Raw genomic sequence first — 226390 nt, 5'->3', positions numbered from 1 at the left:
CATCGACCAGCGCGCCGCCGGAGTTGCCCGGATTGATCGCCGCGTCGGTCTGGATGAAGTCCTCGTAGGTGTTCAGACCGAGCTGGTTGCGCCCGGTGGCGCTGATGATGCCCATGGTCACCGTCTGGCCGACGCCGAACGGGTTGCCGATGGCGAGGCAGACGTCGCCGGTGCGGATGCCGTCGGAGCGGCCGAGGGTCATCGCCGGCAGGTTCTTCAGGTCGATCTTCAGTACCGCGAGATCGGTTTCCGGATCGCTGCCGACCAGTTGCGCGATGGTCTCGCGGCCGTCGCGCAGGGCCACGATGATCTGGTCGGCGCCGGCGGTGACGTGGTTGTTGGTCAGCAGGTAGCCTTCCGCGCTCATGATCACCGCCGAGCCGAGGCTCGACTCCATGCGCTTCTGTTGCGGCAGGTTGTCGCCGAAGAAGCGGCGGAACATCGGGTCGTCGAACAATGGGTGGGACGGCTTGCTGACCATCTTGGTGGTGTACAGGTTGGCCACCGCGGGAGCCGCCCGGCTCACCGCATTGGCGTAGGACACCGGGCCTTCCTGCAGGCGGCTGAGCAGCGGCGCCTGCTCGACATGCACCTCCTGGCGCGGCAGGCCGACCCATTCGGGGTTGCGCTGGATGATCAGCAGGGCCAGCAGCACGCCGACCAGCACGGGCCAGCCGAGGAAACGCAGGGCCTTGGGCATCGGGAAAATCCTTGGGGTTGCGAGGCCGAAAAACGGCCGATAAGGTGGCGGCCATTATAGGGCGAAGCCGTCCATTAGAGGAGCGGCGCGCCCTGCCTGAATGAAGAGGATTTTGCCATGGCCATCGCCCTGAGCACCCTGGTCGAGGAAGCCGACCGCTACCTGGAGGCCGCGCGCATCCAGGACTACTGCCCGAACGGCCTGCAGGTCGAAGGCCGGCCGCAGGTGCGGCGCATCGTCAGCGGGGTCACTGCCAGCCAGGCGCTGCTGGATGCCGCCGTGGAGGCCGAGGCCGACGTGGTGCTGGTGCATCACGGCTACTTCTGGAAGGGCGAGAATCCGTGCGTGGTCGGCATGAAGCAGCGGCGCCTGAAGACCCTGCTGAACAACGACATCAGCCTGCTGGCCTACCATCTGCCATTGGACCTGCATCCCGAAGTGGGCAACAACGTGCAACTCGCCCGGCAACTCGGCCTCGAGGTGGAAGGGCCGCTGGAGCCCGGCAATCCGCGTTCCATCGTCCTCCTCGGTTCGCTTGCCGAGCCGATGCAGCCCACCGACTTCGCCCGCCATGTGCGCGATGCGCTGGGGCGCGAGCCGCTGCTGGTCGATGCCGGCCAGCCGATCCGGCGCATCGCCTGGTGCACCGGCGGCGCCCAGGGCTACATCGACCAGGCGATCGCCGCCGGCGTGGATGCCTACCTGACCGGCGAGGTTTCCGAGCAGACCGTGCACAGCGCGCGGGAGAACGGCATCAGCTTCATCGCCGCCGGACACCACGCCACCGAGCGCTACGGGGTGCAGGCGCTGGGCGACTACCTGGGCAAGCGCTTCGCCATCGAACACCTGTTCATCGACTGTCCCAATCCTGCCTGACCACGGCGCCGTGACGCGCCTGGTCCACTGCCTTGCCCAGTTCCCAGACGGCCATCGCGTAGTGGGTACTGTGGTTGTAGCGGGTGATCACGTAGAAGTTCGGCAGGCCGTACCAGTACTGGTAGTTCCTGCCCATGTCCAGGCGCAGCAGGCTCGCCTGCCGGTGGCCGCCGAGCGGACCCTGCGGGCGTAGTCCGGCTGAGGCCAGCACGTCGAGCGGGTAGAGCGTCTTGAAGCCGTCCTCCAGCGAGGGCGCGCGGCCACTGGCGGGAACCGCCACGCGATCGCCGCTGACCCAGCCGTGCTGCTTGAAATAGTTGGCGACGCTGCCGATCGCATCGCGCGGGTTCCACAGGTCGATATGCCCATCGCCGTCGAAGTCCACCGCGTACTTGCTGAACGAGGACGGCATGAACTGGCCGTAACCCATGGCGCCGGCATAGGAACCGCGCAGGACCAGCGGGTCGCTGCCTTCCTTGCGCGCCTGGAGGAGGAATTGCTCCAGCTCGCCGCTGAAGAACTCCGCGCGGCGCGGGTAGGAGAAGGACAGGGTGGCCAGCGCGTCGATGATCCGCGTCTTGCCCATCACCCGTCCCCAGCGGGTCTCCACGCCGATGATGCCGACGATGATTTCCGGCGGCACGCCATAGATGCGCGAGGCGCGCTGAAGGTCGGCCTGGTACTGGTCCCAGAACAGCACGCCGTTCTGCACGTTGCCCGGGGTGACGAACTTCTTCCGGTAACGCAGCCAGGCGCCGTTCGGCCCGCTGGGTGGGGTATAGCTGGGCGCCTGGCGGTCCATCAGGCGGATCACCCAGTCCAGGCGCTGGGTCTGGGCGAACAGGTCATGCAGTTGCTGGCGATTGAAGTCGTGCTGGCTGACCATCCGGTCGATGAAGCGCTGGGCCTGCGGATTGTTCGCGTAGTCGCCACGCAGCGGCAGGATCGGCTGTACCGACTTGCGTACCGGCTGGGGCGAGATGACGCTGCGGGCCTGGGGCTTGGCGGCGGGTTTGGCAGGCGGCGTCGGTTCGCTGCTGCAGGCTGAGACCAGGAGGAACAGGGGCAGGGCGAGGGCGGTGCGGCGCATGTGCGGTCTTCTTGGCCGGGGAACGATGCCCGCTATGCTAGCGCAGTGCCGGCGACGTACAAGTCGAGGCGCCGAAGGGTCGCCGCGGATGCCCCGCCAGGCGGGGCCCGGTTGTCGACGTGGTGGAGAAAGACGCTGTGCGTACCCGCTCGAGAGGGCTTCGCCGAGACTGCGGAATTCCTCTCCAGGCCAGTGTTTCCGCCGGCTTCGGCGCTGAGCGCGGATGGCTATATGGGTATATTCTTTCGGTATAACAGGCTGATCTTTTAGAGCCTTGCGCTGTGATAGAGTGCGCGTTCGTCTACGGCCCGACGGCCGTCCATAAGCAATTCCGTGAGTAGCCATGGTCGACAAACTGACGCACCTGAAACAGCTGGAGGCGGAAAGCATCCACATCATCCGCGAGGTGGCCGCCGAGTTCGATAACCCGGTGATGCTGTACTCGATCGGCAAGGATTCCGCGGTCATGCTGCACCTGGCCCGCAAGGCCTTCTTCCCCGGCAAGCTGCCCTTCCCGGTGATGCACGTGGACACCCGCTGGAAATTCCAGGAGATGTACAGGTTCCGCGAGCGCATGGTCGAGGAAATGGGCCTGGACCTGATCACCCACGTCAACCCGGACGGCGTCGCCCAGGGGATCAACCCGTTCACCCACGGCAGCGCCAAGCACACCGACGTGATGAAGACCGAGGGCCTCAAGCAGGCCCTGGACAAGTACGGTTTCGACGCCGCCTTCGGCGGCGCGCGGCGCGACGAGGAAAAGTCGCGGGCCAAGGAGCGTGTCTATTCGTTCCGCGACAGCAAGCATCGCTGGGATCCGAAGAACCAGCGCCCCGAGCTGTGGAACATCTACAACGGCAAGGTGAAGAAGGGCGAGTCGATCCGCGTCTTCCCGCTGTCCAACTGGACCGAGCTGGACATCTGGCAATACATCTACCTCGAAGGCATCCCGATCGTCCCGCTGTACTTCGCCGCCGAGCGCGAGGTCATCGAGAAGAACGGCACGCTGATCATGATCGACGACGAGCGCATCCTCGAGCACCTCTCGGACGAAGAGAAGGCCCGCATCGAGAAGCGCATGGTGCGTTTCCGTACCCTCGGCTGCTACCCGCTCACCGGCGCGGTGGAGTCCAGCGCCACCACGCTGCCGGAAATCATCCAGGAAATGCTCCTGACGCGCACTTCCGAACGCCAGGGCCGGGTCATCGACCATGACCAGGCCGGTTCGATGGAAGAAAAGAAACGTCAGGGCTATTTCTGAGGATACGCAGCATGTCTCATCAATCCGATCTGATCAGCGAGGACATCCTCGCCTACCTGGGGCAGCACGAACGCAAGGAACTGCTGCGCTTCCTCACCTGCGGCAACGTCGACGACGGCAAGAGCACCCTGATCGGGCGCCTGCTGCACGATTCCAAGATGATCTACGAGGATCACCTGGAGGCGATCGCCCGCGACTCGAAGAAGGTCGGCACCACCGGTGACGACGTCGACCTCGCGCTGCTGGTCGACGGCCTGCAGGCCGAGCGCGAGCAGGGCATCACCATCGACGTGGCGTACCGCTACTTCAGCACCGCCAAGCGCAAGTTCATCATCGCCGACACCCCCGGCCACGAGCAGTACACCCGCAACATGGCCACCGGCGCATCGACCTGCGACCTGGCGATCATCCTCATCGACGCCCGCTACGGCGTGCAGACCCAGACCCGCCGGCACAGCTTCATCGCTTCGCTGCTGGGCATCCGCCACATCGTCGTGGCGATCAACAAGATGGACCTGAAGGACTTCGACCAGGGTGTCTTCGAGCGGATCAAGGCCGACTACCTGGCCTTCGCCGAGAAGATCGGCCTGAAGACCAGTTCGCTGCACTTCGTGCCGATGTCGGCGCTCAAGGGCGACAACGTGGTCAACAAGTCCGAGCGTTCGCCCTGGTACAGCGGCCAGTCGCTGATGGAGATCCTCGAGACCGTCGAGATCGCCGCCGACCGCAACCTCGACGACATGCGCTTTCCGGTGCAGTACGTTAACCGGCCGAACCTGAACTTCCGCGGTTTCGCCGGCACCCTGGCCAGCGGCGTGGTGCGCAAGGGCGACGAGGTCGTGGCGCTACCGTCCGGCAAGGGCAGCAAGGTGAAGTCCATCGTCACCTTCGAGGGCGAACTGGAGCAGGCCGGACCCGGCCAGGCCGTCACCCTGACCCTGGAAGACGAGATCGACGTGTCCCGCGGCGACATGCTGGTGCATGCCGACAACCGCCCGCTGGTCAGCGACGGCTTCGACGCCATGCTCGTGTGGATGGCCGAGGAACCGATGCTGCCTGGCAAGAAGTACGACATCAAGCGCGCCACCAGCTACGTGCCGGGCTCGATCCCGAGCATCGTCCACAAGGTGGACGTGAACACCCTGGAGCAGACCCCGGGCAGCGAGCTGAAGCTCAACGAGATCGCCCGGGTCAAGGTCAGCCTGGACGCGCCCATCGCGCTGGACGGCTACGAGCAGAACCGCACCACTGGTGCCTTCATCGTCATCGACCGCTTGACCAACGGCACCGTCGGCGCCGGCATGATCATCTCCGAGCCGCCGGCAGGCCATGGCGCGGCTCAGCATGGCGCGAGCGCCCACGTCACCCGCGAGGAGCGCGCCGCGCGCTTCGGCCAGCAGCCGGCCACCGTGCTGTTCAGCGGCCTCTCCGGCGCCGGCAAGAGCACCCTGGCCTATGCCGTGGAGCGCAAGCTGTTCGACATGGGCCGCGCGGTCTACGTGCTCGACGGACAGAACCTGCGCCACGACCTGAACAAGGGCCTGCCGCAGGATCGCGCCGGGCGCACCGAGAACTGGCTGCGCACCGCGCACGTCGCCAAGCAGTTCAACGAGGCCGGGCTGATCAGCCTGTGCGCCTTCGTCGCGCCGAGCGCGGAAGGTCGCGCGCAGGCCCGGGCGCTGATCGGCGCCGAGCGCCTGATCACGGTCTACGTGCAGGCCTCGCCGCAGGTCTGCCGCGAACGCGATCCCCAAGGGCTGTATGCGGCGGGACAGGACAACATCCCTGGCGAGTCCTTCCCCTACGATGTGCCGCTGGACGCCGACCTTGTGATCGATACCCAGTCGCTGAGCGTCGAGGACGGCGTGAAGCAGGTGCTCGAGCTGTTGCGCGAACGCCAGGCGATCTGATCGTTTCGCAGCCATGAAAAAGCCCCGCGGATGCGGGGCTTTTTCATGGGCGTCCGACGGTTTTGCACAACGCGTCAGTACTTGCCTTTCAGGCCGTAGGTGGCGTCCAGGGTGCCGGGGCTGTCCGGGCTCTTCGGCGCGTAGTCCTTCGGCACCTCGCCGCTGGCCGGCGGGGTCAGGCGCTCGCGGCGCTCGGCCGGGTAGGCTTCGTCGGCATGCAGCGCGGCCAGCAGGCGCTGGCGGGTCTGTTCGTCCAGGGCCAGGCGCTGGGCACCGTCGGAGAGGTGCTCCTGCACGTCCTGGTAGCTCTGGGTCAGCTTCTTGACGAGGCTGGCGGTGGTGTTGAAATGGGTCACGACTTCGCGCTGATAGCTGTCGAAGCGGTCCTGCAGGTCGTCCATCTGGCGTTGCACCTTGTTCGGTGCGGCGTTGGGCAGCAGGCGGGCGATCAGAAAACCGATGGCGACCCCGGCGACCAGGGCGAGGGCCGGCAGCAGCCAGGCGGTGAGCGACTGTTCCACGCGAATCCTTCCTCTATAGACGGCTTTGCTTTACGTTAACGGCTTGAGTCCGAGCTGTATACCACGGCACGCGAGTAAGTGCCTGTGTCGCTTGGAGTAATCTGCTAGACGAGTCGACCCGAGCCGGGGTCACGGAGTACCTGTTTGTCTACCCGCGAAAACCCTGTAACCATCGACGGTCCCTGCGGGCCGCTGGAAGCCCTGCACCTCGACCTGGCGGACGCCCGCGGCATCGCCCTGGCCTGCCACCCGCATCCGCTGTTCGCCGGCACCATGCAGAACAAGGTGGTCGCCACCCTGCAGCGCGCCGCCCGCGACGCCGGCCTGGCGACCCTGCGCTTCAACTTCCGCGGCGTCGGCCAGAGCGCCGGCAGCTACGCCGAGGGTATCGGCGAGATCGATGACGCCGAGGCCGCCGCGCGCTGGTTGCTGGAGCGCCATCCGGGGCTGCCGCTGACCCTGATGGGCTTTTCCTTCGGCTCCTGCGTGGTCGGCAACCTGGCCGGCCGCCTGGAGGCGCAGGACGTCGCGCTGGCGCGACTGTTCATGATCGCGCCGCCGGTCGAGCGCTTCGCCGTCAGCCTGCCCGGGCGCTGCCCGCTGACCGTGATCCAGCCGGAAGACGACGATGTGGTCACGCCTTCGGCGGTGTATGCCTGGAGCGAGTCCCTGGCGCGTCCGCACGAGTTGCTGCGGGTGGCTGAAAGCGGACATTTCTTCCACGGCAAGCTGATCGAGCTGAAGGACCTGCTGCTGCCGCGCCTGCAGGACTGACGTCGTCGCGCCGGCCCTGCTACCATCCGGCGCGCCATCTTTTTCTTTGCCTGACACCTGGTATCGCATGACTACTCGTATCCTGACCGGCATCACCACCACCGGCACTCCGCACCTGGGCAACTACGCCGGCGCCATCCGCCCGGCGATCCTCGCCAGCCGTCGGAGCGACGTGGATTCGTTCTACTTCCTGGCGGACTACCACGCCTTGATCAAGTGCGACGATCCCGCTCGTATCCAGCGCTCGCGCCTGGAGATCGCCGCGACCTGGCTGGCCGGTGGCCTCGACGTCGAGCGTGCGACCTTCTACCGGCAGTCGGACATTCCCGAGATTCCCGAGCTGACCTGGCTGCTCACCTGCGTCAGCGCCAAGGGCCTGCTCAACCGCGCGCATGCCTACAAGGCGGCGGTGGACCGCAACGTCGAGGCCGGCGAAGACCCGGACGCCGGCGTGACCATGGGCCTCTACAGCTACCCGGTGCTGATGGCCGCGGACATCCTGATGTTCAACGCGCACAAGATCCCGGTCGGTCGCGACCAGGTGCAGCACGTGGAAATGGCCCGCGACATCGGCCAGCGCTTCAACCACCTGTTCGGCAACGGTCGCGAGTTCTTCGTCCTGCCCGAGGCGGTGATCGAGGAAAGCGTCGCCACCCTGCCGGGCCTGGACGGACGCAAGATGTCCAAGAGTTACGACAACACCATCCCGCTGTTCAGTTCGTCCAGGCAACTCAAGGACGCCATCGCCCGCATCGTCACCGACTCGCGCGCGCCGGGCGAAGCGAAGGACCCGGACAACTCGCACCTGTTCACCCTTTATTCGGCCTTCGCCAGCTCGGAGCAGGTCGCCACGTTCCGCCAGGAGCTGCTCGACGGCCTGGCCTGGGGCGAGGCCAAGCAACGCCTGTTCCAGTTGCTCGACGACGAACTGGGCGAGGCCCGCGAGCGCTACCAGGCGCTGATCGCCAAGCCGGACGACATCGAGGACATCCTTCTCGCTGGCGCGGCCAAGGCGCGCCGCATCGCCACGCCGTTCCTCGGTGAGCTGCGCGAGGCGGTCGGCCTGCGCTCCCTGCGCGAGCCGCTGAAGAGCGCCGAGGCTGGCAGGAAGAAGGCCACCAAGGCGGCGCGCCTGGTCAGCTTCCGCGACGACGACGGCAGCTTCCGTTTCCGCCTGCTGGATGCCGCCGGCGAGCAGTTGCTGCTGTCCCGCGCCTTTGCCGATGGCAAGGCCGCCGGCGCGGTGAGCAAGCGCCTGCAGGGCGGCGAGGGGACCGACCTGCGGGTCGACGGCAATGCCTTCGGCCTGTGGCTGGACGGCGAAGCGGTGGCGCAGAGCCCGGCCTTTGCCGACGCCGCCGCCCGCGACGCCGCCATCGAGCGCACCCGCGAAGCGCTGGCGCCGCAGGAATAAGGCTGCGGCCCGCCCTCGACGGATGGCCGATTGCCAAGAGACGGGGTCGTCGCTAAAGTGACGGCCCCGTTTTCGTTGCATTGCTACCGATCATGACGCCCCTCGAGCGCTACCAGGCCGATCTCCAACGCCCCGATTTCTTCCACGATGCCGCACAGGCGAATGCCGTGAAGCATCTGCAACGCCTCTACGACGACCTGGTCGCCGCCGACCATGCCAAGCCCGGCCTGTTCGGCAAGCTGCTCGGCAGGAAGTCCGGCGGGCCGGTCAAGGGCCTGTACTTCTGGGGCGGCGTCGGCCGCGGCAAGACCTACCTGGTGGATACCTTCTTCGAATCGCTGCCGTTCGAGCAGAAGGTGCGCACGCACTTCCACCGCTTCATGAAGCGGGTGCATGAAGAACTGAAGACCCTCAAGGGCGAGAAGAACCCGCTGACCATCATCGGCAAGCGTTTCGCCGACGAGGCGCGGGTGATCTGTTTCGACGAGTTCTTCGTCTCCGACATCACCGACGCGATGATCCTCGCCACGCTGCTGGAAGAGCTGTTCAAGAATGGCGTGAGCCTGGTGGCGACCTCCAACATCGTTCCGGACGGCCTGTACAAGGACGGCCTGCAGCGCGCGCGCTTCCTGCCGGCGATCGCCCTGCTCAAGGAGCATACCGAGATCGTCAACGTCGACAGCGGCGTCGACTATCGACTGCGTGCGCTGGAGCAGGCGGAGCTGTTCCACTGGCCGCTCAGCGAGCAGGTCGAGGAGGAGATGGCGCGCAGCTTCAAGGCCCTGACCCCGGACTGCGCCAAGGCCCAGCGCGACGAGGCGCTGATGATCGAGAACCGCGAGATTCGCGCGCGCCTGACCTGCGACGACGTTGCCTGGTTCGAGTTCCGCGAGCTGTGCGACGGCCCGCGCAGCCAGAACGACTACATCGAACTGGCGAAGATCTTCCACGCGGTGCTGATCTCCAACGTCGAGCAGATGGGCGTCGCCAAGGACGACATGGCGCGACGCTTCATCAACCTGGTGGACGAGTTCTACGACCGTAGCGTCAAGCTGATCATCTCCGCCGAGGTCGAACTCAAGGACCTCTATAGTGGCGGCCGGCTGGAATTCGAGTTCCAGCGCACCCTCAGCCGTCTGCTGGAAATGCAGTCCCACGAATACCTGACGCGTCCGCACCGGCCCTGATCCGGGGCGGGAACGAGAAAGGGGTTGCCGATGGCAACCCCTTTTTTCATGGGCGCGCGGCGTCTCAGCGTTGCGCGGTGTTCTGTTCGAAACCGGCGAGGAGCTTCTTCGCGTGGGCCACTTCGAGGGCTTCCATGGCGTTGATCGGCTTGATCGCCACGGCCTGCTTCAGTTGGGCGATGGCTTTCTCCCGTTCGTCGTCGCCGTATACGTAGGTCAGCGCGTTGGCGTATTCGTAGTGGCCGATCGGCAGGTCGTCGGCCTGGCGGAAGGAGCGGGCGAAATACTGCTCCATCTTGTCGGCGCTGACCCCGTAGGTCATCTTGCCGACCAGCTTGCCGACCTTGCGGATCACTCCCGCCTCGTAACCGCCGTAGAGCGCCAGGGCGAACGGCTGGTTGGGCTGCCTGGCCAGGAGGGCGTCCAGTTCCCTGGGGATCTCGCTGGTATAGCCGCGCTTGAGCACCACCGGTACCGACAGCTCCTCGGCCAGGCGCGCCTTGGCGTAGACGCTGCCGAACTGGGCCACGATATCGGCCTTGACCAGCGGGCCGGCCTGCTCGGTGTAGTCGATCACCTCTTCCAGCAGGCGCTGCTTCTCCGCCTGGGTGGGCGCCAGGAACATGGCGTAGAGCACCTGGGCGAACATTGCCGGGACCTGGCCGCCAACCCCCAGGGCCAGGCCCTGTTCCTTGGCCTTGGCGTAGTCGCCACGGAACAGCAGGCGCCAGACGTCCTGCAGTCGCGCCGCATACTCCGCGGCTTCCTCGGGCCTGCCGGTAAATCCGGTGCCGGCCTTCACGGTCTTTTCCAGGGCGTCGGGGTGCGAGGTGGCCATGCTCACCACCCAGTCGGCGTCCGGATAGGGATAGCTGCCGAAGCCGCGGGTCAGGCGCGGCCAGGCTTCCTTCAACTTGTCGCCGGGATAGTCATAGGCGCTCTGGTCGTAGGGGAAGGCTTTCCAGTGGTCGGCGGCCATGACATTCGTACCGAAGAGGGCCAGGAAGGCGAGCAGATAAAGGCGCATGGCAAAGGTCCGTTCTTGTCGTTGTTCGGAACGCCCGCGTCTGCGGCGGGCCTGCGAGGTTCATGAGAACCCGTGCAGGCCCGCCTGGCTACCCATCCTAGGGATGGCCGGCTCAGCTTTCCTTCTGCAGGAACTGGCGGCGGTAATGGTGGGGGGAGAGCTCCGTGTGCTGGCGAAACAGGCGGGCGAAGAAGCTGGCGTCGTCGTAGCCGACTTCGTAGCTGATCGTCTTGATGCTCTTGCGGGTACTCGACAACAAGCCCTTGGCGGTCTCGATGCGCAGGCGCTGCAGGTAGTGCAGTGGCTTGTCGCCGGTGGCCGCCTGGAAGCGCCGCATGAAGTTGCGGATGCTCATGCCGTGGTCGCGGGCGACATCCTCGAAACGGAACTTGTCGGCGAAGTGGTCTTCCAGCCATTGCTGGATCTGCAGTATCGTCGGGTCGTGGTGCAGTTTCTGCCCGCCGAAGCCGATGCGTCCCGGGGTGTAGCTGCGCTGCACCTCGTAGAGGGTATCGCGGGCCACCGCCTGGGCCACCGGACCGCCGCAGAAGCGTTCGATCAGGTAGATGTACAGGTCGCAGGCGGAGGTGACGCCGCTGGCGCAGAACAGGTCGTCGGCGTCGGTGAGGTGTTTTTCCTGGTTGAGCAGCACATTCGGAAAGCGCTCGGCGAATTCCCGGTAGAAACGCCAGTAGGTGGTCGCTTCCTTGCCGTCCAGCAGCCCCGCCCGGGCCAGCCAGAAGACCCCGGTGGCCTCGCCGCATAGCGCGGTGCCCTCGGCGTGGCTGCGGCGCAGCCAGGGGACGATCTGCGGATAGCGCCGCTCGAGGGCGTCGAAGTCGCCCCAGAAGGCTGGCAGGACCACGATATCGCAGGCGGCGAGGGGGCCGTCGACGGCGATGCTGTCGCCGCTGAAGCTGCGTACCGGCTGGCCGTCGGGGCTGAGGATGCGCGTACGGAAGGCCGGCTGCAGGCCGAGGCCCTGCTGCTTGCCGTGGCGCAGGCTGGCCATGTGGAAGAAGTCCTTGGCCTGCATCAGGGTCGAGGCGAAGACGCCGTCGATGGCGACGATGCCGACATGTTTCAGCACCGGGGCGGATTGAGCGCGCATGGATTTTTATCGTTGTTGTGAGTAAGGGAAAGCGGTCAAAAGGCGGCTGGATCGTCTTATTTTTTGGCGCAACTGTCCAGTGCGTCGGTCGGGGCATTTCCCTACAGTCGAAGGCCTGCCGCGTGCGGCCAATCCGATCCCAGACCGTTTCCAGGTGACCACGATGATACCGAGAACCCTGTTCAGCTCCGACCACGAACTGTTCCGCGACAGCGTGCGCAAGTTCCTCGAACAGGAGGCCGTGCCTTTCCATCACCAGTGGGAAAAGGATGGGCATGTCGACCGCGCGCTCTGGAACAAGGCCGGCGAGGCCGGAATGCTCTGTTCGCACCTGCCGGAGGAATATGGCGGGATGGGCGCGGACTTCCTCTACAGCGCGGTGGTCATCGAAGAAATCGGTCGGGCCGGGCTGACCGGGATCGGCTTCTCCCTGCATTCGGACATCGCCGCACCCTACATCCTCCACTACGGCAGCGAGGCGCTGAAGCGCAAGTACCTGCCGAAGCTGGTATCCGGCGAGATGGTCGCGGCCATCGCCATGACCGAACCGGGCGCCGGCTCCGACCTGCAAGGGGTGAAGACCACCGCGGTACTGGATGGCGACGAGTACGTCATCAATGGTTCGAAGACCTTCATCACCAACGGCTTCCTCGCCGACCTGGTGATCGTGGTGGCGAAGACCGATCCGAAGGCTGGCGCCAAGGGCATAAGCCTGTTCGTGGTCGAGGCGGGTACGCCGGGCTTCAGCAAGGGCAAGCGACTGGAGAAGGTCGGGATGAAGGCCCAGGATACCTCCGAACTGTTCTTCCAGGATGTGCGGATTCCCCGGGAGAACCTGCTCGGCAAGGACGGCCAGGGATTCATCTACCTGATGCAGGAGCTGCCGCAGGAGCGCCTGACCGTCGGTATCGGCGCGCTGGCATCGGCCGAGGCGGCCCTGCAATGGACGCTCGACTACACTCGCGAGCGCAAGGCGTTCGGCAAGTCGGTGGCGGATTTCCAGAACACCCGTTTCAAGCTGGCGGAAATGGCCACCGAGATCCAGGTCGGCCGGGTCTTCGTCGATCGCTGCATGGAGCAGCATCTCCAGGGCAAGCTGGACGTACCCACCGCCGCCATGTGCAAGTACTGGACGACGGACCTGCAATGCAAGGTGCTCGACGAATGCGTGCAATTGCACGGCGGCTACGGCTTCATGTGGGAATACCCGGTGGCGCGGGCCTGGGCCGATGCCCGGGTGCAGCGGATCTACGCCGGTACCAACGAGATCATGAAGGAGATCATCGCGCGGGCCCTGTGACGCGCTCCCGGCCGCCGGGCCCTGGAGAGCTCAGGGCGCCGGGTTCGGTTGCTCCCGGTGGATCGCGTCGATAGCGGCGAGCACTTCCTCGTCCAGCTTCAGGTGGATGCTGCCAAGGTTGGTTTCCAGTTGTTCCAGCGAGGTGGCGCCGATGATGTTGCTGCTGACGAACGACCGCGAGGTGACATAGGCCAGCGCCATCTGCGCCGGCTCCAGCCCATGCTCGCGGGCGAGCGCCACGTAGCGCGCGCAGGCCGCCTCGGCCTGCGGGTTGGTGTAGCGGGTGAAGCGGCTGTAGAGACTGATGCGCGCGTTGGCCGGACGGGCGCCATTCCCGTACTTGCCGGAAAGCATGCCGAAGGCCATTGGCGAGTAGGCCAGCAGGCCACATTGTTCGCGGATGGCGATCTCCGCCAGGCCGACCTCGAAGCTGCGGTTGAGCAGGTTGTAGGGATTCTGGATAGACACCGCGCGCGGCCAGCCGCGCTCCTCGGCGAGCCTGAGGAAGGTCATGGTGCCCCAGGGCGTTTCGTTGGACAGGCCTATATGGCGGATCTTGCCGGCGCGCACCTGCTCGTCGAGCACTTCCAGGGTTTCCTCCAGGGGGGTGAAGCTCTCCTCCTGGTGCTGGTAACCGAGCTGGCCGAAGAAGTTGGTGCGCCGTTCGGGCCAGTGCAACTGGTAGAGGTCCAGCCAGTCGGTCTGCAGGCGCTGCAGGCTGGCGTCGAGAGCGGCGACGATGTGGCGGCGGTTGAACCTGAGGTTGCCGTCGCGCACATGGCTGATGCCGTTGCCGGGGCCGGCGATCTTGCTGGCGAGGATCCAGTCGGCGCGGTCGCCGCTGCGGCGGAACCAGTTGCCGATGATGCGCTCGGTGCTGGCATAGGTTTCCGCGCGCGGCGGCACCGGGTACATCTCCGCGGTATCCATGAAATTGATCCCGGCGGCCTTGGCCCTGGCGATCTGGGCGAACGCCTCCTCCTCGCTGTTCTGCTCGCCCCAGGTCATGGTGCCGAGGCACAGGGCGCTGACTTTCAGGTCGGTGCGGCCGAGCGGGCGATACTGCATGCGGGTGTCCTCGTGAAATTAAGTGGTTAATGCGGTTGTAAATTCTGGCGAAATCTGCATAATTCCGCAGCCTTTCATCGGCGGGGGATGCCTAGCCTGCCGATCGATATATCTAGTCGTTACGGACGCACACCGACCCGAGCCCCAATTCGTGTCTGTTTTCGGCTGTCCTTGACTTGTCAAGGCAACCACTGTCCAGTAAGATTCGCCGTCTTATTTTCAGGCGGCCCCTGAGGCTATAACGAATGAAAACCTATACCGCGAAACCGGAAACTGTACAGCGCGACTGGTTCGTCGTCGACGCTGCCGGCCAGACCCTGGGTCGTCTGGCGACCGAAATTGCCCGCCGCCTGCGTGGCAAGCACAAGCCTGAGTACACTCCGCACGTTGATACCGGCGACTACATCGTCGTCATCAACGCCGAGCAGGTGCGTGTGACCGGTGCCAAGACCACCGACAAGATGTACTACCACCACTCCGGCTTCCCGGGCGGCATCAAGTCGATCAACTTCGAGAAGCTGATCGCCAAGGCCCCTGAGCGCGTCATCGAGACCGCTGTGAAAGGCATGCTGCCGAAGAACCCTCTGGGTCGCGATATGTATCGCAAGCTGAAGGTGTACAAGGGTGCCAACCACCCGCACACCGCTCAGCAGCCCCAAGAACTGAAGATTTAACGGGATAGCTCATTATGTCGGCGACTCAAAATTACGGCACTGGCCGTCGTAAGACCGCTACCGCTCGCGTCTTCCTGCGTCCGGGTACTGGCAAGATTTCCATCAACAACCGCGGCCTCGACCAGTTCTTCGGTCGTGAAACCGCTCGCATGGTCGTGCGTCAGCCGCTCGAGCTGACCGAGACCGTCGAGAAGTTCGACATCTTCGTCACCGTCGTCGGCGGTGGTGTAAGTGGTCAGGCTGGCGCGATCCGTCACGGCATCACCCGTGCCCTGATCGAATACGACGAAACCCTGCGCAGCCCGCTGCGCAAGGCCGGTTACGTGACCCGCGATGCCCGCGAAGTCGAGCGTAAGAAAGTCGGTCTGCGTAAAGCGCGTAAGCGTCCGCAGTACTCCAAGCGTTAAGTCGACGCTTGATGAAAAACGCCCACCTCTTCGGAGCTGGGCGTTTTTTTATGTCTACGCTCTACTCTCTGCGGCAAGGTGTCGCATGGCCGGAGAGCGCGCCCTGCAAGGGTTTCGGGCTGTTTGTGTCAGGCTATTACCTTGTCATCAAAGGGGGTTTTCTTTACCATTTGGCGAATTTTTTGCGCGGCTCGAATTTTTACTTAAAGGCCTGATTAGAACAGGTCTGAAGCTGATGGGAGACGACTGAATGAGTAATGACGGCGTGAATGCAGGCCGGCGTCGCTTCCTCGTCGCGGCCACTTCTGTGGTTGGCGCGGCGGGAGCGGTGGGTGCTGCGGTCCCGTTCGTAGGGTCATGGTTCCCCAGTGCCAAAGCCAAGGCTGCTGGCGCGCCGGTGCAGGTGAACGTGGGCAAGATCGATCCAGGTCAGCAGATCATCGCTGAATGGCGCGGCAAGCCCGTATTCATCGTGCACCGTACGAAGGAGATGCTGGACGCCCTGCCGAGCCTCGAAGGACAACTGGCCGACCCGGACTCCAAGGCCTCGGAGCAGCCGGAGTACGTCGATCCCAAGCTTCGCTCGATCAAGCCGGAACTGGCGGTGATCGTCGGCATCTGTACCCACCTGGGCTGCTCGCCGACCTTCCGTCCCGAAGTCGCCCCTGCCGACCTCGGTCCGGACTGGAAGGGTGGCTATTTCTGCCCTTGCCACGGCTCCCACTACGACCTCGCCGGTCGTGTCTACAAGGGCCAGCCTGCGCCGCTGAACCTGCCGATTCCGCCTTATACGTTCGATGCTGACGATGTCATCACCATCGGCGTGGACCAGGAGAAAGCCTGATGAACAAGTTCATGGCTTGGGTCGATGCGCGTTTTCCCGCGACCAAGATGTGGGAAGACCATCTGAGCAAGTACTACGCACCGAAGAACTTCAACTTCTGGTATTTCTTCGGCTCCCTGGCGCTGCTGGTGCTGGTGAACCAGATCCTCACTGGTATCTGGCTGACCATGAGCTTCACGCCGTCGGCCGAAGAGGCGTTCGCCTCCGTCGAATACATCATGCGCGATGTCGACTACGGCTGGATCATTCGCTACATGCACTCCACCGGTGCATCGGCGTTCTTCATCGTGGTCTACCTGCACATGTTCCGCGGCCTGCTCTACGGCTCCTATCAGAAGCCGCGCGAGCTGGTGTGGATCTTCGGCATGCTGATCTACCTGGCGCTGATGGCCGAGGCCTTCATGGGCTACCTGCTGCCTTGGGGCCAGATGTCCTACTGGGGCGCCCAGGTGATCATCTCCCTGTTCGGCGCGATTCCTGTGGTCGGCGAAGACCTGGCCCAGTGGATCCGTGGTGACTTCCTGATCTCCGGCATCACCCTGAACCGCTTCTTCGCCCTGCACGTGATCGCCCTGCCGATCGTCCTGCTTGGCCTGGTCGTGCTGCACATCCTGGCGCTGCACGAAGTCGGTTCGAACAACCCGGACGGCGTGGACATCAAGAAGAAGAAGGACGAGAACGGCGTACCGCTGGACGGCATCGCGTTCCACCCGTACTACACCGTGAAGGACATCGTCGGCGTCGTGGTGTTCCTGTTCATCTTCTGCACCGTGATCTTCTTCTTCCCGGAAATGGGCGGCTACTTCCTCGAGAAGCCCAACTTCGAGATGGCCAACCAGTTCAAGACCCCCGAGCACATCGCTCCGGTCTGGTACTTCACCCCGTTCTACGCGATCCTCCGCGCGGTTCCGGACAAGCTGATGGGCGTGGTGGCGATGGGTGCGGCGATCGCCGTGCTGTTCGTCCTGCCGTGGCTGGATCGCAGCCCGGTTCGCTCGATCCGCTACAAGGGCTGGTTGAGCAAGCTGTGGCTGGTGATCTTCGCGGTTTCCTTCGTGATCCTCGGCTACTACGGTGCCCAGGCTCCGAGCCCGCTGGGTACCACCCTGTCGCGCATTTGCACCGTCCTGTATTTCGCCTTCTTCATCCTGATGCCGTTCTACACCCGGATGGAGAAGACCAAACCGGTTCCGGAAAGGGTGACTGGCTGATGAAAAAGCAATTCGCTGCACTGATCCTGGCGGTACTGCCAGTCCTGGGTTTCGCCGCCGGCGGCCATGGGCCGCAACTGGACCATGTCGATATCGACCTGACCGACAAGGCGGCCATGCAGGATGGCGCGCGTACCTTCGCCAACTACTGCATGGGCTGTCATAGCGCCAAGTTCCAGCGTTACGAGCGCGTCGCCACCGACCTGGGCATTCCGGCCGACCTGATGATGGAAAAGCTGGTATTCACCGGCGCCAAGATCGGCGATCACATGGATATCGGCATGAAGCCGGCCGACGCCAAGACCTGGTTCGGCGCCGCTCCGCCGGACCTGACCCTGGTCGCCCGCGTACGTGGCACCGACTGGCTGTACAGCTACCTGCGTTCGTTCTACGAGGATCCCAAGCGTCCGTGGGGCGTGAACAACGTGGTCTTCCCGAACGTCGGCATGCCGAACGTCCTGGCTCCCCTGCAGGGACGCCAGGTGATCGGCTGCAAGCAGGTGCAGGTGGTCGAGGATGGCAAGAAGCAGTTCGACCCGCTGACCGGCACCCCGCTGACTCACGAAGCCTGTGACCAGCTGACCGTGGTGCCGAAGACCGGCGAGCTGAACGAAGCCCAGTTCGACGAGAAGGTCAAGAACCTGGTGACCTTCCTGGCCTATTCGGCCAACCCGAACAAGCTGGCCTCCGAGCGTATCGGTACCTACGTCCTGCTCTACCTGGCCTTCTTCTTCGTATTCGCCTATCTCCTCAAGCGCGAGTACTGGAAGGACGTGCACTAACCCGCACGTTGGTCTCGAAGCGCGCGCCCTCCGGGGCGCGCGCGTCTTTTCACCTCCCACAAGTCGACCTGCGAGGAGGGCTCCATGGCTTCGATCAACAAGCTGACCTGCTATTCCGATCCCGCCGATCACTACTGCCATCGCATTCGCCTGGTCCTGGCCGAGAAGAATGTGAGCGTGGACGTGGTCGATATCCAGGCGGGGCGCTGTCCGCCGGAGCTGGCGGAGGTCAACCCCTACGGCAGCGTGCCGACCCTGGTCGATCGCGACCTGGCGCTGTACGAACCGACGGTGGTCATGGAATACCTCGACGAGCGCTACCCACATCCGCCACTCTTGCCCGACTATCCGGTGAAGCGTGCCAACAGCCGCTTGTTGATCCATCGTATCCAGCGGGACTGGTGTGCCCTGGTGGACCGGATCCTCGATGCGCGCAGCAAGGAGGCCGAGCGGGCGTTGGCGCGCAAGGAGTTGCGCGAGAGCCTGACCGGCGTTTCCCCGCTGTTCGCCGACAAGGCGTACTTCCTCAGCGAGGACTTCAGCCTGGTGGATTGCTGCCTGCTGCCGATCCTCTGGCGCCTCCCCGTACTGGGCATCGAGTTGCCGCGGCAGGCCAAGCCGTTGCTCGACTACATGGAGCGCGGCTTCGCCCGGGACAGCTTCCGGGCCAGTCTGTCTTCCGTTGAACGAGATATGCGTTAAGGAACATGAAGATGAATTCCAGCCGTCCCTATCTGGTCCGCGCGCTCTACGAATGGATCGTCGACAACGACTGCACGCCGCACATCCTGGTGAACGCCGAGTTCGCCGGGGTAAAGGTGCCTCCGGGGTACGCCAGCGATGGGCAGATCGTGCTCAATGTCTCGCCCTCGGCCGTGCGCCATCTGCACATGGACAACGAGGCGGTGAGCTTCGAGGGGCGTTTCGGGGGCGTGGCCCAGAGCCTGTACATTCCCGCGCTGGCGGTGATGGCCATCTATGCCAGGGAGAACGGCCAGGGCATGGTCTTCGATCTGGAGCAGCCAGGTCCGGTGGACGACGAGCCGGGTGATGACGACGGTGGGCCGTCCGATGAGCCGCCGCGTCCCAGCGGCAGGCCGTCGTTGAAGGTGGTCAAGTAGACGGCGAGCAATGAAAAAAGGCGATCGAAGGATCGCCTTTTTTCGTTCTGGCGTTCGTCAGTTTATGTATTCGAACAGCTTGACGATCTTCTGCACGCCGTCGACGCCTTGGGCGACACGGACGGCCTGGGCGGCTTCCTGCTGGTTGACCAGGCCCATCATGTAGACGATGCCGTTCTCGGTGACCACCTTGATCCGCGAGGAAGGCACGTTGGGATCGCTGAGCATCTGGGTCTTCAGCTTGGTGGTGATCCAGGTGTCGTTGTTGCGCGCGAGCAGGGAGGAGGGCGCGGTCACCTGCAGCTCGTTATGCACGTTCTTGACCTTCTGCACCGTGCGCGCGGCCTGCTCGGCCTTGCTCTTGAGGTCGGCGCGCGGGGTCTGGCCGGCGATCAGCACGATGCCGTTGTAGCTGACCACGACGATGTGGGAATCCTTGTCCAGGGCCGGATCGGCCTTGGCGATGTTCACCGCGGCCTTGGTCTCGATCAGCGAGTCGTCGATCTTGCTGCCGATGGTGCGGGTCCCGCGATCATCGTCGATCGGCTTGTCCCGGGTGGCGCTGAGGAAACTGCTGCAGCCTCCCAGGGCCAGGCTCAGGGCCAGGGTGGCGGCGACGAAGGCGGTACGGCTCATTCTTCACTCCCGAACAGTTGGCGGTCGATCAGGTCGCACAGGCAGTGGATGGCCAGCAGGTGGACTTCCTGGATGCGCGCGGTGATCTTGGACGGAACGCGGATTTCCACGTCTTCCGGCAGCAGCAGGGAGGCCATGCCGCCGCCGTCGCGGCCGGTCAGGGCGACCACCACCATCTCGCGGTCGTGGGCGGCCTGGATGGCCTGGATCACATTGGCCGAGTTGCCGCTGGTGGAGATCGCCAGCAGGACGTCGCCCGGCTGGCCCAGGGCGCGGATCTGCTTGGAGAAGACTTCGTTGTAGCTGTAGTCGTTGGCGATCGAGGTGATGGTCGAGCTGTCGGTGGTCAGGGCCACGGCCGGCAGGCTCGGACGTTCGCGCTCGAAGCGGTTGAGCAGTTCGGAGGAAAAGTGCTGGGCATCGCCGGCCGAGCCGCCATTGCCGCAGGAGAGGATCTTGCCCTCGTTGAGCAGCGCGTTGACCATCACCAGGCTGGCCTGCTCGATATAGGGGGGCAGAACCTCCAGCGCTTGCTGCTTGGTCTCGATGCTGGCCTGGAAGAGCTGGCGGATACGGTGTTGCATGTCCATCGGTAATGACCTTCGGTGGGGCGGCTGTTCAGGCGTCGAACGCGTTCTGAATCCAGTCCAGTCGCGGTGGTGATTGTCCGTCGCTGGTATCGACGGTGACCACATCGAAGCGACAGGGCCGTTTGGCCCAGCGCGCCTCCTGTTGCAGGAAAAGTTCGGCGGAGAGGATCAGGCGCTGGCGCTTGCGCGCGTCGATGCTCTCCAGCGCTCCACCCCAGGCGCGATGCCGGCGGGAGCGGACTTCGACGAATACTACTGTATCGCCGTCGAGCATGACCAGATCGAGCTCCCCCCGGCGGCAGGTCCAATTCTTGCCAAGTGTGGCAAGGCCCTGGCGAAGGAGGTGGGCGCAGGCCATTTCCTCGGCCTGGCGCCCCTTGTCCCGGGAGTTCGCTCTATCGGTCAAAAGCTGGTGGTCCCCAGCGGCTGGACCTGGCCGTTGCGGAATTCGGCCCATTGCAGCTGGCGTTCGATACGCTGGGCCGGGTTGAGGCTCAGGGTGCCGGTCAGGCCGTCGATCTGCAGGCTCGGTACGGCCTTCAGTTCGGGCAGGCGCGGAGCCAGTCGGTAGGCGTCGACGCCCATGGCGTAGAGCCGGCCCATGCTGCCATTGGCCTGCGGCCACTGGGCAGCGACCTGCTGGCGGGTCGGGTCGCTGGGGTTGAGCAGCCACGGGGTCTCGCAGAAGCGGATGCCGTTGAGGTCCTGGTCCTGGGTCGGGTTGTTGGTCCCGGTGTAGAGGTGCGAGGTGGCGTACACCGGAAGGTCGCCGGCGTACTGGAAGGCCAGGGTCGGCTTGATCTGGCGGGCCTGCTGCGGGGTGGCGGCGAGGAACACGAAGTCGATGTCCTGGCGGCGTGACGGCTGGGTGGCGATCTGGCTGCCCAGGGCACCTTGCAGGCGCTGGGCGCGGCCTTCGCTCTGGCGCAGTTGCAGCAGGTCGGCGATCTGTTGCGCCAGTTGTACCGGCTGGTCGACGTGCTCGGCGGCGATCAGACTGCCACCGGCGGCCTGCCAGCTCTGGCTGAAGGCGGCCAGGACGCGGTCACCCCATTCGCCGCGCGGCACCAGCGCCACGGCGCGGCGCATGCCATCGCCCCAGGCGCGGCTGGCTACCGCGCGGGCTTCGTCTTCGGCGGCGAGGCCGAACTGGAACAGCTGCGCCGGACCTTCCTGACTGTTGTCGCCATAATTGAGCGCGAGGGTGGTGATCGGCAGTTGCTCGCGGCTGGCCAGTTGCTTGACCAGTGGCTTCTCCAGCGGGCCGACGACCAGTTCGACGCCGTCGGCCTGCGCCTGGCGATAGAAGTCGTCCACCGAGCGCACCTGGGTGCTGTCGTAGAGCTTGATCGAGGGAGGGTTCTGACCGGCCTGCTGGGCCTGGTAGTGGGCTGCGAGGAAGCCGTCCTGCAGGGCGCGTGCAACGTTGGCCAGCTGGCCTTGCTGCGGCAGCAACAAAGCGATGCGGGTCAGCGGCTGCTGGGACAGGGTCTTGAGTTTTTCCAGCGCGGCCGGCAGGTGTTTGGCAGCCGGGTGTTCCGGGTTCTGCTGCTGCCAGCTCTGGATGCTGGCCTGCTGTTGCTGCAGGGTCGGCGAGGTCTTGGTGATGCGCGCCAGGGCCAGCCAGCCGCTGAGGTCGCCTTCGCTGGCGCTCGGTTGCAACTGGTCGACCGGCAGGCTGCTGACCAGGCTCCAGATCTTCTCCTGGTTTTCGAGTACCGCCGGGCCTTCGAGCAGTGGTGCGAAGTAGATGCGCTCCTTGGCTGCCGCGAGGACCTGGCCGTCGGCGGCGAGGGCCTGGGCCTTGGCGCGTTGGGTACGCACCTGCTGGGTCACCGGCAGTTCGCCGAGATGCTGCATGCTCGGGTGCTGCAGGGCCTGCAGGGCGGCCTTGGGCTTGTTGCGGGCGAGGGCGAGTTCGGCGCCGAGGGTGCTGGCGAAGACCTGCTGGGCCGGTTTCAGGGTTTCCAGGGGAATCTGCCCGAGAATGGCGCTGGAGCGTGCCAGGTCCTTCTGCTGGTAGGCCAGGTCCGCGGCCGAGAGGCGCAGCAGGGCGGCTTCTTCCGGCTTGCTCTGGCTGGCCTGCTGCAACAACTGCTCGATGCTGGCATTCGGCGTACGGGGAAGTTCGCCCAGTCCGGAGTTGGACGAGGTCGCGCAGGCGGTCAGCAGACCGGCCAGGATCAAAGCAGAAAGCGGACGCAAGCAAGCGATCATATCGGGCTTCTCATGGCGCATACACAAAGAGTCGCCGATTGTACCGGAGCCCCGCGCCGGGTGCGATGGCGGCACCCTGAATCGCGATACAATGCCACCTTTTCAGATAGCTCCCGAGGTGTTTTCGTGTCAGCAGGCACTCTGTTCGTAGTGGCGACCCCGATCGGCAATCTCGACGACATCACCCCGCGCGCCCTGCGGGTGTTGCGCGAGGTAGCGCTGGTGGCCGCGGAGGATACGCGCCATTCGATCCGCCTGTTCCAGCACTTCGGCATCGAGACGCCGCTGGCCGCCTGCCACGAACACAACGAGCGCGAGGAGGGCGGCCGTTTCATCTCCCGCCTGCAGTCCGGCGACGACGTGGCGCTGATCTCGGACGCCGGTACCCCGCTGATTTCCGATCCCGGCTTCCACCTGGTACGCCAGGCGCAGGCGCTGGGTATCCGGGTAGTCCCGGTGCCGGGCTCCTGCGCGCTGATCGCGGCGCTGTCGGCGGCGGGATTGCCGTCGGACCGGTTCATCTTCGAAGGTTTCCTGCCCGCCAAGGCTGCGGGGCGACGCAGCCGCCTCCAGGCGGTACAGGAAGAGCCGCGCACGCTGATTTTCTACGAGGCGCCCCATCGTCTGCTGGAAAGCCTGGCGGACATGCGCGACGTGTTCGGCGGGGAGCGCCGTGCGGTGCTGGCGCGGGAGCTGAGCAAGACCTTCGAGACCATCCGCAGCCTACCGCTGGCCGAACTGCACGATTGGGTGGCGTCGGACAGCAACCAGCAGCGCGGCGAGTGCGTTGTGCTGGTGGCGGGGTGGCTGGCGCCGGAAGGCGAGGAATCGATAGGTGCAGAGGCGCTCAGGGTGCTCGACCTGCTGCTTGCCGAGCTGCCGTTGAAGAAAGCGGCGGCGCTGGCGGCGGAAATCACCGGGGTGCGAAAAAACCTTTTGTATCAACAGGCTTTGCAGCGCCAAGGGAAGAGTTGAGCTTGTTCTTCGCGCCTGCTCCCGCTAACCTTGTCGGCGGAGAGTCGATTGGGCAGTCGCTGTCGCGCAATAGCGCGGTGGAGGAAAGTCCGGGCTCCATAGGGCAGAGTGCCAGGTAACGCCTGGGAGGCGCGAGCCTACGGAAAGTGCCACAGAAAATAACCGCCTAAGCGCAGCAGCGCCGGTAAGGGTGAAAAGGTGCGGTAAGAGCGCACCGCACGGCTGGCAACAGTGCGTGGCTAGGTAAACCCCACTCGGAGCAAGACCAAATAGGAATCCATTGGCGCGGCCCGCGCTGGATTCGGGTAGGTCGCTTGAGGCGTACAGTGATGTGCGTCCCAGAGGAATGGCTGTCCTCGACAGAACCCGGCTTATAGATCGACTCTCCCACTTCTTCCCACCTTCGTCGCTTTTTCCCGGTTTTATCCGTCCGTCGTAAAAGCGAAAGGCTCCCACTCTTGATAAATCACTTTAAGTTCGAAGCCTAAGACTTTGGACTTATTGTGTTTTGTCATTTCTTTTACTTCTAAAAGCGCTCCGCAACCTTCCAAAACCTCGCTAAATCTCCGTCCTGTAAGGATTTTTCGCTTCTGACGCGCCTTGACGGTGGGGAGTGTGGATTTCTATAGTGTGCGGAAGTGGTATGAAGTGGGTAAAAGTGGGATCAATTGGCATGGAAAGCCAACCACAGGGGAAGCGCTGACGTGTTTCGCGGAGCTAATGCCATCAGTCTCGACGCCAAAGGGCGCCTCGCGATGCCGAGTCGGTATCGTGACGAGCTCGTTTCGCGTTGTGCCGGCCAGCTCATCGTCACCATCGATGCAGTCGACCCTTGCCTCACCGTCTACCCCTTACCCGAATGGGAACTGATCGAAGCCAAGCTGCGCGAGTTGCCGTCCCTGCGTGAGGAGACCCGGCGCCTGCAGCGTCTGCTGATCGGCAATGCCGTCGATCTGGAACTGGATGGGAACGGGCGCTTCCTCATTCCGCCGCGCCTGCGCGAGTACGCCAAGCTGGACAAGCGGGCGATGCTGGTAGGGCAACTGAACAAGTTTCAGTTGTGGGATGAGGATGCCTGGAACGCCATGGCTGAAGCCGACCTGGCGGCAATCAAACAACCCGGTGGGCTGCCGGACGAACTACGCGACCTGATCCTTTGACTATGAATGCCACCTACCGCCATATCACCGTTCTGCTCGAGGAGGCCGTTTCCGCGCTGGCCCCACGGGAGGACGGCTGCTATCTGGACGGTACCTTCGGAAGAGGGGGCCATAGTCGAGCCTTGCTCGAGAAACTGGGCACCGGGGGGCGCCTGCTCGGATTCGACAAAGATCCCCAGGCCATCCAGACAGGAAAAGCATTGGCGGCCGAAGACGGCCGCTTCGTCATTGTGCAGCGCTCGTTCGCCGAACTCGGCGACGAGGTGCGCGCGCGCGGCCTCGAAGGCCGGGTCGACGGCATCCTGCTCGACCTCGGCGTGTCGTCGCCGCAGCTCGACGATCCCGAACGCGGCTTCAGCTTCCTCAACGACGGTCCGCTGGACATGCGCATGAATCCAGGCCAGGGCATCAGCGCTGCGGAGTTCATCGCCAGCGCCGCGGAGGAAGAGATCGCCCGGGTCTTCAAGGAATATGGCGAAGAGCGTTTCGCCAAGCGCATGGCCCGCGCCATCGTGCAGCGCCGTCAGGAGCGCCCGTTCGAGCGGACCGCCGATCTCGCCGAAGTGATCACGGTCGCCAATCCCGCCTGGGAGAAAGGCAAGAACCCGGCGACGCGGGCATTCCAGGGCCTGCGCATCCATGTGAACAACGAACTGGGCGATCTCGAGCGTGGCCTCGATGCGGCGCTCGAATCGCTGGCCGTCGGCGGCCGCCTGGTGGTGATCAGCTTCCACTCCCTGGAAGACCGTATCGTCAAGCTGTTCATGCGCAAGCATGCCAAGGGCGAGGCGGACAACCTGCCGCGCGATCTGCCGATCCGCTCCAAGGTCTTCGAGCCGCGCCTGAAGCTGCTGGGCAAGCCGCAGTACGCTTCGGAGGCTGAACTCAAGGCCAACCCGCGCTCGCGCAGCGCGGTCATGCGTGTCGCGGAGAAGCTGAAATGAGCCGCCTCTTCGTCAAGCGCCTGCCCACCGGCAGCTTTCTCATGCTGCTGCTTTATATAAGCCTGCTGCTTTCGGCGATCGCGGTGGCCTACAGCACCTACTGGAACCGGCAACTGCTCAACTCGCTGTATTCCGAACTGAGCGTGCGCGACAAGGCGCAGGCCGAGTGGGGCCGGCTGATCCTCGAACAGAGCACCTGGACCGCCCATAGCCGGATCGAAAGCCTGGCGGTGGAACAACTGCGCATGCGCGTGCCCGACCCGTCCGAGGTCAGGATGGTGGCGCCATGAAGCTGAACCATTTCCAGGGCGCGCTCTATCCTTGGCGGTTCTGCGTGATCGTCGGCCTGCTGCTGGCGATGGTCGGCGCAATCGTCTGGCGGATCGTCGACCTGCACGTGATCGACCATGACTTCCTCAAGGGCCAGGGCGACGCGCGCAGCGTTCGGCATATCGCCATCCCTGCGCACCGTGGCCTGATCACCGACCGCAACGGCGAGCCGCTGGCGGTGAGTACCCCGGTCACCACCCTGTGGGCCAATCCCAAGGAACTGATGGCCGCCAAGGAGCGCTGGCCTCAATTGGCGGCGGCGCTCGGTCAGGACACCAAGCTGTTCGCCGATCGCATCGAACAGAATGCCGAGCGCGAATTCATCTACCTGGTTCGTGGCCTGACCCCCGAGCAGGGCGAAGGCGTGATCAGTCTGAAGGTACCCGGCGTCTACTCCATCGAGGAGTTTCGTCGTTTCTACCCGGCGGGCGAAGTGGTGGCCCACGCGGTCGGCTTCACCGATGTCGACGACCGTGGCCGCGAGGGCATCGAGCTGGCCTTCGACGAGTGGCTGGCCGGCGTGCCGGGCAAGCGCCAGGTCCTCAAGGACCGCCGTGGCCGGGTGATCAAGGACGTGCAGGTCACCAAGAACGCCAAGCCGGGCAAGACCCTGGCGCTGTCCATCGACCTGCGCTTGCAGTACCTGGCCCACCGTGAACTGCGCAACGCGCTGGTGGAGAACGGCGCCAAGGCCGGCAGCCTGGTGATCATGGACGTGAAGACCGGGGAAATCCTGGCCATGACCAACCAGCCGACCTACAACCCGAACAACCGCCGCAACCTGCAGCCGGCGGCCATGCGCAACCGGGCGATGATCGACGTGTTCGAGCCGGGCTCGACGGTCAAGCCGTTCTCGATGAGCGCGGCGCTGGCCAGCGGGCGCTGGAAGCCCAGCGACATCGTCGATGTCTATCCGGGCACCCTGCAGATCGGCCGTTACACCATCCGCGACGTCTCGCGCAATTCACGGCAGCTGGACCTCACCGGGATCCTGATCAAGTCGAGCAACGTCGGTATCAGCAAGATCGCCTTCGATATCGGCGCCGAATCCATCTACTCGGTCATGCAGCAGGTCGGCCTCGGTCAGGACACCGGGCTGGGCTTCCCTGGCGAACGGGTCGGCAACCTGCCCAACCACCGCAAGTGGCCGAAGGCGGAAACCGCGACCCTGGCGTATGGCTATGGCCTGTCGGTGACCGCGATCCAGCTGGCGCATGCCTATGCGGCGCTGGCCAACGACGGCAAGAGCGTGCCGTTGAGCATGACCCGCGTCGACCGCGTGCCGGACGGCGTGCAGGTGATCTCGCCGGAAGTGGCCTCCACCGTGCAGGGCATGCTGCAGCAGGTGGTCGAGGCCCAGGGCGGGGTGTTCCGCGCCCAGGTGCCGGGCTACCACGCTGCCGGCAAGAGCGGTACCGCGCGCAAGGTCTCGGTGGGCACCAAGGGCTACCGGGAAAACGCCTACCGCTCGCTGTTCGCCGGTTTCGCCCCGGCCACCGACCCGCGCATCGCCATGGTCGTGGTGATCGACGAACCGAGCAAGGCCGGCTACTTCGGCGGCCTGGTCTCGGCGCCGGTGTTCAGCAAGGTCATGGCCGGCGCGCTGCGCCTGATGAACGTGCCGCCGGATAACCTGCCGACGGCCACCGAACAGCAGCAGGTCAATGCTGCGCCCGCAAAAGGAGGGCGTGGCTGATGCCCATGAGCCTGAACCAACTGTTTCCCCAGGCCGAGCGCGATCTGCTGATCCGCGAGCTGACCCTGGATAGCCGCGGTGTTCGCCCGGGCGACCTGTTCCTGGCGGTGCCGGGCGAGCGCCAGGATGGTCGTGCGCACATCGCCGATGCCCTGGCCAAGGGCGCTGCCGCCGTCGCCTACGAGGCGGAAGGCGCCGGAGAACTGCCGCCCAGCGAGGCGCCGCTGATCGCGGTGAAGGGGCTGGCCGCGCAACTGTCGGCGGTCGCCGGGCGTTTCTACGGCGAGCCGAGCCGCGGGCTGGACCTGATCGGCGTCACCGGCACCAATGGCAAGACCAGCGTCAGCCAGCTGGTGGCCCAGGCCCTCGACCTGCTCGGCGAGCGCTGCGGCATCGTCGGTACCCTCGGCACCGGTTTCTACGGCGCGCTGGAAAGCGGCCGCCACACTACCCCGGACCCGCTCGCCGTGCAGGCCACCCTGGCCAACCTGAAGCAGGCCGGGGCCCGCGCAGTGGCGATGGAAGTGTCGTCGCACGGCCTCGACCAGGGGCGCGTGGCGGCGCTCGGTTTCGATATCGCGGTGTTCACCAACCTGTCCCGCGACCACCTCGACTATCACGGCTCGATGGAGGCCTACGCCGCCGCCAAGGCCAAGCTGTTCGCCTGGCCGGGCCTGCGCTGCCGGGTGGTCAACCTGGACGACGATTTCGGCCGCCGCCTGGCCGGCGAGGAACAGGACTCGGAGCTGATCACCTACAGCCTCAGCGACAGCTCGGCTTTCCTCTATTGCCGCGAAGCGCGCTTCGGCGACGCCGGCATCGAGGCGGCGCTGGTCACTCCGCACGGAGAAGGCCTGCTGCGCAGCCCGCTGCTCGGCCGCTTCAACCTGAGCAACCTGCTGGCCGCGGTCGGCGCGTTGCTTGGCCTGGGGTATCCCCTGGGCGATATCCTGCGCACCTTGCCGCAACTGCAGGGGCCGGTTGGCCGCATGCAGCGCCTGGGCGGCGGGGACAAGCCGCTGGTGGTGGTGGACTACGCGCATACTCCCGACGCCCTGGAGAAAGTCCTGGAGGCCCTGCGCCCGCACGCCGCAGCGCGCCTGCTGTGCCTGTTCGGCTGCGGCGGAGATCGCGATGCCGGCAAGCGCCCGCTGATGGCGGCGATTGCCGAACGCCTGGCGGATGCTGTGCTGGTCACCGACGACAACCCGCGCACCGAGGCCAGTGCGGCGATCATCGCCGATATCCGCCAAGGCTTCGTTGCTGCTGACAAGGTCACCTTCCTGCCGTCGCGTGGTGAGGCGATCGCCCACCTGATCGCCTCCGCGGCGGTGGATGACGTGGTGCTCCTGGCCGGCAAGGGACATGAGGACTATCAGGAGATCGACGGCGTACGGCATCCGTTCTCCGATATCGAGCAGGCCGAGCGCGCCCTGGCTGCCTGGGAGGTGGCGCATGCTTGAGTCTCTTCGCCTCAGCCAGTTGACGGTCGCCCTGGATGCCCGCCTGATCGGCGAGGACGCCGTCTTTTCGGCGGTTTCCACCGACAGTCGCGCCATCGAACCGGGACAGTTGTTCATCGCGCTGAGCGGGCCTCGCTTCGACGGTCATGACTATCTCGCCGAGGTTGCCGCCAAGGGCGCGGTGGCTGCGCTGGTGGAGCGCGAGATCGCCGACGCGCCCCTGCCGCAGTTGCTGGTGGGCGATACCCGCGCCGCCCTGGGACGGTTGGGCGCGCTGAACCGGCGCAAGTTCACCGGCCCGCTGGCGGCCATGACTGGCTCCAGCGGCAAGACCACGGTCAAGGAGATGCTCGCCAGCATCCTGCGCACCCAGGCCGGCGACGCCGAATCGGTGCTGGCGACCCGCGGCAACCTGAACAATGACCTCGGCGTCCCGCTGACCCTGCTGCAACTGGCGCCGCAGCACCGCAGCGCGGTGATCGAGCTGGGCGCCTCGCGCGTCGGCGAGATCGCCTATACGGTCGGACTGACCCGCCCGCACGTGGCGATCATCACCAATGCCGGGACCGCCCATGTCGGTGAGTTCGGCGGGCCGGAGAAGATCGTCGAGGCCAAGGGCGAGATTCTCGAAGGCCTGGCCGCCGACGGCACCGCGGTGCTGAATCTGGACGACAAGGCCTTCGCCACCTGGAAGGCGCGGGCCAACGGGCGTCCGCTGCTGACCTTCTCCCTCGAGCAGGCCCGGGCCGACTTCCACGCCGCCGATCTGCAGCGCGACGCGCGTGGCTGCATGGGCTTCCGGCTGCACGGCGTAGCGGGCGAGGGACAGGTCCAGCTCAATCTCCTGGGCCGGCATAACGTGGCCAATGCGCTGGCCGCCGCTGCCGCGGCCCATGCGCTGGGCGTGCCGCTGGACGGGATCGTCGCCGGGCTGCAGGCGCTGCAACCGGTCAAGGGCCGCGCGGTAGCGCAGCTGACCGCCGGCGGCGTCCGCGTGATAGACGACAGCTACAACGCCAACCCCGCGTCAATGCTGGCGGCGATTGATATACTGGGCGGCTTTTCCGGGCGCACCGTCCTGGTCCTCGGAGACATGGGCGAACTCGGTTCCTGGGCCGAGCAGGCCCACCGCGAGGTGGGCGCCTACGCCGCCGGCAAGGTATCCGCGCTGTACGCGGTCGGGCCACTGATGGCCAACGCCGTGCAGGCGTTCGGCGAGGCGGGCCGGCATTTCGCCGACCAGGCCAGCCTGATCCGGGCGCTGACCACCGAACAACCGACAACCACCATTCTGATCAAGGGTTCCCGCAGCGCGGCGATGGACAAAGTCGTCGCGGCGCTGTGCGGTTCCTCCGAGGAGAGTCACTAATGCTCCTGCTGCTGGCCGAATACCTGCAACAGTTCTACAAGGGCTTCGGCGTCTTCCAGTACCTGACCCTGCGCGGCATCCTCAGCGTGCTCACTGCGCTGTCGCTGTCGCTGTGGCTGGGGCCCTGGATGATCCGTACCTTGCAGATCCGCCAGATCGGCCAGGCCGTGCGCAACGACGGACCGCAGTCGCACCTGTCGAAGAAGGGCACCCCGACCATGGGTGGAGCCCTGATCCTCACCGCCATCGCCATCAGTACCCTGCTCTGGGCGGATCTTTCCAACCGCTACGTGTGGGTGGTGCTGATCGTCACCCTGCTGTTCGGCGCCATCGGCTGGGTGGACGACTACCGCAAGGTCATCGAGAAGAACTCCCGCGGCCTGCCGAGTCGCTGGAAGTATTTCTGGCAATCGGTGTTCGGCATCGGCGCCGCGGTCTTCCTTTACATGACCGCAGAGACTCCGATCGAGACCACCCTGATCTTCCCGTTGCTGAAGAACGTCGAGATCCAGCTCGGCATCTTCTTCGTGGTCCTGACCTACTTCGTCATCGTCGGTTCGAGCAATGCGGTGAACCTCACCGATGGCCTGGATGGCCTGGCGATCATGCCGACGGTGATGGTCGCCGGCGCGCTGGGGATCTTCTGCTACCTGTCGGGCAACGTTAAGTTCGCCGAATACCTGCTGATCCCGAATGTACCGGGTGCCGGCGAGCTGATCGTGTTCTGCGCCGCGCTGGTCGGTGCCGGCCTCGGTTTCCTCTGGTTCAACACCTATCCGGCGCAGGTCTTCATGGGCGACGTCGGCGCGCTGGCGCTGGGCGCCGCGCTGGGCACCATCGCGGTGATCGTGCGCCAGGAAATCGTGCTGTTCATCATGGGGGGGGTATTCGTCATGGAAACCCTGTCGGTGATGATCCAGGTCGCTTCCTTCAAGCTGACCGGGCGGCGGGTCTTCCGCATGGCGCCGATCCATCATCATTTCGAACTGAAAGGCTGGCCGGAGCCGCGCGTGATCGTGCGTTTCTGGATCATCACCGTGATCCTGGTGCTGGTCGGCCTGGCCACCCTGAAGCTGCGTTGAGGACGAAGAGAGCATGAGCCTGATCGCCTCCGACCACTTCCGCATCGTTGTCGGCCTCGGCAAGAGCGGCATGTCCCTGGTGCGCCACCTGGCGCGCCGCGGCCTGCCTTTCGCCGTGGTCGATACCCGCGAGAACCCGCCGGAGCTGGCCACCCTGCGTGCCCAGTATCCGCAGGTGGAAGTGCGTTGCGGCGAGCTCGACGCCGAATTCCTCTGCTCGGCTCGCGAGCTCTACGTCAGCCCCGGCCTGTCGCTGCGCACCCCCGCGCTGGTGCAGGCCGCCGCGAAAGGCGTGCGCATCTCCGGCGATATCGACCTCTTCGCTCGCGAGGCGAAGGCGCCGATCGTCGCCATCACCGGTTCCAATGCGAAGAGCACCGTGACCACCCTGGTCGGCGAAATGGCTGTGGCCGCGGACAAGCGCGTCGCCGTCGGCGGCAACCTCGGCACGCCGGCGCTCGACCTGCTGGCCGACGACATCGAACTGTACGTGCTGGAACTGTCCAGCTTCCAGCTGGAAACCTGCGAGCGCCTGAATGCCGAGGTGGCTACGGTGCTGAACGTCAGCGAAGACCACATGGATCGCTACGACGGGATGGCCGACTACCACCTGGCCAAGCACCGGATCTTCCGTGGCGCCCGCCAGGTCGTGGTGAATCGTGCCGACGCGCTGACCCGGCCACTGATCGCCGATACCGTGCCGTGCTGGTCGTTCGGCCTGAACAAGCCGGACTTCAAGGCTTTCGGCCTGGTCGAGGAAGACGGCCAGAAGTGGCTGGCTTTCCAGTTCGACAAGCTGCTGCCGGTCGGCGCACTGAAGATCCGTGGCGCCCACAACTATTCCAATGCGCTCGCCGCGCTGGCGCTGGGGCATGCGGTCGGCCTGCCGTTCGACGCCATGCTCGGCGCGCTGAAGGCGTTCTCCGGCCTGGCTCATCGTTGCCAGTGGGTACGCGAGCGGCAGGGCGTGAGCTACTACGACGATTCCAAGGCCACCAACGTCGGCGCCGCGCTGGCGGCGATCGAGGGGCTGGGCGCCGACATTGCCGGCAAGCTGGTGCTGCTCGCCGGCGGCGATGGCAAGGGTGCCGATTTCCATGACCTGCGCGAGCCGGTCGCACGCTTCTGCCGCGCCGTGGTGTTGCTCGGCCGTGACGCCGAACTGATCGCCCGGGCGCTGGGCAACGCGGTGCCGCTGGTACGCGTCGCCACCCTGGAGGAGGCCGTGGGCCAGGCTGCCGAGTTGGCCCGCGAAGGCGACGCGGTACTGCTGTCGCCGGCCTGCGCGAGCCTGGACATGTTCAAGAACTTCGAAGAGCGCGGACGCCTGTTCGCCAAAGCCGTGGAGGAACTCGCGTGATGCTCTCGGTGTTGCGCCCCTTCCCGTCGCCGCTGTTGAGCCGGCACGGCATCGACCTGGACTTCCCGCTGCTGGCGGGTTGCCTGGCGCTGCTCGGCCTCGGCCTGGTGATGGTGACTTCCGCCTCCTCCGAGGTGGCGGCGGCGCAGTCGGGCAATCCGCTGTATTTCTCCGTGCGGCACCTGATCTACCTGGTGATCGGCCTGATCTCCTGCGGCCTGACCATGATGATCCCGATGGCCACCTGGCAACGCTGGGGCTGGAAGCTGCTGCTGGTCGCCTTCGCCCTGCTGGTGCTGGTGATCACGCCGGGCATCGGTCGCGAGGTGAACGGCTCGATGCGCTGGATCGGTTTCGGCCTGTTCAACATCCAGCCCTCGGAGATCGCCAAGGTCTGCGTGGTGATCTTCATGGCCGGCTACCTGATTCGCCGCCAGCAGGAAGTCCGGGAAAGCTGGATGGGCTTCTTCAAGCCGTTCGTGGTGCTGCTGCCGATGGCCGGCCTGCTGCTGCGCGAGCCCGACTTCGGCGCCACCGTGGTGATGATGGGCGCGGCCGCGGCCATGCTGTTCCTCGGTGGAGTAGGGCTGTTCCGCTTCGGCCTGATGGTGCTGCTGGCGGTCGGCGCGGTGGTGCTGCTGATCCAGACCCAGCCCTACCGGATGGCGCGCCTGACCAACTTCACCGATCCCTGGGCCGACCAGTTCGGCGCCGGTTACCAGTTGAGCCAGGCGTTGATCGCCTTCGGCCGTGGCGGCTGGCTGGGCATGGGGCTGGGCAACAGTATCCAGAAGCAGTTCTACCTGCCGGAGGCGCACACCGACTTCGTCTTCGCCGTACTCGCAGAGGAGCTGGGCATCATCGGCGCCCTGGCGACCGTCGCGCTGTTCGTCTTCGTCAGCCTGCGCGCGCTGTACATCGGCATCTGGGCCGAGCAGGCCAAGCAGTTCTTCTCCGCCTATGTGGCCTACGGCCTGGCCTTCCTCTGGATCGGCCAGTTCCTGATCAACATCGGGGTGAACGTCGGCCTGCTGCCGACCAAGGGGCTGACCCTGCCGTTCCTCAGCTACGGCGGCAGCTCGCTGGTGATCTGCTGCGCCTGCCTGGGAATGCTGCTGCGCATCGAATGGGAACGCCGTACCCACCTGGGTAGCGAGGAATATGAATTCAACGAAGAGGACTTTGCCGATGAAAGGTAACGTCCTGATCATGGCAGGCGGCACCGGCGGACACGTGTTCCCGGCGCTGGCCTGCGCGCGGGAATTCCAGGCGCGCGGCTACGCCGTGCACTGGCTGGGAACACCGCGCGGCATCGAGAATGACCTGGTACCCAAGGCCGGGCTGCCGTTGCACCTGATCCAGGTCAGCGGGCTGCGCGGAAAGGGCCTGAAGTCGCTGGTCAAGGCGCCGCTGGAGCTGGTCAAGTCGCTGTTCCAGGCGCTGCGGGTGATCCGCCGGTTGCGGCCGGTCTGCGTGCTCGGCCTGGGTGGCTATGTCACCGGTCCGGGCGGGTTGGCCGCGCGCCTGAACGGCGTGCCGCTGGTGATCCACGAGCAGAACGCCGTCGCCGGCACCGCCAACCGCAGCCTGGCGCCGATCGCCAGACGTGTCTGCGAGGCCTTCCCGGATACCTTCCCGGCCAGCGACAAACGCCTGACCACTGGCAATCCGGTGCGCGCCGAACTGTTCCTCGGCGAGGACGCCCGCGCGCCGCTGACCGACCGTCGGGTCAATCTGCTGGTGCTCGGCGGCAGCCTTGGCGCGGAACCGCTGAACAAGCTGTTGCCAGAGGCCCTGGCGCAGGTTCCGGCGGAAATCCGTCCGGCAATCCGCCATCAGGCCGGTCGTCAGCATGCCGAGATTACCGCCGAGCGTTATCGCACAGTGGCGGTCGAAGCGGACGTCGCGCCCTTCATCAGCGACATGGCCGCGGCCTATGCCTGGGCCGACCTGGTGATCTGCCGCGCCGGCGCGCTGACCGTCAGCGAGCTGGCCGCCGCGGGACTCCCCGCTTTCCTGGTGCCGTTGCCCCATGCGATCGACGACCACCAGACCCGCAACGCCGAATTCCTGGTTCGCAGCGGCGCCGGCCGCCTGCTGCCGCAAAAGTCTACCGGCGCGGCCGAACTGGCCGCGCAGCTGTCCGAGGTCCTGATGCATCCCGAAACCCTGCGCTCCATGGCAGACCAGGCACGCAGCCTGGCGAAACCCGAGGCTACCCGGACGGTGGTCGATGCCTGCCTGGAGGTGGCCCGTGGTTAAGGAACCCAATGGCGTCACCCGGACCATGCGCCGTATCCGCCGCATCCATTTCGTCGGCATCGGCGGCGCCGGCATGTGCGGGATCGCCGAAGTGCTGCTGAACCTCGGCTACGAGGTGTCCGGATCGGACCTCAAGGCCTCGGCGGTGACCGAGCGCCTGGAGAAGTTCGGCGCGCAGATCTTCATCGGTCACCAGGCGGAAAACGCCGACGGTGCCGATGTGCTGGTGGTGTCCAGCGCCATCAACCGGGCCAACCCGGAAGTGGCCTCGGCCCTGGAACGGCGGATTCCGGTGGTGCCGCGCGCGGAGATGCTCGCCGAGCTGATGCGCTACCGGCACGGCATCGCGGTCGCCGGCACCCACGGCAAGACCACCACCACCAGCCTGATCGCCTCGGTGTTCGCCGCCGGCGGCCTGGACCCGACCTTCGTCATCGGCGGCCGGCTGAACGCCGCCGGGACCAACGCCCAGCTCGGCGCCAGCCGCTACCTGGTGGCCGAGGCCGACGAGAGCGACGCCAGTTTCCTGCATCTGCAGCCGATGGTCGCGGTGGTCACCAATATCGACGCCGACCACATGGCGACCTACGGCGGCGACTTCAACAAGCTGAAGAAGACCTTCGTCGAGTTCCTCCACAACCTGCCGTTCTACGGGCTGGCGGTGATGTGCGTGGACGACCCGGTGGTGCGCGAGATCCTTCCGCAGATCGCCCGCCCGACCGTGACCTACGGCCTCAGCGAAGACGCCGACGTGCGCGCGATCAACATCCGCCAGGAAGGCATGCGCACCTGGTTCACCGTGCTGCGCCCGGAGCGCGAGCCGCTGGACGTCTCGGTGAACATGCCCGGCCTGCACAACGTGCTGAATTCCCTGGCGACCATCGTCATCGCCACCGACGAAGGCATTTCCGACGAAGCCATCGTCCAGGGCCTGTCCGGCTTCCAGGGCGTGGGCCGGCGCTTCCAGGTCTACGGCGAGCTGCAGGTCGAGGGCGGTAGCGTGATGCTGGTGGACGACTACGGCCACCATCCGCGCGAAGTCGCCGCGGTGATCAAGGCGATCCGTGGCGGATGGCCGGAGCGTCGCCTGGTGATGGTCTACCAGCCGCATCGCTATACCCGTACCCGCGACCTGTACGAAGACTTCGTGCAGGTGCTGGGCGAGGCCAACGTGCTGCTGTTGATGGAGGTCTATCCGGCCGGCGAAGAGCCGATCCCGGGAGCCGACAGCCGCCAGCTGTGCCACAGCATCCGCCAGCGCGGCCAGCTCGACCCGATCTACTTCGAGCGCGACGCCGACCTGGCGCCGCTGGTCAAGCCGCTGCTGCGCGCCGGCGACATCCTGCTCTGCCAGGGTGCTGGCGATGTCGGCGGCCTGGCCCCGCAACTGATCAGGAACCCGCTGTTCGCCGGCAAGGGAGGGAAGGGCGCATGAACCTTTGCCTCGATAGCCTGCTGAACGGCACCCAGGATCCCAGGGCCTTCGGTCGCGTCGCCGTGCTGTTCGGCGGCAAGAGCGCCGAGCGCGAGGTGTCGCTGAAGTCCGGCGCCATGGTCCTGCAATCCCTGCTGGCCGCCGGGGTCGATGCCTTCGGCATCGATGTCGGCGACGACCTGCTGCATCGCCTGGTCGAGGAGAAGATCGACCGTGCCTTCATCATTCTCCACGGTCGTGGCGGCGAGGATGGCAGCATGCAGGGCCTGCTCGAGTGCGCGGGCATTCCCTACACCGGCAGCGGCGTGCTGGCCTCGGCGCTGGCGATGGACAAGCTGCGGACCAAGCGGGTCTGGCTCAGCCTCGGCCTGCCGACCCCGGACTACGCGGTGCTGGGCAGCGAGGATGATTGCCGCGAAGCCGCGCAACGACTGGGTTTCCCGCTGATCGTCAAGCCGGCCCATGAAGGTTCGAGCATCGGCATGGCCAAGGTCGGCGGGCTCGACGAATTGATCGCGGCGTGGCGCGAGGCGGCCCGCTACGACTCGCAGGTGCTGGTCGAACAGTGGATCAGCGGCCCGGAATTCACCGTGGCGACCTTGCGCGGGCAGGTGCTGCCGGCGATCCGCCTGGGTACGCCGCACACCTTCTACGACTACGACGCCAAGTACCTGGCCAGCGATACCCGCTACCAGGTGCCCTGTGGCCTCGATGAGGCCAAGGAAAGCGAGCTGAAGGATCTCACCGCGCGCGCCTGCGACGCACTGGGCATCCAGGGTTGGGGACGGGCCGACGTGATGCAGGACGCCGAAGGGCGTTTCTGGCTGCTTGAAGTCAACACCGCACCGGGCATGACCGACCACAGCCTGGTGCCCATGGCCGCGCGGGCCGCCGGTCTGGATTTCCAGCAACTGGTGCTGGCGATCCTGGCCGATAGCCGCGAGGCGAGGGGATAAGCCATGAACGGCGTACTGCTCCGTCATCAGCAACCCGGTGGTCTCGGCCGCGCTCCGCGCAAGCCGATGCCGCGCGGCGCCAGCCGTCTGGTGGCCAAGGAACCGCTGAGCGTGCGCCTGCCCAAAGCCGACTTCAGCTTCCTCAAGTACCTGGCCTGGCCGCTGTTGCTGGCGATCCTCGGCTATGGCGCCTATCGCGGCGCCGAGTACATCCTGCCGTACGCCGACCGGCCGATCGCCAAGGTCAGCGTCGAGGGCGACCTCAGCTACATCAGCCAGCACGCGGTGCAGCAGCGGATCTCCCCGTACCTGGCGGCGAGCTTCTTCACCATCGACCTGGCGGGCATGCGCGGGCAACTGGAGCAGATGCCCTGGATCGCCCACGCCGAGGTGCGCCGGGTGTGGCCGGACCAGGTGGTGATCCGCCTGGACGAGCAGTTGCCGATCGCCCGCTGGGGTGACGAGGCGCTGCTGAACAACCAGGGACAGGCCTTCACGCCAAAAGAGCTGGCGAATTATGAACATCTGCCCCGCTTGCATGGTCCACAGCGGGCGCAACAACAGGTGATGCAGCAATACCAGTTGCTCAGCCAGCTGCTGCGTCCCCTCGGGTTCTCCATCGCCCGCCTGGAAATGAGCGATCGCGGTGGCTGGGCGCTGACCACGGCCCAGGGCGTCGAGATCCAGATCGGGCGCGACCACGTGGTAGACAAGATTCGCCGCTTCGTAAGCATCTACGACAAGGCACTCAAAGATCAGATTTCGAACATTGCGCGGATCGACCTGCGTTACCCCAACGGCCTGGCCGTTGCGTGGCGCGAGCCGGTCACGCCCACGTCGGTGGCCACGGCCAGCGCCGTGCAGTGAGTTGAGGAGACAGTAATAACCATGGCAAGCGTGCAGAGCGGCAAGATGATCGTCGGCCTGGACATCGGTACCTCCAAGGTGGTGGCGCTGGTGGGCGAGGTGACGGCCGATGGCCAGCTGGAAGTCGTCGGCATCGGCACTCATCCGTCCCGCGGCCTGAAGAAGGGCGTGGTGGTGAACATCGAGTCCACCGTGCAGTCGATCCAGCGCGCCATCGACGAGGCCCAGCAGATGGCCGGTTGCCGTATCCACTCGGCGTTCGTCGGCATCGCCGGCAACCACATCCGCAGCCTGAACTCCCACGGCATCGTGGCGATCCGCGACCGCGAGGTGAACCCGGCGGACATCGAGCGTGTCCTGGACGCCGCCCAGGCGGTGGCGATCCCGGCGGACCAGCGGGTGCTGCATACCCTGGCCCAGGACTACGTGATCGATAACCAGGAAGGCGTGCGCGAGCCGCTGGGCATGTCCGGCGTGCGCCTGGAAGCCAAGGTGCACGTGGTGACCTGCGCGGTGAATGCCTCGCAGAACATCGAGAAGTGCGTGCGCCGCTGCGGCCTGGAGGTCGACGACATCATCCTCGAGCAATTGGCCTCTGCCTATTCGGTGCTGACCGAGGACGAGAAGGAGCTGGGCGTGTGCCTGGTGGACATCGGCGGCGGCACCACCGACATCGCCATCTTCACCGAAGGCGCGATCCGCCATACCGCGGTGATCCCGATCGCAGGCGACCAGGTCACCAACGATATCGCCATGGCGCTGCGCACGCCGACCCAGTACGCGGAAGAGATCAAGATCCGCTACGCCTGCGCCCTGGCCAAGCTGGCCGGCGCCGGCGAGACCATCAAGGTGCCCAGCGTCGGCGACCGGCCGCCGCGCGAACTGTCGCGCCAGGCCCTGGCCGAAGTGGTCGAGCCGCGCTACGACGAGCTGTTCACCCTGGTCCAGGCCGAGCTGCGCCGCAGCGGCTACGAGGACCTGATCCCGGCCGGGATCGTCCTCACCGGCGGCACCTCGAAGATGGAAGGCGCGGTCGAGCTGGCCGAGGAAATCTTCCACATGCCGGTGCGCCTGGGCGTGCCGTACAGCGTGAAGGGGCTCACCGACGTGGTGCGCAACCCGATCTATTCGACGGGCGTGGGCCTGCTGATGTACGGACTGCAGAAACAGTCCGATGGCATGTCGATGTCCGTTTCAGGCAGCAGCTACAGCAGCGACGAACCCAAGGCACCTGTCCTGGAGCGGCTCAAACGCTGGGTCCAGGGCAATTTCTGATTCAACGCGGTAACAGCAGGCGACAAAACTAGAAAGGAAGGAGAGGGGAAATGTTTGAACTGGTCGATAACATCGCACAAACCGCCGTCATAAAAGTGATCGGTGTAGGTGGTGGTGGCGGCAACGCCGTCAATCACATGGCCAAGAACAACGTCGAGGGCGTCGAGTTCATCTGCGCCAACACCGACGCACAGGCGCTGAAGAACATCGCGGCGCGCACCGTTCTGCAACTCGGCCCGGGCGTCACCAAGGGGCTGGGTGCCGGCGCCAATCCGGAAGTCGGTCGTCAGGCGGCGCTGGAAGATCGTGAGCGCATTTCCGAAGTGCTGGAAGGCGCCGACATGGTCTTCATCACCACCGGCATGGGTGGCGGTACCGGTACCGGTGCGGCGCCGATCATCGCCGAAGTGGCCAAGGAGATGGGCATCCTCACCGTCGCGGTGGTGACCCGCCCGTTCCCGTTCGAAGGTCGCAAGCGCATGCAGATCGCCGACGAGGGCATCCGTGCCCTGGCCGAGAGCGTCGATTCGCTGATCACCATCCCGAACGAGAAGCTGCTGACCATCCTCGGCAAGGACGCCAGCCTGCTGGCTGCCTTCGCCAAGGCCGACGACGTGCTGGCCGGCGCCGTGCGCGGGATCTCCGACATCATCAAGCGTCCGGGCATGATCAACGTCGACTTCGCCGACGTGAAGACCGTCATGAGCGAGATGGGCATGGCGATGATGGGCACCGGCTGCGCCAGCGGTCCGAACCGTGCCCGCGAGGCCACCGAGGCGGCGATCCGCAACCCGCTGCTGGAAGACGTCAACCTGCAGGGCGCGCGCGGCATCCTGGTGAACATCACCGCGGGTCCGGACCTGTCCCTGGGCGAGTACTCCGACGTCGGCAACATCATCGAACAGTTCGCATCCGAGCACGCCACCGTGAAGGTGGGCACCGTGATCGACGCGGACATGCGCGATGAGCTGCACGTCACCGTGGTCGCCACCGGCCTGGGTGCGCGCCTGGAGAAGCCGGTCAAGGTCGTCGACAACACCGTGCAGGCCAGCGCCGCCCAGGCAGCCGCCCCGGCCCAGCGCGAGCAGCAGTCGGTGAACTACCGCGACCTCGACCGTCCGACCGTGATGCGCAACCAGTCTCACGGCAGCGCGGCGACCGCGGCCAAGCTGAACCCGCAGGATGACCTGGATTACCTGGATATCCCGGCGTTCCTGCGTCGTCAGGCCGATTGAAGTTATTAATCAGGAGTAGAGACGTGATTGGTGTTCAGCAAAGGCCGGTTCTGCTATCATCGCCGGCCATTGTTGAAAACAGTTCGCAGTCAGCGCTTAAGCGGCCAAAGCCATGATCAAACAACGCACCTTGAAGAACATCATCCGGGCTACTGGCGTCGGTCTGCATTCGGGGGAGAAGGTTTACCTGACCCTGAAACCGGCGCCGGTGGACACCGGCATCGTGTTCTGCCGCACCGACCTGGATCCGGTAGTGGAAATCCCGGCCCGGGCCGAGAACGTCGGCGAAACCACCATGTCGACCACCCTGGTCAAGGGTGACGTCAAAGTGGATACGGTGGAGCACCTGCTCTCGGCCATGGCCGGCCTGGGTATCGACAACGCCTACGTCGAGCTGTCCGCTTCGGAAGTGCCGATCATGGATGGCAGCGCTGGTCCGTTCGTATTCCTGATCCAGTCCGCCGGATTGCAAGAGCAGGAAGCGGCCAAGAAGTTCATCCGCATCAAGCGCGAGGTCAGCGTCGAGGAAGGCGACAAGCGCGCCGTCTTCGTTCCGTTCGACGGCTTCAAGGTCAGCTTCGAGATCGATTTCGATCACCCGGTCTTCCGTGGCCGCACCCAGCAGGCTTCGGTCGACTTCTCCAGCACTTCCTTCGTCAAGGAAGTCAGCCGCGCCCGGACCTTCGGCTTCATGCGCGACATCGAGTACCTGCGTTCGCAGAACCTGGCGCTCGGCGGTAGCGTGGAGAACGCGATCGTGGTCGACGAGAACCGCGTGCTCAACGAAGACGGCCTGCGTTACGAGGACGAGTTCGTCAAGCACAAGATCCTGGATGCCATCGGCGACCTGTACCTGCTCGGCAACAGCCTTATCGGCGAGTTCCGCGGCTTCAAGTCCGGCCATGCCCTGAACAACCAACTGCTGCGTTCGCTGATCGCAGACAGGGACGCTTGGGAAGTGGTGACCTTCGAAGACGCGCGTACCGCGCCTATTTCCTATATGCGCCCGGCGGCAGCAGTGTAGGAAATCTCTCCTTTCCATCTTTGGAGGCCACCTCAGGGTGGCCTCTTTTTATTTCAGGATTTATTCTTGCCGGCTTTTCTCGGCGCGGCTTGCCAGTCGTTCGAGCGCTTCCCTGAGACGCGGGTTGGCGACGATGTCGGCGGAGCCGCGAAGGTTTTCCGCGGCCACGCTGGAGAGGGTCAAGCTGCGACGCGCCGCACGTTGTGTGGACGTGGTGGGTTGCACCTTGAAAAGGATTTTCGCTAAGTTCGCGAATTCTTCGAAACCCTGCAGCTGTCGCTGCAGGCGCCGCTGCTGGTAGCGCAGGCGTGTGGCCCAGTGTCCGTCGGTGACGATCAGCAGCAGGCAACCGCCGCGCCACGAGGCCACGTGACAGTACGGACGTGCCGCCGGTTGCAGCTGGCTTTCCAGCAGCTGTTGCAGGCGGCAGATGCGCTGGGCCTCGGCGAACAGCATCTGCAGCGGCTTGGCCTGGCGCAGCAACTGGGTCGAGGCCTGGGCGGGCAAGGGACGAAAAGACATGGCGGGAAGCCTGGGGGTTACTGAGTCGGAATGGTAGCAGAAAGCGTTTCGCTACTGCCGGCCCGTATGAAGGATAAGTCATGCACATCATTTTTCTGAGCCGGCGCCATGGGGCCGCTCGCTCCGTCCATCTGCAGCCGCGGCTGCTGATGCTGGCGGGGGCCTGCGTGGTCGGCGCCAGCCTGTTGGCGGGGGGCTTCATGGGCGCCTGGCTGTTCCGCGCGCCGGCGCCGGCGGTGGGTACCGAGGTCGATGCCGCTCTGCAGGCGCAGAGCGACGAGATCAGCAGCGCGCGCGAGGATGCGCAGCGGCAGATGGACGCGCTGAGCGTGCATCTAGGTGAGCTGCAGGCACGCCTGGTACGGCTGGATGCCCTGGGGGAGCGCCTTACCGAACTGGCCGACGTCGACCCCGAAGAGTTCGACTTCTCCCTGGGCGTCGGCCAGGGCGGCGTCGATGAACCGCTGGAGGGCAACGCCTATGCCCCGCCGTCGTTCATGGCGACGCTGGACGAACTGGCGGCACGCCTGGATACCCGCGAGCAGCAGCTCGAGGTACTCGAGCAACTGCTCGCCGACAAGCACATCAGCCAGTCGACCTACCTGGCCGGCCAGCCGGTGCGCCAGGGCTACATCTCCTCGCCGTTCGGGCGTCGGGTCAATCCGGTGAGCGGGCGCCTGAGCCTGCACAAGGGCATCGACTTCGCCGCGCCGGCGGGCAGCGACGTGGTGGCCGTGGCGGCCGGCGTGGTGACCTGGTCCGGGCGCAAGAACGGCTACGGCAACGTGGTGGAGGTCGGTCATGCCGATGGCTATACCACGCTCTATGCGCACAACCAGAAGAACCTGGTCGAGGTCGGCGACCTGGTCAAGCGAGGCCAGGTCCTGGCCAAGGTCGGCAGCACCGGACGCTCCACCGGTTACCACGTACATTTCGAGGTGATGAAGGATGGCCGGGTAATGAATCCGCAAAGCTTCATCGCGCGCGCGTCTGTTTCCGAGTGAGCGGCGCGCATTGATCTGCTGTACTTTTCTCATACCCGTTTCCGGGTAGAATGTTCCCTTTCATGCCGTTGATCGGCACGGGCCGCCGGAAGGGTGAGCCTTCCATTCCCCACGTGTGGATGACCAAGTCGATATGTTTGCGCCTTTGTTGAAGAAACTCTTTGGAAGCAAGAACGAGCGTGATGTAAAGCGCATGGCCAAGGCTGTACAGGCCATCAATGCGCTCGAGCCCCAGATGGTGGCGCTCTCCGACGAGCAGTTGAAGGCGAAGACGGCCGAGTTCCAGCAGCGCTATGCCAAGGGCGAAACGCTCGACCAGTTGTTGCCCGAAGCCTTCGCCGTGGTTCGCGAGGCCGGCAAGCGGGTGATGGGCATGCGTCACTTCGACGTCCAGCTGATCGGCGGCATGACCCTGCACGATGGCAAGATCGCGGAAATGCGCACCGGTGAGGGCAAGACCCTGGTGGGCACCCTGCCGGTGTATCTCAACGCGCTGTCCGGCAAGGGCGTGCACGTGGTCACGGTGAACGACTACCTGGCCCGCCGCGACGCCAACTGGATGCGCCCGTTGTACGAGTTCCTCGGCCTCAGCGTCGGCGTGGTCACCCCCTTCCAGCCGCCGGAAGACAAGCGCGCGGCCTACGCCGCGGACATCACCTACGGCACCAACAACGAGTTCGGCTTCGACTACCTGCGCGACAACATGGCCTTCAGCCTGGACGACAAGTTCCAGCGCGAGCTGAACTTCGCCGTGGTCGACGAAGTGGACTCGATCCTCATCGACGAGGCACGTACGCCGCTGATCATCTCCGGCCAGGCCGAAGACAGCTCCGAACTGTACATCAAGATCAACAAGCTGATCCCGCGTCTCAAGCGCCAGGTCGAAGAGGTCGAGGGCAAGCCGAGCGAGGAAGGCCACTACAGCATCGACGAGAAGACCCGCCAGGTCGAACTCAACGAGCAGGGCCACCAGTTCATCGAGGACCTGCTGAGCCAGAACGGCCTGCTCGGCGAAGGCGAAAGCCTCTATTCGGCGCACAACCTGAGCCTGCTGACCCACGTCTACGCGGCGCTGCGTGCGCATACCCTGTTCCACCGCAATGTCGAGTACATCGTCCAGGGCGACCAGATCCTCCTGATCGACGAGCACACCGGGCGCACCATGCCGGGTCGCCGCCTGTCCGAGGGCCTGCACCAGGCGATCGAGGCGAAGGAAGGTCTGCCGATCCAGGCCGAGAGCCAGACCCTGGCCTCGACCACCTTCCAGAACTACTTCCGCCTGTACAACAAGCTGGCCGGCATGACCGGCACCGCCGATACCGAGGCTTTCGAGTTCCGCCAGATCTACGGTCTGGACGTGGTGGTCATCCCGACCCACCGCCCGATCGCGCGCAAGGACTTCAACGACCTGGTCTACCTGACCCAGGAAGAGAAATACGCGGCGATCATCACCGACATCAAGCAGTGCCAGGCCCTCGGCCGGCCGATCCTGGTCGGTACCGCGTCGATCGAGAGTTCCGAATACGTTTCCAAGCTGCTGCAACAGGCCGGCATCGAGCACAAGGTGCTCAACGCCAAGTACCACGAGAAGGAAGCCGAGATCATCGCCCAGGCCGGTGCGCCGGGTTCGGTGACCATCGCCACCAACATGGCCGGCCGTGGTACCGACATCCTCCTCGGCGGCAACTGGGAAGTCGAGGTCGCCGCTCTGGAGAACCCCACCGAGGAGCAGATCGCCCAGATCAAGGCCGAGTGGCAGAAGCGCCACCAGCAGGTGATCGAAGCGGGCGGCCTGCATGTGATTGCTTCCGAGCGCCACGAGTCGCGCCGGATCGACAACCAGTTGCGCGGCCGCGCCGGCCGCCAGGGCGACCCGGGTTCCAGCCGCTTCTACCTGTCGCTGGAAGACAACCTGATGCGCATCTTCGCCTCCGACCGGGTGAAGAACTTCATGAAGGCGCTGGGCATGCAGTCCGGCGAGGCGATCGAGCACCGCATGGTGACCAACGCCATCGAGAAGGCCCAGCGCAAGGTCGAAGGCCGCAACTTCGATATCCGCAAGCAACTGCTGGAGTTCGACGACGTCGCCAACGAGCAGCGCAAGGTGATCTACCACATGCGCAACACCCTGCTGTCGGCCGAGGACGTGGGCGAGACCATCAAGGAGTTCCGCGAGGAAACCCTCAACGCCACCATCAACCAGCACATCCCGCCGCAGTCGCTGCCGGAGCAGTGGGACGTCGAAGGCCTGGAAGCCGCGCTGTACAGCGATTTCGCCGTGCGCCTGCCGATCCAGCAGTGGCTGGACGAAGACGACAAGCTGTACGAGGAAACCCTGCGCAGCAAGATCCTCGAGCAGATCGTCGCCGCCTACTACGAGAAGGAAGAGCTGGCCGGCGCCGAGGCCCTGCGCGCCTTCGAGAAGCAGATGCTGCTGCGCGTGCTGGACGACCTGTGGAAGGACCACCTGTCGACCATGGACCACCTGCGCCACGGTATCCACCTGCGTGGCTACGCGCAGAAGAACCCGAAACAGGAATACAAGCGCGAGTCCTTCACCCTGTTCCAGGAGCTGCTGGACTCGATCAAGCGCGACACCATCCGCGTGCTGTCCCATGTCCAGGTCCGTCGCGAAGATCCGGCCGAAGAGGAAGCCCGCCTGCGTCGCGAGGCGGAGGAACTGGCCAAGCGCATGCAGTTCCAGCATGCCGAGGCACCGTCGATGGAACAGGCGGTGGCCGGTGAGGACGAGGAGCTTCCCGAGGGCCCGGCTCCGGTAGTGCCGCTCGAGCCGGTGCGCAACGAGCAGAAGATCGGCCGCAACGAGCCTTGCCCGTGCGGTTCCGGCAAGAAATACAAGCATTGCCACGGGCAGCTGGACTAAGCTTCCCGCCTGGTTCACCAACGCCGCGACCGGTCCTGCCGCTCGCGGCGTTTGTTCGAATTGGCGCCAGTCCGGCGCCGATGCGTTTTCCGTCACGCCGTCGCAGACGGCATCGAGTCCACTGTTTGGTAAAGGAGCGCGTTCCCATGGCTGTCGGTCTTGGCCCCCTGTCCACCCTGCACCCGGTCCCCGGTTTCGAACTCGGCATCGCTTCGGCCGGCATCAAGCGACCGGGGCGCAAAGACGTGGTGGTCATGCGCTGCGCAGAAGGTTCCAGCGTGGCCGGGGTATTCACCCTGAACGCATTCTGTGCCGCGCCGGTGACCCTGGCCAAGCAGCGTTTCCTCGGCGAGGTGCGCTACCTGCTGACCAATACCGGCAATGCCAACGCCGGTACCGGCGAGGCCGGCCTCGCCGCCGCCGCGCAAACCTGTGCCAAGCTCGCCGAACTGGCCGGAGTCGTCGAGACTTCCGTGCTGCCATATTCCACCGGAGTGATCGGCGAACCTCTGCCGGTGGCCAAGATCGAGGCGGCGCTGCCGGCGGCCCTGGCCGACCTGGCCGAGGATCATTGGGCCGAAGCTGCCACGGGGATCATGACCACCGATACCCTGCCCAAGGGCGCCAGCCGCCAGTTCGTCCACGACGGCGTGACCGTGACCGTGACCGGGATCAGCAAGGGCGCCGGGATGATCAAGCCGAACATGGCGACCATGCTCGGTTACATCGCCACCGACGCCAAGGTCGCCCAGGGCGTGCTGCAGGACCTGTTGCGCGACGCCGCGAACAAGTCCTTCAACCGCATCACCATCGACGGCGATACCTCCACCAACGACTGCTGCATGCTGATCGCCACCGGTCGCGCGGCGCTGCCGGAAGTGACCCAGGCCAGCGGCGCGCTGTTCGCCGCGCTGAAGCAGGCGGTGCTGGAGGTGTCCATGGAACTGGCCCAGGCCATCGTTCGCGACGGCGAGGGCGCGACCAAGTTCGTCACCGTTCAGGTCAATGGCGGCGCCACTCACCAGGAGTGCCTGGATGTCGGCTATGCGGTGGCCCACTCGCCGCTGATCAAGACCGCGTTGTTCGCTTCCGATCCCAACTGGGGACGGATCCTCGCCGCGGTCGGGCGTGCCGGCGTGGCCAATCTGGACGTGAGCAAGATCGACGTCTTCCTCGGCGACGTCTGCATCGCCAGCCGTGGCGGCCGGGCGGCCAGCTATACCGAGGAGCAGGGCGCGGCGGTCATGGCCCAGGCCGAGATCGGCATCCGCATCGAACTGGGACGCGGCACCTGCAGCGAGACCATCTGGACCACCGACCTGTCCCACGAATACGTCAAGATCAACGCGGAGTACCGCACCTGAGCCCGGCATTCCGATCCTTCATCGATGGATGAAAATCGGGAATTTGCCATCGGGCCATGCGCCTCTTAAGTTCCCCTGGATGAAGGAACGACCGAGAAGGAGAGACGCATGGCCCTTACCATCGTGATTGGAAACCGCAACGATTCGTCCTGGTCGCTGCGCGGCTGGCTGGCCCTGCAGATGAGCGGGGCGGCCTTCGATGAAATCCTCGTGCCGCTGGGGCGGCCCGATAGCCGAGAACGTATCCTGCGGCATTCGCCGACCGGCAAGGTGCCCCTGTTGAAAAGCGAGGACGGCGATATCTGGGACTCCCTGGCCATCGCCGAGTACCTTGCCGAGCGTTTCCCCGAGGCCCACCTGTGGCCGCGCGGCGAGGCGGCGCGGGCGATGGCGCGCTCGCTCTGCGCGGAAATGCACAGTGGCTTCATGGCCTTGCGCGGCGAGTTGCCGATGGACCTGCGCCGCCAGCAGCCATTGGTGGAATTGTCCGAGGCGACGCGACAGGATATTCAGCGTATCTGCCAGGCGTGGGCGGAGTGCCGCCGGCGCTTCGGCCAGGACGGTGCGTTCCTGTTCGGCCATGCCAGCCTCGCGGATGCGTTCTACGCGCCGGTGGCGGCGCGCTTCCGCAGCTATGCCGTGGAGTTGCCGGACACCGCCCGGGCCTATGTCGAGACCATTTATCAGTGGCCTGCGTTTCGTACCTGGTACGACGCGGCATTGCGCGAGCAGGCCTAGTTGACCGTCGGTACCGTCCCAGGCGGTGCGCGGCGGCAGTAGCGAGGAGATGATCCGTGAAACGAGTACATGTCGCCGCGGCCGTGATTCGTGGCTCCGATGGCCGGGTGCTGATCGCCCGTCGGCCGGAAGACAAGCACCAGGGCGGCCTGTGGGAGTTTCCCGGCGGCAAGGTGGAGGAGGGCGAGCCGGTGCGCGTGGCGCTGGCCCGTGAACTGGAAGAGGAGCTGGGCATTCGCGTCGAGCGGGCCCGCCCGCTGATCCAGGTGCGCCACGACTATGCCGACAAGCACGTGCTGCTCGATGTCTGGGAGGTCGATGGTTTCTCCGGCGAGCCGCATGGCGCCGAAGGCCAGCCGCTGGCCTGGGCGGAGCCGCGCGAGCTGGCGGACTACGAGTTCCCCGCCGCCAATGTGCCGATCGTCCAGGCCGCGCGCCTGCCGGCGCACTACCTGATCACGCCGGATGGCCTGGAGCCGGGCGAACTGATCAGCGGCGTGCGCAAGGCGCTGGAGTCGGGCATCCGCCTGATCCAGCTGCGCGCGCCGAACATGTTCAGTCCCGAGTACCGCGATCTCGCCATCGATATCCAGGGGCTCTGCGCCGGCAAGGCGCAGCTGATGCTCAAGGGCCCGCTGGAATGGCTGGGCGACTTCCCGGCCGCCGGCTGGCACCTGACCTCCGCCCAGCTGCGCAAGTATGCCAGCGCCGGTCGGCCGTTTCCCGAAGGGCGCCTGCTGGCGGCTTCCTGCCACGACGCGGAGGAGCTGGCCCTGGCCGCCTCGATGGGCGTGGAGTTCGTCACCCTGTCGCCGGTACAGCCCACCGAGAGCCACCCCGGCGCGCCAGCGCTGGGCTGGGACAAGGCCGCCGAACTGATCGCCGGCTTCAACCAGCCGGTCTACCTGCTGGGTGGCGTCGGTCCGCAGCAGGCCGAGCAGGCTTGGGAGCATGGAGCCCAGGGCGTGGCGGGTATCCGTGCGTTCTGGCCGGGCGGCCTTTGACGGTGGACGAAGAAAAGGAGGCTTCGGCCTCCTTTTTTTTCGTCTCGATGCCGCGCCCTCGCTCCCCGTCAGTCCGGTTTTGCCGCCGCCTCCCAGAGGATCTCCGCCACGCCCTGGCGCCGGGCGATGGCGCGGGCGGCGACGAACAGCAGGTCGGAGAGCCGGTTCAGGTAGCGCAGGCCGACGCCCTCCAGCGTTTCCTCCTGGTCCAGTGCCTGGCAGCGCCGTTCGGCGCGGCGCGCCAGGCTGCGGCAGACATGGGCCAGGGCGACCAGGCGGGAACCGCCGGGGAGGATGAAATTCTTCAGCGGGCCCAGCTCGTCGTTCCAGCGGTCGATGCAGCTTTCCAGGCGTGCCACTTCCGTCTCGTCCAGGGCCTGGTACTCCGGCATCGCCAACTCCCCACCGAGGTCGAACAGGCGGTGTTGCACCGGCGCCAGCGCCTGGACTATCTCCTCCAGGCCGGGATGTGCGCCACGCGCTTCCAGCAGCTCGGCAAGGAGCAGGCCCAACTGGCTGTTCAACTCGTCGACCGCGCCGATCGCCTCGATGCGCGGATGGCTCTTGGGTACCCTGCGTCCGCCGGCCAGGCCGGTCTCGCCGCGGTCGCCGGTGCGGGTGTAGATCTTCGACAATCGATTGCCCATGGCTTCAACCTTCCTCTTCGTCGCCACGCCGCAGGCTGCTGCCCGGCTGCGGCAGGGCGGGTGGCAGGGCCTTGGCCTGTGCCGGGGCGACCAGTCCGGTGCTCTCCAGCGGCAGGCGGATGCTGAAGCAGGTGCCACGGCCGAGTTCCGAGCGCACCTCCATCTGGCCCTTGTGATTGTTGGTGATGATGAAATACGAGACCGACAGGCCGAGGCCGGTACCCTGGCCGACTTCCTTGGTGGTGAAGAACGGCTCGAAGATCCGCTTGCGCACCAGCTCCGGCATGCCGCTGCCGTTGTCTTCCACCTGGACTTCCGCCCAGGGCGGCACCAGACGCGTACGCAGGACGATCCGGCCTTGCTCGCCTTCCTCTTCGTCGTCGCGCTGGTGGATGGCCTGGGCGGCGTTCTTCAGCAGGTTGAGCAGGACCTGCTCGACCTCGTTGGCGATCACCGGCACCGGCCCCAGGTTGGGGTCGAACTCATGGACGATCTGCAGCGACTTGAAGTCGAAACCCTCGGCCAGGTCGAAATCGTTGCCGGCGATCTCCACCGCCTGTTCGATCAGCGCGGGCAGCTCGCAGGCGGTCATCTGCCGGTGGCTGCGCCGGCTGAAGGCGAGCATGTGGGTGACGATCTTCGCCGCCCGCGAGCCGGCGTGCTGGATGCCTTCAAGCAGGCGCGGGATGTCGCGACCATCGAGGTAGTGATTGATGTCTTCCAGCGGCACGCCGACCTCGGCGGCCAGTTCGACGTTCTTCGCCAGCTCCGGGGACAGGCGTCGCTTGATGTTCTGTACGTTGTGCAGGATCGCGCCGAGCGGGTTGTTGATCTCGTGGGCCATGCCGGCGGCGAGGCTGCCGACCGAAAGCATCTTCTCCGATTGCACCATCACTTCTTCCAGGCTCAGGCGCTGGGTGATGTCGTCGATGCGGATCACCGCGCCACGGCCGGTGCCGCCCATCAGCGGATAGAAGGTCAGGGCATAGTGGCGCGGGGTGTCGATCAGTGCCCAGGTGACCCTTTCTACGCGCTCCACGCTGTGTTTCTCGGCGGCGCGGGTGAGCTGCGGGAGGAACGGCTTGAGCGAGGGGAAGGCAAGGAACACCGGCTGGTTCACCGCGTCGTCCAGGCTGGTGCCGGAAAGCTGGCTGGCTTCCTGGTTCCACTGGGTGACGTAGAGCTGCTCGTCCACCGCGATCAGCGCCGAGGGCATGGAGTCGATGATGCTGTTGAGGTAGTGCTGGAAACCGGTGAGCTTCTTCTCGATCTTGCTGCGCACCTGCACTTCCAGTTCCAGCTTGCGGTTCGAGCGGCGGGTTTCCTCGGCCAGGCTCTGGGCCTGCTCGACCGCCTCCTGGGCGTCGTCGCGGGCGCGCTTGAGCTGCTGCTCGCGGGCTTCGATGCGGGTCAGCATGGTGTTGAAGGCGTCGGCCAGGCGGCCGATCTCGTCGCCGTTGCCGCGCTGGGCCCGCAGCGCGTAGTTTTCCTCGCGGGTGACCTGGCGCGAGAGTTCCTCCAGGTCGCGGATCGGCCGGGTGATCAGGCGGCGGATCTGCTGCGCCACCAGCAGCCAGAGCAGCACGCTGATGCCGAGGATCGCCAGGCTGGCGGTGAGGGTCCCGGTGTAGAAGGCGCTGGGCAGCTCCCCGCTGGCCACCAGCAGCAGGTAGCCGGGGCGGGCGTTTTCCTGTGGTAGCTCGATCAGCGCATTGAGGCGATATTCGCCGCGTCGCCAGTGTTCCAGGCGATCGAGCCGGGCCGGCAGCTTGAGGGTATCGCCGCGCTGCAGGTCGGCCAGCATCAGGCCGTTGCTGTCGTACAGGGCGGCGGCGCGCAGCGGCTGGTAGTCGTTGAGCTGGCGCAGCAGGACCTCGGCGGTCTGCGGCGAACTGAGCGCCGGCTGGCTCAGCGCCGGGTTGGCGATCAGCCGGCCGATGGTCTGCATGGCCTGGGGCGCGACGCTTTCCTGGGAGATCCAGTAGGCGGCGCTGATGAACGCCAGGTTGGCCACCAGCAGCACGGTGGCCAGCAGGATCAGCAGGGCGGCGAGCAGTTTCTGTCCGACGGGCAGGTTGTCGAGGCGCTGGCGCAGGTTCATGGGCTCGGATGTTTCGTGGCGAAGAGGGTGGCGGGCAGGGTAGCGCGCTTTAGCGGTCGGGCAAACCGCGCTGGCGCAGGTGGTCCTGCAAGCGGACGAACAGGGCTTGCAGGCGCGGCAGCGGCAGCCCCAGGCGCTGGCCGTGCTGGCAGGCGTAGCCGAGCAGGTAGCCGATCTCGGTGCGCCGGCCCCGGGCGACGTCCTGGTGCATCGAGGAGTAGTTCGACGCGGTGGCGTCGATCACTCCCCGGACCTCCTGCAGCAGGCTTCCGGCGGCCTCGACGTAGCCGCCGGCGTGGAGCAGCTGGCCGAGTTCGTCGCAGAGCGCCGCGACTTCCTGGGAATGCTCCCGCAGGCCGCCGTTGCGGCAATCGTGGAGCACGGTCAGCGGGTTGATCGCGCAGTTCAGCGCCAGCTTGCGCCACAGGCGCTCGAGGATGTCGGCGCTCCAACTGTGCGCGATCCCGGCCTGCGACAGCTGGCCCAGCCAGGCGGGGGCGGCACCGCCGCGGGGATCGCCGAGCCAGGTATGCCCGCGACCGGCGAAGACCACGCGGAAATCACCGTCGCGGAACGCGCCCTCGGTGCTCGAGGCGAACAGGCAGCGGCTGCGCGGCAGGCGCGCGGCGACCGCCTGCTGGCTGCCCAGGCCGTTCTGCAGCAACAGCAGTTCGGCGTTGCCGGCCAGGCGGTGGGCCACGCTGGCGGCGGCCTCCTCCGCGTCGTAGGCCTTGCAGGCCAGCAGCAGGCGCTGGATCGGCGGCCCGCCATCGGGCGTTTCCGCGGCGATCGGGTAGAGGCTGGCCTGGCCATCCTCCACCAGGCTCAGGCCGCCGGCCTGCTGGTAGCGGCGCAGGCGCTGGCGGTCGCGCAGGATCAGGCGGACGGGCAGGCCGGCGCGGCCGAGGCGCGCGGCCCAGAGGCTGCCGAGGCTGCCGGCGCCGAGGATGTGCCAGGTCATGAGGGTGCTACTGCGAATGGCTGACGATAGGCGAAGTCTAGCGCAGCGCCGGTAGCCGGCAGGTAGCGATCCGGCCGCTGGCGTAGGCATCGGGCAGCAGCGCCTCGGTGCGCTGCATCAGTTCGTCGATGCCCAGCGGCAGGGCCTTGCCGTCGAGGCCGAGCATGGCGATGCCGGCCTTCAGGCCGATGAAGCCCTCGCTGGTCTTGAAGGCCTTCAGGTTGAGTCCGTCGTGCAGCCGCTTGAAGCTGCTCGACGAGCACTCGTGCAGGTCTTCCACCAGGGTGATCAGGGCGAAGTGCTGTTCGTCCAGGCGCACCAGCACGTCCAGCGGCCGCACCAGTTGTTGCAGGCGGCGGGCGACGCCGAGCAGCAGTTCGCGGTGGAACGCCTCGCCGTGGCGCTGGCGCAGGGTCGGTGCTTCGGGCATGCCGATCAGCAGGTAGCACAGTGCGCCGCCGCGGGTCTCCACCTGGCGCAGGCTGTCGGCCAGCTTCTGCCGCAGGTAGCGCGGGTTGCCGAGGCCGGTGAGGGTATCCACCAGGTTGCGCTCCTCCATCCGCGCGATGTTCTCGGTGAGCAGACGGTTTTCCACCAGCAGGCGCTGCAGGGTGTTGCACAGGCGGTCGGCGGCATAGATGCGCGGCACCAGTTGCTCGTTCATCGCCGCCTTGCTGACGAAATCGTCGACGCCGCGGTCGAAGGCCTCGCCGAGGACGTTCTCGCCCTCCTTGCCGGTGAGCAGGACGACATAGGTGTAGTGGTTGCTGCTTTCGTCCAGCTGGCGCACCCGGGCGGTCAGTTCCAGGCCGTCCATCTCCGGCATCAGCCAGTCGGCGAGAAGCACGCTGACCGGGCGCTCCTCGAGTTGCCGCAGGGCTTCGCTGGCGCTGCTGGCGAAGCGGATGTCCTGGTAGCCGGCCTGGCTGAGGGCGCGGCCGATCATGGCGCTGGAGAACTTGGCGTCGTCGACGACCAGGATGCTGAGATCGGGGTTGGGCATGAACGGACTCGGGATGAGGATTGGGCCGGTACGCTGCCGGCAGGGGCCCGGTCGTCGCGGGAGACCCCTTTCGGGCACGTTGGTGCGCGTCATCGGGAATAAATCGTCGGTCTCCGCCAAACCGGCGGGCATTCGCTCGCGAGGGCTCGGTTATAATGGGCGGGCATTTTTTACCGTCAAGTCAGGCGCGGTTCCGTCTGTGAACCCTGTCGCGCCTTCCATCTGGAGAGATGACATGCCTTCGTTCGACGTGGTGTCCGAACTGGACAAACACGAGTTGACCAACGCCGTGGACAACGCCATCAAGGAACTGGATCGCCGTTTCGACCTGAAAGGCAAATGCAGTTTCGAAGCCAAGGACAAGTCGGTGACCCTCACCGCCGAAGCCGATTTCATGCTCGAGCAGATGCTCGACATCCTCCGCTCCAACCTGGTCAAGCGCAAGGTCGACAGCCAGTGCATGGAGGTCAAGGACGCCTACCCGTCGGGCAAGGTGGTCAAGCAGGAGGTGAATTTCCGCGAAGGCATCGACAAGGACCTGGCGAAGAAGATCGTCGGCCTGATCAAGGAACGCAAGCTCAAGGTCCAGGCCGCCATCCAGGGCGAGCAGGTGCGGGTCACCGGCAAGAAGCGCGACGACCTGCAGGAAGCCATCGCCCTGTTGCGTGGCGAGTCCCTGGGGATGCCGCTGCAGTTCACCAACTTCCGCGATTGACGAGGTTTTTCGGAACCTCTCGCCATCCCGGGCATCGCAATAGGAGTAGCGCCGCCGCGGCGTCTCCGGCGATGCCTCTCCCTGTCGGCGCAGCGCCGGGCCATCCGCGCTGCGCCGATTCGTGTCCAGGTCCGGAAACCGTCGCGCGGCGTCTCCGGGCAGGAATCTGCAAGAGCCCGCCCCGTTTTCCGTGCCGCACGGGTGGGTGTTTCTCGAGAATGGAGGTAATGCATGGAATTGAACTACGACCGACTGGTGCAGCAGACCGAGTCCTGGTTGCCGGTCGTGCTGGAGTACAGTGGCAAGGTCGCCCTGGCGCTGCTGACCCTGGCGGTCGGCTGGTGGCTGATCAACACCCTGACCGGGCGGGTCGGCGGGTTGCTTGCCAAGCGCAGCGTCGACCGTACCCTGCAGGGCTTCGTCGGCAGCCTGGTGAGCATCGTCCTGAAGATCCTGCTGGTGGTCAGCGTGGCCTCGATGATCGGCATCCAGACCACCAGCTTCGTCGCCGCCATCGGTGCCGCCGGCCTGGCCATCGGCCTGGCCCTGCAGGGCAGCCTGGCGAACTTCGCCGGCGGCGTGCTGATCCTGCTGTTCCGCCCGTTCAAGGTCGGCGACTGGATCGAGGCGCAGGGCGTGTCCGGCACAGTGGATTCGATCCTGATCTTCCACACCGTGCTGCGCAGCGGTGACAACAAGCGGATCATCGTACCCAACGGCGCGCTGTCCAACGGCACGGTGACCAACTATTCGGCCGAGCCGCTGCGCAAGGTGATCTTCGATGTCGGCATCGACTACGACGCCGACCTGAAGAGCGCGCAGAACATCCTCCTGGCCATGGCCGACGACCCGCGCGTGCTCAAGGATCCGGCGCCGGTGGCGGTGGTGGCCAACCTCGGCGAGAGTGCGATCACCCTGTCCCTGCGGGTCTGGGTGAAGAACGCCGACTACTGGGACGTGATGTTCATGTTCAACGAGAAGGCCCGCGACGCGCTGGGCAAGGAAGGCATCGGCATCCCGTTCCCGCAGCGGGTGGTCAAGGTGGTGCAGGGCGCATTGGCCGACTGACGGCGCGGGCGACCACGAGAAAGGCCGGCATTCGCCGGCCTTTTTTCATTCGACTCAGTGTTGCTCGGCGTTCTGGTGCCCCGGCGCCGGCGTCTCGCTGGTCGGCGCGCGGCGCAGCCACAGCCAGCCGATCAGCAGCAGGGTGGGAATGCCCATCACCGCGGTGACGTAGAAGAAGCGCTCGTAGCCGAGGCTTTCGACCATGGTTCCGGAGTAACCGCCGATGAAGCGCGGCAGCAGGAGCATGGTCGAACTGAGCATGGCGTACTGGGTGGCGGAGAACTTCAGGTTGGTCAGGCTCGACAGGTAGGCGACGAAGGCCGAGGCGGCGAGGCCGCCGCTGAAGTTGTCGAGGGTGATGGTCATCACCAGCATCAGCACGTGCGGTTCCAGCGCCATCACCAGGCTGAACACGTCGTGGCTGGGCAGGGCCTCGGCATGCAGCGGGCCGAGTTGGGCGAGCATGGCGAACAGCAGGTTGGTGGTGGCCGAGGCGGCGCCGCCGATGAACAGGATCGAGAGAATGCTGAAGCGGGCGATCAGCACCCCGCCGGCGGCGGCGCCGATCAGGGTCATGAGCACGCCGAAGACTTTGCTGACGCTGGCGATGACTTCCTTGGAGAAACCCATGTCGATGTAGAACACCCCGGCCATCACACCCATCACCGTGTCCGACAGTCGATAGGTGGAGATCAGGCCGAGCAGCAGCAGGGCCTGCCAGCGGTAGCGCTGGACGAACTCGGTGATCGGCGTCAGCACCGGGGCCATCAGCAGGCGTCCGGGCGCCGACAGGCAGGACGCGGCGATCAGCAGGAACAGCGTGCCGCGCGGCCAGGCCCCGGAGTAGTAGGCGCGGCACATGGCGGTGACAGTGACCAGGAGGATGATCAGGACCATCACCGAGACCGCCTGGTGGACGAAATCGAACAGTGGAACTTCCTTGCCGCGCGCCGCCACCAGCAGCGGCCGGCGCACGGTGGCGAGCAGTTCGCGGACCGGGCGGATCTGCTGGCGCCCCCAGGGCGACAGGCAGATCCCCATCAGCAGGGCGTAGAGGCCGGCGCGTGGCCAGGCGCGGTCGAGCAGGGCGGTGATCATCGCCGGCAGCGAGATCAGCAGGATCAGCAACAGGAGCACCGAGAGCAACTGGTGGTTGAAATCGAAGCGCGACGGATTGACGTGGATCGGCACGTCCACCGCCGGCTCGCGGATCAGCAGGCTGGTGACCAGGCCGGGCAGGATGAGCAGGGCGAACAGCGCGTAGGTCAGGCCCCAGGCCGTCTGGCTGTAGTTGAGACTGGTAGAGCCGAACCATTCGGCGAGGATCAGCGCGCCGGCGCTGGCCAGCAGGATCGCCGCGCGGTAGCCGGTCATGTAGCAGGCGGCGAGGGCGGCCTGGCGACTGTCCTCGGCGATTTCCAGGCGGTAGGCGTCGATCGCGATATCCTGGGTCGCCGAGGCGAACGCCACCAGCAGGGCCAGGCCGATCAGCCAGGGCAGGTGGTTCTGCGGGTTGCACAGGGCCATGCCGAGCAGGCCGAGGGCGATCAGCACCTGCGAGAACACCAGCCAGGAGCGGCGCCGGCCGAGACGGCCGACGATGGGCAGGCGCCATTGGTCGAGCATCGGCGACCAGACCCACTTGAAGGCGTACACCAGACCCAGCCAACTGGCGAAACCGATGGTGTCCCGCGCCACGCCTGCCTCGCGCAACCATACCGACAGGGTGTTGAACACCAGCATGGTCGGCAGGCCGGCGGCGAAGCCGAGCAGCAGGAGGGCCAGGCTGGCGGGAGACTTGTAGGCGACCAGGGCCTCTCGCCAGGATTGCTGAGTCATGAGGTAACCGTTCCGCAAAAAATAACGCGCACTCTAACCGCTCTACTTCGCTGTAAGCCAGCCATGCCGACGTATGTCCACCCTGTCGTTGTGCAGGAGGACGCCTTCCTCGCGCAGGCGCGTGCGCTGCTCGCGGCCGCCGGGGCTGTCCGCCGGCAGGCTGATGCGGCCGCCGGCGCCGAGCACCCGGTGCCAGGGCAGGCGCGTGTCCGCCGGCAGTTGGCCGAGGGTTCGCCCGACCCAGCGCGCGGCGCGGCCGAGACCGGCCATTTCGGCCAGCTGGCCGTAGCTGACCACCCGGCCCGGCGGCACTTGCGCCAGCACCAGGTACAGGGCCTCGCGGCGCGCCTGGGCGCTTGCCGGGTCGCTGCCGGTCCAGGCATGCTCGCCGGTTTTCCCTTTCCTGTCCGCCTTGTGAACGCCCATGTCGCTCAGAGCCCTCTGTTCATTGGTCTTGATACTGCTGTCCGGCCCAGCGCTGGCCGACACCGTGTGGCTGGACAACGGCGACCGCCTGTCCGGCGAAATCGTGCTGATGGACGGCGGCAAGCTGGCGCTGAAGACCCGCTACGCCGGGCAGGTACTGATCGATTGGAAGAATATCGACACCATCAGTTCCGACAAACCCCTGCTGGTCAAGCAGCAGGGCGTTTCCGGGCAGCGTAGCCGAACCCTGGAGGCGGCGGGCAAGGGCATGGTGCGGATCGTCGATGGCGAAAGCCGCACCGTCCCGCTGGCCAGCATCCACCAGATGGTGCCGCCACGGCCGCTGGTGGAGGACCTGGTCTGGGAGGGCAATCTCGATGTCAAGCTGGACAGCAAGCGCAACGACAGCGACAAGGACGAGTGGAAGCTCAAGGGCGATACCCGGGTTCGCCACGGCGCCTGGCGCCACGTGCTGGCGGGGGAAGTGGAACGGGAGAAGAAGGACGGCAGGCAAGTCGAGGACAATTGGGATCTGGGCTACGATCTCGATCGCTTCTTCGACGAACACTGGTTCTGGCGCGCCAGCTATTCGCAACAGCGCGATGGGATCGACAGCCTCGAGCGCCAGCGTGCGCTGGGAACCGGCCCCGGCTACCAGTTCTGGAACGACGAGCTGGGGCGTTTCGACCTGGTCGCCGCGATCAGCCGCTGGCAACTGGAATGGCGCGACCAGCCGCGCGAGGACTTCACCTCCTACTCGCTGGAATGGGACTACAAGCGGCTGCTCGCCGGGACCCGGCTGGAGCTGTACAGCAAGGGAACCGTGCTGGTGCCGGGCATCGAGCAGATCGATTACCTGCTCGACAGCGAATACGGCCTGCGTTATCGCCTGAACAGCTGGGCGCGTCTTTCGTTCCTTTATGAACTGGACCAGTTGCGCGCGGCGGGCGGTACCCAGTCCGACCGGCACTACCTGATCGGGATCGGCGTCGGCTGGTGAGCCGGCGCACCTTTCGGCCGATCCGGCTGAACTTTACCGCCCGTGCCCCGGTCCTTGCTCTGCCGCCCGGCATTTGGATAATGCCGGCCTCTTCGAACCCACTTCAGTTGATTTGTGCTCATGTTGTCGAGAATTCTGCTGTGCCTCGCCGCCCTCGCAAGCTCCACCTCAACCCTCGCCGATACGGTCTGGATGAAGAACGGTGACCGCCTCACCGGCAAGATCACCCTGTTCGATGGCGGCAAGCTGCTGCTCAAGACCGACTACGGCGGCGACATCACCCTCAAATGGGACAAGATCTCCACCTTCGAGAGCGAGCAGAACCTGCTGGTCAAGCAGGACGCCGAGACCGGCGAGCACTCCAGGGGGATCAAGGCCGCCGGGCCGGGCCAGGTGACGCTGGTCAATGGCGAGCCGAAGACCGTGGAGCTGGCCAGCATCCAGCAGATGATGCCGCCCAAGCCGATCCTCCAGGACTGGGTGTGGAACGGCAACGTCGATTTCTCGCTGGACCGCAAGCAGGCCGAGAACGACGTCTCCGACTACGACATCGACTTCAAGACCAACGCCCGGCATGGGCTCTGGCGCCATAACATGCAGGGCGAGTACAACCGCGAGAAGAAGAACGGCCAGGTCAGCACCGACAATTATTCCGGCCAGTACGCGCTGGACCGCTTCATCGACGATCACTGGTTCTGGCAGGGCCAGGTCGCCTACAAGCGCGACATGATCGAGGACCTGGCGAAGAAGCGCACCATCGGTACCGGTCCCGGCTACCAGTTCTGGGACAACGAACTGGGCGCGTTCTCCATCGCCACCCTGGTCAACCGCAACGACTACGAGTTCGCCGACGGCGAGAAGGAGCACTTCTATTCGTCGAGCCTCAAATGGGACTACAACCGCTACCTGCTGGCCAAGCAGTTCGAGCTGTTCACCAACGGCGAGGTCAGCAAACCGCTGCAGTCGGGCCTGGACTACGAACTGCAGACCGAGGCGGGGATCCGCTACAAGCTGACCAGCTGGGCCTCGTTGAGTCTGAAGGCGGAGTGGGACAAGTTCAGCGGCAACGACGGTAACGTCAACCAGCGCCGCTATACCTTCGGCCTCGGGGTCGGCTGGTAGTACCCGCGCCACGAAAAAGCCCCGCGAACGCGGGGCTTCTTTCCTTGCGGTGCTGGCGCCTACAGGCGCAGACCGCCATCCAGCTCGAGGATGCGACCGGTGTAGTAGTCGTTCTCGAAGATGTAGGCCACCGAATGGGCGATCTCCACCGGCTTGCCCATGCGCTTGAGCGGAATGCCGGCGGTCATCTTCTCCAGCGCCTCGGGTTTCATGCCCGCGGTCATCTCGGTCTCGATGAAGCCCGGCGCCACGCCGGCGACACGGATGCCGTAGCGCGCCAGCTCCTTGGCCCAGACCACGGTGTCCGCGGCCACCCCGGCCTTGGCCGCCGAGTAGTTGGCCTGGCCCATGTTGCCGGCGCGGGAGATCGAGGAGATGTTGACGATCGCGCCCTGGTTCTTCAGCTCGATCATCTTCGCCGCTACTTCGCGGGTGCAGAGGAATACACCGGTGAGGTTGACGTCGATCACCGATTGCCACTGGGCCAGACTCATCTTGCTCAGCTCGCCGTCCTTGACCTTGATGGTCAGGCCGTCGCGGAGGATGCCGGCGTTGTTGACCAGGCCGTTGATGGCGCCGAAGTCGCTGGCGACCTGGGCCACCATGTGGGTAACCTGTTCCTCGTCCGCCACGTTGCACAGGTAGGCGCGGGCGTCGCCGCCGGCGGCCTTGCAGGCGGCGACGGCTTCGTCGAGGCGTTCGCGGTTGAGATCGACCAGGGCCAGCCTGGCGCCCTTGCCGGCGAGGTATTCGCCCATCGCCCGGCCGAGACCCTGGCAGCCGCCGGTGATAATGATGACCTTGTCTTTCAGTTGCATTGGTTGGAACCCCACGAGCAGTTTCTGGAAGCGGACCTTGCCGGCATCTGCGAACGCACTTTTCTATGCCCGTCCGTTTGCGACGGATTTTATGCAAGGAGTCATAAATTGAGCGTTGAAGCTGCAAAGAATGCCCGAGAATTGCTGCTCAAGGAATACCGCGCGGTCCTTTCCACCCAGTCGAAGAAATGGCCGGGCTTTCCCTTCGGCTCGGTGGTGCCGTATTGCCTGGACGGTGAAGGCCGGCCGCTGATCCTGATCAGCCGCATCGCCCAGCACACCCATAACCTGCAGGCCGATCGGCGCTGCTCGCTGCTGGTCGGCGAGCGCGGCGCCGAAGACATCCAGGCGGTCGGCCGCCTCACCCTGCTGGCCGAGGCGCGGCAACTGGCGGAGGAGGAGGTCGCCGCGGCGGCCGAGCGCTACTACCGCTATTTTCCCGAGTCCGCCGATTACCATCGGGTCCACGATTTCGATTTCTGGGTGCTGCAGCCGGTCCAGTGGCGCTTCATCGGCGGTTTCGGCGCGATCCACTGGCTGGGCGCCGAGCGCGTGCCGCTGGCCAATCCGTTCGCTGGCGAAGCCGAGCGCGGCATGGTCGAGCACATGAACAGCGATCATGCCGCCGCCATCGCGCACTATGTGGAACTGGCCGGACTGCCGGCGCACGCCGCGGCGCAACTGGCGGGAATTGATACAGAAGGTTTCCACCTGCGCATTGGCCAGGGCCTGCACTGGCTGCCGTTCCCCGCGGCCTGCGGCAACCCCGGGGCGGTGCGCCAGGCTCTGGTGCAACTGGCCAGGGCCGAGCGCTGGCCGACCGCCGAGCCGGCGCAGGGTTGAATTCTCCGCCGATCGGCGCCAACTACTGGTGGTACCGGGGGCATCCAGGCCCCGCCAAGGACTCTGAAATGCGCGCTTTTCTCTTTCTGCTGTTGCTCTTCCCGCTGGTCGAGCTGGCCGTCCTGATCAAGGTCGGCAGCGTCATCGGCGTGGGCTGGACCCTGTTCCTGATCGTCGCCAGCGCCTTCATCGGCGCCGCCCTGTTGCGTGTGGCCGGTGTCGCCACCGCCTGGCGCGCCCGCGAGCGGCTGGCCCGCGGCGAACTGCCGGAGGAGGAAATGCTCGAAGGCCTGCTGATCGCCGTCGGTGGCGGTCTGCTGATGCTGCCGGGCTTCATCAGCGACATCTTCGGCATCCTCTGCCTGATTCCCTTCACCCGCCGCCTGATGCTCGGCGGCCTGCGCCGTCGCGTCGAGCAGCAGGCGCTGCGCCGCCGCGCCTTCGCCGACGACCTTGACGCCCGCTACGGACAGGGTGCGTCGCGGCCGAACGTCATCGAGGGCGAGTACGAGCGCCGCGACGATTCGCGCCGCTGAAAAAAATTTCACTGCTTGCCCTTGAAATGGCTTGTGACGACCTTATGTAACGGTCACCGCAAGGTCCCTGCCATACGGGCAGGCTGTCTTACGCGGCTCGCGCGTCGAGTCGCAACCCGGCAACGCCGGCTTCAACAAAACCCGCCGGACTTCGATCCGGCCGTTGGAAACCACTGTTTGGGAGAGTTACGACTATGAAGCTTCGTCCTCTGCATGATCGCGTCGTTATCCGTCGCAGCGAGGAAGAGACCAAGACCGCAGGCGGCATCGTGCTGCCGGGTTCCGCCGCCGAGAAGCCGAACCGCGGTGAAGTGGTAGCCGTAGGTACCGGTCGTGTACTGGACAACGGCGAAGTGCGCGCTCTGGCAGTGAAGGTGGGCGACAAGGTGGTCTTCGGGCCGTACTCCGGCAGCAACGCCATCAAGGTCGATGGCGAGGAACTGCTGGTGATGGGCGAGTCCGAAATCCTCGCCGTCCTGGAAGACTGATCGGTCTCCCCACTCCGTTTTCACCGAATTCGATTTAGAGGAAAGAGAACATGGCTGCCAAAGAAGTTAAGTTCGGCGATTCCGCTCGCAAGAAAATGCTGGTCGGCGTGAACGTGCTGGCCGATGCCGTCAAGGCCACCCTCGGCCCGAAAGGCCGCAACGTGGTTCTGGACAAGTCCTTCGGCGCTCCGACCATCACCAAGGACGGCGTTTCCGTCGCCAAGGAAATCGAGCTGAAAGACAAGTTCGAGAACATGGGCGCCCAGCTGGTGAAAGACGTTGCCTCCAAGGCCAACGACGCTGCCGGTGACGGCACCACCACCGCTACCGTCCTGGCCCAGGCCATCGTCAACGAAGGCCTGAAGGCCGTCGCCGCCGGCATGAACCCGATGGACCTGAAGCGCGGCATCGACAAGGCCACCGTGGCCATCGTCGCCCAGCTGAAGGAACTGGCCAAGCCCTGCGCCGACACCAAGGCCATCGCCCAGGTAGGCACCATCTCCGCCAACTCCGACGAGTCCATCGGCCAGATCATCGCCGAGGCCATGGAGAAGGTCGGTAAAGAAGGCGTGATCACCGTCGAGGAAGGCTCTGGCCTGGAGAACGAACTGTCCGTCGTCGAAGGCATGCAGTTCGATCGCGGCTACCTGTCTCCCTACTTCGTGAACAAGCCGGACACCATGGCTGCCGAGCTGGACAGCCCGCTGCTGCTGCTGGTCGACAAGAAGATCTCCAACATCCGCGAAATGCTGCCGGTGCTGGAAGCCGTCGCCAAGGCCGGCCGTCCGCTGCTGATCGTCGCCGAGGACGTCGAGGGCGAAGCCCTGGCCACCCTGGTGGTGAACAACATGCGTGGCATCGTCAAGGTCGCGGCCGTCAAGGCTCCGGGCTTCGGCGACCGCCGCAAGGCCATGCTGCAGGACATCGCCATCCTCACCGGCGGTACCGTGATCAGCGAAGAAGTCGGCCTGAGCCTGGAAGGCGCTACCCTGGAGCACCTGGGCAACGCCAAGCGCGTCGTGATCAACAAGGAAAACACCACCATCATCGATGGCGCCGGTGTGCAGGCTGACATCGAAGCCCGCGTCCTGCAGATCCGCAAGCAGATCGAGGAAACCACTTCCGACTACGACCGCGAGAAGCTGCAAGAGCGCCTGGCCAAGCTGGCCGGCGGTGTTGCCGTGATCAAGGTAGGCGCTGCCACCGAAGTCGAGATGAAAGAGAAGAAAGCCCGCGTCGAAGACGCCCTGCACGCTACCCGTGCAGCGGTGGAAGAGGGCGTGGTTCCCGGCGGCGGCGTAGCCCTGGTTCGTGCCCTGCAGGCCATCGAAGGCCTGAAGGGTGACAACGAGGAGCAGAACGTCGGTATCGCCCTGCTGCGTCGCGCCGTCGAAGCGCCGCTGCGCCAGATCGTGGCCAACGCCGGCGACGAGCCGAGCGTGGTGGTCGACAAGGTCAAGCAGGGCTCCGGCAACTATGGCTTCAACGCTGCCACCGGCGTGTACGGCGACATGATCGAGATGGGCATCCTGGACCCGGCCAAGGTCACTCGTTCCGCTCTGCAGGCCGCGGCCTCCATCGGCGGTCTGATGATCACCACCGAAGCCATGGTCGCCGAGATCGTGGAAGACAAGCCGGCCATGGGCGGCATGCCTGACATGGGCGGCATGGGTGGCATGGGCGGCATGATGTAAGCCGACCGGCCCCTGTGGTTGAAAAAAGCCCCGCTTCGGCGGGGCTTTTTTTTGCCTCAGCGCGGGCAGTCCTGGCGGTAGCCCGGCAGTTCCTTCGCCGCCGGCTCGCAGGCCAGGCGCAGGGCTTCCTCCAGGTCGCCGGGCAGCGAGGCACGGCTGATCGGCCGCCAGTGCATGCGTTCGCCGAAATAGCGTGCCCAGTGGAACTCGATGAAATAGCTCCGCCGATCCTTGTCGAAGGCGTTCTCGTCCTCGGCGTAGCCGGCGAGGGCGCGGTAGGGGTCGTTGCCGAGCCCGGCGAGGTCGTTGGGCAGGGCGGCGGGCGGGATCGGCGCGCCGCGCGCATCGTGCAGCCAGACCCAGTGGTTTTCCTGCATCTTCTCCCAGAAGTCGCCGACCCGGGGTAGCTGGCCGATCACCTTCACCGGCACTTCCCGGGTTGGCTCCAGGCGCCAGAGCGCGCTGCTCAGGTGGTGGCGATCGGTGAGGTAGAAGCGTCCATCGGGACCGATCACCACCGGGATTTCCTTCTTGCGCAGGTAGCGTTCGAGGGCCTTGGGCTTTTTCCCGGCGAGCTTGGCCTGTTCATCCTCTACCTGCAGCAGGCCGACGTTCTGCTGGGTCGGGTGGAGCGCCGCCAGGGGCAGTTCGCACCAACTGTCGACGGGGCTATGCGACGAGCATTCCCCGGCTTGGGCGGCGCAGGCGAGGAACAGGCAACAGAACAGCAGGCAGGGGCGCATGGAGGGACTCCGGCGAGGGGGTATTTTCGCTGCAGACTGGCACGTTTTGCCCGTGCCTGCGTACCCCGGGCTTTGATAGGCGCTGCGCTTTGTGCCAATCTAGCCGGCAGGAGATGGCATTCCTCCTTCAACCGCCCCTGGGGCTGATGATGCCTACGCATGAACCTGGAAAAGGCGCGTAGGCGCTCGCCTGCCGCCTGTCCGAATCGCTCTCCTACAAGGACAGGACTATGTGGAAATCCATTCTCGCCATCGCCCTCGGCGCCGCCCTCGGGGCGCTGTTGCGCTGGTTCCTCGGGCTCAAGCTGAACAGCCTGCTGCCGAGCGTTCCTCCCGGCACGCTGCTGGCCAACCTGGTCGGCGGCTACATCATCGGTGCGGCGATCGCCTATTTCGCCCAAGCGCCGGGTATAGCGCCGGAGTGGCGGCTACTGATCATCACCGGGTTCTGCGGTGGCCTGACCACCTTCTCCACCTTTTCCGCCGAGGTCGTCACCCTGCTCCAGGAGGGGCGCCTGGGCTGGGCCGCCGGGGCTATCGCGACGCATGTCGGCGGCTCGCTGCTGATGACCCTGCTGGGGCTGTTCTCGATGAACTGGATGCTGGGCAGATAGCGCAGCGGGAGGAACGATCATGCAAGGCTACCAACTGACCTTCATCACCCAGCAGGGCCGCCACCACCAGGGCCAGCCGCTCTGCGACTGGCTGCTGGAGGAGGCGCGCCGCCTGGGGATCCGCGGCGCCACCGCGCTGGCCGCCAGCGAAGGCTTCGGCCAGAGCGGCCGGCTGCATTCGATGCACTTCTTCGAGCTGGCCGACCAGCCGCAGGAGATCCTCATGGCGGTCGATCCCGGGCAGGCCGAACGCCTGTTCGAGGCGATCCGCCAGGCCGGCGTGCGGCTGTTCTACATGAAAGTACCCGTCGAGTTCGGCGTACTGGGGGCGGACGAGCCCGCTTCCTGAACGCGGTTTTCCCCGCCGCCGTCGCGTTGCCCGCTCACGGCCGGTCGATAGAGCATCAGACGGTACAGGCCGAGGCAGATCAGCCAGTCGAACAGCATCGTCCACAGGTTGTGCGAGAGGAAGTGCGCGCCCTGCAGCATGCGCGACAGGGACAGCAGGCAACCCATGCCGAAGGCGAAGGCCAGGGCGTAGCGCGCCAGCTTCGGCCGGCGGTCGCGCAGGGCGAAGAACAGGGCGAACAGGACGAAGCCCGACGACGCGTGCCCTCCCGGCCAGCACCGCCCGGGGTGATCGGTCGGCGGTCGCGGGCTGAGCAGCGAGCTGTAGGCTTCCTCGCCGCCGAACTGCGCCAGGCTCCAGGGGCACTGCACCGCCGTGAGTGCCTTGAGCGGGGTGACTATGCTGGCTGAAATACTCATGGCGAGGAACACATAGGCCAGCGGCCGGCTCAGCGCACGCCAGGGCCGGTAGAACAGGCCGACGATGGAAACCAGCAGGCCGATGAGGCTGATGGCGATCACCAGTTGCTTGACCCGGTCGTGCAGGATGTTTTCCAGGAACCAGCTGTGCCGGCCGATGAAACCGGCTCCCGGCTCGTACATCAGGTTGGCCAGGGCGAGGTCCAGGGTCACCGGCTCGCAGATCAGCAGTAGCGCGGCCAGGCCCAGCGGCAGGACGAGGAACAGCCAGGGATTGAAGGGGCGGGAAAGGGGGCGGGTGGCGGCCTGGGACATGCGATCTCCGACGCGGCGTTGACGTTCTCTTGACTTCGACGCTGGTTAAATCCACCGCCGGGGTTCGAGCGCACTTCCAAAGCCGCTATGATCGGCTGCTGTGGAAGACGCCGTGGAGTCTGTGGTGACGAGCGTGGAGCCGGTGTGAATAGCCGGTGAAGAATCCGTAATGTGCGCAACGCGCCCGATCGGTCTTCCTGTGAAGGAGTGGGACATGCGAATACTGGTGGTCGAAGACAACCGCGACATCCTGGCCAACCTGGCCGACTACCTGTCGCTCAAGGGCTACACCGTGGACTGCGCGCAGGACGGGCTGTCCGGCCTGCACCTGGCGGCCACCGAGCACTACGACCTGATCGTGCTCGACGTGATGCTGCCGGGCATCGACGGCTATACGCTGTGTCGACGCCTGCGCGAGGACGCCCGGCGCGACACCCCGGTGATCATGCTCACCGCCCGGGACCAACTGGACGACCGCCTGCAGGGCTTCCGTTCCGGCGCCGACGATTACCTGGTCAAGCCCTTCGCCCTTTCCGAACTGTCCGCGCGCATCGAGGCGGTGCTGCGCCGCGCCCAGGGCGGCGGTCGGCGCGAGCTGAGCGTCGCCGACCTGAGCTACGACCTCGACACCCTGGAGGTCAGGCGTGCCGGCAAGTCGCTCAAGCTCAACCCGATCGGTCTCAAGCTGCTTGCCGTGCTGATGCAGAAGAGTCCCCACGTGGTCCGCCGGGACGCCCTGGAGGAAGCGGTATGGGGCGACGACTGCCCGGACAGCGACAGCCTGCGCAGCCACGTCCATCAACTCCGCCAGGTGATCGACAAGCCATTCCCCGTGGCCTTGCTGCATACGGTGCATGGCGTCGGCTACCGCCTGGCGGAGGAGCCGAATGGAGTATAAGCAGAGCCTCGCCCGTCGGATCGTCATCGCCTTCATGCTGATGACGGTCGCTGTGGGAGGACTGTTCTCCGCCGGCATCGTCGGCGTTGTCCACATCATCGAGGAGCGCCTGATTTCCCGCGACCTGGGCGGCGAGTTGGAGCGCATCCTGCGCGACGACCTGGCCCAGGGACGCAACCCGGTGCTCGATCCCGGCATGCGCTTCTTCATCAGCGACGGGCAGGGTTCCTACGCCATGCCGCCGGCGCTGGACCAACTGGATGTCGGTTTTCACGAAGTCTTCGAGGGCGACCTGTCGTTCCACGCGCTGGTGCGCGATATCGACGGCCGGCGTTTCATCCTGCTGCAGGACCAGAGCGATTTCGAAGCCCGCGAACAGGTGCTCTATGCCTCGGTGCTGACCGGCTACGTGCTGAGCATCGCCCTGGCCGGCCTGCTCGGCTGGATGCTCGCGCGCAAGGTGATGGAGCCGGTGGTCCGGCTGGCGCGCCAGGTACGCCACCGCGAACAGTTGCTCGGCCTGGCGCCGCCGCTGGCGCCGGACTACGCCAACGACGAGGTCGGCGAACTGGCCGCCTCGTTCGACGAAACCCTCGGCCGCCTGCGCGACGCACTCAAGCGCGAGCAGCTGTTCACCAGCGATGTCAGCCATGAGTTGCGTACGCCGCTGATGGTCATCGCCACTTCCTGCGAACTGCTGGCCGAAGAGTCCAGCCTCGGGCCGCGTGCCCGCGGCCAGCTGGAGCGGATGACCAAGGCCGCCGAGGAGATGCGCGACCTGGTGCAAACCTTCCTGTTGCTGGCGCGGGCGCAGAAGGGCGAAGAAAGCCTGGCGCCCCACGGCGGCCTGGAGAGCATCGCCGACGACCTGGTGCAGGTCTGGCGGGAGCAGGTCGAGGCGCGCGGTCTGACCCTGCACTACCGCAACGAAGGTGCCTGTGCCGGCCAGTTCAATGCCCCGTTGCTACGCGCGGTGATGGGCAACCTGTTGCGCAACGCGGTGCACTACACCGATTCCGGGAGCATCACGTTGACCCTCGGCGAGCACGGTTTCAGCGTAGAGGACACCGGTGCGGGCGTACCGGAAGAGCAACGCGAACGCATCTTCCTGCCGTTCGTCCGCGGCAGTTCCAGCTCCGGACGTGGCGAAGGCCTGGGCCTGGGGCTCTCGCTGGTGAAGCGGATCTGCGCAGCCGAGGGCTGGAGCGTGACCCTCAGCGCGGTGGAGCCGCACGGCTGCCGGTTCGAAGTTTTACTCGATGTTGCTTGACGAAAAATTCACCACCCCTTGACCCGAGCTTGACGGCTGGACTCATACCGTTCGTCCCATGAATCCAGGAGCACCCGTCATGAACAATCCGCCTGTCGACCTCGACTTTTCCCACAAGTATGATCGCGAGCATGCTGAGGCCTACCTGAAGAAGCATCAGGATGGTCTCGCCCGGAAACTTTCCCACCGGCGCGACGTCCAACTCGCCCGGCAAGCGCTGAAGCTCGCCGGCCAGCCCAACCTGGTGCTCGACCTGCCCTGCGGTGCCGGGCGTTTCTGGCCATTGCTGGCGGAAAAGGACAACCGGGTGATCATCGGCGCGGACAATTCCGCGGATATGCTGGCAGTCGCCTGCGCCGGACAGCCCGACGGCGTGGTGAAACGGGTACGGCCCTTGCAGACGTCCGCTTTCGCCATCGACCTGCCGGACAACTCGGTGGACAACATCTTCTGCATGCGCCTGCTCCACCATATCGGCGAGGCAGCCGACCGGAGCGTTCTGTTGCGCGAGTTTCACCGGGTCACGCGGGACAGCGTGATTCTTTCCCTCTGGGTCGACGGCAATTTCAAGGCCTGGAAACGCAGGCGCATGGAGGCACGGCGGGTAGCGAACGGGGAACAGACAGGCTACCAGAACCGCTTCGTGTTACCTGCCGACACGGTCGAGCGCGAATTTCTCGACGCCGGCTTCGTCATTCAGAAGCATCTCGATTTCATCCCGCTTTATCACATGTGGCGGGTCTATATCTTGCGAAAGGAATAACGATGGCTCCCGATCTGGCATCCCTGCAACGTATTTCCGGCGACTCCGCCATCGACCAGTGGTTGCAGGTGCCCGGCAGCTGGGTCGAGGAGCCCAACGAGCGGCGCGGCGGCGCCAGCGGCGTGCAGCGGGTGTACACCGGCGATGGACGGCTGCTCTATCGCAAGCAGCAGACCGGGCACGTCTACCGCGACTGGCAACGTCCGTTCGGCTATCCCACCGCCATGCGCGAGCGCGACGCGCTGCGGGCCTTCGAATCGCTCGGCATCCGCGTGCCGCGCCTGGTCTACTCCGGCTGCCGCAAGGTCGATGGGCAATGGCAGGCGCTGCTGGTCACCGAGGCCCTGGAGGGTTTCTCCAGCCTCGACGAGTGCTATGCGCGCGGTGACCAGGATCGTTGGGGCGAAGCGAAGCACCAAAGAATTCTGCAACAAATCGGCGCTACCATCGCCCGCATGAACCTTGCCCACTGGCAGCATGGTTGCCTGTATCCGAAGCACATTTTCGTCCGCGTCGAGGGCGAGACCATCGAGGTGGCGCTGATCGACCTGGAGAAAAGCCGTCGTCGCCTCACCGTGAACAGGGCGTCCCGGCACGATCTGAAGCAGTTGAAGCGCCGTTCGTCGTGGACCAGCGCGCAGTGGCAAGCCTTCATCTATGGTTACCAGACGGCGTTTGGCAGCGCCATCAAAGGGTTGCAGACATGAAACTAGAAATCACTCGAGGTTTGTTGCTGGTCGGCGCTCTCGCCGTGGCCACGGCCGCGGCTGCCGCCTGGCACGAACCCGCGCCGAACGTGGTGCAGATGAGCGGCGGCCACGAGTACTGTCCGACACCCTCGGTGCTGAAGGCCGAGCGGCCGACGCGGCAGGAGGTCCAGCCGAACAAGGACATCCTGCTGTTGATGTTCGGTCTTTCCCAGGGGGGAGCCAGCCTCTCGCGCTGAGACTCCTTGATGAGAAAGCCCCGCCTGAGCGGGGCTTTTTCGTGGGCGATGAGTTCACCGGAAGATCGACCGACTGGCTCCGGGCGTCATTCGGCGCCTTGCCGCGGTAGGCCAGGCCCCGCCCTAGGCGACCTGGAACACGTGCTTGAGGTAGTGGATGAAGTCCGGGTCCCGGCACTGGGCCTTGCCCGGGGTATCGGAGATCTTCGCCACCGGATGGCCGTTGCAGGCGCTCATCTTCACTACGATGTTCATCGGTTCGACGCCCGGCAGGTCGCAGGTGAAGTGCGTGCCGATGCCGAAGCTGACGTTGATCCGTCCCCGCAGGGCGCGATAGATCTTCAGCGCCCTGGGCAGGTCGAGGCCGTCGGAGAACACCAGGGTCTTGGTCAGCGGGTCGATGCCCAGCTTCAGGTAGTGGGCGATGGTCTTCTCCGCCCATAGCAGCGGGTCGCCCGAGTCGTGGCGCAGGCCGTCGAAGAGCTTGGCGAAGTAGAGGTCGAAGTCGCGCAGGAAGGCATCGGTGGTGATGCAATCGGTCAAGGCGATGCCGAGCAGCCCGCGATACTCGCGGACCCAGCAGTCCAGCGCGGCACTCTGGCTGTCGATCAGGCGCGGGCCGAGCTGTTGGTGCGCCATCAGCCATTCGTGGGCCATGGTGCCCAGCGGCTTGAGATCCAGCTTGCGCGCCAGGTGGACATTGCTGGTGCCGACGAAGCAGCCCGGGAAGTCTTCCTTCAGGCCGCTCACCACGGCCTCATGGACCCGGTAGGAGAAGCGCCGGCGGGTACCGAAGTCGGCCATCTTGAAGCCGGCCAGCTCTTCGGCGCCGGCCTCGCGGCGCAGCCAGTCGAACTTCTCCCGCAGGCGCTCGCGAGCCTGCTCGATGGTCGCGTTCGGGTAGCGCGCGCGGTTGCGCACTTCGCTGATCATCGCCAGCAGCGGCACCTCGAAGAGGATCACGTGCAGCCAGGGGCCTTTCAGGCGCAGGAAGAACTCGTCGTTCTCGATGCCGGTCTGCACGTAGCGCGGGTTGAAGCGGAACAGGCCGAGGAAACGGATGAAATCCGGCGCCAGGAAGGGGATGCGTTCGAGGAAGGCCAGTTGCTCGTCGCTGATCGCCAGGCCCGCGAGGTACTCGATCTGTTCGCGGATGGCCGGCAGGTAGAGGCGCAGGTCTTCCTGGTTGCGGCAGCGGAACTCCCATTCCACCTCGGCATTGGGATAGTTGTGCAGCACCGCCTGCATCATGGTCAGCTTGTAGAAGTCGGTATCCAGCAGGTTCTGCACGATACGTTCGGAAAAAGCGCTCTCGGCCATGCTCGTCTCACCACTGCGTTTCAGCAGGCAGTCTACTGGAGGCGGCTGCCGGCGGACATAGGATTGCGGCGGGATGGCCGGGGAGGCGGCGCAAGCGTCGGCGGACGGCGCCGTGGGCGCTGTCCGCCGTTCCGGATCAGTGCGCGTCTGCCGGCTGCGTCACGCCGGGTGGAGCATCCGGCCGCGCCACCAGGGTATAGATGCACGGCAGCACGAACAGGGTGAAGAGGGTGCCCACCGACATCCCGGTGGCGATCACGATGCCGATGTCGAAGCGACTGACCGCGCCGGCGCCGCTGGCGAGGATCAGCGGGATCACCCCGAGCACCATCGCCGCGGTGGTCATCAGTACCGGCCGCAGGCGGATCGCCGCCGCCTGTTCGATGGCCTCGCGGCGCCCCAGGCCCTGTTCGTGGCGTAGCTGGTTGGCGAACTCGACGATCAGGATGCCGTGCTTGCTGATCAGCCCGATCAGCGTCACCAGGCCGACCTGGGTATAGATGTTCAGGCTCGACACGCCCAGGAACAGCGGCACCAGCGCGCCGCAGATCGAAAGCGGCACGGTGACCATGATCACCAGCGGGTCGCGGAAGCTTTCGAACTGCGCGGCGAGGACCAGGAAGATGATCGCCAGGGCCAGGCCGAAGGTGACCAGCAGCGCGTTGCCTTCCTGCACGTACTGCCGCGAGGCGCCAGCATAGTCGACGGCGAAGCCGCGCGGGGCCTCCTCGCGGGCGATCTGCTGCACGGTCTCGATGGCCTCGCCCATGCTGACGATGGGGAAGCCGGAGATGATCGCCGAGTTGAGTTGCTGGAACTGGTTCAACTGGCGCGGCCGCGCCCGTTCGCGGGTCTCGATCAGGGTCGAGAGTGCGACCAGCTGGCCGTCGCTGCTTTTCACGTAGTAGCTGCCGAGCCAGCCGGGATTGTCACGGTAGGGGCGTTCGACCTGGGCGATCACCTTGTAGCTGCGCCCGTCGATGGTGAAGCGGTTGATCTCGCCCTCGCCGAGCAGGCTGGCCAGCGCCACCCCCAGGTCCTGCATGGAGACGCCCATCTGCGCGGCCTTCTCGCGGTCGATGTCGACCACCAGTTCGGGCTTGTCGAAGGCCAGGTCGAGGTCGAGGAAGGCGAACTTGCCGGACTCCGTGGCGCGCTGCTTGACCCGTTGCGCCACCTGCAGCAGCGACTCGTAGTCGTTGGCGGTGTTGAGCACGAACTGGAACGGCAGGCCCTCGCCGGTGCCCGGCAGCGACGGCAGGTTGAAGGCGAAGATCTGCACGCCGGGGATCTCGTTGAGCCTGGCCTGTACCGCGTGGAGCAGTTCCATCTGGCTCTTCTCGCGTTCGTCCCAGGGCTTGAGCAGCATGCCGCCGATACCGGCCTGGACGCCGTTGTAGCCGTTGATCTGGAACGCCGAGTAGTACTCCGGGAAGCTGCGGAAGATGCCTTCGAACTCGGCGGTGTAGCGGTTCAGGTAGTCGAGGTTGGCGGTCTGCGGCGAGTTGGTCATGAGGAAGACGATGCCCTGGTCCTCTTCCGGCGCCAGTTCCTTCTTGGTGAACATCAGCAGGAGCGGGATCAGCGCCAGCACCAGCACGGCGAATACCAGCACCACCGGACGGGTCTCCAGGGTGCCGTGGAGGGCGCGCTGGTAGCGGCGTTTCAGGCCCTCGAAGAGCAGGTCGAGGCGATGCGCCAGGCCCGACGGGTTTTCCTCGTGGCGCAGCAGGCGCGAGCACATCATCGGCGACAGGGTCAGGGCGACCACCCCGGAGATGATCACCGCGCCGGCGAGGGTGAAGGCGAATTCCTTGAACAGCGCGCCGGTGAGACCGGTGAGGAAGCCGATCGGCGCGTACACCGCGGCCAGGGTGATGGTCATGCTGACCACCGGGATGGCGATCTCCCGCGCCCCCTCCAGCGCGGCGTCGAAAGGTGTCTTGCCCTCCTCGATGTGGCGATGGATGTTCTCCACCACCACGATCGCGTCGTCCACCACCAGGCCGATGGCCAGGACCATCGCCAGCAGGGTCAGCAGGTTGATCGAGTAGCCCATGGCCTGCATGAAGAACAGCACGCCGATCATCGACAGCGGGATGGTCACCACCGGGATCAGCACCGAGCGGAACGCGCCGAGGAACAGGAACACCACCACGATGACGATCAGCACCGCCTCGCCGAGGGTCTTCACCACCTCGTCGATGGAGGCCTGGATGAAGCGCGTGGCGTCGTAGGCAATGGACACCTTGAGGTTCGGCGGCAACTGTTCTTCCAGTTCGGGCATCTTCGCCCGCACTTCCTTGATCACGTCCAGCGGGTTGGCGCTGGGCGTGCCCTTGATACCGATATAGACCGACGGGATGCCGTTGAACGAACTGATCGCATCGTAGCTGGCGGCGCCCAGCTCGACCCGCGCGACGTCGCCCATCAGCACCCGGCGGTCGCCGTCGGTCTTCACCGGGATGGCGGCGAAGGCTTGCGGCGACTTGAGGTCGGTGGAGGCGTTGACGCTGGTGACCACCAACTGGCCCTTCACTTCGCCGGCGGCGGCGAGGAAGTTGTACTGCCGCACCGCCTGGTTGATCTCGCCGGCGGTGACGCCGAACGCGGCCATCTTCACCGGGTCCAGCCACAGGCGCATGGCGAACACCTGGTTGCCGAGGATCTCCGCCTCGGCGATGCCGGGCAGGGTCGCCAGCTTGGGCTGGATCACCCGCGACAGGTAGTCGGTGATCTGCGGGTTGTTCATCTGCTCGCTGTAGAAGCTGATGTACATCAGCGCCGAGGCGTCGGCGGCCTCCTTCTGCAGCACCGGGTCCTCGGCGTCCGGCGGCAGCTGGCTCTTCACCTCGTTGGACTTGGCCAGCAGCTCGGTGACCAGGCGATCGGTGTTGGCGCCGATCCGTGCGTAGATCGAGATGGTCGAGTAGTTCTGCCGGCTCACCGAGGTCATGTAGTCGATGCCTTCGGCGCTGGCCAGGCTCTGCTGCAGCGGCTGGGTGATGTAGCCCTGGATGGTCTCCGCGTTGGCTCCGGCGTAGAGCGTGGTCACCGTGATCAGCGCGTTCTCCATCTGCGGATATTCGCGGATCACCAGCTTGCTGAAGGCCTGCATGCCGAGCAGGACGATCAGCAGGCTGACCACGCAGGCGAGGACCGGGCGACGAATGAACGGATCGGTAAAAGCCATGTTTCAGTCCCTTGGCAGGCCTGCCGCAAGGCGGTCAGGCGTGCGACTCAGTGCCCTTGCTGGAGGTCCCGCTCGGCGACGATGGCCACCGCGGCGCCGTTGTCGAGCTTCAGTTGCCCGGAGGTCACCACCTGCTCGCCGTCCCGCAGGCCTTCGAGCACCACCGCCTGGCCTTCGCGGCGCTCGCCGACCTTGACGAAGCGGCGCTCGACGACCAGTTGCGGCTGGCCCTTGTCATCCTTCGAAGCCTGGCCCTGCCTGTCCTTCTTCTGCCCGACCACGTAGATCGAGTCGCCATAGAGGGTGAAGGTGATCGCCGTCTCCGGCACCACGATGCGTTGTTCCTCGCCCGGCAGCATCACCTCCAGGTTGGCGAACATCCCCGGCAGCAGCTTGCCGCCCGGGTTCTCCAGGGCGGCGCGGACCTGCAGGTTGCGGGTTGCGTTGTCGACCTTGGGGTTGATCGCGGCGATCTCGGCGTCGAACACCTGGCCGGGGTAGGCGGCGACCCGGACCTTCACCAGCTGGCCGCGGCTGAGCAGGGGGAAATCCTGCTCCGGCAGGTGGAAGTCCAGCAGCAGGGTGGACAGGTCCTGCAAGGTGGCGATCGGCGTGCCGGGCGAGACATAGTCGCCGACGTCCACCTGGCGGATGCCGATGGTCCCGGCGAAGGGCGCGAGCAGGCGCTTCTTCGCCAGTGCCGCCTTGAGTTCGGCGACGGTGGCGCTGGTCTTCGCCCACTGTGCGGCGAGGCGATCGAACTCGCTTTTCGAGATGGCCTTGCTGCCGATCAGTTCGCGGCCGCGCTGGTACTCGGCCCTGGCCAGGCCGAGATCGGCCTCGGCGGTGCGCAGGGTGGCTTCCTCGACGTCGCTTTCCAACTGGATCAGCGGCTGGTCCAGCCGCACCTGATCGCCGGAGAGGAACAGCACGTCGCGTACCGTGCCGGAGACCTCGGCGGTGAGAGTCACGCCCTGGAACGCCTTGAGGCTGCCGATGGCCGGCAGGCGGCTTTGCCACGGTCGCCGCTCGGCCAGGCTGGCGGTCACGCTGATCGGTGGTTTCGGCGCGCTGAAAAGCGCGATCTGCTGACGAATGGAATAGACCTTGTAGCCGGCGAGAATCGCCACCACGGCGATCACTGCGGCGAGCATGATCAACATGCGGCGGAGCAACATAATCCTGGTCCCTGGTATGTCGAGAGCGCCCCATCGCGGGGCGAGTCCGACACATTACGTGCAGCTTTCAAGGCTTGTCAAAGCAGCGGGCTGGCGAAAGCTGCCAGGCAGCTAGCAGGCCGCCCGCGGCCTTCGCCGGGAACCCGGAACCAGCGCTGCGCGCCGCTTTCAGGCCAGGTGCAGGTGATTGTCCCAGAGGCCGGAAGGCAGCTCCAGCGGTTGCGCGGCGATGCGTTCGCCCTGGCAGTCATAGAAGCGGCAACGCCCCTGTCCGGAAGTGACGACGAAGCCGTTCCGCACCGCGCCTACGCCAGCGCAGTCCGGCAATGGCGCGTCCAGGCGCACGGCGCCGCTGTCCAGGTCCCAGATGAAGAAGCGGTTGCCGCGCGGAGCGGTCAGGGCCACCAGGCGCAGCTCGTCGTGGATCGCCACGCTGGCGGTGTACTGGGCCATTGCCAGGCGCTGTTCCTCGGCCACCGGGAAGGCTTCGAAAGGGCCGCCGGGGCGCTTGATCGCCAGCAGGTCGGCATGTTCGTGGGCGTCGCCCATGAACTGCTGGCCGGCGACGATGGTGCCGTCGCGACCGATCGCCAGGTGGCGGACGCTGTTCATCTGCTGTGGCAGGGTTTCCCTGGAGAGCAGGCTGCCGTCGCGGCGCATCAGCACCAGGCTTGGCTCCATGGCGTCGAGGTTCATCTCGACCCGGCTTTCCGCCTCGGTGCGAATGCCGCCGTTGGCCACCACCAGGGTTTCGCCGTCGGGCATCCAGGAAACCTGGTGCGGCCCGAGGCCGTGGGTGGAGATCTCGCCGCTGTGTTGCAGTCGTTCGCCGTCGAAACGGTAGACGCCGAGCACGCCGCGGCCGGGGTCGGTGGTGTCGTTCTCGGTAGCGTAGAGCCATTCGCCGCCCTGGTGGAACACGCCGTGGCCGTAGAAGTGGCGGTTTTCCTGCGAGACCAGGGTCTGCAGCAGGCGACCGTCGCGCAGGTCGATCAGGTAGCTTTCGGTGCCCGGCCGGCGGGCGACGAACAGCGCCAGCGGCAGGCTCGGGTGCTGGACGATGTCGTGGCAGCGCTGGGCCACGCGGGTGGCGAACTGGCGCTTGCCATCCAGGCGGTAGCCCACCGCGTAGTGCTGGCCCTCGGCGTCGTCGCGCGCCGACAGCACCAGCGGCTGACTACCCTGGCGGCTGAAGCTCCAGCCACCGAAGGACAAGGCGCCGAGCAACAGGCTGCCCAGGCCGATCACATGACGTCGCAGCATGGCGCCGACCTCAGTCGCCATCGTTGGCGTTGAAGCCCAGTTGCACGCCGAGGGCGCGGGCCAGGTCGCCTTCGTGCAGGCGATGGACCACGTTCAGGCTGTCGTAGAGGGCGTTGAGCTGGGTGCGCCCGTCCTCGCTGGCGAGCAGTTCGGAGAGCGGTTTCTGTTCCAGCGCCATCAGCTTCGCATGGCTGTCGGCGTAGGCGGCGTCGATCTTGCCGGCCAGGTCCTTCTGCTCGGCCGGCAGCAGGGTCTTCAGACCCTTGCCATCGATGCCTTCCCAGAGCGCCTGGGCGCCGCCCAGGCTGGCGTCCAGGCTGGCCAGCGAAGCGTTGCTGCGCCAGGCCTCGGCCTGGTAGGGCTGGGGAATGCCCTTGCTCTGCCGGCCCAGCGGCGTGCCGAGCTTCTTCTTCAGCATGTCCAGGGCGGTGACCTGTACCCGCAGCAGTTCGGCGATCGCCTCGTGGGCGTCGGCGTAGCGATCGTTGGGGAACTTGCTCATCTGGGTGAGCATGCCGCCGTCGTTCTTCCAGCGCGCCAGGATGTCCTGGGCCAGTTGCTGCTGGTGGGTGCCGATGGCTTCCAGCAAGGGGCAGTAACGGGCCTTGGTGGCGGCGTCGGCGAGATCGATCTTGCTGTCGAAGAGGATGTACTCGTAGGCGGAGAGCCCCTGTACCACCACGCTGGCCTTGGCCAGGGCCGCGGCGTCGACCTGCGGGTTGCTCTTGAGCAACTGCTCGACCTGGCGGCCGACCAGATCCTTCTTGTCCGGCCAGAACTGCACCTGCCAGGCGCGGTTGCCTTCGGCCAGCGGGCCGATCAGCAGTGGTTGCAGCTCGGCCCAGGCCTTCTGCGCGGCATGGAACGCGTCACGGGCCTTGGCCAGTTCTTCCTTGCCCTGGCAGTAGGCCAGGGCGCTGCTGGCCAGGGCCTGGTCGGCCTCCACCCAGCGGCTGTAGGTCGGCAGGATCACCTGTTGCGCCAGGGCGGCACTGGTGACGGCCTGCGGGTCTTGCGGCGAACAGGCGCCGAGGGCGATGGCGAGGCTGGTCAAGAGCAGTCGTGGGCGGAACATGTGGGCTCCTCAGAGTGAATTCAGGAAGGCCAGCAGGGCGCTGCGCTGGTCGGCGTCGAAGCCGAGCACATGCCGCTTGGCCGCTTCGGCTTCGCCGCCGTGCCAGAGGATCGCCTCCAGCAGGTTGCGGGCGCGCCCGTCGTGAAGGAACTGGGTATGGCCGTTGACCGTCTCGGTCAGGCCGATGCCCCACAGCGGCGGGGTGCGCCAGTCCCGCCCGCTGGCGAGAAATTCCGGGCGATTGTCCGCCAAGCCGTCGCCCATGTCATGCAGCAGCAGGTCGGAATAGGGGCGGATCACCTGGTTGGCCAGCTCCGGCTCGCTGGCGTTGGCGCCGGTGGTGAAGCTGGGAACATGGCAGGCGACGCAGTTGGCCTGGGCGAACAGGCGCTTGCCGGCCAGCACCTGCGGGTCTTCCACCTTGCGTCGCGCCGGGACCGCCAGGTTGCGGCTATAGAACAGCACCTGGGCGAAGATGTTATCGCTGACTTCCGGTTCGCCGCCGTTGGGCGCCCGGCGGCACTCGACCTGGGCGGGGCTGCAGTCGTCGTGGGGCCGCAGGCTGCTGGTCAGGCCCATGTCGTCGGCGAAGGCGTGCGCGTTCTGCTGCGGGATGTCCGGCTGGCCAGCCTTCCAGCCGAAGCGGCCGAGCGCGCTGCGCTGGCGCGCGGCGTCCCAGACCTGGTTGGCGCGCCCGCGGATACCGTCGCCGTTGCGGTCGTCCGGGTCGGCATTGGCCAGGATCGCCGCTTCGGGTATCGCTTCGAGCAGACCGAGGCCGATCATCGGCGGGGCGACACGGGCCGAGAACATCGTCTGCGGGTGCATCGGCCCGTAGCCGAGCTGGCTGATGCGCAGGACCGGCTTGCGCAGTTCGACCTCGGTGCCGTCGTCGAACCTCACTTTCAGCGGTTCGTAGTCCACCCGCACCTTGCCTTCCGGGGCGACGCCCGGAATGCCGACGTCCTGCAACTGGCCACCATAGGTCGGCTCGGGAATCACCCCCTGGTGCAACAGGGTCTGCTGGTCGTCCGGGCCGGCCGGGATCGACAGGCGCACCAGCATCGACACCGCGCTCACCGCGTCCGGCCCCGGCGGATGGCCGCGGCCGTCCTTGACGTGGCAGTTCTGGCAGGCGTTGGTGTTGAACAGCGGGCCGAGGCCGTCGCGCGCGGTGGTGGAGGAAGGGGCGATGACCCAGGGGTTGCGGAAGAAGCTGTTGCCGACGCTGAAGTCCAGGCGCCGGCTAGGGGCGAGGTTGGCGGACGGCAGGGAGAAGGCGTTGCGGTCGCTTTGCTGCACCGTGGCCGCGCCCCCGGAGAGCTGTTCGCCGGGCTCGGCGCGCGGCGGCTCGTCGCTGGCGCCGCAGCCGCTCAGGAGGAGCGCCGTCAGGAGGCAGGCGAGCGGTGTAAGAGGTGACGGCAACGACATCGGCGAACATCCGGACTGCGTGGAGACAGCCCGCAAGCTTACCAGTTGGGGCTAATCAAAATAAGAGGGATTTGCGTTTGTAAAGGCCCCCGCAGCCCGCAGCGGCGGGCCTGAAACGCAACGTGCGGCCATGGGCCGCACGCTGTTGACGCAGGAAGGGATCAGAACTGGTGGTCGGCGTTATCCGGCTTCAGGTCCTGGATGCCCAGCTTGCCCGCGGCCTGCTCGATGGCGCCGGTCTGCTTGACCAGGGCGGCGATGGCGTCGCGGATCTTCTGCTGGCCTTCCTTGTTGTCCGGGGCGATCATCTGGTCGAAGTGCACACCATCCTTCTCGGCGCTGTCGACGATGACCTGCAGCTTGGCCTCGGTGTCGGCAAGGTCGGCCTTCAGGGTGTCGTTGGCGGCGGCGTCGGCCTTGGCGACCAGGTCGGCCAGGCTCGGGCCTTTCACCACGCTGCCGTCGACGCGCTTGTACTCGCCCAGGTAGATGTTGCGGATGCTCTTGGCATTGAAGAACAGGGTGTGGTGGGTGTCGTCGCTGAAGCAGTCGTGCTCGTCCTCGGTGGAGTTGGCCTCCAGTGCGACCTTCATGCGCTCGCCGGCCAGTTCGCCGAGGGACAGGCTGCCCATGCCGAAGAACATCTTGCGCAGGCCGGTATCCACCGGCTCGGCTTCCAGCTTGGCGCGGTAGTTGTCGGCGACGCCGGCTTTCCACTGTCCGGCCATGTATTCGAGGTCGCTGACCAGCAGGTCGGTGACCGACTTCAGGTAAGCGGCGCGGCGGTCGCAATGACCGCCGGTGCAGTCTTTGCCCTGGGCATAGTCGGTGGCGGGGCGGTTGCCGGCGCCCGGACCGGTGCCGTTCAGGTCCTGGCCCCAGAGGAGGAACTCGATGGCGTGGTAGCCGGTGGCGACGTTGGCTTCGGAACCGCCCAGCTCGTTCAGGCCGGCCAGTTTCTCGCCGGTGATTTCCTTGACGTCGATCTTGTCTTCGCCGACCTGGATCTCGGTGTTGGCGACGATGTTGGCGGTGGCGCCGGGGTTGCCCAGGGCATGCTGGTAGTCCTTGGCGACATAGTCGATCAGGCCTTCGTCCAGCGGCCAGGCGTTAACCTGTCCTTCCCAGTCGTCGATGATCGCGTTGCCGAAGCGGAAGGCTTCGCTCTGCGAGTAGGGGGTGCGGGCGGCGAACCAGGCTTCCTTGGCGGCTTTCAGGGTCTCCGCGTCGGGCTTGGCGAGGAACGCGTCGACGGCCTTCTGCAACTCCCTGGCGGTGCTCAGAGCGTCGGCGAAAGTGGCTTCGGCGAGATCCGCGTAATTCTTGATCACCGCCCTGGCGGCGGCCTCGTCGACCTTGGCGGCCGGGGCGGCGGCAGGAGCGGCGGGCTGGGTGCTGGCCGCCGGGGTCGCAGGCGCTTCGGCTTTCTTGTCGTCGCCGCAACCGGCGAGGGAGATGGCGAGGGCCAGCAGACTGGCGGTGGCCAGGGGCATACGAGTCATGGCGGATTCCTTTGCTTTATTGGTGGCTTGCCGAAGCGGCGTGCGCTTGTCGAGAACGTCCGGAAGGGCGCGGAAAAACCGCCACATAATGCGAAAGATTTGCATTTTTGAAAAGGCCGCAGCGTGATCGCGCCGTGCCGGGATATATCGGCGTCGTCGTCCGAAGTGCCTCCGGCGGCCTCAGGGCCGCTCGCTGGTGGCCTGGCTCAGGCGCCGCGCCTGCTTGAGGTACTGGGTCAATTCCCTGGCCGGCAGCGGCTTGCTGTACAGGTAGCCCTGACCTTCGTGGCAGCCTTCGGCGATGATGTACGCCTCCTGCTCGGCGGTTTCCACGCCCTCGGCGATCACCTGCATGCCCAGGCTCTTGCCGAGTTGGATGATGGCGCGGACGATGGTGGCGTCGTCCTCGTCCTGCAGCAGATCCTGGACGAAGCTCTTGTCGATCTTGATCTTGTCCAGCGGCAGGCTCTTGAGGTAGCTCAGCGAGGAGTAACCGGTGCCGAAGTCGTCGATGGCGATCAGCGCGCCGGCGCGACGCAGGCTGAGCAGGTGCTGGGCGGCGGTGGAGATGTCTTCCATCAGGCCGGTCTCGGTGACTTCCAGCTCCAGGCTGCGCGCCGGCAGGCGGTAGACCTGCAGCAGGTTGCTGACCACCCGCGGCAGGGCGTTGTGGTGGAGTTGCACGGTGGACAGGTTGACCGCCATGCGCAGGTCGTCGAAGCCCTGGTCGTGCCATTCGCGCAGTTGCCGGCAGGCCTGGTCGAGCACCCACTCGCCGATGCTGAAGATGCTGCCGTTCTGCTCCGCCAGCGGAATGAACAGGTCCGGCGGAACGAAGCCGTGCAGCGGGTGTTGCCAGCGCAGCAGCGCCTCGACGCCGACCACGCGGTGGTCGCGGTAGTCCACCTGTGGCTGGTAGACCAGGTGCAACTCGTGGCGCTGCAAGGCGTCGCGCAGGTCCTTTTCCAGTTCCCGGCGGCGCCGCATCTCGCTGTCCACGCTGGCGATGTAGAACTGGTAGCGGTTGCGCGAGCGGGTCTTGGCCAGGGTCATGGTCTGCTCGGCCTTCTGCAGCAGCTTCTCGGTGGTCTCGCCATCCTCGGGGAACAGGGTGATGCCGATGGTGGCGCGCAGGCGCACCTCGTGCTGGTCGATCTCGAACGGCGCCTCCAGGCCGTCGAGGATGCTCTGCGCCAGCTCGGCCGCCTCGTAGGGTTGCTCGATGTCGGCCTGGACCAGGGCGAACTGGTCGCCGCCCAGCCGCGCCAGGGAACCGAGCCGCGCGCTGTGGCCACGCAGGCGGTCGGCGAGGGCGATCAGCAACTGGTCGCCGAGCTGGTAGGTGTACTGCTCGTTGATCCCCTTGAAGTCGTCGAGGCCCAGGCACAGCACTGCCACCCGGCGCTGCTGGCGGCCGGCGCCGTCGAGGATCTGGTCGAGCTGCTGCTGCAGCAACTGGCGGTTCGGCAGGCCGGTGAGGAAGTCGTACTGGGAGATGCGCAGCAGGTTGTCCTCGGCTTCGCGGCGCAGATGGCTGTTGCTTTCGATGGAGGCGAGCAACTGGTTGGCGGTGGTCACCCAGAGGCCCAGTTCGTTGCGTTCGTGTCCCTTGAGCAGCGGTAGCTGGTGCTGGCCGGGGCGGTCCGGATTGATGCTGACCAGGTGCTCGATGATCTTCGACAGCGGCTTGGTCAGCATCCAGTGGTAGACCAGGAACAGCACCAGGCCCATGGCTAGGGCGCGGAGGATGCCGGAGATGAAGATGATCTCCGAGGTAGTGACGAAGTTTTCCCCGTAGGGCGCGGTGTCCAGGGTGATCTTCAGGTCGCCGTAGTATTCGCTGTAGGGCGGACGGCCGATCAGGCGGATGCTGAAGGTGCGTTCCTGGCCGAGGATCGGGTCGGTCAGCCAGCGGGTCGGCAGGTCCAGCAGCGGCCTGGATTTCTCCGCCAGCATCGGTTCGCCGGGGTGGCCGATGCTCGCCTGGCGCACCGCCTCGTGCTGGAACAGCCCCTCGAGGACCTGCATCGCCATCTCCCGGTCGAGGCTGTAGACCGCCTGGGTGGACGGGTCGCGGACCATCGCGAGGATGCGCTGGGCGTCGCTGTTCACCGCCTGCCTGGCCTTGTAGGCGTCGAAGACGATCTGTGCGCAACTGAGCACTGCGCCAACGGCCAGCGCCGCCAGTAGCACGACACGCAGCAGCTTGAGCGAGAGGCTGTGTCGGGAGTCCAGTTTCAAGGGGCCTTCCTTGTACGTCGCCAGGGCGAAAGACAAGCCGGTAGGAAGAACTTCTTTGCCTCAAGAGGCTAACACGAGCGGAGGTCTACCAGTTCCTGAGGGTAGACGATGGCTCCTGGGCCACAGATTAAAACGAAAAAGCCCGGCGAATGCCGGGCTTTTTCGTGGTTCTGAACAGACTCAGGCAGCGAAGTTCTTCGCCACGAAGTCCCAGTTGACCAGGTTCCAGAACGCTTCGACGTACTTCGGACGCAGGTTGCGGTAGTCGATGTAATACGCGTGTTCCCAGACGTCGCAGGTCAGCAGCGGGGTGTCGCCGCTGGTCAGCGGGTTGCCGGCGCCGATGGTGCTGGCCAGGGCCAGGGAGCCGTCGGCCTTCTTCACCAGCCAGCCCCAGCCGGAGCCGAAGGTGCCGACGGAAGTCTTGGTGAACTCTTCCTTGAACTTGTCGAAGGAGCCGAAGGCGGCGTTGATCGCGTCGGCCAGGGCACCGGTGGGCTGGCCACCGCCGTTGGGGCTCAGGCAGTTCCAGTAGAAGGTGTGGTTCCACACCTGGGCGGCGTTGTTGAAGATGCCGCCGGAGGAGGTCTTGACGATCTCTTCCAGGCTCTTGCCTTCGAACTCGGTGCCCGGGATCAGGTTGTTCAGGTTCACCACGTAGGTGTTGTGGTGCTTGTCGTGGTGGTATTCCAGGGTCTCGGCGGAAATGTGCGGCTCAAGGGCATTCTTTTCGTAAGGCAGCGGCGGCAATTCGAAAGCCATGGTGTCTCTCCTATTCTTCCTCAGGTCAGGACTGGCGCGGCTAGCGCGCGACCGGTTCACGGGGCCGGTCCGATGCCTGTCCGGGAGCCCGTCCTGGATCCCCGGGGGACGTTCGGCGGAGCGCTCCGGAAAGGGCGCCGGGTGCGACTCGGAGCCTAGGCTCCCAGTGCCGCGAACTCCGGATCATAGCACCCGTGTCGGGGCATATCCACGCAGCAACTGTAGGGGCAAAGGCCGATGGCAGCGCGCTGCGCCGGGCTTCGCAAGGCCACTCGGCGCACTGCCCACCTTCCTTCTGGACTGCGTAGCGGCGCCGGGGTTCGGTCGCCTCGCCGGATTTCCGCTCAACTGCGGAGGACCAGTTGGACGGCCATGCCCATCATCATGGCGGCGACCATCAGGTCGAGCAGGCGCCAGGTGGCCGGGCGCGCCAGCCAGGGCGCCAGCCACGCAGCGCCGAGGGCGAGGGCGAAGAACCACATCAGCGAGGCGCTGGCCGCGCCAAGGGCGTAGGCGCCGGGAGCGGCCTGCTGGGCGCCGAGCGAACCGATCAGCAGGACGGTATCCAGATAGACGTGCGGGTTGAGCAGGGTCACCGCCAGCGCCGCCAGCAGCACCGCCCGGCGCGAGCGAGGGCCGGTTTCCGCGGCGTCGCCGAGCGCGTCCGGGCGCAGCGCGCGAAGCAGCGCCTTGAGCCCGTACCAGCTCAGGAAGGCCACCCCGCCCCAGCGGGCGATGGCCAGTAGTGTCGGGTTCTCCACCAGCAGCCTGGCCAGGCCGAACACGCCGAGGCTGACCAGTATCGCGTCGCAGAGCACGCAGAGAGCGGCTACCGCGAGGTGATGCTCGCGGCGCAGGCTCTGGGCGAGGACGAAGGCATTCTGCGCGCCGATGGCGATGATCAGGCCGGCGGCCACCAGGATCCCGTTGAAATAGCTCTGCCACATCTCAGTGCGCCTCCCTGGCCAGCTTCTGCAGGACGGCGAGGGCGCGCGGGCCGTCGTCGCGGGCGACGAACAGATGATCGTGGAAATAGCCGGCCATCACGTTGCAACTGATCCCGGCTCCGGCCAGCGCCGTGGCGAAGGCGGCGGTCAGGCCCACCGCCGCCAGCGACGAGTGCACCGTCAGGGTGATCCAGGCCGCCACGTATTCGTAGGGCAGGCCCAGGCGTTCGGCTTGCTGGCGTTCGAGCACCAGGGTCAGGCCCTCGCGCTCGCGGAAGCTGGCGATCGGCTCGGCGCCGTCCGGCAGCGCGCCATCGGCGCAGGTACAGAACACGTAGTCGCCGGGATTGAGTTCGGGAGTGAGCGTGCGCAGCAGGGTACGCAGCGAGGTTTCGCCAGCCATGGTCGGTCCGCAGTGGATGATCGGGAAGTGCTGGCGAGTGTGATGGCGAACGGTTTATAAGGAAAACGAATCCTGCTGATCTCTCATTAGGAAAACTGATTTTGTTCGACTACAAGTTGCTCGCCGCGCTGGCCGCGGTCGTGGAGCAGGGCGGTTTCGAGCGCGCCGCGCAGGCGCTGGGGCTGTCGCAATCGGCGGTATCGCAGCGGATCAAGCTGCTCGAGGCGCGGGTCGGCCAGCCGGTCCTGGTGCGCGAGACGCCACCGCAACCCACCGATCTCGGCCGTCGCCTGCTCAACCATGTGCAGCAGGTACGCCTGCTGGAGGGCGACCTGCAGCGCCGGGTGCCGAATCTCGACGAGGGCGGTGCCCCGGAGCGCCTGCGCATAGCCCTCAATGCCGATAGCCTGGCGACCTGGTGGGCCGCCGCGGTGGGCGACTTCTGCGCCGAGCGACGGGTGCTGCTGGACCTGGTTGTGGAGGACCAGGAAGTCGGGCTCAAGCGCATGCGCGCGGGCGAGGTGGCCGGCTGCGTCTGCGGCAGCGCGCGTCCGGTGGCCGGCGCGCGTTCGCTGCTGCTCGGCGCCATGCGCTACCGCGGGCTGGCCAGCCCGGCGTTCGTCGCCCGGCACTTTCCACAGGGCGTCGAAGCGGCCGCCCTGGCCAGGGTGCCGGCGATCGTGTTCGGTCCGGACGACCTGCTGCAACACCGCTTCCTCAAGGACCTTGGCGTCGAGGGCGGTTTCATCCACCACCTCTGCCCGTCCTCGGAAGGGTTCGTCCGTCTCACCGCCGGCGGCCTCGGCTGGGGGTTGGTACCGGAGCGCCAGGTGTGGGGCGAACTGGCCCGCGGCGAACTGGTCGAGCTGTTGCCCGGCCAGGTCATCGACGTGCCGCTGTACTGGCACTACTGGCGCAATGGCGGTGAACTGCTCGCCTCGCTCACCGAGCACCTGCTCGCCCGTGCCGGCGACGGTCTGGTGCGGGTGGCCGGCTGATCAACCGATGACGGCGATCCGGCCGGAACCGGGCAGCGCCTCGACGCAGCGCGCGCCGAGCAGCTGCGAGGGCGTGAAGTAGCCGCCGGGGCCTTGGTAGCCGAGCAGGTGGCGCACCGCCAGGAGCACGCCGTGCACGGTCAGGTCGTAGACGTTGGCGGTTTCCAGGCGCGCCGTGCGGCGTTCGCCGCGGGCATTGCGCGCCTCGCCCCAGACCCAGGTGCGCTGGCGTTCGCGGGCCGCCTGGTCGGGGCCGGCGATGCGCTTGTCGACCTGGCCCTTGAGCCAGTCCTGGACCCGTTCGCGACCGAGCAGCGGCCGCAGCGGGTCGACCAGGCGCATGCCCAGGGCCAGCAGCGGCGGCGCCGGCAGGTAGACTTCGATGTCCGGGATGCCGGTGCTGTAGTAGGCGGTGGCGACGTCGCCCCAGGGAATGGTCACGGCGTGCCGCAGGCCGCGGCCGAAATCGATGTCGCGGCGCCTGTAGCCCAGCGGCACGTCGCGCAGGCGTCCGTTCTCGCGGACCTTGCCGCCGAGCTTGAGGCCTTCGACGCTGGTCTTGGCGGTTCCGGTCGAGAGTCCGCTGCCGGTGTCGAAGCCCAGCGCCAGTCGCTGCGCGTCCGGCAAGGCTTCCTTCAGGCAGGCGGCCAGGCAGTCGGTGGGGATCACGTCGAAACCTACCCCGGGGCAGACCACGATGCCCGCCTCGCGCGCCTCGGCGTCGCCGGCATGGGCCTGCTCGAACACCGCGATCTCGCCGGTGATGTCCACGTAATGGCTGCCGGCGGCGCGGCAGGCGGCGATCATCGGCGCGCTGGTGGCGGAGAACGGACCTGCGCAGTGGGCTACCACCTGCACGTCGCTCAACGCTTCGCGGCAGCCGTGCGGATTGCCCAGATCGAAGACCCGGCCCTCCAGCCCGAGCTGGCTGCTGAGCGCGTGCAGGGCGGCCGGATTGCGCCCGCCGAGCAGCGGCGTCAGGCCCTCGCGCCGCGCCTGTTCGGCGACCAGCCGGCCGGTGTAGCCGTTGGCGCCGTAGATCATCCAGTGACTGGCCATGCTGCGTCTCCCGCGAACTGGTGGCATTCAGGTTAGCCCTTGTAGCGCGCCATGCCTGTCCTGTCGCCCAACGCAAGTCGTGCCGGCGGCCCGCAGGGTCGTTGTTCTGGCATGCTGTGCCAGTGGTTTCGCGACGTCGGATTGCTAGAGTCGCGGCACAAGAAGAACAGCGGGAGTACTCGGGATGCGGATACTGGTAACGGGGGCGACGGGCTTCATCGGCGGGCGTTTCGCCCGCTTCGCCCTGGAGCAGGGCTTGTCGGTGCGGGTCAGCGGACGTCGCCAGGAGGCGGTGCAGCACCTGGTGGCGCGGGGCGCCGAGTTCGTTCCCGGCGACCTGGCCGAGCCGGCGCTGGTCGAGCGCCTCTGCGAGGGTGTCGAGGCGGTGGTGCACTGTGCCGGCGCGGTGGGTGTGTGGGGGCCGCGCGAGCGGTTCCAGGCGGCCAACGTCGGCCTCGCCGAGAGCGTGGTCGAGGCCTGCCTGAAGCAGAAGGTGCGGCGCCTCGTGCATCTGTCGTCGCCGTCGATCTACTTCGACGGGCGTGACCACCTGAACCTCGGTGAAGACTATGTCCCGCGGCGCTTTTCCGATCACTACGGGGCGACCAAGTACCAGGCCGAGCAACTGGTGCTCAGTGCCCGCGACCTCGGCCTCGAGGTGCTGGCCCTGCGTCCGCGCTTCGTGGTCGGCGCTGGCGACACCAGCATCTTCCCAAGGCTGATCCAGGCCCATCGCAAGGGCCGCCTGCGGATCCTCGGCAACGGTCTGAACCGGGTCGACTTCACCAGCGTGCACAACCTCAACGATGCCCTGTTCAGTTGCCTGCTGGCCGGCGAGCCGGCGCTGGGCAGGGTCTACAACATCAGCAACGGCCAGCCGGTGCCGTTCTGGGACGCGGTCAACTACGTCATGCGCCAGCTCGGCCTGCCGCCAGTCACCGGGCATCTGCCGTATGCCATAGGTTACGGCCTGGCGGCGCTCAACGAGGGCGTCTGCCGGATTCTCCCGGGGCGCCCGGAGCCGGCACTGTTCCGCCTGGGCATGGCGGTGATGGCGAAGAATTTCACCCTGGACATCAACCGCGCTCGCGAATACCTCGACTACGATCCGCGGGTCAGCCTGTGGACGGCGCTCGACGAGTTCTGCGCCTGGTGGCGCGCCCAGGAACTCTGATCAGCCGCGCAGCGGGCCGGCGTAATGCCGGCTCGGCGCGGGTGCGGACAGCCGCGACGGTTCCACCGATGGCGGCGCGACGCGCGGGAACCGGCCGCGTCCGGCGGCGGTCTGTGTCGGGCCAGGCTCGCGCCGTGATGGTGCGTGCGGCTCCGCGATGGAGCGCCCCGGTCTCGACGAACTTCCTTCGCGCGGACGCTGAAGGGGTGGGGCCGAATCGATATAATGCGTCATTCGGCCCTCTCTCCAGGCCTCCGGCAGGATGCCGTTCCCCTTCACAGGTTTTCACCATGCGTAACGATTCTTTCGACGAACTCGACGATGTGCCCAGCCTGACCACCGATGCCGCCGACCGCGAAGAGTTCGGCCACCACCCGCGGCACGTCTACGAACCGGAACAGCGTCGGGTGGTAGATACCAAGGCGCGCCGCCCGGCTTCCACCGGCCCGCTCTGGGCCCTGCTCGGGGCGATGCTGATCGCCCTCGCCGGAGTGGCCTGGTGGAGTCACCAGCAGCTCAGCCTGATGGAGCAGCAACTGGTCGCGACCCAGGAAAGCTTCGTGCGGATCAGCGAGGAAGCCGCCGGGCGACTCGACGACATCCGCGGCAAGGTGGTCGCCAGCGAGTCCAGCGTCACCAGCGAGCGCGAGGCGCTGCGCCTGCAGGTCAAGCAGTTGCAGGAAAAACTCGGCAGCCAGGAACGCCAGCAGGCCGATGTGAGCAACCAGTTCGGCGGCCAGGGCAAGCGCCTCGACCAGTTGGCCAGCGACCTCAAGGCCCAGCAGGAAAGCGCCGCGCAACTGGTCGCGCAGCTCGACGGCAAGCTGCAGGCGCTGGCCACCGAGCAGGAGAAGCTGAAGGCGCTGCAGGCCGAGCTGGGCAAGACCAACGAGCAGCTCAAGAGCCTCGGTGGCGACGTCGCGGCGCTGAAGAAACAGGGCAATCCCAGCCAGGCCATCAAGGGCATCCAGGACGACCTGCTGGTGCTGCGCAGCCAGCTCGACAATCGTCCCCAGGGTGGCAATACCGCCGAGTTCGACGCCTTCCGCACCCAGGTGATGCGTAACATCAATACCCTCCAGGCCCAGGTGCAGAACCTGCAACAGCAGCTCAACAGCCGCTGAATCCGCTGTGTCGCCAGTTGCTCCGTTGCCCGGGGCGCTGGCGGCGACAGATCGCCGCGCCGCGCGGAAATCCCTCCATCCATTGCTCTGGATCAGCGAATCCGCTGTCCATCCGCTCCGATACTGCGCCCTTAAGCGAGCCTTAAGTGAGAGTCGTTTAGATTCTCGATCAGCGGCCAGGGAGGCCACCGTTCCTCCCTACTGCCTGGAATCCGCCATGAGCGCACTGCAACCTTCCCGTACCTATCGCATCACCGGGTATTCACCGGCCATTGGCAACGGCTATCGCCAGCGCCTGTTCTCCATGGGCCTGCTGCCCGGCGCCGCGCTGCGCGTGGTGCGCATCGCCCCGCTGGGCGACCCGATCCAGGTCGAGACCCGCCAGACCAGCCTGGCGCTGCGGCGCAAGGACCTCGCCCTGCTGACCCTCGTCCCGCTCGACTGATCCCGCCCGGAGTCCCCATGACCGCACTGACCCTCGGCCTGATCGGCAACCCCAACTCCGGCAAGACCACCCTGTTCAACCAGCTCACCGGCTCGCGCCAGCGGGTCGGCAACTGGGCCGGCGTCACCGTCGAGCGCAAGGAGGGCGCGTTCCACACCGCCCGCCACGCGGTGCGCCTGGTCGACCTGCCGGGTACCTATTCGCTGACCAGCGTGTCCGCCCAGGCCTCGCTGGACGAACAGATCGCGTGTCGCTACATCGCCAGCGGCGAAGTGGACGTGCTGGTCAACGTGGTGGACGCGGCGAACCTGGAGCGCAATCTCTACCTCACGGTACAACTACGGGAGATGGGCATCCCCTGCATCGTCGCGCTGAACATGCTGGACATCGCCCGCAGCCAGCGGATCCGCATCGACATCGACGGACTCGCGCGGCGCCTCGGTTGCCCGGTGGTGCCGCTGGTGTCCACCCGCGCCGATGGCATCGACGAGCTGAAGGCGGCCATCGACGACCTGCAGGTCCCGCAGGCGGCGCTGGCGGTGGATTACCCGGCGACCATCGAGGCGCAGGTAGGCTACCTGCTGGAAACGCGCACTCCGGCGGCCTCGGCCATCGAACCGCGCTGGCTGGCGTTGCAGGCGCTGGAAGGCGACATCTTCAACGGCCCGGCGCTGGGCTTGCCGCCCGCTACCCTGGAACAGGCGCGCCAGGCCTGCGGCGAGGAGCCCGAGCTGGCTATCGTCGATGCGCGCTACCGGCTGATCGGCGAGATCTGCGCGGCGGTCTGCGACCACCAGCAGGCGCAGCCGCACCGGCTGACCCAGTGGCTCGACCGGATCGTCCTGAATCGCTGGCTGGGCCTGCCGATCTTCCTGCTGGTGATGTACCTGATGTTCTTCTTCGCCATCAACATCGGCGGGGCGCTGCAGCCGATCTTCGACAAGGGTTCGGCGGCGATCTTCATCGATGGCATCCAGTGGCTGGGCATCCGCTTCGGCCTGCCCGACTGGCTCACGGTGTTTCTCGCCCAGGGCATCGGCGGCGGGGTCAACACGGTGCTGCCGCTGGTGCCGCAGATCGGCCTGATGTACCTGTTCCTCTCGCTGCTCGAGGACTCCGGCTACATGGCCCGCGCGGCCTTCGTCATGGACCGCCTGATGCAGGCGCTGGGCCTGCCGGGCAAGTCGTTCGTGCCGCTGATCGTCGGTTTCGGCTGCAACGTGCCGTCGATCATGGGCGCGCGCACCCTGGACGCGCAGCGCGAGCGGCTGATCACCATCATGATGGCGCCGTTCATGTCCTGCGGCGCGCGCCTGGCGATCTTCGCCGTGTTCGCCGGGGCCTTCTTCGGCCAGGGCGGCGCGCTGGTGATCTTCTCCCTGTACCTGCTCGGCATCGTCGTGGCGATCCTCACCGGGCTGCTGCTCAAGCACACCCTGATGCGCGGCGAGGCCTCGCCCTTCGTCATGGAGCTGCCGCTGTACCATGTGCCGCACCTGAAGAGCCTGCTGCTGCAGACCTGGTCGCGCCTGCGCGGCTTCGTGGTGCGGGCCGGCAAGGTGATCATCCTGGTCAGCCTGGTGATCGGCGGGCTGAACAGCATCACCCTCGACGGCAAGCCGGTGCGGGGCGACATCGGCCATTCCGCGCTGGCCAGTGTCAGTCAGCGTCTCACTCCGCTGCTGGCGCCGCTCGGGGTGCAGCCGGACAACTGGCAGGCCACCGTCGGCCTGGTCACCGGGGCGATGGCCAAGGAAGTGGTGGTGGGCACCCTGAACACCCTCTATACCGCCGAGCAGATCCAGGGCGAGGCCTTCGACTACGAAGGCTACGACCTGCCCGGACAGCTGCGCGACGCCCTGACCGAAACCTGGGACGGCCTGGTCGATACCTTCAGCCTCAGCGTGCTGGCCAACCCGGTGGAGGCGAGCATGGCCGACGGCGACATGGCGGCCGGCTCGATGGGCACCATGGCGAGCAAGTTCGGCAGCCCCATCGCGGCCTACAGCTATCTGGTCTTCGTCCTGCTCTACGTGCCCTGCGTGACCGCCATGGGCGCGATCGCCCGGGAAAGCAGCAAGGGCTGGATGGCTTTCTCGGTGCTCTGGGGGCTGAACGTCGCCTACTCGCTGGCGACCCTCTGCTACCAGGTCGCCACCTTCGCCGCGCACCCCGAGCGTAGCGTCCTGACCATCGCCGTGGTGCTGGTCTTCAACCTGATCCTGATGACCTGCCTGCGTCTGTTCGGCCGCGAGCAGGTACTGCAACTGCCAGGCCGAATGGTCGATGCCCCGGGCGGGCAGGGAGGATGTCACTGATGGCGACACTCATGCAGATCCGCGCCGCCCTGGAAGACGGCCAGGCGCGCGGGCTGAAACAGCTCAGCCGCCAGGTGGACGCGCCGCCGGCGCTGGTGGAGGCGATCCTGGAGCGGCTGATCGCGCTCGGCAAGGTCGAGCGGGTGGCTGCGCAAGGCTCGGGCGGTTGCGGCAATGGCTGCAAGGGCTGCGCCCAGCGCGATCCTTGCGCGGAGCCGGAGCCGCGGTTCCGTCGCCGCTAGATGCGAAAAAGCCCGCCACGGCAAGCGTGACGGGCTTTTTCCTGGGTGGTGCGATCAGTCCAGGGTCGGGTAGTCCAGGTAGCCTTCGGTGCCACCGGTGTAGAAGGTCTCCGGGCGCGGCGGGTTCAGCTCGGCGCCGTTGCGCAGGCGCTTGACCAGATCCGGGTTGGCGATGAAGGGAATGCCGAAGGCCACCGCATCGGCGTCGCCCCTGGCCAGGATGGCGTTGGCGCTGTCGCGGGTGAATTTCTCGTTGGCGATGTAGGGACCGCCGAAGGCTTCCTTCAGGGCCACGCCGATGCTGTCGTCGGCCTGCGCTTCGCGGGCGCAGATGAAGGCGATGCCGCGCTTGCCCAGCTCGCGGGCGACATGGCTGAAGGTCTCCAGGCGGTTGGAATCGCCCATGTCGTGGGAGTCGGCGCGCGGCGCCAGGTGCACGCCGACGCGCTGGGCGCCCCATACGGAAATCGCCGCGTCGGTGACTTCCAGCAGCAGGCGTGCGCGGTTCTCGATGGAGCCGCCGTAGCGGTCGGTGCGCTGGTTGGTGCTGTCCTGGAGGAACTGGTCGAGCAGGTAGCCGTTGGCGCCGTGGATCTCCACGCCGTCGAAGCCGGCGGCCTTGGCCCGTTCGGCGCCCTGGCGGTAGGCCTCGACGATGTCGGCGATCTCCTCGGTGTCCAGCGCGCGCGGGGTGACGAAGGGACGCTTCGGACGCACCAGGCTGACATGCCCCTCGGCGGCGATGGCGCTCGGCGCCACTGGCAGCTCGCCGTTCAGGTAGAGCGGGTCGGAAATCCGCCCGACGTGCCACAACTGCAGGAAGATGCGCCCGCCGGCGGCGTGCACCGCCTTGGTCACGTTGCTCCAGCCACGGACCTGGTCATCGGACCAGATGCCGGGGGTATCGGGATAGCCCACACCCATCGGCGTGACCGCGGTGGCCTCGCTGAGGATCAGGCCGGCCTCGGCGCGCTGGGCGTAGTACTCGGCCATCAGGGCGTTGGGCACGCGGCCCTCGTCGGCGCGGCAGCGGGTCAGCGGCGCCATGACGATGCGGTTGGGCAGCTCGAGGTCGCCGAGCACGATGGGATCGAACAGAGTAGCCATGGAACATCCTCCACTAGGGAATACACGGACAGGGATCAATCGAGGACCGGCTGCGCCTGGGCGCGGCCGTTTCCGGAAAAGCCGATGAGGGTGGCCAGCAACGCCAGTACGGCCAGCGCGGCGGCGGCCAGCGGCACGCGGGTCAGGCCCAGGCCGTGGTCGATGACGCTGCCGCCGATCCAGGCGCCGAGTGCGTTGCCGACGTTGAAGGCGCCGATGTTCAGGGTCGCCACCAGGTTCGGCGCGGCATGCCCGACGCGCACCACGTTGACCTGCAGGGCGGGCACCGCGGCGAAGGAGGCGGCGGCCCAGAGGAACAGGGTGATTTCCGCCGGCAGCACGGCCTGGCTGGTCCAGCTGAGCAGCGCCGAGACCAGCGCCATCGCGGCGAACACGCCGGCCATGGTGAGGCCCAGGCGCCAATCGGCGAGGCGTCCGCCGATCACGTTGCCGACGGTCAGGCCGACGCCGATCAGCAGCAGGGTCCAGGTCACCCCGCGCGGGGAAACCCCGGTGACTTCGCCGAGCAGCGGCGCGACATAGGTGAACAGGGCGAACATCGAGGCGGCGAACAGCACGGTGGTGCCCAGCGCCAGCCACAGCGAGGGGTTCCGCAGCGCGGTCATCTCCTGGCGCAGGTCGACCGTTTCCTCTTCGCGGTCGTTCGGCAGCACCCTGGCCAGGCCGACGAAGGCGACCACGCCGATCAGGGTCACCACCCAGAAGGTCGCGCGCCAGCCGGCTTCCTGGCCGAGCGCGGTGCCCAGCGGCACGCCGAGCACGTTGGCCAGGGTCAGGCCGGTGAACATCAGGGCCACGGCGGAGGCGCGGCGGTTCGGCGCCACCAGGCCAGCGGCGACCACCGAGCCGATGCCGAAGAAGGCGCCATGGCAGAGCGCGGTGACGATCCGCGCCAGCATCAGCAGGCCGTAGTTGGCGGCCACCGCACAGAGCAGGTTGCCGACGATGAAGATGCCCATCAGCGCCAGCAGCGCTTTCTTGCGCTCCAGGCGGGCGGTGGCCATGGCCATCAGCGGGGCGCCGAAGGCCACGGCGAAGGCGTAGCCGCTGATCAGCCAGCCGGCGCTGGGAATGGAGACCCGCAGGTCGCCGGCGACCTGCGGCAGCAGGCCCATGATGACGAATTCGGTGGTACCGATGGCAAAGGCGGACAAAGCGAGGACGAGAAGAGACGCCGGCATCGGTCGAGCTCCTGGACAGCGAAGTAGTGGGGTGGAAGCGAGTGCTGCTTACAGCTCGTCGCCGAGTTGGTCGAGGAAGGCCTGGATGGTCTCCTCGTTGCGCTTGAAGAAGTTCCACTGGCCGACCCGGCGGCTGGTCACCAGGCCGGCGCGTTGCAGGGTGGCCAGGTGCACCGACACGGTGGACTGGGAGAGACCGGTACGCTGGTCGAACTTGCCGGCGCAGACGCCGATCTCGAACGGATGGTCCTGTTCGACGAAGTACTTCTCCGGCTCCTTCAGCCAGCGCAGCATGTCGCGTCGCACCGGGTGGGAGAGAGCCTTGATGATTTCGTCGATGTCCAGTGGCATGGCGGTGGTCCGTTGGCCGTTCATATCGGGTTGGAACGAACTATATATCGACGCGGGACGATATTGGGATCGATTGCGACGATAGTCGCTATCGACAGGGCTGATGACGATGATCGAAACGACCGTTCCGTCCCTGGGGTAAGCTAGGCCGCATGAACTACCTCGCGCACCTCCACCTCGGCGGCCCGCAGCCGGCCCAACTGCTCGGCAGCCTGTACGGCGACTTCGTCAAGGGCCGCCTGCAGGGACAATGGCCGGACGAGATCGAGCGGGCCATCCAGCTGCACCGGCGCATCGACGCCTTCACCGACAGCCACCCGCTGGTGCATGCGGCCAAGCGGCGCTTCCCGGCGGAGCGACGGCGTTTCGCCGGTGTCCTGCTGGACGTGTTCTTCGACCACTGCCTGGCGCGCGACTGGAGCGACTACGCCGACGAACCGCTGCCGCAGTTCGTCGAGCGGGTCTACGGCACCCTGCGCACCGCCTCGCCGCTGCCGGAGCGCCTGGCGCGCATCGCGCCGCGGATGGCGGCCCAGGACTGGCTGGGCAGCTACCGCGAGTTCGAGGTCTTGCGCGAAGTGCTGGGCGGCATGTCGCGGAGGCTGTCGCGACCGCACCTGCTGGACGGCTCCTGGGAAGAACTGGCCCAGCGCTACGACGTCCTGAGCGCGGATTTCCGCGCCTTCTACCCGCAGCTCCAGGCCTTCGCCCTGAGCCAGCGCTGACCCCTGGCGCAGCGGCCATTGGCCCGGTCGGCGGAATCACCTGTCAATTGTTTCAGGCCGAAGCATCCGCTTGATGCATATCAACCGGCAACGGTCGCGTCGATCGTTCAATGAGGCCGACGTTCAACGCTCTGCCAATGGAGGTGGAAGATGAAACGAATCCTGGTGGCGACCGACCTGTCCACGCGTTCCGAGCTGGCGGTCATGCGCGCCGCGGCACTGGCCAAGGCGAGGAATGCCGAGCTGACCGTGCTGAATGTGCTCGACGACGACCAGCCACCGGTGCTGATCGCGCCACAGCGGCTGGCCATCGCCAACCTGCTGGAGGTCAATGGGCAGGCCCTGAAGGAACGCCTCGGGGTCGACTCCAGGGCGATCGTGCGGGTCGGCGACCCGGTGGTGGTGATCAACGCGGTGGCCGAGGAACTCGGCGCCGACCTGCTGGTGATGGGGGCGCACCGGCACACGCCGCTGCGCGACCTGTTCATCGGCACCACCCTGGAGCGGGTGGTACGCAATGCGAAGATCCCGGTGTTGCGCGCGGCCGGTGCGCCGGAAGAGGAGTACCGCCGGGTGCTGCTGGCGCTGGATTTCTCGCCGACCTCCACGCGCGCGGTGCAGATGGCCGGCCAGCTCGGCTTCCTCGAGGCCGCCAGCCTCACCGCGTTGCATGCCTTCGAGCCGTTCGCCAAGGGCATGATGCGTTATTCGGGGATCAAGGAAGACCGCGTCGAGCATTACGTTGACCAGGAGGAGCTCAAGGCCAACGTCGAGCTGCGCGATTACGTCGCCGGGCTGGGGCTGGGCCGCGAGGATATCCAGCTGCGCGTAGGCGAAGGCTTGCCGATCAACGTGATCATGACCGAGGTGCGGCGCCAGGCACCGCAGTTGACGGTGCTCGGCACCCAGGGCCTGACCGGCTTCCGCCGCGCGCTGATCGGCAGCGTGGCCGAGGCGGCCCTCGGCGACCTGCCATGCGACGTGCTGGCGGTGCCGCCCAAGCGCGACTAGGCGGCGCGCCGGGTTTCCGCAGGGGCGGCAGTGCCGAACAGCGCCAGGCGCACCGCCTGCTGGGCCTGGCGGGCCAGTTCGGCGCGGTCCAGGCCCTGGCTGGGGATAGGCTCCAGCAGCTGGATGTGCACGCTGCCGCGCTCGCCGCGCAGCAGGCGGCCGAGGTGGCTGAGCAGGTCGTCGTCGCCGATGAACGGCGCCAGCGCATCGGGTACGCCATCGCGGCGGTAGCTGATCGCCACCGGCTGCACCGCCACGCCGGCCTCCAGGGCGCTGGCCATCAGGCGTCCGTGGAAGGTGCGCAGGCTCTCGCCGTTGGTGGTGGTGCCTTCCGGGAAGATCAGCAGGTTGCGCCCGCGGTGCAACTGTTCGGCCAGTCGCTGGTTGATCAGCCGGCTGTCGCCCGCGCCGCGGCGGATGAACAGGGTTCCGGCCTTTTCCGCCAGCCAGCCGGCCAGCGGCCAGGCGCGAACCTCGGCCTTGGACAGGAAGGTCAGCGGCGCCAGGGCGCCGAGCAGGGGAATATCGGTCCAGGACACATGGTTGGCGACCCACAGCATCGGTTGCCGTGGCGCTTCGCCGCTGACCCGGATATCGAACGGCAGCGCCGCGCACAGGCGCGCCAGCCACCAGCGGGTCAGGCGCTGGCGCAGCGGCGTGACGTCGGTGCCGGGGAGCCGCTCGCGCAGGCTGACCCAGCTCGCCAGGCCCAATCCGAGCGCGACCAGCCCGAGCAGGCGGGCGCTGCGCAGCAGCAGGCGCAGCCGCGCCATCAGACCGCCGCCTTGAAGTGGCGGGCGTAGCGTGGGCAGAGTTCGTCGCGCTTGAGCAGGATGAATACGTCGGCGACCTGGAAGTCCGGGTCCCAGCAGGGCTCGCCGCAGATCTTCGCGCCCAGGCGCATGTAGGCCTTGAGCAGCGGCGGCAGTTCGGCGGTGAGGTTTTCCGGGACGTCCAGCGGCGGCAGCGGGTTCTTCGGCTCGGCCTGCAGGTAGTCGGTGCACAGGTAGCGTTCGCGCAGCCGCTGCATCACCGCCTTGGCCTGGACCCCGCCGTCGCGCATGGGAATGCTGGCGCAACCCATCAGGTAGCGGTAGCCGCCCTCGTTGAGGACCTCGGCGAGTTCGCCCCAGAGTACCGCGATGGTGGCGCCGTTGCGGTATTCGGGGGCGACGCAGGTGCGGCCGATCTCCAGCACCGGGCCGTGCAGGGCGTCGAGCCCGGAGAGGTGGAATTCCTCTTCGCTGTAGAAGCGCCCGAGGCGCTCGGCGGCGCGATGATCGAGGAGCCGGGTGGTGGCCACCAGGGCGCCGCTGTCGAGGTCACGGACGCCGATGTGTGCACAGTGGCGGTCGTAGTCGTCGCGGTCGAGACCGTCTTCGGCGCCTTCGAGCTTGGCGTCGAACTCGGCGCTGAATACGCGGTAGCGCAGGGCCTGGGCCTCGCGCAGGGCGCGGGCACCGTTCAGGCGCTCGGCCTTGAGGCGGCGTCCGGCGACGGGTTCGCGGGGAATGGCGGTCTGGGTCATGCCTGGGCCTCCTTGGGCCGGCGCCGCGGGTTGCGGCCGCTCGGCTTTGTTGTGCAAGCTCAGGCTAGGAAGGCGCGGTGTCACCCCTGTGACAGGGGCGTGATGCTTGTATGACATTGTCGCCGGATGTAACGCGCCGTTGTTCCACCCCGGCAGCCTCGGCAGGATGCCGGTTTCGACATCTTCGACGATTGGAGTCCGCCATGTCCTGGCAACCCTTGCTCGGCCCGCTCGACCGCCTGCCCACCGAAGGTTCCCTGGAGGACTGGCACGCCGCCGTCCTGGCGCGCGCCGACGGCCTCGGCAGCCTGGAGCGCGCGGTGCTCGGCGGACGATTGGCCGCGAGTCCGGGCCTGGCCTTCCTCGCCGGCTACCAGGCGGCCCTGCGCGCGCTCTGGCCGGCGGCGCCGGAAGGCCTCGGCGCGCTGTGCGTCACCGAGAAGCGCAGCGTGCGCCCGGCAGACCTGCAGACCCGCCTGGAGGGGCTGGTCCTGCATGGGCAAAAGGATTTCGTCACCGCTGGCGACAGTGCTGCCTGGTGGCTGGTGGCCGCCCGCGACGAAGCGCCGGGGCAGCCGCCGCGACTGTCGATGACGGTGGTCCTGGCCGGCGCGCCGGGGGCGCGCCTGGAGGCGTTGCCGGCGCTGCCGCTGATGCCGGACGTGCCGCATTCCCGCCTGCTGCTCGACGGCGCCCATTGCGAGCGCCTGCCCGGCGATGGCTGGGACGACTACGTCAAGCCGTTCCGTCTGCTGGAAGACGTCCACGTGCTGGCCGCGCTCGGCGCCTGGCTTTACGGCGTCGGCCACGAGTGCGGCTGGCCGACGCCGCTGCTGCTGCGCCTGGCCGGGGTCCTCGGTGGTTGCGCCGAAGTGGCGCGACACCCGGTCGCCTGCGTCGGTACCCAGGCGGTGCTGGCCGGGCTGTTCGAACAGTTCAGGGCGCTCGAAGCCGACCTCGACGCCGCCTTCGCCGCCAACGCCTCGGCCTGGGAGGCGCTGTGGCAGCGCGACCGCGGCCTGCTGGCGATTGCCAACGGGGCCCGCAAAGTTCGCCTGGAAAAGGCCTTGACCACCCTCGGGCTTGACCCAGGTCAGTGAGGCGCCGCGCCGCAGGCGCTTACCCTGCGCAGCATCCGGCGAGGCATGCCTCGCGCCTGCACAGAGTAGATTCCACCGACCATGCGACGCGAACCGATCGTGCTGTTCGACAACGGCAGCCACCAGTGCCTGTGTTTCGATGACCTCGTCAGCGGCGAAGGCGTCCAGTCCAACCAGTTCCTCATCGTCGACAACGGCCAGTACCTGCTGCTCGACCCGGGCGGCGACCTGACCTATACGCCGCTCTCGCTGGAGCTGTCGAAGCGCTTCCCGCTGCAGGAACTGGACTACATCTTCGCTTCGCACCAGGACCCGGACATCATCGCCGCCCTCGACAAATGGCTGCTGCACACCCGCGCGCGAGTGATCTGCTCCAAGCTCTGGGCACGCTTTCTGCCGCACCTGACGGCCAACTACCTGGCGGTCAGCCATGGCATCAACACCTACGACCGGGTCATCCCGTTGCCCGACCGCGGCCAGGCGATTTCCCTCGGCGACTGTTCGCTGAAGGCGATTCCCGCGCATTTCCTGCACTCGGTGGGCAACTTCCAGCTCTACGATCCGGTGAGCAGGATTCTCTTCTCCGGCGACATGGGCGCCTCGCTGGTGGACGACGCCTCGCCGGTGACCGACTTCGCCGCGCACATCCAGTACATGGACGGCTTCCATCGCCGCTACATGGCGGCGAACAAGATCTGCCGCCTGTGGGCGCGGATGGTCCGGGACATGGATGTGGAGATGATCGTGCCGCAACACGGCCGCCCCTTCGTCGGCAAGGAAATGATCAGCGCCTTCCTCTACTGGATCGAGAACCTGGAGTGCGGCATCGACCTGCTCGGTCCCGACGACTACCGCATGCCCGGCTGAACCCGCGCTTCCGGCTGTCATCGAGGCCGTGCTAGGGTGGCCCCTCGACTGTCGAGAGGGCCCCGCCGATGCCCGCTTTGCCGTTGTTCCGCGGCGCCCTCGCCGCGCTGCTCCTGACGTGTTCCCTTGCCGCTCTCGGTGAAGACTGGCCCGACGCCGACTGGCCGCGCGCGCCGCAGCCCACCGGGCCGGCGCTGGAGGCGTTCGAGCGCTATGCCTTTCCCCGTCGTGACGATGTCCGTCGCAAGGGCGTTCGCACCGATGCGCTGGTGGTGGTCCGCGACGGCCGCCTGGTCTACGAGCGCTATGCCGGGCCGAGCCGCGCCGAGACGCCGCACCTGACCTGGTCGGTGAGCAAGAGCCTGCTCGCCACGCTGCTCGGCATCGCCCAGGGCGAGCGGCGCTTCCAGCTCGACGATCCGGTCGCCGGCTACTACCCGCCGCTCGCCCGCCATCCCGAGGTGACGCTGCGTCACCTGCTGAACTGGTCCTCCGGGCTGGACTGGCAGGAGGACTACGAGTTCGCGCCGCTGAAATCCTCGGTGGTGGCGATGCTCTATACCCGCGGCCGCGACGACATGGCCGGGTTCGTCGCCAGCACACCGGTGGCACGCCAGCCGGGCCGGCGCTTCCGCTACTCCAGCGGCGACAGCAACGTGCTGGCGGCGGCCCTGCACGGCATGCTCGGCGCGGAATACGCCGACTATCCCTGGCGCGCGCTGTTCGAGCCGCTGGGGATTCGTTCGGCGGTCTGGGAGCGGGATGCCGCCGGCACATTCGTCGGTTCGTCCTATGCCTACCTGAGCGCCCGCGACCTGGCCCGCGTCGGCCTGCTGATGCAGCGCCACGGGCGCTGGCGCGAGCGCCAGCTGCTGCCGCTGTCCTGGATCGAATTCAACCTGACGCCTTTCGCCCGCTACCGGCCGAGTCCGGAAGAGGCCGGCGAGGCGGTGCCCGGCGGGCACTGGTGGCTGAACCGCGCGGTGAAAGGCGCGCCGCCGCCCTGGCCGGACATCCCGGAGACCGCTTTCGCCGCGCTCGGTCACTGGGGCCAGGCGCTCTACGTCCTGCCCGAGCAGAAGCTGGTGATCGTGCGCTACGCCGACGACCGCGACGGACGCTACGACGACAACCGCTTCCTCGGCCTGGCCAGGGCGGCGTTCGCCGGGGACACACCGCCATGATCCGACGCCACCCCTGGCTCGCGCTGTTCCTCCTGCTACTGCTCGCGGCGCTGGCCTGGGCCTGGCAGAACCGCGTCCACCTGGCGGCCTTTCCCGCCATCATCGGCGCCTACACGGCCAAGGAGTACTGTTCCTGTCGCTACGTGATGGGGAACTCTGCGGACTATTGCCGGGCCTATACCCAACAGTACGTGCCGATCAGCGGCTTCTTCGACGACGAAGCCCGCCGCCGGGTGACCGCCCGCGGCCTCGGCAGTACGCAGACGGCCGCCTGGCTGGGCCCGCGCGAAGGATGCCGGCTGCTGGCCGAGGCGGACAGGCTGCCGGACTGACCGGCGGCGCATGTCGGGGCGCGGTGCGAGGGATGGCGCCGGCCCGCAGCCGGAGGTGGAATGCCTGTCGTATTGTGTGTGCTGCTGCTGTTCAGCCCGTTGCTGTCGGCGGCGGAATGGCAGCTGGAACCGGATTATTCGCGAATCAGCTTCGTCTCCGTGAAGCGCGCGAAGATGGCCGAGGTGCAGCGCTTCGACCGTCTCAGCGGGCAGATCGACAAGCAGGGCGTGGCGCGCATCGTGGTGCCGCTGGGCACCCTGGACAGCGGCCTGGCCCTGCGCGACGAGCGGATGAAGGACAACTTCTTCGAGACCTCGCGCTTCCCCCAGGCCACCGTGGAGAGCCGCCTGGACATGGCCGGCTTCGACGACCTGCGGGTTGGCCAGTCGCGGGTCGAGAAGCTCGACTTCACCCTCGACCTGCACGGCCAGCAGCGTCGCCTCAAGGCCGACGTGCTGGTCACCCGCCAGGGCGAGGGGCTGGTCCAGGTGGCCACCCTGGAGCCGGTGCTGCTCAAGCTGCTCGACTTCAACCTCGAGGAAAAGCTCAAGCCGCTGAAGGACATGGCCAATATCCCTTCGATCACTCCCGAGGTGCCGGTCTTCGCCGTGCTCAACTTCCGCGAAGTGCCGCCGGAACAGCTCTGAAGGCCGGCGCGGGCGTCGGGTTCCACCCAGTGGAACCGCCTTTCGTTGTCCTCCGCCGCGTGCCGCGCTTAGCTGTTGCCAAGCCCGGGCGGCCTTGCGTCCCGGGGCTCCCGCCAACAAGACCGGAGCGCTATCCGGCCAGAGGAGAGACGGCATGGCTCGACATCGACACATCGTGGCCTGGCTCGAGGAGGTCGGCGACGATCTGCGCAGCCTGCGCCAGGACATCCACGCCCATCCCGAACTGGGTTTCGAGGAGCGGCGCACCGCCGCGCTGGTCGCCGACCGCCTGCGCGAGTGGGGCTACGAGGTACACGAAGGGATCGGCCGCACCGGCGTGGTCGGGGTCCTGCGCCAGGGCGACAGTCCGCGCCGGATCGGGCTGCGGGCGGACATGGACGCGCTGCCCATCGTCGAGGCCACCGGGCTCGGCTACAGCAGTTGCCACGGCGGGCGGATGCATGCCTGCGGCCACGACGGGCACACCGCGATGCTGCTTGGCGCGGCGCGCTACCTGGCGGCGACCCGGCGTTTCGACGGCACCCTGGTGCTGATCTTCCAGCCCGCCGAGGAAGGCCAGGGCGGTGCCGAGGCGATGCTCGCCGATGGTCTGCTGGAGCGCTTCCCCTGCGACGCGCTGTTCGGCATGCACAACATGCCGGGGCTGGAGGCCGGCCACCTGGGCTTCCGCGCCGGGCCGATGATGGCGTCCCAGGATCTGCTGACGGTCACCGTCGAAGGCGTCGGCGGCCACGGCTCGATGCCGCACCTGAGCGTCGACCCGCTGCTCGCCGCGTCCGGCGTGGTGATGGCCTTGCAGAGCGTGGTGGCGCGCAACATCGACCCGCAGAAGGCCGCGGTGGTCACCGTCGGCGCGCTGCAGGCCGGCGAAGCGGCCAACGTGATTCCCCAGCGCGCCTTGCTGCGCCTGAGCCTGCGGGCGCTCGACGGGCAGGTGCGCGAGCAGGTCCTGCAACGGGTCCGCGCGATCATCGAGCAGCAGGCCGCCAGCTACGGCTGCCAGGCCAGCATCGAGCACTATCCGGCCTACCCGGTGCTGGTCAACAGCGCCGAGGAAACCGAGTTCGCCCGCCAGGTCGGGGTCGAGCTGCTCGGCGCGGACCAGGTCGACGGCGCTACGCCGAAGCTGATGGGCAGCGAGGATTTCGCCTGGATGCTGCAACGCTGCCCCGGCAGCTACCTGTTCATCGGTAATGGCGCCGGGGGACCGATGGTGCATAACCCGGGCTATGACTTCAACGACGACATCCTGGTCCTGGGCGCCGCCTACTGGGGCGCGCTCGCCGAGACCTGGCTGGACGCTTCCGCGGCCGCCGGCGTCGGCACCGCCGCCAGCCTCGGTGCGGCCTGAACCGCGCCGGCCTTTCCCGGTTACCAGGAGACTCCCATGCACGCTTGCCCGAGCGGTACCTCGCGTACCCGCCAGGTGGCGGCTGCCGTGATCGGCAACGCCCTGGAATGGTACGACTTCATCGTCTACGGCTTTCTCTCCAGCCTGATCGCCAGGCTGTTCTTTCCCTCCGGTGACGACTACACCTCGCTGCTGATGGCCCTGGCGACCTTCGGCGTCGGCTTCTTCATGCGCCCGGCCGGTGGCGTGCTGCTCGGCCTGTATGCCGATCGCAAGGGGCGAAAGGCGGCGATGCAACTGATCATCCTGCTGATGACCCTGTCCATCGCGCTGATCGCCCTCGCCCCGACCCACGCGGCCATCGGCCTGGGCGCGCCGCTGCTGATCGTCATCGCGCGGATGCTGCAGGGCTTCGCCACCGGTGGCGAGTTCGCCAGCGCCACGGCGTTCCTGGTGGAAAGCGCGCCGCCGCATCGGCGTGGCCTCTACGGTTCCTGGCAGTTGTTCGGGCAGTGCCTGGCGGTATTCACCGGTGCCGGCATGGGCGCGCTGGTCACCCATTGCCTGAGTGCGGCGGCGCTGGAAAGCTGGGGCTGGCGGCTGCCGTTCCTGGTCGGCCTGCTGATCGGCCCGGTGGGGTTCTGGATCCGCCGCTACATGAGCGAGACCGAAGCCTTCCTCGAGGCCCGCCAGGCGCCCGGCGAGCGCCTGGGCCTGCTCGGCGTGCTGCGCCGGCACCGGCGCGGCGTGCTGGTGAGCATGGGCCTGACGGTGATCGGCACGGTGTCTTTCTACGTGGTGCTGGTGAACATGCCGACCTTTGCCCACAAGCAGCTGGGCCTGGCGCTGGACCAGGTATTCATGGTGCAGATGGCGGCGGTGGCGCTGATGACCCTGGTGATCCCGCTGGCCGGCGGATTGTCCGACCGGGTCGGCCGGCGGCCGGTGCTGCTGGTCTCGACCCTGGCCTTCATGCTGATGGTCTACCCGTTGTTCGCCTGGGTCGCCGCCGCGCCCAGCCTGGAGCGCCTGCTGCTGATGCAACTGCTGTTGTGCACGGCGATCGGCGGTTTCTACGGCCCGGCGCCGACCGCGGTGGCCGAGCAGTTCCCGGTGCGGGTCCGCTCCACCGGCCTGGCGGTGGGGTATAACCTGGCGGTGATGCTGTTCGGCGGCTTCGCCCCGTTCATCGTCACCTGGCTGAGCGAGGTCGGTGGCTCGCCGGTGGCGCCGGCGTTCTACGTGCTCGGCGCGGCCTTCCTCGGTCTGCTCGCCACCCTGTACCTGCGGGAGGGCGCCACGCCCGCTCCGCGCGCCCCCCAACCGGTCCTGGGCAAGCCGGCAAGGAGTCTGTGAATGAGCGCCACCGGCGATCGACGCGACAACCACGAGGAGATCGTCGCGCTGGACGCGTTGCCGTTGTCCGCGGCGATCCGCCGACGCGAGCTGTCCTGTCGCGAGGTCATGCGGGCCTACCTGGCGCAGATCGAGCGGTTCAACCCGCGGGTCAACGCCATCGTCTCGTTGCGACCGGAAAGCCTGCTGCTGGCCCAGGCCGACGAGCGCGACCGGCAACTGGCGCGCGGCGAATGGCTTGGCTGGATGCACGGCATGCCTCAGGCAGTCAAGGACCTCGCCGCCACCGCCGGCATCCCCACCACCCTGGGCTCGCCGCTGTTCGCCGGACAGGTGCCGGCGCACGACGCGATCATCGTCGAACGCGCCAGGCGCAGCGGGGCGATCGTCATCGGCAAGACCAACGTGCCGGAGTTCGGCCTCGGTTCGCAGACCTACAACCGTGTCTTCGGTACCACCCGCAACGCCTACGATCCGTCGCGGACCGCCGGCGGCAGCAGCGGCGGGGCAGCGGTGGCGCTGGCGCTGCGCATGTTGCCGGTGGCCGACGGCAGCGACATGATGGGCTCGCTGCGCAATCCGGCGGCCTACAACAACATCTACGGCTTCCGGCCGTCCCTGGGCCGGGTGCCGCACGGACCGCAGCCGGAGCTGTTCATCCAGCAACTGGCCACCGAAGGTCCGATGGGCCGCAGCGTCGCCGATGTCGCCCGGCTGTTGGCCACCCAGGCCGGCTACGACCCGCGCTGCCCGTTGTCGCTGCGTGACGATCCGCGCGTTTTCGCCGGCGACCTGGAGCGCGATTTCCACGGCGCCCGGCTCGGCTGGCTCGGCGACTACGCCGGCTACCTGCCGATGGAGGAGGGCGTGCTGGCGCTCTGCGACGCCGCGCTGGGCGATTTCGCCGAACTGGGTTGCGAGGTCGAGGCGTGCCTGCCGGACTATTCGCTGGAACGTCTGTGGCGCAGCTGGCTGGTCCATCGCCAGTGGCTGGTGCAGGGCAGCCTCGGCGAGCTCTACGTCGACCCCGCGCATCGCGCCCGGCTCAAGCCGGAGGCGCAGTGGGAGGTGGAGTCCGGGCTCGGCTTGACGGCTGCCGAGGTGTATCGCGCGGCGCTGGATCGCAGCGACTGGTACCGCGCCCTGGCGCGCCTGTTCGAACGTTACGATTTCCTCTTGCTGCCCACCGCCCAGGTGTTTCCTTTCGATGCAGAGATACCCTGGCCGCGGCAGGTCGGCGGGCGGCCGATGGACACCTATCATCGCTGGATGGAGGTAGTGATCGGTGCGACCCTGGCCGGCCTGCCGGCGATCAGCGTACCGATCGGTTTCGGTGCGGCGGGCTTGCCGATGGGTCTGCAGATCATCGGCCCGGCGCAGGCCGACCTGGCGGTGCTGCAACTGGCCCGGGCCCACGAGAAACTGACCGGCTGGGTCGGCCGGCGCCCGCCGGCGATGCTGGAGGTGGCGGGAGCGGCCTGGCTTCGGTAGGCACGCTGGCTGTGCTTGCAGACTTCTCCTACAAGGCCTGGGCTTGCATATTGCTTTGCCATCACGGTCTGTCGACGGTGGAGGTGTCGTCATGCCGGAAAAAGAAGAAGCGGGAACCGTCCGTTCGGTGGAGCGGGCGCTGGCGCTCCTCGACCTGCTTGGCCAGCACCGCGCGCTGGGCCTGGAGGAACTGCACTATCTGAGCGGGCTGCCCAAGGCCACGGTGTCGCGGCTGTTGCATACCCTGCTGGAACAGGGCTGGCTGTACCGCGCGTTGACCGACCGGCGCTACCGCCTGCGTTCCAACCGCCTGTACGGCGACGCCGCCGAGCGTTTCCGCTGCCAGGTGGTGGAGCGTTCCGCGCCGCTGCTGGTGGAACTGAGCGAGCGTACCGGGCTGGTCGCCGACCTGTCGATCCTCGACGGCGACCACTTGCTGGTGGCGGAAAGCTCGGTGCCGGGTGTCCTGCGTAAACGCTACCCGGCCAACCGGCTGGTGGTTGGCCAGCATGCCAGCCTGTTCCACTCGGCGATGGGCAAGGCTTGCCTGGGCGAACTGGAAGACAGCGAGGTACGCCGCCTGGCGCGCCAGCACCAGGTGGACGAGGACCTCTGGCTGCGCACCCGCGAACAGGCCCATGGCCAGGGTTACGGCGAACGCACCGAGGGGCACTGGGAATACCCGGTGCGCCTGCCGTTCCTGATCCGCGCGGTGGCCCTGCCGGTGCGCGTCCAGGGCCGCCTGCTGGGCAGCGTGGCGCTGCACTGGCCGTGCGACCAGGATTGCGTCGAGCGGGTTCGCCGGCGGCACCTGGGAACCCTGGCCGAGACCATCAGTCAGTTGCAGCACGCGCTGGACTGAGGCGGGGGTTTGCCTGCTCCCCGGCGCCCGGTTTAAGGTGGCGCCGGACGCATAGGGAGCCCGCATGCACAAGTTGATCTGCCTCGGCCTGGCCCTGCTGGCCTTGCCGGTCCAGGCCGCCTGGTACCTGGACTACGAGTCGTCGCGACTCAGCTTCATCTCCACCAAGAACGCCACCCTTTCCGAAGTCGGCCGCTTCCTGGTCATGCATGGCAAGGTCGATGACAAGGGCCAGGCGCGCCTGCGTGTCGAACTGGACTCGGTGAGCAGCGGGATCCCGCTGCGCGACGAGCGCATCCGCGAGCATCTGTTCGAGACCAAGCGCTTCGCCGAAGCGGAGATCACTGCGCAGCTCGACCTGGGTCCGATCGTCGACCTGGCCAGCGGCGTGCAGCTGGAGATGAGCCAGCCGCTGACCGTGAGCCTGCACGGCAGGCAGAAGCGCTACTCCAGCGACCTGCTGGTGACCCGCCTGGACGAGCATCGCTTCCAGGTGGTCACCCTGTCGCCGCTGGTGCTGGAAGCCGCCGACTTCGACCTTGCCCCGGGTATCGAGACCCTGCGCAAGCTGGCCGGCGCCAGCAGCATCGGGCTCACGGTGCCGGTCGGCGCCGTGCTGATCTTCACGTCGCGGTGAGCGGTCCGGTCTTCCCCTGGCGCAGCGACAACCGCTTCGCCCTGCTCAACGATGGCGCGCGCTTCTTTCCGCGCATGCTTCTGGCCATCGAGGCGGCGCAGCGGAGCATCGAGCTGGAGTTGTATCTGGTGGAGGACGGGCATTGCGCCGAACTGTTTCTTCTGGCCCTGCTCGATGCCCGCCGCCGGGGCGTCGCCGTGCGTTGCCTGTTCGACGGCTTCGGCTGCCTAGGCCTGGGCAGCGCCTGGGGCCAGCGCCTGCGCGAGGCCGGTGGCGAGCTGCGGCTGTACAACCCGCTGCGCTGGAAGCTGACCGGCGGCAATCTCTACCGCGACCATCGCAAGCTGCTGCTGGTGGACGGGCGCATCGGCTATGTCGGCGGCGCCGGGATCACCGACGAATTCTGGGATCCGGTCAGTGACGTCAGCGCCTGGCGCGAAGTGATGGTGGAGATGGACGGCCCGGTGGTGGCGGACTGGGCCGCGCTGTTCGAGCGGCAATGGCAGGCCTGCCTGGAGGACAAGGCCTGGAAGCCCCGCGAAGGCATGACGCTCACCCGCCTGCCGCCGCAACCGGGGGCGGAGCAGGGGCTGGGCCGGGTGGCCTACGCCGATGCTCGCCAGCATCGCGACATCCTGCAGTCGCTGGTCCGCGCGCTGAACGGTTCGCGGCGGCGCATCTGGCTGGCGACACCGTACTTCCTGCCGACCTGGAAGGTCCGCCGGGCCCTGCGCAAGGCCGCCCAGCGTGGCGTGGAAGTGCGCCTGCTGCTCGCCGGGCGGCTCACCGACCACGCCCCTGTACGCTATGCCGGACAACGTTACTACCCGCGCCTGCTGCGCGCCGGCGTGCAGATCCATGAATACCGGCCGCGCTTCCTGCACCTGAAGATGGTCATGGTCGACGACTGGGTCAGCGTCGGCTCCTGCAACTTCGACCATTGGAATCTACGCTTCAACCTCGACGCCAATCTCGAGGCCCTCGACCCGGACTTCACCAACCAGGCGGCGGCGAGCCTGCTGGCGGACTTCGCCGACAGCCGCGAGGTGACCCTGGCGATGTGGCGCGCGCGGCCGCTGTGGATGCGTCTGCACCAGCGCTTGTGGGGGTGGCTGGACCGGGTGGTGGTGAATTTCCTCGACCGTCGTCGCTAGGGTGCCGGCCGTTCGTACCCGCTGGCCGTCCCGGTGAAACTTGCCGGGGAGCCTGCGGGTCTACCCCGCACCGCCCATTACAATGACAAAGGAGAGATGCGTGGCAACGCCCGACTCCAAGGAACGTTTCATCGGACTGGAATGGTTGCGCTTCCTGCTCGGCCTGTACGTGGTGGTGTACCACACCCTGCATACCTATCCGAAAGAGCAGAAGTTTCCCGGCCTCGATGAGCTGACCAGCCTGGGCTTCTTCGCCACCAGCACCTTCTTCGCGCTCTCCGGCTTCCTCCTGGCCCACGTCTACGCGCGCAGCGGCCGGTTGCGCGAAAGCCCCCGCAGCTTCTGGACCAAGCGCCTGTCCAACCTATACCCGCTGCACCTGTTTTCCCTGCTGCTGTCGATCCTGGTGCTGCTGGCGCTGAGCCATCTCGGGGTTGGCCCCGAGCTGGACAAGGCCACTCCGCGCTTCGTCATCTACGACACCAACGAAGTGCTCGGTCGCACCCACCCGGAGCTTTTCCTGCACTGGATGAGCAACACCGAACTGTTCGTCAACAGCATCCTGCAGATCCTCCTGCTGCAGGCCTGGAATCCTTACTACCTGACCTTCAACGCGCCTTTGTGGTCGTTGTCGACGCTGATGTTCTTCTACCTGGCGTTTCCGTTCGTCGCCCCGCGGCTGATGCGCAGCCGGCACAAGTGGAAGGTGCTGGCGCTGGTCTGGCTGGTCTATCTGGTTCCGCCGGTGCTGGTAGTGGCCAGCGAGAGCTACGGGATTCCCTGGACCGGCCTGCTGCACCGCAATCCGCTGCTGCGCCTGCCGGAATTCCTCGGCGGCATCCTCGCCTACGGGCTGTTCCGCGGCTACCGCGACCGTGGCCTGGCGCCAGGGCGCGGTCTTCTCGCCGGGTTGGTGGCGCTGGTAGTGGCAGCCTTCCTGGTGGCCGACTATCTGTTCACCCAGGGTGCCAAGCATTGGTACTTCCTGCTGCACAACGGCCTGCTGCTGCCGGCACAGTTGCTGCTGGTGTGCCTCTGCGCGCTGCCCGCCGACCCGAAGAGCGCCTTCGTCCGCCACTGGTCGCCGCGCCTGGGCGCCGCCTCGCTGTCGCTGTTCGCCCTGCATGTGCCGATGTTCACCCTGTTCTCCCGGGGAGAGCGCCTTATCGCCGTGCCCGGGCGTTGTCTCGACGACTGGCGCGCCTGTACCGAGGCGGCGGCTGCGCTGCCCTCGTCGCTGCTCTACTACCCGCTGTTCCTGGTGCTGCTGGTGGCGTTCTGCGTGCTGTTCCAGGAGCGCGGTGTGGTGCCGGTGCGCAAGTGGCTGGTGCGCCGCTTGATGCCGGCCCCGCCGCTGGCCAAGGTGCCGCGCCCGGCCTGAGGCCGGCGAACCGGACTTTCGACGGGTGGCAGCCATGACCGGGCTGGTTATTCTTGGCGAATAACCATAAGAAGAGGGATGGAGCATGCTGCGCAGCCTGTCGCTGGCCCTGTCGATCGTCGCGAGCCTGGTTGGCTGCAGCACGCCCGGCGCGTTCTTCGGTGCGCTGGACGGTCCCGTCTTCGCCACCCATCCTGCCGCCGACGCCAGTCACGCCACGGTCTACCTCTACCGCCCGCAGAGCCAGTGGGCGGACGAGGAACTCGAGGCGCCGGGCATCTTCCTCAACAACGAGCTGATCGGCAGCCTGCCGAGCAACGGCTACCTGGCCTTCGAGTTCGAGACCGGCAGCTACAAGCTGGAGATGCGCCGTCCGCTGGCAGGCAGCTTCTGGACCCTGTTCGCCGACGGGCCGATGGATTTCACCCGCATCGCCAGCTTCGTGCTCGACGCCAGGGCCGGCGCGGTCTATTACCTGCGCTACGATGAACTCGCCCCGCCGCCGAAGAGCGAGCATCCGGCGGGCGAGGGCGACGGCCCGCTGCAACTGGTGGGCGGCGACCTCGGCAGCGCCGAGATCGCTGCCACCCACCAGGTTCAGGAACCTATGCAGTTCGCCGCCAGCGGCTACCAGAAGCGCATCCAGCGTTCGTTCTGGGAAGGCGTCGGGCGGACACTGGACAAGATAGGTATCTGAGTACCGATGCTATGAGCTGAGTTCATAGCTCCTTGAGTTTTTATGCTTACCGGTCCGTCAGGCGCCGGTGCTAAAAATCGCGCAACGGCTCCCGACAATAACAACGAGCGATTGCGCCATGACTCTACTTTTCCCGCTGCTTTCCCGCCCCCGCTCGTCCTTCGTTCCGTCCCGTCGCGAACCTCTCACTGAACCCCGCTGCCAGCAGCCTTGCGCACGGATCCTTGTGTTCCGCGCTCCCGTTCGTCCCGACTATCCCACGAGGTATCCCATGAAACAGCTCGCTCTCTACATCGGTGAAGGCTTCGAAGGCCCCGGTGTCAACGCCGCGCACATCAACATCCTCCTCGGCCCACGCAACGGCCCGGCCGGCCAGGCCTTCGCCTGCAGCCTGGCGTCGCCCAGCCAGGGCCACTGCCCGTTCATGGTGGTCGCCCAGCCGAACATCCCGGTCAAGCCGATGACCCTGTACGTGAACAAGGCCGGGATCAACGGCGATCTACACGCGAACGCCACCTGGGGCGCGTCCCAGGCCGGCATCGCCAGGGCCGTCACCGAGGCTCTGCTGGACGGCACCCTGCCGGCCGAGGCCGAGGACGAGTGGGCGATCATCACTGCCAACTGGGTAAACCCGGCCTGCGACGACCTCGATGCCGTCTACCTGAACAACTACAACGCCTGCCGCACCGCCATCCGCGCGGCTCTGAGCTGCAAGCCCGGACGCGCACAGCTGGCCGACGTGGCAGGGCAGATTGCCAATCCCTTCTACACCCCCAACGCCTGAGGTCGTCGCCATGCAATACATCCGTCTCGGCAATTCCGGGCTAAAGGTCTCCAAGCTGTGCCTGGGCACGATGAACATGGGCACTCCGGACTGGAAACCCTGGATCTTCGACGAGCAGCGCAGCGAGCCGATCGTGAAACACGCGCTGGATGCCGGGGTGAACTTCATCGACCTGGCCGACTTCTACTCCGCCGGCGTCGGCGAGGAAGTGCTCGGGCGCATCCTCAACCGCCTGGTGCGTCGCGAGGACATAGTAGTGACCACCAAGGTCGGTTACGGCACCCGCCCTGGCATTAACGCCAGCGGCCATTCGCGCAAGCACATCATGGATAGCATCGATGCCTCCCTGACTCGCCTGGGCATGGACTACGTGGACCTCTACATGCTGCATTTCTATGACCTGAACTCTCCGGTCGAAGAGGTGATGGCCACGCTCAACGACATCGTGAAGGCCGGCAAGGCGCGTTACATCGGCGTGTCCACCATGCTCACCGGCCAACTGGCGAAGATCCTCATGGCCTGCGAACGCAACGGCTGGGTCAAGCCGATCAACATGCAACTGCAGCTCAACTGTGCTTATCGCGAGGAAGAGCGCGAGATGATCCCATTCTGTCGTGACCAAGGCCTGGGCGTCTCGGTGTTCAGCCCGCTGGCCCGCGGTCTGCTGACCGGCGACGTGCAGTCCACACGCAACCAGACCGATTTCTTCACCCAGCAGATGTACGCCGACGAAGCTTCCTTGGAGATCGCCCGTTCGGTGCAGCGAGTGGCCCGGCGTCGTGGCGTATCCAATGCGCAGATAGCCCAGGCCTGGGTGCTGAACCACCCCGGCGTGGACTGCATGCTGGTCGGCGCCGACAGCAACGCGCAGTTCGACAGCGCCCTGGCCGCGCTGGAGACGCGTCTGGACGAGGAGGAGTTGTACGAGCTGGAGCGTAACTATACCCCCTGCGATGTCATCAACGACTACACCGCCGGCAAGCGCATCCTGCGCGTGGCACGACCGATGCGCGAAGCTTTCGCCCTCACGGAGGCAGTGGCATGAGCGCGCTGCTGAGAGCCGGGCACTATATCGACGGCCAGTGGCATGACGGTGGCCCGACCTACCCGGTGCGCAACCCGGCCACCGGCGAACTCATCGCCGAAGTGCCGCGCGGCGGCGCCGAGCAAACCAACGCCGCCATTGCCGCCGCCGAGCGCTCCCTGCCGGCGTGGCGCGGGCTGCTCGCCAAGGAGCGCGGGGCACGCTTGCGCCGCTGGGCCGAGCTGATGCTGGCCAATCAGGACGAGCTGGCGCGCCTGCTCAGCCGCGAGCAGGGCAAGCCGCTGGCCGAGGCGAAAGGCGAGGTGGCCTACGCGGCGAGTTTCCTCGAATGGTTCGCCGAGGAAGCCAAGCGCGTGTACGGCGACGTTATCCCTTCGCACAAGTCCGACGCGCGCATCGTGGTCACCAAACAGCCGATCGGCGTGGTGGCCGCCATCACGCCCTGGAACTTTCCCCTGGCGATGGTCACTCGCAAGGTCGGCCCGGCGCTAGCGGCGGGGTGCACGCTGATCCTTAAACCTTCGGAAGAAACGCCGCTCTCGGCCTTCGCCCTAGCCGTGCTGGCCGAGCAGGCGGGAGTCCCCGCCGGGGTGTTCAACATCGTCTCCGGCGATGCCCCGGCCATCGGCGGAGCGCTGCAGGCATCCGGCGTGGTGCGCAAGCTGTCGTTCACCGGCTCGACCCGCACCGGCAAGCTGCTGATGCGCCAGGCCGCCGAGACGCTGAAGAAGGTCTCTCTGGAGCTGGGCGGCAACGCGCCCTTCATAGTCTTCGCCGACGCAGACCTGGACGCTGCGGTGCGCGGCGCCATGGCCTCGAAGTTCCGCAACACCGGGCAGACATGCGTGTGCGTCAACCGCTTCTACGTGCAGGATGAGGTGTACGAGGCCTTCACCGCCAAGCTGACCGCGGCGGTGCTTGCGCTGCGCGTGGGTAGCGCCCTGGAGGGTGAGACCGAGCAGGGCCCGCTGATCAACGAGGCGGCTCTGGGTAAGGTGGAGCAACATGTCGGCGATGCCCTGGAGAAAGGCGCCCGGCTGCTCTGCGGCGGCCGCCGCCACGCCCTCGGTGGAACCTTCTATGAGCCCACGGTGCTGGCCGAGGTGAGCGCCGACATGCTGATCGCCGGTGAGGAGACCTTCGGTCCGGTGGCCGCCTGCTTCCGCTTCCGCGACGAGGCCGAAGCGCTGTGCCTGGCCAACTCCACGCCCTACGGCCTTTCCGCTTATCTCTACAGCCGCGACATCGGTCGAGTATGGCGGGTGGCCGAGAGCCTGGAGGTCGGCATGGTCGGCATCAACGAAGGGATCATTTCCACCGAGGTAGCGCCCTTCGGCGGTATCAAGGAGTCCGGCCTGGGCCGCGAGGGCTCGAAGTACGGCCTCGACGAATACCTGGAGATCAAGTACCTGCTGTTCGGCGGCCTGGCCGACTGACGCGGCCGCGCGCGCAACAGCGGCCATGCGGCTATGGAGTTCCAACCACCGCCGTGCCCGAACGGCGCGGCGGCCTGTACCCCGCTCAGACCAACAAGAACAAATCGGAGATGATCATGTCGGGTAACACAGTCAAAATCGATGATCTGCCCATTGGCGGATTCCATATCAGGATTGCCGGCCTCACCTTCGGCGCCCACTTCACCGACGGCTACATCCTCGGACTGATCGGCATCGCTTTCACCCTGATCACCCCGCAATTGGATCTCGACCCTTTCTGGCAGGGGCTGATCGGCAGCTCGGCACTGCTCGGACTGTTCTTCGGCAGCCTGTTCTTCGGCTGGATTTCCGACCACCTGGGGCGGCAGAAGATCTTCCTCATCAGCTTCGTGCTGATCACTCTGGCCTCGCTACTGCAGTTCTTCGCCGAGACCGCGCTGCAACTGTTCCTCTGCCGGGTGCTGATCGGCATCGGCCTGGGTGGCGACTTCAGCGTCGGCCACGCGATGCTCGCCGAGTTTTCGCCGAAAAAGCACCGCGGCGTGCTGCTGGGCTCCTTCAGCGTGATCTGGACCTTCGGCTACGTCGCCGCCACTTTCGTCGGTACCGCCATGCTCGGCCTGGGTGACGACGCCTGGCGCTGGATGCTGGCGTCCTCGGCGATCCCCGCCGCGCTGATCCTGATCGCCCGCATCGGCACCCCCGAGTCGCCACGCTGGTTGGTGCACAAGGGCCGCGTGGAAGAAGCCCGGGCCATCGTGCGCAAGCATCTGGGCGGGCACGTGGTGCTCGACGACGAGATCGCGACGCCCGCGCACAGCGGCTACAAGGCGCTGTTCAGCACGCAGTATCGCACGCGCACCGCGTTCAACTGCCTGTTCTTCATCTGTCTCGTCATGCCGTATTTCGCTATCTATACCTTCCTGCCGGCGATCCTCCAGAAGATGGGGCTGGCAGAGGGCTTCGGCACCGAGATGCTGCTCAACGCACTGCTGGTGGTGGGTGCTCTGCTGGGTATCTGGTGCACGCTGAAGTTCACCCGCCGTGGCTTCCTCATCGGCTCCTTCCTGATCCTTTCCGTCGCGCTCTTCCTGCTGGTGCTGCTGCCCGGCAGCCTGGCCTGGCTGATGGTGGTGACCTTCGGCCTGTTCACCCTGGTGCTGTCGGCGGTGAGCAACCTGGTTGGCGTCTACCCGGCGGAAAGCTTCCCCACCGAGGTGCGTGCCGGTGGCATCGGCCTGGCTACCGCTACCAGCCGCCTGGGCTCGGCGCTGAGTACCTTCCTGCTGCCGGTGAGCGTGGCTGGCATTGGCCTCAACCCGACCATGGCGATCCTCGCCGGCATCCTCCTGTTCGGTGCGCTGATCTCTCTGGCCTGGGCGCCGGAGACCAAGTACCTGACGCTGACCGATGCCGGACGTGGCGATGGCGGAGCGGAAGAAGCACGGCCGGCGGCGAAGATGGCAGCAGCGCTATAACCGATGCTGTCAGGGCGGCTGTCGGTAGAGCTTCCCTGTACGGAGCGAGATGCAAAATGGCTGTCCTGTCGGGGCGGGACGATTCGTAGGGGACCGGCAGTGCAAGCGCTATATGCCTTTGTGCAATGACTGACCACCACACGAGATGCCTCATGACTGCAAAGGCGAAGACACAGAAAGAAAGGAAGGCCATACCAGGCATTGCCTGGCGCTGGGGTTGATGGCAGCGATGAACTGTTCGTCCTCCCCGGGTTGGAGGTGTGGCGATCGATGGCCTCGGCGTCGGGGAAGGCTTCCTGAAGCTCAGGGAACAGCGGTCCGGCGGAGCTTTCCCGGGAGATGATCGAGATCACTGTCGGCACGCCGAAACCCTTGGCGGCGTTGGCCAGGATTGCGGCCCGGTGCTAGCGCCTGGCAGGGCGAACGAGGCGGAGTGCGGTTCGCGGCCCTCGATGAAGTCGGGCTGGCGGCGGTAGTGGCACTCGAAGAGGGCCACACCGAGGCCCAGCTCCAGGGCTGCCAGGCGCCGGGAGACGGTCGAGTGGTTCAGCCCCAGCGTAGCTGCGGAGGCGACCAGGCTGCCGCCTTCGCCGATCGCCGTGACGATGCGCAGATCGCCCCAGGAAAGCTTGTCCAGGTGACCGCTCACGGGATTCCTCGGAGAGGTCGATGCTGGACAGAAGGTGGCAAAGCCGCCTCATGGAGTGCTCATCAACCCCAGCCAGTCCTGGAAGCGCTGCACCTTGGACAGGCCGTGCCTGTCAGTGGGGACGTCCAGCCAGTAACCGTAGGGGCCGAGCACTTCCACCGGGGTGATCGGCAGCAGGCTGCCGGCAGCCAGCTCGCGCTCGATCATCTGCCGGTCGATCACCGCAAGGCCACCGCCAGCCAGGGCGGTGTGGATGACTTGGTCGAGTGTGCTGAACTCGATGCCGCTGCTGGCGTCGACGTCGTTGCGGCCGACGGCCTCCAGCCAGTTCTCCCAGACCTTCAGGCGCTTGCCCTGGTGGAGGATATGCAGCAACGGGTGCGCATCCAGCTCCGGTGGGCCCTGCCCATCGAAGAGCTCCGGGCTGGCCACGGCGAGGTGCCGTTCCATCATCAATAACTGGCTGTGGCATTGGGCGGCAGCCTCCAGGCCGAAGCGGATGCAGCAGTCCAGCTCGCCGGGGTTGTCGTGGTCCTGTGCGTTGGTCACGCTTAGGCTGATGTCCGGGTAGCGCTGCAGGAAGCTGCGCAGGCGCGGCGACAGCCAGCGCGTGCCCCAGGTGGGCGGGGCGAGGATGCGCAGACGCTGGCGCAGGTTGGGCACGCGAACCGCTTGCAGGACGCCTTCGATCTGGTCGAGAGCGTTGCCCAGATGCGACGCCAGGGCGCTGCCGGTCTCGGTGAGGGTCAGGCCGCGGGGTGTTCGTACGAAAAGGCTGACGCCCAGATAGCCCTCCAGTTGCTTGATCTGCCGGCTGACTGCGCCCTGGGTGACGTTGAGCGCCTCGGCGGCGCGGTTGAAGCTGCGGTGGCGGGTGACTTCCTCGAAGACCCGGAGCATGTTCAACGGCGGCAGGCTGCGCATGGGGCGGCTTCCGAATGGGGCGCGGCGTGGGGCGCGCGGGCTTGTCGTTATGAGTCGATTCTAGCGCCGCCGCGTGTCCTGCAAACATGCGTTTTTCTCGGGTTACGCCGGCGTTTTAGTCGTTTGTGCGCGCCTTGCGCCAGGGACTAGTTTCGGCCGCGCACAAGGTGCGGAGGAGTATCCGCGCCGGGTGCGCAGAATAACGACAAGAACTTCGCCGAGGCTTTCCACTGTGGCCAGAATTCCCCTGCCGCGCTCCTATGCGCACCTGCTGTTTCCCGTCCTGCTGACTTGCAGCGCCGCCGCCCTGGCAGTGCCGGTGACGGACGAACTCGATGTCGGCGGCGCCATTCGCGCGCGTTTCGACCATGACCCGGACCGCGACATCGACAAGGCTGGCTTCGACACCCTGATGCTGCGCGCCACCTACACCTCCGACAGCTGGATAGGCGCGGCGCGCTACCGCTTCTACGGCAAGCAGTACCCCTACCAGTACACCGACCACATCGGCGATATCGCCTTCGCCGAATACGCCTGGATCGGCTATCGCTTCGATGCGGACCGGCAGATACAGGTCGGTCTCAACCCGATTCCCTTCGGCCTGCAGCCGTTCTTCGGCAGCACCTTCTACGAGACCCTCGGCAACGTGGTGGGTCTGGAAGACGTGGCCGCTGTGGGCGCCAAGTACATCCAGCAGCAGGGCGACTGGAACCTGCAGGCGGGCCTGTACGGCCGACCGGCCTGGCCGGGGCGCGGCACCAGCAACGGCAGCACCTACTCGACGGTGGTGACTTCCGCCGACGACTACGTACCCGGGGGTACCCGCAACCAGGAGCGGCAGATCGTGGCGGCCCGCCTGGCGCGTTCGCTGCCGCTGGGCGGGTGGAAGTCCGAGGTCGGGGTTTCCGCACTGACCTCGCGCCTGGAGAACAAGGACACCCACGATACCGGCCGGCGCAACGCCTATGCCCTGCATTACCTGGGGCAGAATGGTCCCTGGGGCGTGCAACTCCTGGCCGGGCGCCAGCAGATGTCGCCACGCAACCCGGGCAGCGACGAGGTGATCAGCTTCGGTGGCTACGACGGCACCTTCAACGTCGCCAGCCGCGGCAACCTCTACGTCGGCGACCTCAGCTACAGCATCCCCGGCACCTTCGTGGATGGCTGGGTGAGCGGGGTAAGGATCTATGGCAACTACAGCCGCTTCGACAAGTCGGCCAGCGGCTTCGACGCCTCCGAGCGCTTCATTCTCGGCACCTCCTTCTCGGTGCGGTCGTTCTACATCGCGCTGGAATGGCTCAATGGCCGCAACGACCCCTATATCGGCGGTAGCAACTATACCCAGAGCCTGGCCCAAGGCGGCACCGACCACTGGGAGAACCAGCTCTACGCCAACATCGGCTACTACTTCTGAGCCCGTCGCGACGGCTGCGGTGACTCCGCGGCCGCTGCCATACTCAAATGCGCATGCCGCGTCCGACGGGGGCGCGAGGGGAGGGCCAGCGATGAAGCGCAAGATTCCGGCGCTCAATGCACTCAAGGCGTTCGAGGTGGCCGGCAGCACCGGTAGCTTCACCCGTGCCGCCGAACTGCTCAACGTCACCCAGAGCGCGGTCAGCCGCCAGGTGCGCCAGTTGGAGGAACAGCTCGGCGAACCGCTGCTGCAGCGCCGCCACCACCACCTGCAACTGACCGATGCAGGACGCATGTTGCTGCGCGCGCTGCAGCAGTCGTTCGACCGCATCGAGCTGACGGTGCGTGGCATCCAACAGCGCCAGCACCTCAACCGCCTGCGCCTGAACGCGCCGCCGACCTTCGCCAGCCGTTGGTTGCTGCCGCGCCTGGGGCGCCTGCGCGAGGCACATCCGGGGCTGGAGGTCACCCTCACCACCCATCTGCAGGACAGCCTGGCCGAGACCGGCACCCTGGACTGCGCCATCCGCTTCGGCAACGGCGAATGGGAGGGCCTGGACAGCTCGCTGCTGATGCACGAGAAGCACATTGCCGTGTGCGCGCCGGGCCTGCTGGTGCAGCGCGAGGAACAGGGCCTGGACCTGAACGGCATGACCCTGCTGCATGTGCTGGCCCGCGACGACCAGCGCTACCTGACCTGGAGCCATTGGCTGGCGGCGGCGAAGATCCAAGGCGTCGACTTGCAGGGCGGCTACGAGTTCGACCTGCTGGACATGGCCATCCGCGCCGCCATCGACGGCCTGGGCGTGACCATGGCTGATCGCCAGATGGTGGCCCGCGAACTGGTGGCCGGGCAACTGGTGCAGCTGCTCGACGTGCAGGTGGACGGCCACCAGTCCTACTGGTGGGTGAGTCGCCCGGAGCTGGAATTGCCGGAGCACGTGGAGCGCTTCCGCGATTGGCTGCTGGAAGAAGTGCAGCTGGCCGAGCGCAGCCTGGACAGTGCCGCGCACATCGTCAGTCCATGCTGAAACGCGCCTTGCGGCGATGAGATGGTGCGCCGGGTAACATGCGAAAAACGCAGGTTGCCCGGCGCTATTAATCGTTTGTCCGGCCTGCCGCTCCTGTCGAAACTTGGCCACCCAAGAACGACAAGAGCATTTCCCCATGCCTGCCCGCACCCGCTTGCCGGCGTGGCTTCGCGCCTGCACCGCGCTCCTCCTGTCGTTCCTTCGCCACCGCGTTGCTTGAACCCAGGAATGCCCATGCGTATTGACCAGAACTTCATCGACGGCCGTTTCCACGATTCCAGCGTGGACGAGCGTATCGCCGTATTCGACCCGGCCACCGAAGCCTGCATCGCCGAAGTGCCGGCGGCCAGCGAGGTCGAGGTGCTGAGCGCGGTCGAAGCCGCGCAACGGGCCCAGCGCGAGTGGGCCAGGCTGCCGGCCATCGAGCGCGGCGAGTACCTGCGGCGTTTCGCCGAGGCCATCGAGCGCAACGCTGCCAGTATCGGTGCAGCGCTGGCCCGCGAGTCCGGCAAGAGCGTGCAGGACGCCACCAACGAGGCCATCTACGCCGCGCAGGTCACCCGCTACCACGCCGAATGGGCACGGCGCATCGAAGGCGAGGTGATTCCCAGCGACTCGCGCGACGAGACCATCCTGCTGCAACGCGAGCCGATCGGCGTGGTGGCTTGCCTGATCCCCTTCAACTACCCGGTCTACACCCTGCTGCGCAAGGTCGCCCCGGCGCTGATCACCGGTAACGCGGTGGTGGTGCGGCCAAGCAACAATACGCCGACCTCCGCCTTCGAAATCGCCCGCGCCGCTGCGGAGGCCGAGCTGCCGGCCGGCGTGTTCAACGTGCTGACCATGGTCCACGAGGTCGCCGCCAGCCTCTGCCGGCACCCGGCGGTGGGCATGATCACTCTGACCGGTAGCGTCGGTGCCGGGCGTACCGTGCTCGACCACTGCAAGGCCAACATCGCCAAGCCGTCCTTGGAACTGGGCGGAAAGACCCCGGCGATCATCGAGGCCGACGCCGACCTGGAGCAGGCCGCCAGTGCCATCGCCGCGTCCAAGACCACTCATTGCGGTCAGCTGTGCACCGCCATCGAGCGCGTCTACGTACAGGCCAGCGTGCACGAGCGCTTCCTTGCCCTGCTGCGCGGGAAGCTAGCCTCCGTACGCAGCGGCGACCGCGCCGAGGACGCCACGCGCATGGGGCCGCTGGTCAACGCCCGCTCGCGCCAGGAGATCCACGCCAAGGTTCAGCGCGCTGTTGCCGAAGGCGCCGTGCTGGAATGCGGTGGCGTGCTGCCGGAAGGACCGGGGCATTTCTATCCCGCCACTCTGTTGAGCGAGTGCCGCCAGGACATGGAGATTGTCCAGGAGGAAATCTTCGGCCCGGTACTGCCGGTGCTGCGCTACGAGACCCTCGACGAAGCCCTTGCGATGGCCAACGACCACCAGTTCGGCCTGTGCTCGGTGCTCTACAGCGAGAGCTACCGCACGGCGATGACGGTGGCCAACGCCATCGAGGCCGGCGAGCTCTATGTCAACCGCACTCCCGCCGACCCCTATCAGGGCTACCACGCCGGCTGGAAACGCTCCGGCCTCGGTGGCGACGATGGCAAGCACGGAATGCTGGAGTTCACCCAGACCCGCCTGGTGGTCCTGAAGTACTGACGGACGGCGCAGGGCGCCTGCCTGCACCCTGCGCCGTCGCGTTTTCCGACATACCGCCGGCGTCACCGCCGGTCACGAGACGCATGATGAAAAAAACAATAAGTGCAGAGGCCATGCCCATGGCCGTTCCGTCCAGCGCCAATCTGTCCCGCTACCTGCAGTTGGCTCTGCTGGTGATCGCCGCCGGAGCCATCTACCCGATGCTCTACCTGCGCCAGGTGTACCAGAGCACCATGCTCGATGCCTTGGCTATCGGCAACAGCGAGCTGGGCTACCTCTACTCACTCCTCGGCTTCGCCTTCCTGGTCAGCTATCTGCCCAGCGGCTGGCTGGCCGACCGCTTCTCGCCACGCTATCTGATCAGCTTCTCGCTGCTGGGCACCGGCGTGCTGGGCCTGTGGTACGCACGATTGCCTGGCTTCCAGGCATTACTGGCGATTTTCTGCGGCTTCGGCATCACCACCGGGCTGACGTTCTGGGCCTCGTTGATCAAGCGAGTGAAGATGCTTGCCGGCGACGACGAGCAGGGCCGCTTCTTCGGCGTGCTCGACGGTGGCCGCGGTCTGATCGAGGCGCTGCTGGCCACCGTGGCGATCGCGCTGTTCGCCTATGTCACTGCAAGTGGGGAACGCAACGCCGAGGGCTTGCAACTGGTCATCCACTTCTACGCCGCCTGCTGCATCGCCCTCGGTGCGGTGCTGATGCTGCTGCGTGACCCTCAGGGCGCTCGCGACGAAGGCGCTGCCGCGGGCAAGGGCAAGCTGCTCGAAGACCTGCGCGTCCTGGCGCGCATCCCCGAGCTTTGGTTGGTGACCGCCATCGTGTTCTGTGGCTATCACTTCTTCTGGGCCACTTACAGCTTCTCGGCCTACCTGCAGGAAGGAGGCTTCGGTCTCAGTGCCACCATGGCCGGGCTGATCACCACCATCAAGCTGTGGATGCGCCCGGTCGGCGGCATTGGCGGCGGTTGGCTGGGCGACCGCTTCTCCAGGGCCGGAGTGCTGACCTGGGCCATGCTGCTCTCGGCCCTGGGCATGCTCGGCCTGGTACTGCTGCCGAGCATGCATCAGTTGGGCGTGCTGGTGTTCCTGGTGATCTTCATTGGCCTGATGACCTACGCCATCCGTGGCCTGTATTGGGCGATCCTCGACGACTGCCGCATCCCCCAGCGTGTTACCGGCCTGGCCATCGGCATCATCTCCCTGGTCGGCTATTCGCCGGATGTGTTCCTACCGCTGCTCAACGGCTGGATCAGCGACCGCTTCCCTGGCTTCTTCGGCTACCAGATCTACTTCTCCTATGTCGTGGCGGTTGGCCTGCTGGGCGTGGTCGCCACCCTGATCCTGAAGAAACGCATCGACAAGAGAGGGCGCCAAGCATGAAAGTCGTCTCCCTTCAGACCCATGTGGTCGCCGTCCCGCCGCCGCACATCGGCGGCATGTACTGGCTGTTCGTGATCCTCAAGACTGACTGCGGCATCGAGGGCGTCGGCGAGATCTACGCCTCCACCTTCCACCCCAGGGCGATGGTCCCGGTGATCCAGGACGTGTTCCAGCGCTACCTGCTGGACCAGGATCCGCACCACATCGAGCGCTTCTTCCGCCGTGCCTACTCCAGCGGCTTCACCCAGCGCCCGGACCTGACCATGATGGGCGTGGTCAGCGGCCTGGAGATGGCCTGCTGGGACATCGTCGGCAAGGCGGCGAACAGGCCGGTGTACGAACTGCTCGGCGGCAAGGTCCATGAGCGCCTGCGCTCCTACACCTACCTGTACCCGAAGAACGCTCGGGGGAGTACGACTACTCCGATCCGGACCTGGCCGCCGAATGCGCGGTGCACAACATGAACCTCGGCTTCAGTGCGCTGAAATTCGACCCGGCCGGGCCCTACACAGCGTTTTCCGGGCACCAGCTGTCGCTGGAGGTGCTGGAGCGCTGCGAGACCTTCTGCCGCCAGATCCGCGAAGCGGTGGGCAACCAGTGCGACCTGCTGTTCGGCACCCACGGGCAGATGGTGCCGTCCTCGGCCATCCGCCTCGCCAGGCGCCTGGAGAAGTACGACCCGCTGTGGTTCGAGGAGCCGATCCCGCCGGGCCAGGAAGAGGCCATGGGCCAGGTCGCGGCCAAGACCAGCATCCCCATCGCCACCGGCGAGCGGCTGACCACCAAGTACGAGTTCTTCCGCCTGCTGCAGGCCGGTGGCGCATCCATCCTGCAGATGAACGTGGGGCGCTGCGGCGGCCTGCTGGAGGGCAAGAAGATCGCCAGCCTGGCCGAAGCCTTCTACGCGCAGATCGCCCCGCACCTGTACAACGGCCCGATCGGCGCCGCGGCCAGCTTCCAGCTGGCGGCCTGCACGCCGAACTTCCTGATCCAGGAAAGCATCGGCACCTGGGATGGCTTCCACGCCGAGATCCTGAAGAAGCCGCTGCACTGGGAAGACGGCTACATCATCCCCTCCAGCGAACCCGGCCTTGGCGTGGAGCTGGACATGGACGTGGTGCGCCGCCACTCGCCCTACACCGACGAGCGCCTGCACCTGCAGATGGGCCCGGACCCGGTGGATGTCAAGGACACCGCCCCGGCCAAGGGCTGACCCACGCGCCCGCGGCGGTTGACGCGGGCCCCCTCACTTGCGGTACGAGATTCATGAACTACGACTACATCATCGTCGGCGCCGGCTCCGCCGGCTGCATTCTGGCCAGCCGCCTGAGCGAATCCGGCGAGCACAGCGTCCTGCTGCTGGAGGCCGGCGGCAAGGACGCATCGCCCTGGTTCAAGGTCCCGGTGGGCTTCGCCAAGCTCTACTACAACCCGACCTTCAACTGGATGTACTACAGCCAGCCGCAGCAGCAGCTCGCCGGACGCAAGCTGTACGCGCCGCGAGGCAAGGTGCAGGGCGGCTCCGGCTCGATCAATGCGATGATCTACGTACGCGGCCAGGCCCACGACTTCGACGACTGGGCAGCGAACGGCAACGACGGCTGGTCGTTCAAGGAGGTGCTGCCGTACTTCCGCAAGCTCGAATCCCATCCCCTGGGTGACAGCGAGTACCACGGCGCCAGCGGACCGATCCGCATCAGTCCGATGAAAGGTCATGCCCACCCGATCTGCGACGCCTTCCTCAAGGGTTGCGAGGAGCTGGGCTACCCGCGCAGCGAGGACTTCAACAGCGAGCGCTGCGAAGGCGCCGGCATCTACGACGTCAATACCCGCGACGGCCAGCGCTGCTCCAGCAGCTTCGCCTACCTGCACCCGGCGCTGGGCCGGCCGAACCTGCACGTCGAGCATTACGCCCTGACCGAGCGTGTGCTGTTCAACGAGAAACGCCGCGCCATCGGCGTGAGCGTCAGCCAGCATGGCGTGAAGCGCGAATTCCATGCCCGCCGCGAAGTGATACTGGCGGCCGGCGCGGTGGATTCGCCGAAGCTCCTGCAACTGTCCGGGGTGGCCGACCGCGAGCTGTTGCGCGAACATCGCATTCCCGAGGTGCTGCACCTGCCGGCGGTGGGCAGGAACCTGCAGGACCACCTGTGCGTCAGCTACTACTACAAGGCCAACGTGCGCACCCTCAACGACGAGTTCGGCTCCTTGCTGGGCCAGGTGAAGCTGGGCCTGAAGTACCTGCTCACCCGCAAGGGCCCACTGTCGATGAGCGTCAACCAGAGCGGCGGCTTCTTCCGCAGCGATGCCGGCCAGCGCCACCCGAACTTGCAGCTGTACTTCAACCCGCTGTCCTACCAGATTCCCAAGGACAGCAAGGCCCGCCTCAAGCCGGAGCCTTACTCGGGCTTCCTGCTGTGCTTCAACCCGTGTCGCCCGACCAGCCGCGGCGAAGTGCGCATAGCCTCGAAGAACCCGACCGACGCGGCGCTGATCGATCCCAACTACCTGAGCACCGCGAAGGACATCGACGAGGCGATCCAGGGCAGCCGGCTGATCCGCCGGATCATGAGCGCGCCGGCGCTCAAGGCGGTGACCGTGGAAGAAGTGCTGCCCGGACCGGCAGCGGACTCGGACGAGGCCATGCTGCGGTACTTTCGCGAGAACTGCGGCTCGATCTACCACCTGTGCGGCAGCTGCGCCATGGGTGCCGATCCGCAGGCCAGCGTGGTCGACAGGCGCCTGCGGGTGCACGGCATCGACGGCCTGCGTGTGGTGGATGCGTCGATCTTCCCCAATGTCACCTCGGGCAACACCAACGCCGCGGTGATGATGGTGGCGGAGAAGGGCGCCGAATTGATCCTGGAAGACGCCCGCCAGGTCGAGCACGGATGCTGCCGGTCCTTGTAGTAGTGGCTTATTACCCGCGTCCGCGATGAACGACTAACCTATCCGGCATGCCCGGCCGGCTGGCCAGGCCCCGCCCGAAGGAGTGCGCGTGATGGCTGCGAAGAAGATCCTGATGCTGGTCGGCGACTACGCCGAAGACTACGAGACCATGGTGCCGTTCCAGGCCCTGCAGATGGTCGGCCACCAGGTGCACGCGGTATGCCCGGACAAGAGCGCCGGGCAGAGCGTACGCACCGCCATCCACGATTTCGAAGGCGACCAGACCTACAGCGAGAAGCCGGGGCACAACTTCGCTCTCAACGCCGACTTTGCCCAGGCTCGCGCCGAGGATTACGATGCCCTGCTGATCCCCGGAGGACGCGCCCCCGAATACCTGCGCCTGAACGAGCAGGTGCTGGCCCTGGTGCGCGCCTTCGACGCCGCGCGCAAGCCGATCGCCGCGGTCTGCCATGGCGCGCAGCTGCTGGCCGCCGCTGGTGTCCTGCAAGGGCGGGCATGCAGCGCCTACCCGGCCTGCGCGCCGGAAGTGCGCCTGGCCGGCGGCGAGTACGTCGACATCCCGGTGGACCAGGCCCATGTCGACGGCCACCTGGTCACCGCGCCGGTCTGGCCGGCGCACCCGGCCTGGCTGGCGCGCTTCCTCGAGGTGCTCGGCACCCGTATCAGTCACTGAGATCCAGGAGGCTCCGCGCATGTGCGAACTCTATGTGAAAGCCGATCCGATCCTCTACGAATCGCGCTCGCGCTCCCTGCGCATCCGCGGGGTGGTGACCACCCTGCGCCTGGAGAACCAGTTCTGGGATATCCTCCGCGAGATCGCCGAAGGCGAGGGGCTGAGCACCAACCAGTTGATCACCAATCTCTACGAGGAAGTGATGGACTATCGCGGCGAAGTGCTCAACTTCGCTTCGTTCCTGCGCGTCAGTTGCACTCGCTACCTGGCGCAGCGGCGCGAGAAAGTCGCCGAGCTGAGCCTGGTCGGCCAGCGCGCCCAGGCCTGAGGCGAGGGAAGACGCGACCGGGGTGAAACGTTTAGGCTGGTTGCACTTCCTCCCCGATCCGGCGTCGCCTCGTGAAATACTCCCTGCCCACCACGGCCACCGCGCCGTTCTGTCCCTCGGCGGTCAGCCACAGCGTGGCGGTGCCGGCTGACGCCTCGCCGCTGCGCAAGCTGGCGCTGTTCGTCGGCCCCGGCCTGCTGGTCTCGGTCGGCTACATGGACCCCGGCAACTGGGCCACCGCCATCGAGGCGGGCTCGCGCTTCGGCTACGCGCTGCTGTTCGTAGTGGTGCTGGCGAGCTTTTCCGGGATGCTCCTGCAAAGCCTCTGTTCGCGCCTGGGGATCGCCACCGGCCGCGACCTCGCGCAGCTCTCCCGGGAGCGCTACCGGCCCGGCGTGGCGCGCGGCCAATGGCTGCTGGCGGAGCTGTCGATCGTCGCCACCGACCTTGCCGAGGTGCTCGGCGCGGCGCTGGCCTTCCACCTGCTGCTGGGCGTCTCGATCACCACCGGGGTGGTGCTCACCGCCTTCGATACCCTGATCGTGCTGGCCCTGCAGGGCGCCAACTTCCGCCGCCTGGAAGCCATCGTCCTGGGCCTGATCGCCACCATCGGCGCGTGCTTCTTCGTCGAACTGGTGCTGATCAAGCCCTACTGGCCCGACGTCGCCGCCGGCCTGCGGCCGTCCTGGGACACGCTGGGCAGCCAGGAGCCGCTGTACCTGGCGATCGGCATCCTCGGCGCGACGGTGATGCCGCACAACCTCTACCTGCATTCCTCCGTGGTACAGACCCGGGTCAACGGCGACGACGCGGCGAGCAAGCGCTCGGCGATCCGCTTCTCACGGTTCGACACCATCGGCTCGCTGTCCCTGGCACTGCTGGTCAACGCGGCGATCCTGATCCTTGCCGCCGCCGCCTTCCACGGCACTGGCCATACCGAGGTGGTGGAGATCCAGGACGCCTACCACCTGCTCGACCCGCTGGTGGGAGGCGCCCTGGCCAGCTTCCTGTTCGGTTTCGCCCTGCTGGCGGCCGGGCAGAGTTCGACCTTCACCGGCACCATCGCCGGCCAGGTGGTGATGGAGGGTTTCCTCCGCGCGAAGATTCCCTGCTGGCAGCGGCGCCTGATCACCCGCGGCCTGGCCCTGATACCGGCACTGCTCGGTGTGCTCTGGCTCGGCGAGGGCGCGGTGGGCAAGCTGCTGGTGCTCAGCCAGGTGCTGCTGAGCCTGCAACTGCCGTTCGCGCTATGGCCGCTGATCCGCTTCAGCGGCGACCGGGGCCTGATGGGTGAATTCGTCAACCCGCCCTGGGTGAGCGCGCTGGCCTGGCTGCTGTTCGGCCTGATCTCGGCGGCGAACCTGGCCCTGCTGTACTTCTGGTTCGCCTGAGAACGCTCGGCTCCGGCCCGAGCCTGGAGAGCCAGGGGAATTCCCCGGCCGCGCGTTCTTTTCCCCAAGTGTGAGCTGGGTCGCGCGCTCGGCTTTCTCCGTGGAACCCCCGCATGGATGGGGCGTCAGCGGGAAAGTCATTCCGGCTGCTCTTTCGAATCCCGGTCCAGTCCTGTCCATGCGGACGATGTGGGCAACCTTGTCCTTTGTCCCCGGGAACGCCGGCGGTCGGCGATGACTGTCTTCGACGCAATGTCCACGACCAACGGGAGTGCAGCAATGAAAAGAACCAGCCGCGGGTTTCTCTTGCTCATCGGGCTCGCACTGAATGGCGGGCCGACGTTTGCCACGGACCACCTGGACCGGCGGATCGGCGAGACCATCCTCTACGAGCGGATCTCGCCCCGCCCGGGCAAGTCCTTCGTGATCCGGGTGAACACCTTCCTACCCTCGGGACCGGGGCCGTTCCCCCTGGTCATCCTCAACCATGGCATCGACCCCGACGGTAGCCGGGACCGCGTACGCTTCCAGGTGCCCGCGCGCGAGTTCGTCCAGCGCGGCTACGCCGTGATGGTGCCGCAGCGACGTTCCTTCGGCGGTTCCGAGGGGCCGCGCGACTGGCCGGACTGCCAGCCCGGCGCCTATACCCGCGAGGCGCAGCGCGAAATCCACGCTACCCTGCGGCTGGCCCTGGCGCGCGACGACATCGACACGCGGCGGATCCTCCTTGTGGGTCATTCGGTGGGTGGCCTGGTGGGACTGAAGACAGCCGAGCAGGACTTGCCTGGCGTCGTCGGCGTCGTAAACATGGCGGGCGGCTTCCGCTGGGAAAATTGCGACTGGCAGACGCCGTTGCTGGAAGAGATGCGCCAGGCCGCAGCCTCTCGGATACCCTCCCTCTGGGTGTACGCGGAAAACGACCGGATGTTCCCGCCGGAGCTGGCCCGGCAGCTGTTCGCCAGCTACCGCCAGGCGGGGGGCGCGGGGCGCCTGCGAGTGCTGGCTGCGCATCCCGGCGACGGTCATCTGTTCTTCCCTGAGCGGAGCGGACTGCAAGCCTGGTGGCCGGAGGTAGAGGGGTTCATGCGGGCCGTGGGATTGCCGACGCGCAAGGTGCGGCACATCGCCGAAACCAGGCGTCCGGGCGAGAGCGGGTTCGCCGCCATCGGGGACGTCGACAGCGTGCCGTTCGTCGAGCACGAGCGTGAAGCCGGCGGCAAGGACTACCGGACCTTCCTCGAGGCTGCCGGTCAACGGGCTTTCGCCCTGAGCGAGGATGGGGACGCCTGGGGCTGGTCGGTTTCCGCCAATCCGCTGGACGAAGCGCTGGAGTACTGCAACACCAACTCGTCGACCCCCTGTCGGGCCTATGCGCTCGACCAGCAGGTGGTCTGGTAGCGGGATGCGGGCGTCCCTAACGGAAAAGCCCGGCGCAAGGCCGGGCTTTTCCTCTGGGGCGGCGCGCTCTACTTGACTTCCACCGCCAGGCTTTCGCTGATCTTCTTCTGCCAGACCGCCGGGCCGGTGATGTGCACCGACTCGCCGTTGGTATCGACCGCGACGGTGACCGGCATGTCCTTCACGTCGAATTCGTAGATCGCTTCCATGCCCAGTTCGGCGAAGGCCAGGACCCTGGACTTCTTGATCGCCTGGGCAACCAGGTAGGCGGCGCCGCCGACGGCCATCAGATAGACGGCCTTGTTGTCCTTGATCGCCTCGATCGCGATTGGGCCGCGCTCGGACTTGCCGATCATGCCCAGCAGGCCGGTCTGTTCGAGGATCTGCCGGGTGAACTTGTCCATCCGGGTGGCGGTGGTGGGACCGGCCGGACCGACCACTTCGTCGCCGACCGGATCGACCGGGCCGACGTAGTAGATGAAGCGGCCTTTCAGGTCCACCGGCAGTTCTTCGCCCTTGTTCAGCATGTCGACCATGCGCTTGTGGGCGGCATCGCGGCCGGTGAGCATCTTGCCGTTGAGCAGCAGGGTCTCGCCCGGCTTCCAGCTCCGCACCTCTTCCGGGGTGATGCTGTCCAGGTCGACGCGGCGCGCGGACGGACCGGCTTCCCAGACGATCTCCGGGTAGGCGTCCAGCGGCGGCGCTTCCAGCTCGGCCGGGCCGGAACCGTCGAGGACGAAGTGGGCGTGGCGGGTGGCGGCGCAGTTGGGGATCATGCACACCGGCAGCGAAGCGGCGTGGGTCGGGTAGTCCATGATCTTGACGTCGAGCACGGTGGTCAGGCCGCCCAGGCCCTGGGCGCCGATGCCCAGCTGGTTGACCTTCTCGAACAGTTCCAGGCGCAGTTCCTCGATGCGGTTCTGCGGGCCGCGGGCCTTCAGCTCGTGAATGTCGATCGGGTCCATCAGGACCTCCTTGGCCATCACCGCGGCCTTCTCCGCGGTACCGCCGATGCCGATGCCGAGCATGCCTGGCGGGCACCAGCCGGCGCCCATGGTCGGAACGGTCTTGAGCACCCAGTCGACGATCGAGTCGGACGGGTTGAGCATGGCCATCTTCGACTTGTTCTCCGAGCCGCCGCCCTTGGCCGCGACATCGACCTCGACCTTGTCGCCGGGGACGAGGGAATAGTGGATCACCGCCGGGGTGTTGTCCCTGGTGTTCTTCCGCGCTCCGGCCGGGTCGGCCAGGATCGAGGCGCGCAGGACGTTTTCCGGCAGGTTGTAGGCGCGGCGCACGCCTTCGTTGATCATGTCGTCGACGCTCATGGTGGCGCCGTCCCAGCGCACGTCCATGCCGACCCGGACGAACACGGTGACGATTCCGGTGTCCTGGCAGATCGGGCGGTGCCCGGTGGCGCACATGCGCGAGTTGATCAGGATCTGCGCCATGGAGTCGCGGGCGGCGGGCGACTCTTCGCGCAGGTAGGCCTCATGCATGGCCTGGATGAAATCGACCGGGTGGTAGTAGGAGATGAACTGCAGGGCATCGGCGACGCTCTGGATCAGGTCGTCTTGCTTGATCACGGCCATGGAGCACGGTCCTCTTCAGGCGGGTAATTCGGCGGCGGGTCAGGGTCACGGAACCGGCCGCAGCCGAGGAGCGCGCCGGTCAGGCACCGGCGCAAAAAAGGCGGAACAGTATAGCCCTTCCCACGCGACAGGCGCACGCGCCGGCGATCAGACCTTGGTCGGCCGGGGTGCGACTAGCTGGCTGTTCGTTCGACTAGGCAACCCGCGGGGGGAAGGGTACATTGCGGCCAGGTGCCATTACGGGACGGAGCCCATGCGCACAGACAAGCCCCCTCTGAAGCAGCGCGCCCTGCAAAAGCTCTTGCTCCGCCGGTTCGGCATGGCCGCCGGCACCTACCTGTTCGGCCTGGTCCTGCTCTGGCTGGCGGTGCTCAGCGGTTTCTACCGGGCCGCGCCGACCACCGCGGCGCTCAGCACCACCCTGGTGGTGGCTTGCCAGCTGGCGTTCCTCTGGCTGTTCGCCAGTGGCCGCAACCTGCGTTACGCCGATCCCAGCCTGACCGAGCCGCAGGTGCTGGTGGCGATCGTCTGGCTGACCTACTTCCTTTATCACGTCGACAGCCTGCGCGGCACTTTCATGGTGTTCTACGTGCTGGCCCTGTTGTTCGGCATATTCCAGTTGCCGCCACGGGTCTTCGCCCGCTGCGCAGCGCTGGCGTTCATCGCCTTCTCCGGCATCCATCTGGTGGAAGTCCTGCAGCGGCGCCTCGAACTGCCGGGGCGCGCCGCACTGCAGGTGCTGGTGCTGTTCATCGTGCTGGTCTGGCTGAGCCTGTTCGCCAGCTACGTGCAGGCGATGCGCCAGCGCATGCGCCAGCGCCGCTATGCCCTGCAGGCGCACCAGGACACCCTGCGCGGAATGATGCGCCAGCTGGAAGACCTGGTCGCCACCGACGAACTCACCGGCCTGTTCAACCGTCGCCACTTCATGCGCATGGCCGGGCGCGCACTGGAAGACCTGTTGCCGAACCGGCAGCACGGCCTGGCGTTGATCGACCTCGATCACTTCAAGCGGATCAACGACCGCCACGGCCATGCCGCCGGCGACCGCGTGCTGCAGACCTTCGCCGCGGTGGCGCGCTCCTGTCTGCGCGACGGTGACATCCTGGCCCGCTACGGTGGCGAGGAATTCGTCCTGCTGCTGCCGCACGCCGATGCCGAGCAGCTGGAAAGTTGTTGCGAGCGCCTGCGCCTGGCGTTCGAACAGGCGGAACCGGTGGGTGTGGCGGTGGAGGTCCTGAGCCTGTCGGTGGGCATGACCCTGCTGTATGCCGACGACGATCTCGACGAGGCCTTGCAGCGGGCCGACCAGGCGCTCTACCGTGCCAAGCGCGGCGGACGAAACCGCTGCGACGCCACCTGGGAGGTCACCAGTGCCTGAGATCCGGGTCGGCGAGCGACGCCTGGTCGTCGCCGCCGGCAGCAACCTGCTGGACGCGCTGCTCGCCGGCGCTATCGCCTTGCCCTATAGCTGCCGGGCCGGCAGTTGCCATGCCTGCCTGGTGCAATGCCTGGACGGCGAGGTGGAGGACCTGTTGCCCGAGGCGCTCGACGCCGAGCGGCGCGAACAGGGCTGGCGGCTGGCGTGCCAGTGCCGGGTCCGCGGCGACCTCGCCTTGCAGCCTTTCGACCCGGCGCGCGACGGACTGCCGGCCCGGGTGGTCGCTTGCGACTGGCTGGATGGCCAGGTGCTGCGCCTGCGCCTGGAACCGCAGCGGCCGTTGCGCTATCGCGCCGGGTAGCACCTGCTGCTGTGGAGCGAGGATGGCGTGGCGCGGCCCTACTCGCTGGCCAGCCTGCCCAACGAGGACCCCTGGCTGGAATTCCACATCGATTGCCGCGAGCCCGGCGCCTTCCGCGACCGCGCCCGCCAGTTGGCGCCCGGCGCCAGCCTGCGGCTCGGCGAGCTGCGCGGCGGGGCGTTGCATTACGAACCCGACTGGCAGGACCGGCCGTTGCTGCTGATGGCCGCCGGCACCGGCCTGGCCCCGCTCTGGGGCATTCTGCGCGAGGCCCTGCGCGGCGGGCACCAGGCGCCGATCCAACTGCTGCACCTGGCGCGCGAGCATTACCTGGCCGGCGAACTCGCCGGGTTGGCCGCGCAATACCCGCAGTTGCGGACCAGCCTGATCACGGCGGCGCAGTTGCCCTCTGCGTTGGCCGATCTCCGCCTTGTTCCCCGGCGCAGCCTGGCCTTACTCTGCGGCCAGCCCGCCAGTGTCGAGCGCTTCGCCCGGCATCTCTACCTGGCCGGCGTGCCGCGTAGCCAGACACTCGCGGACCTGTTCCTGCCCCACGCCTGAGCGGCGCTGGCGGCAGGGCCTTGCAGCGATTGCCGCGGCCGCGCGCCGCATTCCTGGGAGTGACGATGAGCGAGCTGATTCGGGTCGAGCGCGAGGCGGGTCTGCTGACCCTGCGTCTGGACCGCCTGGACAAGAAGAACGCGCTGACCCGCGCGATGTACAGCCGGATGGCCGAGGCGCTGCTGGAGGCGCAGGCCGATACGGCTGTGCGGGTGGTGCTGATCACTGGTGGCGACGCCTGTTTCACCAGCGGCAACGACATCCTCGATTTTCTCGAGCAGCCGCCGTCCCTGCGCGACAGCCCGGTCGGCCGCTTCATGAGCGCCCTGCTGGAATTTCCCAAGCCGGTGATCGCCGCGGTGAACGGTCCGGCGGTCGGCATCGGCACCACCCTGCTGCTGCATTGCGACCTGGTCTACGTCGGACGCAACGCGCGACTGAAGATGCCTTTCGCCAACCTCGGCCTGACCCCGGAGTTCGGCTCCAGCCTGATCCTGCCGCGCATGCTCGGTCATGCCAGGGCCGCCGAGCTGCTGTTGCTCGGGCAGGACTTCAGCGGCGAGCAGGCCGCCGCCTGGGGCCTGGCCAACGCGGCGCTGGAGGATGGCGCCACGGTCCTGGAGCACGCCCGCGATGCGGCGCGGCGCTTCCTGCACCTGGCGCCGTCGGCGGTAGTGGAGAGCAAGCGTCTGATGAAAGCGCCATTCATCGAGGAGCTTCGTCGGGTGATCGCCGAGGAAGGCGATATCTTCAGTGCCCGTCTGCGCTCACCCGAGGCGATCGAGGCGCTCAGCGCCTTCATGCACCGGCGCCAGCCGGATTTCTCCAGGTTCGCCTGAGCGCGCCGTTGTCGGGCTGGCGGGACGCCGATCCGTAGGGCGGATAACGCTCCAGGCGTTATCCGCCGCGACGTGCGTGAGGCGCTTATACCAGCAGGTCGCCGACGTGCAGGACCTTCATGGTGTTGGTCCCGCCCTGGGCGGTATAGCTGTCGCCCTTGGTCAGGATCACCCAGTCGCCCTTGGTCACCACGCCGCGCTTGAGCAGTTCGTCGACCGCGGCCTGGCTGACCTTTTCCGGCGGCAGCGCGGCCGGGTCGAAGGGGATGGTCTCCACGCCGCGGAACATGGCCACGCGGGCCTGGGTCTCGCGGTGCGGGGAATAGGCGTAGATCGGTACCGAGGAGCGGATGCGCGACATGATCAGCGGGGTGAAGCCGCTTTCGGTCAGGCAGATGATCGCCTTGATCCCCGGGAAGTGGTTGGCGGTATACATCGACGCCAGGGCGATGCTCTCGTCGCAGCGGTCGAAGGTCTGGCCGAGGCGGTGGCTGGACTTCTGGCTGGTCGGGTGCTTCTCGGCGCCCTGGCAGACGCGGGCCATGGCTTTCACCGCTTCCACCGGGTATTCGCCGGCGGCGCTTTCCGCCGAGAGCATCACCGCGTCGGTGTAGTCGAGCACGGCGTTGGCCACGTCGGAGACTTCCGCGCGGGTCGGCATCGGGCTGTGGATCATCGACTCCATCATCTGGGTCGCGGTGATCACCACTTTATTGTTGCGGCGGGCGTGCAGGATGATCTTCTTCTGGATGCCGACCAGCTCGGCATCGCCGATTTCCACGCCGAGGTCGCCGCGCGCCACCATCACCGCGTCGCTGGCGCGGATCAGGCCGTCGAGGGCGTCATCGTCGGCCACCGCTTCGGCGCGTTCGATCTTGGCCACCAGCCAGGCCTTGCCACCGGCCTCGGTGAGCAGGCTGCGGGCGTATTCCATGTCCTTGGCGTCGCGCGGGAAGGAAACGGCCACGTAGTCCAGGTCCATGTCCGCGGCCAGCTTGATGTCGGCCTTGTCCTTGTCGGTCAGCGCCGGCGCGGTGAGACCGCCGCCGCGGCGGTTGATGCCCTTGTGGTCGGACAGCGGGCCGCCGATCAGCACCCGGCAGCGCAGTTCGTCGGCGGCGACTTCCTCGACCACCATCACCACCCGGCCGTCGTCCAGCAGCAGTTCGTCGCCGACACCGCAGTCCTTCACCAGGTCCGGATAGTCGATGCCGACCACTTCCTGGGTGCCGGCGTCGCGCGGGTGGCTGGTGGAGAAGCGGAACCTGTCGCCGACCTGCAATTCGATGCGCTTGCTGGCGAACTTGGCGATGCGGATCTTCGGTCCTTGCAGGTCGCCGAGCAGGGCGACGAAGCGGCCGTGCTTGGCCGCCAGCTCGCGCACCAGCCTGGCGCGGGCACGGTGTTCATCGGGGGTGCCGTGGGAGAAGTTGAGGCGGGCGACGTCGATCCCGGCCAGGATCAGCTGCTCCAGCACTTCCGGGGAATTGCTGGCTGGGCCGAGGGTGGCGACGATTTTGGTGCGGCGAACGGACATGCAAAGGACTCCTTGGATAACGCTGGCGTGCAGGCTACCACCGGCGAGGCTCGGCGGCGACTGCGGAGTCATACTATCTGCATCAGATGTCATTTGTCGGTTTGAGCACCAGCAGGTCGCACTCCACCTCTTCCAGCACCCGTTCGGCGGTCTGCCCGATCAGCGCGTTGTCCAGGTGCCCGCGGGCGACCGCGCCCATCAGCAGCAGGTCGATGTCGTTGGCCCGGACGAAGTCGGGAATCGCCTGCTCGGCGTAGCCGGCCAGCAGGTGGCGGCGCTCCGCGGCGACCTGCGGATAAGCCGCCAGCAGATCGTCGAAAGCCTGGCGGTGTCGTTCCTCGTGCTGCAGCACGAAGCGCTCGTAGCCGGCGAGCATCTCCGCGTCGAACAGCAGGCTGCGCGGCATTGCCGCGTAGGCATGGAGATAGTCGGCGCGCAGGCCGAGGCTGGCCTCCAGGCGCTCGGCGGCGGCGATCAGCTGGTGGTCGAGGGCCGCTGGCTTGTCGCTGGCGTGCAGCGGGTCCAGCGCCGCGCACAGGCGCTGGCCGCGCCAGGTATCGTGATGCACCAGCCAGAGCGGCTGCGGGCAGTGGCGGATCAGTTGCCAGTCGCTGTTGCCCAGCAGCAGGCGGCGCAGCAGGTTGTGCCTGCGGGTACTCTTGAGGACCAGGTCGGGGCGAGTTTCGTCGACCCGCTGCAGGACCATCCGGTCCAGCGGCTTGCCCCACAGGGCCTCGACCCGGGTGCGGAGGCCGGCCTGCTGCAGCGGCATGGAAAGCTGCTCCAGCCAGGTGACCCGTTCGTCCAGGTAAAGGTCGCGGGCGCGCCTCAGGGAGTGGCTGTCGAAGAACAGCCCGCCGTCCAGCGCCGGGTTGAAGTCGCACAGCAGCAATTCGACGCTGGCGCCGCTGCGCTCGGCGATCCACTGCGCGCGGGTGAGAGCCGGTTGTTCGTCGCTGCTCGGGTCGATGACCACCAGCAGGTTCTGCAGGTTCATGGCAACGCTCCTGGCTGTGGGCGAGAATGCCATTGCAGACCAGGCGCCGCGTCGGGCGCTTGATCTGGGTCAGTCCGGCGGGTATCAGCGCGGCTGCGCGTTGAGAGCCTGGTCGAGGTGCCGGCTGGCCTTGTTCGACAGATCCCCTTCAGGATAGTCGAGCAACTGGCGGCGCAGGTATTCGATGGCCTTGTCGCGGTTGGGGTGCGGGTTGTCCGGCGCCAGGTACATCAGGCCGAGCTGGTAGAGGGCCTTTTCCTTTATACCGGCGGGAATCGCCGGATCGTTGACCGCCAGCAGGTAGAGCTCGGCGGCTTCGTCGACGCGATCCTTGAGCACCGCCCGGCGCGACAGCAGGGTCATGTCCGGGTCGAGGCTGGTCTTGTAGAGGTCGAGGTTCTGCTGTGGCTTCCAGGTGGCGAGCAATTCGCGGGCGCTCTTCTGCACCGGCTCCCTGGCCCGCTGGCGCATCGCCAGCAGGCGCGCCTGGGCATGCTCGGCGGCGTGGGTGCCGGGAAACTCGCGGATCACGCGCTGGAAGTAGTCGGTGGCCCTGGCGTCGTCGCGCTGGTCGTTGTAGCGGCTCATGTAGATCAGGCCGATCTGGTACAGCGAGATGCCGCGCACCTCGGCGCTGTAGCGGTCATTGTCGTAGCCGGTGAGGTAGAGCTTCTCCGCCTCGGCGCTCCTGTTGTCGCGGATCGCCATGGCGCTGTAGGTCAGCAGGTCGCCTTCCTCCTCGATGGCGGCGGTCATGCGGTTGCTCTTCATCTGCTTGTATTCGGCGACTTCGCCTGTGGTGACCTGGGCGACGAACAACGGCGTGGTCGGCGAACAGGCGGCCAGCAGCGACAGCAGCGGGGGCAGGACGAGACGGCGGGCGAAGCGCATGGCATCTCCTTGGCGCCAGGGCGAGGGCCGCTCCAGTCTAGTCAGGCCCTTCAGCCACGCCAATACGCGCCGATACAGTACCCAACGGAGGATATGCCTATGCGAAGCTTGATCGTTGCCTGCCTGGCGCTGAGTGCCACCGGCTGTAACAGCTGGTCGCTGAACAGCGACCTGAACGGGGCCTACCGCGCCTACGACAAGGGCGATTGCGCACAGGTGATGCTCGACCTGTCGCGCGCCGAGCGGCGGATCCGCGCGCGGCCCTACCTGCAGCCGGAAATCTCGCTGCTGCGCGGGCAGTGCCTGGAGCGCCAAAGCCTGTTCGTCGACGCGGCGCAGACCTACCACTTCATCATCGCCCGCTACCCCACCAGCGAATATGCCTACCGTGCCAAGGCGCGGCTGGAGACGCTGCGCCAACTGGGCCGGCTGAGCGAGACGCCGGCCTCGGCCAGTGCCGTGCCAACCCGCCTGTAGGCGCCCGGCGGATTGGACGGGCGTTCAGGCTGACCGTCGGTCGCGTGCAGGCCTGGCCGATCCGGTAAGCTGCGCCCTGGATTTCACGGAGGAGGTTCGCATGCGTGCCCTGTGGTTCTGTCTCGGTCTGCTGCCCTTGCTGGCACAGGCGGACATCTATCGCTGGACCGATGCCCAGGGCAAGGTGCACTTCTCCGCCACGCCACCGGCCGGCGCGCAACGCGTCGAAGTCAGGCCGCAGGTGGTGGAGCGTGACGCCGCCACCCTTCAGCGCGAGCAGCGCACCCGGGAGTATTTCGATGCTCGCCGCGAGGAACGCGACGCCGCCGCCGAACGCGCCGGCCAGCGCCAGGCCGCGCTGGCCGAGGAGTGCGGGCGCTTGCGGCAACAGTTGTCCCGGCTCGAACGCGGCGGCCGCTTCTATCGGCAGGACGCCGGCGGCGAGCAGGTTTACCTGAGCGATGCCGAGCTGGACGCCATTCGTCGCGAACTGACCTCGCGGGAGTCCGAACGCTGCCGCTGAGCTTGTTCCGCGAGCGCCGGCATCGTCATACTGGACTGCAAATCATAGCGAAATGCCATTATGGGTCATCAACGACATATCCAGCGCCATCAGTTGCCCAGCTACCTGAAGGTGTTCAATCGCATCACCGACAAGCCGATGGGCTATATCGGCAATGTCTCCGAGGACGGCCTGCTGCTCATCAGCCAACTGCCGATGCTGGTCGGCGCACGTTTCGAACTGCGCCTGAAGGTTCCGGGACTGGGCGGCCGCCCGCAATGCATCGACTTTTCCGCCGACTGCCAGTGGACCCGCGAGGACGTCACGCCCGGTCATTTCGACTCCGGCTTCCACCTGTTGGCGCCGCCCGCCGAGTTCCTCGAACTGGTCGAGGCGTTGCGCCGCTACTTCAGCTTCCCGCGCCAGCCGCAATCGGTCTGACGCCTCAGAGCACGCCGGCGCGCTTCCAGCCCAGGTAGCGGCTGATCAGCTCCGGGCCCAGTTCGCTGGGGCGCGCGTCGAGCACCGGCACGCCATGGGCGACGAGCTTCTCGTGGAGACCGTTGCGCGCGTTCAGGTAGTCGATGGTGCCGGTGTAGGCCAGCGCCTGCTCGTAGCGGGCCACCGGCTCCTGGCGCAGGGTATCGAGCACTTCCTCGCGCAGGCTGGCGACCAGCACCCGGTGCTGGCGGCCCAGGCGTTTCACCGCGCCGAGCAGCTCTTCGTCATCCTCGTCGCGCAGGTTGGTCACCAGGATCACCAGCGCTCGCCGCCGCTGGCGGGACAGCACGGCCTGGACGGCTTCCGGGAAGTCGGCGGGACGCTGGCTGGTCCGCAGGTCATAGACGGTATTCAGCAACGCGCCGAGCTGGCCGTTGCCCTTGCCCGGCGGCAGGTGCCGGCGGTCGTCGCCGGCGAAGGTCATGGCGCCCACCGCGTCGCCCTGGCGCAGGGCGACGTAGGCCAGCAGCAGGCTGGCGTTGAGGGCGTGGTCGAAGTGCGAGAGGTCGCCGTCCTGGCTGCGCATGCGCCGCCCGCAGTCGAGCAGGAAGAGGATCTGCTGGTCGCGTTCGTCCTGGTACTCGCGGGCGATCGGCGTGCGTTTGCGCGCGGTGGCCTTCCAGTCGATCTGGCGCAGGGTGTCGCCGTCGCGGAATTCACGCAACTGGTGGAACTCCAGGCCGAGGCCGCGGCGCTGGCCGCCGCGCACGCCGATCTGGTTGAGCCAGTGATCGACCGCCATCAGCTCGGCGCCGTAGAGGCGGGCGAAATCCGGGTAGACCCGGGTTTCGTCGCGTACCTCCAGGTAGCGTCGCTGCCGCCACAGGCGCAGCGGGCTGGGCAGTTCCAGTTCGCAGCGGGGAAACACGAAGTGGCCGCGGTTCAGTGGCCGTACCCGGTAGCCGAGCTCGGTGCTTTCGCCCGGGCGCAGCTCGACTTCCTGCGGCAGGTATTCGAAGTCCATGCCGGCCGGCAGGTGGTCGAAAAGGCTCAGGCGCAGCGGGCGACGGTAGCCGTGCTGCAGGTGCAGGCGCACTTCGCTCCAGCGTCCGAGCGGCAGGTTGCCGCTGAGTTGGCGGCTCAGGCTCGGCGCCGGCTGGCGTCGTGCCCACAGGGCGTCCAGCAGGCCGAGCAGGACCAGCGCGGCCAGCGCCGCCCACCAGAAGGTGTGCAACTGCGCCGGCAGTTGCCGACCGAGCGCCGACAGGCTGCCCAGGACGATGGCCAGCAGCAGGAGCGCGGCGGTCAGCGCCAGCAGGGCGCGGGATGGCTTCATACGCGCGGTGCCGGTACCTGGTCGAGCAGTTGTTGCAGGACCTGGTCCACCGACAGGCCTTCGATATCCAGTTCCGGCGACAGCCGGACCCGGTGGCGCAGGACCGCCAGGGCGCAGCCCTTGATGTCGTCGGGGAGCACGAACTCGCCACCACGCAGCAACGCCCGCGCGCGGCCGCAGCGGACCAGGGCGATCGACGCGCGCGGCCCGGCGCCGAGGGCCAGGCCCGGCCAGTTGCGGGTGGTGCGGGCCAGGCGCACGGCGTAGTCGAGCACCTGGTCGTCGAGCGGCAGGTCGCTGGCGATCCGCTGCAGGGCGAGGATGTCCTTGTCCTTCAGCAGCGGCCGCAGGCTGGCTACGTCGAGCATGTCGCTGCGCGCCGAGCGGGTCACCTGGCGCACCAGGGTCTGCTCCTCGGCTTCGGCCGGGTAGTCGATGCGCAGCTTGAGCATGAAGCGGTCGAGTTCGGCTTCCGGCAGCGGGTAGGTGCCCTCCTGCTCGATCGGGTTCTGCGTCGCCAGCACCATGAACGGCTGCGGCACCGGCAGGGCGCGGCCTTCCAGGGTCACCTGGCGCTCCTGCATCACTTCCAGCAGGGCGGCCTGGGTCTTGGCCGGGGCGCGGTTGATCTCGTCGGCCAGCAGCAGGTGGGTGAACACCGGGCCCTTGCGCAGCTTGAACTGCTCGCTGGCGAGGTCGTACACGGCGTGGCCGGTGACGTCGCTGGGCATCAGGTCGGGGGTGAACTGGATACGCGCGAAGCCGCCGTCGAAGCAGCGCGCCAGGGCGCGCACCAGGAGGGTCTTGCCGAGCCCCGGGACGCCTTCCACCAGCACGTGGCCGCCGGCGAGCAGCGCGGTGAGCACGTCGTCGATCACCGCACCCTGGCCGATCAGGGCTTTCTGCAGTTCGTTGCGCAAGGCCTGCGCCAGCTGGCTGGCGCGCTGGCGCTGGAGCGCCGGGTTGGGCGCGGTGCTCGGTTGTTCGGGCGTCTGTTCGCTCATAGGGCATTCCTGAGGCTTTGCAGGTGGGCGACCTGGCGGGTGAAGTCGGCAGCGGAAAGCCGCTGCGCCGGGTAGGGGCGCATGGCCTGGCTGATGGCACTGGGTGGCAGGTGGGTCATGCGCCCGAGTATCTGCCATTGCTCGGCGACGCCGAGCTGTTCGAAACCGGGGTGGCGACGTCGCGCCCTGCGCAGGATGTCGCGTTGCAACCCGTGCAGCAAGGCGACGTGGCCACGCTGGCGGAGGAGGAAGTCGGCGCCGGCGCGCAGGTGTTCCTCCAGTTGCCGGCGCGAGCGGCTGGCCACCGGCTGCAGCGGTCCCTGGCGCAGGCCGGCGCGCCACAGGCCGCCGAGCAGCAACAGCAGCGCCGCCGCCAGGGCTTCGGGGAAGTGGCGGGCGAGCAGGGTGGCGAGGCTGTCGCGCTCGGCGCGGTAGAGCAGGGTGACCTGGTTGTCCTGGGTCAGATACCAGAGCAGCCAGGCGTTGTCGTACTGCTCGATGTTGCGGTTCTGCCAGATCCAGGCGTCGGTGAGCACGGTGACCAGGCCCTTGCCGTGCTGCATCTGCAGCAGGTGGGTGGCATCGCCGCTGTTGGCCCAGGCGTAGGCGTGGTTCTGCGGGTCGTAGAGGTGATAATCGGGATCGAAGCCGATGTAGGCCGGCGACTGCTCGTTCTCCAGGTAGAGGCGGGTCAGCGCGGAATGGTCGGGAGTGGCGTCGGCAGGCGTCTGCGCGTCCTCTTCGGCGGTGTCCGCCGGTGGCGTATCCACGGCCTCGTCCTCTTCCGCCACCTCCTCGTCGGCCTGGGTCTGCTCCCGTGCCTGGTCCTGGCTGTCGTCGAAGTCCTCGGTCAGGTACTGGCGGATGTCCAGGCTGTCGAGCAGCAGGTCGCCGCTCTTCTTCTCGTCCTCGTCCCACAGACGCTCGGCGACCAGCACCAGGTGTCCGCCCTGTTCGCTCCAGGCGAGCAGCCGCCGGGCCTGGGTCGGGGTCATGCCGGCGCGGCTGCCGAGCAGGAGCAGGGTATGCCCGGCCGGCGGCAGGTCCTTGAGTGTCTCCAGGCCGTCGGCACGGTTCACCGCGACGCCCTGCTTGCGCAGGAACAGCTCGGCGGCGAGGTAGGGGTTGCGCCGGGCCTCCGGCGCCGGGCCGAGGTCGATGGTCTCGGTATAGGGTTGCAGCCGGCTGAAGAGGAAGAGCGCCAGCAAACCGGCCAGCAGCAGGAGCACGGCGACGAACAGGAAACGCGCACGGCGGCTCGTCATGGGCGCACCTCGGCGGCGAACAGGCCACGCCAGCCGTCGCACAGGCGCTGGCGCAGCTCTTCGGCGGGCAGGCGGTGGCCATAGGCCAGGGCCTGCCACTGGGCGGTCAGCAACCGGGCGTAGTGCAGCAGTGGCTGCTGCTGGTCGAGCCGCTCGACCAGGCGCAGGACCTCGCCCTCGGTATGCGAGCCCTTCAGCGGCAGGCGGTAGTCGTGCAGCAGGCGGCTGAGCAGGCCACGGTAGAGCAGGCCGAGGGCCTCCCGCGGTTTTTCCGCCCAGAGCCGCTCGGCGTGACCGGCGATGTCGTCGGGCAGGCTTTCCGGGCTGAGGTCGAGACCGAACATCACCGTCGGTGCTTCGCGCCGGGGCCGGCGCGGCAGACCCAGGTTGCCGACGAACAGGCGCAGCCATTCGCGGTAGCGCCAGACCAGCAGGAACACCGCGCTGAACAGCAACGCCCAGAGCAGTACCTCGATGGCCTGGGCGACATGGCGGAACGGCACCCAGTTGGCCAGGGCCTCGAAGAACGCCTTGAGCTGCTTCTCGTCGTCCTTGCTGCCGTCCTTCTTCCCGGACTTGTCGCCGAAGCGCCAGCCGGTGACGGTCTCGCTGTTCTTGAACGGAGCGGCGTCGACGAGCGCCTGGATCTGCTTGCCGGCCTGTTCGCTGTTGAGCTTCTGCCGCAGCAGGCGGGGTTGTTCGGGCGGCAGCTCGGCCGCGGCGGCGCTGGCGGCCGGCGCCGGCTCGGCGTAGACGGCGGGGGAGGGCAGCCAGGCCAGCAGTCCGCCGAGCCCGAGCAGCAGTACGTAGGCGCTGCCGAGCAGGCGCTGGCGCAGGCGGCGGAACACCAGTTCGATGTCCCAGGCCTCCAGTTCGGTGCGCCGGTTCAGGTAGAGGGTGAAGCCGCAGGCCACGTAGATCGGTTCCCAGATCACCAGCACCAGGGCGTAGAGCAGGTTCGACAGGTGCTCGAGCCAGAGCCATTCGCCGGCCTCCGGATCGAGCAGGCTCTGCCAGTTCCAGTCGATCTCGCTCTGCGCCGGGATCAGCAGGTACAGCAGCATGGCGAAGCCGGCCCAGAGGGCCATCTCCAGGTGCACGCCGACCACGGTCAGCCAGGTCGCGCCGCCGGCGTTGCGCTGGGACAGGACGATCAGGCGCTGGCTGCGGGTGTCCCCGGCGAGTCCTTCGAGTTGCAGGACCGGCAGGTCGAAGCTGCGCGTCGGGCTGAAGCGGCGCCACAGCAGGCTGGCCGGCAACTGTTTCTTCAACAGTGCGGGATAGGCGCGCAGCGCCTGCTTCAGGGTTGGCGTGTCGCCGAACAGGGCGTGCGAGAGGATGTACAGCGGCAGCCGCTCGAAGGCCGGCTTGAGCCACCAGAAGAGCAGGATCGCCAGGGTCGGGTGTCGCCACAGCAGCAGGCTGAGCACGACGAACAGCGGCAGCGTCAGCAGTGCCCAGCTGGCCATCAGCAGCCGCGCGTGGCGGTGCGCCAACAGCATGCCGAGGTCCAGCGCCTCCCAGGCGCTGCGCGGGCGGATCGCCACGCTGGCGTCAGTCAGGCGCATGGCGGCTCCGTCCGGCGAGCAGGAAGTAGGCGCCGACCAGCAGCCAGAGGACTGCGCCCACCACGTACTTCACCCGTGGCTGGAAATGGCTGATGGAGGACCAGTAGGCCTCGGTGAAGGCGGCCAGCAGCAACAGCACGATCACCCCGGCGATCAGTTGCACGCTGCGTCTGGCGGCCAGCCGCAGTGCTTCGCCGCGGGTCAGGCGACCGGGGGCGAGCAGCGCCCAGCCGAGCTTGAGGCCGGCGGCGCCGGCGAAGGTGATGGCGGTCAGCTCGAAGGCGCCGTGGCCGATGACGAACGGCCAGAAGGTCTGCACGTAGCCGATCTGCGTCAGGTGGCCGGCCACCGAGCCGATCATCAGGCCGTTGAACAGCAGGAAGAACAGGCTGCCCAGGCCCAGCAGCACGCCGCTGGCGAAGGTCTGGAAGGCGATGCCGATGTTGTTCATGACATAGAAGCCGAACATCTCCCAGTCGTCGCTGGTGTCGCGCGCACCCAGCGGTCCGAGGCGGGTGGTCTCGGGGGCGTACATCGATTCCATCTCGCTGACCTTGTCCGGGCTGACCACGCTGTAGATCAGGTCGGGGAAGTGGTAGACCAGCAGGCCCATGAGCAGGGCGCTGCCGTAGAACAGCAGGCTGGCCACGGCGATGCTGCGCCATTCCTCGCGAACCAGGCGCGGCAGGCCGGCGAGGAGGAAGCCGAGGATGCGGCTGCCGAGGTGGCTGCGGTGCCGGTAGAACTGCTGGTGGCCGCGCATCACCAGTTGCTGCAACTGATCGATCAGGTGGCTGCTGTAGCCGCGTTCCTGGGCCAGCGCCAGCTGCTGGCAGAGGCGCCGGTAATCGGCGGCGAAGTCCTCGCTGGAACCCTCCAGCTTCCTGCCTTTCTCGAGGAAGGCGAGGCGTTTGTCGAAGCGCTGCCAGGCGGCCTGGTGACGCTGTTCGAAGAGGCTCTGTTTCATGCGCTCTCCTGGCGCAGGCCGAGAAAGCCGCGGGCGATGCCGTTGATCTCGGCCTGGGCGCGGACCGCCTCGACGCCCAGCGGTTCGGCGAGGATGCCCGCCAGCTCCTCGCGACGCGCGGCGGAAAGCGCCGCGCCGCGTTCGGCGAAACCGAGGAAGGCGCGCTGTTCCTCCAGGCTCATCGGGAAGGGTGGCAGCAGCGGCTCGACGTCGGGCAGGCTCGGTCGGCTCAGCTCGGGCTCGCGGTAGACCACCAGGGTTCCCGCGGCGATGTCGCCGAGACGCTTGAAGGCCGGGTGGTTGAGGCAGCTGAGCAGGCCCAGGGCGTAGCCGAACGGGAGGATGTCGGCGAAGCGCAGCAGGTTGCGCAGCAGCGAGGCGGCCCAGCCTACCGGCGTGCCGTCGTCGTGGACCACGCGCAGGCCCATCAGTTGCTTGCCGGGCGAGCGGCCCTGGTTGAGCACTTCGAACAGGACCATGTACCACCAGGTCATGACGAAGGTCAGCAGCAGACCGAGGCCGGCGCCGAGCTTGCCGAGGAAGGCCAGGCCGAGCATCAGCACCAGCATGATCAGTCCGCGGATGCCCAGGTCGATGCTGTAGGCCAGGGCCCGGGGGACGACGCCGGCGGGGCGCAGGAGCAGGTCGATGCCTTCCGGCGTTTCCACGTGGTAATGGGTGTCGAGGACCTCGGCGCCAGGCCGTGAGGCGGGCGCGACGAGGCGGGCGGCAGCGTTCGGGAGCATCGGGGGGCCGTGTCGGGGAAAGTCAGATGCTAGCCAGCGCGGCGTCATCAGGCAACCGGGCCGCCGCGGCGGCCCGGACGGCTTCTCAATTGCCCAGCGGGCGGACGCCGAAGATGGTGCGGTAGAGGATGCCCATGGAGACGACGAACAGCGGGCCGGTCCAGATCAGGCCGATGAACAGCGGGATCATGCTCACCAGCATCAGCAGGCTGAGTACCAGCATCAGTCCGAAGACCTTGAACCAGTGGCGGCTGATGGCCTTGCGCGAGGTTTCCAGCGCCTGCCAGGGCGACAGGCCACGCTCGGCCACCAGCGGCAGGGCGAGCATGTAGGCGACGCTCAGGTAGATGCCGGGGATGATCAGCAGGAAGAAGCCGAGGTAGACCATCAGCATCATCAGCAGCCCGGTGATCAGCAGCGGCACCATCACGCCGAAATAGTTGAACATCTCGTTGAAGGTCGCCGGCTGGTCGGCGGCGCGGCGGATGCCGATCATGGTCAGGCCGGTGAAGAACGGATAGCTGACGGCGGTGGCGGCCAGGCTGGCGATCATCTGGCCGATCGCCAGGGCGACGGGATCGGCTTCGCTCATCAGGCCGATGCCGCCGAAGATCAGGGTAAGGACGAAGGTGACGGTCTGGACCACCACGCTGTAGACCACGAAGGCGCCGATCAGGATGCCCTTGACACCCTTGATCCTGGCCCAGGCTTCGCTGATCACGTCGCCGATGCGGAAGTCGTAGTCGCCGATCACCGGTGGCACCGCTTGGGTGGGCTGCAGCGCGCTGGCGGGTGTGGCGTAGGGATTGCTGGTGTCGGTCATGGTGCTTTCCTTGTCTGTGAAACGGGCATCCGTGCGAGCGGAATGCTAACGAGGGGTGGGGGCGTTGCGCAAGGTTGGATGGAGGAAGATGCGGATTGTCGCGGATTATGGGGTGGATTGAGTTCAGAGGTTTCTGATAGCCCGGGGGAAACCAGCGAATACCTCAAGGCTTTGAAAGCGGAACGGCTGTCGCTGTTAGACTCCCTGCTGCCGCCAGATAGGGAATGACCGTGAACGCGAGTATTTTTTGGTACGACTACGAAACCACCGGCATCGACCCCCGTCGCGACCGCCCGCTGCAGATCGCCGGCATCCGCACCGACGAGGCGCTGAACGAGATCGGCGAGCCGATGAACCTCTATTGCCGCCCCAGCGACGACATCCTGCCGCACCCGATGGCCTGCCTGATCACCGGCATCACCCCGCAGCGCCTGGCCGAGCGGGGGCTCTCCGAGGCCGACTTCATGACCCGGGTCCACGCCCAGCTGGCGCACCCGGCGACCTGCGTGGCCGGCTACAACTCGCTGCGCTTCGACGACGAGGTGACGCGCTACAGCCTGTACCGCAACTTCTTCGATCCCTATGCCCGCGAATGGCAGGGCGGCAACAGTCGCTGGGACCTGATCGACATGGTCCGCACCGCCTACGCCCTGCGCCCCGAAGGCATCCAGTGGCCGGAAGCGGACGGTCGCGTATCGCTGAAGCTGGAACTGCTCACCGCGGCGAATGGCCTGGAGCACGGCCAGGCCCACGACGCGCTGTCCGACGTCCGCGCGACCATCGCCCTGGCCCGCCTGATCCGCCAGCGCCAGCCACGCCTGTACGACTATCTCTACCAGTTGCGCAGCAAGCACAGGGTGCTCGACCAGATCCACCTGCTGCAGCCGCTGGTGCACGTCTCCGGGCGCTTTTCCGCCGAGCGTCATTTCCTCTCCGTGGTCCTGCCGCTGGCCTGGCACCCGCGCAACCGCAATGCCCTGATCGTCTGCGACCTGCGCGCCGACCCCGCGCCGTTGCTGGAGCTGTCCGCCGAGGAGCTGCGCCGGCGCCTGTATACCCGGCGCGACGAGCTGGCCGAAGGCGAGCTGCCGGTGCCGCTGAAGCAGATCCAGGTGAACCGTTGCCCGGTGGTGGCGCCGCTGTCGGTGTTGCGTGCCGAGGATCGCCTGCGCACAGGCATCGATGTCGAGGCCTGCCAGCGGAGAGCCGAGCTGTTGCGCCAGCGGCAGGCTGCCTGGACGGAAAAACTGGCCCTCGCATATAGCGAGGAAAGTTTCGTCGCCAGCGAAGACCCCGAACAACAGTTGTATGACGGATTTATCGGCGACCGCGACCGGCGCCTTTGCGAACAGCTGCGTCGCGCCGAACCGGAGCAGTTGGCCAGAGAACAATGGCCGTTTGACGATATCCGCTTGCAGGAATTGTTCTTCCGTTATCGTGCGCGCAATTTCCCGGAAACTTTAAGTCCCAGCGAGCGACAACAATGGGAGGCGTTCTGCCGCAATCGTTTGTCCCATGAAGAATTCGGTGCGCCGAATACTTTGCCGGCCTTCGAGGCGGCAATGGAAGCCTGTCGACAAGAGCAGGGCGGGACATTGCCGGCGGTACTTGCGGCCTGGCGCGATTATGCCGGGGAACTGCGTCGACGCTATGCGCTGGACAACTGACGGCGCGAGGCATGTGCCGGCGCACTCTCCGGCAGAAATGAAAACGCCAGCACTAGGCTGGCGTTCCTTCGAGCGAGCGGCGCTTAGCCGAGCAGGGTGGCCCAGCTCTCGACGGCCTCCGGGCCCCACTTGGCTTTCCATTCTTTCAGGGTCTTGTGGTTGCCGCCCTTGGTCTCGATGACTTCACCGGTATGCGGGTTCTTGTATTGCTTGACCTTGCGCGCGCGCTTGCCGGCAGGGGCCTTCACCGCGCGGGTGCTCTTGCCGCCGATCTTGGCGTCCGGATCGAGCAGGGAAATCACGTCGCGCAGAGACTTCTGGTAAGTACCCATCAGTGCCCGCAGCTTCTCTTCGAATTCCAGTTCTTTTTTCAGTTTGTCGTCTTGTTCGAGGGACTTCAGGCGTTCCTGAAGTTCCTTGATGGCTTCTTCCGTGGCGCGATATTCATTGATCAGGGACATGTCAGGTACCTTGTCTGTGCTGAGTGGCGATGGCGGGCATGTAAGTAGATTCAATAATAGTCAGGGCGAAACTGTAAGTAAACCGCGAAGAAAAGTTTTCTCGAAGAAATTCAAAGTAATTAATTCGGCATCGCCATTGCCCAGTTGCCGGGCTTTATTCTCGCCTGCGAACAGCCCGTCGAAAGGCCGTCGCCGAGGCTGAACTTTTCCCGCCGTGCCGCTAGAATGGCGGCTTTTCGCGATGTTTCTGGAGTATACCCATGCGCACTTTTCGGCTGGTGATCGCCTGTCCCGACGGGGTCGGGATCGTTGCCAAGGTGAGTAACTTCCTGGCCACCTACAATGGCTGGATCACCGAAGCCAGCCATCATTCCGATAACGATAACGGCTGGTTCTTCATGCGCCACGAGATCCGTGCCGATTCCCTGCCGTTCGATCTCGATGGCTTCCGCCAGGCCTTCGCCCCGATCGCCCGCGAGTTTTCCATGGTGTGGCGGATCACCGATTCCGAAATGAAGAAGCGCGTGGTGCTGATGGCCAGCAAGGAGTCGCATTGCCTGGCCGACCTGCTGCACCGCTGGCACAGTGGCGAACTGGACTGCGAGATTCCCTGCGTGATCGCCAACCATGACGACCTGCGCAGCATGGTCGAATGGCACGGCATCCCGTATTTCCACGTTCCGGTCGATCCCCAGGACAAACAGCCGGCCTTCGACGAGGTTTCCCGGCTGATCGACGAACATGGTGCCGATTGCATCGTGCTGGCCCGCTACATGCAGATCCTGCCACCGGACCTGTGCCGCAAGTACGCCCACCAGGTGATCAACATCCACCACAGCTTCCTGCCGTCCTTCATCGGCGCCAAGCCTTACCACCAGGCGTCGAAGCGCGGGGTCAAGCTGATCGGCGCGACCAGCCACTACGTGACCGAGGAACTGGATGCCGGCCCGATCATCGAGCAGGACGTGGTGCGGGTGACCCACCGCGACAACGTCGAGGACATGGTGCGCCTGGGCAAGGACGTGGAAAAACTGGTGCTCGCGCGCGGTCTGCGCTATCACCTGGAAGACCGTGTACTGGTTCACGGCAACAAGACGGTGGTGTTCGACTGAGTCGGTTCCCGCGCGGTGCCGGCCGTGGCCGGCATCCGGAGGAAGGAACATGAGCGATCCCAGGCAGGCGGGTACCGCCAGCCCGCCGCCGACCCTCGGCGAGGGCTGCACCAGCCGCTACGACATCGACGCGCTGGGCGACGAGGACGGAACCGAGTTTCCAGGCGCGGCCGAACTCTGGCGGCGTCTCCAGGAGAACGGCGGGATGGCCGAGGGCTCCGCCGACGACAGGCTCAGGAAGACGCCTCGCGACTGCTGATCAGCTTCTTCAGCAGCGGCCGCCCGGCGAGCACGGCGAACACCGGACCGCCGGCGACCAGGTAGAAATAGAAGGTCACTGCCCGCCAGATGACGATGGCCGCCGCCGCCGTCGACTTGCCGACCATGGGCGCCAGCAGCGCCGCCGAGGTCAGCTCGGTGCCGCCGGCGCCGCCGGGAATCAGCGAGAGCTGGCCGGCGCTGAGCGAAACCATCTGGATCAGGAAGGTCCAGGCCCACTGGATATCCACCCCGAGCCCGCGCAGGGTCAGGTCGAGTACGCTGAAGCGCAGCAGCCAGTGCGTGCTGCTGAGCAGGAACACCGCCAGCAGGCGGCGTTTCGGCAGACGCAGGCTGTCGTGCAGGGCGATGCGGAAGTGCAGGATCTTGCGTCCCCAGTGCAACCGCTTGCGCGGCGACACGCCGAGCCGGGCCAGGACCCGGCCGTTGAAGCGGATCACCTGGTGCAGGTAGCGGATCAGCATCACCGCGCCGACGAACAGGCCGACCAGGAACACCGCGCTGAAGATCAGGCTCGACTCCATGTTCGGACTCAGCGAATGGCTGAGGGCGTAGATCAGGATCGCGCCCAGGGCGCAGAGGAAGAAGGTCAGGTCGGCCAACTGGTCCACGGCGAACACCGCGCTGGTCTGCGCCGGCCTCAGGCCGCGGCGGGCCAGCAGGGCCATCAGGGTCAGCGGACCGCCGCTGCCGCCGGGGGTGGCGCAGAAGGCGAACTCGCTGGCCATGATGATACCGACGCTCTGCATCTGCCCGAGCCTGCCCGCGCGGCCGGCGAGCAGCAGGCGCAGGCGCAGGCCGTTGATGAACCAGCAGACCACGATCATGCCGAACATCAGCAGCAGGCTGTCCAGCGGGAAGGCGCGCAGGCGCGGGAACATGTCGCTGCCGCCGAGCAGCAGCGGAATCAGCGAGGCGCCGATCAGTCCGAACAGCAGCAACCAGCCTCGACTCATGCCGCGCGGTCCGAAGCCTGCTGGCGGTCCAGCCAGTCGATCTTGGTCAGTGGACGGCGCCCCTCGGCCAGCAGGGTCTCGAGGGTGCGCAGCCAGTATTCGCGGGAGAAGCGATGGCGCATGTCGACGGGATGGAGTCCGAGACGGATCACCGGCGCTTCGCGCCAGGCCCGCCGGCGCTGCTCGCTGAGCGCCCAGGAGAGGCCGCGACGCCAGGCACTGCGTGCGCTCCAGACCAGGCCGGGGGCCTCGATCGGTTGCAGTCGGGGAAGCAGGTACAGGTTGGACGGGTCGCTGGTGTAGCGCAGTCCGCTCTCGCCGAGCGCCTGGCGGGTGCCGGCGCTCATCAGCCAGGCCGGCGCGACGAAACCGTGCAGCGGCCAGCCGCGCCGGCGGAACAACTGGATGCCGGCGGCCAGGCGGGCCTTGGCCTCGGTGTGGTCGAGGGCGTAGAACTCTCCCTCCCAGGTATAGATGCGACGCATGAAGTATTGCCCCGGAGTGCGCGGTGGTGGGGCGTCATCGTAGTGATAGAAACCGTGGAGAGCCAGTTCGTCGCCATGCGCCACCCGTCGCGAGAGCAGTTCGCAGAACGCCTCGTCGTTTTCCAGCGGGTTGCGATGGTGGAAATCGGGGACCACCAGCCAGGTCATCGGCACCTGGCCGAGAGCATCCACCGCCTCGACGAAGGGCCGGTAGTCCGGCCAGGTCTCCGGAGCCACGTCATGCAGCACCAGCAGCAGGCTGCGTTCAGCCATGGCGCGGGAACCTCGCCTCGCTGTCGCCGAGTACCGCGTGATAGTGCAGCAGCAGTCCGGCGACCACCGCGTCCCAGGCGTGCTGGCGCTCGACGTGGCGGCGCGCGCGCTGGCCGCGCTGCGCCACGTCGTGGCTGAACAGCTCGCGCACGGCGCAGGCCATGGCGTCGCCATTGTTCGGCGCGCAGAGCACGCCGCAGCGTTCCGGGACGATTTCCGCCAGCGCCCCGGCGCGCACCGCCACCACCGGGATGCCGCTGGCCATCGCTTCCAGGGCGACCAGGCCGAAGGTCTCCTGGTCGCCGGCGTGCAGCAGCGCGTCGCTGCTGGCCAGCAGGCGGGCGACTTCCCGGCTGTCGCAGAAATGGTCGACCACGCTGGTGTTGTGCGGTACCCGGGTCGGCATGTTGGAACCCACCAGTAGCAGATGGTAGCCATCGCCCAGGCGCTGGATGGCGTCGAGTAGCACCGGCAGGTTCTTTTCCCGTGAACCGCGACCGGCGAACACCAGCAGGCGGGTTTCCTCGTCCAGCCCGAGCTCCTGGCGCAGGCCCGGGTCGCGGTTGCTCGGATGGAAAGTGACCAGGTCGACGCCCAGTGGCTGCACGTGTACGTCGGCGACGCCCAGGCGCATCAGCTTCTCGGCCATCACCCGGCTGGGCGCCAGCACCCGGTCGAAATGGCCGTACAGCTTGCTCACATAGTTGTCGGCATTGGTGCCCAGCCAGGCGCCCATGCGGTTGCTCACCAGCAGCGGCAGGTCGGAGTGGTAGAAGCCGATCACCGGCACGTCCAGCCGGCGCCGTGCGTCGAGCGCCGCCCAGGCGGTGAGGTAGGGATCGCCGACTTCGATCAGGTCCGGCTGCAGATTGCGCAGCACCTTGCGCCAGGGGCCGCGGCGGAGGGGAAAACGATAGCCGTTGCCGAACGGGAGCGGCGGCGCCGGGACCTCGTGGATGCCATTCGCCTGGCGGTAGCCGGCGCCCGGGACCAGCACGCTGTGGCGGATGCCGGGGTAGTGCCAGAGATGGCGATGCTTGGCTTCCAGATAGGTGCGAACCCCCCCGCTGGCAGGCGCGTAGAACATGGTCATATCGGCGATGTGCACGATGGGCCTTCCTCCGTTGAGCTTGTTCCTTCTGCCAGTCAGTGGACCACCGGCCCCGGCAGACGTTCGAACGGCGTGCGCGGGGCGGCCTGGCTTCAAGTCTAGGAAAGAAAGCGCCAACCGGCGCGTTTGGAAGAGCCAGCGCGGGGATAGGTCGCAGGCGAGGGGGCGTGGAGCGGATGGCCGCGCTTGGAGCGGGGCGGATAACCGCCTCGCGGTTATCCGCCGGCTCGGCGGGAATGCCTGTCAGGACACGGGCGGGGTCAGATCTTGAAGCTGTCCACCAGTTGCCGCAGGCGCCCGGCCTGGGTCTCCAGCTCGCCGCAGGCGCGCAGGGTGGCCTGGAGGTTCTCCACGCCTTCCTGGTTGAGGGTGTTGATCTCGGTGATGTCCATGTTCAGCGAGTCGACCACGGCGGTCTGTTCCTCGGTGGCGGTGGCCACCGACTGGTTCATCCCGTCGATCTCGGCGATCCGGCCAGTGACGCTGCTCAGGCGTTCGCCGGCGCGGTTGGCGATCTCCACGCTTTCCAGGCTGTAGCGCTGGCTCTCGGTCATGGTGCTGACGGCTTCCTGGGCGCCGACCTGCAGTTCCTCGATCATCTTCTGGATCTGCTGCGCCGACTCCTGGGCGCGGTGCGCGAGGTTGCGCACCTCGTCGGCGACCACCGCGAAGCCGCGCCCGGCCTCGCCGGCGCGGGCGGCCTCGATGGCGGCGTTGAGGGCGAGCAGGTTGGTCTGCTCGGAGATGCCCTTGATCACCTCGAGGATCTGCCCGATGTTCACCGTGCGGCTGTTCAGCGCCTCGATGTTGGCGCAGGAAGCGCTGATCTTCTCGGACAGCTCGTTCATCGCGCGGATGGTCTGCTCGACCACCTGCTTGCCGTCCTCGGCCTGGTGGTTGGCGTCGGAAGCATGGTGCGAGGCGTCGGCGGCGTTGCGGGCGATTTCCTGGGCAGCGGCGCCGAGTTCGTTGATCGCGGCGGCGACGCTGTTGGTGCGGTTGGACTGCTCGTCGGAATTGGCCATCGACGAGTTCGAGGCGTTGACCACCAGTTGCGCCACGTCGTGCAACTGGCGGGCGGTGCCGGCGACCTCGCGGATCGACTCGTGGATGCGCTCGACGAAACGGTTGAAGGCGATCGCCAGGGCGCCGAATTCATCGTTGCTGGTGACCTTCAGGCGCTTGGTCAGGTCGCCCTCGCCCTGGGCGATGTCCTGCATGGCGCGGCCCATGTCGGTGAGCGGCTGCATCAGCACGCGGATCAGCATACCCAGCAGGAGCACGATGGCCACCACCGCGATCAGCGCGGCGACGATGGCCGAGGTGCGCAGCTTGGTGAGCATGGCGTAGGCCTTGTCCTTGTCCACCGAAATGCCGATGTACCAGTTCAGGCCGGACAGGCCCTTGACCGGGGAGAAGCTGAGGATGCGGGTGTTGCCTTGCAGTTCGGCCTCGCTGAAACCACTGCCGATCTTCGGCGTGTTGCGTGGGTAGACGTCGCTGAGGTTCTTCATCACCTGGTCCTTGTCCGGATGGACGAGGATCTTGCCGTCGCCGCTGACCAGGAAGGCGTAGCCCATGCCACCGAAGTCCAGCGAGTTGATGATCTTCACCACCGTCTGCAGGCTGAGGTCGCCGCCGACCACGCCGAACGGCTGGCCGCCCTGGCGCGCCGGGCTGGCGATGGTCAGCACCAGCTCATGGATGGCCGGCTCCATGTAGGGTTCGGTGAGGGTGGTCTGGCCGGCGCTGATGGCGGCGTTGTACCAGGGGCGGCGGCGCGGATCGTAGTCGGCCGGCAGGTCGCTGGTGGGGCGTGCGGTATAGGTGCCGTCGGTCTGTCCCAGGTAGGTGAAGAGGAAGGTCGAGCCCAGCAGCGGCTGTTCCAGCAGGGCCTGGGTGGTTTCCGGGCTGTGGTCGCGGGCCAGGGTCTGGGCCAGGTTCTCGATCAGCAGGATGCGCCCGCTCAGCCAGTTCTGCACGTTGCTGGCGGTGATCTCGCCCATTTCGTGCAGGTAATCCTCGAGGTCCTCGCGGATCGAGGTGCGCTGCAGGGAGTCGTTGTAGAGGGTGAACAGGGAGAAGGTCGCGATCACCACCAGGGCGGCGGCGAGCAGGATCTTGTGGCTGAACTTGAGACTTTTGATCATGGTTTCTTGCATCCGGGAGGCGCGGGCGCGCTGTCGTGAACAGCCCCAGTTGGATCGCAACTGCAAGGCTTGCCGTGTCTGTCGGCGGCAAGCCCGGAAGCTTTAGCGCACTGGATGAATGGTTGCGCCGAATGCGACGTGGAGAGCGAAAAAAGCGCCGGGGGCGCTTTTCTCGTCGGCTCGGCGGATGCTGGATGGGAAGGCCGCGCAGGTTCAGATCTTGAAGCTGTCTACCAGTTGCCGCAGGCGCCCGGCCTGGGCCTCCAGCTCGCCGCAGGCGCGCAGGGTGGCCTGGAGGTTCTCCACGCCTTCCTGGTTGAGGGTGTTGATCTCGGTGATGTCCATGTTCAGCGAGTCGACCACGGCGGTCTGTTCCTCGGTGGCGGTGGCCACCGACTGGTTCATCCCGTCGATCTCGGCGATCCGGCCAGTGACGCTGCTCAGGCGTTCGCCGGCGCGGTTGGCGATCTCCACGCTTTCCAGGCTGTAGCGCTGGCTCTCGGTCATGGTGCTGACGGCTTCCTGGGCGCCGACCTGCAGTTCCTCGATCATCTTCTGGATCTGCTGCGCCGACTCCTGGGCGCGGTGCGCGAGGTTGCGCACCTCGTCGGCGACCACCGCGAAGCCGCGCCCGGCCTCGCCGGCGCGGGCGGCCTCGATGGCGGCGTTGAGGGCGAGCAGGTTGGTCTGCTCGGAGATGCCCTTGATCACCTCGAGGATCTGCCCGATGTTCACCGTGCGGCTGTTCAGCGCCTCGATGTTGGCGCAGGAAGCGCTGATCTTCTCGGACAGCTCGTTCATCGCGCGGATGGTCTGCTCGACCACCTGCTTGCCGTCCTCGGCCTGGTGGTTGGCGTCGGAAGCATGGTGCGAGGCGTCGGCGGCGTTGCGGGCGATCTCCTGGGCGGCGGCGCCGAGTTCGTTGATCGCGGCGGCGACGCTGTTGGTGCGGTTGGACTGCTCGTCGGAGTTGGCCATCGACGAATTCGAGGCATTGACCACCAGTTGCGAGACGTCGTGCAGCTTGTGCGCCGTCCCGGCGACCTCGCGGATCGAGCGATGGATGCGCTCGACGAACTGATTGAAGGCCTCGCCGAGCACGCCGAACTCGTCGTGGCTGGTCACGTTCAGGCGCTTGGTCAGGTCGCCCTCGCCCTGGGCGATGTCCTGCATGGCGCGGCCCATCAGGTGCAGCGGCTGCATCAGCAGGCGGATCAGCAGGCCGAGCAGGAGCAGGATGGCGACGATCGAGATCAGCGCGGCGGCGATAGCCGAGACGCGGAACTTGCTGAGCATGGCGTAGGCCTTGTCCTTGTCCACCGAGATGCCGATGTACCAGTTCAGGCCGGACAGGCCCTTGATCGGGGTGAAGGCGAGGATGCGGGCATGCCCGTGCAGTTCGGCCTCGCTGAAACCGGCGGCGATCTTCGGCGTGTTCTGCGGGTAGATCTCGCCCAGGGTCTTCATCACCTGCTCTTTGTCCGGATGGACGAGGATCTTGCCATCGCCGCTGACCAGGAAGGCGTAGCCCATGCCGCTGAAGTCCAGCGAATTGATGATCTGTACCAGGGTCTTCAGGCTGAGATCGCCGCCGACCACGCCGAGGGTGTTGCCGGCGGCCTTCACCGGCGTTGCCGCGGTGATGATCAGTTCCTGGGTGGCGGCGTCGACGTAGGGTTCGGTCAGGGTCAGGCCGCCGGCAGCCACGGCATCCTTGTACCAGGGGCGGGTGCGTGGGTCGTAGCCGGCCGGCATCGGGCTGTCCGGACGCATGGTGAAGGCGCCGTCCTGCTGGCCGAGGTAGGTGAAGCTGAAGGTCGAGGCCAGCACCGGCTGCTCGAGCAGGGCGCTGACATTTTCCGGGGCGTGGTCACGGGCCAGGGTCTGTGCGGTCTGCTCGACCAGCAGCAGGCGGCCGCCCAGCCAGTTCTGGATGTTGCTGGAAGTCACGTCGCCCATTTCCCGCAGGTAGCTTTCGAGGTCCTCGCGGATCGCGTTGCGTTGCAGGTAGTCGTTGTAGAGGGTGAACAGTGCGAAGGCGGCGAACACCACGAGGGAGGCCGCGAGGAGGATCTTGTGGCTGAACTTCAGACTTTTGATCATGTTGTATTGCGTCCAGGAGTATGTAGCGCCAGTCTTTGACCTGGCCCCGGCGAGCGCTCCGCGATCGGCCGGGGCTGTCCGCACGCCTTGCAGCGTCGGGCGGGCCGGGCGGGTGCAAGCCCGTCGACCCAGGCACTGCCTTGTGCCGCGAAGCCACGGTTCCCTGGTGGCTCCGAAGAGTGCGTGATACGGATACGATGGCGTTTTTTCCTGTCTCAGGAAGGCCGGACGGTCTTCACTGAAGCTGGACGGCCAGGTCGGGCCGGTACGGCGGGCCCGACGCCCCTTCGCGGTCCCCGCGCATCTGCTAGCGGGGGCCGCTGGAGGCCCCGGTATAAAAGGGCTTTCCTTAACTGTCGGCACTGCGTGCTGGAGCTTTAGTCCCGAGGATGAATGGATGTCGCAAGCGAATGAGTTGTTGATCGGCGCTGGCCCCGATGGCCAGCCGGTAGGGCAGGCCTGGCGCCTGGCCAACCGCCATGGATTGATCGCCGGCGCCACCGGTACCGGCAAGACGGTGACCCTGCAGCACCTCGCCGAGTCCTTCAGCGACGCCGGCGTGGCGGTGTTCGCCGCCGACATCAAGGGTGACCTGTGCGGCATCGCCGCGCCGGGCAATCCGCAGGGCAAGGTCGCCGAGCGCATCGCCAGCATGCCGTGGCTGAACTACCAGCCGAAGGCCTACCCGACCACGCTCTGGGACATCGCCGGCAAGACCGGCCATCCCCTGCGCACCACCATCAGCGAAATGGGCCCGCTGCTGCTGGCCAACCTGCTGGAACTGACCGACAGCCAGCAGGCCGCACTGTTCGCCGCCTTCCAGGTGGCGGATCGCGAAGGCCTGCTGCTGCTCGACCTGAAGGACCTGAAGGCGCTGCTCAACCACCTGAAGGACAATCCGGAAATCCTCGGCGAGGACCGTGCACTGTTCACCGGTGCTTCCGGGCAGGCGCTGCTGCGCCGCCTGGCGACCCTGGAGCAGCAGGGCGCCGAGGCGTTCTTCGGCGAACCGGCGCTGCAACTGGAGGACATCCTCCGCCCCGAGCCGGACGGACGCGGACGCATCCACCTGCTCGACGCCAGTCGCCTGGTGCACGAGGCGCCGAAGGTCTACGCGACCTTCCTGCTCTGGCTGCTGGCCGAACTGTTCGAGCAACTGCCGGAGCGCGGCGATGCCGACAAGCCGGTGCTGGCACTGTTCTTCGACGAGGCCCACCTGCTGTTCAACGGCACCCCGAAAGCCCTGCGCGACCGTCTGGAACAGGTGGTGCGGCTGATCCGCTCGAAGGGCGTCGGCGTCTACTTCGTCACCCAGTCGCCGGGCGACCTGCCGGACGACGTCCTCGCCCAGCTCGGCCTGCGCATCCAGCACGGCCTGCGCGCCTTCACCGCCAAGGAACAGAAGTCGCTGCGCGCGGTGGCCGACGGTTTCCGCCCGAACCCGGCGTTCGACACCCTGGGGGTACTGACCGAGCTGGGCATCGGCGAGGCGCTGGTCGGCACCCTGGAGGAGAAGGGCACGCCGGCCATGGTCCAGCGTGTCGCGGTGGCGCCGCCCTATTCGCGGATCGGCCCGCTGAGCGACAGCGAACGCGCCGAACTGGTCCAGCGTTCGCCATTGAAGGGCCGCTACGACCAGCCGATCGATCGCGAGTCGGCCTACGAGGTACTGGCGAGCAAGGCGGCCGCCAAGCCGGTGGTGCAGGGCCAGGCGCCCGCACAGCAGGAGGGCTCGTCCGGCGTCGGCGGCATGGCCGGGCAGATCCTCGGCAGCCTGCTGTCCAACTCGACGGTGAAGAGCGCCATGCGCCAGGCGGCCAACCAGTTGAGCCGCGAACTGGTGCGCGGCCTGCTGGGTTCGTTGATGGGCGGCAAGAAGCGGCGTTGAGCGCCAGGCAATGAAAAAGGCGCCCTTGGGCGCCTTTTTCATTGGGGCTGGATGAGTGCGTGGGGCGGATAACCGCTTCGCGATTATCCGCCGTTTCAGCGAGGGGGCCCGGCGGATAACGCCCGTGGCGATATCCCCGGCGGGACGGACGGGCTCAGATCTTGAAACTGTCCACCAGGTGCCGCAGGCGCCCGGCCTGGGTCTCCAGCTCGCCGCAGGCGCGCAGGGTGGCCTGGAGGTTCTCCACGCCTTCCTGGTTGAGGGTGTTGATCTCGGTGATGTCCATGTTCAGCGAGTCGACCACGGCGGTCTGCTCCTCGGTGGCGGTGGCCACCGACTGGTTCATGCTGTCGATCTCGCCGATCCGGCTGGTCACGCTGCCCAGGCGTTCGCCGGCGCGGTTGGCGATCTCCACGCTCTCCAGGCTGTAGCGCTGGCTCTCGGTCATGGTGGCCACCGCTTCGCGGGCGCCGACCTGCAGTTCCTCGATCATCTTCTGGATCTGTTGCGCCGACTCCTGGGCGCGGTGCGCGAGGTTGCGCACCTCGTCGGCGACCACCGCGAAGCCGCGCCCGGCCTCGCCGGCGCGGGCGGCCTCGATGGCGGCGTTGAGGGCGAGCAGGTTGGTCTGCTCGGAGATGCCCTTGATCACCTCGAGGATCTGCCCGATGTTCACCGTGCGGCTGTTCAGCGCCTCGATGTTGGCGCAGGAAGCGCTGATCTTCTCGGACAGCTCGTTCATCGCGCGGATGGTCTGCTCGACCACCTGCTTGCCGTCCTCGGCCTGATGGTTGGCGTCGGAAGCATGGTGCGAGGCGTCGGCGGCGTTGCGGGCGATCTCCTGGGCGGCGGCGCCGAGTTCGTTGATCGCGGCGGCGACGCTGTTAGTGCGGTTGGACTGCTCGTCGGAGTTGGCCATCGACGAATTCGAGGCGTTGACCACCAGTTGCGCCACGTCGTGCAACTGGCGGGCGGTGCCGGCGACCTCGCGGATCGATTCGTGGATGCGCTCGACGAAGTGGTTGAAGGCGTTGGCCAGCGTACCGAACTCATCGTCGCTGGTGACCTTCAGGCGCTTGGTCAGGTCGCCCTCGCCCTGGGCGATGTCCTGCATGGCGCGGCCCATGTCGGTGAGCGGCTGCATCAGCACGCGAATCAGCATGCCGAGGAGGAACATGATGCCGACCACCGCGATCAGCGTGGCGACGATCGCCGACGTGCGGAACTCGCTGAGCATCGAATAGGCGGTGTCGCGATCGAGAACCAGGGCGACATACCAGGTCACGCCGGGCAGTCCCTTCACCGGAGTGAAGGAAACGAACTGGCTGCGGCCGTCGAGCTCCACTTCATGGACTCCGGGGGCGATTGCCGGTGCGCCCTTGGGATAGGCTTCGGCGAGGCTCTTCAGGACCAACCCGGAGTCGGGGTGGAGGAGGATCCTGCCGGCGTCGCTGACCAGGAAGGCATAGCCGGCGCCGTCGAACTTCAGCGAGTTGAGGATCGCGGTCAGGGTTTCCAGCTTCATGTCGCCGGCGGCGACGCCTAGCAGTTGGCCGTTGTGCCGCACCGGCAGCGACATGGCGAGGATCTGCTCGCCGGTGCCGGCATCGACGAAAGGCTCGGTGACGATCAGCCGGTCGGCCGCCAGCGCTTCCTTGTACCAGGCACGGGTACGCGGATCGTAGCCTGCCGGCATGGCATCGTAGGGACGCATGGTGAACGCCCCGGTGGCTGCCTCGCCGAGGTAGACCGAGGCGAAGTTGCTGCTGAACACCGACTGTTCCAGCTGTCGCGCGATGCCCGCCTCGTCGGGCTGCTCGAGCAGCGCGAGCTGCGAGGCCAGTCCTTGCACCAGGTGCATGCGGCCTTCCAGCCAGCTCTGGATGTTGCTGGCGGTCAGGGTGCCGATTTCCCCGAGGTAGTTTTCCGTGTCCGTGCGCACGGCCTCGCGCTGCCGGTAATCGTTGTAGAGGATGAAGCAGGTGAAGGCGAAGACCACCACCAGCGCGGCGGCGAGAAGGATTTTCTTGGCAAACGACAGCGAGCGAAGCATGAGCGATGCGTCCTGGCAAAAGCCTCAGGTGGGGCAGGGAGCCCAGGCCACCAGGGGGAGCTTACGGGGGAAAGCTGTGTTCCAGCGCCTGAGCGGGAGGCTTTGTAGCATAGTGCCAGTATAAAGGCAAAATAGTGGCGCCATGAAAATGGCGCCATGGGGAAAGGGGGATTGCGGGAGGAAAAGAGGTCAGTTTGCTGAGGGGGCCAGGCCGCCGACTTTTTCTCCGACGCCGTCGAAGAAGGCTTTCAGCCCGCCGACGATACCGCTATCCGTCGGGCTCAATACCGCAATAAGAGCGACCGCGATCAATCCGGCGATAACCGCGTATTCGATGGCATTGGCCCCCTCTTCATCCGCCAGGAATGCGCGGAACTTGCAATACAGGAACAGGGACAGGTTTTTCATTTTTCAGTCTACTCCTCGCACGCGGCAAACCACCGAGACAGAGCGATGCCTCACCGCTGAGGCTAGGTCGGTGATGGCAGTTTGCAACAAGTAAATGGCATTAGTAGGAGTGGATTAGTCGCAAGGTTATATAGGCGGGTTACAGCACTTGGACTACATCTAATGGAAATTGACATTGATCATCGGAAGACTAGATTCGGATATATCGATGGCCAGGCGAAGTTATGAACTTTAGTTCTTGACGAATACCTTCCGGTCAGCCGATAGCCTCGAAGTACCTGCCATGGAAAGCCAATCCCGGAGTATGGCCATGACACGGACCGTAAGACGCCGCCCTCTCTTGTTCGCCCACTGGCGTTCGCCGGTGATTTTCCTATATCCGAACTGCCCGGACGCATAGCAGGGGTCTGCCCATGAATAGCAAGGTGCTGATGGTGCTGGCCGGGCTGCTGCTGGTCGGTGCCGTACTGCTTGGATACCTCGGCGTGTCGATCGGGCGTGCGCCTTCGACCGTCCAGGTCCCCGCGGTGGCGCCGGCGACTTCGGTGGTGGACGCGTCGCTGGAGAAACTCGAACGCAAGCCGGTGCTGGTGGCCAGCCGTGACCTGCCGGCGCTGGCGGTGATCGGCAAGGACGACCTCGTCGTGGAAATGCTGCGCACCGCGCCGGCCGGCAGCTACGACAAGCCCGAGGCGCTGCTCGGCAAGCGGGTCTGGGTGGCGGTGCCGGCGGGCAGCATCCTCTCCGCGGCGACGCTCGAGCCCGGCGGTCCGCTGGCCCGCACCATCCGTGCGGACGAGCGCGCCATGGCGATCGCGGTGGACGAGGTGATCGGCGGCGGCGGCTTCGTCCTGCCCGGCGACTACGTCGACGTGATGCTCTTCATCCGCGACGAGCGCGGTGGCGAGTCGACGTCGCTGGCGCAGTTGGTGTTGCCCGGCGTGCGGGTGCTCACCTACGGCGAACGGATCGCCGTGGGCGGCGACGGCCAGGACCGTTCGGCCACGGAAAAGGATCCGCGCCCGCCGCGTACCGCCGTGCTGGCGGTGCCGGCGGAAGGCGTGGCGCGGCTGATGCTGGCGAGCCAGGCCGGGGCGTTGCGCCTGGCGATCCGCAGCCAGGACGAGGAACTCTACCGCAGGGAACAGGAAGGCCCGCTGCTGCGGGCCTCGCTGGGCGCTCCAGGCGCGGCGCTGACCCTCGACCAGTTGCTCGAGCGGCGCAAGGCCACGCCGGCCGGCGTGCGCAGCGCGGCGCCGCGCGCGCCGGCCGCCGCCGGGGTGGCGGTCTACCGTGGCAGTGCCATGACCCATGAAGCGCCTTGAGAGGGAGCCGGCACATGCATCGGACCAGGGGAGTACAGATGTGGTGTGGGCTGGCCGGGTTGCTGGCGCTGTCGCTTGCGCAGCCGGCCTCGGCCCTGCCGCAGGGCTGCCTGGAACTGCTGGCGCAGGCGCCGCAGGTCAATGTCGCCCAGGGGCAGCAGAATGACCTGCGCCTGGCGGTGCCGATCAAGCGCCTGGCCATCGGCGATCCGCAGATCGCCGACGTGCAGTTGCTGGACCGCAGCAGCCTGCTGGTCACCGGCAAGGAGCAGGGTTCCACCAGCCTGCTGATCTGGACCGCCTGCAGCGCAGAACCACTGCGCAGCCAGGTCGCGGTCGAAGGGCGCGGCAGCGTCGATACCGCTGCCGCGCCAGCGCTCGGGGCGGGGGGCGCGGACGAGTTGCCGAACCAGGTGCAGACCGACATCCGCTTCGTCGAGGTCAGCCGCAGCAAGCTCAAGCAGGCCAGCACATCGTTCGTCCGTCGTGGTGGCAATCTCTGGGTGCTCGGCGCGCCGGGCAGCCTCGGCGACATCAAGGTGAACGCCGACGGCAGCGGCCTGGGCGGTACCTTCGGCGCCGGCGCTTCGGGCTTCAACCTGATCTTCGGCGGCGGCAAGTGGCTGAGCTTCATGAACGCCCTGGAGGGCAGCGGCTTCGCCTATACCCTGGCGCGTCCGAGCCTGGTGGCGATGAGCGGGCAGAGCGCGTCGTTCCTGGCCGGTGGCGAGTTCCCGATCCCGGTGCCGAACGGCACCAACGACAACGTCACCATCGAATACAAGGAATTCGGCATCCGCCTGACCCTGACCCCGACGGTGATGAACAACCGGCGCATCGCCCTCAAGGTGGCGCCGGAGGTCAGCGAGCTGGACTACAGCGCCGGCATCCAGAGCGGCGGGGTGGCGGTGCCGGCCCTGCGGGTGCGGCGCACCGACACCAGCGTGATGCTGGCCGATGGCGAAAGCTTCGTGATCAGCGGCCTGACCAGCAGCAACTCGGTGAGCAACGTCGACAAGTTTCCCTGGCTGGGCGACATCCCGATCCTCGGCGCCTTCTTCCGTTCGACCAAGCTGGACAAGGACGACCGCGAGCTGCTGATGATCGTCACCCCGCACCTGGTCCAGCCGCTGGCCGCCGACGCGCAGTTGCCGGGCCTGCCCGGCGAAGGCCTGCGCCATTACGACCCGGGCTTCTCGCGCCTGTATTTCCTCGAGCGCGGCGAATACGACGGCCAGCAGAACGATACCGGACTGTCGGACTAGGGAGGCGCGGATGAACCAGAATTTCGTGGCGCTGACCCAGCATCCCGGGGAGCTCGACTGGCTGCAGAACAGCCTGGCCTCCGCCGGGCAGGTGGTGCCGGCCGGCAGTGCGAGCCTGGAGGAGCTGCTGGCGCTGCTCGATGTCACCGCCGCCGGCGTGCTGTTCATCAGCCTCGGCAAGAACAACCTGGCGTCCCAGGGCGCGCTGGTCGAAGGATTGGTCTCGGCACGGCCGATGCTCTCGGTGGTCGCCATCGGCGATGGCCTGGACAACCAGCTGGTGCTCGCGGCGATGCGCGCCGGGGCGCGCGACTTCATCACCTACGGTGCCCGCGCCAGCGAGCTGACCGGGCTGGTTCGCCGCCTCGGCGGGCGCCTGCCCAGCGTCCCGGTGAGCGCGGCGCGCCAGGGCGAGCTGCTGACCCTGGTCAGCGCGCGGCCGGATGCCGACGGCGCGTTCGTCGCCCTGCACCTGGCCAAGGCGCTGCAGGAACAGACGCCGAACCAGGTCCTGCTGCTGGATGTCGGCCAGCCGACCGGCGAAGCGCTGGCGATTCTCGGCCTGGACTCGGCCTTCACCTTCAGCGATGCCCTGCGTAACCTGCGGCGGCTCGACCAGACCCTCATCGACAGCGCCTTCTCCCGCCTCGACAGCGGCCTGCGGATACTCAGCCTGACCGACGAGCCCGGCGTGCTCGAGCGGGTCACCACCGCCGAGCTCTACCTGTTGCTGGGCAATCTGCGCGGGGCGTTCAGCCACGTGGTGGTCAACCTCACCGGGCTGCCCGAGGGCGAGCTGAGCAACCAGCTGCTGGTGCAGGCGAACCGCGTGCTGTGGATGGTCGACCAGAGCGTGCCGTCCTGCAAGAAAGGCCTGGAGCGCCTGCGCCGACTGCGCGAACGCAACCTGCCGCTGCCTTCCATCGAGCTGCTGATCGAGCGCTACCTGCCCAACGTGGCGCCGGACCAGCAGGCCCTCAGCCGGATGTTCGACCTCGACCTGTTCGGCGTGCTGCCGCTGTCGCCGGAATCGCGCCTGCGCGCGAAGAACTTAGGCAAGAGTCTGTTCGAGGTGGCCCCGCGCGACCCGCTGGCGGTCAGGCTGCGGCAACTGGCGGACAGCCTCTGCGTGGCGCGCGGCGAACGTCGCTCGCTGCTGTCCTGGCTCGGCCGGGCCAAGGCGGCGCTGCTATGAGGCCTGCATTCGGCGCGCCGGCGGACGGCGGCGGTTTCCACTATCGCCAGGAGCAGGATATCCAGGCGCTGAAGCTGCGCCTGCACCGCTACATCATCGACGAGATCGACGAAGATGGCATGAACCTGCTGGAAGGCGCTCGCGGCGCGGTGGTCCAGTACGTTTCGGAAAAGGTCTGCGAATACGGCTCGCGCCACCAGCTGGCGATCTCCCGCTATGAACTGGATCGTCTGGCCGAGGAACTGGTCGACGAACTCACCGGTTTCGGCCCGCTGGAAATCCTGTTGCGCGACCCCGGCGTCTCGGAAATCCTGGTCAACGGACCGGGGCGGGTGTTCATCGAGCGGGAAGGGCGGCTCTACCAGAGCGACCTGCGTTTCATCGACGATCATCATGTGCTGCGCGTGATCCAGCGCATCCTCGCGCCGCTCGGGCGGCGCCTGGACGAGTCCAGCCCGATGGTCGACGCGCGCCTGCCGGACGGCAGCCGGGTCAATGCGATCATCCCGCCGGTGGCGCTGGACGGACCGTGCATCTCGATCCGCAAGTTCAGCCAGGAACTGCTGCGCAGCGCCGACCTGCTGGCCTACCAGAGCGTCGACGAGGCCTTGCTGGAGTTCCTCCGCCAGGCCGTCTCGCGGCGTTGCAACATCCTCATCAGCGGCGGCACCGGTACCGGCAAGACCACCCTGCTCAACGTCATCAGCGGTTTCATCGACCCGCGCGAACGGATCGTCACCATCGAGGACACTGCCGAACTGCAACTCGGTCACGACCATGTGGTGCGCCTGGAAACCCGTCCGCCGAACGCCGAGGGCTATGGCGAGGTGACCGCCCGCGACCTGATCCGCAATGCCCTGCGGATGCGCCCGGACCGGATCATCCTCGGCGAGATCCGCGGGGTCGAGGTGCTCGACGTGCTGCAGGCGATGAATACCGGCCACGACGGCTCGATGAGCACGGTGCACGCCAACTCGGCGATGGACTCGCTGCTGCGCATGGAGATGCTGGTCGGCCTCACCGGCAACAGGTTGCCGGAGCAGACCCTGCGCCTGATGATCTGCGCCGCGCTCGACGTGGTGGTACAGATCACCCGCCTGGCCAGCGGTCGACGTTGCATCAGCGAAGTGCTGGAGGTGCTGGAGGTGCGCGACGGCATATACGTCACCAATACCCTGTTCAGCCTCGACCGGCGTGGCAGCGGCCAGTTCGTCCGCCAGGCCGCGCCGGTCGGCCAGAAGTTCCGCCAGGAGCTGTTGTGAACGGGGCGCAGTTGCTGGTGCTGTTCAGCGGCCTGCTGGGCCTCACCGCGCTGACCCTGGCGTTCATGGGCTGGCGTGCCGGGCGCAACGAGCAGGTGCTGGAGCGCCTGCTCGGGCGTCCGGAAACCGCCGAACGGCCGCGCAGCAGCCACTGGCTGGCCCGGCAGCTGCGTCGCGCCGGAATCCAGCATTCGCGGCCGTGGCTGGTCGGGGCGCTACTGGTTGCGCTGCTGCTGGCCGGGGCCGGACAGCGGCTGCTGGGGTTCCCCGGCCTGCTCGCCGGGCTGCTGCTGGCGCTGCTGCTGTTGCGCGGCATCCTGGGCATGCTCTACCGGCGCCGGCTGAAGCGGATGATCCGGCAGATGCCGCGCTTCCTCGACCAGGTGGTGCGCAGCCTGCATGCCGGGCGCACGCTGGGCGACGCGCTGATGCAGGCGGTGGAGGATGCCGAGGACCCGCTGCGCGACATCTTCGGCCTGGCGCGCAACCACGTGCTTCTCGGCATTCACCTGCCGGAGGCTCTGCAGGAGGTCGCCGAACTCTACGAGGTGGAGGAGCTGCGCATCCTCGCCCTCGGCGTCTCGGTCAACCACCGCTACGGCGGCAACACCACCGACCTGCTGGACGGCATCGTCAGGCTCATCCATGAGCGCGAGAAGCTCAGCCGGCAACTACACGCGATGACCGGCGAGACGCGCATCAGCGCCTATGTCCTGGCCGGCGTGCCGAGCGCCCTGGGGGGCTACATCCTGGCGAGCAACCCGGGCTATCTGCTGAACATGTGGGCCGACGGCAGCGGGCGTTTCCTGCTGCTGGCCTCGCTGGGCCTGCAACTGCTCGGCTGCTATGCGCTCTGGCGCATGCTCAAGAGCGTCTAGGAGGCGACCATGCAGGCACAGTGGCTGATCTTCGCGGCAGTGCTGATGGCCCTTGGCGGCGGGCTGCTGCTGTTGCTCCAGGCGCGCAACGGCAGTCGCGAGCAGCGCCTGATCGAGAAGCGTCTGGGCGGCCTGGCCAACCCCGGCGGCGCGGGAGACTGGCTGGCCGGAATGACCGAGCGGATGGACGACAGCTTCTGGGTGCGTCGCCTGCAACTGATGGACAGCGAGGCACGCCAGTTGCTGCAGCAAGCCGGCTGGCACGCGAGCCGCCATCGCACGCTCTACCTGATCTCGGTGTTCCTCACGCCGCTGCTGTTCGTCCTGCTGGTCCTGCTGGCCAGGCTGCTGCGCGCCGAGAGCGAGGCGTCCCACGCGGTGCCGCTGCTGTTCGCCGCCGGCATCGGTTTCCTCCTGCCCAAGCAGGTTCTCAAGCACTTCGCCAAGGCCCGGCGCGCGCTGATCGCCGAAGAGATGATCCTGTTCGTGCAACTGATCCGCATCCTCTTCGACGCCGGCCTGACGGTGGAGCAGGCGCTGCGGGTGGTCTGCCAGGAGGGCCGCGGCATCACCCCGCAACTGGCTCGCGAACTGGACCTGGCGCTGGCCCGTGCCGGCAACGGCATCGACCTGGCGGAGGAGCTGGAGGCGCTCGCCCGGCGCCTGCAGGTGGACCCGCTGAACGACTGCTGCGGCGTGCTGCGGCAGATGCTGCGCCAGGGTGGCAGCGCGCGTGGCACCCTGCTGACGCTCAAGCAACTGTTCGAGGACCGGCGCCTGACCACCTTGCAGGAACGTATCGGCAAGCTGTCGGCGAAGATGAGCCTGGTGATGATGGTGCTGCTGTTCCCGGCGTTGCTGATCGTGCTCGCCGGACCGGGCGTGATCGCCATCAGCAAGGCCCTGGGAGGATTGGGATGAAAGGCTTGATCGGCATTGCCCTGGGCGCCGCCCTGCTCGGCGGTTGCGCCAGCCTGCCGGGGCTGCCTCCGGGGCCGGGCGCCGGACGCGAGTGTCCGGCCCAGCTCGGCCAGGAGCAGGAACTGCAGATGAACATGGTGCGCGACATGATCAGGGAAGGGCGCCTGCACGCGGCCCTGGCCAACCTGGAAAGCATGCCGCCGGCGTTGCTCGACGTGCGCGAGGAAAAGGCACTGATCCTGCGCCGGATCGGCGACCCGAAGGCCAGGGCCGAGTACCAGTCGCTGCTGCGGACCTGCAAGGCGCCGGAAGCGCACCACGGGCTGGGCCTGCTCGCCCTGCGCGCCGGCGACAGCGCCCGCGCGGTCCTCGAATTGCGCGAGGCGGCACGCCTGCGGCCGACCGAGAGCCGCTTCCGCAACGACCTCGGCGTCGCCTTGCTCAAGCGCGGCGACCGGGTCGGCGCGCGTTTCGAATTCATCACCGCGCTGGAGCTGCAGCAGGGCGGCAAGCTGCCGGCCACCAACCTGCTCGGCCTGCTCTACCTGCAGGGCGAGCGGCGGGAGGCGCAGCGCCTGATCGAGCGCCTGCAACTGGACCAGCGGGACATCCGCGAGGCCGAGGCGCGGGCGCGCAACTGGGGCGCCCCGGCGCAGCCGTCCGGCCCGGCGCCGGAGCAGGAGCCACTGGCGGACCTGCCGGCCGCTCCGGCGCGGCCCGCGCACCTGCGTACCGCGATGACCAACGAGGCGCCGTGAGCCGGCGCCGGGGAGCTGAACGATGCACAAGCCAATCCTGATCGGCGCGTTGCTGCTGGCCTCCGCACTGGCCCGGGGCGCGGAAAGGCCGGTTGTCTATCCCGCCGCCCCGCCGCCGGCCGAGCCGCAGACCGCCAGCCGCGCCTGGCTGGCCATCCAGGCCAGCGGCCAGGCCGCCAGCCCGGTGCGCCAGGGCGCGACCGCGGCGGAGCGCGAACGCGCCTATCAGCGCTACCTGAAGAGCTACGAGCACGAGATTCCCGAGTACCTGCTGGAAGATCGCGGCTTCGGCGAAAGCAAGAACTGACGGGTCGGGCGGAGGGCAGGGCATGAACGGATGGCCTGCGAGACAGCGCGGGGCGATCGGCATCCTGGCGGCGACCACTCTGCTGCTGGCGCTGATCTGCCTGCTGCTGGTGGTGGATACCGGGCGGCTCTACCTGGAGCAGCGCAACCTGCAGCGGGTGGCGGATGTGGCGGCGCTGGAAAGCGCTTCCCAGGGGGCCTTGTGCGGTGACCAGACAAGTGCCCAGGCCACGTCTTTCGCCAGGGCTAGCGCATCGCTCAACGGTTTCGATGCGAACGCCGCCGGTTCCGGTCTGCTGGCGGAGGTGGGCGGGGTACAAAGCCTGGGAGGGCTGCGCAGATTTTCCTCCAGCGCCTCGAACGTGTCCGTCGACAACGAGGCGGTGCGTGTGGTCGTCAGCAAGAGCGTTCCCGGCAGCCTGGTGGCCAACCTGGCGGGGTTGTTCGGCGGTGCCAACGCCAACGTGAACCTGCGCGCGGAAGCGGTGGCCCGACGTCTGCCGAGCGCCACGATTTCCGCGGGCACCGGTCTGGCGAGTTTGAACAGCAGCCAGTCGGCCCTGCTCAATCCCATACTGAGCGGATTGCTGGGAACCGACATCAGTCTTTCGGCGGCGGCTTATAACGGCATCGCCGATGCCAAGCTCAGTGTGTTGGACATCCTCGGGCCGGACGGAATGGGGTTGATCGGCGTCGATACCAGCCTGGGCACCATCGAGCAGTTGCTGAATACCAATGTCGGACTGCAGCAGGTGCTTGCCGCCAGCGTGAATGTCCTGGCGAAGAGCGGCGTGGCTTCGGTCGAGGCGCTGAAGACGCAGTTGCTTGGAGTGAAGTCGGCCACGCTGAAGCTGGGGGACGTGCTCGGGCTGAGCGCCGGCGAGGTGAACAGCGTGTCCCAGCTGGATACGGCGATCAACGCCCTGGACCTCATCATGGCGGTGGCCCAGGTCGCCAACAAGAACTCGGCGGTCGCCGTGGGTCTGGGGATACCGGGGCTGGCCAACGTCCGGGTCACGGTCATCGAGCCCAAGAGGGTGGTGTCCGGTCCTCCGGGACGAGATGCCGCCGGGGCATGGCGAACCGAGGTGAAACAGGCTCAACTGAGGCTCACCGCGGATATCGACTCCGGTTTCCTCTCGATCCTTGCCACAACGAAACTGCAACTGGCCATCGAAGGGGCGTCAGGGGCGCTCTGGCTGGAGAGCATGACCTGCTCCCGGCCCGACACTCACCTGGGGCTCGGGTGGAACAGCAGCGGGGCGACCATACGGATCGGCGCCCCGGGCAACATCGACCAGGCTGGTGCCATCCTGGTGCTTGGAGGCCTGGTGAAGCTGAATCTGAAGTTGGACACCACCCTCGCCAACAGCTCCGGTGACAGCGCAGTCGTGGTGAAAGCCGATGGTTCCGATCTCTCTCGAAGCCGCAGGCTGCCGGAAGGCGGCTCCCTCGGCAGCACGCTCAAGTCCCGGATCAGCGTACAGCCTGAGGTACTGGGGCTGTGCCTGCCGTTGCTGTGTGGGCCGACGGCGTTGACCGACCTCATCGTCAACTCGGTCGTCGCGCCGCTGGTGGACAATCTGCTGACGCCGCTCCTGAACCTGGTCCTGCCGCTGCTGGGTATACAGCTCGGCTACATCGATGCGGAAATCCTCGAGGTCGATGTAGGGCAGGCGGAACTGCTGATCTAGCGATTCCGCCGTAGCGGCCGCTTCAGTGCACCACCGCCCCGCTGCCCTGTTGCATCGCCGCGGGCGAGAGGGCCAGCGCCAGCTGGGTGCGATTGTGCATGTGCATCAGGCGCAGCACCTGGGACACGTACAGTTTCACGGTGTTCTCGGTGATACCCAGCTCGTAGGCGATCTGGTAGTTGGTCAGGCCCTTGCTCACCAGGCGCGCCACCGCCTGCTGGCGGGGGGAGAGCTTGCTGAACAGCGGGTTGGCCGGGGACACCTGGCTTTCCGCGACCGGCGTCGGCGGCGGGCTGTCCTCGCTCTTCAGGGCGCTCGGCTGGCTGTTGCCATGCACTTCGTACTTGATCTTGTGGATATCCCGGTAGATCGAGTTCAGCGACTCGGCGAGGTACTCCAGGCGCTGGTTGACGTGGCTCAGGCTCAGCTGGCTGCGCACCCGCTCCTGCAGGCGGTTCTCCAGGCGCTCCAGGCCACGCAGGAGTTCCTGTGGCGCCACCGGTTTCTGGTAGTAGTCGGCGGCGCCGACCCGCATGGCCTCGATCACTTCCTGGCGACCATCGTGGCCGGTGAGGATGATCGACTCGAAGAAACGCCCGCTGCCGGCGGCCTCCTTGAGGCTCTCGATGAGGCGGATGCCATTGTCCTGGCCCAGGTACAGGTCGCAGATGACCAGGCCGATGTTCGGGTCGGCCTGGAAGCTGGCGATGGCCGCCTCCCGGTGGGTGCTGGTCACGCAACGGTAGCCACTGTTTTCCAGCAGTTCGCGAAGTTCCGAGGTCACCTGGGGTTCGTCATCGATGATCAACACGCCGAAACGCCGCGAGGCCGGTTTGTCCATGGTCATACGCTCCATTTATTGTGTTTTTAGGGTGTCCATGCATTACGAAATGCAGCCATACCGAATGGTATTAGCCATAAGCATATAGTCGCTAAGTGAGGTTTTCCGCAAGTTTGCTCAGGTAATTTCATTGATAGTCAGCTGTGCCAAAAGGCCGACGCTCATGGCGAATATAAAGGGGAATGTCTTGTTTTTTGACGGTGCCTGCGGATTACCAACTTCCTCATGCATTACGGATTTTCCAACTGCGCGTTCGAATAGTTTTCGGAGCATGAATATCGTTATGCATGTCAGGCAGCCGAAGGACAGGCTGTAGAGGACCGTGAGCGGCTCGCTGGCCAGCCCCAGAGCGGCAAGGTACTTGACGTCGGCGGCGCCGAGTCTACCGGAGAAATACCCGGGAAGGGTGAGCGCGACACCTATAAGAAGTGCGGTCATTGCCATATTAACCGTGCCGCCGGCCAGGCTTGACTCTTTCACATATAAATAAATAAAGGAAATAAGAAGGCCGCCCAGGGTAAGCCAGTTTGAAACGCGCAAACGTTTGATGTCCTGATAACCGCAAACGCTTGCCCATAGCGCCAATGCTAATTGTTCCATGCTTTTCGGCAGCCTTTTTCGAAATCCTGGATTAATACTTTTTCGCTAGCGTTGGCGACGCCAATGCCGACTAGTATTGAGGATGCGGATCGGGGATGTCAGCTCATGCACAGAAAAGCTTTCCGGGGAGGCCAGAAGGGAGCCGTCGCCATCGAATTCACGGCGGTCTTCCTGCTGTTCTTCGCGCTGATCTACGGCCTGATCAGCTACAGCATCCCCCTGCTCATGCTGCAGTCGTTCAACGATGCCGCGGCGGTGGGTGCGCGCGCGGCGGTCGCTGTGGATCCTTCGGAGCCGGGCTACGAGGCGCTCGCCGAAACCCGCGCCAGGGACGAGCTGCTGGCGCGCCTGGCGTGGATGCCGGCGACCTGGCGGGCGAACCTGGAGCCCTGCGCCGGAAACGGCCAGTATGCCGACTATGTCGGTGCCACCTCGCGGATCGAAGTCTGCGTGCAGTACCAGTACGGAGATCCGGCCAAGGCGATCATTCCGGTGCTGCGTTTTCCCGGCATCGGCGCGATCCCCAACCTGCCGCAGACCCTGAAGGCGAGCGCCAACCTGTTGCTGTGAGGTGGTGGCATGTTCGAGTTTTCCCGTTCGTCTTCCGCCGCGGACGCCTGCGAGGCGCGCGAGCCGCTTTCGCCGGAAGGCGCCGGCCAATGGGCGGGCGCGCTGAAGAGCTGGGACCTGTGCCTGGAGCTGGACGAGCAGGACCGGGTGATCCGCGTCGGCGGTCGCCAGGCCTATCGCCTGCAGCGCCCCCACGGTCGTGGCGACGGACCGCGGCCGCTCGCCGAGTACCTGGAACGGCGCGCTCCCGGCGCGCCGGCGCTGGCGGCCCTGCGCCGCGGCGAACGGCTCGACCTGGCCTTGCGCAGCGATGCGGCGGCGCCCTTCACCTGCCGTTTCCAGCCGATGCAGCCGCTCGATGGGTTGGGGCGTTCATTGCTGCTGGGCATGGATATCTCCGACCTGAACTGGCAGTCCGACAGCCAGCTGCATCAACTGCAGAGCCTGAGCCTGGGCAAGCTGGTCCTCTCGCGCCTGCGGCATGTCTCCCAGGGCCATCTGGCGGAGGCGACCCAGGAGATCCTCGAATCGCTCTCCGGAGCCTTCCGGATGCAGGCGATCGCCTTGCTGCTGGGGGATGGCGACGGCGCCTGCTCGGTCTTCGCCAGCCACGTCCGGCCCGGTAGCGACAGCCTGCTGCGGCCCGGGCTGCATCTGGCCGATGGCGAGCTGCGCGAGGAGCGTGGGGTACGCCTGCTGCGCAGTGGCGATGGCGCTTCGGCGCTGCTGCGGCAGATCGGCGAGGAGGCTGTCTACCTGGTGCCGGCGGCCATGCGCGGCGGGCGCGTCGGCGCCCTGCTGGTCAAGCCCGTCTCGCTGGAGCAGTTGGCCGAGGGGCCGGCGCCGCAGGACTGGCAGTATCTCGCGGAGCTGCTGGCGAACCAGGTGGCGGATCGCTGCGAACTCCACGCGCAGCGCGACAGCGCCCGCAAGCTGGGCCTGCTGCAGGAGATGATCGGTGGCGGTTGGTGGTACTACCGGGCGGAGCAGGAGTTGTTCGAACTGTCGCCGGCGCTGCTGCAGAGCCTGGGCCTGACCGGCGAGCAGCGTCGCGTGCCGCTGGAGCAACTGCAGAACCTGTTGCAGCCTGCCGACGCCGACGAGTTGGGCCTGCGCCTGCGCGCCAGCCTGCGCAGTGGCCAGGCGCTGGCCCAGGATCTCTGCCTGCGCCAGCCGGACAGCCGTGGAGAGCGCCGCTGGCTGCGCATCGAAGGCCGCCCGCAGGGGGGCGGCAGTGCGCCGGGGCTGTCCGGCGTCCTCCTCGACATCAGCGAAGGCCGGCGCCAGGAGGAGCACGCCCAGGCGGCCCACGCGCGGTTGCGCAACCTGATCGATAGCGCGCCGGTGGTGATCTATGTCCAGCGGGTCGAGCAGGGGCGGCTGGTGCCGGAGTTCTACAGCGAGAGCGCGAGCAACCTGCTCGGTCTCGACCTGCAGGGACAGAACTGGCAAGCGCTGGCGGAGCGCGTACATCCGGACGACCTGGAGACCTTCTTCGCCCGCGGACGCGAGTTGCTGCGCGAGGGGCGGGTGAAGACCCGCTACCGTCTCGCCGATGGCCAGGGCCAGTGGCATTGGCTATATGACGAAGCCAAGCTGCTGCGTGATGCCCAAGGGTTGCCCAGCGAAGCGGTCGGCCTGTGGCTGGACGTCACCGAGCAGCACCTGGCGGCGCAGCGCATCGCCGCGAGCGAGGAGCGCTACCGGGCGCTGGTGGAGGATTCGCCGGCGCTGATCTGCCGCTATACCGCCGACCTGGTGCTCACCTACGTGAACCGGACGTTCGCCGACTGCCTTGCGGCGCACCCGGAGGAACTGGTCGGCCGGCGGCTCGACGAGTGGCTGGCGGCGGAGGACGGCAGCGCCCTGCGGGCGCGGTTGCTGGATGCGCCACGGGAGGGCGCGATCGAGGTCTCCGAGGTGCGCTTCAACCTGCCGGGACAGCGCTTCCTCTGGCTGGTGTGGGCCGAGCGGCCGCTCTACGATGACCGCGGCCAGGTACTCGAGGTGCAGGCAGTCGGGCGCGACAACACCCCGGTGCGCAGGGCCCAGCAGCAACTGGCGCAGGGCGCCAAGATGGCCAGCCTGGGAGAAATGGTCAGCGGCCTGGCCCACGAGGTGAAGCAGCCGCTGCACGTGCTGCGCATGACCCTGTTCAACATGCGCCAGCGGATGAACAACGTCGGCCTCGACGAAAGCTATCTGGACGAGAAGCTGGAACGCATGGACGCCCAGGTCATGCGCGTCGACCGACTGGTCAGCCACCTCGGCGTGTTCAGCCGCAAATCGGCGGTCGAGGCGCTGCCGTTCGATCCCTATGCCGCCTTCGAAGGCGCCCTCGGCCTGCTCGGCGAAGGCCTGCAGCAGCACGCCATCCAGGTCGAATGCCGGGCGCCGGCGCAGCGGGTGGTGGTCAGGGGGCATGCGGACCAGCTCGAACAGGTGATCATCAACCTGCTCGCCAACGCCCGCGATGCCCTGCTCGGCAACCCCGGACTGGCCGAACGGCGCATCGTCCTGGCGCAGGAGGCCTGCCGCGAGCCGGGCTGGGTGGAGCTGCACGTGCGCGACAACGCCGGCGGCATCGAGCCGGCCCTGCTGGAGCGGATCTTCGAACCCTTCTTCACCACCAAGGCGGAAGGCAAGGGTACCGGCCTGGGGCTTTCGGTGAGCCACGACCTGGTGCGCAACATGGGCGGCAGCCTGGCGGCGAGCAACCTGCCGGAAGGGGCTCTGTTCGTGATACGCCTGCCGCTGGCGCCGCCGTCCGGCGAGGCGTAGAGGGCAAAAAAAACGCCTGCGGGAGCAGGCGTTCGTTGCGGACGGCGGGGCTCAGAGGAACTGCGAGGCCAGCCAGAACAGGCCGGCGGAGAGCGCCATCGAGGTCGGCAGGGTGAGCACCCAGGCCATCAGGATATTGCGCACGGTGCCGCCGTGCAGGCCGCTCTTGTTCGCCACCATGGTCCCGGCCACGCCGGAAGACAGCACATGGGTGGTGGACACCGGCAGGCTGTAGATATTGGCCATGCCGATGGCGGCGGCGGCGGTGATCTGCGCGCTCATGCCCTGGGCATAGGTCATGCCCTGCTTGCCGATCTTCTCGCCGACGGTGAGCACCACGCGCTTCCAGCCGACCATGGTGCCGATGCCGAGGGCCAGGGCTACCGCGATGATCACCCAGAACGGCGCGTACTCGGTGGTGGCGGTCAGGTCCTTGCGGAGTTTTTCCAGGTCGGCCTTTTCCCGCGCCGGCAGGTCGGACAGCTTGCCGACCTTCTTCGCGGTGTCGTCCAGGCACAGCAGGTAGCGGCGCACCTGCACGCGCTCGTCGGCGCTCAGGTCGTTGTAGCTGGGCACGCCGCGCAGGTCGCGAAGCAGGGCATTGATGGTCGGTTCGGTCTGCTTCGGATCGCAGCGGTAGAACTGCGGCATCTCGCTGGCGTTGCTCTTGCCCAGCGCCAGCATCTCACCGAGGGTGTCGGTGTGGCGCTGGTAGAACTGGCTGAGGTGCAGCGCGGCGTCGCGGGTGCGCTCGATCTGGTAGGTGGTGCTGTTCAGGTCGAGGACGAACTTGGCCGGAACGATGCCGATCAGCACCAGCATGATCAGGCCGATGCCCTTCTGCCCGTCGTTGGAGCCATGGACGAAGCTCACCGCCATGGCGGACAGCACCAGTACCAGGCGGTTCCAGAACGGCGGATGCTTCTTCTCGTCGAGTTCGCGGCGGGTCTCCGGGGTCTTGTGCATCTTCGACAGCGGACGCCACCACTTCAGGCCGAGCAGGACCAGCGCGGCGACCAGGAAACCGGCCATCGGCGAGAAGATCAGCGACAGGCCGATGTCGATCGCCTTCTGCCAGTTGATCCCCTCGGCCAGCGGCACGTCGGTGATCAGTGCATTGGCCAGGCCGACACCGAGGATCGAGCCGATCAGGGTATGCGAGCTGGAGGCGGGGATGCCGAAGTACCAGGTGCCGAGGTTCCAGGCGATGGCCGCGGCGAGCAACGAGAAGACCATCGCCAGGCCATGGCCGGTGTTCACGTTGATCAGCAGTTCCACCGGTAGCAGGTGAACGATGGCATACGCCACGCCGACGCCGCCGAGCAGCACGCCGAGGAAGTTGAACACGCCGGAGAGCATCACCGCCCGGTAGGGCGACATCGCCTTGGTGTAGATGACGGTGGCGACCGCGTTGGCAGTGTCGTGGAAGCCGTTGATGAACTCGAAGCTGAGGACGAAGATCAGGGCCAGCACCAGGCTGACGCCTACCCAGGCATCGAGCCCGCTGAAAAGATCGAACATGTGAGAAACCGGTCAGAGACGGGGCGGCGATTATGCCAGATGCTTTTTTATCCGTCTGGAACTCCGGAAGGTTGCCATTGTCGCGGGCAACGCCCCGGCGCATCGGGCTTTGCGGGAAAAACGAAACACATTGAAACGCTTCGTTATCCGTCGCTCTCCTGTCGGTTGGGGGTTGATGAAAGGGTTCCGGCCGCTTCCTGTTCGGCCTTGAGACGCTCTTCTTCTATCTTCTGCAGTTCCCTGTCGAACGCCTGGTCCTGGACGCTGGGGCGCTTGCGCCAGGGCTTGCGGTCGGGTTCCGGCTGGGCGGCATAAAGCGTTACCTCGCCGCCGTAGACATCCTTGTAACGTTGTTCCTCGCGCGCCAGCGCGGCACGCAACTCGTCTTTCGTCACGGGTGGTCCTGGGTCCAAAAAGAGCAGGCCCGGCAACGGTTCGGCTGTGCGGAAACGAGATCCGCGCGGCGCTGGGCGACAGTCCAGTCGAGCGTTACCGGTTGTGGATGGGGCGCTGAATTATAACGTGCGCTCCCGGCTTGTCATACGGTACGGGCCGACGGACGGCAGGTCGGAAGTTCTTCGAGCGGGCCGTGCCAACGCTGCATGACCCCGCCGGACCGGGCCCTCGGTGGCGTCCGGTGGAGAGTTTCCGGCATGCGGCCGGGGCGGGCGCTAGTCGAATACCCACCAATGGCCATACCACTAAGGAACGATGGCGGCCTTGCCGGGGGCAGGCTACAAACGCAGGCACAAGTCAAATAAGAACGCCCCGGCGTTGTCCGTCCGAACCGTCCGCGCGGTCATGACGCAACGCTCCGGAGGCTGGAGAGACCCGATGCAGCCCGCTCGTTCCCGAATTTTCTTCATCTGCCTGTTGCAGAGCCTGGCCCTGGTCCTCCTGCTGGTCGGCGCCCGGCATGGCTGGCTGCCGCTGTACCTGGCCATGCCGCTGGGCATCGCGCTGCTCTGGGGGCCCTGGCTGCTGCCCGGCAACCGCACCGCGGCGGCGGCGGTCGGCGAGCCGGACATCGCTCGGCTGGCCCGCGACCTTTCTCACAACACCAGCCAGAACGCCCTGTCGGCCGCCGGCGTCGCATACGCGGTCAAGCGCCTGGCGGAGAAGCTGCAGTCCCAGCTCGACGCCGCCGAGCAGATCGTCGGCAGCGCCGAGGTGATGATCCATACCGAACGCGCCACCTCCAATCTCGCCCGCCAGGCGATGGATGCCGCCACCCGCGCGCGCGCCGGCAGCGACGAGGGCCAGGCGTTGCTGGCCTCGACCATCGAGCGCATGCACCAGCTGAGCGAGCGGATGGGCGCCAGCCGCGAGGCGATCGAGGCGCTGAACCAGCGCAGCGAGGACATCCAGCGGGTCACCCTGGTGATCCAGGGCATCGCCAGCCAGACCAACCTGCTGGCCCTCAACGCGGCCATCGAGGCGGCCCGCGCCGGCGAACACGGTCGCGGCTTCGCGGTGGTCGCCGAGGAAGTCCGCGGGCTGGCCGGGCGTACCGCCGAGGCCACCGAGGAAGTCGGCCAGATGATCGCCGAGATCCAGCGCCAGACCAGCGAGGTGGTCGAGCAGATCCGCCAGCTGTCGCTGGAACTGGGCGAAGGTGTCGGCCAGGTCGAGCTGACCGGCCGGCAACTGGAAGGCATCGCCGAGCTGGCCGCCGGGGTGGAGAGCCAGATCACCGAGATCGCCCAGGGCGCCGAGATCAACCGCAATCAGTTGGCCAGCCTGTTCGCCGCGGTCGAGCAGGTGCGCGGCGACCTCAGCGCCAGCGAAGAGCAGACCCTGCGCCTCGGCGAGGCCGCCAGCCAACTGGAGAACCAGGCCGAGGTGATCAGCGAACGGCTCGCCGAGGTCAGCTTGGACGCTTACCACCAGGCGGTCTACGACCTCGCCCGGGAAGGCGCGGCGGCCATCGCCGCGCGGTTCGAGGAGGACGTGCGTGCCGGGCGCATCGACCTCGACGACCTGTTCGACCGCAGCTACCAGCCGTTGCCCAATACCCAGCCGACCAAGTACCGCACGCGCTTCGACAGCTACACCGACCAGGTCCTGCCGGGCATCCAGGAACAGCTGCTGGAGCGCAATCGCAACCTGGTGTTCGCCATTGCCTGCACCCCCGAAGGCTACGTGCCGACCCACAACCGCGCCTTCGCCCATCCGCCCAGCGGCGACCCGCAGGCGGATGCCCTGCGCAGCCGCAGCAAGCGTCTGTTCAACGATCGGACCGGGATCCGTTGCGGCAGTCACCAGCAGCCGTTGCTGTTGCAGACCTACACCCGCGATACCGGCGAGCTGATGCACGATCTCTCGGTACCGATCTTCATCCACGGCAAGCACTGGGGCGGACTGCGCCTGGGCTATCGCCCGGAGGATGCGGAACCGGGCAAGGTTGCGGCGGCGTCGACGGCGCGCCTGAGCCTGGCCTGAGGACCTAGCCGGCCGCCGCCAGCAGACCGCCTGCCATGGCGCAGCCGAGCACCACCAGCCAGGGCGGCAGGCGCCAGGCCAGCAAGGCCAGCAGGGCGAAGAGGAGCAGGGTGAAGTCGGCCGCGCCGAGGATCCCCTGGGTCCAGAGCGGCTGGTACAGCGCCGCCAGCAGCAGGCCGACCACCGCCGCGTTGACCCCGGCCAGCGCGGCCCGTGCCCGCGGACTGTGGCGCAGGCGCTCCCAGAACGGCAGGGCGCCGGCGACCAGCAGGAACGACGGCAGGAAGATCGCCAGCAGGCACAGCAGCGCGCCGCTCCAGCCGCCCGGCCCGCTGGACGAAGCCGCGCCGAGGAACGCGGCGAAGGTGAACAGCGGTCCCGGCACCGCCTGGGCGGCGGCATAGCCGGCGAGGAAGGTGTCGCCATCGACCCAGCCGCTGGGTACCACCTCGGCCTGCAGCAGCGGCAGCACTACGTGGCCGCCGCCGAAGACCAGGGCGCCGGCCCGGTAGAACGCATCGAACAGGCGCAGCCACTGCTCCGGCCACAGGCCCGCGGCCAGCGGCAGGCAGACCAGCAGCGCGGCGAACAGGGCGAGGAACAACAGCGCGGCGCGATAGCCGACGGCGATCGGCAGGCCCTCGTGGCCTGCCCCGGGGGCGGTTTTCAGCAGGCCAAGGCCGGCCAGGCCTGCGCCGGCGATCACCGCGACCTGCGCCCAGGCGCTCGGCCAGGCCAGCACAGTGGCGCAGGCCAGCGCCATCAGCGCCAGGCGCGGGCGGTCCGGGCACAGGCTGCGGCCCATGCCCCAGACCGCCTGGGCCACCACCGCCAGCGCGGCGATCTTCAGGCCGTGCAGCACGCCAGCGGGCAACAGCGCGCCCCAGCGTCCCAGGCCGAGGGCGAAGAGCACCAGCAACAGCGCCGAGGGCAGGGTGAAGCCGACCCAGGCGGCGAGCGCCCCGGGGTAGCCGGCGCGGGCCAGGCCCAGGGCCATGCCGACCTGGCTGCTGGCGGGGCCGGGCAGGAATTGGCAGAGGGCGACCAGGTCGGCGTAGCTGCTTTCGCTCAGCCAGCCGCGGCGACGGACGAACTCGTCGCGGAAGTAACCGAGATGCGCGATGGGCCCGCCGAAGGCGCTGCAGCCCAGCTTGAGGAAGGCGAAGAATACCGTGCGGGCGGTGTCGGGATGGCGGCGGTTGGTAGGCATGCGGGCTCCGGTGTGCTGACTGCTGCGAGCATAGCCGCCGCGCGTGCACGGCGGATGACACCTCTCAGGCGTCCTGCGCGCGGCTGGCCAGGCGGTATTGTTCCGGGGTGGTGCCGGCCAGCCGGCGGAACATCGAGATGAATGCCGAGGGACTGCTGTAGCCGAGGTCGAAGGCGATCTGCTGGATGCCTTCGCCGGCCTCCAGCGCATCGATCGCCGAGAGAAAGCGCAGGCGCTGGCGCCATTCGCCGAAGGTCATGCCCAGTTCGCGCTGGCAGTAGCGGGCCAGGGTCCGCTCGGTGCTGTGCACCCGCTCGGCCCATTGCGCCAGCGAGCGGTTGTCGCCCGGCTCGGCCTGCAGCGCGTCGAGCACCTCGCGCAGTGCCGGGGTACGGCCGTAGGGCAGGTAGTCGTCATGCGGCTGGGCGCATTCCAACTGGTCGATCACCACCTGGGCCAGGCGCAGGTCCTTCGCCGAGGTCGGCAGGTTGACCCGGCGCTCGGCGAAGTCCGAGAGGATCGCCTTGAGGATCGTGCTGATCGCCAGGGTACAGGGCGTCGTCGGCAGGCGCCGCGACAGCTCGGCGGACAGGTACAGCGAGCGATAGACGATGGCCTGGCTGTTGTAGCAGCTGTGCTCCCGCCCCGGTGGCACCCAGACCGCGTACTGCGGCGGCGAAAGGAAACGCTGGCCGTCGATCTCCAGTTGCATCACGCCATGCGAAGCATAATTGAGCTGGCCCCAGGCGTGGGTGTGTGGCGGCGAGTGGCTGTCGGCGCCGAACTCGTCGTAGCGGAAATAGACATCGAACGGCTGGCCCTGGAGATCGGGCAGGCGCAGGAGGGTGGTGGTCGACATGTCCGAACGCACGGGTAGTTTGTCTGGATTTCATTATACGTCTGTATTCGGACTGGTCCAGAATGGCCGGGTATTCCTTGTCCATGCCCGGAACCTCCATGCAATACCTGTTTCCCCTGCTCGCCGTGTTCATCTGGGCCGGCAACACCGTGGTCAACAAGCTCGCCGTCGGCGTCATCCAGCCCGCCGAGATCGGCTTCTTCCGCTGGCTGCTGGTGGGCCTGGCGCTGACTCCCTTCATGCTGCGGCCGGTATTGCGCAACCGCCGCTACATCCGCGCCAACCTCGGCCGCCTCGTGCTCCTCGGCCTGCTCGGCATGGCCGTCTACCAGAGCCTGGCCTACTACGCGGCGGCCCTGACCAGCGCCACCAACATGGGCATCATCCTGTCGCTGATGCCCCTGATGTCGCTGGGTCTGGCCAGCAGCATCCTGGCCCACCGCCTGAATCCCGGCGCCGTGCTCGGCGCGCTGGTGTCGCTGGCCGGCGTGGTCCTGGTGATCTCCCAGGGACATCTCGGCGCGCTGCTCGAGCACGGGGTCAATCTCGGCGACGCGATGATGATCGTCGCGACCCTGTCCTATGCCGTGTACAGCGTGCTGCTGAAGAAATGGAGCCTGCAGCTGCCGGCGATGCAGATGCTCTACCTGCAGGTGCTGGTGGCGATCCTCGCCCTGCTGCCGCTGTACCTGCTGTCGCCGCGCAGCGGGCTGAACGCCGCCAACCTGCCGCTGGTGCTGTACGCCGCGCTGTTCGCCTCGATCGTCGCCGCGCTGGCCTGGATGCACGGTGTCGCCCGTCTCGGGCCGAGCCGGATGGCGCTGTTCTTCAACCTGCTGCCGATCATCACCGCCTGCATCGCCACCCTGGTGCTCGGCGAGCGTCTGACCGTCCATCACCTGGTCGGCGGCGCGCTGACCCTCGCCGGGGTGCTGCTGGCCGAGTTCTGGCAGCGCCGGCCGGCCCGCCTGCGATCGGCAAGCTGCTGATTTGCCTGTATCTTCCTCGCGATCACGGCGCACGCACGCGGCGCCACTGGCTATCATAGGCACGGCCCCGTTCCCCGGGGCCGTGCCGTTCCCGCCTGAAAAAAGAGGAAGAATCGTGGTCGAAGTGTTTTCCGTGCAGGACGGGCTGGACGCCGAGCGCGCCCTGCTCGACGAGGTGTGCGGCGGTGTCCGCGATCATGCCCTGCTGCTCTGGCAGCCGCGCGACCGGGCGCTGGTCATGCCGCGCCGGATGCAGCGGCTGGAACGATTCGAGCCGGCCAGCGCGGCGGTCGCCGGGCGCGGCTGGCCGGTGCTGTTGCGCGACACCGGCGGCGAACCGGTACCGCAGTCGCCGGGTGTGCTGAACATCGCCCTCTCTTATGCGCTGGGCGCTGGCGACAACGAGCAGACGCGCATCGAGACCGCCTACCAGCGGCTCTGCCAGCCGATCTGCGACTGGCTGCGCGAGCGCGGACTGGACGCTGGCGTCGGCGCCGTGCCGGGCTCCTTCTGCGACGGCCGCTACAATGTAACCCTGGACGGGCGCAAGCTCGCCGGTACCGCGCAACGCTGGCGGCGCAATGGCGCCGGGCGGCCGGTGGTGCTGGCGCACGCGGCGCTGTTGGTCGGCGCCGAACGCGAGGAGATGGTCGAGGTGGTCAACACCTTCACCCGTCTTTGCGCCAGCGCCCCGGACTGCCGGGCGGACAGCCACCTCGGCCTGAGCGAACGCTGGAGCGATTTCCGCCTGGCCGACAGCGCCGACCTGGAGCGCCGCTTCGCCGCCGCCCGATCCTGATCCTTCCGCCAGAGCCTTGCGCCAGGAATAGCCGTACCGATGCCAGAACCCTTGGGAACCACAGCCCTCACGCCCGGATTCATGATCGTCCATGGCAACCGCCTGGACGACCTGCGCGACCTCGCCGTCTCCTGGATGCGCCGCTATCCGCTGGCGCCGCTGGAGAGCGAGCGGATCCTGGTGCACAGCAACGGTATCGCCCAGTGGCTGAAGCTGGCGCTGGCCGAGGATCCGCGCGCGGACGGCGGCGGCGGTGGCGGCATCGCCGCGGCGCTGGAGGTGCAGCTGCCGGCGCAGTTCCTCTGGCAGGCCTACCGCGCGGTGCTCGGTCGCGAGAGCATTCCCGAGGTTTCCGAGCTGGACAAGGCGCCGCTGACCTGGCGTCTGATGCGCCTGCTCCCGGGGTTGCTGGAGCGTCCCGAGTTCCATGCCCTGCAACGCTTCCTCGCCGATGACGCCGACCTGCGCAAGCGCCACCAACTGGCCGAGCGCCTGGCCGACCTGTTCGACCAGTACCAGGTCTACCGCGGCGACTGGCTCGACGACTGGAGCCAGGGGCGCGACCAGTTGCGCACGGCGAACGGCAAGGCGCGTCCGCTCGACGCCAGCGAACGCTGGCAGGCCGAACTGTGGCGCGCGCTGCTCGCCGACGTCGGCGCCGACAGCCTGGCCCGCAGCCGTTCCGGCGTGCACCGACGTTTCATCGAGGCCTTGCGTTCGGCCGAGGTCGCGCCGCGCGCATTGCCGCGGCGGGTGGTGGTGTTCGGCATCTCCTCGATGCCGGCGCAGACCCTCGAGGCGCTGGCCGCCCTGGCCAGGTTCAGCCAGGTGCTGCTCTGCGTGCACAACCCCTGCCGCCACCACTGGGCCGACATCGTCGCCGACAAGGACCTGCTGCGCCACGAGTACCGCCGCCAGCAGCGCCGCGCCGGCACCCCGACCGGCCTCGACGAGGACCTCCAGCACCAGCACGCCCAGCCGCTGCTGGCGGCCTGGGGCAAGCAGGGCCGCGATTACATCAACCTGCTCGACAGCTACGACGACCCGGACAGCTATCGCACGCTGTTCGGCGAGGTCAACGGCGGGCGCATCGACCTGTTCAGCGAGGAGCCGCCGGCCAGTCTGCTCGGCCAGTTGCAGGACGACATCCTCGAACTGCGCCCGCTGGCGGAGACCCGTCGGCACTGGCCGCCGGTGAGCCCGCAGCACGATGCCTCGATCCGCTTCCAGGTAGCGCACAGCGCGCAGCGCGAGGTGGAGATCCTCCACGACCAATTGCTCGCCCGCTTCAACGCCGATCCGCGGTTGAAGCCGCGCGACGTGATCGTCATGGTCCCCGACATCAACGCCTACGCGCCGCACATCGAAGCGGTGTTCGGCCAGGTGCCGCGCGACGACCAGCGCTTCATTCCCTACACCCTCGCCGACCAGGGCCAGCGCGGCCGCGAACCGCTGCTGATCGCCCTGGAGCACCTGCTGAAACTGCCCGAGAGCCGCTTCGCGGTAAGTGAAATCCTCGACCTCCTGGACGTCCCGGCACTGCGCCGGCGTTTCGGCGTCGACGAGGCCGACCTGGCGATCCTGCATCGCTGGATCGAAGGTGCGGGGGTACGCTGGGGCCTGGACGCCGCGCAGCGCGAGCGTCTCGGCCTGCCGCCGGGCCTGGAGGGCAACAGCTGGCGCTTCGGCCTGCGGCGCATGCTGCTCGGCTATGCCGTCGGCGAGGGCGCGGCCCTGCAGGGGATCCAGCCCTACGACGAGGTCGGTGGTCTCGACGCGGCCCTGGCCGGCCCGCTGGCGGTGCTGCTGGAGCGCCTCGAGGTGGCCTATGCCGAACTGGCCGAGCCGGCCACCCCGGTACAGTGGGGCGAGCGCCTGCAGGCCTTGCTCACGGTATTCTTCGAGGCCCACGACGAGCGCGACGAACTGCTGCTTACCCAGCTCCTGCAACTGCTCGAGCGCTGGCAGGAACACTGCGCCTGCGCGGCTTTCGCCGAACCGCTGCCGCTCAGCGTGGTACGCGAGGCCTGGCTCGGCGGTCTTGACCAGGGCGGCCTGAACCAGCGCTTCCTGGCTGGCGCGGTGAGCTTCTGCACGCTGATGCCGATGCGCGCGATCCCGTTCCGGCTGGTCTGCCTGCTGGGCATGAACGACGGCGACTACCCGCGCCAGCAAGCGCCGCTGGACTTCGACCTGATGCGCAACGACTACCGTCCCGGCGACCGCTCGCGGCGCGAGGACGATCGCTACCTGCTGCTCGAGGCGCTGCTCTCGGCGCGCGAGCAGCTCTACGTGAGCTGGGTGGGGCGAAGCATCCGCGACAATGAAGAGCGGCCGCCCTCGGTGCTGATCGGCCAGTTGCGCGATCACCTGGCGGCCGGCTGGCGCCTGTCTCCGGACGCTGACGGCGATGCGCTGCTGCGCGCCCTGACCCAGGAACATCCGCTGCAGCCGTTCAGCCGGCGCTATTTCCAGGCTGCGCCGGCACAGGGCGTGGACGGTCTGTTCACCTATGCCCGCGAGTGGCGCGAAGTCCACCGCGAGGACGAAGCCGCCGCTGCCGAGGCCGAGGCGCCGCTGCCCCCGCTGGTCCTGGAGGGCGCGCTGGGCTTGCGCCCGCTGGCGGAGTTCCTGGCCAACCCGGTGAACGCCTTCTTCCAGCAGCGGCTCAAGGTGCGTTTCGACGACGAGCAACTGACCGGCAACGACGAAGAACCCTTCGAACTGGATGCCCTGGACAACTGGAAGCTGCAGTTCGAGCTGACCGAGCGCCTGAAGCGCTGGGTGGAGCTGGATTGGGACGCCGAGCGGCTGCCGGCGCAGTTGCAGGCGCAGGTCGAGCGCCTGCGCCGGCAGGGGCGCCTGCCGCTGGCGGCGTTCGGCGAGTTCTCCGCGCGCCATTTGCTGCAACCGCTGCCCGACCTGCTCTGGCGCTATCGCCAGGAAATCCAGCGCTGGCCGGAGGTAGTCGAGCAGCAGCAGGAACTGCGCCATCGCCATCCTTCCGGGCTGGAACTGGAGGACTGGCTCGGTGGACTGCGCCGCGACGCATCCGGACGCCTGGCGCGCCTGCAGTTGCTCAGCGGCAAGCTCCACGAAGGGCGCGGCTACAAGTGGCATAGCCTGGTGCGCCACTGGTTGCAGCACCTTGCCTTGCAGATGCTCGGCCAGCCGGTGCGCAGCGTGCTGGTGAGCCAGAGCGGAACCCTGGAGATTCCGCCGCTGCCGGCCGAGCGCGCCGGTGAACACCTCGACCGGCTGCTCGACGCCTGGCGCGAAGGCATGCGCCGGCCCCTGCCGGTGGCCTGCCGGACAGCCTTCGCCTGGCTGGCCGGCGGTGGCGCCGGCGAGCCGGAGAAGGCCGCACGCGAGGCGCGCAAGCGCTACGAAGGCGGCTTCAACGTCGGCGGCGAAGTGGATGGCTCGCCGGCTCTGGCGCGGGTCTACCCGGACTTCGATCGGCTTCTCGCCGATGGTGGCTTCGCCCATTGGGCCGAACTGCTCTACGCACCGTTGCTGACCACCCTGGGCCGTGGCACGGAGGAACCGGCATGACTGCACAGATGCCCGCGCCCCTCGATCCGCTGGATTTCCCGTTGCACGGCAGCCGCCTGATCGAGGCCAGCGCCGGGACCGGCAAGACCTTCACCATCGCCCTGCTGTATGTCCGCCTGGTCCTCGACCATGGTGGCGAGAACGCCTTCGGCCGGCCGCTGAGTCCGCCGGAAATCCTCGTGGTGACCTTCACCGATGCGGCGACCCGTGAGCTCCGCGAGCGTATCCGCAGTCGCCTGACCGAAGCGGCGCGCTGCTTCGCCGAGCCGCAGGCGAGCCACGACGGCCTGCTGGTCGCGCTGCGCCAGCAATATCCCGCCGAACGCTGGCCGGGCTGCGCGCGTCTGCTACGGCTGGCCGCCGAGTGGATGGACGAGGCAGCGGTGTCGACCATCCATAGCTGGTGCTACCGGATGCTGCGCGAACACGCCTTCGACAGCGGCAGCCTGTTCACCCAGAACCTGGAAACCGACCAGAGCGAATTGCTCGCCGAAGTGGTGCGGGACTACTGGCGGCGCAATTTCTACGGCCTGACGGCGCAGGCGGCGCAAGCCGTGGCCAGCTGCTACAGCGGGCCGGAGGCGCTGGGCAAGGCCCTGCAGCCGTTGTTGGCGCGGCAGGACGCCGATTTCCGCTACGCCGACCAGGCGCTGAGTGCGCCCGAGTCGCTGGCAGCCTTGCTGGAGCGGGGCGGCGACTGGTATCGCCAGCTCGACCAACTGGACGCGCAAGCCCGCGCCGCCTGGCGCGCAGCGCGCGTCGAACTGGAAACGCTGCTGCGCGAGCTGCGTCCCTGCCTGAACGGCAACAGCTATCGCGGCAAGGACAGCGACGAGACCTTCGACGCCTGGTTGCAGGCATTGGCGGACTGGAGCGAGGGCGGCGACCAGCCGGCCAACCTGGGCAAGTTCGGCCAGACCCGGATCAAGCTCACCGCCAAGCGTGCCGCGCCCGAGCATCCCGCGCTGCGGGCCATCGACGCCTGGGCCGCGCATCAGGAAGAGCGTCCCGATATCGCTCCCCACCTGTTGTTGCACGCGCTGGGCGAGGTCGGCCGCGAACTGGAGGTCGAGAAGCAGCGGCGTGCCGAGATCGGCTTCGACGACCTGCTCACCCGTCTTGACCGCGCCCTGCAAGGTCCCGGTGGCGAGCGCCTGGCGCAGTTGATCCGCGAACAGTTCCCGGTGGCGTTGATCGATGAATTCCAGGACACCGACCCGGTGCAGTACCGGATCTTCGAACGCATCTACCGGATCGCCGCCGATCCCGCCGGGCCCCAGGCGCGGGAGACCGGCCTGTTCATGATCGGCGACCCCAAGCAGGCGATCTATGCCTTCCGCGGCGCCGACATCCATACCTACCTGCGTGCGCGGGAAGCCACTCGCGGCCGCCACTACACCCTCGGCAGGAACTTCCGCTCGACCGCCGCCATGGTGGCGGCCGCCAACCGCTGTTTCGCCTTCGCCGAAGAGCATCCGCGCGGCGCCTTTCGTTTCGCCCGCGAGGGGGTGGAGAATCCGCTGCCGTTCCATGCGGTCGATGCCCAGGGGCGCGCCGAACGCCTGTCGATCGATGGTGCCGAGGCGCCGGCGATGACGTTCTGGTGCCTCGACGCCGAAGCCGGCGTGCTCGGCTCCGCGGCGTATCGCCAGGAAATGGCCGAGCGTAGCGCCAGTGCCATCCGCCGCTGGCTGAGCCTGGCCGACCTGGGCCGCGCCGGCTTCGCCGACGAACAGGGCGGCTGGCGGGCGTTGCGCCCGGCGGATATCGCCATCCTCGTCCGCGGTCGCGCCGAGGCCGAGGCGATCCGTAGCGCGTTGGCGGCGCGGCGTCTGGCCAGCGTCTACCTGTCCGACCGCGACTCGGTGTTCGATAGCCAGGAAGCCGCCGACCTGCTGCACTGGCTGCGCGCCTGCGCCGACCCGGGCGCCGATACCCTGCTGCGGGTCGCCCTGGCCAGCCGCAGCCTGCACCTGGACTGGGCGACCCTGGAGCGGCTGAACCAGGACGAACTGTTCTGGGAACGGATGGTCCTGCGCTTCCGCGACTATCGTCGCCTCTGGCAGACCCAGGGTGTGCTGCCGATGCTGCGGCGCCTGCTCGCCGACTTCGAGCTGCCGGCGCGCCTGCTGCGGCATACCGACGGCGAGCGCAGCCTGACCAACCTGCTGCACCTGGCCGAATGGCTGCAACGCGCGGCGGTGGAGCTGGACGGCGAGCATGCGCTGGTCCGCCACCTCGCCGAGCAGTTGCAGAGCCCCGGCAGTGAAGAGATCCTGCGCCTGGAAAGCGACGCCGACCTGATCAAGGTGGTGACCATCCACAAATCCAAGGGCCTGGAATATCCACTGGTACTGCTGCCCTTCATCTGCAGCTGGAAGGAACTGGACGGCAATAGCGGCGCACCGGCCAGTTTCCACGAGGACGGCATCCCGGGGCAGGTGGTCGAGCTGGCGCGGCGCAAGGAGCAGGCCGCACGCGCCTACGAGCAGGCCAACGACGAGCGTCTCGGCGAGGACATGCGCCTGCTCTACGTGGCCCTGACCCGTGCGCGGCACTCGGTGTGGCTGGGCATCGCGCCGCTGGTGGCGGGCAACAGCCGATCACCCGAACTGCACAAGGGCGCCATGGGCTACCTGCTCGCCGGCGGCGCCGCGATCAGCGGCGAGGGTCTTGCGAGCTGCCTCGCCGCGCTGCGTGGCGAATGTGCGGGGATCGTCGTCGAGCCGGCGCCGCCGGCGGATGCCGAACCCTATGTGATGGGGCGCGGCGAGGCGCTCGGGCAGGCGCGCGAGACCTGCCGCAGCAGCCGCGAGAAATGGTGGGTCGCCAGCTATTCCGGCCTGCAGTTGCAGGCTTCCAGCGGGTTGGAGGACGACGAGGCGGTCGCCGTCGCCGAGTCGCAGGAGCCGATCAGCGCCGAGGAAGCCACTTTCCAGGAAGAGGGCCGCTCCGCCGAGCAGCCGCCGCCCGCCGTCGCCAGCGCGATGCGCGACGACCTGCACCGCTTCCCGCGCGGCCCGGCGCCCGGCACCTTCCTCCACGGCCTGCTCGAGTGGGCCGGGCGCGAAGGCTTCGAGGCGGCCCGGGCGGATGCCCCGCGTCGTCGCGAGCTGATCGCCCGGCGCTGCGAACTGCGTGGCTGGAAGGACTGGGCCGAACCGCTCGACCTGTGGCTGGAACAGTATCTCGCCGAACCGTTGCGCTGGCCCGGCGGCGAAGCCAGCCTGGCCGGGCTGCTCGCCTACCAGGTGGAAATGGAGTTCTGGTTCGCCAGCCACCAGGTCCAGGCCGAGGCGATCGACGCCCTGGTCCGCCGCCATACCCTTGGTGGCGCGGCGCGCCCGGCGCTGGCGCCGACCCTGCTGAACGGCATGTTCAAGGGCTTCGTCGATCTGGTCTTCGAGCACCAGGGGCGTTTCTACGTGGCCGACTACAAGTCCAACTGGCTGGGCGCCGACGACGGCGCCTACAGCCCGGAAGCGATGGCCGCCGCGGTGCTGGAGAACCGCTACGACCTGCAATACGTCCTCTACCTGCTGGCCCTGCACCGGCAGTTGCAGGCGCGCCTGCCCGATTATGACTACGACCGCCACGTGGGTGGCGCCGTCTACCTGTTCCTCCGCGGCGCCCGCGCGGCGACCCAGGGCCTGCATTTCGAACGACCGCCGCGCGAACTGATCGAGGACCTGGACGCTCTGTTCCGCGGCCAGTCGGGAGTCCCGCGATGAATCCGACCCTCAAGCAACTGGCCGGCGAAGTTCGCGATACTGGCGACCAGCGGCTGACGCAACCGCTGGCGGCGCGCCACGATCTGCTGCGCCAGCTCGACCTGTGGGTGGCGCGCGGCTGGTTGCGCGCGCTGGACCGCGCGCTCGTGGCCTTCCTCGTCGAACTGGAGCCGCAGGCCGATCCCCGGGTGCTGCTGGCGGCGGCCCTGACCAGCCACCAACTGGGTCATGGCCACGTCTGCCTGGACCTGGACGCGACCCTCGGCGCCCCCGACGCGGCCCTGTCGCTGCCGCCGGAAGGCGATGAAGGTGGTGATGTCCTGCTGCCTTCGCAGCTGCTGCAGGGTGTGCGCCTCGACGCCTGGCGCCAGGCCCTGGCAGGTTCGCCGCTGGTGGAGGTGGTCGACGGGCGTGCGGACGATCCCGCAGCGAGCGACCAGGAGGCCTCGCCGCTGGTGCTCTGCGATCAGCGTCTCTACCTGCGCCGCTACTGGCGGCATGAACTGGAAATCGCCGCGGCCCTGCGCGAGCGTCTGGCGCGCCGGGCGCCCCTGGCCGAGGACCTGGCGCCACGCCTGGCCGCGCTGTTCGCGCAGCCGCCGCGGGAAGACGGCCGGCGCGTCACCGACTGGCAGAAGCTGGCCTGCGCCCTGGCGGCGCGCGGTTACTTCAGTCTGATCACCGGCGGCCCGGGCACCGGCAAGACCACTACCGTGGTACGCCTGCTCGGCCTGCTCCAGGCGCCGGCGGTGGCCGCCGGCCAGCCGCTGCGCATCCGCCTCGCGGCACCCACCGGCAAGGCCGCGGCGCGCCTGTCCGAATCCATCGGCCAGCAGGTCCGCGCCCTGCCATTGCCGGAGGCGGTGCTGCAGGCGATCCCCGCCGAGGTCACCACCCTGCACCGGCTGCTCGGCAGCCGGCCGGATACCCGGCACTTCCGCCATCACCGGGACAACCCGCTGGCGCTGGATGTGCTGGTGGTGGACGAGGCCTCGATGATCGACCTGGAGATGATGGCCAGCCTGCTCGACGCGCTGCCGCCGCAGGCGCGCCTGATCCTCCTTGGCGACAAGGACCAGTTGGCCTCGGTAGAGGCCGGCGCGGTGCTCGGCGATCTCTGCCGGGATGCCGAGGAGGGCTGGTACAGCGCCGAGACCCGCGCCTGGTTGCAGCGGGTCAGCGGCGAAACCTGGCAGGGCTTGCGCGAAGGTTCGGCGCAGGCGCATCCGCTGGCGCAGCAAACGGTGATGCTGCGGCATTCCCGGCGTTTCGGCGCCAGCAGCGGGATCGGCCGCCTGGCGCGGCTGGTCAATCGGCAACAGGCCGCGGATGCCCGCGCGCTGCTCGACCAGCCGCCCGCCGACCTGTTCGATCTGCGCCTGCGCGGCGAGCGAGACGTGGCTTTCGCCCGGTTGTTCGTCGACGGGCATCCGCGCGCGGCTGGAACCCCATACGGCTATCGGCACTACCTGCAACGCCTGGCCGAGGGCCGTCCGCCTGCCGGGTTGGCGCTGGAGAGCGAGGTCTGGGAGCGCTGGGCGCAGTCGGTGCTGGCGGCGTTCGATGCCTTCCGCCTGCTCTGCGCGCTGCGCCGCGGTCCCTGGGGCGTGGAGGGGTTGAACCAGCGGGTGGCGGCGGAACTGCTGCGACTCGGCCTGATCGACGCCGACCACGGCTGGTACGAGGGACGACCGGTGCTGGTGACGCGCAACGACTACAGCCTGGGGCTGATGAACGGCGACATCGGCATCGCCCTGCGCCTGCCCGAGCGCGGCGCCGACGGTAGCCTGCGCTTCGCCTTGCGGGTCGCCTTCCCGCGCAACGATGGCAGCGGCGGGGTGCGTTTCGTCCTGCCGAGCCGCCTGGTCGAGGTGGACACCGTGTTCGCCATGACCGTGCACAAGTCGCAGGGCTCGGAGTTCGCGCATACCGCGCTGGTCCTGCCGGACGCGCTGAACCCGGTGTTGACCAAGGAATTGGTGTATACCGGCATCACCCGCGCCCGCGACTGGTTCAGCCTGGTGGAAAGCCACCCCGGGGTATTCGAGGAAGCGCTGCGGCGCAAGGTGCGCCGACTCAGCGGGCTGATGCTGCATCTGCAGGCGGAAAGCCGGGAAGCGCCGCGCCAGCCTGGCGAACAGGGCGAGCTACCGTTCTGAGGACGCGCCTGAAGGTGGACGGCTCAGCCGACCACCTTCAGGCTGCTCATGCCGTTGCCTTCGCGCTGTACCCGCACCTGCACCGGAATACGCTCGTGCATTTCCTGTACGTGGGAGATCACCGCTACCTTGCGACCCTGGGCCTGCAGGTTGTCCAGGGCATCCATCGCCAGTTGCAGGGACTCCGGGTCGAGGCTGCCGAAGCCTTCGTCGATGAACAGCGACTCGATACGCAGCTTGCTCGACGCCATCGAGGCCAGGCCGAGCGCCAGGGCCAGGGAGATCAGGAAGGTCTCGCCACCGGACAGCGAGTAGACCGAACGCAGCTCGTCGCCCATCTCCGTATCCACCACCAGCAGGCCCAGTTCGCTGCCGCCGCGCTGCAGGCGATAGCGCCGCGCCAGCTGGCGCAGTTGCACGTTGCTGTGCTGGACCAGCAGGTCGAGGTTGTAGCCCTGGGCGATGCGGCGGAACTTGTCGCCGCTGGACGAACCGATCAGCTCGTTCAGGCGCCCCCAGCGGCGGAACTCGGCGCGAGCCTGCTCCAGTTCGGCGAGCAGCGCCTGGCTCTGTTCGCGGCGCTGGTTGTCGGCCTGCAACTGGCTGTAGGCGTCGAGATAGGCCTGTTCGCTGGCGGCCAGGCGTTCGCGCTGCTGGCGCAGGATGTCTTCCAGTGCCTCGTGGTCAAGCTCCGGTCGTTGTCGACGATGCTGCTGCAATTGTTCCTGGCGTTCCGCCTCCAGGGTCCGCTGGCGGGTGATCTCTTCCTGCAGCTGCTGCAGGTGTTCACGCCATTGCCGGGCCTGCGCGTCGGGGAGGGCGAGCAGGGCGTCGAGGCGGCTGTCATCGAGATTCTCCTGGCCTTCGCGCCAGGCCTGCCAGTCGGCCTGTAGCCGCTGCCGCTCCTCTTGCTGGCGCGACTGCTGGTGTTGCAGGTGCTCGAGGGCTTCGCCGAGCCTGAGCTGTTCTTCGCGAAGCGTGTCGAGCGGCGCCTGCAGCGTCTCGACCGTGGCCTGCGCCGCCTGCACGGCGTTTTCCAGTGCCTGCTGCCAGTCCTGCGCGCGGGTGTGCCGGCCGAGATGGGCGCCCAGGCGCCCGCGCAACCCGGCCAGTTCCGCCTGGGTCTGTTCCTCGGCCTGGCGGGCCTGGCTGCGCTGTTCGTCGTTCTGCTTCAGTTGCCACTGCAGCTCGTCGCCGCGCCGCTCCAGTTCCTGCAACTGCTGTTCGACCTGCAGCAGGCGGTCCTGCTGGTGCCGACGTTGCTCGATCGCCTGGGCGAGCGCCTGGAAGGTCGGCTCCGGAGCGTCCTGCCAGCGTTGCCAGTGTTCGGCGGAAAGCAGCAGGCGCAGTTGCTGGTCGTCCTCCTCGACCTGCTGGCGCAGGTGTTCGCAGCGCTGCTGCTGTTCGTGCAGCGCTTGCTGCCGTTGCTGGAGCGTCGCCTCGGCCGCCCGCAGCTGCTGCCGCAACTGCTGGGCCTGACGCTGGCGGGCGATCAGCCGGTCGAAGTCCTGCTGGCTGTGCTGGCGCTGCTCCGCCAGCTCGTCCAGGCGCGTGCCCAGCCACTCCAGTTGTGCGGCTGGTTCCAGGCGCAGCAATTCTCCCGGCAGGGTCCATTGCCCCAACTGGCGATCGAGTGCGGCCAGCTGTTCGGTCAACTCCTGCTGTTCATGACGGCTCTGGTTGAGCTTCTCGCGTTGACTGGAGTAACGCTCGCGCAGATCGCCGAGGGCTCCTCGCTGCTGCTCGAGAGCCTGCTCGGCGCGGGCCTGTTCCTGGTCGTCGGCTTCGCCGAGGGCCGCGAGCAGTCGCTCGGGGTGGTGATAGGGGTGCTCCTGGCTGCCGCAGACGGGACAGGCCTCGCCCTCCACCAGGCCGGCGCGCAACTGTTCCACGCTGGCGCTGCGGGCCAGGCGTTGGCGCTGGAGCAACTCGCGGGTGAGTTGCAGCGCCTGCTCCGCCGCCTTCACCTGTTCGGCGCATTGGCTGCCTTGCTGCTTCAGCTCTAGCAGCTGCTGTTCCTGGGCGACCAGGCGCTGGCCGAGTTCGGCCAGGCGTCGGACCAGGTCGGCGCGCCGGCCCAGGCCTTGCTGCCACTCCTTGTACAGCGCCTGGCTTTGCTCCAGCCCGGAGGTCTGCTGGCGCAGCTCATCCAGTCGCGCGGCGAGGTCATCCGTGTCGCTGCCATGCAGCGCAACCCACTTTTCCTGGAGCTGCCCGAGTGGCTCAGCGGCCTGCGCCAGGGCGTTCTCCAGCTCCGGCAGCAGGGCGCGGCTTTCGGCCGAACGCTGGCGCCGTTGCAGGAAAGCGGCGAACTGGCCCTGCTGGGTCGGCCAGGCGTCGCCGAGGGTGGCGAGGGCGCTGCTCTGCTGCAGCGCGGCCCGCAATTGCGTCTGTTCTTCGGCGCTGCGCTGCCGTTCGCTCTCCAGGCGCTGGATTGCCTCGCACTGCTGGGCATGGCGCTCGTTCGACTGGCGATGGAGTGTCTGCTGTTCGGATAGCGTCCGCTCGAGGCGGCTGGCCTCGGCCTCCAGCTGGAAAGCCTCGCGCAGCGGCCCCTGGGCTTCGCGAAGAGTGCTTTCGGCGGCGGCCTGGCGTTGCCGCGCCTCGTGCAACTGGCTCTGCAACTGCTGCAGACGTTCGCTGCCCGCGGTGTGCCGCTGGCTTTGCTGGCGATGTTGCTCCTGGGAAAGCAGCAGGTCCTGTCCGAGCTGTTCGAGGCGTTGCAGCAGGCCGCGAACCGGGGCCAGGCGCTCCAGCTGCTGCAGGGTTTCCCGCTCGGCGGCCAGGCCGTCCCAGGCGTGCCGCGCCTCGGCGAGTTGACGCTGGGCCTGCTCGCAAGACAGGGCCAGGCGCCGCTCCTCCAGGAACCATTGCTGCTGGCTTTCCAGGCGCTGCAGCGCCTGCTGCTCCTGCTGGCGGGCCTGGGTGTGGTTCGCCAGCGTCGATTCCAGCTCGGTCCGCGCCTGTTCGGCGAGCGGCAGGCTGCCTTCCAGGCGTTGTTCCAGCTGCTTGCGCTGTTCGTGGGCCAGGCTGGCGCGCTGGTAGGCGGCCTTGCTCAGTTGGCTGTAGAGGCCGGTGTCGGTGAGTTTCTCCAGCAACGCGCCGCGATCGTTGTCGTTGGCCTTGAGAAAGGCGCTGAATTCGCTCTGTGCCAGCAGCACGGCGCGGGTGAACTGGGCGAAGTTGAGGCCGAGCTTCTGTTCCAGCTGCTCGCGGAATTCGCTCTTCTTGTTCGCCGCGAGCATCTGCCGGCTATCCAGGTCCTGCAGGCTCTGCCGGCTGGCCTGCAACTGGCCGTCGACCTTGTCCCGCGCGCGGCGGGTTTCCCAGCGGGCGCGGTAGCGGCGGCCGTCGATGCCGACGAAGTCCACTTCGGCGTAGCCGCTGGCGCAACCGCGGCGCAGCAGGTTGCGCTCGTCGTTGCTGGACAGTTCGTTCCGGCCGTCGGGCACCTTGCTGGCGGTCGAGGTGGATTCCAGGCGTGGGGTGCTGCCGAACAGGGCCAGGCACAGGGCGTCCAGCACGGTGCTCTTGCCGGCGCCGGTCGGCCCGGTGATGGCGAACAGGCCGGCGCTGGACAGCGGCTCGCGGGTGAAGTCGATTTCCTGCTCGCCGCCGAGGGAGGCGAGGTTCTTCAGGCGGATGGCGAGAATCTTCATGAAGCGGCTTATTTCCCCGAGGGCTCTTCGGTGGTCAGTTCGACGCTCTGCAGCAGGCTGGCGAAGTCGTCCAGCGCCTGCGCATCCGGGCTGGAACCATAGGCGCTTTCCCAGGCACGGCTGAACAGCTCCTGCGGGCTGAGCTGGTCGAGACCGAGCAGCGGCGCCTGCTCCTCATCGCGCCGCCGGTACTCGCTGGCGATACGCACCAGGCGACAGGCCTTGCCCTGCAGGGCGCTCTCGATCTGCTGGCGGAGGTCGGGCTGCGGTTCGTCCAGGCGTACGCGGACTTCCAGCCAGGGACGGTGTTCGTCCAGCAGATCGGCGTCGGCCAGCCCCGCGAGCTGCAGCAGGACATCGCCAAGGGGAGCCGGACCGATCCGCAGCAAGTCCACGGCGCGGGGCACCTGGAGACTCTGCACATCCTCCAGCCGCTCACCCTCCAGGGTGACGAGCAGGACCTGGTGGCGGTAGTTCACTTCGGCGAAGGACAACGGCAACGGCGAGCCGCTGTAGCGAATGCGCTCCTGTCCGGCGACTTTCTGTGGCTTGTGCAGATGACCGAGGGCTACGTAGGCAATCTGCTCCGGAAACAGGCTGGCGGGTAGCGCCTCGACATTGCCGATGATCAGGTTTCGCTCGGAATCTTCGGAAATCGCACCACCGGCCATGTGCGCATGGCTGAGGGCGACCAGTGCCTGTCCCGGTTCGCGGCGAGCCTCCGCGGCGTCGACCAGGCGTTCATGCACCTGGCGGATGCCGGCCAGGTAGTCGTCGCCGTTCGCGCCACCGGTGACTTCGGCGGGGCGCAGGAAGGGCAGGGCGAGGCACCAGGCGGCAACCTGGCCATCTGCATCGTGCAGGGGTAACAGCAGGCGATCGCTGTCGAGGCTTTCGTCTATCCAGCCGATACGGCCGATGGCATGGGCGTTCAGACGTTTCATCAATGCTGCCGGCAACTCGATGCGCGCGCCGGAGTCGTGGTTGCCGGCGATCATCACTATTTCCAGTTGCGGCAGCCGCTGATGAACGCTGACGATGAAGTCGTAGAGGCGCTCCTGGGCCTTGAGCGGTGGGTTGACCGTGTCGAAGACGTCACCGGCGATCAGCAGGGCATCGGCGCGCTGCTCCTCCAGCTGGCGCAGCAGCCAGTCGAGGAAGCGCGCGTGTTCATGGTCGCGGTCCTGGCCGTGCAGGGTCTGGCCCAGGTGCCAGTCGGAGGTGTGGATGAGGCGCATGGATGACTCGTCGAAAACGGGGAGCGGGCTCGCATTCCTTATATGAGGCAACAGAAGGAGAGGGCGGGGCAAGCCAGCCTATAAGGAAGGCGTGGCGTCCGCCGGAGGCTTCTTGACCTTTGGGTTGAAAAGTTTCAATTAAGTGTTGACGGCAGTTTTTATCTCCCTATAATGCGCACCACTCCCGGCGACGACGAAGAGTAAATGCTTGAAAATCAAGGATTTACGGATTCTCTCCCAGGGGTGGTGAAGCGCTCCGGCAGGTTGTTCGCCGCAGCGGTTCGGTCCCGGAAGGGATTCGGAACGAAGCTTCGCCGAGGTGCTTGACAGCGAGTTTGAACGCTGTAGAATGCGCCTCCCGCTGATCGGAAGATGGTTTGAAGGTCAGCGCAAGCGGTTGAGTAGAAAAGAAAATTTTCGAAAATAACGCTTGACGGAAAGAGAGGTTGCTGTAGAATGCGCGGCCTCGGTTGAGACGAAAGCCTTGACCAACTGCTCTTTAACAAGTCGAATCAAGCAATTCGTGTGGGTGCTTGTGATGTAAGACTGGTGATCGCAAGATTATCAGCAACACAAGTAACTCTGTGAATTCACAAGAGTTAATTGCGATTGCTGAGCCAAGTTTAGGGTTTTCTCAAAACCCAAGCAGTATTGAACTGAAGAGTTTGATCATGGCTCAGATTGAACGCTGGCGGCAGGCCTAACACATGCAAGTCGAGCGGATGAAGGGAGCTTGCTCCTGGATTCAGCGGCGGACGGGTGAGTAATGCCTAGGAATCTGCCTGGTAGTGGGGGATAACGTCCGGAAACGGGCGCTAATACCGCATACGTCCTGAGGGAGAAAGTGGGGGATCTTCGGACCTCACGCTATCAGATGAGCCTAGGTCGGATTAGCTAGTTGGTGGGGTAAAGGCCTACCAAGGCGACGATCCGTAACTGGTCTGAGAGGATGATCAGTCACACTGGAACTGAGACACGGTCCAGACTCCTACGGGAGGCAGCAGTGGGGAATATTGGACAATGGGCGAAAGCCTGATCCAGCCATGCCGCGTGTGTGAAGAAGGTCTTCGGATTGTAAAGCACTTTAAGTTGGGAGGAAGGGCAGTAAGTTAATACCTTGCTGTTTTGACGTTACCAACAGAATAAGCACCGGCTAACTTCGTGCCAGCAGCCGCGGTAATACGAAGGGTGCAAGCGTTAATCGGAATTACTGGGCGTAAAGCGCGCGTAGGTGGTTCAGCAAGTTGGATGTGAAATCCCCGGGCTCAACCTGGGAACTGCATCCAAAACTACTGAGCTAGAGTACGGTAGAGGGTGGTGGAATTTCCTGTGTAGCGGTGAAATGCGTAGATATAGGAAGGAACACCAGTGGCGAAGGCGACCACCTGGACTGATACTGACACTGAGGTGCGAAAGCGTGGGGAGCAAACAGGATTAGATACCCTGGTAGTCCACGCCGTAAACGATGTCGACTAGCCGTTGGGATCCTTGAGATCTTAGTGGCGCAGCTAACGCGATAAGTCGACCGCCTGGGGAGTACGGCCGCAAGGTTAAAACTCAAATGAATTGACGGGGGCCCGCACAAGCGGTGGAGCATGTGGTTTAATTCGAAGCAACGCGAAGAACCTTACCTGGCCTTGACATGCTGAGAACTTTCCAGAGATGGATTGGTGCCTTCGGGAACTCAGACACAGGTGCTGCATGGCTGTCGTCAGCTCGTGTCGTGAGATGTTGGGTTAAGTCCCGTAACGAGCGCAACCCTTGTCCTTAGTTACCAGCACCTCGGGTGGGCACTCTAAGGAGACTGCCGGTGACAAACCGGAGGAAGGTGGGGATGACGTCAAGTCATCATGGCCCTTACGGCCAGGGCTACACACGTGCTACAATGGTCGGTACAAAGGGTTGCCAAGCCGCGAGGTGGAGCTAATCCCATAAAACCGATCGTAGTCCGGATCGCAGTCTGCAACTCGACTGCGTGAAGTCGGAATCGCTAGTAATCGTGAATCAGAATGTCACGGTGAATACGTTCCCGGGCCTTGTACACACCGCCCGTCACACCATGGGAGTGGGTTGCTCCAGAAGTAGCTAGTCTAACCGCAAGGGGGACGGTTACCACGGAGTGATTCATGACTGGGGTGAAGTCGTAACAAGGTAGCCGTAGGGGAACCTGCGGCTGGATCACCTCCTTAATCGAAGATCCCAGCTTCTTCATAAGCTCCCACACGAATTGCTTGATTCACTGGTTAGACGATTGGGTCTGTAGCTCAGTTGGTTAGAGCGCACCCCTGATAAGGGTGAGGTCGGCAGTTCGAATCTGCCCAGACCCACCAATTGTTGGTGTGCTGCGTGATCCGATACGGGGCCATAGCTCAGCTGGGAGAGCGCCTGCTTTGCACGCAGGAGGTCAGGAGTTCGATCCTCCTTGGCTCCACCATCTAACAATCGTCGAAAGCTCAGAAATGAATGTTCGTGGATGAACATTGATTTCTGGTCTTTGCACCAGAACTGTTCTTTAAAAATTCGGGTATGTGATAGAAGTAAGACTGAATGATCTCTTTCACTGGTGATCATTCAAGTCAAGGTAAAATTTGCGAGTTCAAGCGCGAATTTTCGGCGAATGTCGTCTTCACAGTATAACCAGATTGCTTGGGGTTATATGGTCAAGTGAAGAAGCGCATACGGTGGATGCCTTGGCAGTCAGAGGCGATGAAAGACGTGGTAGCCTGCGATAAGCTTCGGGGAGTCGGCAAACAGACTTTGATCCGGAGATCTCTGAATGGGGGAACCCACCTAGGATAACCTAGGTATCTTGTACTGAATCCATAGGTGCAAGAGGCGAACCAGGGGAACTGAAACATCTAAGTACCCTGAGGAAAAGAAATCAACCGAGATTCCCTTAGTAGTGGCGAGCGAACGGGGATTAGCCCTTAAGCTTCATTGATTTTAGCGGAACGCTCTGGAAAGTGCGGCCATAGTGGGTGATAGCCCCGTACGCGAAAGGATCTTTGAAGTGAAATCGAGTAGGACGGAGCACGAGAAACTTTGTCTGAACATGGGGGGACCATCCTCCAAGGCTAAATACTACTGACTGACCGATAGTGAACCAGTACCGTGAGGGAAAGGCGAAAAGAACCCCGGAGAGGGGAGTGAAATAGAACCTGAAACCGTATGCGTACAAGCAGTGGGAGCCTACTTGTTAGGTGACTGCGTACCTTTTGTATAATGGGTCAGCGACTTATATTCAGTGGCGAGCTTAACCGAATAGGGTAGGCGTAGCGAAAGCGAGTCTTAATAGGGCGTTTAGTCGCTGGGTATAGACCCGAAACCGGGCGATCTATCCATGAGCAGGTTGAAGGTTAGGTAACACTGACTGGAGGACCGAACCCACTCCCGTTGAAAAGGTAGGGGATGACTTGTGGATCGGAGTGAAAGGCTAATCAAGCTCGGAGATAGCTGGTTCTCCTCGAAAGCTATTTAGGTAGCGCCTCATGTATCACTCTGGGGGGTAGAGCACTGTTTCGGCTAGGGGGTCATCCCGACTTACCAAACCGATGCAAACTCCGAATACCCAGAAGTGCCGAGCATGGGAGACACACGGCGGGTGCTAACGTCCGTCGTGAAAAGGGAAACAACCCAGACCGCCAGCTAAGGTCCCAAAGTTGTGGTTAAGTGGTAAACGATGTGGGAAGGCTTAGACAGCTAGGAGGTTGGCTTAGAAGCAGCCATCCTTTAAAGAAAGCGTAATAGCTCACTAGTCGAGTCGGCCTGCGCGGAAGATGTAACGGGGCTCAAACCACACACCGAAGCTGCGGGTGTCACGTAAGTGACGCGGTAGAGGAGCGTTCTGTAAGCCTGTGAAGGTGAGTTGAGAAGCTTGCTGGAGGTATCAGAAGTGCGAATGCTGACATGAGTAACGACAATGGGTGTGAAAAACACCCACGCCGAAAGACCAAGGGTTCCTGCGCAACGTTAATCGACGCAGGGTTAGTCGGTTCCTAAGGCGAGGCTGAAAAGCGTAGTCGATGGGAAACAGGTTAATATTCCTGTACTTCTGGTTACTGCGATGGAGGGACGGAGAAGGCTAGGCCAGCTTGGCGTTGGTTGTCCAAGTTTAAGGTGGTAGGCTGAAATCTTAGGTAAATCCGGGGTTTCAAGGCCGAGAGCTGATGACGAGTCGTCTTTTAGATGACGAAGTGGTTGATGCCATGCTTCCAAGAAAAGCTTCTAAGCTTCAGGTAACCAGGAACCGTACCCCAAACCGACACAGGTGGTCGGGTAGAGAATACCAAGGCGCTTGAGAGAACTCGGGTGAAGGAACTAGGCAAAATGGCACCGTAACTTCGGGAGAAGGTGCGCCGGCTAGGGTGAAGGATTTACTCCGTAAGCTCTGGCTGGTCGAAGATACCAGGCCGCTGCGACTGTTTATTAAAAACACAGCACTCTGCAAACACGAAAGTGGACGTATAGGGTGTGACGCCTGCCCGGTGCCGGAAGGTTAATTGATGGGGTTAGCGCAAGCGAAGCTCTTGATCGAAGCCCCGGTAAACGGCGGCCGTAACTATAACGGTCCTAAGGTAGCGAAATTCCTTGTCGGGTAAGTTCCGACCTGCACGAATGGCGTAACGATGGCGGCGCTGTCTCCACCCGAGACTCAGTGAAATTGAAATCGCTGTGAAGATGCAGTGTATCCGCGGCTAGACGGAAAGACCCCGTGAACCTTTACTGTAGCTTTGCACTGGACTTTGAGCCTGCTTGTGTAGGATAGGTGGGAGGCTTTGAAGCGTGGACGCCAGTTCGCGTGGAGCCATCCTTGAAATACCACCCTGGCATGCTTGAGGTTCTAACTCTGGTCCGTGATCCGGATCGAGGACAGTGTATGGTGGGCAGTTTGACTGGGGCGGTCTCCTCCTAAAGAGTAACGGAGGAGTACGAAGGTGCGCTCAGACCGGTCGGAAATCGGTCGCAGAGTATAAAGGCAAAAGCGCGCTTGACTGCGAGACAGACACGTCGAGCAGGTACGAAAGTAGGTCTTAGTGATCCGGTGGTTCTGTATGGAAGGGCCATCGCTCAACGGATAAAAGGTACTCCGGGGATAACAGGCTGATACCGCCCAAGAGTTCATATCGACGGCGGTGTTTGGCACCTCGATGTCGGCTCATCACATCCTGGGGCTGAAGCCGGTCCCAAGGGTATGGCTGTTCGCCATTTAAAGTGGTACGCGAGCTGGGTTTAGAACGTCGTGAGACAGTTCGGTCCCTATCTGCCGTGGACGTTTGAGATTTGAGAGGGGCTGCTCCTAGTACGAGAGGACCGGAGTGGACGAACCTCTGGTGTTCCGGTTGTCACGCCAGTGGCATTGCCGGGTAGCTATGTTCGGAAAAGATAACCGCTGAAAGCATCTAAGCGGGAAACTTGCCTCAAGATGAGATCTCACTGGGAACTTGATTCCCCTGAAGGGCCGTCGAAGACTACGACGTTGATAGGCTGGGTGTGTAAGCGTTGTGAGGCGTTGAGCTAACCAGTACTAATTGCCCGTGAGGCTTGACCATATAACACCCAAACAATCTGACGATTGTGTGTTGTAAGGTGAAGTCGACGAACCGAAAGTTCGCATGAACCGCAAACACCTTGAAATCACATACCTGAATCCGGATAGACGTAAGCACAAGCAAACGGATATCCAACCGAATTGCTTGACGATCATAGAGCGTTGGAACCACCTGATCCCTTCCCGAACTCAGAAGTGAAACGACGCATCGCCGATGGTAGTGTGGGGTCTCCCCATGTGAGAGTAGGTCATCGTCAAGCTCCTATCCCAAAACCCCTGGCCAGCAATGGCCGGGGGTTTTGCTTTGGCGCTGGAAATATCCCGACTCGACGACGTTCGCGAGTTGTCTCCGAAGCCCGAGTCTGCGCTGCAGCCTTTATCGGCGGGCTGCCGCGCTCTGGGAGGGTGCCCTTTCCCTTCCACCTGTCTCAGCGCCGCGGTCGACGGGCCTGAAACACTGGCTAGAGCGCTAGCTCGCGGCCTCGAAAAGAAACGGATGGGTTCTACTGAAGGGAATCGCTTGCTTTACTGTATGAATAAACAGTATCGTGAGCGCTCCCCCCTTCGTGGCCATCCCTGTTGGCCATCCCAGGCAGCTCGCTCATCGAGCTGCCTTTTTCTTTGTCTCAGTGAAAGTCCCGGCTGCGTACGTCCAGTCCGGTGAGCAGGGGCGTCAGGTCCTGCAAACGGCCGGCGATGACATGCCGTACGCCGCTGGATGACTCGAGCGTGCCTTCCACCTGGAGCAGGCGGGATTCGAGGAAGGGGCGCCGCTGCCGCTCGGCGAGGTCGTGCCAGACCACCACATTGACCATGCCGAACTCGTCTTCCAGGGTGATGAAGGTTACGCCGCTCGCCGTCTGCGGCCGCTGCCGGCCGACCACCAGACCGGCGATCCGCACCGGGCGTCCATGTTCCATGCCCACCAGTTCGCGGGAGGCACGACAGCGGCGCGCCTTGAGCTGGACGCGCAGCAGCTTCAGAGGATGCGGGCCGAGAGTGGTGCCGAGCAGGGCGTAGTCGCTCAGCAGCTCTTCGCCCCGGCTGGGCAGTGGAAGGCTGATCGCCGGTTCTTCGATCCGAGGGCCTTCGGCGAACAGCGGCAACTGTGGCTCGACGCCAGCGATCGCCCAGCGCGCCTTGTGCCGATGCCCGGCGAGCCCTCGCAAGGCGCCGGCATCGGCCAGTAACTCGAGGGCCCGGGTATCGAGTCCGGCACGTCGGCCGAGGTCATGCACGTCCGTGAATGACTGCGCCTGCCTGGCCTGTTCGATGCGCCTGGCGTCCTCCTCGCGAAAGCCGCGGATCATCCGCAGGCCGAGGCGAATGGCCGGTTGCTCCTGGCCGATGGGCTCCAGGCTGCAATCCCAGCGACTGTGGCGGACATCCACCGGACGTGTCTGGATGGCGTGCCGCCGTGCGTCCTGGAGCAACTGGTCGGGGCTGTAGAAACCCATCGGCCAGCTGTTGATCAGGGCGCAGGTGAAGGCCGCCGGCTCGTGACGTTTCAGCCAACTGCTGGCGTAGGTGAGCAGGGCGAAGCTGGCGGCGTGGGACTCGGGGAAGCCATAGCTGCCGAAGCCCTTGATCTGTTCGAAGATACGCGCGGCGAAGTCGGCTTCGTAGCCGTTGGCGAGCATGCCGCGGGTCAGTCGTTCGCGATGGTGCTCCAGGCCGCCGTGGCGCTTCCAGGCGGCCATGGAACGACGCAGTTCGTCCGCCTCGCCCGGCGAATAGTCGGCGGCGACGATCGCCAGTTCCATGACCTGTTCCTGGAACAGCGGCACGCCCAGGGTGCGTTCGAAGACCTTCTCCAGTTCGACGGAGGGATAGGCCACCGGCTCTTCTCCGTTTCGCCGCCGCAGGTAGGGATGCACCATGTCGCCCTGGATCGGCCCCGGGCGGACGATGGCGACCTGGATCACCAGGTCATAGAACTTTTCCGGGCGCAGGCGTGGCAGCATGGCCATCTGCGCGCGCGATTCGATCTGGAACACACCGATGGTATCGGCGCGGCTGATCATCGCATAGGTCGCCGGGTCTTCGCTGGGGATGCTGGCGAGGCTCAGGCGTTCGCCGCCGCGCAGTTCGTGCAGCAGGTCGAAGCTGCGGCGCAGGGCGCTGAGCATGCCCAGGGCGAGCACGTCGACCTTGAGCAGGCCGACCGCGTCGAGGTCGTCCTTGTCCCACTGGATCACGGTGCGCTCGGCCATGCTGGCGTTCTCCACCGGCACCAGGGTGTCCAGGGGCTGCTCGGAGATGACGAAGCCGCCAGGGTGCTGCGAGAGGTGGCGCGGGAAGCCGACCAGTTCGCCGGTCAGGGCCAGCACCCGACGCAGGACCGCGCTCTGCGGATCGAAGCCGGCCTCCATCAGGCGTTCGGCGCTGGGCGCCCGGTCGCTCCAGCGCCCGCAGCAATTGGCCAGGGCATCGACCTGGTCGGGTGGCAAGCCCAGTGCCTTGGCCACGTCGCGCACCGCGCCGGCCCCATGGTAGGTGCTGACCACCGCGGTCAGCGCCGCGCGTTGGCGACCGTAGCGGTTGAAGACGTACTGGATGACTTCCTCGCGGCGTTCATGCTCGAAGTCCACGTCGATGTCCGGTGGTTCGTTGCGCTCGCGGGAAAGAAAGCGCTCGAACAGCAGGTTGATCCGCTCCGGATCGAGCTCGGTGATGCCGAGGGCGAAACACACCGCCGAATTGGCCGCCGAGCCGCGTCCCTGGCAAAGGATTTTCTGGCGCCGGGCGAAGCCGACGATGTCCTGCACCGTGAGGAAATAGCTTTCATAACCCAGTTCGGAAATCAGTTTCAGTTCTTTCTCGATCTGCTCGCGGACCTTGGCGCTCGCGCCGTCCGGCCAGCGCCTGCGGATGCCTTCCTCGGTGAGTCGCCGTAGCCAGGAGGCCGGGTCATGTCCGGCCGGCACCAGTTCCCGGGGGTACTGGTACTTCAACTGTTCCAGGTCGAACCGGCAACGTTCGGCGATGCGCAGGGTTTCCGCCAGCAGGGCCTCCGGATAGATGCCCTGCAGGGCCGCCAGCGGGCGCAGGTGGCGCTCGCCGTTGGCGAACAGATGGGCGCCCGCCTCGCTCACCGGCAGATGGTTGCGGATCGCCGTCATGCAGTCCTGCAGGGCGCGCCTGCCACGGCAGTGCATATGCACGTCGCCACAGGCCACTGCCGGCAACTGCGCGCGGGCAGCGAGCGCCAGCAGGCCGCGCAGGCGAGCGTCGTCATCGGCGCCGCGATGCAGCTCGACGCCCAGCCACAGGCGTTGCGGGAAGCATTCGCCGAGCCAGGCGGCATCGTCGTCATCGCCCGGCTCGGCCAGCCAGATCGCCAACACTCCGTCCAGCGCAGGTTGCAGGTCTTCGCGCAGCAGCCGATAACTGCCCTTGTCGGCCCGCCGCCGGCCACGGGTGATGAGCCGGCAGAGCTGCTGGTAGCCCACCAGGTCCTCCACCAGCAGGACCAGTTTCGGTCCCTGTTCGAGGCGGATCTCGCTGCCGACGAGCAATTTCACCCGGTACTCCCGCGCCGCCTGCCAGGCCCGCACGATGCCGGCCAGGCTGCATTCGTCGGTGATCGCCAGGGCCCGGTAGCCCAGGCGGGCAGCGCGGGCGAAGAGCTCCGCAGCGCTGGAGGCGCCACGCTGGAAGCTGAAATTGGACAGGCAGTGCAGCTCGGCGTAGGCGCTCATGCGAACCAGCCATGCAGCCACAGCGGCCCTTCGCTGCCGACCTCGCGGTAGACCCAGGCGCGTTGGCCGGAACGGGTTTCCACCAGGTAGTAGTCGCGACGGATGTCTTCGCCGTCCCACCAGCCCGACTCGATGCGCTCGGGGCCGGCCAGCACGGTCGGCAGCGCCTCGCCGAGGGGCCGGGGCTCCATCAGCAGCCAACCGGGGCGGAGGCCGGCGGGAGCCAGCGGCACGGACCTGTCGCAGGTCTCCAGCCGCCAGCTGCGCTCCGGACGATGTTCGGCGACAGCGCTCAGGCCGTGTACTGCCTCGTCGCCCAGACGTGCCCGCAGGCGTTCCCGCAACTGGTCCCAGGCGAGGAACTGCTGCGGACGCTCGTCGAACAGTTCCCTGTGCCGCGGGGTGAAGGGGGGCAGTTCGTCGGCCAGCAGGCGCACGGCATGCACTGGCGCGGGCAATTGCAGTTGTTCGAGGCGGCCGCGGGTCAGTTCGAACAGCATGGCCGCCTCGCGCTCGGCGCCGAGCAGGCCGATCGTGACCAGGCTGTCGGCGCGTCCGTGATGCTCCAGGCGCAGGCTGAAGCGCTGCACGCCGCTGTCGCGTCCGGCGAGAAAGGCCGCGAGGTCGGCGGTCAGCCGGCGCAGGGGGAAGAGCAGGGCCTGGTGGGATTCCACGTCGAAGTTGAGCTCGATGCGCAGATCGAATACGTCCGGCGGCCGGTAGTGCTCCAGGGCCAGGGGGATGCGTCCGCCGATGCGATCGATCTGCAGCAGCAGTTCGGCAGGGAAGCGGCGGGCCAGGGCCGCGCGCGGCAGGTCGAGGACCTGTCGCAGGTGGCGCAGCCCCATGCGCCCGAGGGCGGTCGTCAGGTCCCGGGACAGTCCCAGCCGGTCGAGCGGGAGGCTGGCCAGGTGGCGACGCAGCGCGTCGTCGTCCTCGATGGCCAGCCCGTCCTGGCTGTCCACCAGCACCCTGGCCGCCGCCGGGTTCGGCGCCAGGCACAGGCGGTGGCTGAAACCCAGGGCCGTCAGCTCCCTGCGCAGGCGCGCCTCGAAGCGCGGCCAGGGACCGAACAGGGCAAGGCTCGACTGTACCTCCAGCAGCAGCGCGCGTGGATAGTGCAGGCTGACCTGCGAACTGAAGCCATAGGCCCAGGCGGCGAGAAAGGCCTGCCAGCGTTCGATGGCGACGAGGTCGTACTCTGCCGTGGCGAAGACCCGGCTCAGGGCCTGGGCGGCGATCAGCGACTGCCCGGGCTTCAGGCCGAGGGCGCGCGCCGCCGGGTTGACCGCCCGCAGCAGGCGGCGTTGCGGCGGTCCCCCGAGCAGCGCCAGCGGCGCCCCGGGATCCGACCGTTGGCGCAAGGCGCTGTCCATGGCCAGCTGCGGCAGGAGAATGCAAGCCCAGAGCATGGCCGCCTCATTGCCAGGCGCTGGCCGGCAGGGAGGTCGCCGGCGCGAGGCCGCCCCGGCACTTGAGGATGCGCAGGCGCGCGGGGTGGCTCTCCAGGCACAGGCGCAGCGCCGCGGGCGAGGGATTGACCGCTTCGCGCAGGGGGCGATAGGCGAACCCCAGCGCCTGGCCGCTTTCGGCGGCTACCTGGAGTCGACGCAGGGCGCGGTCATCGGCCTGCTGCGGCCAGCACAGCACGGCGGCGCAACTGCCCGAACGCAGGCATTGCTCGGCGGCCCACAGGGCGTCACGGCCGCTGGCCTGGACCAGGACCAGGTGGCGCAGATCGACCGCGGCGGCGAGCCAGGCCTGCGGATAGGGCAGGTACGGCGCGCCGACCAGCACTACGCGGCGTTGTGCCCGGGTCAGGCGGACCAGGGTAGGTAGCAGCAATTGCAGCTCGCCGACGCCGTCGCGGGCGTGGAGGATTTCGCTCAGGGCATGCTCCGGCCAGCCGCCGCCCGGTAGCAGCGCGTCCAGGCGCGCATGCCCGGTGGGCTGGGAGCTGCTGGCCGGGAGAGCGGATTGGCCTTTCCAGACCCGACGGGCATCGAGCAGGGTATTCAGGTCTATGCCTGCTCCTTGTCCCGGGAGAGTGTCGAGAGGGGAACGCTGGGCTACGGATGACAGGGAGGCCAAGGAAAATGACTCGTTTACTGTATGTAAATACAGTATTTGCTGTAGTCCTTTTCTGGTCAATGGCTGTCGGTCGGCATCCTTTTCTATGCCATTGAGACTCAATAACGAATATAATTGAGAATCGTTATTCATATTTGGGCACGCCTCGGCGGTCCAATGCGTTCCGTCTCTCGAAAGGAATTTCCCTAATGGATACCCTGGCCCCCGAATCCACTCGGCAAAACCTGCGTTCGCAACGCCTCAACCTGCTGACCAACGAGCCGCACCAGCGCCTGGAGAGCCTGGTGAAGAGCAAGGAACCCTTCGCCAGCCGAGACAACTTCGCCCGCTTCGTCGCTGCCCAGTATCTCTTCCAGCATGACCTGGAGCCGCTTTATCGCAACGAGGCGCTGGCCCGCCTGTTCCCCGACCTGGCTTCCCGCGCCCGCGACGATGCCGCCCGTGCCGACCTGGCCGACCTCGGCCACGCCGTGCCGGAAGGCGACCAGAGCGTGCGCGAGGCCGACCTGAGCCTGGCCGAGGCGCTGGGCTGGCTGTTCGTTTCCGAGGGCTCGAAGCTGGGCGCGGCGTTCCTGTTCAAGAAGGCCGCCGCCCTCGAGCTCGACGAGAACTTCGGCGCCCGCCACCTGGCCGAACCGGAAGGCGGTCGCGCCCAGGGCTGGAAGAGCTTCGTGGCGATCCTCGACGGCATCGAACTGAACGACGAGGAAGAGCGCCTGGCCGCGAAGGGCGCCAGCGATGCCTTCAATCGTTTCGGCGACCTGCTGGAGCGTACCTTCGCCTGAGTGGCGTTCCTTCTCCTTTGGTCGGCGGCCAACCCTGCCGACGACGAGTGCCCCGGCCTGGTCCGGGGCTTTTTTTGTCTTGCCGCCGGCCAGGAACAGCGTGTCCGACCGGCAGGGCGAATGAAGGCCGGCGTCGGCAGATGGGAGCCCTTAACGAGGTGGCCGCTGCGCTTCCACCGAGTTGCCGAACGAGGTACCCAGGCGAATGCGTGTCGCCGACTGGTTGTACAGGCCGAGCTGGTTTGGCGGACGCCGGACGATGGCGGCGGAATCCAGCTCCTGTTCGCGGCGGGCCCTGGCCGCGCTCTCCGGGTCGGCCATCTGCTGGCTCAGGCATTCATAGGACAGCGCCTGGTAACCATTGACCTCGGTGCTGATGCAGTTCGCCGGTGGCGTCGGCTCGTCGGCCTGGGCGGTGGACATGGCCAGGCCCAGGAACAGGCCCGGCAGGATCCGCGATGAACGGTGCATGACGATTCTCCCGCGCTGGGATGGTGGTTTCCCGCTTATACGGCAATCGGCGAAAACATGTCACCGCGCGCGCCGTCACACCACAGTCACACAGTGCCATCAGGATGTCCCTCCTGGGTGATGGCCATCTGGCCTGCACCGGGTAGTTCGGACTGGAATCCGTCGATGTCGATCCTCGGGGTGGCAAGGTCGTGTGCAGTGTCGTTGCTCGGCCTCGGCATGGTGTTGCCGGCGCCCGGCGCCGTGCCGGGTGAAAGTGGCAGGCCGACGTTGCGCCTGGCGGTGCATGAATTCGATATTCCCCCGCAGGGCCTGGCAGCGGCGCTGGTGACCTACAGCGGAGTGACGGGAATGGCGGTTCTGGTGGATGGCGAACTGGCCCGCGGGCGGCGTTCGGCACGATTGCAGGGCCGCTTCACCGCCAGTGACGCCCTGGCCCGGCTGCTCGACGGCACCGGTCTGATGGCGCGCTATACCAGCCAGGAGGCGTTCACCCTGCTGCCGGCGCAAGCCGCCAGGAGCGTCGTTGCGTCGCCGATCTCCTCGTCGCGGGCCGCGCAGCCCCTGGATCGCGGCTACGCCGGAGCGCTCCAGGCGGCCCTGGAGGAACAGCTGTGTCGTTCGCCGCACACCCGTCCCGGCACCTACCGGGCGGTGTTGCAGCTCTGGATCGGACGCCATGGCGAGGTACGCCACAGCCGCCTGCTCGGCTCGACCGGCGATGCCCGGCGCGACGGCGCCCTGGTCGAGAGCCTGCGCGGAGTGAGGGTGATGCGCGCGACGCCGGCCACGCTGGCCCAGCCGCTGACCATCCTGTTGCTGCCGAAGGCGACGGACAGGGCCATGGAGTGCACGTTGAGGGAGGGAGTGGGAGGGTCATGAGCGAATCGCCGCAAAGCGCGATGGTCAAGCTGTTCCTTGCCTCCTACGACGACTTCAAGGCGCGCCTGAAGCGGCGCCTGGGTTCCGAGGACCTGGCCAGCGATGTCCTGCACGAGACCTATCTGCGGGTCGACCGGATGGATCACGCCCTGGAAGTCAGGAAGCCCCAGGCCTACCTGTTCCGCATCGCCCTGAACATCGCCGCCGACCGCCGCGAGGGCGACGCCCGGCTGCTCACCGGGGAGGAGGTGGCGGAGCTGTTGCAGGTACCCGACGAAGGCCTCGACCCGGAACGCATCGTCGGTGGCCACGCCGACATCCGCCGCCTGGTGGAGGCGCTCTGCGAGCTGCCCGCGCGGCGCCGGCAGATCCTCATCGCCTCGCGCCTGGAGGAAACGCCGCACCTGGAGATTTCCCGTCGCTTCGGCATTTCCACCCGCACCGTGGAGAAGGAACTCAAGGCCGCGCTGTGGTACTGCGCGGAGCGTCTGGAAAGAAAAGTCATCCAGAGGTTCGGTCCCGGGGCCGGAAAACCGTCATAAGAACAAGCAGGCCGAAACCGTCGCGGCCGCCTCCAATCCATGAGCCATTCCGGTGTCCGTAAAGCACAGCCATGACAGCCTCCGACTCCGCCGCCGATGAAACCGGCGATCTTCGCCGCGAGGCGCAGGCCTGGGTGATCAGCCTGACCTCCGGACGCGTCACCCAGGGCGACGCGCGGGCCTTCCGCCAGTGGTGCGCGCGCAGTCCGGAACACCTGCGGGCGTTCGTCGAGGCGCGTGATCTCTGGCAGACCCTCGGCAGTGCCGCCGCGCTCCCGCTGGAGCCACGGGCCGTGGCGCGGGTAGCCACGCGGACGCCGCGGCGTTTCGGGCGCCGCTGGTTCGTCGGCGGGGCGCTGGCCGCCTCGGTGGCGCTGTTCGCCCTGCGTCCGTCGCTGCTCGGACAGGGGCTGGGCGGCGCCGACTACGTGACAGCGGTCGGCGAGCAGCGCCAGGTGCAGGTGAGCGGCGGGACGCGGATCGAGATGAACACCCGGACCCGCCTGAACGTGCGGCGCAACCGCGAGCAACAGGAAACCATCGAGTTGCTCAGCGGCGAAGCCGAGATCATCGCCAGCCATCCACCGCAGAGCGGACTGCGGGTACTGGCCGGGAGCGCCTGGCTGAGCGCCAGCCGGGCCCGCTTCAATGTGCGCAGCAACGACGATGTCTGCGTGGTGACCTGCCTGGAGGGCCGCGTCGTGCTCGATCACCTGGGCCAGCGGCTGGACCTCGAGGCCGGCCAGCAACTGACCTTCGACGAGCGCCGCAACGGTCCGCCGGTGCCTTTCGATGCCGCCGAGGTGATGGCCTGGCGCGAGCGCATGCTGGTGTTCAACGACGTACCGCTGGCCACCCTGATCGACGAGATCAACCGCTACCGTCCCGGGATGCTCCTGTTGCTCGACAAGGCCCTTGGCCGGCGCCGGGTCCAGGCCCGCTTCAGCCTCGACCAGCTGGCCGACGTGGCGACCCTGATCCGCGACGCCTACGGCATCGAAGTCACCCGCTTGCCGGGCGGGGTGGTGCTGCTCGGCTGAATCGTCGGCTCACGGCAAAGCCACCACCCGCCGGTAACGCTCCACGCCATTGCCGGTGACCCGCGCCAGGCTGATCTCCAGCCCGCTGGCGCGCACCTTGCCGCGCGCCGGCAGGCGCGTCCAGCCCTTGCCCGGCACCCAGGCGCGGATCTCGAAGCGGGTCACGTCCTCCAGCACCGCCACCCGCTCCGCCAGCGCCGGCAGCGGCAAGCGATCGCCGCTGGGCGAGGCGGCGCGGTAGAGGATCTTGCCCTGGCGCCACCAGCGCACTCGTTGCAGCGGCGCGCCGGGTTCGGCGCTGGCGCGGACGATGTCCAGGCGCAGCGGGATTTCGCCGAGCCGCTTGAGTTCGAGACCAGGCGGCAGCCGGTCGCGCGGCTGCGCAGGCTCCTCGCCATCGATGGGGGAGGGTTCTTCCCGGCTGGGGGCGTGCAGGGCGATGTCGCGTTCCAGCTGGTTCAGCGCGCGGAGCAGCGCGGCGCTCTGCTCGGTAGTCGCCTCCAGGTGCGCGCTGGCCCGGGTGATGCTGTCCAGGCCGCGCCAGGCCATCAGGCTGACGATGGCCATGAGCATGATCGCGACCATCACCTCGATGAGCGTGAAGCCGCCTTGCCGGCGCGCTGCCGAGGCGCGCTCAGCGCACCCGCACATGGCCGTTCGCCTCGCGCCGCACGGTGACGCTGTGCTGTCCATCGGAAAGGGTGATGAGCAACGGCGCGCCGATCCATTCGGCATCCAGCAGTACCGGTCGCGACGGGCGCACGCTGACCTGCAGCGGCGCGGCCTGCCAGTGGCGCGCGCGCAACTGGGCGTCGGCGGCGAAGGCGTCGGCCTTGCCGCGATACGCCTGCGGACTGAAGCGGTAGCCCTTTGCGTTGGCCTGCCAGAGGATCGGCGTGCCGCGCAACCGCGCCTCGCCCTGGGCGATCTCCAGCAATTGCGCCAGGCGCGCGGCGTCCTGGCGCAACAACCGGGTCGGATCGGGACGAGTGCTCAGGCTGATGGCCGCCGTGGCGATGCCGACGATCACCAGCACCACCATCAGTTCGATCAGGGTGAAGCCGCCTTGCCGGGAACCCGCCACCACATGCCTCTTCGCAGGGATAGAAGGCTCCAGGCTGCCCGACGAAGATGATCGGCGTGTGAAACATAACGGAGAGAATTCGGCGCTAGGCTGGTTCCGAGGCGCCGTTCGCGGTGCCCGCCGTTCATTCTCCAGGAGTGTCCCGCCATGCCGGCCATACCCCGTATCGACCCGCCCCGCCTGGTCCAGCTCGCCGCCGTTCTGGCGCTTCTCGCCGGCCTGCTGTTCTGGGGCTACCTGCTGCTGGCGCCGATTCCCGGCGTGGTCCAGGCCGAAGTCGGCGCCGCTCCGCCAGTGTCCAGCGAGGAGCCCGCGCAGCGCTGGTTCGCGGCACCTTCCAGCGAGATCGAGGTGTCCCTGGCCGGGCTGATCGGTGGGGGGCCGGCGGCGATCGCCATCCTTTCGGTGAATGGCGCGCCACTCCAGGCCTACCGCGAGGGCGAGGCGCTGGGGCGTGCGGCGAAGGTACGGCGGATCGAGGCCGACGCGGTGCTCATCGAGCAGAACGGCGAGGTTCGCCGGGTGGTCATGCCGCGGCTCGCCGAGCCGCCGCCACTGGCCACCCTCAAGCGCGGCTGACATCAGGGCACGCGGCTCAGCAGGGTATTCAGGCGTGCCAGCGGGACGGCCTGTTCGCGCTGCGCGCGCACGCGGATCTCCACCCACAGCAGGGCCGGGTCGGCGGTGGCCTGGACGCGCTGCTCGCAGTACAGCCGCAGGCGCCCCTGGGAGCATTCGAAAGCGCTCTCGCCGGGACGCACGGCCCCATCCAGGCGCAGTTCGGCGAGACGGCTTTGCGCCGTCAGCAGGGCCAGCGACTTGTCGCGCAGCAGGCCGTTGCCATCGGTCATCAGGCCCACCGCGCGGATCGCTGCGGCCAGGGCGATGGCGACGATGGCCAGGGCCACCAGCACCTCGATCAGGGTGAAACCGCGGGAAGAAGAGGGCATGGGCATCGCGGGTCGGCGAAAGGAGGGCTTCCAGGCTAGCCGGGGAATCTGACCGATACCTGACAAAAGCTCGGGAGGGCTCCCCCGGCGGGCCTTCCAAGACCTGCCGGAGAGCCCTGTTCCAGGGCCTTCCGCGCCCCTGCGGGAGAGGTGCGCACCCGAGGATTTTCAATATCGTTGACATATCTTCCTGAAACAATCCGCGGCGAATCGAACCATGCCGAGGAGTGTCGAGATGGATGTCGTGCAGTTCAGCTCCAGCCCGAAAGGACGTCGGGGACAACGGGGCTTCACCCTGATCGAGATCATGGTGGTGGTGGTGATCCTCGGCATCCTCGCCGCGATGGTGGTACCCAAGGTGCTCGACCGGCCCGACCAGGCCCGCGCCACCGCGGCGCGCCAGGACATTTCCGGACTGATGCAGGCGCTCAAGCTCTACCGCCTCGACCAGGGGCGCTATCCGAGCCAGGCGCAGGGCCTCAAGGTGCTGGCGGAACGTCCCGCCGATGTTTCGGCGAGCAACTGGCGCTCGTACCTGGAGCGCCTGCCCAACGATCCCTGGGGCAAGCCCTACCAGTACCTGAACCCGGGCGTGAACGGCGAGATCGATGTCTTCTCCCTCGGCGCCGACGGCCAGCCGGGCGGCGAGGGCATCAACGCCGACATCGGCTCCTGGCAGCTCTGAGCGCGCCATGAACGGCCGTCACCAGCGCGGCATGGCGATCATCAGCGCGCTGCTGATCGTCACCGTGGTCGCGGTCATCGCCGCCGGCCTGATCGCCCGCCAGGGTGCGTATATCCGCGGTCTGGAGAGCGAGCAACTGCGCATCCGCGCCAGCTGGATGCTGCGCGGCGGCCTGGAGTGGAGTCGCCAGCTGCTGCTCGAGGACAGCCGCCGCGACCCGCTGACCCGCCTCGACCAGCGTTGGGCGCGACCGATGCGCGATCTGCGCCTGAGCGACGCCGAGTTGCTGTTCAACGGCCGGATGGAAGATGAACAGGGCAAGTTCAACCTGCGCAACCTGTTGGTCGACCAGCGTCCCGATGCGCAGGAACAGGCCAATTTCGAACGCCTCGCCGGGCTGCTCGGCGTGCGCCCGGAGGACGCGCGGCTGATCGTCGAGCGAGTGCTCGCCTCCTATGCGCGGCTACCCGCCGAGGCGCCATTGGCCGATACGCGCCCCCCGGGTTTCGACAGCGCTCGCGAAACCTCGCCGGGCGCCGCGCGGCGAGCGCTTGCGGCACGCCGACCGCCGCTCCGGCGGTTCGACGATCTGGCGCGGCTGGGGATTCCGGCGGCGACCCTGGAGCGGTTGCGGCCCTACGTCACCATCCTGCCCGAAAGCACCTGGGTCAACGGCAACACCGCGCGTGCCGAAGTGCTCGCCGCCTGCGTTCCCGGGCTCGGCCTGGAGCAGGCGCGGCGGGTGGTCGGCGAGCGCGACCAGGGCCGCTGGTTCCTAAACCGCGGCGACTTCGTCAACCGCCTGAACATGCCGCAGTTGCAGGCGCAGTCGGTGAAGGTCGGGATCACCAGCGACTGGTTCCTGCTCGATGCCTACGCCCAGCGCGAGCAGCAACAGGTGCGTCTGCAGGCCCTGCTGCAGCGGCAGGCCGGCGAGCGCACCACGGTGAACTGGCTGAGGGTGGGCCCGTGAAGGCCGCCTGGCGTTGCCTGCTGCCGCCGCTGGCCGAGTTCGCCGAGGCGGCGTCGCTGGATTGCCTGCGCCTGGATGCGCGAGGAGTGCTCCTGGAGCGTTGCCAACTGTCTCTCGGGGAGCTGGCGCAGCGGCGCCAGGGCCTGCCCGTGGAACTCTACCTGCATCCGCGCGATTGCCGCCTGGCTGCTCTCGAGCTGCCGGCGCTGCCCGCGGCGAAGCTCGCCGCCGCGGTGAACTGCGCGGCCGAGGCGCTGGTCCTCGGCGATCCGGCGCAACTGCGCCTGGCCCATGGGCCGCGCGGCGCCGACGGGGGCCTGACCCTGGGCTGGCTGGAGGCGTCGGCCCTGGCTCCGCTGGAGCAGGCCCTGCAGCGCCTGCGGCTCGATGTGCGACAGGTGCAGGCCGCGCCGTTCCTGCTGCCGTTGCGCGAAGACGGCTGGGTGGCCGGCGAGTGGGATGGCCATCTCCTGCTGCGCCGCTCGCTGACCGATGCCGCGGTCCATCCGTTGCCGGAACAAGGGCTGGGCGAGTTGCCGGAGGATTTGCGCCTGTACTGGCTGGGCGAACGGCCAACGTGGAGCTGCGCCACCCTGGCGCGGACCGAGGCGCTGGACGAGGCGTTGCGCTGGAGCGGGCCCGCCTGCCCCTGGGGACTCGCGCTGAAACAGCCGATGGCGGGTGCCGGTCGTGGCACCTGGAAGCTCCCCCTGACCTGCGCCGTCCTCGCCCTGCTGGTGTGGGTCGCCGGCCTGAACCTGTATGCCGGGCAACTGGCGGGGCAGGGTCAGGCCCTGCAGCGGCAGGGTATCCAGCGCGTACAGCAGGCGTTTCCCGAACTGCCGGTGGTGCTCGATCCGCTGCGCCAGGCTCGCGAGCGCCGCGACGCCTACCTGGCCGGCAAGGCCGATGGCGATGCCGCGCCGGGACTGGCCGCGCTGCTGCATGGCACCGGCGAGGCGATGCCGTTCCTCGCCGGGCGCCTGCAGCGCCTGGACTACCGCGACGGCGAACTGGACCTGGCCCTGTTGCCGGGGCCCGCCATCACCGATGCCGCCACCTGGCAGGGAGAGTTGGGCAAGCATGGCCTGCAGGCCGACGTCTCCGACGGGGGCTGGCAGGTGCGTGCCGCGGAAACGCCGCTGGCGCCGGGCGCGGCGGATGGTGGCGATACCGGGGTGGCCGGCGATGAATAGGCGCCTGGCGGGCTTCCTGACGGCTCCGGCGCAGCGCTGGAATCCCCTGCTGCGGCGGGCGCGGGCCTACTGGCGGCAACTGGCTCCGCGCGAACGCAGGACCGTCGCCGGCGGTGGCCTGGCGCTGGGCCTGGCGCTGACCTGGCAACTCTTCGTCGAGCCGCCGCTGGCGCGCATCGAGCACTGGCAGGCCGAGCTGCCCCGCCTGCGTTCGCAGGCGGCGGCGGTGGACGCTGTGCTGGGCGAAGTCGAGGCGCTGCGCGGCCCGCTCCTGGATGGTACGGCGGATGCCCAGGCGATCGGCCGCAGCCTGCGCGACCAGGGCCTGGATGGTTTCCAGTTGGAGGCGATGGGCCCCGGCCAGTGGCAACTGGACTTCGCCAGCGCTTCCGGCGAGGCCTTGCTGCGCTGGCTGGCGCGCAGCCCGACAGCATTGCGACTGAGCGTCGACCAGGCACGGGTGACGCGCCTCGAAGCGCCCGCCGAGGAGCAAGCCGGCGGGCTGGTGTCCGCCTCGATCCATTTGCAGTCGACTTCCGCTCCCAAGGATTCCCCATGAGGCAAACAGCTTTACATCCTGCCCGGCGTCGTTGGCCTGTACTGGGCGTGGCGCTGGGCGCGCTGCTGGTCGCGGCGTGCAGCGAGACGCCGAAGCTTCCCGGCGTGCCGCCGGCCGACGAGGAAATCGGCCGGCCGCTGAGCAGTGTCCGCTCCGGCGCGCCGTTGCGCAGCGCCGATGTCGCTCGGCGACCCCAGGCCGAGCAGGCCCGCCGCGCGCTGGGCGCCGGGCGCGGCGGGCCGCGTTCCAGCGGCGGCGCTCCGGCCCCGGCGGCTCCGGCCGAACTCGGCGAGCAGCCGGTCAGCCTGAATTTCGTCGATACCGAGGTGGAAGCGGTGGTGCGCGCGCTATCGCGCGCCACCGGCCGGCAGTTCCTGGTCGACCCGCGGGTGAAAGGCAAGCTGACCCTGGTCTCCGAAGGTCAGGTGCCGGCGCGCACCGCCTACCGGATGCTCACCAGCGCCCTGCGCATGCAGGGCTTCAGCGTGGTCGACGTCGACGGCGTCAGCCAGGTGGTGCCGGAGGCCGACGCCAAGCTGCTCGGCGGGCCGGTCTACGGCGCCGACCGGCCGGCGGCCAACGGGATGGTCACGCGGACCTTCCGCCTGCGCTACGAGAACGCGGTGAACCTGATCCCGGTGCTGCGCCCGATCGTCGCGCAGAACAATCCGATCAACGCCTATCCGGGCAACAACACCGTGGTGGTCACCGACTACGCGGAAAACCTCGACCGGGTCGCCGGGATCATCGCCAGCATCGACACCCCCAGCGCCAGCGACACCGATGTGGTGCCGATCCAGAACGGCATCGCGGTGGACATCGCCAGCACCGTCTCCGAACTGCTCGACAACCAGGGCAGCGGTGGCGCCGAGCAGGGCCAGAAGACCGTGGTGCTCGCCGATCCACGCTCCAACAGCATCGTGATCCGCTCGCCGAGCCCGGAGCGCACGCAGCTGGCGCGCGAGCTGATCGGCAAGCTCGACAGCGTGCAGAGCAACCCCGGCAACCTCCACGTGGTGTACCTGCGCAACGCCCAGGCGACCCGCCTGGCCCAGGCCCTGCGCGGGCTGATCACCGGCGACAGCGGCGGCGAGGGCAACGAGGGCGACCAGCAGCGCGCGCGCCTGAGCGGCGGCGGCATGCTCGGTGGCGGCAACAGCGGTACTGGTAGCCAGGGCCTGGGAACCAGCGGTAATACCACGGGCAGCGGTTCCAGCGGGTTGGGCGGCAGCAACCGCAGCGGCGGCGCCTATGGCGCGATGGGCAGCGGCCAGGGCGGCGGCGGACCCGGTGCGATGGGCGAGGAGAACTCGGCGTTCTCCGCCGGCGGGGTCACCGTGCAGGCCGACGCCACCACCAATACCCTGCTGATCTCCGCGCCTGAGCCGCTGTACCGCAACCTCCGCGAAGTCATCGACCTGCTCGACCAGCGCCGCGCCCAGGTGGTGATCGAAAGCCTGATCGTCGAGGTCAGCGAGGACGATTCCAGCGAGTTCGGCATCCAGTGGCAGGCCGGCAACCTCGGCGGCAATGGCGTGATCGGCGGGGTCAACTTCGGCCAGTCGGCGCTGAACACGGCCGCCAAGAACAGCATCGACGTGCTGCCCAAGGGCCTCAACATCGGCCTGGTGGATGGCACCGTGGACATCCCCGGGATCGGCAAGATCCTCGACCTCAAGGTGCTCGCCCGGGCGCTGAAGAGCCGCGGCGGCACCAACGTGCTGTCGACCCCGAACCTGCTGACCCTGGACAACGAGTCGGCGAGCATCATGGTCGGCCAGACCATACCCTTCGTCAGCGGCCAGTACGTCACCGACGGCGGCGGTACCAGCAACAACCCGTTCCAGACCATCCAGCGCGAGGACGTCGGCCTGAAGCTGAACATCCGTCCGCAGATTTCCGAAGGTGGCACGGTGAAGCTCGACGTCTACCAGGAAGTCAGCAGCGTCGACGAGCGCGCCAGTACCGCCGCCGGGGTGGTCACCAACAAGCGCGCGATCGACACCAGCATCCTTCTCGACGACGGCCAGATCATGGTCCTCGGCGGCCTCCTGCAGGACAACGTGCAGGACAACACCGACGGTGTCCCGGGTCTCTCCAGTCTGCCCGGCGTCGGCTCGCTGTTCCGCTACCAGAAGCGCTCGCGGACCAAGACCAACCTGATGGTGTTCCTGCGTCCCTATATCGTCCGCGACGCCGCCGCCGGGCGCAGCATCACCCTCAACCGCTACGACTTCATCCGCCGCGCCCAGCAACGCATACAGCCGCGCCATGACTGGAGCGTCGGCGACATGCAGGCGCCGGTACTGCCGCCGGCGGAGCAGGGCATCCCGCAGGCCGCCTACGACCTGCGCCCGACCCCGCGGCCGTTGCGTGCGGTGCCGCTGGACGAGGCGGCGCCGCTGTGAGCCTGCTGCCCTACGCCTGGGCCAAGGCGCAGCGCGCCCTGCTGCGGCCGGGTGCCGACGGCGCGACCCTGCTGGTCAGTCCGCGCACGCCCGGCTGGGCGATCAGCGAGGTGCGCCAGCGGCATGCCGTGGCCAGTCTCGAGAGCGTCCGCGACGACGAACTCGACACCCTGCTGGCCAGCGCCTATTCCGACACCGGTAGCGCCGCGGCGGTGGTCGGCGCGGCGGAGAGCGAGGTCGACCTCGACCGCCTGCTGGACGACATCCCCGAGGTCACCGACCTGCTCGACACCCAGGACGGCGCGCCGGTGATCCGCATGATCAACGCGCTGCTGACCCAGGCCGCGCGCGACGAGGCCAGCGACATCCACATCGAGCCCTTCGAGACCCATTCGGTGGTGCGCTACCGCGTCGACGGCGCCCTGCGCGACGTGGTCGCGCCGCGCAAGGCGCTGCACGCGGCGCTGGTATCGCGGATCAAGATCATGGCGCAGCTGGACATCGCCGAGAAACGCCTGCCCCAGGACGGCCGCATCGCCCTGCGGGTGGCCGGGCGACCGATCGACATCCGCGTCTCCACCGTACCCACCGGGCATGGCGAGCGGGTGGTGATGCGTCTGCTGGACAAGCAGGCCGGGCGCCTGAAGCTGGAGACCCTGGGCATGGCCCCGGGGGTGCTGGCGCCGCTGGACCAGCTGATCCGCCAGCCGCACGGCATCGTGCTGGTCACCGGGCCCACCGGCAGCGGCAAGACCACCACCCTCTACGCCGCCCTGGCGCGGCTCGACGCCAGCACCAGCAACATCCTCACCGTCGAGGATCCGGTGGAGTACGACCTGCCCGGGATCAGCCAGATCCAGGTCAACGCGCGCATCGACATGACCTTCGCCGTGGCCCTGCGGGCGATCCTCCGGCAGGACCCGGACATCATCATGATCGGCGAGATCCGCGACCTGGAGACCGCGCAGATCGCCGTGCAGGCCTCGCTCACCGGGCACCTGGTGCTGGCCACGCTGCACACCAACGACGCGGTGTCGGCGGTGACCCGGCTGGTGGACATGGGCGTCGAGCCATTCCTGCTCGCCTCGTCGATGCTCGGCGTGCTCGCCCAGCGCCTGGTGCGGCGCCTGTGCACGCACTGCCGGTTCGAAGAGGACGGCGGTTGGCGCGCGGTCGGCTGCCCGGCCTGCAACCACACCGGCTACAGCGGGCGCACCGGCATCCACGAGCTGTTCGTGATCGACGACGAGATCCGCCGCCTGGTCCACCAGGGCCGCGCCGAGCAGGATCTCCGCGAAGCCGCCCGCGCCGCCGGCATGCGCAGCATGCGCGAGGACGGCGAGCGCTGGATCGCCAGCGGCGCCACCACCCTGGAGGAAATCCTCCGCGTGACCCGGGACGCCTGATGCAGACCTTCCGCTACGAAGCCGCCGACGCCCAGGGGCGGATCGAGACCGGGACCCTGGAGGCGGACAGCCCGCGCGGCGCCCTCGGCCAGCTGCGCGCCCGCGGCCTGACTCCGCTGGAGGTCCGCGAGCAGGCCGGCGCCGGCGGCGGACAGGGTGGCGTCGCTCTGTTCGCACCGCGCCTGTCCGACGGCGACCTGGCCTGGGCCACCCGCCAGCTGGCCAGCCTGCTGGCCGCCAGCCTGCCGCTGGAAGCGGCGCTGAGCGCGACCCTCGACCAGGCCGAGCGCAAGCATATTGCACAGACCCTCGGCGCCGTGCGCAGCGACGTGCGCGGTGGCATGCGCCTGGCCGACGCCCTCGCCGCGCGGCCGCGCGACTTTCCGGAAATCTACCGGGCGCTGGTGGCGGCGGGCGAGGAGTCCGGCGACCTGGCCCAGGTAATGGAGCGCCTGGCCGACTACATCGAGGAACGCAACGCCTTGCGCGGCAAGATCCTCACCGCGTTCATCTATCCGGCGGTGGTCGGCGTGGTTTCCATCGGTATCGTCATCTTCCTCCTCGGCTACGTGGTGCCGCAGGTGGTCAGCGCCTTTTCCCAGGCGCGCCAGGACCTGCCGGCGCTGACCCGGGTGATGCTCCAGGCCAGCGACTTCGTGCGCGCCTGGGGCTGGCTCTGCGCGGGAGCCCTCGGCGGTGGTTTCTGGGGCTGGCGCCTGTACCTGCGCAACCCGCAGGCGCGGCTCGACTGGCATCGCCGGGTGCTGCGCCTGCCCCTGGTCGGCCGCTTCGTGCTCGGGGTGAATACCGCGCGCTTCGCCTCCACCCTGGCGATCCTCGGCAGCGCCGGCGTGCCGCTGCTGCGCGCGCTCGACGCGGCGCGCCAGACCCTGGCCAACGACTGCCTGGCGCGAGCGGTGGAGGAGGCCACCGCGCAGGTCCGCGAGGGCGTCTCGCTGGCCTCGGCGCTGCGCGCGCGGCAGGTATTCCCGCCGATCCTCACCCACCTGATCGCCAGCGGCGAGAAGACCGGTGCGCTGCCACCGATGCTCGACCGCGCGGCGCAGACCCTGTCGCGCGACATCGAGCGCCGCGCCATGGGCATGACCGCGCTGCTCGAACCGCTGATGATCGTGGTCATGGGCGGCGTGGTGCTGATGATCGTGATGGCGGTGCTGATGCCGATCATCGAGATGAACCAACTGGTCCAGTAGCCGGTGCCTGGACGATCCACTGCCGTGTCGGGCGGATAACGCCGCTGGCGTTGCCCGGCCAGCGGGAGGGCCGAGGGCAGGCAGGCCTTCCTCTGGCTGTCATCAACCCGTATGGCCCCGTGCCAGGGCTCGGGTGCATGTTTCAGCGAGGTTGCCCCGCGGGCGCGCCAGGGCCGCCGCGGGCCACCCGCCGGGGCAGGCTCCGAAGGCATTGCGCGCCTGGCGAAAACGCCCGGCGCAGAGCCTTCGAACACCCGAGGAAAGGGCCTGAAAACAATTCGATGCTCCCGAGATTTTTTCCCCGATCTGTCACCGGAACTTGCGAGTTTTAACCCCAGCGGCCCCTTCGACCGGCTAGGGATGCAAAGCCCGGCAAGCACGGCGCCGCCTCATGCAAGACGACTTCTCAACGTACCAACACCACGATGAAAGGAGATTCTTCATGTTCAAGCGCTCTCTGATCGCTGCCTCGCTGAGCGTGGCCGCCCTCGTATCCGCCCAGGCCATGGCCGCCGTCAATGGCGGCGGTGCTACCCTGCCGCAGCAGCTGTACCAGGAGCCCGGCGTCCTGACCGCCGGCTTCGCCGCCTACATCGGCGTCGGCAGCGGCAACGGCAAGGCTGCCTTCCTGAAC

General features: G+C 66.9%; 196 protein-coding genes, 2 tRNA genes, 3 rRNA genes, 1 other RNA gene, 3 pseudogenes and 1 riboswitch (2 of these 206 cut by a window edge). Of the genes and pseudogenes, 132 read left to right on the top strand and 73 right to left on the bottom strand.

Annotated features, from left to right (window positions below):
- Window positions 1-700, bottom strand: the 5' portion of a protein-coding gene (algW, locus tag B7D75_RS22875; RefSeq protein ID WP_012077206.1) for a Do family serine endopeptidase AlgW. The gene continues 470 nt to the left of window position 1, outside the view; the window shows 700 of its 1170 coding nt (coding positions 1-700); its start codon is at window positions 698-700; the stop codon falls past the left edge of the window.
- A 117-nt stretch (window positions 701-817) separates the two neighbouring features.
- Between algW and B7D75_RS22870 the strand changes: the two genes are divergently transcribed.
- Window positions 818-1576, top strand: coding sequence for a Nif3-like dinuclear metal center hexameric protein (locus B7D75_RS22870; RefSeq protein ID WP_034080940.1), 759 nt, complete (start codon window positions 818-820; stop codon window positions 1574-1576).
- Here the strand turns inward: B7D75_RS22870 and mltB are convergent.
- Complete coding sequence (gene mltB, locus B7D75_RS22865; RefSeq protein WP_053814531.1) at window positions 1551-2666, bottom strand: lytic murein transglycosylase B; 1116 nt, start codon at window positions 2664-2666, stop codon at window positions 1551-1553. The genes B7D75_RS22870 and mltB overlap by 26 nt on opposite strands.
- A gap of 343 nt (window positions 2667-3009) precedes the next feature.
- On the opposite strand from mltB, the gene cysD reads away from it, so the two are divergent.
- Both cysD and cysN read left to right on the top strand, forming a co-directional pair.
- Window positions 3010-3927, top strand: coding sequence for a sulfate adenylyltransferase subunit CysD (gene cysD, locus B7D75_RS22860; RefSeq protein ID WP_034080938.1), 918 nt, complete (start codon window positions 3010-3012; stop codon window positions 3925-3927).
- A gap of 11 nt (window positions 3928-3938) precedes the next feature.
- Window positions 3939-5837 carry a sulfate adenylyltransferase subunit CysN gene (cysN, locus tag B7D75_RS22855; RefSeq protein ID WP_043101282.1) on the top strand — a complete coding sequence of 633 codons (1899 nt, stop codon included), beginning with the start codon at window positions 3939-3941 and terminating at the stop codon, window positions 5835-5837.
- Between the two features lie 74 nt (window positions 5838-5911).
- Here the strand turns inward: cysN and B7D75_RS22850 are convergent, their stop codons facing one another.
- Window positions 5912-6358, bottom strand: a complete 447-nt coding sequence (locus B7D75_RS22850; RefSeq protein WP_003094304.1) for a YhcB family protein — start codon at window positions 6356-6358, stop codon at window positions 5912-5914.
- A gap of 144 nt (window positions 6359-6502) precedes the next feature.
- On the opposite strand from B7D75_RS22850, the gene B7D75_RS22845 reads away from it, so the two are divergent.
- From B7D75_RS22845 to zapE, 3 genes are all read left to right on the top strand, one after another.
- The gene (locus B7D75_RS22845) at window positions 6503-7132 is read left to right on the top strand and encodes an alpha/beta hydrolase (RefSeq protein WP_053814530.1); all 630 of its coding nucleotides are present in this window, start codon (window positions 6503-6505) and stop codon (window positions 7130-7132) included.
- A gap of 67 nt (window positions 7133-7199) precedes the next feature.
- Complete coding sequence (locus B7D75_RS22840; protein WP_034080935.1) at window positions 7200-8546, top strand: tryptophan--tRNA ligase; 1347 nt, start codon at window positions 7200-7202, stop codon at window positions 8544-8546.
- Window positions 8547-8638: 92 nt separating this feature from the next.
- The gene (zapE, locus tag B7D75_RS22835) at window positions 8639-9733 is read left to right on the top strand and encodes a cell division protein ZapE (protein ID WP_003150430.1); all 1095 of its coding nucleotides are present in this window, start codon (window positions 8639-8641) and stop codon (window positions 9731-9733) included.
- Window positions 9734-9797: 64 nt separating this feature from the next.
- On the opposite strand, the gene B7D75_RS22830 is transcribed toward zapE, so the two are convergent.
- The gene (locus B7D75_RS22830; protein WP_043101277.1) at window positions 9798-10760 is read right to left on the bottom strand and encodes a hypothetical protein; all 963 of its coding nucleotides are present in this window, start codon (window positions 10758-10760) and stop codon (window positions 9798-9800) included.
- Window positions 10761-10872: 112 nt separating this feature from the next.
- Window positions 10873-11772 (bottom strand): GlxA family transcriptional regulator, encoded by a 900-nt coding sequence (locus B7D75_RS22825; RefSeq protein ID WP_074197390.1) that lies wholly within the window; start codon window positions 11770-11772, stop codon window positions 10873-10875.
- Between the two features lie 253 nt (window positions 11773-12025).
- Here B7D75_RS22825 and B7D75_RS22820 point away from each other — a divergent pair, with 253 nt between their 5' ends.
- A complete protein-coding gene (locus B7D75_RS22820) occupies window positions 12026-13171 on the top strand; it encodes an acyl-CoA dehydrogenase family protein (protein ID WP_003120905.1) in 1146 nt (381 codons plus the stop codon).
- A gap of 30 nt (window positions 13172-13201) precedes the next feature.
- Here the strand turns inward: B7D75_RS22820 and B7D75_RS22815 are convergent, their stop codons facing one another.
- The gene (locus B7D75_RS22815) at window positions 13202-14239 is read right to left on the bottom strand and encodes an NADP(H)-dependent aldo-keto reductase (RefSeq protein ID WP_053814529.1); all 1038 of its coding nucleotides are present in this window, start codon (window positions 14237-14239) and stop codon (window positions 13202-13204) included.
- A gap of 245 nt (window positions 14240-14484) precedes the next feature.
- Here B7D75_RS22815 and rplM point away from each other — a divergent pair, with 245 nt between their 5' ends.
- The 7 genes from rplM (at window position 14485) to B7D75_RS22780 (ending at window position 19278) form a co-directional block, all read left to right on the top strand.
- Window positions 14485-14913, top strand: coding sequence for a 50S ribosomal protein L13 (gene rplM, locus B7D75_RS22810; RefSeq protein WP_003150423.1), 429 nt, complete (start codon window positions 14485-14487; stop codon window positions 14911-14913).
- A gap of 14 nt (window positions 14914-14927) precedes the next feature.
- Complete coding sequence (gene rpsI, locus B7D75_RS22805) at window positions 14928-15320, top strand: 30S ribosomal protein S9 (RefSeq protein ID WP_003150422.1); 393 nt, start codon at window positions 14928-14930, stop codon at window positions 15318-15320.
- Between the two features lie 250 nt (window positions 15321-15570).
- On the top strand, window positions 15571-16164 hold the full coding sequence (gene petA / locus B7D75_RS22800) for a ubiquinol-cytochrome c reductase iron-sulfur subunit (RefSeq protein ID WP_003100631.1): 594 nt from the start codon (window positions 15571-15573) through the stop codon (window positions 16162-16164).
- A complete protein-coding gene (locus tag B7D75_RS22795; RefSeq protein WP_012077202.1) occupies window positions 16164-17375 on the top strand; it encodes a cytochrome b in 1212 nt (403 codons plus the stop codon). The genes petA and B7D75_RS22795 overlap by 1 nt, the downstream gene beginning before the upstream one ends.
- Window positions 17375-18157 carry a cytochrome c1 gene (locus B7D75_RS22790; RefSeq protein ID WP_003150420.1) on the top strand — a complete coding sequence of 261 codons (783 nt, stop codon included), beginning with the start codon at window positions 17375-17377 and terminating at the stop codon, window positions 18155-18157. Before B7D75_RS22795 ends, B7D75_RS22790 begins: the two co-directional genes overlap by 1 nt.
- 84 nt (window positions 18158-18241) lie before the next feature.
- Window positions 18242-18859, top strand: coding sequence for a glutathione S-transferase N-terminal domain-containing protein (locus tag B7D75_RS22785; RefSeq protein ID WP_003150418.1), 618 nt, complete (start codon window positions 18242-18244; stop codon window positions 18857-18859).
- 11 nt (window positions 18860-18870) lie between these two features.
- A complete protein-coding gene (locus B7D75_RS22780; RefSeq protein ID WP_003094153.1) occupies window positions 18871-19278 on the top strand; it encodes a ClpXP protease specificity-enhancing factor in 408 nt (135 codons plus the stop codon).
- Window positions 19279-19335: 57 nt separating this feature from the next.
- Here B7D75_RS22780 and B7D75_RS22775 read toward each other — a convergent pair whose 3' ends face one another.
- Genes B7D75_RS22775 through B7D75_RS22760 form a run of 4 tightly spaced genes read right to left on the bottom strand, consistent with a single transcriptional unit; the run spans window position 19336 to window position 22721 of the window.
- Window positions 19336-19914 carry a BON domain-containing protein gene (locus B7D75_RS22775; RefSeq protein WP_003150415.1) on the bottom strand — a complete coding sequence of 193 codons (579 nt, stop codon included), beginning with the start codon at window positions 19912-19914 and terminating at the stop codon, window positions 19336-19338.
- Entirely contained in the window at window positions 19911-20504 is a 594-nt protein-coding gene (locus B7D75_RS22770) for a phosphoheptose isomerase (protein WP_012077201.1), read from the bottom strand. The genes B7D75_RS22775 and B7D75_RS22770 overlap by 4 nt, the downstream gene beginning before the upstream one ends.
- Before the next feature lie 28 nt (window positions 20505-20532).
- Complete coding sequence (locus B7D75_RS22765) at window positions 20533-20910, bottom strand: YraN family protein (protein WP_003150412.1); 378 nt, start codon at window positions 20908-20910, stop codon at window positions 20533-20535.
- Window positions 20907-22721, bottom strand: a complete 1815-nt coding sequence (locus B7D75_RS22760; RefSeq protein WP_012077200.1) for a penicillin-binding protein activator — start codon at window positions 22719-22721, stop codon at window positions 20907-20909. The genes B7D75_RS22765 and B7D75_RS22760 overlap by 4 nt, the downstream gene beginning before the upstream one ends.
- A gap of 126 nt (window positions 22722-22847) precedes the next feature.
- On the opposite strand from B7D75_RS22760, the gene rsmI reads away from it, so the two are divergent.
- From rsmI to lpxC, 18 genes are all read left to right on the top strand, one after another.
- Window positions 22848-23696 carry a 16S rRNA (cytidine(1402)-2'-O)-methyltransferase gene (gene rsmI, locus B7D75_RS22755; protein ID WP_043101270.1) on the top strand — a complete coding sequence of 283 codons (849 nt, stop codon included), beginning with the start codon at window positions 22848-22850 and terminating at the stop codon, window positions 23694-23696.
- A 40-nt stretch (window positions 23697-23736) separates the two neighbouring features.
- An RNA gene (gene rnpB, locus B7D75_RS22750) (RNase P RNA component class A) lies at window positions 23737-24086 on the top strand.
- A 314-nt stretch (window positions 24087-24400) separates the two neighbouring features.
- Window positions 24401-24856, top strand: a complete 456-nt coding sequence (mraZ, locus tag B7D75_RS22745; protein ID WP_003103101.1) for a division/cell wall cluster transcriptional repressor MraZ — start codon at window positions 24401-24403, stop codon at window positions 24854-24856.
- A 2-nt stretch (window positions 24857-24858) separates the two neighbouring features.
- The gene (gene rsmH / locus B7D75_RS22740; protein WP_079383531.1) at window positions 24859-25800 is read left to right on the top strand and encodes a 16S rRNA (cytosine(1402)-N(4))-methyltransferase RsmH; all 942 of its coding nucleotides are present in this window, start codon (window positions 24859-24861) and stop codon (window positions 25798-25800) included.
- Window positions 25797-26090 carry a cell division protein FtsL gene (gene ftsL, locus B7D75_RS22735; protein WP_003150404.1) on the top strand — a complete coding sequence of 98 codons (294 nt, stop codon included), beginning with the start codon at window positions 25797-25799 and terminating at the stop codon, window positions 26088-26090. Before rsmH ends, ftsL begins: the two co-directional genes overlap by 4 nt.
- Complete coding sequence (gene ftsI, locus B7D75_RS22730) at window positions 26087-27826, top strand: peptidoglycan D,D-transpeptidase FtsI (RefSeq protein ID WP_012077196.1); 1740 nt, start codon at window positions 26087-26089, stop codon at window positions 27824-27826. Before ftsL ends, ftsI begins: the two co-directional genes overlap by 4 nt.
- Complete coding sequence (locus B7D75_RS22725; RefSeq protein ID WP_034080926.1) at window positions 27826-29289, top strand: UDP-N-acetylmuramoyl-L-alanyl-D-glutamate--2,6-diaminopimelate ligase; 1464 nt, start codon at window positions 27826-27828, stop codon at window positions 29287-29289. Before ftsI ends, B7D75_RS22725 begins: the two co-directional genes overlap by 1 nt.
- Window positions 29282-30658, top strand: coding sequence for a UDP-N-acetylmuramoyl-tripeptide--D-alanyl-D-alanine ligase (locus tag B7D75_RS22720; protein ID WP_107114448.1), 1377 nt, complete (start codon window positions 29282-29284; stop codon window positions 30656-30658). The genes B7D75_RS22725 and B7D75_RS22720 overlap by 8 nt, the downstream gene beginning before the upstream one ends.
- A complete protein-coding gene (gene mraY / locus B7D75_RS22715) occupies window positions 30658-31740 on the top strand; it encodes a phospho-N-acetylmuramoyl-pentapeptide-transferase (protein ID WP_034080924.1) in 1083 nt (360 codons plus the stop codon). The genes B7D75_RS22720 and mraY overlap by 1 nt, the downstream gene beginning before the upstream one ends.
- 13 nt (window positions 31741-31753) lie before the next feature.
- On the top strand, window positions 31754-33100 hold the full coding sequence (gene murD, locus B7D75_RS22710) for a UDP-N-acetylmuramoyl-L-alanine--D-glutamate ligase (protein WP_043103160.1): 1347 nt from the start codon (window positions 31754-31756) through the stop codon (window positions 33098-33100).
- Window positions 33100-34299: a putative lipid II flippase FtsW gene (gene ftsW / locus B7D75_RS22705; protein WP_034080922.1), complete on the top strand. Its 1200-nt coding sequence runs from the start codon at window positions 33100-33102 to the stop codon at window positions 34297-34299. The genes murD and ftsW overlap by 1 nt, the downstream gene beginning before the upstream one ends.
- On the top strand, window positions 34289-35362 hold the full coding sequence (murG, locus tag B7D75_RS22700) for an undecaprenyldiphospho-muramoylpentapeptide beta-N-acetylglucosaminyltransferase (RefSeq protein WP_043103162.1): 1074 nt from the start codon (window positions 34289-34291) through the stop codon (window positions 35360-35362). Before ftsW ends, murG begins: the two co-directional genes overlap by 11 nt.
- Complete coding sequence (gene murC, locus B7D75_RS22695; protein ID WP_012077192.1) at window positions 35355-36797, top strand: UDP-N-acetylmuramate--L-alanine ligase; 1443 nt, start codon at window positions 35355-35357, stop codon at window positions 36795-36797. Before murG ends, murC begins: the two co-directional genes overlap by 8 nt.
- Window positions 36794-37753, top strand: coding sequence for a D-alanine--D-alanine ligase (locus B7D75_RS22690; protein ID WP_034080917.1), 960 nt, complete (start codon window positions 36794-36796; stop codon window positions 37751-37753). Before murC ends, B7D75_RS22690 begins: the two co-directional genes overlap by 4 nt.
- A 3-nt stretch (window positions 37754-37756) precedes the next feature.
- Window positions 37757-38620, top strand: a complete 864-nt coding sequence (locus tag B7D75_RS22685) for a cell division protein FtsQ/DivIB (protein ID WP_012077190.1) — start codon at window positions 37757-37759, stop codon at window positions 38618-38620.
- A gap of 21 nt (window positions 38621-38641) precedes the next feature.
- On the top strand, window positions 38642-39895 hold the full coding sequence (gene ftsA / locus B7D75_RS22680; RefSeq protein WP_003094115.1) for a cell division protein FtsA: 1254 nt from the start codon (window positions 38642-38644) through the stop codon (window positions 39893-39895).
- A 50-nt stretch (window positions 39896-39945) separates the two neighbouring features.
- The gene (ftsZ, locus tag B7D75_RS22675) at window positions 39946-41130 is read left to right on the top strand and encodes a cell division protein FtsZ (RefSeq protein WP_003150393.1); all 1185 of its coding nucleotides are present in this window, start codon (window positions 39946-39948) and stop codon (window positions 41128-41130) included.
- A 112-nt stretch (window positions 41131-41242) separates the two neighbouring features.
- Complete coding sequence (gene lpxC, locus B7D75_RS22670) at window positions 41243-42154, top strand: UDP-3-O-acyl-N-acetylglucosamine deacetylase (protein ID WP_003150391.1); 912 nt, start codon at window positions 41243-41245, stop codon at window positions 42152-42154.
- Between the two features lie 60 nt (window positions 42155-42214).
- Here the strand turns inward: lpxC and B7D75_RS22665 are convergent, their stop codons facing one another.
- Window positions 42215-42676, bottom strand: coding sequence for a DciA family protein (locus B7D75_RS22665; RefSeq protein ID WP_003150389.1), 462 nt, complete (start codon window positions 42674-42676; stop codon window positions 42215-42217).
- Window positions 42677-42756: 80 nt separating this feature from the next.
- Between B7D75_RS22665 and B7D75_RS22660 the strand changes: the two genes are divergently transcribed.
- From B7D75_RS22660 to B7D75_RS22635, 5 genes are all read left to right on the top strand, one after another.
- The gene (locus B7D75_RS22660) at window positions 42757-43680 is read left to right on the top strand and encodes a M23 family metallopeptidase (protein WP_012077189.1); all 924 of its coding nucleotides are present in this window, start codon (window positions 42757-42759) and stop codon (window positions 43678-43680) included.
- 133 nt (window positions 43681-43813) lie between these two features.
- Window positions 43814-46564 (top strand): preprotein translocase subunit SecA, encoded by a 2751-nt coding sequence (gene secA, locus B7D75_RS22650; protein WP_012077187.1) that lies wholly within the window; start codon window positions 43814-43816, stop codon window positions 46562-46564.
- 146 nt (window positions 46565-46710) lie between these two features.
- Window positions 46711-47928 (top strand): bifunctional glutamate N-acetyltransferase/amino-acid acetyltransferase ArgJ, encoded by a 1218-nt coding sequence (gene argJ / locus B7D75_RS22645; RefSeq protein WP_003150385.1) that lies wholly within the window; start codon window positions 46711-46713, stop codon window positions 47926-47928.
- 108 nt (window positions 47929-48036) lie between these two features.
- Window positions 48037-48666, top strand: coding sequence for a glutathione S-transferase family protein (locus tag B7D75_RS22640; RefSeq protein ID WP_043103166.1), 630 nt, complete (start codon window positions 48037-48039; stop codon window positions 48664-48666).
- Between the two features lie 56 nt (window positions 48667-48722).
- The gene (locus B7D75_RS22635) at window positions 48723-49670 is read left to right on the top strand and encodes a Nudix family hydrolase (RefSeq protein WP_012077185.1); all 948 of its coding nucleotides are present in this window, start codon (window positions 48723-48725) and stop codon (window positions 49668-49670) included.
- 68 nt (window positions 49671-49738) lie between these two features.
- On the opposite strand, the gene B7D75_RS22630 is transcribed toward B7D75_RS22635, so the two are convergent.
- The 4 genes and pseudogenes from B7D75_RS22630 to B7D75_RS22615 form a co-directional block, all read right to left on the bottom strand.
- Window positions 49739-50317, bottom strand: a complete 579-nt coding sequence (locus B7D75_RS22630) for a cob(I)yrinic acid a,c-diamide adenosyltransferase (RefSeq protein ID WP_034080911.1) — start codon at window positions 50315-50317, stop codon at window positions 49739-49741.
- 4 nt (window positions 50318-50321) lie between these two features.
- The gene (locus B7D75_RS22625; RefSeq protein ID WP_012077183.1) at window positions 50322-52418 is read right to left on the bottom strand and encodes a sensor histidine kinase; all 2097 of its coding nucleotides are present in this window, start codon (window positions 52416-52418) and stop codon (window positions 50322-50324) included.
- Window positions 52419-52467: 49 nt separating this feature from the next.
- Complete coding sequence (locus B7D75_RS22620) at window positions 52468-53379, bottom strand: putative 2-dehydropantoate 2-reductase (RefSeq protein ID WP_034080909.1); 912 nt, start codon at window positions 53377-53379, stop codon at window positions 52468-52470.
- 37 nt (window positions 53380-53416) lie between these two features.
- Window positions 53417-54514, bottom strand: a pseudogene (locus B7D75_RS22615) (response regulator).
- A gap of 103 nt (window positions 54515-54617) precedes the next feature.
- On the opposite strand from B7D75_RS22615, the gene B7D75_RS22610 reads away from it, so the two are divergent.
- Complete coding sequence (locus tag B7D75_RS22610; protein WP_003155666.1) at window positions 54618-55097, top strand: YajQ family cyclic di-GMP-binding protein; 480 nt, start codon at window positions 54618-54620, stop codon at window positions 55095-55097.
- Window positions 55098-55328: 231 nt separating this feature from the next.
- Window positions 55329-56165, top strand: coding sequence for a mechanosensitive ion channel family protein (locus B7D75_RS22605; RefSeq protein ID WP_003155665.1), 837 nt, complete (start codon window positions 55329-55331; stop codon window positions 56163-56165).
- Window positions 56166-56219: 54 nt separating this feature from the next.
- On the opposite strand, the gene ampG is transcribed toward B7D75_RS22605, so the two are convergent.
- The gene (gene ampG, locus B7D75_RS22600; RefSeq protein WP_003155663.1) at window positions 56220-58004 is read right to left on the bottom strand and encodes an MFS transporter AmpG; all 1785 of its coding nucleotides are present in this window, start codon (window positions 58002-58004) and stop codon (window positions 56220-56222) included.
- 42 nt (window positions 58005-58046) lie between these two features.
- Window positions 58047-58430 carry an MGMT family protein gene (locus tag B7D75_RS22595; protein ID WP_012077180.1) on the bottom strand — a complete coding sequence of 128 codons (384 nt, stop codon included), beginning with the start codon at window positions 58428-58430 and terminating at the stop codon, window positions 58047-58049.
- On the opposite strand from B7D75_RS22595, the gene B7D75_RS22590 reads away from it, so the two are divergent.
- Together B7D75_RS22590 and B7D75_RS22585 are read left to right on the top strand one after the other, a co-directional pair.
- Entirely contained in the window at window positions 58429-59430 is a 1002-nt protein-coding gene (locus tag B7D75_RS22590; protein WP_034080908.1) for a DUF481 domain-containing protein, read from the top strand. The genes B7D75_RS22595 and B7D75_RS22590 overlap by 2 nt on opposite strands.
- 114 nt (window positions 59431-59544) lie before the next feature.
- The gene (locus B7D75_RS22585; RefSeq protein ID WP_023442907.1) at window positions 59545-60552 is read left to right on the top strand and encodes a DUF481 domain-containing protein; all 1008 of its coding nucleotides are present in this window, start codon (window positions 59545-59547) and stop codon (window positions 60550-60552) included.
- Window positions 60553-60611: 59 nt separating this feature from the next.
- Here the strand turns inward: B7D75_RS22585 and B7D75_RS22580 are convergent, their stop codons facing one another.
- Entirely contained in the window at window positions 60612-61370 is a 759-nt protein-coding gene (locus B7D75_RS22580; RefSeq protein WP_012077178.1) for an SDR family oxidoreductase, read from the bottom strand.
- A gap of 108 nt (window positions 61371-61478) precedes the next feature.
- On the opposite strand from B7D75_RS22580, the gene B7D75_RS22575 reads away from it, so the two are divergent.
- From B7D75_RS22575 to groL, 4 genes are all read left to right on the top strand, one after another.
- Window positions 61479-62213 (top strand): HugZ family pyridoxamine 5'-phosphate oxidase, encoded by a 735-nt coding sequence (locus tag B7D75_RS22575; RefSeq protein WP_012077177.1) that lies wholly within the window; start codon window positions 61479-61481, stop codon window positions 62211-62213.
- 68 nt (window positions 62214-62281) lie between these two features.
- Window positions 62282-62749, top strand: coding sequence for an FxsA family protein (locus B7D75_RS22570; protein ID WP_012077176.1), 468 nt, complete (start codon window positions 62282-62284; stop codon window positions 62747-62749).
- A gap of 194 nt (window positions 62750-62943) precedes the next feature.
- Complete coding sequence (locus tag B7D75_RS22565; RefSeq protein WP_003094064.1) at window positions 62944-63237, top strand: co-chaperone GroES; 294 nt, start codon at window positions 62944-62946, stop codon at window positions 63235-63237.
- A 50-nt stretch (window positions 63238-63287) separates the two neighbouring features.
- A complete protein-coding gene (groL, locus tag B7D75_RS22560; RefSeq protein WP_012077175.1) occupies window positions 63288-64931 on the top strand; it encodes a chaperonin GroEL in 1644 nt (547 codons plus the stop codon).
- A 56-nt stretch (window positions 64932-64987) separates the two neighbouring features.
- On the opposite strand, the gene B7D75_RS22555 is transcribed toward groL, so the two are convergent.
- Window positions 64988-65674 (bottom strand): ParB-like protein, encoded by a 687-nt coding sequence (locus tag B7D75_RS22555; protein ID WP_107114447.1) that lies wholly within the window; start codon window positions 65672-65674, stop codon window positions 64988-64990.
- 100 nt (window positions 65675-65774) lie between these two features.
- A riboswitch (Fluoride riboswitch) is annotated at window positions 65775-65837 on the top strand.
- A 67-nt stretch (window positions 65838-65904) separates the two neighbouring features.
- Between B7D75_RS22555 and crcB the strand changes: the two genes are divergently transcribed.
- Both crcB and B7D75_RS22545 read left to right on the top strand, forming a co-directional pair.
- A complete protein-coding gene (gene crcB, locus B7D75_RS22550; RefSeq protein WP_034080904.1) occupies window positions 65905-66288 on the top strand; it encodes a fluoride efflux transporter CrcB in 384 nt (127 codons plus the stop codon).
- A gap of 19 nt (window positions 66289-66307) precedes the next feature.
- Window positions 66308-66637: a DUF190 domain-containing protein gene (locus B7D75_RS22545; RefSeq protein ID WP_034080903.1), complete on the top strand. Its 330-nt coding sequence runs from the start codon at window positions 66308-66310 to the stop codon at window positions 66635-66637.
- Here the strand turns inward: B7D75_RS22545 and B7D75_RS22540 are convergent.
- Window positions 66580-67371, bottom strand: coding sequence for a phosphatase PAP2 family protein (locus B7D75_RS22540; RefSeq protein ID WP_107114446.1), 792 nt, complete (start codon window positions 67369-67371; stop codon window positions 66580-66582). The two genes, B7D75_RS22545 and B7D75_RS22540, sit on opposite strands and share 58 nt — an antisense overlap.
- Before the next feature lie 214 nt (window positions 67372-67585).
- Here B7D75_RS22540 and B7D75_RS22535 point away from each other — a divergent pair, with 214 nt between their 5' ends.
- The 5 genes from B7D75_RS22535 to B7D75_RS22515 all read left to right on the top strand — a co-directional run bounded on the left by B7D75_RS22535 (window position 67586) and on the right by B7D75_RS22515 (window position 71248).
- The gene (locus B7D75_RS22535; protein ID WP_003156297.1) at window positions 67586-68269 is read left to right on the top strand and encodes a response regulator transcription factor; all 684 of its coding nucleotides are present in this window, start codon (window positions 67586-67588) and stop codon (window positions 68267-68269) included.
- On the top strand, window positions 68259-69539 hold the full coding sequence (locus B7D75_RS22530; RefSeq protein WP_034080900.1) for a sensor histidine kinase: 1281 nt from the start codon (window positions 68259-68261) through the stop codon (window positions 69537-69539). The genes B7D75_RS22535 and B7D75_RS22530 overlap by 11 nt, the downstream gene beginning before the upstream one ends.
- A gap of 79 nt (window positions 69540-69618) precedes the next feature.
- A complete protein-coding gene (locus B7D75_RS22525) occupies window positions 69619-70302 on the top strand; it encodes a class I SAM-dependent methyltransferase (protein WP_034080899.1) in 684 nt (227 codons plus the stop codon).
- 2 nt (window positions 70303-70304) lie between these two features.
- Entirely contained in the window at window positions 70305-71009 is a 705-nt protein-coding gene (locus B7D75_RS22520; protein ID WP_003156301.1) for a lipopolysaccharide kinase InaA family protein, read from the top strand.
- Entirely contained in the window at window positions 71006-71248 is a 243-nt protein-coding gene (locus B7D75_RS22515; protein WP_012077171.1) for a hypothetical protein, read from the top strand. Before B7D75_RS22520 ends, B7D75_RS22515 begins: the two co-directional genes overlap by 4 nt.
- 123 nt (window positions 71249-71371) lie before the next feature.
- Here B7D75_RS22515 and pncB read toward each other — a convergent pair whose 3' ends face one another.
- The 11 genes from pncB to B7D75_RS22460 form a co-directional block, all read right to left on the bottom strand.
- Complete coding sequence (pncB, locus tag B7D75_RS22510) at window positions 71372-72568, bottom strand: nicotinate phosphoribosyltransferase (RefSeq protein ID WP_003156305.1); 1197 nt, start codon at window positions 72566-72568, stop codon at window positions 71372-71374.
- 136 nt (window positions 72569-72704) lie between these two features.
- Complete coding sequence (mexW, locus tag B7D75_RS22505; protein WP_107114445.1) at window positions 72705-75761, bottom strand: multidrug efflux RND transporter permease subunit MexW; 3057 nt, start codon at window positions 75759-75761, stop codon at window positions 72705-72707.
- Between the two features lie 47 nt (window positions 75762-75808).
- Window positions 75809-76939 carry a multidrug efflux RND transporter periplasmic adaptor subunit MexV gene (gene mexV, locus B7D75_RS22500; protein ID WP_107114444.1) on the bottom strand — a complete coding sequence of 377 codons (1131 nt, stop codon included), beginning with the start codon at window positions 76937-76939 and terminating at the stop codon, window positions 75809-75811.
- Window positions 76940-77107: 168 nt separating this feature from the next.
- Window positions 77108-78202 carry a DUF1513 domain-containing protein gene (locus B7D75_RS22495; protein WP_043101461.1) on the bottom strand — a complete coding sequence of 365 codons (1095 nt, stop codon included), beginning with the start codon at window positions 78200-78202 and terminating at the stop codon, window positions 77108-77110.
- Window positions 78203-78212: 10 nt separating this feature from the next.
- Window positions 78213-79277: an imelysin family protein gene (locus B7D75_RS22490; RefSeq protein ID WP_107114443.1), complete on the bottom strand. Its 1065-nt coding sequence runs from the start codon at window positions 79275-79277 to the stop codon at window positions 78213-78215.
- A gap of 9 nt (window positions 79278-79286) precedes the next feature.
- Window positions 79287-80708, bottom strand: coding sequence for a di-heme oxidoreductase family protein (locus B7D75_RS22485; protein ID WP_012077166.1), 1422 nt, complete (start codon window positions 80706-80708; stop codon window positions 79287-79289).
- A 161-nt stretch (window positions 80709-80869) separates the two neighbouring features.
- Window positions 80870-82210 carry an imelysin family protein gene (locus B7D75_RS22480; RefSeq protein WP_107114442.1) on the bottom strand — a complete coding sequence of 447 codons (1341 nt, stop codon included), beginning with the start codon at window positions 82208-82210 and terminating at the stop codon, window positions 80870-80872.
- Window positions 82211-82390: 180 nt separating this feature from the next.
- Window positions 82391-84451 (bottom strand): cyclic-di-GMP phosphodiesterase BifA, encoded by a 2061-nt coding sequence (gene bifA / locus B7D75_RS22475; protein ID WP_003156316.1) that lies wholly within the window; start codon window positions 84449-84451, stop codon window positions 82391-82393.
- Window positions 84452-84631: 180 nt separating this feature from the next.
- Window positions 84632-85213, bottom strand: coding sequence for a superoxide dismutase [Fe] (gene sodB, locus B7D75_RS22470; RefSeq protein WP_012077164.1), 582 nt, complete (start codon window positions 85211-85213; stop codon window positions 84632-84634).
- A 344-nt stretch (window positions 85214-85557) separates the two neighbouring features.
- Entirely contained in the window at window positions 85558-86160 is a 603-nt protein-coding gene (locus B7D75_RS22465; protein ID WP_107114441.1) for a LysE/ArgO family amino acid transporter, read from the bottom strand.
- Between the two features lies 1 nt (window position 86161).
- Window positions 86162-86563, bottom strand: coding sequence for an ACT domain-containing protein (locus B7D75_RS22460; protein WP_033999766.1), 402 nt, complete (start codon window positions 86561-86563; stop codon window positions 86162-86164).
- A 95-nt stretch (window positions 86564-86658) separates the two neighbouring features.
- Between B7D75_RS22460 and B7D75_RS22455 the strand changes: the two genes are divergently transcribed.
- Window positions 86659-87561, top strand: coding sequence for a LysR family transcriptional regulator ArgP (locus tag B7D75_RS22455; RefSeq protein ID WP_107114440.1), 903 nt, complete (start codon window positions 86659-86661; stop codon window positions 87559-87561).
- Here the strand turns inward: B7D75_RS22455 and B7D75_RS22450 are convergent, their stop codons facing one another.
- Entirely contained in the window at window positions 87562-88620 is a 1059-nt protein-coding gene (locus tag B7D75_RS22450) for a saccharopine dehydrogenase family protein (protein ID WP_043101456.1), read from the bottom strand.
- Between the two features lie 184 nt (window positions 88621-88804).
- Between B7D75_RS22450 and B7D75_RS22445 the strand changes: the two genes are divergently transcribed.
- From B7D75_RS22445 to B7D75_RS22425, 5 genes are all read left to right on the top strand, one after another.
- Window positions 88805-89794, top strand: a complete 990-nt coding sequence (locus tag B7D75_RS22445) for an NAD-dependent epimerase/dehydratase family protein (protein ID WP_034078340.1) — start codon at window positions 88805-88807, stop codon at window positions 89792-89794.
- Between the two features lie 290 nt (window positions 89795-90084).
- Entirely contained in the window at window positions 90085-90918 is an 834-nt protein-coding gene (locus B7D75_RS22440) for an ATPase (RefSeq protein ID WP_012077159.1), read from the top strand.
- Window positions 90919-91135: 217 nt separating this feature from the next.
- Window positions 91136-91363, top strand: a complete 228-nt coding sequence (gene feoA / locus B7D75_RS22435) for a ferrous iron transporter A (RefSeq protein ID WP_003157276.1) — start codon at window positions 91136-91138, stop codon at window positions 91361-91363.
- A gap of 17 nt (window positions 91364-91380) precedes the next feature.
- Window positions 91381-93681, top strand: coding sequence for a Fe(2+) transporter permease subunit FeoB (feoB, locus tag B7D75_RS22430; protein ID WP_034078338.1), 2301 nt, complete (start codon window positions 91381-91383; stop codon window positions 93679-93681).
- The gene (locus B7D75_RS22425; protein WP_107114439.1) at window positions 93681-93923 is read left to right on the top strand and encodes a FeoC-like transcriptional regulator; all 243 of its coding nucleotides are present in this window, start codon (window positions 93681-93683) and stop codon (window positions 93921-93923) included. The genes feoB and B7D75_RS22425 overlap by 1 nt, the downstream gene beginning before the upstream one ends.
- 54 nt (window positions 93924-93977) lie before the next feature.
- Here B7D75_RS22425 and B7D75_RS22420 read toward each other — a convergent pair whose 3' ends face one another.
- The 3 genes from B7D75_RS22420 to pyeR are packed head-to-tail and all read right to left on the bottom strand — an operon-like array spanning window position 93978 to window position 96583.
- Window positions 93978-95030, bottom strand: coding sequence for an alkene reductase (locus tag B7D75_RS22420; RefSeq protein WP_012077157.1), 1053 nt, complete (start codon window positions 95028-95030; stop codon window positions 93978-93980).
- Between the two features lie 35 nt (window positions 95031-95065).
- The gene (locus B7D75_RS22415) at window positions 95066-96232 is read right to left on the bottom strand and encodes an MFS transporter (protein WP_058175450.1); all 1167 of its coding nucleotides are present in this window, start codon (window positions 96230-96232) and stop codon (window positions 95066-95068) included.
- A gap of 48 nt (window positions 96233-96280) precedes the next feature.
- Window positions 96281-96583, bottom strand: coding sequence for an ArsR family transcriptional repressor PyeR (gene pyeR, locus B7D75_RS22410; protein WP_003093978.1), 303 nt, complete (start codon window positions 96581-96583; stop codon window positions 96281-96283).
- A 152-nt stretch (window positions 96584-96735) separates the two neighbouring features.
- On the opposite strand from pyeR, the gene B7D75_RS22405 reads away from it, so the two are divergent.
- Both B7D75_RS22405 and B7D75_RS22400 read left to right on the top strand, forming a co-directional pair.
- Window positions 96736-97308, top strand: a complete 573-nt coding sequence (locus tag B7D75_RS22405) for an acyl carrier protein phosphodiesterase (RefSeq protein ID WP_003156404.1) — start codon at window positions 96736-96738, stop codon at window positions 97306-97308.
- A gap of 150 nt (window positions 97309-97458) precedes the next feature.
- The gene (locus B7D75_RS22400) at window positions 97459-98319 is read left to right on the top strand and encodes a universal stress protein (protein WP_034078335.1); all 861 of its coding nucleotides are present in this window, start codon (window positions 97459-97461) and stop codon (window positions 98317-98319) included.
- Here B7D75_RS22400 and olsA read toward each other — a convergent pair.
- Together olsA and olsB are read right to left on the bottom strand one after the other, a co-directional pair.
- Complete coding sequence (gene olsA, locus B7D75_RS22395) at window positions 98316-99092, bottom strand: lyso-ornithine lipid O-acyltransferase (RefSeq protein WP_034078333.1); 777 nt, start codon at window positions 99090-99092, stop codon at window positions 98316-98318. The two genes, B7D75_RS22400 and olsA, sit on opposite strands and share 4 nt — an antisense overlap.
- Window positions 99092-99847 carry an L-ornithine N(alpha)-acyltransferase gene (gene olsB, locus B7D75_RS22390; RefSeq protein WP_053817716.1) on the bottom strand — a complete coding sequence of 252 codons (756 nt, stop codon included), beginning with the start codon at window positions 99845-99847 and terminating at the stop codon, window positions 99092-99094. The genes olsA and olsB overlap by 1 nt, the downstream gene beginning before the upstream one ends.
- Window positions 99848-100050: 203 nt before the next feature.
- Between olsB and B7D75_RS22385 the strand changes: the two genes are divergently transcribed.
- From B7D75_RS22385 to B7D75_RS22305, 17 genes are all read left to right on the top strand, one after another.
- Window positions 100051-100947: an acyl-CoA dehydrogenase middle domain-containing protein gene (locus B7D75_RS22385; RefSeq protein WP_033999759.1), complete on the top strand. Its 897-nt coding sequence runs from the start codon at window positions 100051-100053 to the stop codon at window positions 100945-100947.
- 81 nt (window positions 100948-101028) lie between these two features.
- Window positions 101029-101814: an oxygen-binding di-iron domain-containing protein gene (locus B7D75_RS22380; protein ID WP_012077151.1), complete on the top strand. Its 786-nt coding sequence runs from the start codon at window positions 101029-101031 to the stop codon at window positions 101812-101814.
- Window positions 101815-101882: 68 nt separating this feature from the next.
- The gene (locus B7D75_RS22375) at window positions 101883-102998 is read left to right on the top strand and encodes a serine hydrolase domain-containing protein (protein ID WP_058130352.1); all 1116 of its coding nucleotides are present in this window, start codon (window positions 101883-101885) and stop codon (window positions 102996-102998) included.
- The gene (locus tag B7D75_RS22370) at window positions 102995-103330 is read left to right on the top strand and encodes a hypothetical protein (RefSeq protein WP_012077149.1); all 336 of its coding nucleotides are present in this window, start codon (window positions 102995-102997) and stop codon (window positions 103328-103330) included. Before B7D75_RS22375 ends, B7D75_RS22370 begins: the two co-directional genes overlap by 4 nt.
- A 60-nt stretch (window positions 103331-103390) precedes the next feature.
- On the top strand, window positions 103391-103978 hold the full coding sequence (locus B7D75_RS22365) for a YceI family protein (RefSeq protein WP_012077148.1): 588 nt from the start codon (window positions 103391-103393) through the stop codon (window positions 103976-103978).
- Window positions 103979-104132: 154 nt separating this feature from the next.
- On the top strand, window positions 104133-105350 hold the full coding sequence (locus tag B7D75_RS22360; protein ID WP_012077147.1) for a M20 aminoacylase family protein: 1218 nt from the start codon (window positions 104133-104135) through the stop codon (window positions 105348-105350).
- A 36-nt stretch (window positions 105351-105386) separates the two neighbouring features.
- Window positions 105387-106706, top strand: coding sequence for a citrate-proton symporter (locus B7D75_RS22355; RefSeq protein WP_034078329.1), 1320 nt, complete (start codon window positions 105387-105389; stop codon window positions 106704-106706).
- Window positions 106707-108197, top strand: coding sequence for an amidase (locus B7D75_RS22350; protein ID WP_107114438.1), 1491 nt, complete (start codon window positions 106707-106709; stop codon window positions 108195-108197). It abuts the gene before it with no gap.
- 91 nt (window positions 108198-108288) lie between these two features.
- Entirely contained in the window at window positions 108289-109059 is a 771-nt protein-coding gene (locus tag B7D75_RS22345; protein WP_034078327.1) for an IclR family transcriptional regulator, read from the top strand.
- A 64-nt stretch (window positions 109060-109123) separates the two neighbouring features.
- Complete coding sequence (locus B7D75_RS22340) at window positions 109124-109696, top strand: YceI family protein (protein ID WP_003155453.1); 573 nt, start codon at window positions 109124-109126, stop codon at window positions 109694-109696.
- 74 nt (window positions 109697-109770) lie between these two features.
- On the top strand, window positions 109771-110850 hold the full coding sequence (locus tag B7D75_RS22335; RefSeq protein ID WP_079385041.1) for a phospholipase D-like domain-containing protein: 1080 nt from the start codon (window positions 109771-109773) through the stop codon (window positions 110848-110850).
- A 100-nt stretch (window positions 110851-110950) separates the two neighbouring features.
- On the top strand, window positions 110951-112231 hold the full coding sequence (locus B7D75_RS22330; protein WP_107114437.1) for an acyltransferase family protein: 1281 nt from the start codon (window positions 110951-110953) through the stop codon (window positions 112229-112231).
- An 85-nt stretch (window positions 112232-112316) separates the two neighbouring features.
- The gene (locus B7D75_RS22325) at window positions 112317-112928 is read left to right on the top strand and encodes a DUF2846 domain-containing protein (RefSeq protein WP_034078322.1); all 612 of its coding nucleotides are present in this window, start codon (window positions 112317-112319) and stop codon (window positions 112926-112928) included.
- 271 nt (window positions 112929-113199) lie between these two features.
- Complete coding sequence (gene fae / locus B7D75_RS22320) at window positions 113200-113712, top strand: formaldehyde-activating enzyme (protein WP_043102371.1); 513 nt, start codon at window positions 113200-113202, stop codon at window positions 113710-113712.
- 10 nt (window positions 113713-113722) lie between these two features.
- A complete protein-coding gene (locus B7D75_RS22315; protein WP_034078320.1) occupies window positions 113723-114757 on the top strand; it encodes an aldo/keto reductase in 1035 nt (344 codons plus the stop codon).
- Complete coding sequence (locus B7D75_RS22310) at window positions 114754-116193, top strand: NAD-dependent succinate-semialdehyde dehydrogenase (protein WP_034078319.1); 1440 nt, start codon at window positions 114754-114756, stop codon at window positions 116191-116193. The genes B7D75_RS22315 and B7D75_RS22310 overlap by 4 nt, the downstream gene beginning before the upstream one ends.
- A 116-nt stretch (window positions 116194-116309) precedes the next feature.
- Window positions 116310-117671 carry an MFS transporter gene (locus tag B7D75_RS22305; RefSeq protein ID WP_034078348.1) on the top strand — a complete coding sequence of 454 codons (1362 nt, stop codon included), beginning with the start codon at window positions 116310-116312 and terminating at the stop codon, window positions 117669-117671.
- A 349-nt stretch (window positions 117672-118020) separates the two neighbouring features.
- On the opposite strand, the gene B7D75_RS22300 is transcribed toward B7D75_RS22305, so the two are convergent.
- Both B7D75_RS22300 and B7D75_RS22295 read right to left on the bottom strand, forming a co-directional pair.
- A complete protein-coding gene (locus B7D75_RS22300; RefSeq protein WP_107114436.1) occupies window positions 118021-118320 on the bottom strand; it encodes a helix-turn-helix domain-containing protein in 300 nt (99 codons plus the stop codon).
- A gap of 48 nt (window positions 118321-118368) precedes the next feature.
- Window positions 118369-119244, bottom strand: coding sequence for a LysR substrate-binding domain-containing protein (locus tag B7D75_RS22295; RefSeq protein ID WP_058146817.1), 876 nt, complete (start codon window positions 119242-119244; stop codon window positions 118369-118371).
- 241 nt (window positions 119245-119485) lie between these two features.
- Here B7D75_RS22295 and B7D75_RS22290 point away from each other — a divergent pair, with 241 nt between their 5' ends.
- From B7D75_RS22290 to B7D75_RS22245, 10 genes and pseudogenes are all read left to right on the top strand, one after another.
- On the top strand, window positions 119486-120658 hold the full coding sequence (locus B7D75_RS22290) for a porin family protein (protein WP_394419880.1): 1173 nt from the start codon (window positions 119486-119488) through the stop codon (window positions 120656-120658).
- 91 nt (window positions 120659-120749) lie between these two features.
- Window positions 120750-121688 (top strand): LysR substrate-binding domain-containing protein, encoded by a 939-nt coding sequence (locus B7D75_RS22285; RefSeq protein ID WP_034078315.1) that lies wholly within the window; start codon window positions 120750-120752, stop codon window positions 121686-121688.
- Between the two features lie 234 nt (window positions 121689-121922).
- On the top strand, window positions 121923-123347 hold the full coding sequence (gene aldA, locus B7D75_RS22280; protein WP_034078314.1) for an aldehyde dehydrogenase: 1425 nt from the start codon (window positions 121923-121925) through the stop codon (window positions 123345-123347).
- Between the two features lie 86 nt (window positions 123348-123433).
- Window positions 123434-124729, top strand: a complete 1296-nt coding sequence (locus B7D75_RS22275; RefSeq protein ID WP_371106870.1) for an MFS transporter — start codon at window positions 123434-123436, stop codon at window positions 124727-124729.
- Window positions 124726-125942, top strand: a pseudogene (locus B7D75_RS22270) (mandelate racemase/muconate lactonizing enzyme family protein). Before B7D75_RS22275 ends, B7D75_RS22270 begins: the two are co-directional and overlap by 4 nt.
- A gap of 53 nt (window positions 125943-125995) precedes the next feature.
- On the top strand, window positions 125996-127639 hold the full coding sequence (locus tag B7D75_RS22265) for a GMC family oxidoreductase (protein WP_107114434.1): 1644 nt from the start codon (window positions 125996-125998) through the stop codon (window positions 127637-127639).
- 88 nt (window positions 127640-127727) lie between these two features.
- Complete coding sequence (locus B7D75_RS22260) at window positions 127728-128312, top strand: DJ-1/PfpI family protein (RefSeq protein WP_107114433.1); 585 nt, start codon at window positions 127728-127730, stop codon at window positions 128310-128312.
- Window positions 128313-128331: 19 nt separating this feature from the next.
- Window positions 128332-128640 carry a ribbon-helix-helix domain-containing protein gene (locus B7D75_RS22255; protein ID WP_003101146.1) on the top strand — a complete coding sequence of 103 codons (309 nt, stop codon included), beginning with the start codon at window positions 128332-128334 and terminating at the stop codon, window positions 128638-128640.
- An 83-nt stretch (window positions 128641-128723) separates the two neighbouring features.
- Entirely contained in the window at window positions 128724-130031 is a 1308-nt protein-coding gene (locus B7D75_RS22250) for an Nramp family divalent metal transporter (protein WP_107114684.1), read from the top strand.
- 279 nt (window positions 130032-130310) lie between these two features.
- Window positions 130311-131429: a dienelactone hydrolase family protein gene (locus B7D75_RS22245; protein ID WP_003155449.1), complete on the top strand. Its 1119-nt coding sequence runs from the start codon at window positions 130311-130313 to the stop codon at window positions 131427-131429.
- Between the two features lie 68 nt (window positions 131430-131497).
- On the opposite strand, the gene B7D75_RS22240 is transcribed toward B7D75_RS22245, so the two are convergent.
- Window positions 131498-133021: a fumarate hydratase gene (locus B7D75_RS22240; protein WP_003155448.1), complete on the bottom strand. Its 1524-nt coding sequence runs from the start codon at window positions 133019-133021 to the stop codon at window positions 131498-131500.
- Between the two features lie 253 nt (window positions 133022-133274).
- Here B7D75_RS22240 and B7D75_RS22235 point away from each other — a divergent pair, with 253 nt between their 5' ends.
- The 3 genes and pseudogenes from B7D75_RS22235 (at window position 133275) to B7D75_RS22225 (ending at window position 136163) form a co-directional block, all read left to right on the top strand.
- The gene (locus tag B7D75_RS22235; protein ID WP_034078307.1) at window positions 133275-134402 is read left to right on the top strand and encodes a GGDEF domain-containing protein; all 1128 of its coding nucleotides are present in this window, start codon (window positions 133275-133277) and stop codon (window positions 134400-134402) included.
- Window positions 134395-135324: pseudogene (locus B7D75_RS22230) on the top strand (iron-sulfur-binding ferredoxin reductase). The gene B7D75_RS22235 and the pseudogene B7D75_RS22230 overlap by 8 nt, the downstream one beginning before the upstream one ends.
- Window positions 135325-135389: 65 nt before the next feature.
- Window positions 135390-136163: an enoyl-CoA hydratase-related protein gene (locus B7D75_RS22225; RefSeq protein ID WP_012077137.1), complete on the top strand. Its 774-nt coding sequence runs from the start codon at window positions 135390-135392 to the stop codon at window positions 136161-136163.
- An 85-nt stretch (window positions 136164-136248) separates the two neighbouring features.
- Here the strand turns inward: B7D75_RS22225 and pyk are convergent, their stop codons facing one another.
- The 3 genes from pyk to B7D75_RS22210 all read right to left on the bottom strand — a co-directional run bounded on the left by pyk (window position 136249) and on the right by B7D75_RS22210 (window position 139588).
- The gene (gene pyk / locus B7D75_RS22220; protein ID WP_043102346.1) at window positions 136249-137700 is read right to left on the bottom strand and encodes a pyruvate kinase; all 1452 of its coding nucleotides are present in this window, start codon (window positions 137698-137700) and stop codon (window positions 136249-136251) included.
- An 82-nt stretch (window positions 137701-137782) separates the two neighbouring features.
- Complete coding sequence (locus B7D75_RS22215; protein ID WP_034078305.1) at window positions 137783-138697, bottom strand: universal stress protein; 915 nt, start codon at window positions 138695-138697, stop codon at window positions 137783-137785.
- A gap of 84 nt (window positions 138698-138781) precedes the next feature.
- On the bottom strand, window positions 138782-139588 hold the full coding sequence (locus tag B7D75_RS22210) for a tetratricopeptide repeat protein (RefSeq protein ID WP_034078304.1): 807 nt from the start codon (window positions 139586-139588) through the stop codon (window positions 138782-138784).
- 93 nt (window positions 139589-139681) lie between these two features.
- Here B7D75_RS22210 and B7D75_RS22205 point away from each other — a divergent pair, with 93 nt between their 5' ends.
- From B7D75_RS22205 to B7D75_RS22195, 3 genes are all read left to right on the top strand, one after another.
- Complete coding sequence (locus B7D75_RS22205) at window positions 139682-140065, top strand: tetratricopeptide repeat protein (protein ID WP_003120855.1); 384 nt, start codon at window positions 139682-139684, stop codon at window positions 140063-140065.
- Between the two features lie 100 nt (window positions 140066-140165).
- On the top strand, window positions 140166-140588 hold the full coding sequence (locus B7D75_RS22200; RefSeq protein ID WP_012077135.1) for a DUF4124 domain-containing protein: 423 nt from the start codon (window positions 140166-140168) through the stop codon (window positions 140586-140588).
- A gap of 60 nt (window positions 140589-140648) precedes the next feature.
- Window positions 140649-141008, top strand: coding sequence for a PilZ domain-containing protein (locus tag B7D75_RS22195; protein ID WP_012077134.1), 360 nt, complete (start codon window positions 140649-140651; stop codon window positions 141006-141008).
- Window positions 141009-141012: 4 nt separating this feature from the next.
- On the opposite strand, the gene B7D75_RS22190 is transcribed toward B7D75_RS22195, so the two are convergent.
- Genes B7D75_RS22190 through B7D75_RS22160 form a run of 7 tightly spaced genes read right to left on the bottom strand, consistent with a single transcriptional unit; the run spans window position 141013 to window position 148717 of the window.
- Window positions 141013-142344 carry a DUF58 domain-containing protein gene (locus B7D75_RS22190; protein ID WP_012077133.1) on the bottom strand — a complete coding sequence of 444 codons (1332 nt, stop codon included), beginning with the start codon at window positions 142342-142344 and terminating at the stop codon, window positions 141013-141015.
- Entirely contained in the window at window positions 142341-143348 is a 1008-nt protein-coding gene (locus tag B7D75_RS22185; protein WP_012077132.1) for an AAA family ATPase, read from the bottom strand. Before B7D75_RS22185 ends, B7D75_RS22190 begins: the two co-directional genes overlap by 4 nt.
- Window positions 143345-144613, bottom strand: a complete 1269-nt coding sequence (locus tag B7D75_RS22180) for a DUF4350 domain-containing protein (RefSeq protein ID WP_107114432.1) — start codon at window positions 144611-144613, stop codon at window positions 143345-143347. The genes B7D75_RS22185 and B7D75_RS22180 overlap by 4 nt, the downstream gene beginning before the upstream one ends.
- Entirely contained in the window at window positions 144610-146181 is a 1572-nt protein-coding gene (locus B7D75_RS22175; RefSeq protein WP_058175444.1) for a DUF4129 domain-containing protein, read from the bottom strand. Before B7D75_RS22175 ends, B7D75_RS22180 begins: the two co-directional genes overlap by 4 nt.
- Entirely contained in the window at window positions 146168-147148 is a 981-nt protein-coding gene (locus B7D75_RS22170) for a stage II sporulation protein M (RefSeq protein WP_012077129.1), read from the bottom strand. Before B7D75_RS22170 ends, B7D75_RS22175 begins: the two co-directional genes overlap by 14 nt.
- Window positions 147145-147942 (bottom strand): RDD family protein, encoded by a 798-nt coding sequence (locus tag B7D75_RS22165; protein WP_023443432.1) that lies wholly within the window; start codon window positions 147940-147942, stop codon window positions 147145-147147. The genes B7D75_RS22170 and B7D75_RS22165 overlap by 4 nt, the downstream gene beginning before the upstream one ends.
- 37 nt (window positions 147943-147979) lie before the next feature.
- Window positions 147980-148717 (bottom strand): integral membrane protein, encoded by a 738-nt coding sequence (locus B7D75_RS22160; protein WP_034078299.1) that lies wholly within the window; start codon window positions 148715-148717, stop codon window positions 147980-147982.
- 224 nt (window positions 148718-148941) lie between these two features.
- On the opposite strand from B7D75_RS22160, the gene sbcB reads away from it, so the two are divergent.
- On the top strand, window positions 148942-150384 hold the full coding sequence (sbcB, locus tag B7D75_RS22155; protein WP_034078298.1) for an exodeoxyribonuclease I: 1443 nt from the start codon (window positions 148942-148944) through the stop codon (window positions 150382-150384).
- Between the two features lie 83 nt (window positions 150385-150467).
- Here sbcB and mvaT read toward each other — a convergent pair whose 3' ends face one another.
- The gene (gene mvaT, locus B7D75_RS22150; protein ID WP_012077126.1) at window positions 150468-150845 is read right to left on the bottom strand and encodes a histone-like nucleoid-structuring protein MvaT; all 378 of its coding nucleotides are present in this window, start codon (window positions 150843-150845) and stop codon (window positions 150468-150470) included.
- Window positions 150846-151105: 260 nt separating this feature from the next.
- On the opposite strand from mvaT, the gene purU reads away from it, so the two are divergent.
- Window positions 151106-151957, top strand: coding sequence for a formyltetrahydrofolate deformylase (gene purU / locus B7D75_RS22145; protein ID WP_107114431.1), 852 nt, complete (start codon window positions 151106-151108; stop codon window positions 151955-151957).
- 49 nt (window positions 151958-152006) lie between these two features.
- Window positions 152007-152216 carry a hypothetical protein gene (locus B7D75_RS22140; RefSeq protein ID WP_053817711.1) on the top strand — a complete coding sequence of 70 codons (210 nt, stop codon included), beginning with the start codon at window positions 152007-152009 and terminating at the stop codon, window positions 152214-152216.
- On the opposite strand, the gene B7D75_RS22135 is transcribed toward B7D75_RS22140, so the two are convergent.
- The 5 genes from B7D75_RS22135 to pctA all read right to left on the bottom strand — a co-directional run bounded on the left by B7D75_RS22135 (window position 152191) and on the right by pctA (window position 159314).
- Window positions 152191-153192: a lysylphosphatidylglycerol synthase transmembrane domain-containing protein gene (locus B7D75_RS22135; RefSeq protein WP_012077124.1), complete on the bottom strand. Its 1002-nt coding sequence runs from the start codon at window positions 153190-153192 to the stop codon at window positions 152191-152193. The two genes, B7D75_RS22140 and B7D75_RS22135, sit on opposite strands and share 26 nt — an antisense overlap.
- Entirely contained in the window at window positions 153189-153950 is a 762-nt protein-coding gene (locus B7D75_RS22130; RefSeq protein ID WP_012077123.1) for a DUF2334 domain-containing protein, read from the bottom strand. Before B7D75_RS22130 ends, B7D75_RS22135 begins: the two co-directional genes overlap by 4 nt.
- Window positions 153943-155058 (bottom strand): glycosyltransferase family 4 protein, encoded by a 1116-nt coding sequence (locus B7D75_RS22125; RefSeq protein WP_034078293.1) that lies wholly within the window; start codon window positions 155056-155058, stop codon window positions 153943-153945. The genes B7D75_RS22130 and B7D75_RS22125 overlap by 8 nt, the downstream gene beginning before the upstream one ends.
- Window positions 155059-155321: 263 nt before the next feature.
- The gene (gene pctB, locus B7D75_RS22115; protein WP_107114430.1) at window positions 155322-157211 is read right to left on the bottom strand and encodes a methyl-accepting chemotaxis protein PctB; all 1890 of its coding nucleotides are present in this window, start codon (window positions 157209-157211) and stop codon (window positions 155322-155324) included.
- A 213-nt stretch (window positions 157212-157424) separates the two neighbouring features.
- Window positions 157425-159314, bottom strand: coding sequence for a methyl-accepting chemotaxis protein PctA (pctA, locus tag B7D75_RS22110; protein WP_107114429.1), 1890 nt, complete (start codon window positions 159312-159314; stop codon window positions 157425-157427).
- Window positions 159315-159711: 397 nt separating this feature from the next.
- On the opposite strand from pctA, the gene B7D75_RS22105 reads away from it, so the two are divergent.
- Window positions 159712-161202: a helicase HerA-like domain-containing protein gene (locus B7D75_RS22105; protein ID WP_107114428.1), complete on the top strand. Its 1491-nt coding sequence runs from the start codon at window positions 159712-159714 to the stop codon at window positions 161200-161202.
- A 154-nt stretch (window positions 161203-161356) separates the two neighbouring features.
- Here the strand turns inward: B7D75_RS22105 and pctC are convergent, their stop codons facing one another.
- Together pctC and flp are read right to left on the bottom strand one after the other, a co-directional pair.
- On the bottom strand, window positions 161357-163255 hold the full coding sequence (gene pctC / locus B7D75_RS22100) for a methyl-accepting chemotaxis protein PctC (RefSeq protein ID WP_107114427.1): 1899 nt from the start codon (window positions 163253-163255) through the stop codon (window positions 161357-161359).
- A gap of 189 nt (window positions 163256-163444) precedes the next feature.
- Window positions 163445-163663, bottom strand: a complete 219-nt coding sequence (gene flp / locus B7D75_RS22095; RefSeq protein WP_003158020.1) for a type 4b pilus Flp major pilin — start codon at window positions 163661-163663, stop codon at window positions 163445-163447.
- A gap of 413 nt (window positions 163664-164076) precedes the next feature.
- Here flp and rcpC point away from each other — a divergent pair, with 413 nt between their 5' ends.
- The 9 genes from rcpC to B7D75_RS22045 are packed head-to-tail and all read left to right on the top strand — an operon-like array spanning window position 164077 to window position 173267.
- Window positions 164077-164988, top strand: coding sequence for a type 4b pilus Flp biogenesis protein RcpC (gene rcpC, locus B7D75_RS22085; RefSeq protein WP_058129662.1), 912 nt, complete (start codon window positions 164077-164079; stop codon window positions 164986-164988).
- 14 nt (window positions 164989-165002) lie between these two features.
- Entirely contained in the window at window positions 165003-166253 is a 1251-nt protein-coding gene (locus B7D75_RS22080; protein WP_052151102.1) for a type II and III secretion system protein family protein, read from the top strand.
- 10 nt (window positions 166254-166263) lie between these two features.
- Window positions 166264-167448, top strand: a complete 1185-nt coding sequence (gene tadZ / locus B7D75_RS22075) for a type 4b pilus Flp biogenesis protein TadZ (RefSeq protein WP_033999736.1) — start codon at window positions 166264-166266, stop codon at window positions 167446-167448.
- Window positions 167445-168710 carry a type 4b pilus Flp biogenesis ATPase TadA gene (tadA, locus tag B7D75_RS22070; RefSeq protein WP_012077114.1) on the top strand — a complete coding sequence of 422 codons (1266 nt, stop codon included), beginning with the start codon at window positions 167445-167447 and terminating at the stop codon, window positions 168708-168710. The genes tadZ and tadA overlap by 4 nt, the downstream gene beginning before the upstream one ends.
- The gene (gene tadB, locus B7D75_RS22065; protein ID WP_012077113.1) at window positions 168707-169588 is read left to right on the top strand and encodes a type 4b pilus Flp biogenesis protein TadB; all 882 of its coding nucleotides are present in this window, start codon (window positions 168707-168709) and stop codon (window positions 169586-169588) included. Before tadA ends, tadB begins: the two co-directional genes overlap by 4 nt.
- A 9-nt stretch (window positions 169589-169597) precedes the next feature.
- Entirely contained in the window at window positions 169598-170509 is a 912-nt protein-coding gene (gene tadC / locus B7D75_RS22060) for a type 4b pilus Flp biogenesis protein TadC (RefSeq protein ID WP_003154899.1), read from the top strand.
- Entirely contained in the window at window positions 170506-171267 is a 762-nt protein-coding gene (locus B7D75_RS22055; protein WP_033999733.1) for a tetratricopeptide repeat protein, read from the top strand. The genes tadC and B7D75_RS22055 overlap by 4 nt, the downstream gene beginning before the upstream one ends.
- Before the next feature lie 22 nt (window positions 171268-171289).
- A complete protein-coding gene (locus B7D75_RS22050) occupies window positions 171290-171574 on the top strand; it encodes a DUF3613 domain-containing protein (protein WP_012077111.1) in 285 nt (94 codons plus the stop codon).
- A gap of 22 nt (window positions 171575-171596) precedes the next feature.
- Entirely contained in the window at window positions 171597-173267 is a 1671-nt protein-coding gene (locus B7D75_RS22045) for a pilus assembly protein TadG-related protein (protein ID WP_034080957.1), read from the top strand.
- A 22-nt stretch (window positions 173268-173289) separates the two neighbouring features.
- On the opposite strand, the gene pprB is transcribed toward B7D75_RS22045, so the two are convergent.
- Window positions 173290-174108: a two-component response regulator PprB gene (gene pprB / locus B7D75_RS22040; protein WP_012077109.1), complete on the bottom strand. Its 819-nt coding sequence runs from the start codon at window positions 174106-174108 to the stop codon at window positions 173290-173292.
- 117 nt (window positions 174109-174225) lie between these two features.
- On the bottom strand, window positions 174226-174708 hold the full coding sequence (locus tag B7D75_RS22035; protein ID WP_033999729.1) for an A24 family peptidase: 483 nt from the start codon (window positions 174706-174708) through the stop codon (window positions 174226-174228).
- Window positions 174709-174771: 63 nt separating this feature from the next.
- Here B7D75_RS22035 and B7D75_RS22030 point away from each other — a divergent pair, with 63 nt between their 5' ends.
- Window positions 174772-175278, top strand: a complete 507-nt coding sequence (locus tag B7D75_RS22030; protein ID WP_079381867.1) for a TadE/TadG family type IV pilus assembly protein — start codon at window positions 174772-174774, stop codon at window positions 175276-175278.
- A gap of 9 nt (window positions 175279-175287) precedes the next feature.
- A complete protein-coding gene (locus tag B7D75_RS22025; RefSeq protein WP_058174808.1) occupies window positions 175288-178059 on the top strand; it encodes a PAS domain-containing sensor histidine kinase in 2772 nt (923 codons plus the stop codon).
- Window positions 178060-178110: 51 nt separating this feature from the next.
- On the opposite strand, the gene B7D75_RS22020 is transcribed toward B7D75_RS22025, so the two are convergent.
- Both B7D75_RS22020 and B7D75_RS22015 read right to left on the bottom strand, forming a co-directional pair.
- Window positions 178111-179580: an inorganic phosphate transporter gene (locus tag B7D75_RS22020; RefSeq protein WP_003153314.1), complete on the bottom strand. Its 1470-nt coding sequence runs from the start codon at window positions 179578-179580 to the stop codon at window positions 178111-178113.
- A gap of 143 nt (window positions 179581-179723) precedes the next feature.
- Window positions 179724-179975 carry a hypothetical protein gene (locus B7D75_RS22015; protein ID WP_034080962.1) on the bottom strand — a complete coding sequence of 84 codons (252 nt, stop codon included), beginning with the start codon at window positions 179973-179975 and terminating at the stop codon, window positions 179724-179726.
- A gap of 439 nt (window positions 179976-180414) precedes the next feature.
- Between B7D75_RS22015 and B7D75_RS22010 the strand changes: the two genes are divergently transcribed.
- On the top strand, window positions 180415-182022 hold the full coding sequence (locus B7D75_RS22010; RefSeq protein ID WP_058129665.1) for a methyl-accepting chemotaxis protein: 1608 nt from the start codon (window positions 180415-180417) through the stop codon (window positions 182020-182022).
- 4 nt (window positions 182023-182026) lie between these two features.
- On the opposite strand, the gene chrA is transcribed toward B7D75_RS22010, so the two are convergent.
- On the bottom strand, window positions 182027-183232 hold the full coding sequence (gene chrA, locus B7D75_RS22005) for a chromate efflux transporter (protein WP_034080964.1): 1206 nt from the start codon (window positions 183230-183232) through the stop codon (window positions 182027-182029).
- 64 nt (window positions 183233-183296) lie between these two features.
- Entirely contained in the window at window positions 183297-184091 is a 795-nt protein-coding gene (locus B7D75_RS22000; protein WP_012077105.1) for an AraC family transcriptional regulator, read from the bottom strand.
- A gap of 98 nt (window positions 184092-184189) precedes the next feature.
- Between B7D75_RS22000 and B7D75_RS21995 the strand changes: the two genes are divergently transcribed.
- The 5 genes from B7D75_RS21995 (at window position 184190) to recD (ending at window position 195324) form a co-directional block, all read left to right on the top strand.
- Window positions 184190-185080, top strand: a complete 891-nt coding sequence (locus B7D75_RS21995; protein ID WP_012077104.1) for a DMT family transporter — start codon at window positions 184190-184192, stop codon at window positions 185078-185080.
- 115 nt (window positions 185081-185195) lie between these two features.
- Window positions 185196-185879, top strand: coding sequence for a lipoyl protein ligase domain-containing protein (locus B7D75_RS21990; RefSeq protein WP_034080965.1), 684 nt, complete (start codon window positions 185196-185198; stop codon window positions 185877-185879).
- Window positions 185880-185918: 39 nt separating this feature from the next.
- Window positions 185919-189434: an exodeoxyribonuclease V subunit gamma gene (gene recC, locus B7D75_RS21985; RefSeq protein WP_058174811.1), complete on the top strand. Its 3516-nt coding sequence runs from the start codon at window positions 185919-185921 to the stop codon at window positions 189432-189434.
- Complete coding sequence (gene recB / locus B7D75_RS21980; RefSeq protein ID WP_058146165.1) at window positions 189431-193165, top strand: exodeoxyribonuclease V subunit beta; 3735 nt, start codon at window positions 189431-189433, stop codon at window positions 193163-193165. Before recC ends, recB begins: the two co-directional genes overlap by 4 nt.
- A complete protein-coding gene (gene recD, locus B7D75_RS21975) occupies window positions 193162-195324 on the top strand; it encodes an exodeoxyribonuclease V subunit alpha (RefSeq protein ID WP_058129668.1) in 2163 nt (720 codons plus the stop codon). The genes recB and recD overlap by 4 nt, the downstream gene beginning before the upstream one ends.
- A 23-nt stretch (window positions 195325-195347) precedes the next feature.
- Here recD and B7D75_RS21970 read toward each other — a convergent pair whose 3' ends face one another.
- Entirely contained in the window at window positions 195348-198983 is a 3636-nt protein-coding gene (locus tag B7D75_RS21970) for an AAA family ATPase (RefSeq protein WP_107114426.1), read from the bottom strand.
- 8 nt (window positions 198984-198991) lie between these two features.
- Window positions 198992-200221 carry an exonuclease SbcCD subunit D C-terminal domain-containing protein gene (locus B7D75_RS21965; protein WP_003157029.1) on the bottom strand — a complete coding sequence of 410 codons (1230 nt, stop codon included), beginning with the start codon at window positions 200219-200221 and terminating at the stop codon, window positions 198992-198994.
- Window positions 200222-200874: 653 nt separating this feature from the next.
- On the opposite strand from B7D75_RS21965, the gene B7D75_RS21955 reads away from it, so the two are divergent.
- The 5 genes from B7D75_RS21955 (at window position 200875) to rrf (ending at window position 206029) form a co-directional block, all read left to right on the top strand.
- Window positions 200875-202410: ribosomal RNA gene (locus tag B7D75_RS21955) — 16S ribosomal RNA — on the top strand.
- A gap of 64 nt (window positions 202411-202474) precedes the next feature.
- A tRNA-Ile gene (locus B7D75_RS21950) sits at window positions 202475-202551 on the top strand.
- A 28-nt stretch (window positions 202552-202579) separates the two neighbouring features.
- Window positions 202580-202655: transfer RNA gene (locus B7D75_RS21945), tRNA-Ala, on the top strand.
- A 224-nt stretch (window positions 202656-202879) separates the two neighbouring features.
- Window positions 202880-205770, top strand: a 23S ribosomal RNA gene (locus B7D75_RS21940).
- Between the two features lie 143 nt (window positions 205771-205913).
- A 5S ribosomal RNA gene (rrf, locus tag B7D75_RS21935) occupies window positions 205914-206029 on the top strand.
- The 16S, 23S and 5S rRNA genes sit together here with 2 tRNA genes alongside, the layout of an rRNA operon.
- A gap of 366 nt (window positions 206030-206395) precedes the next feature.
- Here the strand turns inward: rrf and dnaE2 are convergent.
- From dnaE2 to imuA, 3 genes are read right to left on the bottom strand one after another with little or no spacing between them, the layout of a single operon-like run.
- A complete protein-coding gene (gene dnaE2 / locus B7D75_RS21930) occupies window positions 206396-209491 on the bottom strand; it encodes an error-prone DNA polymerase (protein ID WP_079385007.1) in 3096 nt (1031 codons plus the stop codon).
- On the bottom strand, window positions 209467-210882 hold the full coding sequence (locus B7D75_RS21925; RefSeq protein ID WP_107114425.1) for a Y-family DNA polymerase: 1416 nt from the start codon (window positions 210880-210882) through the stop codon (window positions 209467-209469). Before B7D75_RS21925 ends, dnaE2 begins: the two co-directional genes overlap by 25 nt.
- Before the next feature lie 7 nt (window positions 210883-210889).
- A complete protein-coding gene (gene imuA, locus B7D75_RS21920; protein ID WP_034082840.1) occupies window positions 210890-211495 on the bottom strand; it encodes a translesion DNA synthesis-associated protein ImuA in 606 nt (201 codons plus the stop codon).
- Between the two features lie 254 nt (window positions 211496-211749).
- On the opposite strand from imuA, the gene pigA reads away from it, so the two are divergent.
- A complete protein-coding gene (gene pigA, locus B7D75_RS21915) occupies window positions 211750-212346 on the top strand; it encodes a biliverdin-producing heme oxygenase PigA (RefSeq protein WP_012077095.1) in 597 nt (198 codons plus the stop codon).
- Window positions 212347-212496: 150 nt separating this feature from the next.
- Here the strand turns inward: pigA and B7D75_RS21910 are convergent, their stop codons facing one another.
- Window positions 212497-212817 (bottom strand): hypothetical protein, encoded by a 321-nt coding sequence (locus B7D75_RS21910; protein ID WP_003157195.1) that lies wholly within the window; start codon window positions 212815-212817, stop codon window positions 212497-212499.
- Between the two features lie 165 nt (window positions 212818-212982).
- On the opposite strand from B7D75_RS21910, the gene B7D75_RS21905 reads away from it, so the two are divergent.
- The 3 genes from B7D75_RS21905 to B7D75_RS21895 all read left to right on the top strand — a co-directional run bounded on the left by B7D75_RS21905 (window position 212983) and on the right by B7D75_RS21895 (window position 215281).
- Window positions 212983-213699: an STN domain-containing protein gene (locus tag B7D75_RS21905; RefSeq protein WP_043101311.1), complete on the top strand. Its 717-nt coding sequence runs from the start codon at window positions 212983-212985 to the stop codon at window positions 213697-213699.
- Window positions 213696-214241, top strand: a complete 546-nt coding sequence (locus B7D75_RS21900) for an RNA polymerase sigma factor (protein WP_003157194.1) — start codon at window positions 213696-213698, stop codon at window positions 214239-214241. The genes B7D75_RS21905 and B7D75_RS21900 overlap by 4 nt, the downstream gene beginning before the upstream one ends.
- A 71-nt stretch (window positions 214242-214312) precedes the next feature.
- Entirely contained in the window at window positions 214313-215281 is a 969-nt protein-coding gene (locus tag B7D75_RS21895; protein ID WP_033996837.1) for a FecR family protein, read from the top strand.
- Between the two features lie 9 nt (window positions 215282-215290).
- On the opposite strand, the gene B7D75_RS21890 is transcribed toward B7D75_RS21895, so the two are convergent.
- Both B7D75_RS21890 and gspH read right to left on the bottom strand, forming a co-directional pair.
- A complete protein-coding gene (locus B7D75_RS21890; protein WP_033996838.1) occupies window positions 215291-215932 on the bottom strand; it encodes a PulJ/GspJ family protein in 642 nt (213 codons plus the stop codon).
- The gene (gspH, locus tag B7D75_RS21885) at window positions 215916-216365 is read right to left on the bottom strand and encodes a type II secretion system minor pseudopilin GspH (protein ID WP_033996840.1); all 450 of its coding nucleotides are present in this window, start codon (window positions 216363-216365) and stop codon (window positions 215916-215918) included. Before gspH ends, B7D75_RS21890 begins: the two co-directional genes overlap by 17 nt.
- 147 nt (window positions 216366-216512) lie before the next feature.
- Between gspH and B7D75_RS21880 the strand changes: the two genes are divergently transcribed.
- Window positions 216513-216944, top strand: a complete 432-nt coding sequence (locus B7D75_RS21880) for a type II secretion system protein N (protein WP_034079094.1) — start codon at window positions 216513-216515, stop codon at window positions 216942-216944.
- A 2-nt stretch (window positions 216945-216946) separates the two neighbouring features.
- Here the strand turns inward: B7D75_RS21880 and gspI are convergent, their stop codons facing one another.
- Window positions 216947-217321 carry a type II secretion system minor pseudopilin GspI gene (gspI, locus tag B7D75_RS21875; RefSeq protein WP_033996842.1) on the bottom strand — a complete coding sequence of 125 codons (375 nt, stop codon included), beginning with the start codon at window positions 217319-217321 and terminating at the stop codon, window positions 216947-216949.
- A gap of 229 nt (window positions 217322-217550) precedes the next feature.
- Between gspI and gspG the strand changes: the two genes are divergently transcribed.
- The 8 genes from gspG to B7D75_RS21835 form a co-directional block, all read left to right on the top strand.
- Window positions 217551-218000 carry a type II secretion system major pseudopilin GspG gene (gene gspG / locus B7D75_RS21870; RefSeq protein WP_034079099.1) on the top strand — a complete coding sequence of 150 codons (450 nt, stop codon included), beginning with the start codon at window positions 217551-217553 and terminating at the stop codon, window positions 217998-218000.
- 7 nt (window positions 218001-218007) lie between these two features.
- Window positions 218008-218973, top strand: coding sequence for a type II secretion system minor pseudopilin GspK (gene gspK / locus B7D75_RS21865; RefSeq protein ID WP_034079101.1), 966 nt, complete (start codon window positions 218008-218010; stop codon window positions 218971-218973).
- A complete protein-coding gene (gene gspL / locus B7D75_RS21860) occupies window positions 218970-220169 on the top strand; it encodes a type II secretion system protein GspL (RefSeq protein ID WP_161971269.1) in 1200 nt (399 codons plus the stop codon). The genes gspK and gspL overlap by 4 nt, the downstream gene beginning before the upstream one ends.
- A complete protein-coding gene (locus B7D75_RS21855; RefSeq protein WP_107114423.1) occupies window positions 220162-220728 on the top strand; it encodes a type II secretion system protein M in 567 nt (188 codons plus the stop codon). The genes gspL and B7D75_RS21855 overlap by 8 nt, the downstream gene beginning before the upstream one ends.
- Window positions 220725-223136, top strand: a complete 2412-nt coding sequence (gene gspD, locus B7D75_RS21850; RefSeq protein WP_107114422.1) for a type II secretion system secretin GspD — start codon at window positions 220725-220727, stop codon at window positions 223134-223136. The genes B7D75_RS21855 and gspD overlap by 4 nt, the downstream gene beginning before the upstream one ends.
- Window positions 223133-224542: a type II secretion system ATPase GspE gene (gene gspE, locus B7D75_RS21845; RefSeq protein WP_053817696.1), complete on the top strand. Its 1410-nt coding sequence runs from the start codon at window positions 223133-223135 to the stop codon at window positions 224540-224542. The genes gspD and gspE overlap by 4 nt, the downstream gene beginning before the upstream one ends.
- Window positions 224542-225756 (top strand): type II secretion system inner membrane protein GspF, encoded by a 1215-nt coding sequence (gene gspF, locus B7D75_RS21840; RefSeq protein WP_033996852.1) that lies wholly within the window; start codon window positions 224542-224544, stop codon window positions 225754-225756. The genes gspE and gspF overlap by 1 nt, the downstream gene beginning before the upstream one ends.
- A 442-nt stretch (window positions 225757-226198) precedes the next feature.
- Window positions 226199-226390, top strand: partial view of a substrate-binding domain-containing protein gene (locus B7D75_RS21835; protein ID WP_107114421.1) — the 5' portion only. It continues 987 nt past the right edge of the window; only the first 192 of its 1179 coding nucleotides appear in the window; the start codon lies at window positions 226199-226201; the stop codon falls past the right edge of the window.

Origin of the sequence: Pseudomonas paraeruginosa (genome assembly GCF_003025345.2) — a bacterium.
GTDB lineage: Bacteria > Pseudomonadota > Gammaproteobacteria > Pseudomonadales > Pseudomonadaceae > Pseudomonas > Pseudomonas paraeruginosa.
Note: the sequence above shows the minus strand (reverse complement) of the source record. Positions and strands in the feature narration are given on the sequence as shown.

Bases quoted from the DNA above. Each gene is read 5' to 3' on its own strand.
- B7D75_RS22870 (WP_034080940.1), top strand. From the start codon at position 818: ATGGCCATCGCCCTGAGCACCCTGGTCGAGGAAGCCGACCGCTACCTG.
- mltB (WP_053814531.1), bottom strand. From the start codon at position 2,666: ATGCGCCGCACCGCCCTCGCCCTGCCCCTGTTCCTCCTGGTCTCAGCC.
- cysD (WP_034080938.1), top strand. From the start codon at position 3,010: ATGGTCGACAAACTGACGCACCTGAAACAGCTGGAGGCGGAAAGCATC.
- cysN (WP_043101282.1), top strand. From the start codon at position 3,939: ATGTCTCATCAATCCGATCTGATCAGCGAGGACATCCTCGCCTACCTG.
- B7D75_RS22840 (WP_034080935.1), top strand. From the start codon at position 7,200: ATGACTACTCGTATCCTGACCGGCATCACCACCACCGGCACTCCGCAC.
- zapE (WP_003150430.1), top strand. From the start codon at position 8,639: ATGACGCCCCTCGAGCGCTACCAGGCCGATCTCCAACGCCCCGATTTC.
- B7D75_RS22830 (WP_043101277.1), bottom strand. From the start codon at position 10,760: ATGCGCCTTTATCTGCTCGCCTTCCTGGCCCTCTTCGGTACGAATGTC.
- B7D75_RS22825 (WP_074197390.1), bottom strand. From the start codon at position 11,772: ATGGCCAGCCTGCGCCACGGCAAGCAGCAGGGCCTCGGCCTGCAGCCG.
- B7D75_RS22815 (WP_053814529.1), bottom strand. From the start codon at position 14,239: ATGCAGTATCGCCCGCTCGGCCGCACCGACCTGAAAGTCAGCGCCCTG.
- rplM (WP_003150423.1), top strand. From the start codon at position 14,485: ATGAAAACCTATACCGCGAAACCGGAAACTGTACAGCGCGACTGGTTC.
- rpsI (WP_003150422.1), top strand. From the start codon at position 14,928: ATGTCGGCGACTCAAAATTACGGCACTGGCCGTCGTAAGACCGCTACC.
- petA (WP_003100631.1), top strand. From the start codon at position 15,571: ATGAGTAATGACGGCGTGAATGCAGGCCGGCGTCGCTTCCTCGTCGCG.
- B7D75_RS22795 (WP_012077202.1), top strand. From the start codon at position 16,164: ATGAACAAGTTCATGGCTTGGGTCGATGCGCGTTTTCCCGCGACCAAG.
- B7D75_RS22790 (WP_003150420.1), top strand. From the start codon at position 17,375: ATGAAAAAGCAATTCGCTGCACTGATCCTGGCGGTACTGCCAGTCCTG.
- B7D75_RS22785 (WP_003150418.1), top strand. From the start codon at position 18,242: ATGGCTTCGATCAACAAGCTGACCTGCTATTCCGATCCCGCCGATCAC.
- B7D75_RS22780 (WP_003094153.1), top strand. From the start codon at position 18,871: ATGAATTCCAGCCGTCCCTATCTGGTCCGCGCGCTCTACGAATGGATC.
- B7D75_RS22775 (WP_003150415.1), bottom strand. From the start codon at position 19,914: ATGAGCCGTACCGCCTTCGTCGCCGCCACCCTGGCCCTGAGCCTGGCC.
- B7D75_RS22770 (WP_012077201.1), bottom strand. From the start codon at position 20,504: ATGGACATGCAACACCGTATCCGCCAGCTCTTCCAGGCCAGCATCGAG.
- B7D75_RS22760 (WP_012077200.1), bottom strand. From the start codon at position 22,721: ATGATCGCTTGCTTGCGTCCGCTTTCTGCTTTGATCCTGGCCGGTCTG.
- rsmH (WP_079383531.1), top strand. From the start codon at position 24,859: ATGAATGCCACCTACCGCCATATCACCGTTCTGCTCGAGGAGGCCGTT.
- ftsL (WP_003150404.1), top strand. From the start codon at position 25,797: ATGAGCCGCCTCTTCGTCAAGCGCCTGCCCACCGGCAGCTTTCTCATG.
- ftsI (WP_012077196.1), top strand. From the start codon at position 26,087: ATGAAGCTGAACCATTTCCAGGGCGCGCTCTATCCTTGGCGGTTCTGC.
- B7D75_RS22725 (WP_034080926.1), top strand. From the start codon at position 27,826: ATGCCCATGAGCCTGAACCAACTGTTTCCCCAGGCCGAGCGCGATCTG.
- B7D75_RS22720 (WP_107114448.1), top strand. From the start codon at position 29,282: ATGCTTGAGTCTCTTCGCCTCAGCCAGTTGACGGTCGCCCTGGATGCC.
- mraY (WP_034080924.1), top strand. From the start codon at position 30,658: ATGCTCCTGCTGCTGGCCGAATACCTGCAACAGTTCTACAAGGGCTTC.
- murD (WP_043103160.1), top strand. From the start codon at position 31,754: ATGAGCCTGATCGCCTCCGACCACTTCCGCATCGTTGTCGGCCTCGGC.
- ftsW (WP_034080922.1), top strand. From the start codon at position 33,100: ATGCTCTCGGTGTTGCGCCCCTTCCCGTCGCCGCTGTTGAGCCGGCAC.
- murG (WP_043103162.1), top strand. From the start codon at position 34,289: ATGAAAGGTAACGTCCTGATCATGGCAGGCGGCACCGGCGGACACGTG.
- B7D75_RS22690 (WP_034080917.1), top strand. From the start codon at position 36,794: ATGAACCTTTGCCTCGATAGCCTGCTGAACGGCACCCAGGATCCCAGG.
- B7D75_RS22685 (WP_012077190.1), top strand. From the start codon at position 37,757: ATGAACGGCGTACTGCTCCGTCATCAGCAACCCGGTGGTCTCGGCCGC.
- ftsA (WP_003094115.1), top strand. From the start codon at position 38,642: ATGGCAAGCGTGCAGAGCGGCAAGATGATCGTCGGCCTGGACATCGGT.
- ftsZ (WP_003150393.1), top strand. From the start codon at position 39,946: ATGTTTGAACTGGTCGATAACATCGCACAAACCGCCGTCATAAAAGTG.
- lpxC (WP_003150391.1), top strand. From the start codon at position 41,243: ATGATCAAACAACGCACCTTGAAGAACATCATCCGGGCTACTGGCGTC.
- B7D75_RS22665 (WP_003150389.1), bottom strand. From the start codon at position 42,676: ATGTCTTTTCGTCCCTTGCCCGCCCAGGCCTCGACCCAGTTGCTGCGC.
- B7D75_RS22660 (WP_012077189.1), top strand. From the start codon at position 42,757: ATGCACATCATTTTTCTGAGCCGGCGCCATGGGGCCGCTCGCTCCGTC.
- secA (WP_012077187.1), top strand. From the start codon at position 43,814: ATGTTTGCGCCTTTGTTGAAGAAACTCTTTGGAAGCAAGAACGAGCGT.
- argJ (WP_003150385.1), top strand. From the start codon at position 46,711: ATGGCTGTCGGTCTTGGCCCCCTGTCCACCCTGCACCCGGTCCCCGGT.
- B7D75_RS22640 (WP_043103166.1), top strand. From the start codon at position 48,037: ATGGCCCTTACCATCGTGATTGGAAACCGCAACGATTCGTCCTGGTCG.
- B7D75_RS22630 (WP_034080911.1), bottom strand. From the start codon at position 50,317: ATGGGCAATCGATTGTCGAAGATCTACACCCGCACCGGCGACCGCGGC.
- B7D75_RS22625 (WP_012077183.1), bottom strand. From the start codon at position 52,418: ATGAACCTGCGCCAGCGCCTCGACAACCTGCCCGTCGGACAGAAACTG.
- B7D75_RS22620 (WP_034080909.1), bottom strand. From the start codon at position 53,379: ATGACCTGGCACATCCTCGGCGCCGGCAGCCTCGGCAGCCTCTGGGCC.
- B7D75_RS22610 (WP_003155666.1), top strand. From the start codon at position 54,618: ATGCCTTCGTTCGACGTGGTGTCCGAACTGGACAAACACGAGTTGACC.
- B7D75_RS22605 (WP_003155665.1), top strand. From the start codon at position 55,329: ATGGAATTGAACTACGACCGACTGGTGCAGCAGACCGAGTCCTGGTTG.
- ampG (WP_003155663.1), bottom strand. From the start codon at position 58,004: ATGACTCAGCAATCCTGGCGAGAGGCCCTGGTCGCCTACAAGTCTCCC.
- B7D75_RS22590 (WP_034080908.1), top strand. From the start codon at position 58,429: ATGTCGCTCAGAGCCCTCTGTTCATTGGTCTTGATACTGCTGTCCGGC.
- B7D75_RS22595 (WP_012077180.1), bottom strand. From the start codon at position 58,430: ATGGGCGTTCACAAGGCGGACAGGAAAGGGAAAACCGGCGAGCATGCC.
- B7D75_RS22580 (WP_012077178.1), bottom strand. From the start codon at position 61,370: ATGCAACTGAAAGACAAGGTCATCATTATCACCGGCGGCTGCCAGGGT.
- B7D75_RS22570 (WP_012077176.1), top strand. From the start codon at position 62,282: ATGCGCGCTTTTCTCTTTCTGCTGTTGCTCTTCCCGCTGGTCGAGCTG.
- B7D75_RS22565 (WP_003094064.1), top strand. From the start codon at position 62,944: ATGAAGCTTCGTCCTCTGCATGATCGCGTCGTTATCCGTCGCAGCGAG.
- groL (WP_012077175.1), top strand. From the start codon at position 63,288: ATGGCTGCCAAAGAAGTTAAGTTCGGCGATTCCGCTCGCAAGAAAATG.
- B7D75_RS22555 (WP_107114447.1), bottom strand. From the start codon at position 65,674: ATGCGCCCCTGCCTGCTGTTCTGTTGCCTGTTCCTCGCCTGCGCCGCC.
- crcB (WP_034080904.1), top strand. From the start codon at position 65,905: ATGTGGAAATCCATTCTCGCCATCGCCCTCGGCGCCGCCCTCGGGGCG.
- B7D75_RS22545 (WP_034080903.1), top strand. From the start codon at position 66,308: ATGCAAGGCTACCAACTGACCTTCATCACCCAGCAGGGCCGCCACCAC.
- B7D75_RS22540 (WP_107114446.1), bottom strand. From the start codon at position 67,371: ATGTCCCAGGCCGCCACCCGCCCCCTTTCCCGCCCCTTCAATCCCTGG.
- B7D75_RS22535 (WP_003156297.1), top strand. From the start codon at position 67,586: ATGCGAATACTGGTGGTCGAAGACAACCGCGACATCCTGGCCAACCTG.
- B7D75_RS22530 (WP_034080900.1), top strand. From the start codon at position 68,259: ATGGAGTATAAGCAGAGCCTCGCCCGTCGGATCGTCATCGCCTTCATG.
- B7D75_RS22525 (WP_034080899.1), top strand. From the start codon at position 69,619: ATGAACAATCCGCCTGTCGACCTCGACTTTTCCCACAAGTATGATCGC.
- B7D75_RS22520 (WP_003156301.1), top strand. From the start codon at position 70,305: ATGGCTCCCGATCTGGCATCCCTGCAACGTATTTCCGGCGACTCCGCC.
- B7D75_RS22515 (WP_012077171.1), top strand. From the start codon at position 71,006: ATGAAACTAGAAATCACTCGAGGTTTGTTGCTGGTCGGCGCTCTCGCC.
- pncB (WP_003156305.1), bottom strand. From the start codon at position 72,568: ATGGCCGAGAGCGCTTTTTCCGAACGTATCGTGCAGAACCTGCTGGAT.
- mexW (WP_107114445.1), bottom strand. From the start codon at position 75,761: ATGGCTTTTACCGATCCGTTCATTCGTCGCCCGGTCCTCGCCTGCGTG.
- mexV (WP_107114444.1), bottom strand. From the start codon at position 76,939: ATGTTGCTCCGCCGCATGTTGATCATGCTCGCCGCAGTGATCGCCGTG.
- B7D75_RS22495 (WP_043101461.1), bottom strand. From the start codon at position 78,202: ATGCTGCGACGTCATGTGATCGGCCTGGGCAGCCTGTTGCTCGGCGCC.
- B7D75_RS22490 (WP_107114443.1), bottom strand. From the start codon at position 79,277: ATGTTCCGCCCACGACTGCTCTTGACCAGCCTCGCCATCGCCCTCGGC.
- B7D75_RS22485 (WP_012077166.1), bottom strand. From the start codon at position 80,708: ATGTCGTTGCCGTCACCTCTTACACCGCTCGCCTGCCTCCTGACGGCG.
- B7D75_RS22480 (WP_107114442.1), bottom strand. From the start codon at position 82,210: ATGACTCGTATGCCCCTGGCCACCGCCAGTCTGCTGGCCCTCGCCATC.
- sodB (WP_012077164.1), bottom strand. From the start codon at position 85,213: ATGGCTTTCGAATTGCCGCCGCTGCCTTACGAAAAGAATGCCCTTGAG.
- B7D75_RS22465 (WP_107114441.1), bottom strand. From the start codon at position 86,160: ATGTGGCAGAGCTATTTCAACGGGATCCTGGTGGCCGCCGGCCTGATC.
- B7D75_RS22460 (WP_033999766.1), bottom strand. From the start codon at position 86,563: ATGGCTGGCGAAACCTCGCTGCGTACCCTGCTGCGCACGCTCACTCCC.
- B7D75_RS22450 (WP_043101456.1), bottom strand. From the start codon at position 88,620: ATGGCCAGTCACTGGATGATCTACGGCGCCAACGGCTACACCGGCCGG.
- B7D75_RS22445 (WP_034078340.1), top strand. From the start codon at position 88,805: ATGCGGATACTGGTAACGGGGGCGACGGGCTTCATCGGCGGGCGTTTC.
- B7D75_RS22440 (WP_012077159.1), top strand. From the start codon at position 90,085: ATGCGTAACGATTCTTTCGACGAACTCGACGATGTGCCCAGCCTGACC.
- feoA (WP_003157276.1), top strand. From the start codon at position 91,136: ATGAGCGCACTGCAACCTTCCCGTACCTATCGCATCACCGGGTATTCA.
- feoB (WP_034078338.1), top strand. From the start codon at position 91,381: ATGACCGCACTGACCCTCGGCCTGATCGGCAACCCCAACTCCGGCAAG.
- B7D75_RS22425 (WP_107114439.1), top strand. From the start codon at position 93,681: ATGGCGACACTCATGCAGATCCGCGCCGCCCTGGAAGACGGCCAGGCG.
- B7D75_RS22420 (WP_012077157.1), bottom strand. From the start codon at position 95,030: ATGGCTACTCTGTTCGATCCCATCGTGCTCGGCGACCTCGAGCTGCCC.
- B7D75_RS22415 (WP_058175450.1), bottom strand. From the start codon at position 96,232: ATGCCGGCGTCTCTTCTCGTCCTCGCTTTGTCCGCCTTTGCCATCGGT.
- pyeR (WP_003093978.1), bottom strand. From the start codon at position 96,583: ATGCCACTGGACATCGACGAAATCATCAAGGCTCTCTCCCACCCGGTG.
- B7D75_RS22405 (WP_003156404.1), top strand. From the start codon at position 96,736: ATGAACTACCTCGCGCACCTCCACCTCGGCGGCCCGCAGCCGGCCCAA.
- B7D75_RS22400 (WP_034078335.1), top strand. From the start codon at position 97,459: ATGAAACGAATCCTGGTGGCGACCGACCTGTCCACGCGTTCCGAGCTG.
- olsA (WP_034078333.1), bottom strand. From the start codon at position 99,092: ATGGCGCGGCTGCGCCTGCTGCTGCGCAGCGCCCGCCTGCTCGGGCTG.
- olsB (WP_053817716.1), bottom strand. From the start codon at position 99,847: ATGACCCAGACCGCCATTCCCCGCGAACCCGTCGCCGGACGCCGCCTC.
- B7D75_RS22385 (WP_033999759.1), top strand. From the start codon at position 100,051: ATGTCCTGGCAACCCTTGCTCGGCCCGCTCGACCGCCTGCCCACCGAA.
- B7D75_RS22380 (WP_012077151.1), top strand. From the start codon at position 101,029: ATGCGACGCGAACCGATCGTGCTGTTCGACAACGGCAGCCACCAGTGC.
- B7D75_RS22375 (WP_058130352.1), top strand. From the start codon at position 101,883: ATGCCCGCTTTGCCGTTGTTCCGCGGCGCCCTCGCCGCGCTGCTCCTG.
- B7D75_RS22370 (WP_012077149.1), top strand. From the start codon at position 102,995: ATGATCCGACGCCACCCCTGGCTCGCGCTGTTCCTCCTGCTACTGCTC.
- B7D75_RS22365 (WP_012077148.1), top strand. From the start codon at position 103,391: ATGCCTGTCGTATTGTGTGTGCTGCTGCTGTTCAGCCCGTTGCTGTCG.
- B7D75_RS22360 (WP_012077147.1), top strand. From the start codon at position 104,133: ATGGCTCGACATCGACACATCGTGGCCTGGCTCGAGGAGGTCGGCGAC.
- B7D75_RS22355 (WP_034078329.1), top strand. From the start codon at position 105,387: ATGCACGCTTGCCCGAGCGGTACCTCGCGTACCCGCCAGGTGGCGGCT.
- B7D75_RS22350 (WP_107114438.1), top strand. From the start codon at position 106,707: ATGAGCGCCACCGGCGATCGACGCGACAACCACGAGGAGATCGTCGCG.
- B7D75_RS22345 (WP_034078327.1), top strand. From the start codon at position 108,289: ATGCCGGAAAAAGAAGAAGCGGGAACCGTCCGTTCGGTGGAGCGGGCG.
- B7D75_RS22340 (WP_003155453.1), top strand. From the start codon at position 109,124: ATGCACAAGTTGATCTGCCTCGGCCTGGCCCTGCTGGCCTTGCCGGTC.
- B7D75_RS22335 (WP_079385041.1), top strand. From the start codon at position 109,771: ATGCTTCTGGCCATCGAGGCGGCGCAGCGGAGCATCGAGCTGGAGTTG.
- B7D75_RS22325 (WP_034078322.1), top strand. From the start codon at position 112,317: ATGCTGCGCAGCCTGTCGCTGGCCCTGTCGATCGTCGCGAGCCTGGTT.
- fae (WP_043102371.1), top strand. From the start codon at position 113,200: ATGAAACAGCTCGCTCTCTACATCGGTGAAGGCTTCGAAGGCCCCGGT.
- B7D75_RS22315 (WP_034078320.1), top strand. From the start codon at position 113,723: ATGCAATACATCCGTCTCGGCAATTCCGGGCTAAAGGTCTCCAAGCTG.
- B7D75_RS22310 (WP_034078319.1), top strand. From the start codon at position 114,754: ATGAGCGCGCTGCTGAGAGCCGGGCACTATATCGACGGCCAGTGGCAT.
- B7D75_RS22305 (WP_034078348.1), top strand. From the start codon at position 116,310: ATGTCGGGTAACACAGTCAAAATCGATGATCTGCCCATTGGCGGATTC.
- B7D75_RS22295 (WP_058146817.1), bottom strand. From the start codon at position 119,244: ATGCGCAGCCTGCCGCCGTTGAACATGCTCCGGGTCTTCGAGGAAGTC.
- B7D75_RS22285 (WP_034078315.1), top strand. From the start codon at position 120,750: ATGAAGCGCAAGATTCCGGCGCTCAATGCACTCAAGGCGTTCGAGGTG.
- aldA (WP_034078314.1), top strand. From the start codon at position 121,923: ATGCGTATTGACCAGAACTTCATCGACGGCCGTTTCCACGATTCCAGC.
- B7D75_RS22275 (WP_371106870.1), top strand. From the start codon at position 123,434: ATGAAAAAAACAATAAGTGCAGAGGCCATGCCCATGGCCGTTCCGTCC.
- B7D75_RS22265 (WP_107114434.1), top strand. From the start codon at position 125,996: ATGAACTACGACTACATCATCGTCGGCGCCGGCTCCGCCGGCTGCATT.
- B7D75_RS22255 (WP_003101146.1), top strand. From the start codon at position 128,332: ATGTGCGAACTCTATGTGAAAGCCGATCCGATCCTCTACGAATCGCGC.
- B7D75_RS22245 (WP_003155449.1), top strand. From the start codon at position 130,311: ATGAAAAGAACCAGCCGCGGGTTTCTCTTGCTCATCGGGCTCGCACTG.
- B7D75_RS22240 (WP_003155448.1), bottom strand. From the start codon at position 133,021: ATGGCCGTGATCAAGCAAGACGACCTGATCCAGAGCGTCGCCGATGCC.
- B7D75_RS22235 (WP_034078307.1), top strand. From the start codon at position 133,275: ATGCGCACAGACAAGCCCCCTCTGAAGCAGCGCGCCCTGCAAAAGCTC.
- B7D75_RS22225 (WP_012077137.1), top strand. From the start codon at position 135,390: ATGAGCGAGCTGATTCGGGTCGAGCGCGAGGCGGGTCTGCTGACCCTG.
- pyk (WP_043102346.1), bottom strand. From the start codon at position 137,700: ATGTCCGTTCGCCGCACCAAAATCGTCGCCACCCTCGGCCCAGCCAGC.
- B7D75_RS22215 (WP_034078305.1), bottom strand. From the start codon at position 138,697: ATGAACCTGCAGAACCTGCTGGTGGTCATCGACCCGAGCAGCGACGAA.
- B7D75_RS22210 (WP_034078304.1), bottom strand. From the start codon at position 139,588: ATGCGCTTCGCCCGCCGTCTCGTCCTGCCCCCGCTGCTGTCGCTGCTG.
- B7D75_RS22205 (WP_003120855.1), top strand. From the start codon at position 139,682: ATGCCTATGCGAAGCTTGATCGTTGCCTGCCTGGCGCTGAGTGCCACC.
- B7D75_RS22200 (WP_012077135.1), top strand. From the start codon at position 140,166: ATGCGTGCCCTGTGGTTCTGTCTCGGTCTGCTGCCCTTGCTGGCACAG.
- B7D75_RS22195 (WP_012077134.1), top strand. From the start codon at position 140,649: ATGGGTCATCAACGACATATCCAGCGCCATCAGTTGCCCAGCTACCTG.
- B7D75_RS22190 (WP_012077133.1), bottom strand. From the start codon at position 142,344: ATGAAGCCATCCCGCGCCCTGCTGGCGCTGACCGCCGCGCTCCTGCTG.
- B7D75_RS22185 (WP_012077132.1), bottom strand. From the start codon at position 143,348: ATGAGCGAACAGACGCCCGAACAACCGAGCACCGCGCCCAACCCGGCG.
- B7D75_RS22180 (WP_107114432.1), bottom strand. From the start codon at position 144,613: ATGACGAGCCGCCGTGCGCGTTTCCTGTTCGTCGCCGTGCTCCTGCTG.
- B7D75_RS22175 (WP_058175444.1), bottom strand. From the start codon at position 146,181: ATGCGCCTGACTGACGCCAGCGTGGCGATCCGCCCGCGCAGCGCCTGG.
- B7D75_RS22170 (WP_012077129.1), bottom strand. From the start codon at position 147,148: ATGAAACAGAGCCTCTTCGAACAGCGTCACCAGGCCGCCTGGCAGCGC.
- B7D75_RS22165 (WP_023443432.1), bottom strand. From the start codon at position 147,942: ATGACGCCGCGCTGGCTAGCATCTGACTTTCCCCGACACGGCCCCCCG.
- B7D75_RS22160 (WP_034078299.1), bottom strand. From the start codon at position 148,717: ATGACCGACACCAGCAATCCCTACGCCACACCCGCCAGCGCGCTGCAG.
- sbcB (WP_034078298.1), top strand. From the start codon at position 148,942: ATGACCGTGAACGCGAGTATTTTTTGGTACGACTACGAAACCACCGGC.
- mvaT (WP_012077126.1), bottom strand. From the start codon at position 150,845: ATGTCCCTGATCAATGAATATCGCGCCACGGAAGAAGCCATCAAGGAA.
- purU (WP_107114431.1), top strand. From the start codon at position 151,106: ATGCGCACTTTTCGGCTGGTGATCGCCTGTCCCGACGGGGTCGGGATC.
- B7D75_RS22140 (WP_053817711.1), top strand. From the start codon at position 152,007: ATGAGCGATCCCAGGCAGGCGGGTACCGCCAGCCCGCCGCCGACCCTC.
- B7D75_RS22135 (WP_012077124.1), bottom strand. From the start codon at position 153,192: ATGAGTCGAGGCTGGTTGCTGCTGTTCGGACTGATCGGCGCCTCGCTG.
- B7D75_RS22130 (WP_012077123.1), bottom strand. From the start codon at position 153,950: ATGGCTGAACGCAGCCTGCTGCTGGTGCTGCATGACGTGGCTCCGGAG.
- pctB (WP_107114430.1), bottom strand. From the start codon at position 157,211: ATGATCAAAAGTCTCAAGTTCAGCCACAAGATCCTGCTCGCCGCCGCC.
- pctA (WP_107114429.1), bottom strand. From the start codon at position 159,314: ATGATCAAAAGTCTGAAGTTCAGCCACAAGATCCTCCTCGCGGCCTCC.
- B7D75_RS22105 (WP_107114428.1), top strand. From the start codon at position 159,712: ATGTCGCAAGCGAATGAGTTGTTGATCGGCGCTGGCCCCGATGGCCAG.
- pctC (WP_107114427.1), bottom strand. From the start codon at position 163,255: ATGCTTCGCTCGCTGTCGTTTGCCAAGAAAATCCTTCTCGCCGCCGCG.
- flp (WP_003158020.1), bottom strand. From the start codon at position 163,663: ATGAAAAACCTGTCCCTGTTCCTGTATTGCAAGTTCCGCGCATTCCTG.
- rcpC (WP_058129662.1), top strand. From the start codon at position 164,077: ATGAATAGCAAGGTGCTGATGGTGCTGGCCGGGCTGCTGCTGGTCGGT.
- B7D75_RS22080 (WP_052151102.1), top strand. From the start codon at position 165,003: ATGCATCGGACCAGGGGAGTACAGATGTGGTGTGGGCTGGCCGGGTTG.
- tadZ (WP_033999736.1), top strand. From the start codon at position 166,264: ATGAACCAGAATTTCGTGGCGCTGACCCAGCATCCCGGGGAGCTCGAC.
- tadA (WP_012077114.1), top strand. From the start codon at position 167,445: ATGAGGCCTGCATTCGGCGCGCCGGCGGACGGCGGCGGTTTCCACTAT.
- tadC (WP_003154899.1), top strand. From the start codon at position 169,598: ATGCAGGCACAGTGGCTGATCTTCGCGGCAGTGCTGATGGCCCTTGGC.
- B7D75_RS22055 (WP_033999733.1), top strand. From the start codon at position 170,506: ATGAAAGGCTTGATCGGCATTGCCCTGGGCGCCGCCCTGCTCGGCGGT.
- B7D75_RS22050 (WP_012077111.1), top strand. From the start codon at position 171,290: ATGCACAAGCCAATCCTGATCGGCGCGTTGCTGCTGGCCTCCGCACTG.
- B7D75_RS22045 (WP_034080957.1), top strand. From the start codon at position 171,597: ATGAACGGATGGCCTGCGAGACAGCGCGGGGCGATCGGCATCCTGGCG.
- pprB (WP_012077109.1), bottom strand. From the start codon at position 174,108: ATGGACAAACCGGCCTCGCGGCGTTTCGGCGTGTTGATCATCGATGAC.
- B7D75_RS22035 (WP_033999729.1), bottom strand. From the start codon at position 174,708: ATGGAACAATTAGCATTGGCGCTATGGGCAAGCGTTTGCGGTTATCAG.
- B7D75_RS22030 (WP_079381867.1), top strand. From the start codon at position 174,772: ATGCCGACTAGTATTGAGGATGCGGATCGGGGATGTCAGCTCATGCAC.
- B7D75_RS22025 (WP_058174808.1), top strand. From the start codon at position 175,288: ATGTTCGAGTTTTCCCGTTCGTCTTCCGCCGCGGACGCCTGCGAGGCG.
- B7D75_RS22020 (WP_003153314.1), bottom strand. From the start codon at position 179,580: ATGTTCGATCTTTTCAGCGGGCTCGATGCCTGGGTAGGCGTCAGCCTG.
- B7D75_RS22010 (WP_058129665.1), top strand. From the start codon at position 180,415: ATGCAGCCCGCTCGTTCCCGAATTTTCTTCATCTGCCTGTTGCAGAGC.
- chrA (WP_034080964.1), bottom strand. From the start codon at position 183,232: ATGCCTACCAACCGCCGCCATCCCGACACCGCCCGCACGGTATTCTTC.
- B7D75_RS22000 (WP_012077105.1), bottom strand. From the start codon at position 184,091: ATGTCGACCACCACCCTCCTGCGCCTGCCCGATCTCCAGGGCCAGCCG.
- B7D75_RS21995 (WP_012077104.1), top strand. From the start codon at position 184,190: ATGCAATACCTGTTTCCCCTGCTCGCCGTGTTCATCTGGGCCGGCAAC.
- recC (WP_058174811.1), top strand. From the start codon at position 185,919: ATGCCAGAACCCTTGGGAACCACAGCCCTCACGCCCGGATTCATGATC.
- recB (WP_058146165.1), top strand. From the start codon at position 189,431: ATGACTGCACAGATGCCCGCGCCCCTCGATCCGCTGGATTTCCCGTTG.
- recD (WP_058129668.1), top strand. From the start codon at position 193,162: ATGAATCCGACCCTCAAGCAACTGGCCGGCGAAGTTCGCGATACTGGC.
- B7D75_RS21970 (WP_107114426.1), bottom strand. From the start codon at position 198,983: ATGAAGATTCTCGCCATCCGCCTGAAGAACCTCGCCTCCCTCGGCGGC.
- B7D75_RS21965 (WP_003157029.1), bottom strand. From the start codon at position 200,221: ATGCGCCTCATCCACACCTCCGACTGGCACCTGGGCCAGACCCTGCAC.
- B7D75_RS21925 (WP_107114425.1), bottom strand. From the start codon at position 210,882: ATGCTCTGGGCTTGCATTCTCCTGCCGCAGCTGGCCATGGACAGCGCC.
- pigA (WP_012077095.1), top strand. From the start codon at position 211,750: ATGGATACCCTGGCCCCCGAATCCACTCGGCAAAACCTGCGTTCGCAA.
- B7D75_RS21910 (WP_003157195.1), bottom strand. From the start codon at position 212,817: ATGCACCGTTCATCGCGGATCCTGCCGGGCCTGTTCCTGGGCCTGGCC.
- B7D75_RS21905 (WP_043101311.1), top strand. From the start codon at position 212,983: ATGTCGATCCTCGGGGTGGCAAGGTCGTGTGCAGTGTCGTTGCTCGGC.
- B7D75_RS21900 (WP_003157194.1), top strand. From the start codon at position 213,696: ATGAGCGAATCGCCGCAAAGCGCGATGGTCAAGCTGTTCCTTGCCTCC.
- B7D75_RS21895 (WP_033996837.1), top strand. From the start codon at position 214,313: ATGACAGCCTCCGACTCCGCCGCCGATGAAACCGGCGATCTTCGCCGC.
- B7D75_RS21890 (WP_033996838.1), bottom strand. From the start codon at position 215,932: ATGTGCGGGTGCGCTGAGCGCGCCTCGGCAGCGCGCCGGCAAGGCGGC.
- B7D75_RS21880 (WP_034079094.1), top strand. From the start codon at position 216,513: ATGCCGGCCATACCCCGTATCGACCCGCCCCGCCTGGTCCAGCTCGCC.
- gspI (WP_033996842.1), bottom strand. From the start codon at position 217,321: ATGCCCATGCCCTCTTCTTCCCGCGGTTTCACCCTGATCGAGGTGCTG.
- gspG (WP_034079099.1), top strand. From the start codon at position 217,551: ATGGATGTCGTGCAGTTCAGCTCCAGCCCGAAAGGACGTCGGGGACAA.
- gspK (WP_034079101.1), top strand. From the start codon at position 218,008: ATGAACGGCCGTCACCAGCGCGGCATGGCGATCATCAGCGCGCTGCTG.
- B7D75_RS21855 (WP_107114423.1), top strand. From the start codon at position 220,162: ATGAATAGGCGCCTGGCGGGCTTCCTGACGGCTCCGGCGCAGCGCTGG.
- gspD (WP_107114422.1), top strand. From the start codon at position 220,725: ATGAGGCAAACAGCTTTACATCCTGCCCGGCGTCGTTGGCCTGTACTG.
- gspF (WP_033996852.1), top strand. From the start codon at position 224,542: ATGCAGACCTTCCGCTACGAAGCCGCCGACGCCCAGGGGCGGATCGAG.